Annotated in this window: 231 protein-coding genes and 5 pseudogenes (1 of these 236 cut by a window edge); 134 read left to right on the top strand and 102 right to left on the bottom strand. The window is 72.1% G+C overall.

The window, feature by feature from the left end; genetic code table 11:
* From AB0K15_RS05355 to AB0K15_RS05325, 7 genes are all read left to right on the top strand, one after another.
* A protein-coding gene (locus tag AB0K15_RS05355; RefSeq protein ID WP_364045828.1) for a MurR/RpiR family transcriptional regulator crosses the window boundary here: on the top strand, positions 1-36 show its 3' portion. 834 nt of this gene lie to the left of the window's left edge; the window shows 36 of its 870 coding nt (coding positions 835-870); the start codon falls outside the window, past its left edge; it ends in the stop codon at positions 34-36.
* 20 nt (positions 37-56) lie between these two features.
* A complete protein-coding gene (locus tag AB0K15_RS05350) occupies positions 57-1,004 on the top strand; it encodes a pyridoxal-phosphate dependent enzyme (RefSeq protein WP_364045826.1) in 948 nt (315 codons plus the stop codon).
* A 111-nt stretch (positions 1,005-1,115) separates the two neighbouring features.
* A complete protein-coding gene (locus AB0K15_RS05345) occupies positions 1,116-2,447 on the top strand; it encodes a M14 family zinc carboxypeptidase (RefSeq protein WP_364045824.1) in 1,332 nt (443 codons plus the stop codon).
* 201 nt (positions 2,448-2,648) lie between these two features.
* A complete protein-coding gene (locus tag AB0K15_RS05340; protein WP_364045822.1) occupies positions 2,649-3,764 on the top strand; it encodes an alpha/beta fold hydrolase in 1,116 nt (371 codons plus the stop codon).
* A gap of 1 nt (position 3,765) precedes the next feature.
* Positions 3,766-4,659: an alpha/beta hydrolase gene (locus AB0K15_RS05335; protein ID WP_364045820.1), complete on the top strand. Its 894-nt coding sequence runs from the start codon at positions 3,766-3,768 to the stop codon at positions 4,657-4,659.
* A 10-nt stretch (positions 4,660-4,669) separates the two neighbouring features.
* Entirely contained in the window at positions 4,670-5,458 is a 789-nt protein-coding gene (locus AB0K15_RS05330) for an enoyl-CoA hydratase/isomerase family protein (protein ID WP_364045818.1), read from the top strand.
* A gap of 142 nt (positions 5,459-5,600) precedes the next feature.
* Positions 5,601-6,185, top strand: a complete 585-nt coding sequence (locus tag AB0K15_RS05325) for a CGNR zinc finger domain-containing protein (protein WP_364045816.1) — start codon at positions 5,601-5,603, stop codon at positions 6,183-6,185.
* 42 nt (positions 6,186-6,227) lie between these two features.
* Here AB0K15_RS05325 and AB0K15_RS05320 read toward each other — a convergent pair whose 3' ends face one another.
* Positions 6,228-6,788, bottom strand: a complete 561-nt coding sequence (locus AB0K15_RS05320; RefSeq protein WP_364045814.1) for a hypothetical protein — start codon at positions 6,786-6,788, stop codon at positions 6,228-6,230.
* Positions 6,789-7,074: 286 nt separating this feature from the next.
* On the opposite strand from AB0K15_RS05320, the gene AB0K15_RS05315 reads away from it, so the two are divergent.
* Positions 7,075-9,282: a phosphocholine-specific phospholipase C gene (locus tag AB0K15_RS05315; protein ID WP_364045812.1), complete on the top strand. Its 2,208-nt coding sequence runs from the start codon at positions 7,075-7,077 to the stop codon at positions 9,280-9,282.
* A 204-nt stretch (positions 9,283-9,486) separates the two neighbouring features.
* Here the strand turns inward: AB0K15_RS05315 and AB0K15_RS05310 are convergent, their stop codons facing one another.
* Positions 9,487-10,083, bottom strand: a complete 597-nt coding sequence (locus AB0K15_RS05310) for a hypothetical protein (RefSeq protein WP_220239294.1) — start codon at positions 10,081-10,083, stop codon at positions 9,487-9,489.
* A gap of 335 nt (positions 10,084-10,418) precedes the next feature.
* Between AB0K15_RS05310 and AB0K15_RS05305 the strand changes: the two genes are divergently transcribed.
* Both AB0K15_RS05305 and AB0K15_RS05300 read left to right on the top strand, forming a co-directional pair.
* Positions 10,419-11,786 carry an MFS transporter gene (locus AB0K15_RS05305; RefSeq protein WP_364046660.1) on the top strand — a complete coding sequence of 456 codons (1,368 nt, stop codon included), beginning with the start codon at positions 10,419-10,421 and terminating at the stop codon, positions 11,784-11,786.
* A complete protein-coding gene (locus tag AB0K15_RS05300) occupies positions 11,783-12,250 on the top strand; it encodes a MarR family transcriptional regulator (protein ID WP_364045810.1) in 468 nt (155 codons plus the stop codon). Before AB0K15_RS05305 ends, AB0K15_RS05300 begins: the two co-directional genes overlap by 4 nt.
* Before the next feature lie 7 nt (positions 12,251-12,257).
* Here AB0K15_RS05300 and AB0K15_RS05295 read toward each other — a convergent pair whose 3' ends face one another.
* Positions 12,258-13,391 (bottom strand): nucleotide pyrophosphatase/phosphodiesterase family protein, encoded by a 1,134-nt coding sequence (locus AB0K15_RS05295; RefSeq protein ID WP_364045808.1) that lies wholly within the window; start codon positions 13,389-13,391, stop codon positions 12,258-12,260.
* A gap of 86 nt (positions 13,392-13,477) precedes the next feature.
* Here AB0K15_RS05295 and AB0K15_RS05290 point away from each other — a divergent pair, with 86 nt between their 5' ends.
* Genes AB0K15_RS05290 through AB0K15_RS05280 form a run of 3 tightly spaced genes read left to right on the top strand, consistent with a single transcriptional unit; the run spans position 13,478 to position 16,343 of the window.
* Complete coding sequence (locus tag AB0K15_RS05290) at positions 13,478-14,605, top strand: hypothetical protein (RefSeq protein ID WP_364045806.1); 1,128 nt, start codon at positions 13,478-13,480, stop codon at positions 14,603-14,605.
* Entirely contained in the window at positions 14,602-15,513 is a 912-nt protein-coding gene (locus AB0K15_RS05285) for an ABC transporter ATP-binding protein (RefSeq protein ID WP_364045804.1), read from the top strand. Before AB0K15_RS05290 ends, AB0K15_RS05285 begins: the two co-directional genes overlap by 4 nt.
* Positions 15,510-16,343 (top strand): ABC transporter permease, encoded by an 834-nt coding sequence (locus AB0K15_RS05280; protein WP_364045802.1) that lies wholly within the window; start codon positions 15,510-15,512, stop codon positions 16,341-16,343. The genes AB0K15_RS05285 and AB0K15_RS05280 overlap by 4 nt, the downstream gene beginning before the upstream one ends.
* On the opposite strand, the gene AB0K15_RS05275 is transcribed toward AB0K15_RS05280, so the two are convergent.
* Both AB0K15_RS05275 and AB0K15_RS05270 read right to left on the bottom strand, forming a co-directional pair.
* A complete protein-coding gene (locus AB0K15_RS05275) occupies positions 16,333-17,136 on the bottom strand; it encodes a lipase (RefSeq protein ID WP_364045800.1) in 804 nt (267 codons plus the stop codon). The two genes, AB0K15_RS05280 and AB0K15_RS05275, sit on opposite strands and share 11 nt — an antisense overlap.
* A 40-nt stretch (positions 17,137-17,176) precedes the next feature.
* A complete protein-coding gene (locus AB0K15_RS05270) occupies positions 17,177-19,012 on the bottom strand; it encodes a helix-turn-helix domain-containing protein (protein ID WP_364045798.1) in 1,836 nt (611 codons plus the stop codon).
* A 159-nt stretch (positions 19,013-19,171) separates the two neighbouring features.
* On the opposite strand from AB0K15_RS05270, the gene AB0K15_RS05265 reads away from it, so the two are divergent.
* The 9 genes from AB0K15_RS05265 to groL all read left to right on the top strand — a co-directional run bounded on the left by AB0K15_RS05265 (position 19,172) and on the right by groL (position 28,582).
* Positions 19,172-19,411: a hypothetical protein gene (locus AB0K15_RS05265; protein ID WP_364045796.1), complete on the top strand. Its 240-nt coding sequence runs from the start codon at positions 19,172-19,174 to the stop codon at positions 19,409-19,411.
* Positions 19,412-19,576: 165 nt separating this feature from the next.
* Positions 19,577-21,229 (top strand): methane monooxygenase, encoded by a 1,653-nt coding sequence (locus tag AB0K15_RS05260; protein WP_364045794.1) that lies wholly within the window; start codon positions 19,577-19,579, stop codon positions 21,227-21,229.
* Between the two features lie 115 nt (positions 21,230-21,344).
* Complete coding sequence (locus tag AB0K15_RS05255) at positions 21,345-22,394, top strand: 2Fe-2S iron-sulfur cluster binding domain-containing protein (RefSeq protein WP_364045793.1); 1,050 nt, start codon at positions 21,345-21,347, stop codon at positions 22,392-22,394.
* Between the two features lie 60 nt (positions 22,395-22,454).
* Positions 22,455-23,624 carry a toluene hydroxylase gene (locus tag AB0K15_RS05250; RefSeq protein WP_364045791.1) on the top strand — a complete coding sequence of 390 codons (1,170 nt, stop codon included), beginning with the start codon at positions 22,455-22,457 and terminating at the stop codon, positions 23,622-23,624.
* Positions 23,621-23,992, top strand: coding sequence for a propane 2-monooxygenase effector subunit MimD (gene mimD / locus AB0K15_RS05245; protein WP_220239305.1), 372 nt, complete (start codon positions 23,621-23,623; stop codon positions 23,990-23,992). Before AB0K15_RS05250 ends, mimD begins: the two co-directional genes overlap by 4 nt.
* Before the next feature lie 60 nt (positions 23,993-24,052).
* The gene (locus tag AB0K15_RS05240) at positions 24,053-25,090 is read left to right on the top strand and encodes an amidohydrolase family protein (protein WP_364045789.1); all 1,038 of its coding nucleotides are present in this window, start codon (positions 24,053-24,055) and stop codon (positions 25,088-25,090) included.
* A complete protein-coding gene (locus tag AB0K15_RS05235) occupies positions 25,087-25,836 on the top strand; it encodes an iron-sulfur cluster assembly protein (protein ID WP_364045787.1) in 750 nt (249 codons plus the stop codon). The genes AB0K15_RS05240 and AB0K15_RS05235 overlap by 4 nt, the downstream gene beginning before the upstream one ends.
* Complete coding sequence (locus AB0K15_RS05230) at positions 25,833-26,858, top strand: NAD(P)-dependent alcohol dehydrogenase (protein ID WP_364045785.1); 1,026 nt, start codon at positions 25,833-25,835, stop codon at positions 26,856-26,858. The genes AB0K15_RS05235 and AB0K15_RS05230 overlap by 4 nt, the downstream gene beginning before the upstream one ends.
* A 32-nt stretch (positions 26,859-26,890) precedes the next feature.
* Complete coding sequence (gene groL, locus AB0K15_RS05225) at positions 26,891-28,582, top strand: chaperonin GroEL (protein ID WP_364045783.1); 1,692 nt, start codon at positions 26,891-26,893, stop codon at positions 28,580-28,582.
* Positions 28,583-28,632: 50 nt separating this feature from the next.
* Here the strand turns inward: groL and AB0K15_RS05220 are convergent, their stop codons facing one another.
* Together AB0K15_RS05220 and AB0K15_RS05215 are read right to left on the bottom strand one after the other, a co-directional pair.
* Positions 28,633-29,064, bottom strand: coding sequence for a DoxX family protein (locus AB0K15_RS05220; protein ID WP_364045781.1), 432 nt, complete (start codon positions 29,062-29,064; stop codon positions 28,633-28,635).
* A gap of 156 nt (positions 29,065-29,220) precedes the next feature.
* Positions 29,221-29,805, bottom strand: a complete 585-nt coding sequence (locus AB0K15_RS05215; protein WP_364045779.1) for a TetR family transcriptional regulator — start codon at positions 29,803-29,805, stop codon at positions 29,221-29,223.
* Between the two features lie 76 nt (positions 29,806-29,881).
* Here AB0K15_RS05215 and AB0K15_RS05210 point away from each other — a divergent pair, with 76 nt between their 5' ends.
* Positions 29,882-30,781: an SDR family NAD(P)-dependent oxidoreductase gene (locus AB0K15_RS05210; protein WP_364045777.1), complete on the top strand. Its 900-nt coding sequence runs from the start codon at positions 29,882-29,884 to the stop codon at positions 30,779-30,781.
* Positions 30,782-30,861: 80 nt separating this feature from the next.
* Here AB0K15_RS05210 and AB0K15_RS05205 read toward each other — a convergent pair whose 3' ends face one another.
* A complete protein-coding gene (locus AB0K15_RS05205) occupies positions 30,862-31,887 on the bottom strand; it encodes an NADPH:quinone reductase (RefSeq protein WP_364045775.1) in 1,026 nt (341 codons plus the stop codon).
* A 199-nt stretch (positions 31,888-32,086) separates the two neighbouring features.
* Here AB0K15_RS05205 and AB0K15_RS05200 point away from each other — a divergent pair, with 199 nt between their 5' ends.
* The 3 genes from AB0K15_RS05200 (at position 32,087) to AB0K15_RS05190 (ending at position 34,268) form a co-directional block, all read left to right on the top strand.
* Complete coding sequence (locus AB0K15_RS05200; protein ID WP_364045773.1) at positions 32,087-32,623, top strand: hypothetical protein; 537 nt, start codon at positions 32,087-32,089, stop codon at positions 32,621-32,623.
* A gap of 162 nt (positions 32,624-32,785) precedes the next feature.
* Positions 32,786-33,832, top strand: a complete 1,047-nt coding sequence (locus AB0K15_RS05195; RefSeq protein ID WP_364045771.1) for a PAS domain S-box protein — start codon at positions 32,786-32,788, stop codon at positions 33,830-33,832.
* A 61-nt stretch (positions 33,833-33,893) separates the two neighbouring features.
* Entirely contained in the window at positions 33,894-34,268 is a 375-nt protein-coding gene (locus AB0K15_RS05190) for a response regulator (RefSeq protein ID WP_364045769.1), read from the top strand.
* A gap of 15 nt (positions 34,269-34,283) precedes the next feature.
* On the opposite strand, the gene AB0K15_RS05185 is transcribed toward AB0K15_RS05190, so the two are convergent.
* On the bottom strand, positions 34,284-34,613 hold the full coding sequence (locus tag AB0K15_RS05185; protein ID WP_364045767.1) for a hypothetical protein: 330 nt from the start codon (positions 34,611-34,613) through the stop codon (positions 34,284-34,286).
* Positions 34,614-34,700: 87 nt separating this feature from the next.
* Entirely contained in the window at positions 34,701-35,348 is a 648-nt protein-coding gene (locus AB0K15_RS05180; RefSeq protein WP_364046657.1) for a response regulator transcription factor, read from the bottom strand.
* 210 nt (positions 35,349-35,558) lie between these two features.
* Here AB0K15_RS05180 and AB0K15_RS05175 point away from each other — a divergent pair, with 210 nt between their 5' ends.
* The 4 genes from AB0K15_RS05175 to AB0K15_RS05160 are packed head-to-tail and all read left to right on the top strand — an operon-like array spanning position 35,559 to position 40,278.
* The gene (locus AB0K15_RS05175) at positions 35,559-36,839 is read left to right on the top strand and encodes an MFS transporter (protein ID WP_364045765.1); all 1,281 of its coding nucleotides are present in this window, start codon (positions 35,559-35,561) and stop codon (positions 36,837-36,839) included.
* A 14-nt stretch (positions 36,840-36,853) separates the two neighbouring features.
* A complete protein-coding gene (locus AB0K15_RS05170; protein WP_364045763.1) occupies positions 36,854-38,002 on the top strand; it encodes an acyl-CoA dehydrogenase family protein in 1,149 nt (382 codons plus the stop codon).
* A complete protein-coding gene (locus AB0K15_RS05165) occupies positions 38,003-39,508 on the top strand; it encodes an AMP-binding protein (RefSeq protein ID WP_364045761.1) in 1,506 nt (501 codons plus the stop codon).
* Entirely contained in the window at positions 39,505-40,278 is a 774-nt protein-coding gene (locus AB0K15_RS05160; RefSeq protein WP_364045759.1) for an enoyl-CoA hydratase/isomerase family protein, read from the top strand. Before AB0K15_RS05165 ends, AB0K15_RS05160 begins: the two co-directional genes overlap by 4 nt.
* 155 nt (positions 40,279-40,433) lie before the next feature.
* Here AB0K15_RS05160 and AB0K15_RS05155 read toward each other — a convergent pair whose 3' ends face one another.
* The 10 genes from AB0K15_RS05155 to AB0K15_RS05110 all read right to left on the bottom strand — a co-directional run bounded on the left by AB0K15_RS05155 (position 40,434) and on the right by AB0K15_RS05110 (position 49,497).
* A complete protein-coding gene (locus AB0K15_RS05155; RefSeq protein ID WP_364045757.1) occupies positions 40,434-41,654 on the bottom strand; it encodes a TetR family transcriptional regulator in 1,221 nt (406 codons plus the stop codon).
* An 88-nt stretch (positions 41,655-41,742) separates the two neighbouring features.
* A complete protein-coding gene (locus tag AB0K15_RS05150) occupies positions 41,743-42,633 on the bottom strand; it encodes a hypothetical protein (RefSeq protein ID WP_364045755.1) in 891 nt (296 codons plus the stop codon).
* Between the two features lie 5 nt (positions 42,634-42,638).
* On the bottom strand, positions 42,639-43,304 hold the full coding sequence (locus tag AB0K15_RS05145; RefSeq protein WP_364045753.1) for a hypothetical protein: 666 nt from the start codon (positions 43,302-43,304) through the stop codon (positions 42,639-42,641).
* 105 nt (positions 43,305-43,409) lie between these two features.
* Positions 43,410-44,237, bottom strand: coding sequence for an LLM class flavin-dependent oxidoreductase (locus AB0K15_RS05140; protein WP_364045751.1), 828 nt, complete (start codon positions 44,235-44,237; stop codon positions 43,410-43,412).
* 108 nt (positions 44,238-44,345) lie between these two features.
* A complete protein-coding gene (locus AB0K15_RS05135; RefSeq protein WP_364045749.1) occupies positions 44,346-45,179 on the bottom strand; it encodes a peptidoglycan-binding domain-containing protein in 834 nt (277 codons plus the stop codon).
* Positions 45,180-45,267: 88 nt separating this feature from the next.
* Complete coding sequence (locus AB0K15_RS05130) at positions 45,268-45,735, bottom strand: hypothetical protein (RefSeq protein ID WP_364045747.1); 468 nt, start codon at positions 45,733-45,735, stop codon at positions 45,268-45,270.
* 30 nt (positions 45,736-45,765) lie between these two features.
* Positions 45,766-46,953 carry a DUF6745 domain-containing protein gene (locus tag AB0K15_RS05125; protein WP_364045745.1) on the bottom strand — a complete coding sequence of 396 codons (1,188 nt, stop codon included), beginning with the start codon at positions 46,951-46,953 and terminating at the stop codon, positions 45,766-45,768.
* A gap of 123 nt (positions 46,954-47,076) precedes the next feature.
* Entirely contained in the window at positions 47,077-47,715 is a 639-nt protein-coding gene (locus tag AB0K15_RS05120; RefSeq protein ID WP_364045743.1) for an HD domain-containing protein, read from the bottom strand.
* Positions 47,716-47,821: 106 nt separating this feature from the next.
* A complete protein-coding gene (locus AB0K15_RS05115) occupies positions 47,822-48,268 on the bottom strand; it encodes a MarR family transcriptional regulator (RefSeq protein WP_364045741.1) in 447 nt (148 codons plus the stop codon).
* A 14-nt stretch (positions 48,269-48,282) separates the two neighbouring features.
* Positions 48,283-49,497 (bottom strand): carboxypeptidase-like regulatory domain-containing protein, encoded by a 1,215-nt coding sequence (locus tag AB0K15_RS05110; protein ID WP_364045739.1) that lies wholly within the window; start codon positions 49,495-49,497, stop codon positions 48,283-48,285.
* 147 nt (positions 49,498-49,644) lie between these two features.
* On the opposite strand from AB0K15_RS05110, the gene AB0K15_RS05105 reads away from it, so the two are divergent.
* Positions 49,645-50,637: a proline racemase family protein gene (locus AB0K15_RS05105; protein ID WP_364045737.1), complete on the top strand. Its 993-nt coding sequence runs from the start codon at positions 49,645-49,647 to the stop codon at positions 50,635-50,637.
* On the top strand, positions 50,634-51,443 hold the full coding sequence (gene proC, locus AB0K15_RS05100; protein WP_364045735.1) for a pyrroline-5-carboxylate reductase: 810 nt from the start codon (positions 50,634-50,636) through the stop codon (positions 51,441-51,443). The genes AB0K15_RS05105 and proC overlap by 4 nt, the downstream gene beginning before the upstream one ends.
* 7 nt (positions 51,444-51,450) lie before the next feature.
* Here the strand turns inward: proC and AB0K15_RS05095 are convergent, their stop codons facing one another.
* The 12 genes from AB0K15_RS05095 to AB0K15_RS05040 all read right to left on the bottom strand — a co-directional run bounded on the left by AB0K15_RS05095 (position 51,451) and on the right by AB0K15_RS05040 (position 62,304).
* On the bottom strand, positions 51,451-52,350 hold the full coding sequence (locus AB0K15_RS05095) for a MurR/RpiR family transcriptional regulator (protein WP_364045733.1): 900 nt from the start codon (positions 52,348-52,350) through the stop codon (positions 51,451-51,453).
* Between the two features lie 95 nt (positions 52,351-52,445).
* Positions 52,446-52,664 (bottom strand): three-helix bundle dimerization domain-containing protein, encoded by a 219-nt coding sequence (locus tag AB0K15_RS05090; protein ID WP_364045731.1) that lies wholly within the window; start codon positions 52,662-52,664, stop codon positions 52,446-52,448.
* A 109-nt stretch (positions 52,665-52,773) separates the two neighbouring features.
* Complete coding sequence (locus AB0K15_RS05085) at positions 52,774-54,165, bottom strand: aspartate ammonia-lyase (RefSeq protein WP_364045729.1); 1,392 nt, start codon at positions 54,163-54,165, stop codon at positions 52,774-52,776.
* Positions 54,162-55,484 carry a dihydroorotase gene (locus tag AB0K15_RS05080; protein ID WP_364045727.1) on the bottom strand — a complete coding sequence of 441 codons (1,323 nt, stop codon included), beginning with the start codon at positions 55,482-55,484 and terminating at the stop codon, positions 54,162-54,164. Before AB0K15_RS05080 ends, AB0K15_RS05085 begins: the two co-directional genes overlap by 4 nt.
* Complete coding sequence (locus AB0K15_RS05075) at positions 55,481-56,338, bottom strand: dihydroorotate oxidase electron transfer subunit (protein ID WP_364045725.1); 858 nt, start codon at positions 56,336-56,338, stop codon at positions 55,481-55,483. The genes AB0K15_RS05080 and AB0K15_RS05075 overlap by 4 nt, the downstream gene beginning before the upstream one ends.
* On the bottom strand, positions 56,335-57,630 hold the full coding sequence (locus tag AB0K15_RS05070; protein WP_364045723.1) for a Zn-dependent hydrolase: 1,296 nt from the start codon (positions 57,628-57,630) through the stop codon (positions 56,335-56,337). Before AB0K15_RS05070 ends, AB0K15_RS05075 begins: the two co-directional genes overlap by 4 nt.
* Positions 57,627-58,100 (bottom strand): hypothetical protein, encoded by a 474-nt coding sequence (locus AB0K15_RS05065; RefSeq protein WP_364045721.1) that lies wholly within the window; start codon positions 58,098-58,100, stop codon positions 57,627-57,629. Before AB0K15_RS05065 ends, AB0K15_RS05070 begins: the two co-directional genes overlap by 4 nt.
* Positions 58,097-58,573, bottom strand: coding sequence for a hypothetical protein (locus AB0K15_RS05060; RefSeq protein WP_364045719.1), 477 nt, complete (start codon positions 58,571-58,573; stop codon positions 58,097-58,099). Before AB0K15_RS05060 ends, AB0K15_RS05065 begins: the two co-directional genes overlap by 4 nt.
* Entirely contained in the window at positions 58,570-59,367 is a 798-nt protein-coding gene (locus AB0K15_RS05055) for an IclR family transcriptional regulator (protein WP_364045717.1), read from the bottom strand. The genes AB0K15_RS05060 and AB0K15_RS05055 overlap by 4 nt, the downstream gene beginning before the upstream one ends.
* 25 nt (positions 59,368-59,392) lie before the next feature.
* Entirely contained in the window at positions 59,393-60,658 is a 1,266-nt protein-coding gene (locus tag AB0K15_RS05050) for an MFS transporter (protein WP_364045715.1), read from the bottom strand.
* A gap of 37 nt (positions 60,659-60,695) precedes the next feature.
* Complete coding sequence (locus AB0K15_RS05045; protein WP_364045713.1) at positions 60,696-61,670, bottom strand: dihydroorotate dehydrogenase; 975 nt, start codon at positions 61,668-61,670, stop codon at positions 60,696-60,698.
* A gap of 298 nt (positions 61,671-61,968) precedes the next feature.
* Positions 61,969-62,304, bottom strand: a complete 336-nt coding sequence (locus tag AB0K15_RS05040) for a cupin domain-containing protein (RefSeq protein ID WP_364045711.1) — start codon at positions 62,302-62,304, stop codon at positions 61,969-61,971.
* A 104-nt stretch (positions 62,305-62,408) separates the two neighbouring features.
* On the opposite strand from AB0K15_RS05040, the gene AB0K15_RS05035 reads away from it, so the two are divergent.
* On the top strand, positions 62,409-62,978 hold the full coding sequence (locus AB0K15_RS05035; protein WP_364045709.1) for a TIGR03086 family metal-binding protein: 570 nt from the start codon (positions 62,409-62,411) through the stop codon (positions 62,976-62,978).
* Between the two features lie 12 nt (positions 62,979-62,990).
* Here the strand turns inward: AB0K15_RS05035 and AB0K15_RS05030 are convergent, their stop codons facing one another.
* The 3 genes from AB0K15_RS05030 to AB0K15_RS05020 all read right to left on the bottom strand — a co-directional run bounded on the left by AB0K15_RS05030 (position 62,991) and on the right by AB0K15_RS05020 (position 65,096).
* On the bottom strand, positions 62,991-63,344 hold the full coding sequence (locus AB0K15_RS05030; protein WP_364045707.1) for a DUF1622 domain-containing protein: 354 nt from the start codon (positions 63,342-63,344) through the stop codon (positions 62,991-62,993).
* A 214-nt stretch (positions 63,345-63,558) separates the two neighbouring features.
* Positions 63,559-63,945 carry an Lsr2 family protein gene (locus tag AB0K15_RS05025; protein ID WP_364045705.1) on the bottom strand — a complete coding sequence of 129 codons (387 nt, stop codon included), beginning with the start codon at positions 63,943-63,945 and terminating at the stop codon, positions 63,559-63,561.
* A gap of 158 nt (positions 63,946-64,103) precedes the next feature.
* Positions 64,104-65,096: a LacI family DNA-binding transcriptional regulator gene (locus AB0K15_RS05020; protein ID WP_364045703.1), complete on the bottom strand. Its 993-nt coding sequence runs from the start codon at positions 65,094-65,096 to the stop codon at positions 64,104-64,106.
* A 285-nt stretch (positions 65,097-65,381) separates the two neighbouring features.
* Between AB0K15_RS05020 and AB0K15_RS05015 the strand changes: the two genes are divergently transcribed.
* Positions 65,382-67,688 carry a Tat pathway signal sequence domain protein gene (locus AB0K15_RS05015; protein ID WP_364045701.1) on the top strand — a complete coding sequence of 769 codons (2,307 nt, stop codon included), beginning with the start codon at positions 65,382-65,384 and terminating at the stop codon, positions 67,686-67,688.
* Positions 67,689-67,757: 69 nt separating this feature from the next.
* Entirely contained in the window at positions 67,758-68,501 is a 744-nt protein-coding gene (locus AB0K15_RS05010) for an SDR family NAD(P)-dependent oxidoreductase (protein ID WP_364045699.1), read from the top strand.
* 1 nt (position 68,502) lies between these two features.
* Here AB0K15_RS05010 and lexA read toward each other — a convergent pair whose 3' ends face one another.
* Positions 68,503-69,156, bottom strand: a complete 654-nt coding sequence (lexA, locus tag AB0K15_RS05005; RefSeq protein ID WP_364045697.1) for a transcriptional repressor LexA — start codon at positions 69,154-69,156, stop codon at positions 68,503-68,505.
* 262 nt (positions 69,157-69,418) lie between these two features.
* Between lexA and AB0K15_RS05000 the strand changes: the two genes are divergently transcribed.
* Positions 69,419-69,784, top strand: coding sequence for a YciI family protein (locus tag AB0K15_RS05000; protein ID WP_364045695.1), 366 nt, complete (start codon positions 69,419-69,421; stop codon positions 69,782-69,784).
* Between the two features lie 40 nt (positions 69,785-69,824).
* On the opposite strand, the gene AB0K15_RS04995 is transcribed toward AB0K15_RS05000, so the two are convergent.
* The 9 genes from AB0K15_RS04995 to AB0K15_RS04955 all read right to left on the bottom strand — a co-directional run bounded on the left by AB0K15_RS04995 (position 69,825) and on the right by AB0K15_RS04955 (position 76,945).
* Positions 69,825-70,772, bottom strand: a complete 948-nt coding sequence (locus AB0K15_RS04995) for an RNA polymerase subunit sigma-70 (protein ID WP_364045693.1) — start codon at positions 70,770-70,772, stop codon at positions 69,825-69,827.
* 41 nt (positions 70,773-70,813) lie between these two features.
* Entirely contained in the window at positions 70,814-71,548 is a 735-nt protein-coding gene (locus AB0K15_RS04990) for an SDR family oxidoreductase (RefSeq protein WP_364045691.1), read from the bottom strand.
* 124 nt (positions 71,549-71,672) lie between these two features.
* On the bottom strand, positions 71,673-72,140 hold the full coding sequence (locus tag AB0K15_RS04985) for an RDD family protein (RefSeq protein WP_364045686.1): 468 nt from the start codon (positions 72,138-72,140) through the stop codon (positions 71,673-71,675).
* Entirely contained in the window at positions 72,124-72,576 is a 453-nt protein-coding gene (locus AB0K15_RS04980) for a hypothetical protein (RefSeq protein ID WP_364045684.1), read from the bottom strand. Before AB0K15_RS04980 ends, AB0K15_RS04985 begins: the two co-directional genes overlap by 17 nt.
* Positions 72,577-72,587: 11 nt before the next feature.
* Positions 72,588-73,889 carry a hypothetical protein gene (locus AB0K15_RS04975; RefSeq protein ID WP_364045682.1) on the bottom strand — a complete coding sequence of 434 codons (1,302 nt, stop codon included), beginning with the start codon at positions 73,887-73,889 and terminating at the stop codon, positions 72,588-72,590.
* Positions 73,890-73,905: 16 nt separating this feature from the next.
* On the bottom strand, positions 73,906-74,397 hold the full coding sequence (locus AB0K15_RS04970; RefSeq protein ID WP_364045680.1) for a DUF1269 domain-containing protein: 492 nt from the start codon (positions 74,395-74,397) through the stop codon (positions 73,906-73,908).
* Positions 74,394-75,110, bottom strand: coding sequence for an HD domain-containing protein (locus AB0K15_RS04965; RefSeq protein ID WP_364045678.1), 717 nt, complete (start codon positions 75,108-75,110; stop codon positions 74,394-74,396). Before AB0K15_RS04965 ends, AB0K15_RS04970 begins: the two co-directional genes overlap by 4 nt.
* On the bottom strand, positions 75,070-75,519 hold the full coding sequence (locus AB0K15_RS04960; RefSeq protein ID WP_364045676.1) for a hypothetical protein: 450 nt from the start codon (positions 75,517-75,519) through the stop codon (positions 75,070-75,072). The genes AB0K15_RS04965 and AB0K15_RS04960 overlap by 41 nt, the downstream gene beginning before the upstream one ends.
* A gap of 91 nt (positions 75,520-75,610) precedes the next feature.
* Complete coding sequence (locus AB0K15_RS04955; protein WP_364045674.1) at positions 75,611-76,945, bottom strand: diacylglycerol kinase family protein; 1,335 nt, start codon at positions 76,943-76,945, stop codon at positions 75,611-75,613.
* A gap of 112 nt (positions 76,946-77,057) precedes the next feature.
* Here AB0K15_RS04955 and AB0K15_RS04950 point away from each other — a divergent pair, with 112 nt between their 5' ends.
* Positions 77,058-78,473 carry a DUF2252 domain-containing protein gene (locus tag AB0K15_RS04950; protein ID WP_364045672.1) on the top strand — a complete coding sequence of 472 codons (1,416 nt, stop codon included), beginning with the start codon at positions 77,058-77,060 and terminating at the stop codon, positions 78,471-78,473.
* A pseudogene (locus AB0K15_RS04945) lies at positions 78,470-78,886 on the top strand (potassium channel family protein); the annotation flags it as partial. The gene AB0K15_RS04950 and the pseudogene AB0K15_RS04945, both read left to right, overlap by 4 nt.
* A gap of 75 nt (positions 78,887-78,961) precedes the next feature.
* Here the strand turns inward: AB0K15_RS04945 and AB0K15_RS04940 are convergent.
* Entirely contained in the window at positions 78,962-80,401 is a 1,440-nt protein-coding gene (locus tag AB0K15_RS04940; protein WP_364045670.1) for an MFS transporter, read from the bottom strand.
* 186 nt (positions 80,402-80,587) lie between these two features.
* Here AB0K15_RS04940 and AB0K15_RS04935 point away from each other — a divergent pair, with 186 nt between their 5' ends.
* From AB0K15_RS04935 to AB0K15_RS04925, 3 genes and pseudogenes are all read left to right on the top strand, one after another.
* Entirely contained in the window at positions 80,588-81,118 is a 531-nt protein-coding gene (locus AB0K15_RS04935) for a hypothetical protein (RefSeq protein ID WP_364045668.1), read from the top strand.
* Positions 81,115-81,384, top strand: a complete 270-nt coding sequence (locus tag AB0K15_RS04930) for a hypothetical protein (protein WP_364045666.1) — start codon at positions 81,115-81,117, stop codon at positions 81,382-81,384. The genes AB0K15_RS04935 and AB0K15_RS04930 overlap by 4 nt, the downstream gene beginning before the upstream one ends.
* Positions 81,385-81,440: 56 nt before the next feature.
* A pseudogene (locus AB0K15_RS04925) lies at positions 81,441-81,884 on the top strand (DUF6879 family protein); the annotation flags it as partial.
* A 289-nt stretch (positions 81,885-82,173) separates the two neighbouring features.
* Here the strand turns inward: AB0K15_RS04925 and AB0K15_RS04920 are convergent.
* Together AB0K15_RS04920 and AB0K15_RS04915 are read right to left on the bottom strand one after the other, a co-directional pair.
* Positions 82,174-82,779 (bottom strand): TetR/AcrR family transcriptional regulator, encoded by a 606-nt coding sequence (locus tag AB0K15_RS04920; RefSeq protein ID WP_364045664.1) that lies wholly within the window; start codon positions 82,777-82,779, stop codon positions 82,174-82,176.
* Positions 82,780-82,793: 14 nt separating this feature from the next.
* Positions 82,794-83,567, bottom strand: a complete 774-nt coding sequence (locus tag AB0K15_RS04915) for a methyltransferase domain-containing protein (RefSeq protein ID WP_364045662.1) — start codon at positions 83,565-83,567, stop codon at positions 82,794-82,796.
* A gap of 194 nt (positions 83,568-83,761) precedes the next feature.
* Between AB0K15_RS04915 and AB0K15_RS04910 the strand changes: the two genes are divergently transcribed.
* Positions 83,762-84,229, top strand: a complete 468-nt coding sequence (locus AB0K15_RS04910; protein WP_364045660.1) for a DUF417 family protein — start codon at positions 83,762-83,764, stop codon at positions 84,227-84,229.
* On the opposite strand, the gene AB0K15_RS04905 is transcribed toward AB0K15_RS04910, so the two are convergent.
* Positions 84,226-85,341, bottom strand: a complete 1,116-nt coding sequence (locus AB0K15_RS04905; RefSeq protein ID WP_364045658.1) for a glycosyltransferase — start codon at positions 85,339-85,341, stop codon at positions 84,226-84,228. The two genes, AB0K15_RS04910 and AB0K15_RS04905, sit on opposite strands and share 4 nt — an antisense overlap.
* A 290-nt stretch (positions 85,342-85,631) precedes the next feature.
* On the opposite strand from AB0K15_RS04905, the gene AB0K15_RS04900 reads away from it, so the two are divergent.
* From AB0K15_RS04900 to AB0K15_RS04870, 7 genes are all read left to right on the top strand, one after another.
* Entirely contained in the window at positions 85,632-87,509 is a 1,878-nt protein-coding gene (locus tag AB0K15_RS04900; protein WP_364045656.1) for an alpha-L-fucosidase, read from the top strand.
* 16 nt (positions 87,510-87,525) lie between these two features.
* Positions 87,526-89,424, top strand: a complete 1,899-nt coding sequence (locus AB0K15_RS04895) for a beta-N-acetylglucosaminidase domain-containing protein (RefSeq protein ID WP_364045654.1) — start codon at positions 87,526-87,528, stop codon at positions 89,422-89,424.
* A 22-nt stretch (positions 89,425-89,446) separates the two neighbouring features.
* Positions 89,447-91,282, top strand: a complete 1,836-nt coding sequence (locus AB0K15_RS04890; RefSeq protein WP_364045652.1) for a beta-galactosidase family protein — start codon at positions 89,447-89,449, stop codon at positions 91,280-91,282.
* 88 nt (positions 91,283-91,370) lie between these two features.
* Positions 91,371-91,844 (top strand): carboxymuconolactone decarboxylase family protein, encoded by a 474-nt coding sequence (locus AB0K15_RS04885; RefSeq protein ID WP_364045650.1) that lies wholly within the window; start codon positions 91,371-91,373, stop codon positions 91,842-91,844.
* Between the two features lie 648 nt (positions 91,845-92,492).
* On the top strand, positions 92,493-93,353 hold the full coding sequence (locus AB0K15_RS04880; protein ID WP_364045648.1) for an amidohydrolase family protein: 861 nt from the start codon (positions 92,493-92,495) through the stop codon (positions 93,351-93,353).
* The gene (locus AB0K15_RS04875; RefSeq protein WP_364045646.1) at positions 93,346-94,230 is read left to right on the top strand and encodes a hypothetical protein; all 885 of its coding nucleotides are present in this window, start codon (positions 93,346-93,348) and stop codon (positions 94,228-94,230) included. Before AB0K15_RS04880 ends, AB0K15_RS04875 begins: the two co-directional genes overlap by 8 nt.
* Positions 94,231-94,275: 45 nt before the next feature.
* Positions 94,276-95,574 (top strand): cation:dicarboxylase symporter family transporter, encoded by a 1,299-nt coding sequence (locus AB0K15_RS04870; RefSeq protein WP_364045644.1) that lies wholly within the window; start codon positions 94,276-94,278, stop codon positions 95,572-95,574.
* A 37-nt stretch (positions 95,575-95,611) separates the two neighbouring features.
* Here the strand turns inward: AB0K15_RS04870 and AB0K15_RS04865 are convergent, their stop codons facing one another.
* Together AB0K15_RS04865 and AB0K15_RS04860 are read right to left on the bottom strand one after the other, a co-directional pair.
* Positions 95,612-96,376, bottom strand: coding sequence for a crotonase/enoyl-CoA hydratase family protein (locus AB0K15_RS04865; RefSeq protein ID WP_364045642.1), 765 nt, complete (start codon positions 96,374-96,376; stop codon positions 95,612-95,614).
* Positions 96,373-97,890, bottom strand: coding sequence for an AMP-binding protein (locus AB0K15_RS04860; RefSeq protein WP_364045640.1), 1,518 nt, complete (start codon positions 97,888-97,890; stop codon positions 96,373-96,375). Before AB0K15_RS04860 ends, AB0K15_RS04865 begins: the two co-directional genes overlap by 4 nt.
* A gap of 56 nt (positions 97,891-97,946) precedes the next feature.
* On the opposite strand from AB0K15_RS04860, the gene AB0K15_RS04855 reads away from it, so the two are divergent.
* A complete protein-coding gene (locus AB0K15_RS04855) occupies positions 97,947-98,477 on the top strand; it encodes a TetR/AcrR family transcriptional regulator (RefSeq protein WP_364045638.1) in 531 nt (176 codons plus the stop codon).
* A gap of 3 nt (positions 98,478-98,480) precedes the next feature.
* On the opposite strand, the gene AB0K15_RS04850 is transcribed toward AB0K15_RS04855, so the two are convergent.
* Both AB0K15_RS04850 and AB0K15_RS04845 read right to left on the bottom strand, forming a co-directional pair.
* Positions 98,481-99,383 (bottom strand): serine hydrolase, encoded by a 903-nt coding sequence (locus tag AB0K15_RS04850; protein ID WP_364045636.1) that lies wholly within the window; start codon positions 99,381-99,383, stop codon positions 98,481-98,483.
* The gene (locus AB0K15_RS04845; protein WP_364045634.1) at positions 99,380-100,273 is read right to left on the bottom strand and encodes a LysR family transcriptional regulator; all 894 of its coding nucleotides are present in this window, start codon (positions 100,271-100,273) and stop codon (positions 99,380-99,382) included. Before AB0K15_RS04845 ends, AB0K15_RS04850 begins: the two co-directional genes overlap by 4 nt.
* Positions 100,274-100,402: 129 nt before the next feature.
* Between AB0K15_RS04845 and bla (AB0K15_RS04840) the strand changes: the two genes are divergently transcribed.
* The 3 genes from bla (AB0K15_RS04840) to bla (AB0K15_RS04830) are packed head-to-tail and all read left to right on the top strand — an operon-like array spanning position 100,403 to position 102,797.
* Positions 100,403-101,293 carry a class A beta-lactamase gene (bla, locus tag AB0K15_RS04840; protein ID WP_364045632.1) on the top strand — a complete coding sequence of 297 codons (891 nt, stop codon included), beginning with the start codon at positions 100,403-100,405 and terminating at the stop codon, positions 101,291-101,293.
* A 20-nt stretch (positions 101,294-101,313) separates the two neighbouring features.
* The gene (locus AB0K15_RS04835) at positions 101,314-101,877 is read left to right on the top strand and encodes a D-alanyl-D-alanine carboxypeptidase family protein (RefSeq protein WP_364045630.1); all 564 of its coding nucleotides are present in this window, start codon (positions 101,314-101,316) and stop codon (positions 101,875-101,877) included.
* Positions 101,874-102,797 (top strand): class A beta-lactamase, encoded by a 924-nt coding sequence (gene bla, locus AB0K15_RS04830; protein ID WP_364045628.1) that lies wholly within the window; start codon positions 101,874-101,876, stop codon positions 102,795-102,797. Before AB0K15_RS04835 ends, bla (AB0K15_RS04830) begins: the two co-directional genes overlap by 4 nt.
* Position 102,798: 1 nt before the next feature.
* Here the strand turns inward: bla (AB0K15_RS04830) and AB0K15_RS04825 are convergent, their stop codons facing one another.
* From AB0K15_RS04825 to AB0K15_RS04810, 4 genes are read right to left on the bottom strand one after another with little or no spacing between them, the layout of a single operon-like run.
* The gene (locus AB0K15_RS04825; protein ID WP_364045626.1) at positions 102,799-103,164 is read right to left on the bottom strand and encodes an RNA-binding S4 domain-containing protein; all 366 of its coding nucleotides are present in this window, start codon (positions 103,162-103,164) and stop codon (positions 102,799-102,801) included.
* A gap of 25 nt (positions 103,165-103,189) precedes the next feature.
* Positions 103,190-103,819 carry a TetR family transcriptional regulator gene (locus AB0K15_RS04820; protein ID WP_364045624.1) on the bottom strand — a complete coding sequence of 210 codons (630 nt, stop codon included), beginning with the start codon at positions 103,817-103,819 and terminating at the stop codon, positions 103,190-103,192.
* Positions 103,820-103,865: 46 nt separating this feature from the next.
* Positions 103,866-104,057: a ferredoxin gene (locus tag AB0K15_RS04815; protein WP_364045622.1), complete on the bottom strand. Its 192-nt coding sequence runs from the start codon at positions 104,055-104,057 to the stop codon at positions 103,866-103,868.
* Complete coding sequence (locus tag AB0K15_RS04810; protein ID WP_364045620.1) at positions 104,057-105,457, bottom strand: fatty acid desaturase; 1,401 nt, start codon at positions 105,455-105,457, stop codon at positions 104,057-104,059. Before AB0K15_RS04810 ends, AB0K15_RS04815 begins: the two co-directional genes overlap by 1 nt.
* 324 nt (positions 105,458-105,781) lie before the next feature.
* Between AB0K15_RS04810 and AB0K15_RS04805 the strand changes: the two genes are divergently transcribed.
* The 15 genes from AB0K15_RS04805 (at position 105,782) to AB0K15_RS04735 (ending at position 122,597) form a co-directional block, all read left to right on the top strand.
* The gene (locus tag AB0K15_RS04805) at positions 105,782-106,573 is read left to right on the top strand and encodes a class I SAM-dependent methyltransferase (RefSeq protein ID WP_364045618.1); all 792 of its coding nucleotides are present in this window, start codon (positions 105,782-105,784) and stop codon (positions 106,571-106,573) included.
* Positions 106,574-106,613: 40 nt separating this feature from the next.
* Complete coding sequence (locus AB0K15_RS04800; protein WP_364045616.1) at positions 106,614-107,426, top strand: TetR family transcriptional regulator; 813 nt, start codon at positions 106,614-106,616, stop codon at positions 107,424-107,426.
* Between the two features lie 185 nt (positions 107,427-107,611).
* On the top strand, positions 107,612-108,067 hold the full coding sequence (locus tag AB0K15_RS04795) for a Fur family transcriptional regulator (RefSeq protein ID WP_364045614.1): 456 nt from the start codon (positions 107,612-107,614) through the stop codon (positions 108,065-108,067).
* Positions 108,060-110,294 (top strand): catalase/peroxidase HPI, encoded by a 2,235-nt coding sequence (gene katG, locus AB0K15_RS04790; RefSeq protein ID WP_364045612.1) that lies wholly within the window; start codon positions 108,060-108,062, stop codon positions 110,292-110,294. The genes AB0K15_RS04795 and katG overlap by 8 nt, the downstream gene beginning before the upstream one ends.
* A 225-nt stretch (positions 110,295-110,519) precedes the next feature.
* Complete coding sequence (locus AB0K15_RS04785; RefSeq protein ID WP_364045610.1) at positions 110,520-111,560, top strand: LacI family DNA-binding transcriptional regulator; 1,041 nt, start codon at positions 110,520-110,522, stop codon at positions 111,558-111,560.
* Between the two features lie 127 nt (positions 111,561-111,687).
* Positions 111,688-112,659, top strand: coding sequence for a sugar ABC transporter permease (locus AB0K15_RS04780; RefSeq protein ID WP_364045608.1), 972 nt, complete (start codon positions 111,688-111,690; stop codon positions 112,657-112,659).
* 3 nt (positions 112,660-112,662) lie between these two features.
* Positions 112,663-113,490: a carbohydrate ABC transporter permease gene (locus AB0K15_RS04775; RefSeq protein WP_364045606.1), complete on the top strand. Its 828-nt coding sequence runs from the start codon at positions 112,663-112,665 to the stop codon at positions 113,488-113,490.
* Between the two features lie 74 nt (positions 113,491-113,564).
* Positions 113,565-114,842, top strand: coding sequence for a sugar ABC transporter substrate-binding protein (locus AB0K15_RS04770; RefSeq protein ID WP_364045604.1), 1,278 nt, complete (start codon positions 113,565-113,567; stop codon positions 114,840-114,842).
* Between the two features lie 55 nt (positions 114,843-114,897).
* Complete coding sequence (locus AB0K15_RS04765) at positions 114,898-116,079, top strand: ADP-ribosylglycohydrolase family protein (protein WP_364045602.1); 1,182 nt, start codon at positions 114,898-114,900, stop codon at positions 116,077-116,079.
* Positions 116,076-117,422 (top strand): ADP-ribosylglycohydrolase family protein, encoded by a 1,347-nt coding sequence (locus AB0K15_RS04760; protein WP_364045600.1) that lies wholly within the window; start codon positions 116,076-116,078, stop codon positions 117,420-117,422. The genes AB0K15_RS04765 and AB0K15_RS04760 overlap by 4 nt, the downstream gene beginning before the upstream one ends.
* The gene (locus tag AB0K15_RS04755; RefSeq protein ID WP_364045598.1) at positions 117,419-118,303 is read left to right on the top strand and encodes a ribokinase; all 885 of its coding nucleotides are present in this window, start codon (positions 117,419-117,421) and stop codon (positions 118,301-118,303) included. The genes AB0K15_RS04760 and AB0K15_RS04755 overlap by 4 nt, the downstream gene beginning before the upstream one ends.
* Positions 118,300-120,252, top strand: a complete 1,953-nt coding sequence (locus AB0K15_RS04750) for an SUMF1/EgtB/PvdO family nonheme iron enzyme (RefSeq protein WP_364045596.1) — start codon at positions 118,300-118,302, stop codon at positions 120,250-120,252. The genes AB0K15_RS04755 and AB0K15_RS04750 overlap by 4 nt, the downstream gene beginning before the upstream one ends.
* Positions 120,249-121,457 carry a CoA transferase gene (locus tag AB0K15_RS04745; RefSeq protein ID WP_364045594.1) on the top strand — a complete coding sequence of 403 codons (1,209 nt, stop codon included), beginning with the start codon at positions 120,249-120,251 and terminating at the stop codon, positions 121,455-121,457. The genes AB0K15_RS04750 and AB0K15_RS04745 overlap by 4 nt, the downstream gene beginning before the upstream one ends.
* Positions 121,454-122,293, top strand: coding sequence for a CoA ester lyase (locus tag AB0K15_RS04740; RefSeq protein WP_364045592.1), 840 nt, complete (start codon positions 121,454-121,456; stop codon positions 122,291-122,293). The genes AB0K15_RS04745 and AB0K15_RS04740 overlap by 4 nt, the downstream gene beginning before the upstream one ends.
* Before the next feature lie 73 nt (positions 122,294-122,366).
* Entirely contained in the window at positions 122,367-122,597 is a 231-nt protein-coding gene (locus tag AB0K15_RS04735) for a hypothetical protein (RefSeq protein WP_220239402.1), read from the top strand.
* Here AB0K15_RS04735 and AB0K15_RS04730 read toward each other — a convergent pair.
* From AB0K15_RS04730 to AB0K15_RS04720, 3 genes are all read right to left on the bottom strand, one after another.
* A complete protein-coding gene (locus AB0K15_RS04730) occupies positions 122,594-123,016 on the bottom strand; it encodes a DUF6010 family protein (RefSeq protein WP_364045590.1) in 423 nt (140 codons plus the stop codon). The two genes, AB0K15_RS04735 and AB0K15_RS04730, sit on opposite strands and share 4 nt — an antisense overlap.
* 103 nt (positions 123,017-123,119) lie before the next feature.
* On the bottom strand, positions 123,120-123,284 hold the full coding sequence (locus AB0K15_RS04725) for a hypothetical protein (protein ID WP_364045588.1): 165 nt from the start codon (positions 123,282-123,284) through the stop codon (positions 123,120-123,122).
* 47 nt (positions 123,285-123,331) lie between these two features.
* Positions 123,332-125,308, bottom strand: a complete 1,977-nt coding sequence (locus AB0K15_RS04720; RefSeq protein WP_364045586.1) for a Na+/H+ antiporter NhaA — start codon at positions 125,306-125,308, stop codon at positions 123,332-123,334.
* Between the two features lie 113 nt (positions 125,309-125,421).
* Between AB0K15_RS04720 and AB0K15_RS04715 the strand changes: the two genes are divergently transcribed.
* The gene (locus AB0K15_RS04715) at positions 125,422-125,946 is read left to right on the top strand and encodes a CGNR zinc finger domain-containing protein (protein WP_364045584.1); all 525 of its coding nucleotides are present in this window, start codon (positions 125,422-125,424) and stop codon (positions 125,944-125,946) included.
* Positions 125,947-125,983: 37 nt separating this feature from the next.
* Here the strand turns inward: AB0K15_RS04715 and AB0K15_RS04710 are convergent, their stop codons facing one another.
* Complete coding sequence (locus tag AB0K15_RS04710; protein WP_364045582.1) at positions 125,984-128,317, bottom strand: FtsX-like permease family protein; 2,334 nt, start codon at positions 128,315-128,317, stop codon at positions 125,984-125,986.
* Positions 128,314-129,021: an ABC transporter ATP-binding protein gene (locus tag AB0K15_RS04705; RefSeq protein WP_364045580.1), complete on the bottom strand. Its 708-nt coding sequence runs from the start codon at positions 129,019-129,021 to the stop codon at positions 128,314-128,316. Before AB0K15_RS04705 ends, AB0K15_RS04710 begins: the two co-directional genes overlap by 4 nt.
* 131 nt (positions 129,022-129,152) lie before the next feature.
* On the opposite strand from AB0K15_RS04705, the gene AB0K15_RS04700 reads away from it, so the two are divergent.
* Both AB0K15_RS04700 and AB0K15_RS04695 read left to right on the top strand, forming a co-directional pair.
* Entirely contained in the window at positions 129,153-129,950 is a 798-nt protein-coding gene (locus AB0K15_RS04700; RefSeq protein ID WP_364045578.1) for a sensor histidine kinase, read from the top strand.
* Entirely contained in the window at positions 129,947-130,630 is a 684-nt protein-coding gene (locus AB0K15_RS04695; protein ID WP_364045576.1) for a response regulator transcription factor, read from the top strand. Before AB0K15_RS04700 ends, AB0K15_RS04695 begins: the two co-directional genes overlap by 4 nt.
* On the opposite strand, the gene AB0K15_RS04690 is transcribed toward AB0K15_RS04695, so the two are convergent.
* From AB0K15_RS04690 to AB0K15_RS04680, 3 genes are all read right to left on the bottom strand, one after another.
* On the bottom strand, positions 130,588-131,523 hold the full coding sequence (locus AB0K15_RS04690) for an LLM class flavin-dependent oxidoreductase (protein WP_364045574.1): 936 nt from the start codon (positions 131,521-131,523) through the stop codon (positions 130,588-130,590). The genes AB0K15_RS04695 and AB0K15_RS04690 overlap by 43 nt on opposite strands.
* A gap of 121 nt (positions 131,524-131,644) precedes the next feature.
* The gene (locus AB0K15_RS04685) at positions 131,645-132,331 is read right to left on the bottom strand and encodes a GntR family transcriptional regulator (RefSeq protein WP_364045572.1); all 687 of its coding nucleotides are present in this window, start codon (positions 132,329-132,331) and stop codon (positions 131,645-131,647) included.
* Between the two features lie 56 nt (positions 132,332-132,387).
* On the bottom strand, positions 132,388-132,888 hold the full coding sequence (locus AB0K15_RS04680) for a VOC family protein (RefSeq protein ID WP_364045570.1): 501 nt from the start codon (positions 132,886-132,888) through the stop codon (positions 132,388-132,390).
* Between the two features lie 105 nt (positions 132,889-132,993).
* Here AB0K15_RS04680 and AB0K15_RS04675 point away from each other — a divergent pair, with 105 nt between their 5' ends.
* The 3 genes from AB0K15_RS04675 to AB0K15_RS04665 all read left to right on the top strand — a co-directional run bounded on the left by AB0K15_RS04675 (position 132,994) and on the right by AB0K15_RS04665 (position 138,088).
* Positions 132,994-135,156: a thiamine pyrophosphate-dependent enzyme gene (locus AB0K15_RS04675; RefSeq protein WP_364045568.1), complete on the top strand. Its 2,163-nt coding sequence runs from the start codon at positions 132,994-132,996 to the stop codon at positions 135,154-135,156.
* Positions 135,157-135,190: 34 nt separating this feature from the next.
* Complete coding sequence (locus AB0K15_RS04670; RefSeq protein ID WP_364045566.1) at positions 135,191-136,453, top strand: dihydrolipoamide acetyltransferase family protein; 1,263 nt, start codon at positions 135,191-135,193, stop codon at positions 136,451-136,453.
* Positions 136,454-136,600: 147 nt separating this feature from the next.
* A complete protein-coding gene (locus tag AB0K15_RS04665; protein WP_364045564.1) occupies positions 136,601-138,088 on the top strand; it encodes a metallophosphoesterase family protein in 1,488 nt (495 codons plus the stop codon).
* 81 nt (positions 138,089-138,169) lie between these two features.
* Here AB0K15_RS04665 and AB0K15_RS04660 read toward each other — a convergent pair whose 3' ends face one another.
* Positions 138,170-139,255: a winged helix DNA-binding domain-containing protein gene (locus AB0K15_RS04660; protein WP_364045562.1), complete on the bottom strand. Its 1,086-nt coding sequence runs from the start codon at positions 139,253-139,255 to the stop codon at positions 138,170-138,172.
* Entirely contained in the window at positions 139,252-139,848 is a 597-nt protein-coding gene (locus AB0K15_RS04655; RefSeq protein WP_364045560.1) for a DinB family protein, read from the bottom strand. Before AB0K15_RS04655 ends, AB0K15_RS04660 begins: the two co-directional genes overlap by 4 nt.
* Position 139,849: 1 nt before the next feature.
* On the opposite strand from AB0K15_RS04655, the gene AB0K15_RS04650 reads away from it, so the two are divergent.
* The gene (locus AB0K15_RS04650) at positions 139,850-140,818 is read left to right on the top strand and encodes a WYL domain-containing protein (protein WP_364045558.1); all 969 of its coding nucleotides are present in this window, start codon (positions 139,850-139,852) and stop codon (positions 140,816-140,818) included.
* Here the strand turns inward: AB0K15_RS04650 and AB0K15_RS04645 are convergent.
* The gene (locus AB0K15_RS04645) at positions 140,779-141,642 is read right to left on the bottom strand and encodes a GH25 family lysozyme (protein ID WP_364045557.1); all 864 of its coding nucleotides are present in this window, start codon (positions 141,640-141,642) and stop codon (positions 140,779-140,781) included. The genes AB0K15_RS04650 and AB0K15_RS04645 overlap by 40 nt on opposite strands.
* Before the next feature lie 234 nt (positions 141,643-141,876).
* Here AB0K15_RS04645 and AB0K15_RS04640 point away from each other — a divergent pair, with 234 nt between their 5' ends.
* Positions 141,877-142,764, top strand: a complete 888-nt coding sequence (locus AB0K15_RS04640; protein ID WP_364045555.1) for an RNA polymerase sigma-70 factor — start codon at positions 141,877-141,879, stop codon at positions 142,762-142,764.
* A gap of 4 nt (positions 142,765-142,768) precedes the next feature.
* Positions 142,769-143,242: a DNA topology modulation protein FlaR gene (locus AB0K15_RS04635; protein ID WP_364045553.1), complete on the top strand. Its 474-nt coding sequence runs from the start codon at positions 142,769-142,771 to the stop codon at positions 143,240-143,242.
* Here AB0K15_RS04635 and AB0K15_RS04630 read toward each other — a convergent pair.
* The 3 genes from AB0K15_RS04630 to AB0K15_RS04620 form a co-directional block, all read right to left on the bottom strand.
* On the bottom strand, positions 143,227-145,617 hold the full coding sequence (locus AB0K15_RS04630) for an excinuclease ABC subunit UvrA (RefSeq protein WP_364045551.1): 2,391 nt from the start codon (positions 145,615-145,617) through the stop codon (positions 143,227-143,229). The genes AB0K15_RS04635 and AB0K15_RS04630 overlap by 16 nt on opposite strands.
* A gap of 138 nt (positions 145,618-145,755) precedes the next feature.
* On the bottom strand, positions 145,756-146,106 hold the full coding sequence (locus AB0K15_RS04625; protein ID WP_364045549.1) for a VOC family protein: 351 nt from the start codon (positions 146,104-146,106) through the stop codon (positions 145,756-145,758).
* Between the two features lie 167 nt (positions 146,107-146,273).
* Positions 146,274-146,921 carry an FCD domain-containing protein gene (locus tag AB0K15_RS04620; protein WP_364045547.1) on the bottom strand — a complete coding sequence of 216 codons (648 nt, stop codon included), beginning with the start codon at positions 146,919-146,921 and terminating at the stop codon, positions 146,274-146,276.
* 142 nt (positions 146,922-147,063) lie between these two features.
* On the opposite strand from AB0K15_RS04620, the gene AB0K15_RS04615 reads away from it, so the two are divergent.
* Genes AB0K15_RS04615 through AB0K15_RS04605 form a run of 3 tightly spaced genes read left to right on the top strand, consistent with a single transcriptional unit; the run spans position 147,064 to position 148,784 of the window.
* Complete coding sequence (locus tag AB0K15_RS04615) at positions 147,064-147,267, top strand: hypothetical protein (RefSeq protein ID WP_364045545.1); 204 nt, start codon at positions 147,064-147,066, stop codon at positions 147,265-147,267.
* A 43-nt stretch (positions 147,268-147,310) separates the two neighbouring features.
* Entirely contained in the window at positions 147,311-147,970 is a 660-nt protein-coding gene (locus tag AB0K15_RS04610; protein WP_364045543.1) for a hypothetical protein, read from the top strand.
* A gap of 58 nt (positions 147,971-148,028) precedes the next feature.
* On the top strand, positions 148,029-148,784 hold the full coding sequence (locus AB0K15_RS04605; RefSeq protein ID WP_364045541.1) for an SDR family oxidoreductase: 756 nt from the start codon (positions 148,029-148,031) through the stop codon (positions 148,782-148,784).
* Here AB0K15_RS04605 and AB0K15_RS04600 read toward each other — a convergent pair.
* The gene (locus AB0K15_RS04600) at positions 148,759-149,298 is read right to left on the bottom strand and encodes a GNAT family N-acetyltransferase (RefSeq protein ID WP_364045539.1); all 540 of its coding nucleotides are present in this window, start codon (positions 149,296-149,298) and stop codon (positions 148,759-148,761) included. The genes AB0K15_RS04605 and AB0K15_RS04600 overlap by 26 nt on opposite strands.
* Positions 149,299-149,408: 110 nt before the next feature.
* Here AB0K15_RS04600 and AB0K15_RS04595 point away from each other — a divergent pair, with 110 nt between their 5' ends.
* The 3 genes from AB0K15_RS04595 to AB0K15_RS04585 are packed head-to-tail and all read left to right on the top strand — an operon-like array spanning position 149,409 to position 152,242.
* Complete coding sequence (locus AB0K15_RS04595; RefSeq protein WP_364045537.1) at positions 149,409-150,050, top strand: GntR family transcriptional regulator; 642 nt, start codon at positions 149,409-149,411, stop codon at positions 150,048-150,050.
* 15 nt (positions 150,051-150,065) lie between these two features.
* Complete coding sequence (locus AB0K15_RS04590; protein WP_364045535.1) at positions 150,066-150,968, top strand: isocitrate lyase/PEP mutase family protein; 903 nt, start codon at positions 150,066-150,068, stop codon at positions 150,966-150,968.
* Positions 150,965-152,242: an amidohydrolase family protein gene (locus tag AB0K15_RS04585; protein WP_364045533.1), complete on the top strand. Its 1,278-nt coding sequence runs from the start codon at positions 150,965-150,967 to the stop codon at positions 152,240-152,242. Before AB0K15_RS04590 ends, AB0K15_RS04585 begins: the two co-directional genes overlap by 4 nt.
* Positions 152,243-152,343: 101 nt before the next feature.
* On the opposite strand, the gene AB0K15_RS04580 is transcribed toward AB0K15_RS04585, so the two are convergent.
* A complete protein-coding gene (locus AB0K15_RS04580) occupies positions 152,344-153,966 on the bottom strand; it encodes an AMP-binding protein (RefSeq protein ID WP_364045531.1) in 1,623 nt (540 codons plus the stop codon).
* A 120-nt stretch (positions 153,967-154,086) separates the two neighbouring features.
* On the opposite strand from AB0K15_RS04580, the gene AB0K15_RS04575 reads away from it, so the two are divergent.
* The 10 genes and pseudogenes from AB0K15_RS04575 to AB0K15_RS04530 all read left to right on the top strand — a co-directional run bounded on the left by AB0K15_RS04575 (position 154,087) and on the right by AB0K15_RS04530 (position 162,706).
* Positions 154,087-154,815: a DsbA family protein gene (locus tag AB0K15_RS04575; RefSeq protein WP_364045529.1), complete on the top strand. Its 729-nt coding sequence runs from the start codon at positions 154,087-154,089 to the stop codon at positions 154,813-154,815.
* Between the two features lie 118 nt (positions 154,816-154,933).
* A complete protein-coding gene (locus AB0K15_RS04570; RefSeq protein WP_364045527.1) occupies positions 154,934-155,512 on the top strand; it encodes a TetR/AcrR family transcriptional regulator in 579 nt (192 codons plus the stop codon).
* Between the two features lie 143 nt (positions 155,513-155,655).
* Positions 155,656-156,834 (top strand): thiolase family protein, encoded by a 1,179-nt coding sequence (locus AB0K15_RS04565; RefSeq protein WP_364045525.1) that lies wholly within the window; start codon positions 155,656-155,658, stop codon positions 156,832-156,834.
* A gap of 45 nt (positions 156,835-156,879) precedes the next feature.
* Positions 156,880-157,614, top strand: a complete 735-nt coding sequence (locus AB0K15_RS04560) for an SDR family oxidoreductase (RefSeq protein ID WP_364045523.1) — start codon at positions 156,880-156,882, stop codon at positions 157,612-157,614.
* 16 nt (positions 157,615-157,630) lie between these two features.
* On the top strand, positions 157,631-158,788 hold the full coding sequence (locus tag AB0K15_RS04555) for an acyl-CoA dehydrogenase family protein (protein WP_364045521.1): 1,158 nt from the start codon (positions 157,631-157,633) through the stop codon (positions 158,786-158,788).
* Positions 158,789-158,844: 56 nt separating this feature from the next.
* A pseudogene (locus AB0K15_RS04550) lies at positions 158,845-159,626 on the top strand (transposase family protein).
* A 118-nt stretch (positions 159,627-159,744) separates the two neighbouring features.
* Positions 159,745-160,176 carry a nuclear transport factor 2 family protein gene (locus AB0K15_RS04545; protein WP_364045519.1) on the top strand — a complete coding sequence of 144 codons (432 nt, stop codon included), beginning with the start codon at positions 159,745-159,747 and terminating at the stop codon, positions 160,174-160,176.
* Positions 160,177-160,179: 3 nt separating this feature from the next.
* Positions 160,180-161,412 (top strand): chloride channel protein, encoded by a 1,233-nt coding sequence (locus AB0K15_RS04540; protein ID WP_364045518.1) that lies wholly within the window; start codon positions 160,180-160,182, stop codon positions 161,410-161,412.
* A 14-nt stretch (positions 161,413-161,426) separates the two neighbouring features.
* Positions 161,427-162,005 (top strand): TetR/AcrR family transcriptional regulator, encoded by a 579-nt coding sequence (locus AB0K15_RS04535; protein ID WP_364045516.1) that lies wholly within the window; start codon positions 161,427-161,429, stop codon positions 162,003-162,005.
* A gap of 89 nt (positions 162,006-162,094) precedes the next feature.
* Entirely contained in the window at positions 162,095-162,706 is a 612-nt protein-coding gene (locus AB0K15_RS04530; RefSeq protein WP_364045514.1) for a class I SAM-dependent methyltransferase, read from the top strand.
* Here the strand turns inward: AB0K15_RS04530 and AB0K15_RS04525 are convergent.
* Positions 162,672-163,955 (bottom strand): MFS transporter, encoded by a 1,284-nt coding sequence (locus tag AB0K15_RS04525; protein WP_364045512.1) that lies wholly within the window; start codon positions 163,953-163,955, stop codon positions 162,672-162,674. The genes AB0K15_RS04530 and AB0K15_RS04525 overlap by 35 nt on opposite strands.
* Before the next feature lie 226 nt (positions 163,956-164,181).
* On the opposite strand from AB0K15_RS04525, the gene AB0K15_RS04520 reads away from it, so the two are divergent.
* Both AB0K15_RS04520 and AB0K15_RS04515 read left to right on the top strand, forming a co-directional pair.
* Positions 164,182-164,457, top strand: coding sequence for a LysR family transcriptional regulator (locus AB0K15_RS04520; protein WP_364045511.1), 276 nt, complete (start codon positions 164,182-164,184; stop codon positions 164,455-164,457).
* Positions 164,458-164,467: 10 nt separating this feature from the next.
* The gene (locus tag AB0K15_RS04515) at positions 164,468-164,641 is read left to right on the top strand and encodes a hypothetical protein (protein ID WP_364045509.1); all 174 of its coding nucleotides are present in this window, start codon (positions 164,468-164,470) and stop codon (positions 164,639-164,641) included.
* Positions 164,642-164,846: 205 nt separating this feature from the next.
* On the opposite strand, the pseudogene AB0K15_RS04510 reads toward AB0K15_RS04515, so the two are convergent.
* Positions 164,847-165,043: pseudogene (locus AB0K15_RS04510) on the bottom strand (bifunctional methylenetetrahydrofolate dehydrogenase/methenyltetrahydrofolate cyclohydrolase); the annotation flags it as partial.
* Between the two features lie 265 nt (positions 165,044-165,308).
* Between AB0K15_RS04510 and AB0K15_RS04505 the strand changes: the two are divergent.
* The 3 genes from AB0K15_RS04505 to AB0K15_RS04495 all read left to right on the top strand — a co-directional run bounded on the left by AB0K15_RS04505 (position 165,309) and on the right by AB0K15_RS04495 (position 168,816).
* The gene (locus tag AB0K15_RS04505) at positions 165,309-166,640 is read left to right on the top strand and encodes an MmgE/PrpD family protein (protein WP_364045508.1); all 1,332 of its coding nucleotides are present in this window, start codon (positions 165,309-165,311) and stop codon (positions 166,638-166,640) included.
* Positions 166,637-167,233, top strand: coding sequence for an MmgE/PrpD family protein (locus tag AB0K15_RS04500; protein ID WP_364045507.1), 597 nt, complete (start codon positions 166,637-166,639; stop codon positions 167,231-167,233). The genes AB0K15_RS04505 and AB0K15_RS04500 overlap by 4 nt, the downstream gene beginning before the upstream one ends.
* A gap of 401 nt (positions 167,234-167,634) precedes the next feature.
* Entirely contained in the window at positions 167,635-168,816 is a 1,182-nt protein-coding gene (locus tag AB0K15_RS04495) for a hypothetical protein (RefSeq protein ID WP_364045505.1), read from the top strand.
* A gap of 4 nt (positions 168,817-168,820) precedes the next feature.
* Here the strand turns inward: AB0K15_RS04495 and AB0K15_RS04490 are convergent, their stop codons facing one another.
* The 4 genes from AB0K15_RS04490 to AB0K15_RS04475 all read right to left on the bottom strand — a co-directional run bounded on the left by AB0K15_RS04490 (position 168,821) and on the right by AB0K15_RS04475 (position 172,591).
* Positions 168,821-169,546, bottom strand: a complete 726-nt coding sequence (locus AB0K15_RS04490; protein ID WP_364045504.1) for an alpha/beta fold hydrolase — start codon at positions 169,544-169,546, stop codon at positions 168,821-168,823.
* Between the two features lie 99 nt (positions 169,547-169,645).
* Positions 169,646-170,542 carry a helix-turn-helix transcriptional regulator gene (locus AB0K15_RS04485; RefSeq protein WP_364045502.1) on the bottom strand — a complete coding sequence of 299 codons (897 nt, stop codon included), beginning with the start codon at positions 170,540-170,542 and terminating at the stop codon, positions 169,646-169,648.
* Positions 170,543-170,640: 98 nt separating this feature from the next.
* Entirely contained in the window at positions 170,641-171,432 is a 792-nt protein-coding gene (locus tag AB0K15_RS04480; protein WP_364045500.1) for a serine protease, read from the bottom strand.
* A 274-nt stretch (positions 171,433-171,706) separates the two neighbouring features.
* Positions 171,707-172,591: an isocitrate/isopropylmalate family dehydrogenase gene (locus AB0K15_RS04475; RefSeq protein ID WP_364045499.1), complete on the bottom strand. Its 885-nt coding sequence runs from the start codon at positions 172,589-172,591 to the stop codon at positions 171,707-171,709.
* 295 nt (positions 172,592-172,886) lie between these two features.
* Between AB0K15_RS04475 and AB0K15_RS04470 the strand changes: the two genes are divergently transcribed.
* On the top strand, positions 172,887-173,042 hold the full coding sequence (locus tag AB0K15_RS04470; RefSeq protein ID WP_364045498.1) for a hypothetical protein: 156 nt from the start codon (positions 172,887-172,889) through the stop codon (positions 173,040-173,042).
* 53 nt (positions 173,043-173,095) lie between these two features.
* Positions 173,096-173,689 (top strand): hypothetical protein, encoded by a 594-nt coding sequence (locus AB0K15_RS04465; protein WP_364045497.1) that lies wholly within the window; start codon positions 173,096-173,098, stop codon positions 173,687-173,689.
* Between the two features lie 36 nt (positions 173,690-173,725).
* On the opposite strand, the gene AB0K15_RS04460 is transcribed toward AB0K15_RS04465, so the two are convergent.
* The gene (locus AB0K15_RS04460) at positions 173,726-174,508 is read right to left on the bottom strand and encodes a methyltransferase domain-containing protein (RefSeq protein ID WP_364045495.1); all 783 of its coding nucleotides are present in this window, start codon (positions 174,506-174,508) and stop codon (positions 173,726-173,728) included.
* 9 nt (positions 174,509-174,517) lie between these two features.
* Positions 174,518-175,138 (bottom strand): hypothetical protein, encoded by a 621-nt coding sequence (locus AB0K15_RS04455; protein WP_364045493.1) that lies wholly within the window; start codon positions 175,136-175,138, stop codon positions 174,518-174,520.
* 136 nt (positions 175,139-175,274) lie between these two features.
* Here AB0K15_RS04455 and AB0K15_RS04450 point away from each other — a divergent pair, with 136 nt between their 5' ends.
* The 5 genes from AB0K15_RS04450 to AB0K15_RS04430 are packed head-to-tail and all read left to right on the top strand — an operon-like array spanning position 175,275 to position 180,009.
* Positions 175,275-175,994 carry an SDR family oxidoreductase gene (locus AB0K15_RS04450; protein WP_364045491.1) on the top strand — a complete coding sequence of 240 codons (720 nt, stop codon included), beginning with the start codon at positions 175,275-175,277 and terminating at the stop codon, positions 175,992-175,994.
* 21 nt (positions 175,995-176,015) lie between these two features.
* Positions 176,016-177,317 (top strand): MFS transporter, encoded by a 1,302-nt coding sequence (locus AB0K15_RS04445; RefSeq protein ID WP_364045490.1) that lies wholly within the window; start codon positions 176,016-176,018, stop codon positions 177,315-177,317.
* A gap of 8 nt (positions 177,318-177,325) precedes the next feature.
* A complete protein-coding gene (locus AB0K15_RS04440; RefSeq protein ID WP_364045488.1) occupies positions 177,326-178,474 on the top strand; it encodes a C45 family peptidase in 1,149 nt (382 codons plus the stop codon).
* On the top strand, positions 178,471-179,304 hold the full coding sequence (locus AB0K15_RS04435; protein WP_364045486.1) for a polysaccharide deacetylase: 834 nt from the start codon (positions 178,471-178,473) through the stop codon (positions 179,302-179,304). The genes AB0K15_RS04440 and AB0K15_RS04435 overlap by 4 nt, the downstream gene beginning before the upstream one ends.
* A gap of 3 nt (positions 179,305-179,307) precedes the next feature.
* Positions 179,308-180,009 (top strand): SDR family oxidoreductase, encoded by a 702-nt coding sequence (locus AB0K15_RS04430; protein ID WP_364045485.1) that lies wholly within the window; start codon positions 179,308-179,310, stop codon positions 180,007-180,009.
* Here AB0K15_RS04430 and AB0K15_RS04425 read toward each other — a convergent pair.
* Positions 180,002-181,654: an ABC transporter substrate-binding protein gene (locus tag AB0K15_RS04425; RefSeq protein ID WP_364045483.1), complete on the bottom strand. Its 1,653-nt coding sequence runs from the start codon at positions 181,652-181,654 to the stop codon at positions 180,002-180,004. The two genes, AB0K15_RS04430 and AB0K15_RS04425, sit on opposite strands and share 8 nt — an antisense overlap.
* Positions 181,655-181,771: 117 nt before the next feature.
* Between AB0K15_RS04425 and AB0K15_RS04420 the strand changes: the two genes are divergently transcribed.
* From AB0K15_RS04420 to AB0K15_RS04400, 5 genes are all read left to right on the top strand, one after another.
* A complete protein-coding gene (locus tag AB0K15_RS04420) occupies positions 181,772-182,203 on the top strand; it encodes a hypothetical protein (protein ID WP_364045481.1) in 432 nt (143 codons plus the stop codon).
* 50 nt (positions 182,204-182,253) lie between these two features.
* Positions 182,254-182,481 carry a hypothetical protein gene (locus tag AB0K15_RS04415; RefSeq protein WP_364045479.1) on the top strand — a complete coding sequence of 76 codons (228 nt, stop codon included), beginning with the start codon at positions 182,254-182,256 and terminating at the stop codon, positions 182,479-182,481.
* 61 nt (positions 182,482-182,542) lie between these two features.
* A complete protein-coding gene (locus AB0K15_RS04410; RefSeq protein WP_364045477.1) occupies positions 182,543-183,025 on the top strand; it encodes a sigma-70 family RNA polymerase sigma factor in 483 nt (160 codons plus the stop codon).
* Positions 183,022-183,564 carry a hypothetical protein gene (locus AB0K15_RS04405; protein ID WP_364045475.1) on the top strand — a complete coding sequence of 181 codons (543 nt, stop codon included), beginning with the start codon at positions 183,022-183,024 and terminating at the stop codon, positions 183,562-183,564. Before AB0K15_RS04410 ends, AB0K15_RS04405 begins: the two co-directional genes overlap by 4 nt.
* A gap of 138 nt (positions 183,565-183,702) precedes the next feature.
* Positions 183,703-184,179, top strand: coding sequence for a class I SAM-dependent methyltransferase (locus AB0K15_RS04400; protein ID WP_364045473.1), 477 nt, complete (start codon positions 183,703-183,705; stop codon positions 184,177-184,179).
* 52 nt (positions 184,180-184,231) lie between these two features.
* On the opposite strand, the gene AB0K15_RS04395 is transcribed toward AB0K15_RS04400, so the two are convergent.
* Positions 184,232-185,656, bottom strand: a complete 1,425-nt coding sequence (locus AB0K15_RS04395) for a lamin tail domain-containing protein (protein WP_364045471.1) — start codon at positions 185,654-185,656, stop codon at positions 184,232-184,234.
* 149 nt (positions 185,657-185,805) lie between these two features.
* Between AB0K15_RS04395 and AB0K15_RS04390 the strand changes: the two genes are divergently transcribed.
* On the top strand, positions 185,806-186,201 hold the full coding sequence (locus AB0K15_RS04390; RefSeq protein ID WP_364045469.1) for a hypothetical protein: 396 nt from the start codon (positions 185,806-185,808) through the stop codon (positions 186,199-186,201).
* Between the two features lie 81 nt (positions 186,202-186,282).
* Here AB0K15_RS04390 and AB0K15_RS04385 read toward each other — a convergent pair whose 3' ends face one another.
* Positions 186,283-187,017, bottom strand: a complete 735-nt coding sequence (locus tag AB0K15_RS04385; protein WP_364045467.1) for a hypothetical protein — start codon at positions 187,015-187,017, stop codon at positions 186,283-186,285.
* 356 nt (positions 187,018-187,373) lie between these two features.
* Here AB0K15_RS04385 and AB0K15_RS04380 point away from each other — a divergent pair, with 356 nt between their 5' ends.
* Positions 187,374-187,919 (top strand): hypothetical protein, encoded by a 546-nt coding sequence (locus AB0K15_RS04380; protein ID WP_364045465.1) that lies wholly within the window; start codon positions 187,374-187,376, stop codon positions 187,917-187,919.
* 2 nt (positions 187,920-187,921) lie between these two features.
* Here the strand turns inward: AB0K15_RS04380 and AB0K15_RS04375 are convergent, their stop codons facing one another.
* Positions 187,922-188,284 (bottom strand): helix-turn-helix domain-containing protein, encoded by a 363-nt coding sequence (locus tag AB0K15_RS04375; protein WP_364045464.1) that lies wholly within the window; start codon positions 188,282-188,284, stop codon positions 187,922-187,924.
* Positions 188,285-188,370: 86 nt separating this feature from the next.
* On the opposite strand from AB0K15_RS04375, the gene AB0K15_RS04370 reads away from it, so the two are divergent.
* From AB0K15_RS04370 to AB0K15_RS04360, 3 genes are all read left to right on the top strand, one after another.
* Positions 188,371-188,571 (top strand): hypothetical protein, encoded by a 201-nt coding sequence (locus AB0K15_RS04370; protein WP_364045462.1) that lies wholly within the window; start codon positions 188,371-188,373, stop codon positions 188,569-188,571.
* Positions 188,572-188,578: 7 nt separating this feature from the next.
* Complete coding sequence (locus AB0K15_RS04365) at positions 188,579-188,848, top strand: hypothetical protein (RefSeq protein WP_364045460.1); 270 nt, start codon at positions 188,579-188,581, stop codon at positions 188,846-188,848.
* Between the two features lie 117 nt (positions 188,849-188,965).
* Positions 188,966-190,012 carry a ferritin-like protein gene (locus tag AB0K15_RS04360; RefSeq protein ID WP_364045458.1) on the top strand — a complete coding sequence of 349 codons (1,047 nt, stop codon included), beginning with the start codon at positions 188,966-188,968 and terminating at the stop codon, positions 190,010-190,012.
* 45 nt (positions 190,013-190,057) lie between these two features.
* Here the strand turns inward: AB0K15_RS04360 and AB0K15_RS04355 are convergent, their stop codons facing one another.
* Positions 190,058-191,386 carry an aspartate aminotransferase family protein gene (locus AB0K15_RS04355; RefSeq protein ID WP_364045456.1) on the bottom strand — a complete coding sequence of 443 codons (1,329 nt, stop codon included), beginning with the start codon at positions 191,384-191,386 and terminating at the stop codon, positions 190,058-190,060.
* 83 nt (positions 191,387-191,469) lie between these two features.
* On the opposite strand from AB0K15_RS04355, the gene AB0K15_RS04350 reads away from it, so the two are divergent.
* Positions 191,470-192,381, top strand: a complete 912-nt coding sequence (locus tag AB0K15_RS04350) for a LysR substrate-binding domain-containing protein (protein ID WP_364045454.1) — start codon at positions 191,470-191,472, stop codon at positions 192,379-192,381.
* Positions 192,382-192,825: 444 nt separating this feature from the next.
* On the opposite strand, the gene AB0K15_RS04345 is transcribed toward AB0K15_RS04350, so the two are convergent.
* The 3 genes from AB0K15_RS04345 to AB0K15_RS04335 form a co-directional block, all read right to left on the bottom strand.
* Positions 192,826-192,963: a hypothetical protein gene (locus tag AB0K15_RS04345; RefSeq protein ID WP_364045452.1), complete on the bottom strand. Its 138-nt coding sequence runs from the start codon at positions 192,961-192,963 to the stop codon at positions 192,826-192,828.
* Positions 192,960-193,841 carry a fumarylacetoacetate hydrolase family protein gene (locus AB0K15_RS04340; RefSeq protein WP_364045450.1) on the bottom strand — a complete coding sequence of 294 codons (882 nt, stop codon included), beginning with the start codon at positions 193,839-193,841 and terminating at the stop codon, positions 192,960-192,962. Before AB0K15_RS04340 ends, AB0K15_RS04345 begins: the two co-directional genes overlap by 4 nt.
* Positions 193,842-194,002: 161 nt before the next feature.
* The gene (locus AB0K15_RS04335) at positions 194,003-194,164 is read right to left on the bottom strand and encodes a hypothetical protein (protein WP_364045448.1); all 162 of its coding nucleotides are present in this window, start codon (positions 194,162-194,164) and stop codon (positions 194,003-194,005) included.
* Between the two features lie 80 nt (positions 194,165-194,244).
* Between AB0K15_RS04335 and AB0K15_RS04330 the strand changes: the two are divergent.
* From AB0K15_RS04330 to AB0K15_RS04295, 8 genes and pseudogenes are all read left to right on the top strand, one after another.
* Positions 194,245-194,349, top strand: a pseudogene (locus tag AB0K15_RS04330) (hypothetical protein); the annotation flags it as partial.
* A 324-nt stretch (positions 194,350-194,673) separates the two neighbouring features.
* The gene (locus tag AB0K15_RS04325; protein WP_364045446.1) at positions 194,674-195,567 is read left to right on the top strand and encodes an FAD binding domain-containing protein; all 894 of its coding nucleotides are present in this window, start codon (positions 194,674-194,676) and stop codon (positions 195,565-195,567) included.
* Positions 195,560-196,066: a (2Fe-2S)-binding protein gene (locus AB0K15_RS04320; protein WP_364045445.1), complete on the top strand. Its 507-nt coding sequence runs from the start codon at positions 195,560-195,562 to the stop codon at positions 196,064-196,066. Before AB0K15_RS04325 ends, AB0K15_RS04320 begins: the two co-directional genes overlap by 8 nt.
* On the top strand, positions 196,063-198,498 hold the full coding sequence (locus AB0K15_RS04315; protein WP_364045443.1) for a xanthine dehydrogenase family protein molybdopterin-binding subunit: 2,436 nt from the start codon (positions 196,063-196,065) through the stop codon (positions 198,496-198,498). Before AB0K15_RS04320 ends, AB0K15_RS04315 begins: the two co-directional genes overlap by 4 nt.
* A 5-nt stretch (positions 198,499-198,503) precedes the next feature.
* Positions 198,504-199,982: a CoA-acylating methylmalonate-semialdehyde dehydrogenase gene (locus AB0K15_RS04310; protein ID WP_364046654.1), complete on the top strand. Its 1,479-nt coding sequence runs from the start codon at positions 198,504-198,506 to the stop codon at positions 199,980-199,982.
* Between the two features lie 8 nt (positions 199,983-199,990).
* Positions 199,991-200,767, top strand: coding sequence for an SRPBCC family protein (locus AB0K15_RS04305; protein WP_364045441.1), 777 nt, complete (start codon positions 199,991-199,993; stop codon positions 200,765-200,767).
* A 14-nt stretch (positions 200,768-200,781) separates the two neighbouring features.
* Positions 200,782-201,558 (top strand): IclR family transcriptional regulator, encoded by a 777-nt coding sequence (locus tag AB0K15_RS04300; protein ID WP_364045439.1) that lies wholly within the window; start codon positions 200,782-200,784, stop codon positions 201,556-201,558.
* A 66-nt stretch (positions 201,559-201,624) separates the two neighbouring features.
* Positions 201,625-202,974 carry a HEAT repeat domain-containing protein gene (locus AB0K15_RS04295; RefSeq protein ID WP_364045437.1) on the top strand — a complete coding sequence of 450 codons (1,350 nt, stop codon included), beginning with the start codon at positions 201,625-201,627 and terminating at the stop codon, positions 202,972-202,974.
* Positions 202,975-202,999: 25 nt separating this feature from the next.
* Here the strand turns inward: AB0K15_RS04295 and AB0K15_RS04290 are convergent, their stop codons facing one another.
* The 8 genes from AB0K15_RS04290 to AB0K15_RS04255 all read right to left on the bottom strand — a co-directional run bounded on the left by AB0K15_RS04290 (position 203,000) and on the right by AB0K15_RS04255 (position 212,737).
* Positions 203,000-204,430 (bottom strand): UbiD family decarboxylase, encoded by a 1,431-nt coding sequence (locus tag AB0K15_RS04290; RefSeq protein ID WP_364045436.1) that lies wholly within the window; start codon positions 204,428-204,430, stop codon positions 203,000-203,002.
* 78 nt (positions 204,431-204,508) lie between these two features.
* A complete protein-coding gene (locus AB0K15_RS04285) occupies positions 204,509-205,777 on the bottom strand; it encodes a YeeE/YedE family protein (RefSeq protein WP_364045434.1) in 1,269 nt (422 codons plus the stop codon).
* Positions 205,778-205,840: 63 nt separating this feature from the next.
* Positions 205,841-206,080, bottom strand: coding sequence for a hypothetical protein (locus AB0K15_RS04280; RefSeq protein ID WP_364045432.1), 240 nt, complete (start codon positions 206,078-206,080; stop codon positions 205,841-205,843).
* 26 nt (positions 206,081-206,106) lie between these two features.
* A complete protein-coding gene (locus tag AB0K15_RS04275; protein ID WP_364045430.1) occupies positions 206,107-206,295 on the bottom strand; it encodes a hypothetical protein in 189 nt (62 codons plus the stop codon).
* A gap of 35 nt (positions 206,296-206,330) precedes the next feature.
* On the bottom strand, positions 206,331-208,061 hold the full coding sequence (locus AB0K15_RS04270) for a hypothetical protein (RefSeq protein WP_364045428.1): 1,731 nt from the start codon (positions 208,059-208,061) through the stop codon (positions 206,331-206,333).
* 60 nt (positions 208,062-208,121) lie between these two features.
* Positions 208,122-209,912, bottom strand: a complete 1,791-nt coding sequence (locus tag AB0K15_RS04265) for a hypothetical protein (protein WP_364045426.1) — start codon at positions 209,910-209,912, stop codon at positions 208,122-208,124.
* Between the two features lie 358 nt (positions 209,913-210,270).
* Complete coding sequence (locus AB0K15_RS04260; RefSeq protein ID WP_364045424.1) at positions 210,271-212,013, bottom strand: thiamine pyrophosphate-dependent enzyme; 1,743 nt, start codon at positions 212,011-212,013, stop codon at positions 210,271-210,273.
* A 10-nt stretch (positions 212,014-212,023) separates the two neighbouring features.
* Positions 212,024-212,737, bottom strand: a complete 714-nt coding sequence (locus AB0K15_RS04255; RefSeq protein ID WP_364045423.1) for a flavodoxin family protein — start codon at positions 212,735-212,737, stop codon at positions 212,024-212,026.
* Between the two features lie 161 nt (positions 212,738-212,898).
* Between AB0K15_RS04255 and AB0K15_RS04250 the strand changes: the two genes are divergently transcribed.
* Entirely contained in the window at positions 212,899-213,225 is a 327-nt protein-coding gene (locus AB0K15_RS04250; protein ID WP_364045421.1) for a hypothetical protein, read from the top strand.
* A 17-nt stretch (positions 213,226-213,242) separates the two neighbouring features.
* On the opposite strand, the gene AB0K15_RS04245 is transcribed toward AB0K15_RS04250, so the two are convergent.
* Complete coding sequence (locus tag AB0K15_RS04245; protein WP_364045419.1) at positions 213,243-213,509, bottom strand: hypothetical protein; 267 nt, start codon at positions 213,507-213,509, stop codon at positions 213,243-213,245.
* 122 nt (positions 213,510-213,631) lie between these two features.
* The gene (locus AB0K15_RS04240; protein ID WP_364045417.1) at positions 213,632-214,849 is read right to left on the bottom strand and encodes a GAF domain-containing SpoIIE family protein phosphatase; all 1,218 of its coding nucleotides are present in this window, start codon (positions 214,847-214,849) and stop codon (positions 213,632-213,634) included.
* Positions 214,850-214,948: 99 nt separating this feature from the next.
* Here AB0K15_RS04240 and AB0K15_RS04235 point away from each other — a divergent pair, with 99 nt between their 5' ends.
* Genes AB0K15_RS04235 through AB0K15_RS04215 form a run of 5 tightly spaced genes read left to right on the top strand, consistent with a single transcriptional unit; the run spans position 214,949 to position 218,046 of the window.
* Complete coding sequence (locus tag AB0K15_RS04235; RefSeq protein WP_364045415.1) at positions 214,949-215,401, top strand: SRPBCC family protein; 453 nt, start codon at positions 214,949-214,951, stop codon at positions 215,399-215,401.
* Complete coding sequence (locus AB0K15_RS04230) at positions 215,398-215,748, top strand: metalloregulator ArsR/SmtB family transcription factor (protein ID WP_364045413.1); 351 nt, start codon at positions 215,398-215,400, stop codon at positions 215,746-215,748. Before AB0K15_RS04235 ends, AB0K15_RS04230 begins: the two co-directional genes overlap by 4 nt.
* On the top strand, positions 215,745-216,194 hold the full coding sequence (locus tag AB0K15_RS04225) for an SRPBCC domain-containing protein (protein WP_364045411.1): 450 nt from the start codon (positions 215,745-215,747) through the stop codon (positions 216,192-216,194). The genes AB0K15_RS04230 and AB0K15_RS04225 overlap by 4 nt, the downstream gene beginning before the upstream one ends.
* 9 nt (positions 216,195-216,203) lie before the next feature.
* Entirely contained in the window at positions 216,204-216,638 is a 435-nt protein-coding gene (locus AB0K15_RS04220) for a carboxylesterase family protein (protein WP_364046651.1), read from the top strand.
* 52 nt (positions 216,639-216,690) lie between these two features.
* A complete protein-coding gene (locus tag AB0K15_RS04215) occupies positions 216,691-218,046 on the top strand; it encodes an MFS transporter (RefSeq protein ID WP_364045409.1) in 1,356 nt (451 codons plus the stop codon).
* Between the two features lie 30 nt (positions 218,047-218,076).
* Here the strand turns inward: AB0K15_RS04215 and AB0K15_RS04210 are convergent, their stop codons facing one another.
* Positions 218,077-218,919 carry an SDR family oxidoreductase gene (locus AB0K15_RS04210; RefSeq protein WP_364045407.1) on the bottom strand — a complete coding sequence of 281 codons (843 nt, stop codon included), beginning with the start codon at positions 218,917-218,919 and terminating at the stop codon, positions 218,077-218,079.
* A 79-nt stretch (positions 218,920-218,998) separates the two neighbouring features.
* Here AB0K15_RS04210 and AB0K15_RS04205 point away from each other — a divergent pair, with 79 nt between their 5' ends.
* Positions 218,999-219,904, top strand: a complete 906-nt coding sequence (locus tag AB0K15_RS04205; protein WP_364045405.1) for a LysR substrate-binding domain-containing protein — start codon at positions 218,999-219,001, stop codon at positions 219,902-219,904.
* A gap of 92 nt (positions 219,905-219,996) precedes the next feature.
* The gene (gene cynS / locus AB0K15_RS04200; protein WP_364045403.1) at positions 219,997-220,443 is read left to right on the top strand and encodes a cyanase; all 447 of its coding nucleotides are present in this window, start codon (positions 219,997-219,999) and stop codon (positions 220,441-220,443) included.
* A 54-nt stretch (positions 220,444-220,497) separates the two neighbouring features.
* Here cynS and AB0K15_RS04195 read toward each other — a convergent pair whose 3' ends face one another.
* Both AB0K15_RS04195 and AB0K15_RS04190 read right to left on the bottom strand, forming a co-directional pair.
* Positions 220,498-220,860 (bottom strand): VOC family protein, encoded by a 363-nt coding sequence (locus tag AB0K15_RS04195; protein ID WP_364045401.1) that lies wholly within the window; start codon positions 220,858-220,860, stop codon positions 220,498-220,500.
* Positions 220,861-220,924: 64 nt separating this feature from the next.
* Positions 220,925-221,491 (bottom strand): dihydrofolate reductase family protein, encoded by a 567-nt coding sequence (locus AB0K15_RS04190; RefSeq protein ID WP_364045399.1) that lies wholly within the window; start codon positions 221,489-221,491, stop codon positions 220,925-220,927.
* Positions 221,492-221,619: 128 nt separating this feature from the next.
* On the opposite strand from AB0K15_RS04190, the gene AB0K15_RS04185 reads away from it, so the two are divergent.
* Both AB0K15_RS04185 and AB0K15_RS04180 read left to right on the top strand, forming a co-directional pair.
* Complete coding sequence (locus AB0K15_RS04185) at positions 221,620-222,630, top strand: sigma-70 family RNA polymerase sigma factor (protein WP_364045397.1); 1,011 nt, start codon at positions 221,620-221,622, stop codon at positions 222,628-222,630.
* Between the two features lie 141 nt (positions 222,631-222,771).
* Positions 222,772-223,285, top strand: a 514-nt coding sequence (locus AB0K15_RS04180; protein WP_364045395.1) for an alpha/beta hydrolase, incomplete at its 3' end; no start/stop codon positions are given.

The following is a 223,285-nucleotide window of genomic DNA, read 5'->3' as shown; positions in this document are numbered from 1 at the left end:
ACCCGCCTGCGCCGCGAACTCGCCCCGGAAGCCTGACCCGTCCCCGAAGGAGAGCCATGCCCCTGATCGCCGACGACATCCTCGACCAGGCAAGGGAAACGGTCGCGCGGAACCTCGCACCGACGCCGCTGCTGCCGTTCCACGCCGCCGGCCTCGACGTGCCGGTGTTCCTCAAGTACGAGGGCGCGCAGCCCACCGGCTCGTTCAAGGTCCGCGGCGGCGTCACCGCCCTCACCGCGTACGCCGCCGACGGGACGCCGGTCGTCACGGCCTCGGCAGGCAACCACGCACTCGGCATCGCCCACGCTTCGCGGCTGCTCGGCGCGAAGTCCACAGTGGTCGTTCCCGAAGACGGTTCCCCGGCCAAGATCTCGGCCCTGCGCACCTACCCGGTCGACCTCGTGCTCGCGCCGGGCGGCTACGACGGCGCGGAGGCGAAGGCGCTGGAGCTCGCGGCCGGCGGGATGAAGTTCGTGTCCGCCTACAACGACCCGTACGTGATCGCGGGTCAGAGCACGCTCGTCGGCGAGGTGGCCGGCAGCCTCGGCGAGGACTTCACGATCGTCGTGCCCACGGGCTCGGGCGGGCTGCTGGCCGGCACGGCGCTCGGCGCCGGTCGCGCGAAACCGGACGTGCGAGTGGTCGGCGTCGAATCCGCCGCCTGCCACGCCGTGTCCGCGGCGGTCGCGGCGGGACACCTCGTGACCGTGCCGGTGGGGGACACCATTGCCGACGGGCTGGTCGGCAACCTCGAACCGGGCACCATCACGCCCGACATCGTGCGCGAGGCCGGCGTCGAGCTCGTCGACGTCGACGAACCCGCGATCCGCCGGTCCGTCCGCGAGTTCGCGCTCACGACGGGGCTGGTGGCGGAAGGTTCGTCGGCCGCCGCGCTGGCCGCGCTGCGCGCGGGCCTGGTACCGCTCGACCGGCCGGTCGTGCTCGTGGTGTCCGGGCGCAACATCGCGGCCGAGCTGCTCGCCGCGATCCTCACGGAGGGCTGAGGCGGGAGTTCCGACTTTCGTGGGTGTGCCGGGTTTGTCCCGGGCCGCCACACTGTGCGTTGCGGGACGGTCACTGTCGGTCCGTCCCCCGACGCACCGTGAGGAGCCCCGATGAAGGTCAGGTCGTCGTGGAAGGCCGCGCTGGCGGCGGTCGGAGTGCTGGTGGCGGGCCTGGCGAGCGGCACCGCCGGCGCCACGGCCGCCGCGCCCGGGGACGGCGCGCCGGTGTTCTGGCGGGTGCCGGTGACCGCGGACCAGGTGGCGGGGCTCGCGCGCGCCGGGTTCGACGTCGCCGAGTCCGACCGCGAAGCCGCCTACGTCGTGGGCGACCAGGCCGTGGCCCGGAAGCTGCGGACGCTGGGGTACCGGCCGGCCTACTTCGACACCGTCTACAAGGACGTGCCCGCCGTCTCCGCGCGTGCGGCGGCCGACACCTTCTACGGCGGCTACCGCACCGTCGCCGCGCAGGAAGCGCACCTGACCCAGGTCGCCTCGGCGCACCCGGACCTCGCGACCGTGTACACGCTCGGCCCGTCGTGGAAGAAGGCCAAAGGGCAGGGCGGCCACGACCTGAAAGCCATCTGCCTCAGCAAGAAGCAGGCCGGCGACTGCACGCTGTCCACGACCTCGGCCAAGCCGAAGTTCGTGCTGATGGCCCAGATCCACGCTCGCGAGATCTCGACCGGCGAGCTCGCTTGGCGCTGGATCGACTACCTCGCCGACGGCTACGGGAGCGACACGACCGCGAAGTCCATTCTGGACACCACCGAGGTGTGGGTGATCCCGATCGCCAACCCCGACGGCGTGGACATCGTGGCCTCGGGCGGCAACTCGCCCAAGCTGCAGCGCAAGAACGCCGACAACACCCGCGGCGGCTGCTCCGGCACGAACGTCGGCATCGACGTCAACCGCAACTCCACGTTCCACTGGGGCGGGGACTCGAACTCGCCGTGCGCCGAGACCTACCAGGGCGCGAGCGCCGGCTCGGAGCCGGAAACCCAGGCGCTGGAGAAGTTCTTCCGGGCGATCTACCCCGTGCAGCGCGGCACCGGCACCAACGACCCGGCGCCGACGACCGCGCGCGGCACGATGATCACGCTGCACAGCTACGGCAACGACATCGTGATCCCGTGGGGCTTCACGCAGGCGAATTCGCCCAACGACGCGCAGTACCGCAAGCTGGGCGCGAAGTTCACCGCCTCCAACGGCTATCTCGTGGGCACCAACCGCGAGACCGTCGGCTACGACACGAGCGGCACCACCGACGACTTCACCTACGGCACCCTCGGCGTCGCCAGCTTCACCTTCGAGGTCGGCGCGTCGAGCGGCACGTGTGGCGGGTTCCTGCCGAAGTACTCGTGCGTGGACAGCACCTTCTGGCCGAAGAACAAGGGCGCGTTCATCACCGCCGCCCAGGCGGCCGCCGCGCCGTACCGGCAGTGAGTGACGGATGCGAAGTTCGTACGCTTCTGTCGTAACTCGGCACGAAGACGGTCTTGGACCGGGAACTCCCGGGCACTGACAGCGCACTGTGTGGTAGGCGTCACCTCGTGTGGCGCGTGACGTGACAGAAGCTAACGGTTTACGGTTAGGTCTCATGCCGGCAGTCACCCGACGCCGGGAGGACCTGATCGGGGAAGATCCATGGCCGAACCGACCGTCTTCGTGCACGGGTTCCTCGACGACCGCCGGGTCTGGGACGGGGTCATCGCTGCGCTGCCGTCCGGCGGCGAGTACGTGGCCGTGGACCTCGCCGGCTGCGGCGACCGTGCGGCGGAGACCGGGCCGTTCACCTACGACCGGTTCAAAGCCGACTTGCTGTCCACTGTGGACGCGATCGGTGGCCCGTTCCTGCTGGTGGGCCACAGCATGGGCTCGGCCGTGGCCGAGCTGGTCGCGGCGGCCCGCCCCGAGCTGACCAGCGGGCTCGTGCTCGTGAACCCGGTGCCGCTGGCGGGGACGCACCTGCCCGACGAGGCGATCGAGCCGTTCCGCGTACTCGGGGAAGCCGGGGCCGGGGCGCAGCGCGCGGCGCGGGCGAACCTGTCGCCGAACCTGAGCGCCGAGACCTCCGAACGCATCGGTGCGGCCGGGCTGCGCCTGCGTCCCGAGGTGGTGCGCGCGCTCGCCTCCTGCTGGAACAACGGCGCCCCGGAAGGGCACGAACCGAGCGGGTACCCGGGCCCGGTGCTCATCGTGCGCGGCGGAGACGACCCGTTCATCACGGCCGACCTCGTGGCCGACGCCGTCGCACCCCGCTTCGCCGCGCCCGTCACAGAGGTGGTCGGCGGAGCGGGCCACTGGACCCACGCCGAGGCGCCCGCTCGTCTCGCCGAGCTGATCGCCCGCTTCGCCGGAGGCCAGGCGCGCGGCTGGGCCGCGGGGTTCTCGCGCAAGACCGCCGGCGCGTTCGACGAGACGTTCGCCGAGGACGTCGTCCTCGAAGCCGCCGTCTTGCTCGCGCCCGTCGAAGGCCGGGAGAACGTGCGGCGCGTGATGGCCGCCGCCAGCGAGATTTACGAGTCGCTGCGGTTCACGCACCAGGCCGAGTCCGGCGAGCGCACCTACCTCGAGTGGGAGGCCGTGGCCTTCGGCGGCACGCGGCTGCTCGGCGTCACCGTGCTCACCAAGGACGAGTCAGGCCGGATCGTGCACGCGGCCATCCACCACCGCCCGCTCGGCGGCGCGCTGAAGTTCTCCGCGGAGCTGGGCAGGCGCCTGCCCGACCTCGCGGCCGCCCACTTCCACCAGGAGGATTGACATGACCACTCGAAGCGACGTCGAGTTCGCCGGCGAGGACGGCGTGACCCTGCGCGGCTGGCTGTTCGTGCCGGACGCGCCGGGCCCGCGGCCCGCCATCACCATGGCCCACGGCTACGCCGGGGTGAAGGAACACGGCCTCGAGCGCTTCGCCGAGGCGTTCGCCGACGTGGGGTTCGTGGTGCTGGTGCACGACCACCGCACGTTCGGCGCCAGTGACGGCACCCCGCGCCAGGACGTGGACCCCTGGCGTCAGATCGCCGACTGGCGCCGTGCGATCACCTACCTCGAGGCCCGCCCCGAGGTCGACGCGGAGCGGATCGGCCTGTGGGGCACCAGCTACGCCGGTGGCCACGCGATCGTGCTGGGCGCGACCGACCGGCGGCTGAAGGCCGTGGTCGCGCAGGTGCCGACGATCAGCGGGGTCGAACAGGGCCTGCGCCGCGTGCCGCCGGACGCGATCGCCGCGCTGGAGCACGCGTTCGCCGAGGACGACCGCGCCGTCGGCCGCGGTGAACCGCCGCGCAGCCAGGCGATCGTGAGCGCGGACCCGGCCGTGCCCGCCTCCTACCGCGCGCCCGACGCGATCGGTTTCTACCTGCAGGACATCCCCGAGGGCGTCTGGGGGAACCAGGTCACCGTGCGCTCCACGCGCGCCGCGCGCATGTACGAGCCGGGTGCGTGGATCAGCCGGGTGTCGCCGACGCCGCTGCTGCTCGTGGTCGCGCTCGACGACACGATCACCGTGACCGACCTCGCGCTCGCCGCCTACGAACGCGCTCTGCAGCCGAAGAAGCTCGAGCTGATTCCGGGCGGGCACTTCGACCCGTACGTCACCGAGTTCGCCCGCTCCAGTGCCGCCGCGCGGTCCTGGTTCGAGCAGCACCTGTCCTGAGGAGCCCGCCGTGCCACAGCTTTCCCTGACCCGAGACGGCGCCGTCGCCGTGCTCACGCTCGACAACCCGCCGCAGAACCGCATCGGCGTCCCGATGACGACGGAGCTCGTGGCCGCCGTCGACGAGATCACCTCCAGCGGCGCCCGTGCCGTCGTGCTGCGCGCCGAAGGCCCCGACTTCAGCTACGGCGGCGACATCGTGCCGTGGGAAGGGCAGGACGTGCGCGCGCTGCGCGCGTCGTTCGAGCTCTTCCTGCGCGCGTTCAACGCGTTCGAGCAGGTGTCGGTGCCGGTGATCGCCGCGGTGCACGGGTTGTGCTTCGGCGGCGGCTTCGAGCTGGCGCTGCGGGCCGACGTGCTCTTCGCGGGCGAGTCGGCCCGGTTCGGCCACCCCGAGCAGACGCTGGGGATCGTGACGCTGCTGGGCGGGATCCACCGCGTCGCCGCGCGGGCGGGCCGGGCGCGGGCGATGGAGTGGGCGCTCACCTCCGAACCGGTGCCGGCGGCGGAGATGGCCGAGGCCGGCGTCGTCAACCGGGTCGTCCCGGACGAGCAGGTGTTCGCCGAGGCGCTGGCGTTCGCGCGCCGTGTGGCGCAGGGCCCGACCCGGGCGCACGCGGTGCACAAGGCGCTGCTGCGCACGTGGGAGGTCGGCGGCACGGCGGCCGCGGACCAGGTGCTGTTCGACCTCTCGATGCCGCTGTTCGAGACCGGCGACGCACGCCGCGGCCTGGCCTCGGCGATCGCCGCGTACCAGGCGGGGCAGCCGCGGCCGGTGCTGACGTTCGACGGGCAGTGAGGAGCCCGAGGCGACGCAGCCGAACGTCGACCACCTGCGTCGGACCGGGCGGAATGCCGTTTCCGTCTTGCCCGCGGCCCGGGCGCGGTATAGTCGACTCGACAGAGTTGAGGACGTGATGGCTCTGCCGGAAGGAGTGCGGATGAACTGGCCCGCGACGGACCGCTACGAGCTCCAGGTGAGCCCGGACGGGCTGGGTTTCGTGCACGACCTGCTCAACACGCTCTCGGCCGGCAAACCCCGCGAGAAGGACCTGCTCGACGAAGCAGGCGACGCGCAGAAGTGGCTCGACAGCGCGCTGGCCCGGTGGGCCGAGGTCACCGAACGCCCGGCCGAACGCGTCGAGCTGACCGGCGACGACGTCGAGCGCCTGCGCGACCTGCGCGAGGAGCTGCGCGACTTCACCGACCACGACCCCGAAGCCGGCACGACCCTGCTGCACAGCGCGCCCGTGCTGCTGCAGCCCGGCGCCGACGGCCGGATCCGGCCCGAGCCCCGCGGCACCGGCTGGCGGCGCGTGGCGTCGATCGTGCTGATCGAGGTGCTGGAGGCGCAGCGCGCCGACCGTTGGCGGCGCCTCAAGACCTGCCGCAACAAGCGCTGCGCGGTCGCCTTCTACGACCGCTCCCGCAACAACAGCGGCGTGTGGCACAACGTGCAGGTGTGCGGCAACGCGGTCAACCTGCGCGCCTACCGCGCCCGCCGGCGCACCCAGCAGGGCAGCTGAACCGAGCGGGTGCCCGGCCCCCGAGCCCGGGCACCCGTCCCGTCAGTACGGCATCTCGTGGATGTCGGTGATCTGGTCGGCGGCGTTCACGGCGGCGTCGGCGAACAGCCCGCCGCCGGCGTAGTGGTTCAGCACGGTCTCCAGCTCGATCCCGGTCGAGCACTCGGTCGGCGGGCACGTCTCGAACGGGAACCCGGCGGGGTCGACGGACTCGATCGTCGCGTTCGGGGCCAGCGGCAGCCGGTGCGCACCCGGCACGTCGACGAGGTGCGGGCCGGCCCCGCCGTCGGGCGCCAGCGTGACGAGGGAGAACTCCGCCATTCCGCTCGCGCGGTCGTAGCGGGTGAACCGCACCTCGAGGCTCTTGCCCGGAAACTTCAGGCCGGCGGCCGCGGCCGGCTGCGCGGACCGGCCCGGCTGCTGCGCGGAAGCCGGCGGGGCCGCCGGAGCCCGCGTCGCGGACGGTGCCGCGGAGGTGGACAACGGCGCCGACGGCACCGGTGCCGTCGGCACGGCGGGCGCGCCCGTGCACGCGGTGGCGAGCACGGCCGCCGAGACGGAAGCGGCAGCGAGAGCGCCTCTGAACACGGTTGTCCGCGTCATGTGATCATGCCCCCAGAATTCGCGAAAAGCTTGCTGTCACGGGCAAAGACGGCTGTACGAGTCCGGCGTTGCGGCTGTGACCAACCCGTGACGCGGGGTGCCCTCACGGTGGCCGGGTGTCCGCTCTGTCCGGTGTGGACTGCGCCGGTCGGCCGAGCCCCGCCACGGTTCCGACGCGCGTCGGGGAGTGTTCAGCCGGAGTTCGCCCCGAACCGGTTCCGCGACCGTAGGTTTCGGCCGTCCCGCGCTCCTGGCGCGTGCCGGCCGTTACCGGAGGTTCTCACCCATGTCCGATCTTTCCCGAAGAGGTTTCCTCGGCGCAGCCGCGGCGGTCACCGGTGCTGCGGTCGTCGGCGGCGGTGGGCTGGCCGCCACCGACGCCGAGGCGTCGCCTCGGCCGCCCGTCCCGTCGAAGCGGTACGGAGACCTGCGGGACATCAAGCACGTGGTGATCCTGATGCAGGAGAACCGCAGCTTCGACCACTACTTCGGCTCGCTGAAGGGTGTTCGCGGCTTCGGCGACCGCTCCGCGATCACGCTGCCCGGCGGCAGCTCGGTGTTCCAGCAGCCGACGACGGCACCCGGCACCCCGGCCACGGGCAGCCAGTACCCGTGGAAGCTCTCCGACGCCAAGGTGTCGCAGTACCCGGCCAACCACCAGCCGCCCACCTCCGAGGTCGGCGCGCAGGGCTACGGCGGCACCTCGCACAGCTGGGACGACCAGCACGGCGCCTGGTACGGCGGCCTCATGAACGGCTGGTACTACGCCAAGGGCGGCCCGACCACGCTCGGCTACCTCGACCGCTCGGACATCCCGTTCCACTACGCGCTGGCCGACGCGTTCACCGTCGGCGACGCCTACCACTGCTCCGTGCTCAGCGCGACCGGCCCGAACCGCACCTACCTGTGGAGCGGCTCGATCAACGCCGACAAGAAGCACGGCGACTACGTGGCCTTCAACGGCGGCGACGAGCTCGGCAAGCACCTGCTGTGGGAGACCTACGCCGAGTCCCTGCAGAAGGCCGGCTACTCGTGGAAGCTCTACCAGGGCTCCGACAACTACGGCGACAACGGTCTCGAGTACTTCGACACCTTCGCCAAGCTCGACCCGTCGCAGGGCGGCACCGCGGCGCCCGGCAACGTGTTCTACGACAAGGGCGTGGCGATCGTCCCCGAGCCGCACGCCGGCCTGAGCGCCAACGCCGACAACCTCACCGACGCGCTGCGCGCCGACGTGGTGGCGGGCAAGCTGGCGAAGGTCTCGTGGATGGTCACGAACCAGGCCTTCTCCGAGCACCCGGACGGTTCGCCGAACGACGGTGCCTACTACGTCAACAACGTCCTCGAGGCCCTCAACGCCGACCCCGAGGTCTTCAACTCGACGCTCGTGATCATCGACTACGACGAGAACGACGGCCAGTTCGACCACGTGCCGCCGCCGGTGCCCGCGCCCGGTACCGACAACGAGTTCTACCTCGAGGCCTCCGGCGCGCTCGCCACCGCCGGCCTCACCCAGCCGATGCCCGTGGGCCTCGGCTTCCGCGTGCCGCTGCTGCTGATCTCGCCGTGGACCCGCGGTGGCTGGGTGACCTCGGAGGTCTCCGACCACACGTCGGTGATCCAGTTCCTCGAGAAGTGGACTGAGGCGCTCGGCAAGACCGCGCACTGCCCGAACATCAGCGCCTGGCGCCGCAGCGTCTGCGGTGACCTGACGGCCGCGTTCGACTTCCGCTCGCCGGTGTACGGCCTGCCGCGGCTGCCGAAGACCACCGTGATCGGCGACCCGGTCGGCGGTTCGTACCAGCCGCCGGTGACCACGAACAAGATGCCGAAGCAGGAGCCGGGCACCAAGAAGGCCCGCGCTCTGCCGTACCAGCCGAACGCGAACCTCGAGGGGTTCACCACCTCGCACGGCTCGGCCCAGGCGAAGCTGTCGTTCAGCAACAACGGCAAGCACGTGCGCAAGGCCAGCCACTTCGCCGTGTACGACAACACCCAGGCGACCCCGTCGCTGAAGGACTACCCGGCGAAGTTCCCGGGCCAGTACACGGTCGCGCCGTCGAGCACGATCTGGGACAAGACCGTGCCGGGTGCGGTGCAGCTCGACGGGAACCGCTACGACATCACGGTGGTGGGCCCGAACCGGTTCCTGCGCCAGTTCACCGGCGACCTCGACGCCGCCGGTCACACCGCGAAGGTCACCGCCGCCTACTTCGACGGCATCCTCGGTTTCGGCTCGCGGCCGCGGCTGCTGCTGGAGCTGGAGAACGACGGTTCGCGGCCGGTCACCTTCACCGTGAAGCACAACCAGTACTCGGACGACCGTCCGAAGACCTACCGCGTGCCCGCGCACGGCCGCGCGCTGCACTCGATCGACCCGTGCGGTTCGGACCACGGCTGGTACGACGTGACCGTGACCCTGGACGCTGACAAGTCCTGGTCGCGCCGCTACGCGGGCCACCTCGAGGACGGCTCGGACAGCATCACCGGCTGACGCCGGAGCGTGGCAAGGGCGCGGGTGCGCGAGGGAAGGCTCGCGCACCCGCGCCCACACCAGGTCATCGCCCGGGCCCGTCGCCGCGCACCCGCCGCACCGGTGGAGTGCCCGTTTCTCGTGGCGGAGTGCCCGAAGGACACGTGCGTTTACCCGCCACGTGTCACGTGGCGGGCCAACCGGCCTCGACCGGGACGAGCCGGCTCAGCTGGTGATCTCGATGTCGGGCAGCTCGTCGAGCTTGCCCTTCGGCAGCTCTTCGACGGCGGCGAACACCTTCTTCTGGTGCTCCTTGATGCGCTCGTCGAGCAGGCGGCTCAGCTCGAAGGCGAGCCGGCCGGTCTGGCGGACGGTGAGGTCGTCGACGAGCGGGTGGATCGCCGAGGTGATCACGATGCCCTCGGGGCTCCCGTCGGCCGCCTGCGAGACCCCGATCGAGTAGACCTCGCGCGGGTTGGCCTCGCCGAGCACCAGGTGCTTGCGGATCTTGCGCAGCAGCCCGTGCCATTCGAGCACCTCGCCCTGCACACCGGTGGCCTTGAGGTCGTCCTCGGTCAGGCCCATGCCGCGCTCGCCGGGGCGGAAGCATCGCGCGTAGGAGTTCAGCGCCGAAACCCACAGCGATTCGATCAGCACGGGGTCGCGTTGTGCCTCGCCGCGTTCGAGCTCGACGACCAGGCGTTCGCAACAGCGCAGCGTGAACTGCAGGTCGTCGAAGATCGCCGCGAGGTCGGCCAGCGCGAGCGCCAGCGGAGTCCTGAGCTGGCGCGCGTTCTTGACCGGTGCCGTGGGTTGGGACATCCGGGACGCTCCTGTCCTGCCGGTGCGAGTGTTGCGGCCATCACACCGCACCTCGGTGGGTTTGCGTGTCTCAATGTGCGACAGCGTTATTGGCCCCGCCTCCGGCAGGGCGTGCGAGATCGCCTTTGAGTCGGTGTTTCGTCGGGCCGGTCGGAGCGGCCTGGCGGCCGATCGGACAGTCCCGACGAAACACCGGCGCGATCTCGCTGGTGGGTTGCGTCGATCATTCGGGTACAGAGTTAGTTGTGTGGCATTGATCGCGTGGAGGTGGCGAAGTCTCCGGCAAAGTAGTTCTGTAGGAGAACGAACTGTCGGCGAAGGGGGCCGCTGTGGCGATGCTGGTGGAGCGACCACGGCCGCGGGTGGTGCGCGAGCACCGGCTCGCGGGCTGGTTCGCGGTGGGCGCGGTGTGTTTCGGCGCGTTCATGGGCCAGCTGGACGCGAGCATCGTCACGCTCACGTTCCCGGCGCTGCAGCGCGAGTTCGGCGAGCCGCTGGCGGCGGTGCAGTGGGTGTCGCTGGCCTACCTGCTGACGCTGGTGGGGCTGCTCGCCGCGGTCGGCCGGCTCGCGGACGCCCACGGCCGCAAGCTCACCTACGTCTACGGCTTCGGCGTCTTCACCGCGGCGTCGATCGCGTGCGGGCTGGCGCCGACGCTGACGTGGCTCGTCGTGTGCCGCGTGGTGCAGGCGCTCGGCGCGGCGATGCTGCAGGCCAACAGCGTCGCGCTGGTGGTGGGCAGCGTGCGCCGCGAGAAGATGCGCGCGGCGCTCGGGGTGCAAGCCGCCGCGCAGGCGCTCGGCCTCGCGCTCGGGCCCGCGGTCGGCGGGCTGCTCGTGGACACCGTCGGCTGGCGGTGGGTGTTCCTGGTCAACGCGCCGGTCGGCCTCGTCGGGCTGATCGCCGGGCGGTACCTGCTGCCGCGCACCCGCGAGCGCACGCCGCTGGGCCGCTTCGACGGCGCGGGCGTGGCCCTGCTGGCCACGGCGTCGACCGCGCTGCTGCTGGCGATCTCGGGCCTGTCGGGGCTGGCGCTGCCCGGCTGGGCCGCGCCGGCGCTGTTCGTGGCGGGTGTGGTCGCGGCCGGCGCGTTCGTGCTGCGCGAGAACTCGGCCGCGAGCCCGATCCTGCGCCTGGCGGTGCTGCGGCCGCCGGTCGTGTCGTTCGGCCTGGCCGGCGCGCTGTGCGGGTACCTCGTGCTGTTCGGGCCGCTGGCACTGTTGCCGCAGGTCCTGGGCGCGCACGGAGCGACCGGCGCGGTGCTCACGAGCCTGCCGGCCGGGTTCGCGGTCGCCGCCGTGACCGCCGACCGCGTGCTGCCCGCCGGGCTCGGGTCCCGCGTCCGCATCGGCGCCGGAGCGGCCCTGGCGGCGGTCGGCTGCGCCGTGCTGGTGGGGGTGTCCGGTCCATGGGAAACAGGCGTGTCGCTGTTCGCGGTGGGGCTCGGTCTGGGAGTGTTCATCCCGGCGAACAACTCGGCCGTCATGGGCGCCATCCCCACCCGGATGTCGGCCACCGGAGGAGGTCTGGTGAACATGGCCCGCGGACTCGGCACGGCGCTGGGCGTGGCACTGGTGACGTTGTGCCTGCACGCAGGGGGAACCGGCGGCCGCGCGCTCGCGCTCGCCGTCCTGGCCGTGGCGGCGGTGCTCGCCGCCGGCACGGGTCTCGCCGCCGGCCCCCGTACCTCCCGCACCGCATGACGCCCGAGCCGAACCTCGCCGACGTCGTCGCCCGCCTCCGGCGCGCCATGCGCCGCGCCGCGCGCACGGCCGACCCGGACAACACGCTGTCGGTCGCGCAGCTCGAACTGCTCTCGTGCCTGGCCGAGAACCCCGGCGCGCGCCCGAGCCGCGTCGCCCAGCTGCTGAAGCTGGCACCGAACTCCGTCACGACCATGGTCACCGGCCTGCGGGCGCGCGACCTCGTCACGCGCACCAGCGGCAGTGAGGACCGGCGGACGGTCGAGCTCGAACTGACCGAGAGCGGGCGCGCGGCCGTGGAGCGCTACAAGCACCACAACGCCGAGATCCTCGCCGCCGCGATCGACCGGCTGCACCCGGCGTGGCGGCACCTGATCGCGTCGGCCATTCCGGCGCTGGCCGAGCTCGTGGGCGCCATCGACCAGCTCGCCGAGACCGGCCCGCCGCACACCCAACGTCCATAACGGACGGTCAGACGCGGGCGATCGCCAGCGGTACCAGCAGTTCTTCGTCGGTCACCGAGCCGTGCTGGCCCGTCATGCGGCTCAGCCGCGGCTCGGCCTCGGTGCGGACGACGGCGGTCCTCCCGCGGGCCGCGACGACGACGTCGCCGATGCGGGGGAGCACGGCTTCGGCCACGCGCGGGCCGAACCAGCCCGCCGCGACGGCCTCCTCGCGGCCGAGCACCCACGCCCGCTCGCCGAGGGTTTCGCGCCACGCGGCTCGCACGTCGGATGCCGCGCCCTCGACGGTGTAGACGTGGCGGGCGCGGGCCTCGCCACCCACGGTGCGGACCCCGGCCTGCAGCGCGGGTTCGGCGTCGTAGTCGACGCGCTCGCCGACGGTGACCATGCCGTGGTCGGCCGTCACGATCAGGGCCGCGCCATTCGGCAGGCTGCCGGCGATCGTCTCGGCCAGGCGGTCGACGTAGGACAGCTGGTAGAGCCATGGGGTGCTGCCGGGGCCGTGGACGTGCCCGAGCAGGTCGAGGTCGGCGTGGTAGGCGTAGCAGAGGCTCCGCGGCTGTGCCAGCGCTTCGGCGACGGCTGCGGTGAGGTCGCCGAGCGCGTGGACGCCCTGGAACTCCCCGCCGCGCAGGGCCGCGCGGGTGAGCCCGCTGTCGCGCTGGTCGCGGGGCCCGACCACGCGCACGGCGACCCCGGCTCCCGCCGCGCGTTCGAACGCCGTCGGGCGCGGCTGCAGCTGCTCCGGCACGACCCGCTCGCGCAGGTCGATCGGCTTGCCGCCGGTGTGGCGGCGCCAGCCGAGGACGTTGAGCAGGTCGCGCCCGGCGTCGAACGCGTACCCGACCACACCGTGCTCGCCCGGCGTCAGGCCGGTGCCCAGCGACGCGACGCTGGTCGCCGTGGTGCTGGGGAAGCCCGCGGTGAGCGGGCGCGCGGACAGCCGCGTCAAAAAGGGCGCGGCGCCGGCGTGCTCTCGGAGCGACGTCCAGCCCAGGCCGTCGACGAGCAGCACGCACACGCGGTCGGCGGCGGGCAGGCCGAGCGGGTTGCGCTCACCGTCGACGCCGAGCCCGGCGAGCGCCGAGGGGACGACGTCGGCGAGCGTGCCCGCCGCGTACCGCTGCGCGAGATCTTCCATGCGCCTCACCCTAAGGCGACAGACCCGGCGTAAGGATTCGGAAACGGGGCCACGCGGTTTCGTGGCGTACAAAGGGACCAGAGGTGATGCCGGTGTCCGTCGTGCGACGTGAACGCGGTCGCCGCTGGGCGGTGGTCGCCGTCGTGGCGGTGGCGCTGGTGGCGCTGCCGTCACTCGTCGCCGCGCTGCGGCCCGCCGGGCCGGCCGCCGACGCCGGGCACCTGCGCGACCTGGTGCTGGGCTCGGCCGGGAAGCCGTACCAGGGGCTGGCTCAGAGCCGGGGCTCGCTGGCGATCCCCGAGCTGCCCGACCTCGCCGACGTGTCGGCCCTGTTCTCCACGACCACGACCACGCGCGCCTGGTACGCCGGGCCCGACCGCTACCGCGTGGCGGTGCTGACCACGACGGGGGAGCACGACGTCTACCACCTGCCGGAAGGCGAATACACCTGGGACTACGGGGCGAACATGCTGACCCGGCTGACGGGAGACGCCGCCGTGCGGCTGCCGCGCGCGGGTGACCTGCTGCCGCCCGAGCTGGCGCGGTGGGCGCTGCGGTCCGCGCCCGCGGACCCGGTCAGCACGCTGCCGCCGCGCACCATCGCCGGCATCCCGGCGGCTGGCTTCCGCCTGGTGCCCGCCGATCCGGAGACGACGATCGGCGGCGTCGACGTGTGGGCCGATCCGGGGACCGGGCTGCCGCTGCGCGTCGAGGTGACCGCGCGCGGACAGCGAGCGCCGATGCTCACCGCGGAGTTCGAGGACGTCGAGCAGACCGCGCCCGTCGTCACCGCGCCGGTGCCCGCACCGGGCAGCGGCTTCACGGCCACCAACGCGCCGGACCTGTCGAACGCGCTGGGTGCCTTGGGCCGCGTCCGCCTGCCGCCGAAACTCGGCGGCCGGCCCGTGCGCACCGCGAACTTCGGCGGCGTGCAGGGCGCGGCGCTCTACGGTTCGGGGCTCGCGGCCTTCGCGGTGGTCGCCGTGCCGCGCGCGGTCGCCGACGGCGCGGCGGACGCGGCCGGCAAGGCCGGCGGAACCGCGATCACCATGCCGCGGGGCACGGCCGTGCAGCTGTCGGTCACGCCGCTGTCGCTGGCGATCGTGCGCCCGCCGAGCTCGCGGCGCGGTTACCTGCTCGCCGGGCTGGTCGCGCCGCCGGTGCTGGCCGCGGCCGCGGCCGACCTGGCCACGCTGCGCCGGAGCGGCCGATGATCGTCACGCGGGGGCTGACCAAGCGGTACGGCCGGACGGTGGCCGTCGACGCCGTCGACCTGGAGGTCCGGGAAGGCGACCGGTACGGCTTCCTCGGCCCGAACGGGTCCGGCAAGACCACGCTGGTGCGGATGCTGCTCGGGCTCGTCTACGCCACGAGCGGCGAGATCGAGGTGCTCGGGCAGCCGGTGCCGAAGCGCCTCGCCGACGTGCTGCCCGACGTCGGCGCGCTCGTCGAAGGCCCGGCCGCCTACCCGCACCTGTCCGGCCGGCGCAACCTGGCCCTGCTCGACGCCGCCGGCCGCCACCGCGGCAGGCGGACGCGCCGGCGCCGCATCGAGGAGGCGCTGGAGCGCGTGGGTCTCGCCGGCGTCGACCGGCGGCCGGTCAAGGCGTACTCGCTAGGCATGCGCCAGCGCCTCGGCCTCGCCGGCGCACTGCTCGACCGCCCGCGGCTGCTGGTGCTCGACGAGCCCACCAACGGCCTCGACCCGCAGGGCATCAAAGAGATCCGCGAGCTGCTGCTGGAGCTCAACCGCGACGGCACCACCGTCTTCCTCTCCAGCCACCTGCTCGCCGAGATCGAGCAACTGTGCACCCGCGTCGGCATCGTCGACCACGGCCGCCTGGTGCTCGACGGCGAGGTCGCCGCCCTGCGCGCCGCGACCGGCCGTGTCCTGCTGCGCACCCCGGACCCCGCCGTGGCCGCCGCCGTGCTCGACGGCCACCTCGAACACCGCGACGGCGAACACCTCGTGGTCCGCTACGCCGACGCCGCGGAACTCAACACCCGCCTCGTCAGCGCGGGCGTGCGCGTGAGCGACCTGCGGGAGGAGCACCGCACGTTGGAACAGGTCGTGCTCGAAGTGACGAGCCACGGTTCGGACCGCTTCGGAGGCACGCGGTGATCGGCGTCGAACTGCGCAAGCTCGCGTTGCGGCCGCGCGTGTGGGTGAGCGTGCTGCTGCTGTGCCTGCTCCCGGCGATCGTGGCGGTGTTCCTGGCGACCGCGGACTTCGCGCCGCCGCCCGGGCAGGGCGGGGCGTTCCTGTCGGCGGTGGTGAACGACGGGTCGCTGTACCCGGCGGCCGCGCTCGCGCTGGTGCTGCCGCTGTTCCTGCCGATCGCGGTCGCGGTCGTGGCGGGGGACTCCGTGGCGGGGGAGGCCTCGGGCGGCACGCTGCGGTACCTGCTGGCGCGCCCGGCCGGGCGGACGCGGCTGCTGACGGCGAAGCTCGTGGCGCTCGCGGTGTACGTGACGGCGGCGATCGCCATCGTGGTCCTCACGTCGCTGGTGATCGGGATCCTGTTGTTCGGCACGGGCGCCGAGGCCGGGCCCGGCGGCCAGACGGCGCAGGTCGTGACGTTGTCGGGCACATCGTTGAGCTCGTCGTCGCTCGCGCTGCGGTTGCTCGGGGCCGTGGCCTACATCGTTTTGTCGATGCTCGGGTTCGCCGCGATCACGATGTTCCTGTCGACGCTCGCGGACTCGGCGCTCGGGGCCGCGCTCGGCGGGCTGGCCGTGCTCATCACGAGCTCGGTGCTGGAGACGCTCGACGCGGCCGCGCCGGTGAAGCCGTACCTGCCCACGCACTACTGGCTCTCGTGGCTGGACTTCTTCCGCGATCCCGTGCTGTGGCACAACATCGACCGCGGGGTGCTGCTGCAGGCCGGCTACATCGTGGTGTTCTTCGGCGCCGCGTGGGCGAACTTCGCCACCAAGGACGTCACGAGCTGAGCGCCGCGCACGAGGCGGGCACCGACAGCGGCGCCGTGCCGATCGCGTCGAGCACGAGACCGGTCACGGCCGGGTCCGTCGGCAGGTCGCCGTGCGCGGCGGTGTCGGCGGGGCACACCTGCTGCAGCGCCACGTTCACCGCGCCGTCGAGCCGCGCCGACTCCGGCGGCGTCACGGTCCGGTCCAGCCGCGTCCACACCGAAAGCCACGGCAGGCCCGGCGGGATCGGCGGCAGCTGCCGCAGCAGGGCACTGCCGGGCGTGAGCTGGCGGCAGGCCGTGGGACACGCGCCGGGCGCCAGCACGCCGCCGGCGGTGGCGAGCGTGGTGCCGTGCATCGGCGCGCCGAGCGTGATCACGCGCCGGGCCTGGTGCTCGCCGCCCTCGCGCGCGACCCACAGCCGCGCGACGACCCCGCCCGCCGAGTAGCCGATCACGTCCACCGACGGGGCTCCGCCGGCATACGCGCGTTCGACGGCTCGCGTCAGCACGTCCACCTGCTGCAGGAGGTCGCCGGTGCCGTCGCCGGCGAGGGTGAGCACCTCGGTGTCGCGGCCCGTGGCCCGGTGTATGCGGTCGGCCAGCTGTTCGAGCGAGCTCCGGCCACCGCCGTAGCCGGGCACCAGCAGCACCGGCCCCGGCGTGTCCTGGTCGGGGCTTCCGGCGCGAGGTACGCCGGAACTCCCGCCGACGGACACCGCCGTGACGATGCCGGCGGCCACGATCGCGAGCGCCACCGCGGCGACGAGCAGCCGTCGCCGCGGGCTCAGTCCTCGCACACCCGGCCACCGCATGGCTCCATGATGATCCCCGGCGTGCGGGACCTCCGTGAACTCAGTGGTCGGGCGTGACGATGCCGTACTCGTGGATCTTGCGGTAGATCGTCGCGCGCGAGATCCCGAGCAGCTGCGCGGCGCGCGGTTTGTTGCCGTGGGCCTCCTCGAGGCTGCGCACGATCGCGTCGCGCTCGATCGACTCGAGCCCCTTCAGCGGCCGTTTCGCGATGGCCTGGTACTCGGCAGGCAGGTCGCTCGGCTGGATCGCGCCGAGCCGCCGGTGCTGCGCGACCTTTTTGAGCACCTGGTAGAGCTGCGCGGTGTTGCTCGGCCAGTCGGCGCGCATCAGCAGGTGCAGCGCCGTCGGCGAGCACGAGAGCCGGCTGCCGCGCGAGAGCTTCGCGAGGAAGAACGGCACCAGCTCGGTCAGGTCGTCGATGTGGCGGCGCAGCGGCGGCACGGTCACCGTGCGCGGGAAGAACGCCAGCGACTCGGCCAGGTCCGGCGTCGTCTCGGCTTCGGGGGCGAGGGTGACCGCGAGCCACGGCGCATTGGCGCCGTACGCGGTACGCACCTCTTCGAGCACCCCGGAGAACGCCTTCAGCTTTTCACCGCGCAGCGACTCCAGGTGCTGCACCACGAGTGTGTCGACCGGGTCGTCGATCAGGTCGCGTCGGAGGTCGCAGAGCCAGTCGTCCTCCGCCGCTTCGCGCGCGTCGAGCGTGTGCAGCCGGCCGGTCGGGTTGCGCCGCTGGTGCACGCCCTTCGCGAGGCTCAGCTTCCCGGTGCCCGGCTCGCCCGCGAGCACGAGCCACTCGCCGCGGCTGTAGCCGGCGTCGACGTCGTGCGTGCAGCGCAGCCAGGACGGCGCCGAACCGACCAGGCCGGGCAGGAACATCGGCAGCATCGGCACGGGCACACCGCTCGACTCGGCCTCCGAGACGATCAGCTTCACCGAGAGCACACCGCCCACGACGTCGTCCTCGTGCTGGCCCGGCACACGCCGGCAGTGCATCTTGACCTTGCCCCCGCCCGAGAGCGTCACGGTCGCGGTGTTGCGCCGGTACTCCGACAGCGCCTGCGCGGCGTGCCCGAGCAGGATCGACTGGTCGGCGGAGTTGAGCAGCTGGCGCGCGCTGTCGTTCATCATCACGATGTCGTCGTTGAACGCCATGACGATGCCGGTCGTGCGGCGGCACGCCTGCAGGTAGGACTGGAAGAGGATCAGCTCGCGCAGGTTGCTGTGCGTCAGCAGCGCCTGCTGGATCTGCTCGGCCGTGCTGCGCGCGAGCGCGATCAGCAGCCCGCCCGCGTCCTTGCGCCAGCACGTGAGGTCGACGGCGCCGATCATCTTCCCGGAGATCGGGTGGTGGATCGGCACGCCGGCGCAGGCGAGGTTCTCCAGGTGCTCGGCGTAGTGCTCGTGGCCGAACACGTGCGTCGGCTGCTCGTCCTCCAGCGCGGTGCCGATGCCGTTGGTGCCCACGAACTTCTCGCCGTAGCTGAAGCCGGGGACCAGCTCCACCCGTTCGAGGTGGCGGTGCAGGTCGGTGTCTCCGGTGCGCTGGCTCAGCACCGTGCCGGTCGGGTCGGCGAGGATCATGCTGATCGGCTGCCCGTCCAGCTGGTCGCCGAGCCGTTGCATGACGAGTTTCGCGCTGTGGATCAAGGGAGTGTCGAGATTGACCTCGCCGAGGTAGGGCAGGTCGATGCGATCGGCGGGCACGCGGAAATGCCGCGACCGCCACCACGAAGCGAGGATCGCCTCGCGGACTTGGTCCGGCTCAATGGTTTCCGACGTCAGAAAGCGAATCCGGGTCCTCGCCAGACCGTCTTCGTCGGGCAGGATCGCGGCCGGGTTCGGTGCGACCTGGCGGGCGGGTGGACTCTTCACCACGGCTCGACCTCCTGTCGCTGCCCACGTCGTTGTGTCGCAGTACCGGGTCGTACCCACCTTAGGACACTTGTCCAGCGCGGGTCTCACCTTGAGACGCGCTCCTCGCGCGCGGGGGGTTCTCATGGGAGTCCGGAAGAGCGGCGTAGGAGGACTCGAATGGATGAACAACCCGAGGAAACGTACAACCCGTGGACAGTTGTAGACCTGGTGTTCCGCCACCTCGTGGACATCGGACTGCACCCGACGCTCGGCTCCGGTGGCCATCCCGGCGAGCCGGCCGCGGAACTGCTGCGGGCACTGGGGATCACGCCCACGGCCGAGGGTGACGTGCGGCTGCAACAAGAGAAGGAGTCTCAGCTGGCCGCGCTGCGGGCCGCGATGATGGAGGACGGCTGAAAAAATCTCCGCGGCTTGTCTCGTATTGAGACTCGCGGTTCGGCGGGCCGCCCCCTTAATCGTGTTCGCAGGACTTCACGCCCCGGTCCGACCGGGTGAACCGGGTACCGCGGTTCGGGCAGGGCGCGCCAGCAGCCGTCGTGGCGCGACGGGTAAGGAGAGACCATGAGCCGCCAGAGCGTGGCGAAAGCCCACCAGAAGATCCAGGAGCTGTCGTGGGAACCGGTGTACCACCAGCCGGTGTCGCACTACGGAACCGATTACACGTTCCACAAGGCCAAGAAGAAGGACCCGCTCAAGCAGGTGCTCCGTTCCTACTTCCCGATGCAGGAGGAAAAGGATCACCGCGTTTACGGGGCCGAGGACGGCGCCATCCGAGGCAACATGTTCCGGCAGGTCCAGGAACGGTGGCTGGAGTGGCAGAAGCTGTTCCTGTCCATCATCCCGTTGCCGGAGATCTCCGCGGCGCGGGCCATGCCGCTGCTGTTCCGCACGGTGCCGAACCCGGAACTGCACAACGGCCAGGCGATCCAGATGATCGACGAGGTTCGCCACTCGACGATCCAGCAGAACCTGAAGCGCCTGTACATGAACAACTACATCGACCCGGCAGGGTTCAACTCGAGCCTGCGCAACTTCCAGAACGACTACTGCGGCACGATCGGCCGGCAGTTCGCCGAGGGATTCATCACCGGTGACGCCATCACCGCGGCGAGCATCTACCTCACGATCGTGGCCGAGACGGCGTTCACCAACACGCTGTTCGTCGCCATGCCCGCCGAGGCCGCGGCCAATGGCGACTACCTGCTGCCGACGGTCTTCCACTCGGTGCAGTCCGACGAGTCGCGCCACATCAGCAACGGTTACGCCACGCTGTTGATGGCACTTTCCGACGAAAGCAACCACCAACTGCTCGAACGCGATCTGCGTTACGCGTGGTGGAACAACCACCGGGTGGTCGACGCGGCCATCGGCACCTTCATCGAGTACGGCACGAAGGACCGCCGCAAGGATCGGGAAAGCTACGCGGAGATGTGGCGCCGGTGGATCTACGACGACTACTACCGCAGCTATCTCGTCCCGCTCGAGAAGTACGGTCTGGTCATTCCGCACGACTTGATCGAAGAAGCGTGGAAGCAGATCTGGGACAAGGGCTACGTGCACGAAGTCGCGCAGTTCTTCGCCACCGGGTGGCTCGCCAACTACTGGCGCATCGACCCGATGACGGACGAGGACTTCGAGTGGTTCGAGTACAAGTACCCGGGCTGGTACGACAAGTACGGCAAGTGGTGGGAGAACTACAGCCGCCTGTCCGTGCCGAACGGGCACAACCCGATCGCGCTGGAAGACGTCGACTACGTCTACCCGCACCGCTGCTGGACCTGCATGGTCCCGTGCCTCGTGCGTGAGGACATGGTCATGGCGGAGGTCGACGGGCAGTGGCGGACGTACTGCCACGAAGCCTGCCGGTGGACCGACGTCGAGGCGTTCCGGCCCACGTACCAGGGTCGCGAGACCCCGAACATGGGCCAGCTCATCGGGTCCCGCGAGTGGGAGACGCTCTACCACGGCTGGAACTGGGCCGATGTGGTGTCCGACATGGGCTTCGTCCGCGACGACGGCAAGACCCTGGTCGCCCAGCCGCACCTCGACCTGGACCCGAAGAAGATGTGGACACTGGACCACCTGCGCCGGTGCCCGCCGCTGCAGAGCCCGAACGTGCTGCTCAACGAGATGAACGCCGAGCAGCGGGCCGCGTTCCAGGACGACTACAACCGCCAGGGTCCGGCGGGACGGCCCGCACGGGCAGCGTCCTGATCGGACAGACGACCGGTCTCCGCCGGCGATCGGGTGCCGCCTTCACGGCGGTACCCGATCGCCGACGGTGGCGACCCGGGATGTGTGCGAACTCCGGCGTTCAGGCAGGGAAGCGATGGGAAACAAGCACCACGTCCGCTTCGAACCGGTCGGCATCGAGATCGAGGTCGACGAGGACCAGAACATCCTGCGAGCGGCTGCCGAGCAGGGCGTCATGCTCATGCACGGATGCAAGGAGGGGCAGTGCGCCTCCTGCAAGTCGTTCATCCTCGACGGCGACGACGTCGACCACGACCGGTACTCCACGTTCGCGTTGCCCGACTTCGAAAAGGAGGAGGGCTTCACGCTGCTGTGCCGGGCGCACGCGTACGAGGACCTGACGATCGAACTGCTCAACTACGACGAGGAGATGATCCACTCCGGACTGCCGATCCAGGAGGCGGTCGCGGAGGTGGTTTCCCTCGAGGAGGTCACGCACGACCTGCGCCGGCTCGTGGTCCGGCTCATCGACGCCGAGTCGTTCAAGTTCTTCCCCGGCCAGTACGTCGACTTCGTGGTCCCAGGACACGAGGCCACCCGGTCGTTCTCGATGGCGAACACCCCCGGCCGGGACTCCGGCCTGCTGGAGTTCGTGATCAGGATCTACCCGGACGGGTTGTTCTCGCACTTCCTGGACACCGCGGTGTCGGTCGGGGACCGGCTCGACGTGTCGGGCCCGTTCGGGGTCTTCACCCTGCGGGACGCGCCCGAGCGGGATCTGGTGTTCCTCGGTGGCGGCGCCGGCATGGCGCCCATCCTCTCGCTGCTGCGGTCCATGGCCGAGCGCGGCATCGAGCGGAAGGCGACCTACTACTACGGCGCCCGCCGCAAGAGAGACCTGTGCTTCGAGAGCGAGCTGACGGCCCTCGAGGACAAGATCCCGGGTTTCCGGTTCGTCCCGGCCCTGTCCGAACCCGAACAAGGTGAGGACTGGGACGGCGAGACCGGCCTGATCACCGACGTGGTGCGGCGGCTCGAGAACGACCTGGGCCGCACCGACGTCTACGTGTGCGGGCCGCCGCCCATGGTGGAGGCGGCCCTGGAACTGCTGCCGGCGCTCGGCGTGCCGGAGAAGCGGATCTTCTACGACAAGTTCACCACGACCGGCGATGCGGACGAGACGTGAGTCCGGCTGGGAAACCGACGCAACGACGAGGCCAGTGCCCGACGCGAAGGATGAAAACCGATGACATCAACGGCAGAACGCAGCGTGCCCAAGCCCGTCTTCACCGATGCCGAGGCAGGCGCCCGGGTCTTCCCGGACTCGACGGAACGGCACTTCAACTACTTCACCCCGAAGAAGCGCAAGCAGAGCCACTACGAGGACGTCACCGTCGAGGTGCAGCCCGACCCGCGGCACTACCTGAGCCAGGGCTGGCTGTACGGCTTCGCCGACGGCAACGGCGGCTACCCGCTCGAGTGGACCGCGCTCAAGGCGTGGGGTTCGGATCGGCCCGAGCCCGTGCGCAGCCCCGGTTCGGGTGGCCAGGGCTACCCGTGGCCCGCGCTCGGCTGGCACGAGTTCCGCGACCCCAATGAGGAGTGGGAGCTCACGCTCTATCGCTACAACGCGAACGTGGTCCGGCAGCTGAACCAGAACATCGACGCGGCCCGTCAGTCGAAGGCGTTCGAGCAGTGGAACCCCAACTGGGTCACCTTCGTCTCGCACCACATCGGTGCGTGGATGCACGTGGACCAAGGCTTGGGGCTGTACCTTTACGCCAACGCCAACCGGCGGGCGCCGACCAACATGCACAACAACGCCATCTCCGTGAACAGCATGCACCGCATCCGCGCGGCGCAGGACCTCGCGCTGTACAACCTCACGCTGTCCGAAGAGATCGACGCGTTCGACGGCACCGCGCACCTGGCGACGTGGAACGAGGACCCGGCGTGGCAGGGCGTACGGGAGACGGCCGAGGCGCTCACCGAGATCTGGGACTGGTGCGAGGCGATCTTCGCCGCGAACATCGTGTTCGAGCCTCTGGTCGGTGAGCTCTTCCGCAGCCGGCTGGTGCAGCAGGCGGCACCCGCCAACGGCGACTTCGTGACGCCGACCCTGATCGGTGCCGAGGAGTTCGACTACTCCGAGCGCGACCTGCGCTACACGAAGGCGATGTTCGACCTGTTGGTCAACGACAAGGAATTCGCCGACCACAACCGGCAGCTCCTGCAGCAGTGGCTGTCGGCATGGGTGCCGAAGTGCATCTTGGCCGCGCGGACGCTGCAGCCGCTGTGGTCGCAGCCCGACGCGAAGCCCATGCGGTTCGAAGACAGCCTCGACCGCGCCAAGAGCCGCTTCGGCGGCATCCTGTCCGACCTGGGTCTGCAGACACCGAAGGAGCTGAGCCAGTGACTCTCTTCAAGACGGCGGAAAGCCCGTACAAGTCCAACAACACCGCCTCGAACCGGTGCGGGTTCACCCTGATGAACAACCAGGTCGGCGTGATCGTGGCCGAGGTCATGGGTGGCAAGAAAAACGTGACCATCACGCCGCTGCCCTCGATGATCCGCGTAGACGCCGACGGCCGCATGGACGTCGTCTACTCCGAGATCGACGAGGCGGCGGGAGAGGAGGAGGGCTGGTTCAACTCGGCGGAGTTCGAGGAGAACATGTCCACCCACTACGGGCGCATGGTCCACCTCGACGATCGCACCATCATGTTCGCCAATCCCGAGGACGCGGCCGAGTACCTCGACTTCGACCTCGTGGCGCGCTCGTAACAGCACCGGTCGCAGCAGGACCGGTCGGAAAAGCACTCGATTCAGTCCGGGAGGAGCACCGTGTACGAAAAGGACGGTCAGAAATATTTCGTCGTCGACAGCCACACCCACTTCTGGGATGCCAGCCCGGCCAACTGGAAACCCGGTCAGGAGGAGTTCGCCAAGGGCTGGATCGAGTGTTTCCACGCTTACCAGAGCCTCGGCCCGGCCGAGACCCACTGGCCGATCGAAAAGTTCCAGAAGTACGACGAAGAAACGATGATGCACGACCTGTTCGACGCGGGTCACGTGGACATCGCCATCTTCCAGCCCACCAGCCTCCGGCAGTGGTACAAGGAGGGTTTCAACACGACGGAGGCCAACGCCGCGCTGGCCGAGAAGTACCCGGGCCGGTTCATCGTGAACACGAACTGGGACCCGCGGGACGGCGATCCGGGGCTGAGGGCGTTCGAAGAGCGCGTGAAGCGCTACGGCTGTAAGGGCGTGAAGCTCTACACCGCCGAGTGGCACGGTGACTCGCGCGGCTGGAGCCTGCGGGACCCGGAGGCCGCGTACTACCTGGAGAAGTGCCAGGAACTGGGCGTGAAGAACATCCACGTCCACAAGGGACCGACGATCTGGCCGCTCGACAAGGACGCCTTCGACGTCAAGGACGTGGACTACGCGGCCACGAACTTCCCGGAGCTCAACTTCATCGTCGAGCACGTGGGGCTGCCGCGGATCGAGGACTTCTGCTTCATGGCCACGCAGGAGCCCAACGTCTACGCCGGCCTGTCGGTGGTCATCGGCGGGCTCATGCACGCGCGGCCGCGGTTCTTCGCGAAGGTGATGGGAGAGCTGCTGTTCTGGGTCGGTGAGGACAAGATGCTCTTCGGCGCCGACTACGCCATCTGGGAGCCGAAGTGGCAGGTGGAGGGCTTCGTCGACTGGCAGATGCCCGACGGCGAGGAGTTCTCCGACTACGGGAAGCTCACGGTCGAGACCAAGAAGAAGATCCTCGGTCTCAACGCGGCCCGCCTGTACGGGCTCGACGTGCCCGAAGGTCTCGGGCTCAAGGATCCCGAGACCGTCGAGGCGGTAGGGGTTCCGTCGCCGTGACGGCAGCCGGAACCGCCGGCGCGCGCACCGACCAGACCGCCGCGATCACCGCGGCGGTCTGGTCGGCGCTGGGGACCGTGCGCGATCCCGAGCTCGACCGGCCGTTGACCGACCTGGGTTTCGTGGCCAGCTCCACAGTGGACCCGGGTGGGGAGGCGGTCGTCGAGCTGTGCCTGCCGACGTATTTCTGCGCGCCGAACTTCGCGTTCCTGATGGTGGCCGACTCCTACGACGCCGTGTCGGCGGTGCCGGGGGTCAGCCGGGCCGTGGTGCGCCTGAAGGACCACTTCGCCGCCGACGTGATCAACAAGGGGGTGGCGGCGCGGGCCGGTTTTGTCGGTTCCTTCGGCGACGAGGCGGTCGACGAGCTCGACAGCCTGCGCGCCGACTTCCTGCGCAAGGCCGTGCTCGCCGGCACCGACCGCGTGTGCCGGTCGATGGTGTCCGGCGGCGTGGCCCGGGAACGCCTGGCGGACCTGACGCTCGCCGACGCACCGCCGACGCCGGACCGCGAACGGCTGCGGGATCGCCGCCGTGAGCTGGGCCTGCCCGGCGGTGACGCGGACCCGCTCGTGCTCGACCCGGGCACCGGCGAGGCCGTCACGGCGGACGAGCTGCACCGGCACCTCGGCCTCGCGCGGCTCACGCGCGTGAGCCAGGACGCCAACTCGGGGGTGTGCCGCGGGATGCTGCGCGCCCGTTACCCGGAGGCCACCGACAACCCCGATACGGAGGAGACGCCATGAAGGCGGTCCGGTTGCACGCTTACCACCAGCAGCCCGTCCTCGAAGAAGTGCCGGAGCCGAAGGTCACCGGGCCGCTCGACGTGGTGGTGAAGGTCGGCGGGGCCGGAGTGTGCCGCACCGACCTGCACATCGTCGAGGGGCAGTGGGCCGAGAAGTCCGGCGTCGCGCTGCCTTACACGATCGGGCACGAGAACGCGGGCTGGGTGCACGAGGTCGGCTCCGCGGTGACCAACGTGGCCGTCGGCGACACCGTGATCCTGCACCCGACGCCGACGTGCGGGCTGTGCCACGCCTGCCGCGCCGGCAACGACATGCACTGCGAGAACAACGCGTTCCCCGGCATCGACACCGACGGCGGGATGGCCGAGTACCTGCTCACCTCCGCCCGGGCGTGCATCAAGCTCGACGCGGAGACCCGCCCCGAGGACGTCGCGGCGCTGGCCGATGCCGGCATCACCGCCTACCACGCCGTGCGCAAGGCGGTGCCGCTGCTGCCCCCGGGCACGGTGTGCGTTGTCAACGGCGCCGGCGGGCTCGGGCACATCGGCATCCAGTCGCTGCGGGCGCTGACGGCGACGACCGTGGTGGTCGTGGACCGCAACGTCGACGCGCTGAAGCTGGCCGCCGACCTCGGGGCCGACCACACCGTGGTCGCCGACGGCACCCACGTCGACGCGGTCCTGGACCTCACGGGCGGCCACGGCGCCGAGGTCGTGCTCGACTTCGTCGCCGAGCAGGGCGCCCAGCAGGACGCGTTCGCGATGACGCGCAGGGCCGGCTCGCACTTCGTGATCGGCTACGGCAGCAACATCGACATCCCGACCATCGACATCATCTCCACGGAACGCAACATCGTGGGCAACCTGGTGGGCACCTACAACGACCTCGTGGAGCTGATGGTGCTCGCGCAGGCGGGCAAGGTCACCTTGCACACCAGGCAGTACCCGCTCGACGCGGCACTCGACGCGCTGGCCGATCTCGACGCCGGCCGCGTCCGGGGCCGCGCCATCCTCGTCCCCTAGCCGATCCAGTCCCATCACACAGGAGGAGCAGCATGGCCAAGGAACTTCGCTTCGGCTCGGAAGCCCGCGACCTGCTGGTGGCGGGGGTGGACAAACTCGCGGAGGCCGTGAAGTCGACGCTGGGCCCGAAGGGGCGCAACGTGATCATCGAGAAGATCACCGGCTCGCCCGTGGTCACCAACGACGGCGTGACCATCGCGCGTGAAGTCCACTTGCGCAACCAGTTCGAGAACATGGGCGCGCAACTGGTGAAGGAAGCGGCGATCAAGACCAACGACGTGGTGGGCGACGGCACCACGACCGCGACCGTGATCGCGCAGGCGATCGTGAGCGAGGGCATGCGGGCGATCGCCCACGGCGGCAACCCCGTGCTCGTCAAGCGCGGCATCGACGCGGCGGTGGGCCGGCTCGTCGAGCACCTGGAGACGATGGCGCATCCGGTGAAGTCCGAAGAGGACTTCGCGCGGGTCGCGGCGATCTCCGCCAACGACGACGGGGCCGTCGGCTCGGTGATCGCCAAGGCGCTGCACACGGTGGGGGAGAGCGGCGTCGTCACGATCGAGGAGTCGCCGCGCATCGGCATGTCGGTGGAGTTCGTGGAGGGCTTCGAGTTCGACAACGGCTACCTCTCGCCCTACCTCGTCACGGATCCCGGGCGCCTGGAAGCGGTGCTCGACGACCCGTACATCCTCATGTGCAGCGAGAAGATCAGCAACGTGCAGCAGCTGATGCCGGTGCTGGACAAGGTGATGCGCAACCCGCGCCCGCTCGTGCTGATCGCGGAGAACGTGGAGGGCACGGCGCTGTCGATGCTCGTGCACAACCACGTGAACCGCACGTTCCAGGCCGTCGCGATCCGCGCGCCCGGCTTCGGCGACCGCCGGCTGCACAAGTTGGAGGACCTGGCGGCCGTGGTCGGCGGGGCCGTGCTGTCGAAGCACTCGGGGTTTTCGCTGGAGACGATGAAACTGGAGCACCTCGGCCGCGCGAAGCAGGTGCGGGTGACGGAGAACGCGACCCAGATCGTCGGGGGCGCGGGGTCCGCCGAGGCCGTCGAGTTCCGCGTGAACCAGCTGCGGGCCGAGCGTGAGCGCGCGCAGTTCGGCATCGACGACGACGTGCTGACCGAGCGGATCGGCGCGCTGACCGGCAAGGTCGCGGTGATCCGCGTCGGCGCCGCGACGCCGGCCGAGCTCAAGGAGCTGCAGCACCGCGTGGAGGACGCGCTGTCGGCCACCCGGGCCGCGATCGCGGAGGGCGTGGTCGCCGGCGGCGGCGCGACCCTGCTGCACGCGGAGAAGGTGCTGACCGGTCTCGACCTCGAAGGCGATTACGCCATCGGCGCCGACATCGTGCGGCGCGCGCTGAGCGCACCGGCGATGCTGATCGCCAGCAACGCCGGCTACGCGGCCGAGGAGATCGTGGCGCAGACCCGCAAGCTCGGCGACGACGAAGGGTTCGACGCGTTAATCGGGCGCTTCGGCGACCTCGTCGAGCTCGGCATCATCGACCCGTTGCGGGTGTGCCGTTCGGCGCTGCAGAACGGCGCTTCGGTCGCCGGCCTGCTGCTGACGACGAACTCGCTGATCGCCGAGGAGCAGACGCCGTGGGGTGGCAGCGCGGCGCTGATGACCGAGTTCGGGCCGCTCGACGAGGGCCTGCACCAGCCTTCACCCGACGCCAGTACGCCGCAGTCGCTCGGGATGGGCCCGTCGGTCGGCTGATCCGCGGGTGACCCGGGCGGCCGATCCGGGCGACTCGACCCCCGCGCACCTCACCCCCGTACGGGTGCGCGGGGGTCTTCCCGTTGACCGGCACGGAAAGCCGCGAGTGCCCCGGTGAGCGCGAACCGGCCGGGACCGGTGAACGCGAGCACCAGCAACGTCCAGCAGAAGAGCGCGGCCTGCTCACCGCCGTTCTGGATCGGCAGCAGATCGTTCGGCGCGTGGACGGTGAAGTAGGCAAAAGCCATCGATCCCGAGCCGATCAACGCGGCCGCGCGGGTGCCGATGCCGAGGCACACCAGCGTGCCCGCCACGAGCTGGATGAGCGCCGCCCACCAGCCGGGCCACGTGCCGACCTGCGCCGGGGCGTGGGCGCCGAGGAGACCGAAGAGGGTTTTCACGCCGTGGCAGGCGAAGAGGAACCCCACGACGATGCGGAAGAGTCCGATCGCGTGGTCGCGGATCGCGTTCAGCCGGTGCATGGTACCTCCACAAAGGACGGTGCCGGGGCGCGGCCGGGCCGACGCCCCGGTCGACTGCCGTAATGGTCCAGACCTATCGGTGCGTGGGATCAGGTATACCGGCTGTGACGACCGTGGCGGTACCTGCGAAAGTCGGCCTCGCGCGTTCGGGGGTGCTCAGGCGTGCCGCGGTGGCCAGCCGGACTCGAGGAGGTCGAACACGGCGTTCATCGCGGCGAGGGGGTCGGGCTCGGTGCCGGTGAGGTCGGGGATCTCCAGCACGTAGCGGGCCAGTGCCCTGGCCGCCATGTCGGTGGTGGGGAGCTCGTCCGCCTCGGCGATCGCTTCGGTCAGCGCGTCTTCGCTCGCGATCCAGAGCTTGCGCGCGTACCCGCGCAGGGCCGGCGTGGCGACGATCAGGGCGCGCTTGCGTTCGTACTCGGGCGGCAGCTCGGCGGCGAACGGCCCGCGGCTCGCGAAGAACCGGCGCAGGCCGGCGAGGACGGATTCGCCGGGTTCACGCTGGCGCACGGCGGCGACGAGGCCTTCGCGGCGTTCGGTGCCGTCGTCGAAGATCAGGGCCTCCTTGCCGTCGGGCACGTGGGCGAACAGCGTGGCGACGGAGACGTCGGCTTCCTCGGCGATCCGCGCCACGGTGACGTGGTCGTAGCCGTGCTCCAGGAACAGGCGCAGGGCGGCGTCGTCGAGCGACTGGCGGGTCCGGGCCTTCTTGCGCTCGCGTCGGCCGGGGGTGGCGGGCATGAGACCACGATACCTGAAGTAACTCTGGATTTGTGGTTACTCTTAAATCAGAGTGACTACGGAAATGGGGCCCGGCATGGCGAACCAGACCACGATCGCGTTGGTGACCGGTGGCAATGCCGGCATCGGCTACTTCGTCTCCGAACGGCTCGCTGCGGCCGGAGCCGCCGTGGTGCTCGGCTGCCGTGACCCGGCGAAGGCCGCCTCCGCGATCGGCGCGATCCAGGCTCGGGTGCCCGGGGCCCGGGTCACGTCCGTGCGCCTCGACCTCGCCGACCTGGCCTCCCTGAAGGCCTCGGCCGACGCGCTGGACGTGCCGCGCCTCGACGTCGCCGTGCTCAACGCGGGTGTTCTCCTCGAAGGTCCGGCCCGGCGCGAGACCCCGGCCGGCCACGAGCTGACCTTCGGCACCAACCACCTCGGCCACTTCGCCCTCACGGCCCTGCTGTGGCCCCGGCTGCGGGCCGGCCGCGTGGTGACCACGGGCAGCTTCACGGCCCGCTCCGCGCACCTCGACCTCGACGACCTGCAGAGCACCCGCGCCTTCGCGCCGAAGCGGGCCTATGAGCGAGCCAAACTCGCTCAGATGCTGTTCGGCTTCGAGCTCGCCCGCCGTCTCGGGGAGGCGGGCAGTGGCGCCCTCAGCGTCGTGGTCCACCCCGGCGGCGCCCTGGACGCACTGACGCCTTCGCGCCCGCCGGTTCATGCGCGCACGGCTGGGCAACTGCTCCGCGCGGTGCCCGCCGGCGTGCTGCTGCAAGGCAAACACGCGGGCGCCCGGCCGTCCGTGCACGCGGCGCTCGACCCGTCCGTCCGCAATGGACAGCTGTGGGGCCCGCGGTTCTTCGGCCTGCGGGGGAAACCGCGCCTCGAAACGCCGAAGGGTCCGCTCGCCGACGTCGCGACCGGGCGTCGGCTGTGGGACCTGAGCGCGGAGCTCGCGGGCGTGGATCCGGACTTCGTGACAGCGCCCTGACGGGTGGTCGACGGGGGAAATCCAGTAGGCGGTCGCCGGCCACCGGGGCGGCCCGGTGACCGGCGTTTCGTTGCCGGGCTTCAGGAAGCCGATGTCACGTCGATGAGGATCTTGCCCGTCACGCCGTTCTCCGAGGCTTCGTGGGCCTGCACCGTCTGTTCCAGGGGGAAGCGGTGCACCGGCAGGCCGCGCTCCTCGCCCAGGCGCAGCGCGCCGCCGGCGAGGGCCGCGGTGACGTCCTCCGCGCCGGCGCGGAGCTTGTCCAGGCCGACGGTGTAGAGGACCAGGAACTGGTAGCGCGAGTTCAGCCACAGGTTGCGGCCGAACTCGAGGGTGATCGTGCCGGTGCCGCGGTCGTCGCCGTAGGCCGCGACGGTGCCGCGGGTGCGCAGGACGTCGGCATGCAGCCCGGTGTTCGTGCCGGTGGCGACCTCGACCACGAGGTCCACGCCGTCGGGGGCGATCGCCCGGATCTCGGCCGCCAGGTCGCCGGAGGTGTAGAGCAGTGCGTGGTCCGCGCCGGCGGCCCGGGCCAGCGCGGCCTTGGCCTCGGTGCTCACGGTGGTGAGCACCGTCGCGCCGGCCCAGCGGGCGAGCTGGATGGTGGCGTTGCCGACGGCGCCGGCCCCGCCCGTGACCAGAACGGTGCGGCCCGCCAGCGCGCCCGGGGCGAGCCGCGCCGGCCCGTCCTCGGCAACGGTCAGGGCGCGGTGCGCGGTGAGGGCCGGGATGGCGAACCCGGCGCCCTCGTCGAAGCCGACCGCGTCGGGCAGGCGCACGAGCCGTTCGGCGGGCAGCACGGTGTACTCCTGCGCCGTCCCGGACGCGGGCGCGTGGGCCGCGGCCAGCAGCACCCACACCCGGTCGCCGGCCGCGAACTCCGTGACGCCCGGCCCGACGGCGTCGACCACGCCGGCGCCGTCCTGGTTGGGCACGGCCGGCCCGGCGAGCTCACCGGGGCCACGGCGCGACTTCCAGTCCGTGGGGTTCACCGCCGACACGACGATCCGCACGCGGACCTCGCCGGCGCCCGGCTCCGGCATCTCGCGCTCCGACAGCGACAACACTTCCGGCCCGCCGTGGCGGGTGTACGTGACAGCCTTCATGTCTCGTGCAATTCCGCCCTGCCGCGGGTCTATTCCGCGCCCGCCGGAAATTCCTCCCGCCGGGATCCCACCGACGTGGGGTTTACCCCACACCGGCCCTTGAGCGGCCGTGGTGGCTGCTCGATGGCCGCGCGGCACCCCGCACGCCACGCTGGACGGACGAGCCCGCCCCCCCGGACCGCCGACGAAGGAGCGAACGATGGCCACGCACGAGACGCCGGACTCGCACCTCGAACCGGCTGCTCGGGAGGCCGCCGCCAGGGAGATCCCGTCGTTGCTCGACAGCCCGAAGCCAGGCGATGTGGCGAAGCCGCTGCCGACGAGGAGCGGCCCGCCGCAGCCGGCGCTCAGTGCGAAGGCGAACCGGTTCTGGGGCGCCGGCCTCCCCGGATCCGCCGGGCGCGGGCAGATCACCGCCTCACCGCCGCGTGCGAGCCTCGAGTTGCCGGCCCTGCTGGCTGAGGAGTACGGCGTGCTGCGCGATGTCGGTGACGTGACGAAGCCGAGGGTTGCGCGCGTGGCCGTGACGGCCCCGCTGGCTCGCGAGTACGGCGTGCTCCGCGATGTCGGCACGGCCGATCTGGCGAAGCCGCGCGGCGTGGCCGTGGCCGTGAGGATGGTGCACCACCACGGCCTCCTCCACGGCGTCACGATGCTCGACCCGGTCCGGGACACGCCCGCGGCGGAAGCCGTGGCTGCGCAAGCGATCGCGGTCCTGCGGGAGGCCGCGCACTGACAGGGCGTGCCGCCGCCCCTCCCGCGCAGTGGCGGCACCCGCGGGCCGGCCATCCCCCCGTCATGGCCGGCCCGCGGCTTGCGGCGCGCGGCTCGGCGAGGGTGACCGCGCCGCCGCGGGCGTGGGTACGGTGAATGCCTCCGACCCCGTCGGGAGGGCGCCGTGGAATCTCCCCGTGAAGTGCTCGAGCTGATCCTGCACACGGTTCCGCAGCCGGTCTGGGTGATCGACCACGGCGGGGCGATCGTCTACGCGAATCCCGCGGCCGTGGCCGCGCTCGGCTATGCCGACCTGGCCGAGCTGCGCGGGCGCCAGAGCCACGAGACGGTGCACCACCACTATCCGGACGGTTCGCCGTTCCCCGCGTCGGAGTGCCCGATGCTGCGGTCGCGCCAGGCCGGGGAGACCGTGCACAGCGACGAAGACTGGTTCTTCCGCCGGGACGGCTCGATGTTCCCGATCGAGTGGTGGTCGGCCCCGCTGGACCTGCCCGGCGGCCGCGGCGCGGTGCTCGCCTTCGAGGAGACCACGCGGCGCCGTGCGGCCGAGCAAGCCGTGCGCGAGCGTGACGCTGCGAGGATCCGCGCGGCCGAGTCGCGCGCCACCGGCAGGCGCATCGTCGAGAGCGCCACGGCGGCCCGGCGGCAGCTGGCCCGCGATCTGCACGACGGTGCCCAGCAACGGCTCGTCGCGCTGCTCATCGACCTGCAGCTCGCCCGGGAGGAGCTCGTCGCCGCACCGGAGCGGGTTCCCGGGCTCCTGGACGAAGCCGTCGAGCACACGCGCGCGGCCATCACCGAGCTGCGGGAGCTCGCCGCCGGGATCCACCCGGCCGTCCTGTCCGCGCGCGGGCTCCGCTTCGCCGTCGAGGCCCTCGCCGCGCGCGCGGCCCTGCCGGTGGTCGTGACCGGGTCGGTCGAGGTCGAGCTCGCCGAAGGGGTCGAGGCGTGCGCCTACTTCGTCGCCGCCGAAGCCCTCACGAACGCGGTCAAGCACTCGCGCGCGTCGCAGGTCACGGTGACCGTCACGGCGACCGGGCCCCTGCTCACGGTCGAGGTGTGGGACGACGGCGTCGGCGGCGCCGTCGCGGGCGGATCCGGTTCCGGCCTCGCCGGCCTGGCCGACCGCGTCGACGCGCTCGACGGCCGGCTCACCCTGTCCTCCCCTACCGGCGGCGGAACCGTGCTGCGCGCGGAGTTTCCCCTCTGAACGCGCGAACTGTGGGGACACCCCCATGGCGGGCGCGGCCGCGGCAAGAGACCCTTGAGCGATGCCGCCCACCGCCCTGATCGTCGACGACGACACCGGCTTCCGGCGCGCGGCGCGGCGCCTGCTCGCCGCCCGGGGCTTCGAAGTCGTCGCCGAGGCGGCCGACGCGGGGCAAGCCCTGGCAGCCGTGCGAGCCCACCACCCCGACTGCGTGCTCCTCGACCTCCACCTCCCCGACACCGACGGCCTCACGGCCGCCCTCGCCCTCGCTCTCGCCGCGAGCCCCGCCCCGGCGCCCCGGATCCTCGTCATCTCGACCGAGCCGCCCGACTTCGCTCCCAGCGACCTGGCCGCCCTCGGCATCGTCGCCCTCGTCGCCAAGGACCACCTGGCGACGGCCGACCTGCCGGCGCTGTTCGGCTTCTCGGCGGCCTGACCCCTCGGCGTGCGGTCAGCCTCGTTCTTCGAACGGTTCGTCGCTCCAGCGAAACCACGCGTTGCCGTCCTCGACGTGGAGGAGGAACTCGGCCACCGGGCCGTGCGGCGAGAGCAGGCGCAGTGTTCCCGCGATGCGATCGTAGATCTGTTCCCAGGCCTCCAGGTGATCTTCCAGACCGGACTCGATCAGCTCCAGTTCTTGGTCGAACAGCGGCTTGACCTCGGCGAAGGTCGGCTGCGGTACGAACCGCCTGCGAAGCCACGGGAGATCGGCCTCCTCGACCACGATCTCCCCGACGAGTTCCTCGCCCCGGACCAACCGCCACACCTCGCCGGAAGCCACGCCCGCGCCCGCCTCACCTTCACGATCGACTGTCCCGGCGCAGGATCGCCTGCGCCACCGACATTTCCGGCGGCCAGCCCGGGGACGTCAGCTCCGCAGATACCGCAGCACCGCCAGCACCCGCCGATGCCGGCTGCTCGCCGACTGGTGCAGGCCGAGTTTGGTGAAGATCCCCGTCACGTGGCGTTCCACGGCGGGCACGGTGACCACGAGCTTCTCCGCGATGCCGACGTTGGAGTGGCCCTCGGCCATCAGGGCGAGGACCTCGCGCTCGCGGGGGGTCAGGTCATCGAGTGGGCTGCCGAGGCGTTTGCGCCCGACGAGGCGGGCGATCACGTCCGGGTCGAGGGCCGTGTCGCCCGCGGCCACGCGCCGCACGGCGTCGATGAGGACGGCCGGGTCGGCGACCTTCTCCTTGAGCAGGTATCCGACGCCTTCGGCGCGGTCGCCGACGAGCTCGAAGGCGTAGCGGTCCTCCAGGAACTGCGACAGCACGATCACCCCGACGGCCGGGTCGGAGGAGCGGATCTCCAGCGCCGCGCGCAAGCCGTCGTCGGTCAGGTCCGGGGGCATGCGGATGTCGGTGATCAGCACGTCGGGCCGGTGCGCGCGGACCTGGCGCAGCACTTCGGGCGCGTCCGCGGCCACGCCGGCGACGGCGAAGCCGGCGCGTTCGAGGACGCGCACGATCCCCTCCCGTACCAGGGCCTGGTCCTCGCCGACGACCACGCGGATCCGTTCCGCCACCGGGCTCACGCTACCGGGACCGACCGGCTCGGGCCCGCCCGGAAAAGCCGCCTGGCGTGCGCGGATGCGGTGCGTGCCGGGGCGGTGACCGGTTGCTGCGCCGCCGGACCGTGACCGGGAACCCCCTTGAACTCTGGCTAACGAAGAGTTACCGTCCGCCTAACCAGTATTCACCTCCCGCAAAGAAGCAGGTGGCCCATGTCCGAAGTGGCGACCAACGCCCCGGCCGGCGTGGCCGGGTCCGCCTACACCCGAAGAGAGCGCGGTCTGATCATCGCGGCCGCGGTCAGCGGCTGGGGGATGGAGTACTTCGATCTCGTGATCCTGTCGCTGGTGGCCGGCGACGTCGGGAAGACGTTCGGCGTCTCCACGGCCGCGGTGGGTGCGGTCTTCACCGCGCAGCTCGCGGCCACGGCGATCGGTGGCATCCTGTTCGGCCCGCTGGCCGACCGGTTCGGCCGCCGCCGCGTGCTCACGTGGACGATCTGGATCTTCGCGATCGGCACGGGGCTCGGCGCGCTCGCGCCGAACTTCGGACTGTTCGTGGTGTGCCGGATGATCGCCGGGGTCGGGATCGGCGGCGAGTGGGCCATCGGGTTCGCGCTGCTGAACGAGGCCTGGTCGCCCAAGCGCCGCGGCCTCGCCGGCGGCATGGTGCAGGCCGCGATCTGGCCCGCCTACGCGATCGGCATCTTCGTCGCCGGCGCCGTGCCGAACTGGCGCTGGGCGTTCGCCATCGGTGCGCTGCCCGCGCTGGCCGCGGTGGCGATCCGGCTCGCCTGCCCGGAGTCCAAGCAATGGCTGGAGCTGCAGCGGGCCAAGGCGGAGGGCCGCAAGGCCGCCACCGCGGTCCGCGAGCCGGCCACCGCAGGGCTCGCGTTGCTGTTCAAGAAGAACGCGCTGAAGATGGTCGTGCTCGGCACCGTCGTGGTGTTCGGAGCGCAGTACTCCTACTACGTCTACTCGTCCTGGATGCCGACCTTCCTCAAGACCGGTCTGCACCTGGGCGCCGGACCCACGCAGACGGTGCTCTACGTCAGCGCCGCCATCTCGCTCGTCTCCTACGTCGCGGCCGGCGCGCTCGGCGACCGGTGGGGCCGGCGCAAGGCACTGCTCGCCTTCGCCTCGGTGCAGCTCGTCGCGTTCATCGCCTTCGCGGTGCTGATCGCCACCGGCGCCGCGACCGGGTCGGTGATCGCGATGTACTTCGTGATCTCGTTCGGGCTCGGCTACTTCGCCGTGTTCGGCACGTGGTTCGGCGAGCTGTTCGCCACGCCGATCCGGGCCACGGGCTCGAGCTTCTGCTACTCGGTGGGCCGCGGCATCGCGAGCTTCGGGCCCGGGATCGTCGGCCTGCTCGCCGCCCGCTACGGCCTCGGCGGCGGCATCTCGACCGGCCTGTTCGCCGTGGCACTGATGATGATCACCGCGCTGTTCCTGGCCGACCGCTCGGGCCGGGCCATCACGGCCGCGGAATGAGGAAGGGGAACGACTTGCAGCACCTCTGGAGGGACCACGTCGACGAGCGCCTCGCGCTCGAGGCCCGCGAGTTCACGCGCGAGAACGTGGCCCCGGTCGCGGACGCGCTGGACCGCGAAGACCGCTACCCGCTCGACCTCGTGCGGCTCACCGCCGAACGCGGCTGGAACTCGATGACGCTCGACCCGCGCTACGGCGGTGAGGGCCGCCCGATGACCGAACTGCTCGCCGTGCTGGAGGAGCTCTCGGTCGCCAGCGCCATCCTGGGCATCTCGCTCATCACGATCTTCCAGAGCCAGCGCTGCATCGAGCTCTACGGCGAGGAGTCGCTCAAGGAGCGCTACCTGCCGCGCTACGCCGGCGGCCTGCCCGCGTCGTTCGCGCTGACCGAGGACGGGCACGGCAGCGACATCCGCACGCTCGACACCAAGGCGCAGCGCACCGACAAGGGCTGGGTGCTCAACGGCGAGAAGGCGTTCATCACCTCCGGTGCCGCCGCTGAGCTGTTCGTGGTGCTCGCCGAGACCGACGTCGGCGTCTCGACGTTCGCGGTCACCAAGGACACCCCCGGCGTGTCCAGCTACCAGGGCCACGAGGCCGAGACGTTCGGGCTGCGCAACGGCCCACACGTCAACCTGGTGCTGGAAGACGTCGAGGTGCCCGCCGACCACCTGATCGGCACCGAGGGCCGCGGCCTCAAGCAGGTGATGGTGACCCTCGCCAACTCGCGCACGCTCGCCGCCGGCATCAGCCTCGGCATCGCGCGCGCGGCGTTCGAGGGCGCACTGAAGTACGTGGACACGCGCTCCGCGTTCGGCACGAAGGTCCTGGATTTCCAGGGGATCCAGTGGTACTTCGCGGAGCTGGCCGCGCAGATCGACGCGACGCGGCTGCTCACCTACGAAGCCGCGCGCGACCTCGACGCGGGCCGCGACATCGCGCGCTCGTCCTCGTCGGCGAAGCTGCTGGCGGCCTCGCTCGCCACGAAGGTCGCCTCGACGGCGGTGCAGGTGTGCGGCGCCCACGGCACGCGTGAGACCCAGCCGTTCGGCCGGTACCTGCGCGACGCCAAGGCGTACGAGGTGGCCGGGGGATCGGCCGAGGTGCTCAAGAACACCGTCGCGAAGAGCCTGGTCAAGGCCGTCAGGGTGGAGGATCGGTAGATGTTCGCGGCAACACTGAAGCAGCGGTGCGAGGCGAGTGGCGAAGCGCCGTTCCTGCTGCAGGACGACAAGGTGATCAGCTGGGCCGGGCTGCTCGACGTGGTCACCCGCACCGCGACGCTGCTGCAGAGCAACGGCGTCGGGGCCGGTGACCGCGTGCTGCTCGCCTGCGGCAACACGCCGACGTTCCCCTACCTGTGGTTCGCGCTGCGCTGGCTCGGCGCCACCTGCGTGCCGCTGCACAACCAGGCGACTGGCGCGCACATCCGCCAGGTCGTGGCCGACGCGGGCATCGAGTTCGCCGTCGGCGACACCGCGAGCATCGCGCGCCTGGTCGCCGACGCGGGCTTCGACCCCGGGCAGACGCTGGGCTTCGCCACGGCCGACGAGCTGGAGCACGCCGTGGCTGGCCTCGCGCCGCACCCGATGCACGAGGCGGAGCTCGACGCCGAGAGCAGCCTGCTCTACACCTCGGGCACCACCGGCCCGCCCAAGGGCGCGGTGCTGTCGGACGGCGCGTTCCTCGCCGGCGGCCGGGAACTGGCCGACGCGATCGGGATCCGCGCCGACGACCGGATCATGATCGCGCTGCCGCTGTTCCACACCAACCCGCAGGTGTACGCGGTGATGACCGCCATCGCCACGGGCTGTTCCCTGGCGCTGCTGGAGAAGTTCGAGCCGGCGAAGTTCCTGGACCAGGCGATCAAGTACGAGGCCACGGGATTCACCTACGTCGGCACGATGCTGGCGATGCTCGTGCGCAAGCTGCCCGAGCACATCCCGCCGCACAAGCTGCGCTTCTGCACCGGCGGCGGCGCGCCCGTCGGGCTGTGGACCACGATCGAGGACCACGTGGGCGTCGAGGTCCACGAGCTCTACGGCATGACCGAGACCGGCGGCTGGGTCACGGCCAACCGGTCCGGGCAGCGTCGCCGCGGGACCTGCGGTACCGTCCGGCCCGACATGGACCTGGCGATCCTCGACGCGAACGACGTGCCCGTGGCACCCGGCGAGCCCGGGCAGATCTGCGTGCGTCCGCGTGCGGCCTGCGTGCTCTTCGACGGCTACCACGGCAAGGCCGAGCTGACGCTGCAGAAGTTCCGCAACCTGTGGTTCCACACCGGGGACATGGGCGCGGTCGACGACGAGGGCTACCTGGTCTTCCACGGCCGGGCCGACGACATGATCCGCCGCGCCGGCGAGAACGTGCGCCCGGCCGACGTGGAGGCGGCGATCGCCGAGCACCCGGCGGTGGACGAGGTGGCCGTGGTCGGCGTGCCCGACGAGGTCGTGGGCCAGGAGGTCCGCGCCGTCGTGGTGCCGCGCGGCGAGTTCGACCCGCTCGGGCTGCCCGCGTTCCTCGACGGCAAGCTGCCGAAGTTCGCCTGGCCGCGCTACATCTCGGTGCGGCCCGCACTGCCCAAGACGGCGACGCAGAAGGTCCGCTCGGCCCTGCTACGCACGCACGAATCCGATGACGTCGACCTCCGCGGAGCCCGCTCATGACCGAACCCGTGCTGTTCGAGGTGACCGACGGCGTCGCCGTGCTCACCCTCAACGCGCCGCGCAAGCGCAACGCCATCGACGGCGAGCTGGCCGGCGCGCTGATCGACGCGTGCGAGCGCATCGACGCCGACCTCACGATCGGCTCGGCCGTGATCCAGGGCGCCGGCGGGTACTTCTGCTCGGGCGGCGACCGCGACGAGCTGGCGGCGATCTCGGCCGCACCCGCGTCCGACGAGGGAATCCGCGCCACGCAACGGATCTACGACGCGTTCCTGCGCTTCGGTGCGCTGAAGGTGCCGACGGTCGCCGCCGTGCGCGGCGGGGCCGTGGGCGCCGGGATGAACCTCGCGCTGGCCGCCGACGTGCGTGTCGTCGCCGAGGACGCCGTGCTCGCGTCCGGCTTCACGCGCCTGGGCGTGCACCCCGGCGGCGGGCACTACACGTTGCTGACGCGGGTCGTCACGCCGGAGGCCGCGACGGTGCTCGGTGTGCTGGGCGAGTCGGTGAACGGCCGCCGAGCCGTGGAGCTGGGGCTCGCCTACGAGGCCCGGCCCGACGAGGAGGTCGAGCCCCGCGCCCTCGCGCTCGCGGCTCGTGGCGGCGGCGACCCGGCCCTCACGCGGGCGGCGATCCGCAGCCTGCGGGCGGAGGTCGGCCCGCCGGCGTTGAGCTGGCAGGCGGCTGTGCCGCTGGAGCAGAGTGCGCAGCTGTGGTCGTTCGCCCGCAAGGGCTCCGACCGCTGGAAGGGCACCGAGCGCGCGAGCGACTGAGTCGCGCACGCACGACCGGTGGCCGCGGAACCGGACGGGCGCGGCCACCGGGGAAAGCCGAAGGGCGACCGGCTGAGAGAACACCGAGGGCGGGGGAGGACCTGCAGGAGGGGAAGGTCCGCCCCCGCCCTCGGTGTCCGTCCACAACGGACGCGTCAGACCGCCACGCTGGTCAGCGCCGCCAGCGCGAGCCCGACCGTCCACTCGGGACGCTCCGGCACCGCCGCGAACCGCCTCGACCGCGCCACGGCGTCGATCAGCTCCATCACCGCGAGGCTCGCGGTCTCCGCCACGGCTTCCTCCGCTCCGGGGTTCACCGCGAGCACCGCGCCCACCCAGTAATCCAGGTAGCGTTTGCGGTCGCGGCGCACGGCCTCGCCGAGGTCTTCGGGCACGTGGTGCTCCTCGGTCATCCACACCGCGATCAGGTCGCTCTTCGCGATCGCCGTGCGGACGTGCGTGGTCACCAGCCGTTCGAGCACCTCGTGCGGGGTCCCGTCCGAAGCCATCGCCAGCGCCCCGCCCCAGCACAGCTCGTCGGCGATCTCCTCGACCACGGCGGTGAGCACGGCCGCCTTGCTGGGGAAGTGGCTGTAGATCGACGGGCCCGCGATGCCCACGCCCGCGGCGATGTCGTCGATGCCCACGGCGTGGTAGCCGCGTTCGCGGAACAGCTTCGCCGCCTCGTCGAGGATCGCGCGGCTGCGTGTGTTCTCCGCCGCGGCCGGTGATTCCCGGTCCACCACGCGGATCTCCGGCAGGGTCTTCGGCGGTTCCGGCGCGAGCAACGTGGCCAGCAGCACGGTCTCCAGCGTCGCCGCGTGGGCCGACAGCCGGCGCCGCGGCAGCGCGGGCACGCTGTTGAGCAGGCCCAGCGCGGCACGGATCCGGAACTCCGCTTGGCTCGTGGTGAGTTCCGGCCGCGCGTCCACCAGCACGCGCAGCCACAGGCCGACGCCCTCGACGCGCACGGCCACCAGCTCTTCGCGGACCTCGCTGCTGAGGTAGTGGGCCTCCTGGTGCCACAGGCGCACCACGTCCGGGCGCTCCAGCACGACGCCGACCACCGACGTCGCCAGCCGCCGCAGCACCTCGTCGGTGTCGCCGCCCTGCGCCAGCGCGAGCACCTCGCGGTTGCGCCAGGTGAGCACCATCTCGCGGATGGGCTCGGCGAGCAGCGCGCGCTTGTCGGGGAAGTGTTTGTACACCGCGCCGGCGGTGATGCCGACCTGCTCGGCGATGTCCGCCACCGAGACCCCGCCATAGCCGCGTTCGCGGAACAGCCGGGCCGCGGCCGCGAGCAGCTCGGCGCGGCGGTTGGGGCGCGCGGACGGCGAAGACTGGCGCTTCGTCCCGCGAACTTCCGCCCGGCTCACTCGTTCTCCTCATCGCGACAGCACCGTTCCCCCCAGGTTAGCGGGCGCGAGCCGGGAAGGCTTCCACAACCGGGATTCGGGAGTGCTGCTAGGGCTGCTGGTTCTGGAACTGGAACTGCACGCGCACCTGCGCGTCGAGCGGCACGACGAACGTGGTGTCGCTCGCCGACCACGTGCGGGGCACCAGGAACATGCGGTCGTTGCCGTGCACGAGCAGCCGCAGGTTGCGGTAGCGGTAGCGGAAGGTCTGTCCCGGCGCCGCCGGCAGCGCGGTCTCCTCGATCCCCGGGCTGCGCAGGAACAGCCGCTCCTTCGTGTCCACGATCACGCTCGGCAGCCGGTCCAGCGACCGCGCCTGCGCCATCGCGAGCCCGCGGCCCGACCACTGCGCGACCGTGGCCGTGGTCCAGAACAAGCTCACCGCCACGACGACCAGCACCAGGGCCAGGGACACGCGCCGCACGGCGGAGGCCGGCGGCGGGGCGCTGCCGGCCAGGCGGCGCAGGACACGGAAGCCGTACACCACCAGTACGCCGCCCGCGGCGATGAGCAGGGGAGTGACCAGGGCGTAGAGGGTCCAGTCGCGCACGAGCGCGTACAGCAGGAGCAACACCACCCCCGCGACCAGGACGGTCAGGCCCGCCGCGGTCAGCACCCGCACCCCGGAGCGGAGCGTGCTCGGGTCCTCGGCCGCCGCGATCCGCTTCTGCACGGCCGAATGCAGGGCCAGCGCGCCGACGCTGGCGAAGGTGAGCACGAGCAGCGGCGTCAGCAGGGGTTGGGGGCTGCGCATCACGTAGTCCTGGGTGGCCAGGCCGATCGTGTCCACGTCGATGCCGAAGTACTCGTACTGCGAACGCGTCGAGACGTAGCCGAAGTAGAACAGCAGCGTGGTGAGCAGGGTCGCCGGGGCGACGACGTTCCCGACCGTCCGCACCCAGTGCTCGAACCGGCCGGTGACGTCCCCCTCCTCGGGCACCTCGCTCAGCCCGACGTGGCCGACGCCGTCGTGGACCCGGTCGCGGTTTCGGCGGATTCCTCCGTCGACGTCGGCGTTTCCGTGGCTTCGAGCGGGTTCGTCAGGTCGATCGTGTTCGTCCGGAGCTTCTGGCCGAACTCCGCATACGCGCTGGGTTCGCCGCCGCAGGCGTAGCTGCCCTTCATGGCCAGCGTGGCGCCGTCACCGGGCCGGTGCCAGGACAGCGCGACCGAGCAGGAGTTGTCCTGCGCCGTGAAGGTGTAGGACGAGCACGCGGGAGCGCCGCCGCAGGCCCCGCCGCCGGTGACGAGGTCTCCGGGACCGGCGGCGACCTCACCCACCGCGATCCGGGCGCCTTCGGGGACGTTGCTGTCGAGCAGGCTCACGCGGATGCAGTCCTGCGCGCCGCTCGCGTCGTTGCCACCCCCGACCGGCAGGCCGGCCAGCGCCACCGAGCCCTCGTGTTCGGACGAGCGCGGCGTCTCCGGGCCGGTGCCCTCCATCGAGGGGCTCGAGCCGGTGGTCTCGACCGACGACGCCGTCGACGCCACACCGGTCGAGACCTCCGTTGCCGGACCGGAGCCCGAGTCCGACCCTGAACAAGCCGCGACGCCCGCGAGCAGCAGCGAACCCGCACCCACCCAGCCGAAGAACCGGTGACGTATCGACATGGCACCCACCTCCCACTCAAGTCAGAGCGGGAAGAGCGGGAGGAACACACCACCACGGCACGACCCGGTCACGAGGTTTTCACCGGCGGGATGTCCGAAGTGGACTCACTTCCCGGTGAGACGTGCCACGAGCGGGGCGAACTCCTCGACGAACGCGCTGTTGACGGTGAAGTACGACACCCCGAGCTCGGCTCGGCGGCGTTCGAGCTCGGCGGCCATCGCGCCGACGTCACCGGTGAGCACGGTGAGCGAATCGCGCTCGATGAGGGTTTTCGCGTCGAGACCGCCGAGGAACCGGCTCATCCACGGCGGTGCTTCGGCGCCCACCACGAAGATGTTGTGCGACAGCTCGATCTCGTCGGCGCGCGCCCCCGCGGCCGCGCGGATCTCCTCGACGTGGCCGGCCATCTCGGCGCGCGTGGTCAGTGCGCCGCCGGCGAGCGTCACGATGTCGGCCTTCGCCGCGGCCAGCCGGCGGGCCTTGGGGCCGCCGGCCGCGATCATCACCGGGGTGTGCGTGTCGCCGTCGAGGCGCCGGACGTGGTCGACGGTCTCCGACACCTGGTCGAGCCGGTCCTGGCCGGAGCCGTAGGGCAGGCCCAGCTCGTCGGCCGCCTGGCGCATCGTGGGCAGGCCGGTGCCGAGGCCGAGCTCGAAGCGGCCGTCGGTGAGCTGCGTGAGGCTGTGGGCCTCCCACGCGGCCGCGCGCGGCGTGCGCAGCGGGCCGGCCAGCACGAACGAGCCGACGCGCAACGTCGTGGTGACGGCCGCGGCGATCGCCAGCGCCGCCGTGGGCGTCGGCAGGTTGAGGTTGTCCGGTGAGAGCAGTGTCGAGTAGCCCAGCTCCTCCGCGCGCCGCGCCGTGGCCTGCCACTTCGCGCCGGTGCCGTCGGCCGCCGCGACCACTCCGAACCGGAACGCCTTGTTCGCCATGGAACCACCCCCGTAGTCGAGGATCCCGATACAACCACCGCCGGGGGTGCCGGTGCCACCACGCCGGCGTCCTCGCCGGTTCGTGCCGAACCGGCGAGGACGCCGCCGTCAGCCGCGCTGGTACTCCTCCCAGGTCTTCTTCGGGTTCACCGCCGGGCCGTCGTCCGCGCCGCGCCCGGCCAGGCCGTTGAGGCCCAGGTAGTAGTCGCCCGTCTGGTGCTGGGCACCCGAGGACAGGTCCGGGTCGGAGATCGCGACGGCGTGGATGTGGTACCCCCAGTCGGCCTGCTCCGGAGTGCGCAGCCACGCCGCGAACCCGACCTGGCGCAGGGTCTTGACCACGCTCGTGCGGGTCGCCGTGGACAGACCGGCCACCGAGACGTCGAACGTGCCGCCACCGTCGTGGGTGCCGGCCGACGCGTCGACGCCGCCCGGGTTGTACGAACCCTGGGTGAGGCTCAGCTGCCGCCCGAGCAGGCCTTCGGCGGCCACCAGCATGGCCTTGGTGCGGGTGTTGAGCGTGACGCCGTGGTAGGTCACGTGGTTGCCCGCCGCGATCACGGCGGTGACGGTGTACCGGCTCGCGCCCAGCTTCTCCAGCGACGTCCGCCCGGGCAGGCCCGAGGCGTCGATTCCGGTGTAGCCCAGCGACTTCTGGTACTGCGCGTACGCCGCGATGGTCGTGGTGCCGAAGTACCCGTCCACGTACTTCGCGTCGAGCAGCCCCTTGGCCTGCAGCGCCTGTTCCACCAGCAGCACGCTGTCGTGCGCGCCGGGCGTCTGCGTGCTGTCGGCGCGGCGCGGGTCGATCTGCGCGGCCTTGAGCACGGCCTCCATGCTGGCCGCGGGCAGCGCCTGCGTGGCCGCACCGGCCGGAACCGGTGCGGCCACGCCGAGCGCCGCCGCCGCGAGCGCGGTCAGTGTGACGACCTTCCTGAGCATCCCTGGTCCTCTCGTCCGCGGATGAATCCGGGCAAAGAATCACGGAACGGGATACAAGGGACGTACAACTCGAAGGTCCAGGCCGGGTTCAGTCGGCGATGAGCAGCCTGGTCAAGGCCACCCCGCGCTCCTGCTGGCGCCGCACGAGCCACCGGCCCGGAGCGACCCCGCTGCCCCCGTGCTCGGGGTGGATCAGATAGGCGGGCGCGGAGTTCTCGAACACCGCGATGCCCAGGTTCAGCGGGTCGCGGACCGACGAGGTCCACCGGCAGGTGTCCGGATCGGCCACCAGGGTGTGCGGGTTGCGCCCGTCCACGCCGCGCACCAGTTCGACACCGCCGCGCGGCACGTCCTGCCACCACGCGTTGCTGTGCAGCACGACGGTACGGGCGACGAGGGCGTGCGGGATGACGATGAGGTCGCCTTGGGCCTGCAGCCCGTCGAGCACGGGAACGGCGACTTGGCGTTCGAGGTGCTCCAGCACGTCGAGGCCGGAGCGGTCGAGGAGGTCGGCGAGGCTGACGGTCCGGGTGTCCGTTGTGGATGTTTCGGTCATGGTGATCACCTTGGGGTCTCGAAGGAAGGGTCAGGTGCGGCGCAGCAGGCCGCGGTACCGGGCTCCGGTGAGCCCGTAGGACCAGCCGGCGGCGTCGACGGGGTCGTCGAACCACGGCGGCACGGACAGGCCGTAGCGGCGGCGGGTGCCGTCGCGTTCCACGGATCCGTTGACGGCGAGCAGCAGCCGGCGCGCGATCGTGCCGGGCGCACGGGGCACGTCGTAGAGCACCAGTTCGGAGTCCCGGTTGCCCGGATCCGGTGCCCGGGCGACGAACGTGAGCCCGGCCCGCTCGATGTAGCGGTCCCAGCCCAGGCGTTCGACGGCGCACCGGCGGATCTCGACGTTGCGCTCGGTGTTGATGGCATCGGCCGTCACGTCTTCGATCACCCACGCCGGCACCGGGGTGCCGTGCCACGCATAGGCGCGCCAGCCGTCGGGATAGGCGATGGCCGGTCCGTCGGCGGCATGCGTCCGCACCTCGCCGTACGCGGATCCGGGCACGGGTTCGGTGCGGACGACGACCGGGCGCTCGGTGAGCACGCACACGTCGTCGCGGGGCCACCACCAGCCGCACGAGCGCACGGTTTCCGCCCACAGGTCCAGCTGCCGTTCGGGTTCGGGTCCGAAGTGGACACCGAGCCGGCGGTGGGCGTCGTAGTGCGCCACCCAGTGGGCCTCGTGCTGGCCGTACCAGCCGATCCCGGTCGGTGCGCGCAGTTCGGCCTTGATCGTGCCGGCGACGGAATCGAGGATGCTGCGCCGCACCGACCCGCGGATTCCTGAGGCCAGCAACGAGTCGAAGAGGCCGCGATCGAGCGCTTCCGAGGGATCTTCGGGCAGGACGGACGGCCGCCACAAGTTGTCGGAGAAGCCGATCCTGCGGTTCAACCGGGCGCGCAGGCCCGACAACGCGTTGGCGAGGCGGCTTTCCAGCCAGGTCGGCGACACCGCTGACAGTGGCCGGTTCGGTGGTAGGAGCTTCATCGCCGCAGCAGGGGAATCGACCCACACGAACGTCGGGGGAGGCTGATCGACGAGCTCGTAGAGCGCGCCGATCGCCGCTTCCGCGGCCGGCCGGTCGGCGGGCTCGCACGACAGGGCGTGGCCGAGCCATTCCGCACGGGCGGCCTCGGCGAGCTGCCACCGAACCCGTTGCGGGTCAAGGATTTCAGGGTGTTCCGGAACGCGGGCTCCCGGCCCGCGGGGCGCGGTCACCGCGCGAGGGCGAGCACGCCCTTTCCTTCAGACATACCGCGATCATGACAGCAGTCGGGGTTATCGCGCAAGCGTTTTGGCCGCCACCGTGTCCTCTCCGGCGCACGGCAGCGGCCGGCGGCGTCACTCTTTCCAGTCGGAGTTCTCGATGACGTCGACGAAGTCGGTGTGCTTGAAGCCGGGCAGGAAGTGCTCCAGCACGTCGGCGTTGACGGTGCCGAACGTCGAGTCGGGACGGTGGGCGAACCCGTCCTTGAACGCCTGCAGGATCCGGCGCTTGAAGTCCGGGCGCGGGTGCGCGGCGGTCACGGCGGCGATGTTCTCGCCGGACACGCGGTCCAGGTGCAGGCCCAGCACGTCGGTCTCGACGCCGGCGGTGGTGGCGGCGATCTCGGGCGCCATGCGGTAGGGCACCTCGGGCGTGGTGTGCAGTGCGATGGCCGTCCAGACCAGGTCGGCGTCGGCGGCTGGACGGCCGTGGGCGAGCAGGAACTCCCGGGCCTGGTCGGCGCCGTCGATCTCGAAGCGCTGCTGCTCGCTGCGCCACGGCGGCACGAGGCCGGTGTCGTGGAACAGCGCGGCGACGTACAGCAGCTCCGGGTCGGGGTCGATGCCGAGGGCGCGCGCCTGCAGGCTGCCGAAGAGGAACACGCGGCGCGAGTGGTTGAACAGCAGTTCGGTGGACTTCTCGCGGATCAGCGACGTCACCTCGGTGACGAGGTCGGTGTCCGGCACGGTGATCCCGGCGATCGTCTCGGTCATCACGACTCCCTGGGTGAGAAACGGTGTGGTGACCGCAGCTTGCCGCGCGCGAGCCCTCCTTCGCCGTGCCCGGACGGGCCACGAACCCCACCGATAGGGACATCGCTCAGGCGTGCGCGATCCTCCGCAGCACGTCGGTGAACGCCGTGCGCTGCTCCGCGCTCAGCTCACCCAGCAACGTGTCCTCGGTCTCGGCGACGAGCGGCGCGACCCGGCGCAGCACCCCGGCCCCGTCCTCGGTGATCCGCAGCAGCTTGCGGCGGCGGTTGCCCGGGTCGACGCGCCGCACGACGTAGCCGCGCTCCTCGAGCCGCGCGAGCAACGGGGTGAGCGTGGCCGTGTCGATGCGCGTCGCCTCGGCCAGCGCCGCCTGGTCGAGATCGGGCGAGGCCCGCAGCACCCGCAGCGCGACGTACTGCGGCGGCGTCAGCTCGCGCACGGTGTCCTGCCAGCGCGCGGTGTAGGTGCGCAGCGCCTGGCGCAGCAGGTACAGCGGAGCGTCGCCGAGCGGGCGCTCGCCGCGCTCGACGTCGTGGTCCGGTCCGGTGTCCATGGCTCAAGGCTGCCTCATGCGGCGCGGGCGTATGCGGGCGCCAGGGTGAGGTCCACGGTCGTGGCGCCACTCGGCGGCACCGTCAGCGCCCGCGTCCGCGGCAGGAACCCCTCGGCGACGGCGGTCAGCGTCACGGCGCCGGGCGCCAGGCCGGTCAGGTGGAACCGGCCGCGGCCGTCGGTGTCCGACCGAGCCGTGACGGCGCCCTGCGGATCCGTCACGACGAGGACCGCCGGGGCGCTGACGTAACCCGAGATCTCCCCGGTCGGCGCCGGCTCGGCGAAGGTGGTACGGCCGCGTTCCCGCACGTGGATCAGGAAAGCGGCACCCGCGGACCACGCCAGCAGGGTGAGGACCGGCACCAGCAGGTGGGCGCCGTGGAAGTAGTCGAGGTCCGACAGCGCGCGCACCGCCGCGCCCGGCGGCAGGGCGGCCGACACCCACCGCGCCGGTTCCGGCAGCAGATTCACGCCGAGCACGCCGCCGCTCGTCGAGTTGCCCACGGTCAGCAGCAGCAACGTCGAAATCGGGATGCCGATCGCGCCGAACCACGTGCCGAGCGCCTTGGTCGCCAGTGCCGTCGCGGCCGAGAGAAGGCCGAGCGTCAGCGCGAGCGGCACGAACGGTGCGGGCAGCGCGCCGAGCACCGGCCCGGCCAGCGTGGCCGCGACGATCCCGGACAGCACCGCGAACCCCACGAGCGCCGCCATGCGGTGGCGCAGCCGGACGCGCCGCGCGGCCGCGAGCAGGTTCTGCGCGAGAGCGAACGACGACAGCGTGACGCCGAAGGCCACGTAGAAGCCCGACATCCCCTTGCTGTCGAACGGCGAGAGCGGCAGCACGTCGGTGACCACCAGCGGCTGCCCCCGGTGCTGCGCGAACGCGGTCACCAGCTTCTCGGCCGCCGACACGGTCGTGGCGCCGCTCGCGCCGGCGACGTCCAGCCGCAGGCGCCCGGCCTGGTCGGTCAGTGTCGCGACGGCGTCGCCGTGGCGCAGCAGCGCGTCGCCCGCGGCCTGGTCCGCGACGGGCACGACGGCCACGGCCTGCCCGGTCGCCCCGGCGAACTGCGCTTGCAGCGAGGTCCCGGCCACCGCGACGGGCACCTGGTAGGGCCGCGGGCTGCGCTGGAACCCCACGTAGAGGCCGATGAACACGAGCACCAGCAGCAGGGAGATCCCCAGAGGCTGCCACCACCAGCGGTGCCGGGCGAGCACGGAAGTCTTCATGGCCGGTTCAACTATTCGTGCACGAATAGTATTCCGGGCGGGTGGCGACGGTGACCGCGCGCACAGGTCTTCCCGTAGTGAAAACTACCATGTACTGTCTGCTGTCATGAATACTACAACGAGGCTGGATGGTCCACAGTGGACGCGGTGACCGTCACCGACTACCACACTGCCGGGGAGCCCTTCCGCATCGTCACCGGTGGGGCGCCGGAGATTCCCGGCACGACGGTGCTCGAACGGCGCGAGGCCGCGCGGTCGACGCCGGGCATCGACGCGGTGCGCGAGCTGCTCGTGCGCGAGCCGCGCGGGCATTCCGCGATGTACGGCTGCTTCCTGGTGCCGCCGCAGACCGAGGGGTCGTTGTTCGGCGTGCTGTTCTGGCACCGTGAGGGCTACTCGACCGCCTGCGGGCACGGCACGATCGCGCTCGGCGCGTGGGCCGTGCGCACCGGCCGCGTCGAAGCGGCGGCCGACGGCGTGACCGAGGTGCCGATGGACGTCCCGTCCGGCCGCGTCACCGCCGCCGTGACGTGCGAGGGCGGCGGGGTGCGGACGGTGGCCTTCCGCAACGTCGACACGACCGTGCTCGGCCGCGGCGTCGAGGTCAGCACGAAAAGCGGCCCGGTCACGGTCGATCTCGCCTACAGCGGCGCGATCTACGCGTGCGTGCCGGCTTCCGCGTTCGGCCTCGCGGTGGTCCCCGAGCACCAAGCTGACCTCGTGGCCGCCGGCCGCGAGGTCAAGGCCGCGCTCAGCGGTACCGAGTGGGCGCGATACTCCGCGGACCGCCGGCTCGGCGGCGTCTACGGCGTGATCCTCTACGACGACCTCGGCGACACCGCGACCGGACCGCACCAGCGCAACGTGACCGTGTTCGCCGACGGTCAGGTCGACCGTTCCCCTTGTGGCTCCGGCACTTCCGCGCGTCTTGCGCTGCTCGCGGCCGAGGGCCGGCTGCGCGAGGGCGACGTGCTCACCCACGGCTCGATCATCGGCACCACCTTCACCGGCCGGATCCTGTCGACCGGCGCCGACGGCAGCGTCGCGACAGAGATCGAAGGCACCGCACACCTGACCGGCGAGAGCGTGTTCACGCTCGACCCAGCCGACGAACTGGGAACGGGGTTCACCCTGCGATGACGAAACTGGCCATCATCGGCGGCGGCAACATGGGCGAGGCGCTGCTCGCCGGACTGCTCGCCGGCACCGAACCGAGGTTCACGGCGGGCGAGGTCGTCGTGGTCGAGCTCGCCGACGAGCGCGCGGCGTACCTGCGCGAGCGTTACGGCGTGGCCACCACGGCGGACGCCGGCCCCGCGATCCGCACGGCGGAAACCGTGCTGCTCACGGTGAAGCCGTACCACGTCGACGACCTGTTCGCCGCGGTCGCGGACGACGTGAACGACAACCAGCTCTTCGTCTCGGCCGTCGGCGGGGTGCGCACCTCGCGCCTCGAAGCGCTGCTGCCGGGCAAGCCGCCGGTCGTGCGCTGCATGCCCAACACGCCCGTCTCCGTCGGTCGCGGGGTGGTGGCGATCAGCGCGGGCACGTACGCCGGTGAGGCCGAGCTCGACTACGCGCAGTCGCTGTTCGAGCCGGTGGGCAAGGTCGTGCGCGTCGAGGAGACGCGCATGGACGCCATCACCGCGCTGTCGGGCAGCGGGCCGGCGTACTACTTCTTCCTCACCGAAGCGCTGATCGAAGCCGGGATCCTGCTCGGCCTGCCGCGCCCGCTGGCCGAGGAGCTCGTGAAGGCCAACGCCGCCGGCGCCGCCGAGATGCTCCAGGTCCCGGACGCCGACGCGGTGCGCATGCGCGCGGCCGTGACGAGTCCGGGCGGGGCGACGATCGCCGCGATCCGGCAGTTCGAGGAACGCGGGGTGCGCGCCGCGGTGATGGCGGCGATCGAGGCGGCCCGCGACCGGGCGGCCGAGATGGGCCGCTGAGCCCGGGTCATTCCCGGCCGGGCCACCGCGCCCGCATGTCGCGGGGCACGAGGGCGGTGCGCAAGGCGGTGAGCAGGTCGTTGTTGTCCGAAACGGCCGCCGGGTCCTTGCGCGCCAGCCCGGCCATCAGGCAGTCGACGACCAGCGTCGCACCGAGTCCCTCGTGCGTCAGGCCGCTCACGGAGTGCACGGCGGTGAGGACGACCTCGACCTGGTCGCCGAGCGTGGGCCGTAAGGAGTTGGTCACGAGCAGCACGCGCGCGCCGACCGCGCGCGCGTGCTCGACGAGCGTCTTGACGTCGTGCAGCAGCCGGTCGGGCACGCACAGCACCACGACGTCGTTCTCCTTGAGGCGCACCAGGTCGTCGGCGAGCCGGAACCCCGTGGCCGAGGTGCTCCAGGCCCGGCGGCCGAGCCGGTGCAGGCGGGTCACCAGGTACTGCATCGGCAGCTCGGACGGGCCGAGGCCGTACCCGAGCACCTCGGCCGCGGAGTCCAGCAGGTCGACGGCCGCGGTGAACTCGGGGTCGGCCAGCAGCCGGCGCGTCTCCGTGAGCCGCTCGACCGACTCGGTGAGCACCTGGTCGAGCAGGGCGTCGGTGTCGCCGCCGGTCCGCTCGATGCGCTCGCGCAGCCGCGTGGCCGGGTTCGTGTCGCCGACGACGTAGCGGCCCACCACGCGCTTGAGCTCCGGCAGGCCGGAATAGCCGAGGGCCTTCACGGCGCGGACGACCGTCGCGTCGCTGGTGCCGCTCAGCACCCCGAGGTCACCGGCCGTGGACAGCAGGATCGCCTGCTGGTGGCTGCGCAGGTACTCCGCCACGCGCTGCTCGGCCGGGGAAAGCCCGGCGAGCCGCTCCTCGACGCGAGCGCTGAGCGAGTCGGTCCGTTCGTCGTGGGCGGTCACGACCCAGCAGCCTACAGAGCAACGGCTCCGGGTCGCCGCACCGGACGGTCAGTGCACAGTGGACGGTGGCGGGTGCTGAATTTTCACAGCCGCGTTCAGGCGAGCTGCCCGCTGCCCAGCGCGGCCCGGACGGCGCGCTCGACCAGGATCGGCACGAACGCCTGGATCGGCGCGTCGGTGAAGCGGGCCCGTTCGCGCTCGACGAGGTCGTGCACGGACTCGGCGCCGACGGTGGCGAAGTCTCGGCTGAGGCGGTCTTCCAGCTGCCCGAAGTGGGTGTCCGGCGGCAAGGCTCCGAGGGTTTGCGTGCTCATGAAGCCTCCTGCTGTCACCCGATGGAGGTTTCATTGCAGTACGCCCAGGTAAACGAAGGGTAAACGACGGCCGTCGCCACGGTGTCGGGCCGCGGTGCCGTCCGGGGTGTCACCCGGCGGCGGTGGCCGGCAGGCCCAGCAGCGTGTCGAGCTGCTCGGCGGTGAGCAGTCCGGCGTCGACCACGAGCTCGTGGATCGAGCGGCCGGTGGCCGAAGCCTGCTTCGCCAGCGCACTCGCCGCCTCGTAGCCGATCACCGGGTTCAGGGCCGTGACGAGGCCGATCGACTCGCGGACCTGGCGGCGCAGGTGCTCGGTGTTGGCCGTGATGCCGGTGACGCAGCGGCGCGCCAGCGTCTGCGCGCCGGTGCGCAGGTGGTGCAGCGACTTCAGCAGCGAGTGGGCGATGATCGGCTCGAAGGCGTTGAGCTGCAGCTGCCCGGCCTCGGCGGCGAGCGTGACAGTGGTGTCGTTGCCGATCACCTCGAACGCGATCTGGTTGACCACCTCGGGGATCACGGGGTTGACCTTGCCCGGCATGATGCTCGACCCGGCCTGCACCTTCGGCAGCCGCAGCTCGTTGAGCCCGGCCTGCGGACCCGAGGACAGCAGGCGAAGATCGTTGCAGGTCTTGGAAAGTTTCACCGCCACGCGCTTGAGCACGCCGGACAGCTGCACGAACACCCCGACGTCGGCCGTCGCCTCCACGAGGTCGGTGGCGGTGACGAGCGGGGTCCCGGTGAGCCGCGCGAGGTGCTCGCACGCCAGGCGCGCGTAGCCGGGGTGCGCGTTGAGCCCCGTGCCGATCGCGGTGCCGCCCAGGTTGATCTCGGTCAGCAGCGTGAGCGCTTCGGCCAGCCGCTGCTCGTCCTCGCCGAGCGTCACGGCGAACGCGGTGAACTCGCGGCCCAGCGTCATCGGCACGGCGTCCTGCAGCTGGGTGCGCCCGATCTTCACGACGTCGGCGAATTCGTCGCCCTTGGCGGACAGCGCGCCGCGCAGCTCGGCCATGGCGCCGAGCAGGTCGGTCGCGGCGGCGTGCACCGCGAGCTTCACGGCGGTGGGGTAGACGTCGTTGGTGGACTGGCCGAGGTTCACGTCGTCGATCGGGTGCAGCCGCGCGTAGTCCCCGCGCGGGTGCCCGAGGATCTCCAGCGCCCGGTTCGTCACGACCTCGTTCACGTTCATGTTCGACGACGTGCCCGCGCCGCCCTGGATCACGTCCACGGTGAACTGCTCGTGCAGCCGGCCGGCCTCGATCTCCTCGCACGCGGCGACGATCGCGGCGGTCTTGTCGGCGGACAGGAGGCCGACGTCGTGGTTGGCCAGGGCGGCGGCGTGCTTCACACGGGCCAGCGCGACCACGAGCTCGGGGTGGGTCGAGAGCGGCAGCCCGCTGATCGGGAAGTTGGCCATGGCGCGGCGGGTGTGCACGCCGTAGTACGCGTCGGCGGGCACGGCCAGCTCGCCGAGCAGGTCCGCTTCGGTGCGGGTGGTGGTCATCGGGCACTCCTGGTGAACAACCCGCCGCGGTCGGCGGTCACCGCCCCGGCGACGACCGTCGCCACGGGCCGGTGGGTGAAGGACAGGCCCCCGAACGGGGTGTTGTGCGAACGGCCGGCGGTGTCGGCGGGGTCGACCGTCCAGCCGGCCCGCGAGTCGACGAGGGTGAACGTGGCCGGCTCGCCGACGGCGATCGGGCGGCCGGCGGACGCGGCGATGCCGCCGATGCGGGCCGGGGCGTGGGACATGCGGTCGGCCACCAGTGCCCAGTCGACGCCGCGGCTGGTGTGCAGCACCTCCGAGACCACGGCCAGCGCGGTCTCCAGCCCGGTCATCCCGAACGGCGCCCCGCACCAGTCGGCGGCCTTCGCCTCGGCGAGGTGCGGGGCGTGGTCGGTGGCGACGGCGTCGATCGTTCCGTCGAGCAGGGCGGCCCGCAGCGCCCGGACGTCGCTGGGAGACCGCAGCGGCGGGTTGACCTTGAACTTCGTGTCCGCGCTCGCGGCCTCGCCGTCGGTGAGCAGCAGGTGGTGCGGCGTGACCTCCGCGCTCACGGCCCAGCCCTGCTCCTTGGCCCACCGCACGAGCGCGACCGAGCGCGCCGTCGACACGTGGCAGACGTGCAGCGGCGCCTCGGCGTCGGCGGCGAGCACGATGTCGCGCGCCACCACGGTTTCCTCGCCCGTCGCCGGCCACGGTGGCAGCCCGGTGCGCTCGGCCGCGCGGCCCGCGTTGATCTGGCCGGCGCCGGCGAGCGGGCCCGACTGGGCGTGCTGGGCGAGCACCGTGCCGGTCCGCTTGGTCAGCTCGAGGGCGTCGCGCACCAGCACCGGATCGTCGACGCAGCGGCCGTCGTCGGAAAACACGCGCGCGCCGGCCGCGGCCATGGCTTCCAGGGGTGCGAGGCGTTGTCCCGCAAGGCCTTCGGTGATGGCGCCGACGGCGTGCACGCGGCACGACGCGGTGCGCTCGGCCAGGTCGAGCACGTGACGGATGCGCTCGGGCGAGTCGGTGACCGGGCTGCAGTTGGCCATGGCGAACACGTCGGAGTACCCGCCGGCCGCCGCCGCGGCGGTGCCGCTGGCGATGGTTTCGGCGTCCTCGCCGCCGGGCTCGCGCAGGTGCGTGTGCAGGTCGACGAACGCGGGCAGCAGCACGAGACCGTCGGCGTCGAACCGGTTCGGCTCGTCGGCGCTGCCACGCGGCCGCAGCTCGGCGATGCGGCCGTCGCGCACCACGAGGTCGATCGGGGTGCCGCCGAACGGGGCCACGCCGGTGAGCACCGCGTGGCCGAGCGGGGCCTGCGTGAGCGGGCTCATGCGGGCACCTGCAGCCGGAACACGGGGCCGTCCTTGCAGATCAACGGCGATTCCTCGGGCCCGCCGCGGGTTCCGGTGGCGCAGCCGTGGCAGTAGCCGAGGCCGCACGCCATGTGCGCTTCCAGCGACACCTGCACCTCGGCGCCCCAGCGGTCGGCCAGCTCCCGGCACAGCCACGCCAGGCGGTCGGAGCCGCACGTGAGGATCCGCTGCGGCGGCGCACTGTCCAAAGCAGACGTCAGCTGCGCGCGCAGGCGCGTGATTTCGCTGGTGCCCTGGGCGTCGGTCACGGTGAGCACGCGCTCGGCGCCGCACTCGTGGTAGAAGTCCGCGCCGATGACGGCGTGCGGCGTCCGTCCACTCGCGACGGCGACCAGCCCGGTGCCGCTGCCCGCGAGGTCCTGTGCGACGGTGGTGAGCGAGCAGGTGCCGATGCCGCGCCCGACCAGCAGCACGCGCGTAGTGTCCGCGGGCACGTGGAACCCGCGGCCGAGCGGGCCGACCACGAGCATCGTCTCGCCCGCGGCGAACGTCGTGAGCTTGCGCGTGCCGTCGCCGACCACGCCGTAGACGACTTCGACCGTGCCTGCTTCGGCGTCGCGGCGGTAGATCGCCATCGGCCGGGGCAGCACGGGGCCGCGTTCGCCTTGACGCGCGGCCGTGAGCATCACGAACTGCCCGGCCGCCGCGGTGCGCGCGATGCTCGGCGCGTGCAGGCGCAGGTACTGGTAGCGGTCGGCTTCCGGCCGGTGCTCCAGCACTTCCGCGTGGTGCCACGTCGGGGCCGGGACGGGGCCGGTGTAGGGCAGGGGCGTCACGTGGTCGCGGACGGCCCGGGTTTCGGTGGTGGTCATGACTGCTCCGATCCCGCGGCGGGAAACGCGGTGTCGAGCCGGACGAGGCTGTGGGCGAGCACTTCGGTGCCGACGACGAGGTCGGCGACGTCGGTCCACTCGTCGGGGCTGTGGCTCACGCCGTCGCGGCTGGGCACGAAGAGCATGCCGGTCGGCGTGACGTGGTTGACCATCTGCGCGTCGTGGCTGGCGCCGCTGGGCAGCACGCGGTGCGCGAAGCCGAGTTCGGCGCACGTGGCCGCGACGACGTCGGTGACGCGGCGGGGCAGCAATACGGGGGAGGCGTCGGCGAGCGTGTGGGCGCTGAAGCCGATTCCGCGGCGCGCGGCGAGGGCGTGGGCGCGCTCGACGATCTCCGCGGCGGTCTGGCGCTGGCGGTCGCTGTCGACGTCACGCACGTCGACGTGCAGCTGCGCCTGACCCGCGATCGTCGTGATGGAGCCGGGCGCGGAGTCGAGCCGCCCGACGGTCGCGCGGGTGCCGTGGTGGCGGCTGTCGGTGGCGATGGCCTCGATCAGCAAGACGATTTCGGCCGCGGCGGCCAGCGCGTCGGCGCGCTGGTGCATGGGCGTGCCGCCGGTGTGCGACGCGCGGCCGGTGAGGTCGAGGCGCAGCCGGGTGCTGCCGGAGATGAGGTCGACGACGCCGAGCGGCAGGCCCGTCGACTCGAGCACGCTGCCCTGTTCGATGTGCAGCTCCAGGAACGCGGCCCAGTCCTCGGGCCGCCAGCGCGCGCCGGCCGCCCCCTCGGGGTCGAGGCCGACCGAGCGCATCGCGTCGGCCAGGCTCACACCGTCGGCATCGACCTTTGTCTCCAGGTCTTCGGCTCCCGTGAGCCCGGCGACGACGCGGCTGCCGGTGCACGCCTGGCCGAAGCGCGCGCCCTCCTCGGCGGCGAACACGACGAACCGCACGGGGTGGGCCAGGCGCACGTCGTGCTCGGTGTAGAGCCGCGCGGTCTCCATGGCCGCGACCACGCCGGCGATGCCGTCGAACGCGCCGGCGTTGGGCACGCTGTCGAGGTGCGAGCCGGTGCCCAGCGCGGGCGCGCTCGCCACGGTACCGGGGAGCTCGGCGATCGTGTTGCCCGCGGCGTCGGTGCGCACGGCGAGGCCGAGCCCGCTGACGTACTCGCCGAACAGCGCGTGCGCACGGCGTTCGAGCGGGGTGTGCGCGAGCCGGGTCACGCCCGGGCCGGAGTCCGGTTCGGACAGCGCGGCGAACGTGTCGAGCCAGTGCGCGATCCGGTCCGCGTCGGCGCGCAGCCGGATGTCCACAGCGGACGCGGTCATCGCGGGCCGCCGGGCAGCTCGGTGAGCAGCGCTGCCGTCGGCGTGCCCGTGACCTCGGCGAGCGCGGGCGTGGCGAGAACCGCCGCCACCGCGACGACTTCGGCGCGCGCGGTCGCCGCGAGGTTCAGCAGTGTCCGCAGCCGCGCGGGTTCCCACGCGGTGCCGACCAGCGCGATCCGCGCCCCGGCCGCGACCGGGGGGTGGAAGCCGACGACGCCTTCGAGCTCGGACGCGCGGGTCACCGTGGCGCCCAGCCGCCGGGCGACGACGTGGGCGAGCACGGCGTCGTCGGCGCCGTGCCACACCGCGACCTGGTCGAGCGGCCGCGTGGTGAGCAGCTCCGCCAGCGCGGCGCCGACCACCTCGGTCGCGGCGGGATCGGTGGGCGTGTCGAGTGAGGGGCCGTAGGTGTCGGGGCTGACGCCGAGCTTGCGCACGGCGGCGCCGGCGTCCTGGACGGGAGTGGTCATGACGGGTTCTCCGAAGGGGTTCGAGTGCCCGCGAGGGCAGGGGTGCCGTCGGGCGCGAGCACGCTGAGCACGACGACGGGCTCGGCGCCCGCCGCGCGGACGCGGCCGGCCAGCGCCGCGGCACTGGCGTCGGCCGGGGTGGCGGCCGGGTCGTCGGCGATCGGCGTGACGACGGCGACGCGGTCGCCCCGGTGCACCTCGCCGGCGTCCACCGCGAACGGCAGGCCGGTGTGCAACGCCAGCGCCGTGGTGACCGCGACGGCGTCGGCGGTGCCGGTGGTGACCAGGCGATCGGTCGCCGTGGGCAGTTCCTCGGCGAGCAACGCCGCCGCTCGGCGCAGGATCGACGGCCGCGTGGTGAACGCGCCGCCGATCGCCGCGAGATCCGCGCGCAGCTCGCCGCGCCGCCGTTCGGCGTCGAGGAAGACGGTGGTGGTGTCGGTGGCCGTGGCCAGGTCGCCCTCGAGGCTCATCGGGCGCTCCTCGCCGGTCCGCCGACCGCCGTGGTGGGTTCGGCGCCGGCGAAACCGAGCTCGGCGGACAGCTCGCGCGCGGCGGTGAGGACGGCGTCCGTCGCCACCGTGCGCGCGCCGCCTTCGCGCATGCGGTTGCCGGCCGCGGCCAGCGTGACGCTCGCGGCCACCGCGCCCGTGGAGGTGAAGATCGGGGCGGCCACGGCCCACACGCCGCGGTCGAGCTCGTCGTCGCAGATGTCGTACCCGCGGGCCCGCACGAGGGCGAGGTGCTCGACGAGTTCGTCCACTGTGGTCGGCGTGTCCGGGGTGAACGCGTCGAGCGACTGGGTTTCGAGCACCCGCCGGGCCGCGGGCTCCGGCAGGTAGGCCAGCAGCGAACGGCTCGACGCGGCCGCGTGCAGCGGCATCTCCTGCCCGATGCGCACGAACAGCCGCAGCGGGTGGCGGCCCTCCACCAGCGCGACGCACACCGCGCGGGCGCCGATGAGCTCGGTGAGGAACACCGTCTCGCCGCTCGCTTCGGCGGCGTCGACCACCGCCTGGTGCGGGTTGGCCAGCAGCGCCGTCCGGTGCGGCGCCGGCTCGCCGAGCTGGCGCGCGGCCGGACCGAGGAAGTAGCGCTTGTTGGTGGGGGAGCGGGTCACGAAGTTCTCCTCCACCAGCGTGGTGAGCACGCGGTGCGCGCTGCCCACGGGGATGTCGAGCTCCTCGTGCAGCTCCTGGAGCGTGGCGCCCTTGCCCTTCGTCGCGAGGGCCCGCAGCACGGACAAGGCGCGGATGACGACCTGCATGGTTCTCCTTGCTCGGGTACCGGGCTCAGGCGAGCTGCTCGGCGCGACGATCGGGGATGAAGATCATCGCGACCATGTCGAGCAGGTAGATCACGGACAGCACGCCGATGGCGAAGCCGAACCCGTAGCTCGCGGCGACGAGCGCGACCACGATCGGCGCGAACCCGCCGACCGCGCGGCCGAGGTTGAACAGCACGTTCTGCGCGGTGGACCGGATCGCCGTGGGGTAGAGCTCGGCCATCAGCGCGCCGTAGCCGCCGATCATGCCGTTGGCGAACGCGCCCATGACCGCGCCGCCCACCATCAGCGCCCACGGCGACGAGAGCTGGCTGTACCCGAGCACCGAGAGGGCGGCACCGGCCTGGAAGAGCCAGAAGGCCTTGCGGCGCCCCAGTTTGTCGGCGATCTCGCCGAACGCCAGGATCCCGGCACCCATGCCGACCACGGTGACGGCGGTCCAGATGCCCGATTTCGTGAGGCTGTAGCCGAACTGCGTGGACAGGTAGGTGGGCAGCCAGATCATGATGCCGAAGTACCCGAAGTTCTGCACCGACGTGAGCACGAGGACACCGATCGTCGCGCGGGTCGTGGGCCCGTCGGCCACCAGCAGCTTCAGCGGCACCTTCGGCTTGCCCTCCTGGCGCTCGCGGTGGCGGGTGAACTGCTCGGGCTCGTGCAGGCGCGAGCGGAACACGATGGCGACGACCGCGGGGAACGCGCCGAGCAGGAACAGCCCGCGCCAGCCCCACGCGTTGAGCACCGGGGCGGAGACCAGCGCCGCGAGCAGCACGCCGGCCTGCCAGCCGAGGCCGACCAGCGACGTCGCCCGGGCGCGCTTCTTCGCCGGCCACGCTTCGGCCGCGAGCGTCATGCCGATGCCGAACTCGCCGCCGATGCCGACGCCGGCGAGGAACCGGAAGACCGCGATCTCCCAGTAGCTCGTGGAAATCGCGGTGAGCCCGGTGAACACGGCGAAGAAGATCACCGAGTACGTCAGCACCTTCACCCGGCCGATGCGGTCGGACAGGATCCCGAACGCGATCCCGCCGACCACGGCGCCGATGAGCGTGATGGTGGCGAGCGAGCCGGCCTCGGCGCCGCCGAGCCCGAGGTCACCGGAGATGGCGGAGAGGGCGAACCCGAGGATCAGCAGGTCGAAGCCGTCCATCGCGTAGCCGAGCGACGACGCGAACACGGCCTTGCGGGCGTAGCGCGTGGACGCTTTGGTCGCGGGGGCGTCTTCGGACGTGGCGGGGGGTGCGGCGCTGCCGGCCAGCGTTTCGTCGGACATGGGTGGAGCACTCCTCACGGCGTGGGGGAAGGGGGTCTCAGGCGCGCAGGGTTCCGATGAGCTCGTGGGCGGCGCCCGCCCCGAGCTCGGCGCAGTGGCGGGCGAGGTCGCGCACGATCTCGGCCATCGCGTAGGGGCGGGTGAACGTCGCGGTGCCGACCTGCACGGCGGTGGCGCCGGCGATGAGGAACTCGACGACGTCGCGGGCACTGCTGATGCCGCCGCAGCCGACGACGGGGATGTCGACGGCACTCGCCGCCTGCCACACCAGCCGCAGCGCGAGCGGTTTGACGGCCGGGCCGGACAGGCCGCCCACGCCGTTGCCCAGCACCGCGCGCCGCGAGCGCACGTCGACGGCCAGGGCGGGGAAGGTGTTGCTCACGGTCACGGCGGTCGCGCCCGCCCGCTCGGCGGCGCGGGCGATCTCGGCGATGTCGGTGACGCCGGGCGTGAGCTTCACGAGCACCGGCAGCTCCGTGCGCGCCACCACGCCGGCGACGACGGCCTCGACCGCCGCGGGGTCGGCGCCGATGGCGAGCCCGCCGTGTTCGAGGTTGGGGCACGACACGTTGACCTCGAACGCCGCGCACTCCGCGCCGGCCAGCTCGTCGGCGACCTGCCAGTACTCGTCCACGGTCAGCCCGCCGACGCTGGCGATCACGGGGACGCCGAACTCGCGGTAGCGCGGCAGCACGTCGTGCACGAACCGGCTCGTGCCCGGGCTGGGGATGCCGACGCTGTTGAGCATGCCGAGCGCGCTTTCCGTCAGCCGGTGCGACGGGTTGCCGGAGCGGCGCTGCGCGAACACGGTTTTCGTCACGACGGCGCCGAGCTCCCGCACCGGCAGCAGAGGACCGAGCTCGGGCCCGAAGCAGCCGGACGCGGGCATCACGGGGTTGGCGAGCGTGAGCGGGCCCAGGGGCACCGCCAGGTCGACGGCCGCTCCGGGCGCGGTGGCGAACAGCCGGTCGCGGTCGTCGCGGCCGGTCGCCCGGTCCAGCACCTCCGTCATGCGGAATCACACCCTCCATCGAACGGAAACGAGAGAAGTGAGGATGAGTCCGGCCCGGCGTGGTGTCAAGGCGGCGGCGACCCGGCCCGTCGCCGGTGCTCAGAGCCGGTTTTCACGACACGGCGGCGCAACGGCGAAGTGTTTCCGCGAGGTGGAAACGCGCCCTCCGGGCTGCCGGAGGATTCCGCAGGTCAGGGGGGATTCGGTGGTTCCGGCGGCCGGGGTGTGACCCGCGCCCACAAATGTGCTGATGCGAACGCGGGCGCCGCCGTCCGGCACCGTCGTGAGGGCACGGCGTTTACTCGAGCCACTCAGTGACGAACCGGTCGTTCTCGTGGATGTGCACGGCTTCGTAGCGCTCGGGCCCGAGAACCACGAACTTGTGCGCGACCCCGGCGGGGACCGCGAGCACGTCGCCCGCGCGGCCTTCCCGTTCCGTGTCGCCGATGGTGAACAGGGCGCGGCCGCGCTGGATCACGAACGTCTCGCGGTAGGGGTGGCGGTGCAGTCGCGGGCCGGACCCGGCGACGTCGGTGCTTTCGCGGATGATGGACACGCTCGCACCGACCTCGTATCCCTCGACGTTGCGCGTCAGCGCCGCGATCCGGTCTTCGGCAGTGGTCGAATCGGTCATTCCCACCACGGTAGCCCCGCGCCGGTGAAGCCGGGACCGGATCCGGTCTGTTTCGCCGCCCGCCGGTGGTCGTAGGACCAGGACATCGGTGAAGGGAGCAAGCAGTGGATCTTCTGGAGCAGTACTTCGTGGCTCAGGACGGCTTCGACGAGGTGGTGGCCGAGGTGCCGGCGCGGTCGTGGGACGCGCCGTCGCCGTGCGCGGCGTGGACGGTGCGGGACATCGTGGGCCACGTCCTGTGGGGCCGCCACCGCCTGTCGGCCTGGGTGACCGGCGCCGACTACCCGGAGACCGCGGGGGAACCCGGCGCGCCGAAACCGGGTGTGCTCTGCGCCGGGGATCCGGCGCAAAAATGGCGCGTGGCGGTCGAGGCGACGGCCCCCGCCTTGACCCGTGACGGGCTCGCGCGGGTCACGTCGATCGACGAGGCCGGGGGCGTGCCGCTCACGGCGCTGCTGCCGGCGTTCGTCTCCGACGCGCTCGTCCACACCTGGGACATCGCCCGGGCCGCCGGTCTGACCGTCACGCTCGACCCGGCGGTGGTGAAGGCGACCGGCGAGTGGGTCCGGTCGATCCCCTTGCGGCGGCCGGAGTTCTTCGGGCCCGAGCTCACGCCGCCGGCGGACGCCGACGAGACCACGCGGCTGCTGGCGTTCCTGGGGCGCGCGGCCTGAGCGCCGGCGAGGTCAGGCGGGCGGCTGCGGCCCCCGCTTGGCCTGCCACGGCCACGCGCCGGAGATCTCGACCTCGAGCGCGAAGCTCAGCACGGTCCGGATCAGCACGATCAGGCCGAGGACCAGCACGTTCTCCAGCGAAGCGTCGACGATCACGGTCCGGATGATGTCGCCGGCGATCAGGATCTCGAGCCCGAGCAGGATGACGCGGCCGAGGTGCACCCGCAGCTGGTCGTAGCTGCCGCGGCGCCGGGTCGCGTCGGCGGCGAAGCGCACCAGCACCACCACGAGGCCGAGGGCCATGATGCCGACGCCGAGCCCTTCGATCACGGAGGCGACGGTCTCGAACGACTCGGTGAAACTCATCCGCGATCCCCTCTCCGAAGCGGACGTCGGGGAAGGTCCGCGGCTCCCGGTCGGAACGTACGAACCGCCGCGACGGACTGTCAAGGCCCTCGCGGCGGAGTTGGTTCACCCGGAGCTGCCGGTGATCTGCGGTTTTCGGATTCGGTGAGGACGTTTCCGGCGGGACGTGCGGCGGATCGGTGAAAATGGCCGCCCCGCTCCGTCCGCAGCAGTTTTACGCCTTCGTCTTTGTGCGACCACCGCGGGCGCGCGACTTCGAGGCCGAGGCGCGGCTGTTTTCGTAGGCGGTGACCACGTCGGTGGGAATGCGGCCGCGTTCGGAAATGCTCCAGCCGTTGTCCGCGGCCCACGCGCGGATGCTGCGCGAGCGTTCGCGGTCCTCGGGTGTCGGCGTGGTCGAACCGGTGCCACGGCGCACCTTGCGGCCGCCGGTGCGCCGCGAGGCGGCGATGTAGCGGGCGAACTCTTCACGCAGAGTTCCCGCGTTCTTGTCGGAGAGATCGATTTCGTACTGGACGCCGTCGAGGCCGAAGGGCACGGTCTGGTGCGCGACCCCGCCGTCGATGTCGTCCACCATCTGGACCAGGACCTTGTGCGCCATGGCGGGAAAATCCTCCTCGAACGTTTCCGGTAGCCGCGTTTTCCGTGGCCTGTGAAGAACTGTAACATCGATCCACAGTGGAACGCAGTATCGGGAGTGACCGGATTACGTGTCGGCCCCGCTCATTTTCCGACATTTCCCCTCGGGTGCGGGAATGGTCAGCGGTGGGACCCGGGCGCGCCGGCGGTGGTGGCGCGCACGACGAGCCGCGTCGGCAGTTCCGTGACCGCCCGGCCGGCCGGGTCGGCGGCGGAATGGGCCAGCAGCAGATCCACCGCGTGGCGCCCGGCCTCGGCGAGCGGCATGGCGACGGTGGTGAGCGGGGGAGCGGACACCGCCGCGTAGACGAGGTCGTCGAAGCCGGTCACGCTCAGCTCGCCCGGCACGTCGACCCCGCGGTCGCGCAGGCGCGCCAGCACCCCGAGCGCCATCACGTCGTTGTAGGCGAGCACCGCGGTGACCCCGGCGGCCAGCGCCTGGTCCGCGGCGGGCGCGCCGTCCTCGTACCGCGGGGCGAACGGCCCGAGCTCCAGGATCTCGATGCCGTGCTCGGCGGCGGCGGGACGCAGCCCGCGCAGCCGTTCGTGGTTGGACCACGAGCTGTCCGGGCCGTTGAGGTAGGCGCAGCGCCGGTGCCCGAGCCCGGCCAGGTGCGCCACGACCTCGCGCATCCCGCCGGCGCTGTCCATCACCGTGGCGCCGATCCCGGCCACGCGGCGGTTGAGCAGCGCCAGCGACGTGAGGCCGTCGAGCTCGGTGATGGTCGCGTCGTCGATCCCCGGTGAGCACAGCAGCACGCCGTCGGCCTGCTTCGCGAGCGTGCGCACGAGCTCCTGCTCGGTGGCCGGGTCCTCGTCGCTGTCTCCGACGAGCACGGCGTGGCCGGTTTCGCGCGCCCGCGCCTGGACGCTCTTGAGCAGGCCGGTGAAGAACGGGTTCCCCAGATCCGGCACCACGATGGCGATCGCGCCGGTCTTGCCGGTGATGAGGCTGCGCGCCGCCGGGCTCGGCCGGTAGCCCAGCTCCCGCACGACCGCGAGCACCCGGTCGCGCGTGGCTTCGCTGACGCGGTCGGGCGAGCCGAGCGCCCGCGACACCGTGGCCACCGACACCTCTGCCCGCCGTGCGACATCCCGGATCGTGATCCGCACGGTTCTCCTCCGCCCACCCGCCGCGGCGCGGCTGGCCCCGATTGTAGGGCCGGGCCCGGCGCGCCCGGCTGTGACCTGCGCCCCTGCGTCGGCTGGTCGTTCCACCCGGCGCAAGGCACCACATTCATCCGATGAATCGATGAAGAGTCTCGTGGTTCTTCAGGTGGGTCACGGTGGTCCAGTCGGGTTGCCTTGTGACCAACTCGGGCAGAGGTCTCGACAACGGATATCAGACATCCTATGTTTTGGGTCGACCGCCGCCGCCACTCTCTGGAGGTCGCAGACATGGACGTCTCCCGCAGAACAGTCCTCGGCGGCGCGCTCGCCGGGATCGCGGCGAGCGCGGCGGGGCTGGGCCCGGCCGCAGCCTCGGCCGCGAGCCCTCCGCCGCCCGGCGGCGACGACTTCGACTGGGCCGCCTTCCTCGCCACCGCGGACCTGCGCTGGAAGCGGATGCCGTCCGGGTGGACGGAAGGCCCGTTCCTCGGCAACGGTTTCCTCGGCTCCGGCATCTACGCTGAGCCGGGCAAGAACGCGGTGCGCTTCAACGTGCAGCACAGCGAGGTGCAGGACCACCGGCCGCAGTACGGTTCGCTGTTCGGCCTCGCCCGGCTGCCGATCGGGTACTTCACACTCGAACCCGTCGGCGCGATCACCGGCGTCGACTGGCGCCTGGACCTGTGGAACGCCGAGCTCACCGGCACGATCACCACGGCCGCGGGCAGCCTCGCGCTGCGCGCGATCGTCCACACCGGACAGCCGGTGCTCGCGGTCGAGGTGCGCCCGACGGAGGGCGAACGCGGGTTCCGCTGGGTCTTCCACCCGGTCGAGGCCGTGAGCCCGCGCGCCGACCCCGTGTGGAAGAAGGCGCCGCCCGAGGGCTACGTCGCGAACCCGCCGGCGACGGTCCGCGCCGTGGGTGACAGCCACGTCGCCGAGCAGCCGCTGCTCGCGGGCGGCGAGCACGTCACCGCCTGGCGGGAGGTCACCCGCGGCGGCGCTCGGACGCTCTACTCGTCGGTCGCCTGGTCGCACCCCGACCGCACCTCGACCGCGCGGGCGCTGTGGTCCGTGCGCACGGCGGCCGAGTTCGGCGCGCTCACGCGCGAGCACCGCCGCTGGTGGCACGACCACTACCGGCGCAGCTTCGTGTCCATTCCGGACACCCGGCTGCAGGGCTTCTACTGGATCCAGCTGTACAAGCTCGCCTCGGCCGCGCGGCGCGAGGCGCCGGTGATGGCGACCTCGGGCCCGTGGCTGGAGAACACGCCGTGGCCGGCCACGTGGTGGAACCTCAACGTGCAGCTCGAGTACTGGCTCATCCACGGCTCCAACCACCTCGAGCTCGACGCCGTGAGCCGGGCGCTGGACCAGTACCGCGGGCACCTGTCGAGCCAGGTCGGCGCGCCGTACCGGAGCGACTCCGCCGGAATCCCGCGCACCACCGACATGACCCTGTTCAACGGCGTCTCCGACGCGAACAGCGGCTTCCCCGTGGGGGTGCCGGGCCAGGACAGCCCGATCCCGGAGGTCGGCGACCTCACGTGGGCGCTGCACAACGTGTGGCTGTCCTACCGGCACACGCTGGACCGCCGCCTGCTGCGCGACACGCTGTTCCCGCTGCTGCGCAAGGCGATCAACTACTACCTGCACTTCCTCGCCCAGGGTCCGGACGGGAAGCTGCACCTGCCGCCCACCTTCTCGCCCGAGTACGGCGTGAACGCCCCTGACTGCACCTACGACCTCGCGCTCGTGCGCTGGGGCTGCCGCACCCTGCTCGACGCGGCACGCGAGCTGCGCATCGCCGACCCGCTCGTGCCGCGCTGGCAGCAGGTGCCGGCGACGCTCGCGCCCTACGCCGTGGACGAGAACGGGTACATGATCGGCGCCGGCGTGCCGTTCGCGAAGTCGCACCGGCACTACTCGCACCTGCTGCAGATCTACCCCTTGTACGAGGTCACCTGGGAGCAGCCGGAGAACCGCGCGCTGATCGAGAAGTCTCTGGCGCACTGGGTCGGCTTCGAGGGCGCGCTGCAGGGCTACACCTTCACCGGCGCTGCGTCGATCTCGGCCGCGATGCGGCGCGGCGACCAGGCGGCGACCTACCTCGACCAGCTGCAGAGCCGGTTCATCCAGCCCAACACGATGTACGAGGAGTCCGGCCCCGTGATCGAGACGCCGCTCTCGGCGGTGAAGTCGATGCAGGACATGCTGGTGCAGAGCTGGGGCGGCGTCCTGCGGCTGTTCCCCGCCGTCCCCGCGACCTGGGGCGACATCTCCGTGCGCGACTTCCGCACCGAGGGCGCGTTCCTGCTCAGCGCCGCCCGCGAAGGCGGCCGAACGCGCTGGCTGAAGGTCCACAGCGAAGCCGGTGCCCCCTGCGTCCTGCGCCCGGGGATCGACGGGGCCCTCGAGGTCACCGACGCGCGGGGCCGCGCGAAGCGCTGGCGCACCCTGCCCAACGGCGACGTGCGGGTCGAGCTGGCGCGCGGCGAAGAGGCCTTCGTGTACCGCGCGGGTGACCGGCCGGACTTCGCGGTGCGGCCCGTCGCCTCGAACGGGCCGAGCACTCCGTGGGGGCTGCCGGCCTGACCCGGCGCGGTGGCAGGTCTCGGGCAGGATGGTGTCCGAGTCCGACGACACCGACCGCGAGAGGACACAGTGGACACTCGCAGGACCGCCGTGGTGACCGGGGCCGGGCGCGGGATCGGGGCCGCGATCGCGCAGCGGCTGCACGCTCTCGGCCACCGCGTCGCCCTGCTCGACGTGGACGCGGACAGCGCGGCCGCGACGGCACGGGAGCTCGACACCGCCGGCGCCACGGCAGCGGCCTTCGCCGTCGACGTGCGCGACCCCGCCGCCGTGCAGTCCGTCGCCGGCGAGGTGCGGCGGGAGTTCGGCGTGCCGGAGATCCTGGTCAACAACGCGGCCCGCACGCAGAGCCGGTCGGTGTGGGACATCGAGCCGGCCGAGTGGGACGACGTGCTGGCGACCAACCTGCGCAGCGTCTTCCTGCTCACGCGCGAGCTCGCGCCCGCGATGCGCGAGCGCGGGTGGGGCCGCGTGGTCAACCTCGCGTCGCTGGCCGGGCAGCAGGGCGGGCTGGTGGCGGGCGCGCACTACGCGTCGTCGAAGGCGGGGGTCCTGGTGCTCACGAAGGTGTTCGCGAAGGAGCTCGCCGCCTCGGGCGTCACGGTGAACGCCGTTGCCCCCGCGGCCACGCGGACGCCGGTGATGGACGAGATGGACGCCGGGCAGCTCGAAACCGCCGAGGCCGCGATCCCCGTGGGGCGGTTCGGGCGCGCCGTGGAGGTCGCGGACCTCGTCGCCTACCTGTGCGGCGAGAACACCGGGTACATCACCGGGGCCACCTTCGACATCAACGGCGGCCTGTTCATGCGGTGAGTCACATGCTGCGCAGCACCGACACGACGGTGCCCAGCACCACGGCCCGGTCGCCGTCGATCACGTCGTAGGCCGGGTTGCGGGGTTCGAGGTACACGTGGCCGTTGCGGCGCCGGTAGACCTTCACGGTCGCCTCCTCGTCGATCATCGCGGCGACGATCTGGCCCGAGTGCGCCTCGGACTGCTGGCGCACCACCACGATGTCGCCGTCGCAGATTGCGGCGTCGATCATCGAGTCGCCGCGCACGCGCAGGCCGAAGACGTTGCCGCGGCCGGTGAGCCCGCGCGGCAGCTGCAGCATCTCGTCGAGGTGCTCCTCGGCCGAGATCGGCGTGCCGGCGGCGATGTGGCCGACGACCGGCACCGCCACGGAGTCCTCACCCTGCTGCGGCTCGGCCGTGCCGAGGAACGCGCGCACGTCGATCGGCCGCGACATCGAGCTGCTGCGCCGCAGGTAACCCTTGTCCTCCAGGCTCGCCAGGTGCTTCGACACCGACGAGGACGACCGCAGCCCCACGGCCTCGCCGATCTCGCGGCTGCTCGGCGCGTACCCGTGGCGGACCACCCAGTCGCGGATCGTGACCAGGATCTGCTGCTGGCGAAGCGGCAGGGACGAGGCGTCGAGATGGTCGAAGGTGTCGTCGTAGGTGGTCACCCGCCGAATCGTAGAGGTAGGCGCCTCGCCCGCCGGGGACCGGCCCGGTGCGTCGGCGAAGTTCGCCCGGCCGGGGAAACACCCGGCCGGGCGGCCCCGGGCGGGACGGGACCGGGCCCGGCTGGTCCCCGGCCGGGACTTCGTCGAAAATCTTCCCGATCGGTTTGTCGAATCGTGCGCCGGGCCGTTCGACGCGTCGGTGTGGGCCGGTCAGCGCTTCCGGGAAGAATCCGGATCCCGGCCCGAGGACAAAGGAGCGGACATGCGGTTTCTCATGATGCACCGGCTGTCGGAGACGCACTCGTCGTGGAACCCCAGCCAGGAGTTCATCGCGAAGATGGGCGAGTTCATCCAGGACTCGGCGGACAAGGGCATCCTGATCACGGCGGAGGGCGTCCACCCGTCGGAGAAGGGCGCGCTCGTGCGCAAGACGCGCGGCGGCGCCATCAAGGCCACCGACGGCCCGTTCACCGAGGCCAAGGAGGTCATCGGGGGCTTCGCGCTGCTGAACTTCGCGAACCGTGAGGAGGCCGTGGAGTACGCGAAGACCTACGCGGCGCTCTTCGACGACGAGATCGAGGTCGAGGTGCGCCAGGTCGTCGAGTTCGACGAGCTGCCCACCGAGTGACGCCCCGGCCGGTCCGCCCGCCGTGGGCGGACCGGCCGGGTCACCGGTGCGGGGGAGCGAACACCGGCACCAGCGCCGGGTCGTTGAACGAGGTGATGCGCGCGATGCGCCCGCCGCGCACGGTCAGGACCTGCACGCCGTAGGGCTCGTCGCGCCCGTCGCCGGTGCGGTGGTGCACGACGAGGGCCGGCTGGCCGTTGGCGCGCGTGGGCGTCATCCGCCAGCGGCCCGGGCGCAGCACGCGCGCCGCGAGGAACCCCGTGACGGCGTCCCGGCCGGTGAACCACGTCGGGATCGGCGGCATCTCCAGCTCGACGTCGGCGCGCAGCAGGCGGACCAGCGCTTCGGCGTCCGCGCGGGTGAACGCGTTCACGTAGTTCTCGAGCAGTGCCCGGTCGGTGTCGCCGGTCGGTTCGGTCATCTCGTCCTCGATCGGTCCGGCCTCGGCGAGGTGGGTCCGCGCGCGGCGCAGGGCACTGTCGACGGCCGCCGGTGTCGTGTCGAGCAGCTCCGCGACCTCGGCCGCGGGGAACGCCAGCACGTCGCGCAACGTCAGCACGGCCCGCTGCCGCGCGGGCAGCAGCTGCAGCGCGGCGATGAACGCGAGCCGCACCCCGGCCCGCGCGGCGGCGGCGACCGCCGGGTCGCCGGCTCCGAACTCGGGAGCCGGCTGCAACCACGTGACCGAGGGCTCACGCGAGGCCACCGGCACCCGGTGGTCGTCGGCCGGCGCGCCCAGGCCCGACGGCAGCGGCCGCCGGGCCCGGGTCGCCAGCGCCGTCATGCAGGCGGTGGTGGCGATCTTGTACAGCCAGCGCCGCACCGACGACCGGCCTTCGAACCCGCCGAACCCGCGCCAGGCCCGCAGATACGTCTCCTGCACGAGGTCCTCGGCGTCGTGGATCGAGCCCAGCAGCCGGTAGCAGTGCGCGAGCAGCTCCGGCCGGAACGGCTCGGTCAGCGCGCTGAACTCGGCATTCGACGGCATGGCCTCTCCCGTGGTGCGCGGGGGTCCACTGTAGAGGCCGCTCACGGCAGCGGGCGCACGCCGGCGCCGCCGACGACGTGCTCCGGCGCGGCGGTCTCGTCGGCCGCCAGCTCCAGCACGGCCTTCGCCACCTGCTCCGGCGTGAGCACCGGCTGCAGACCCTCGATGAACGCCTCGCGGGCCACGCCCTGCTGAGCCGCGTACGCGGTGACGCCGGCCGAGCCCACGCCGGCCGTCGGCGTGAGCTGGGGGAGCAGCGTGAGGAAACGCAGTCCCAGCCCGGCGCGTTCGGCTTCACCGGCGGCGTAACCGCGCAGGTAACGGACCGCGGCCTTGGCGCTCGCGTAACCACCGCTGAGGGGCGACCCGGCCAGCGCCGCACCGCTCGACATCGACACGACCACCCCGCCCGGCGCGAGGGGCTCGCGCAACGCCGCGCGCGTCCACTCGAACACGTGCCGCGTGTCGGTGTGCCAGTTGCGGCTGAAGGTTTCCCAGGTCTGCTCCTGCACCGGCGCCATGTGCGGCGTCGCGCCGGCGTTGAGCACGAGCAGATCGGGCCGGTGGTCGCGGAGCACGGCGGCGGCGAGCGTTCCGTCGGTCGCGTCGGCGGCCAGGGGCGTGAAGAGCTCGCCGGCCTCGTCGCGGACGGCGAGCAGATCTTCTTCACTGCGCGCGATCCCGACGACGCGCGTGCCGGCGGCCACGAGCGCGCCGGCGATCGCGCGCCCGAACCCTCGGCCGGCTCCGGTGACGACGGCGGTCTGGAAAGACATCGGACACTCCCGGGGGGTGAGGAAATCGGTCCGCATCAAGACCGGCCGGCGCCGCGAAAACCGTCGGCGCGCGAGAGTGCTCTGCGTCACATCGGGCTCGGTGGCCACCATTCCGTATAACGACCTATAAGGCGTCCTGTGTGGACACTTGTGCTCCGCCGTCCGTCCGCCAGTCGTAGACGACCTTCGTCCGGAGGACGACGTCCTGCACGGACCGCCGGTGGGGGCTCACGATCACCCACAGCAGCCCGATCGGGAAGACGACGCAGAACAGCGCCCGGGCCGCGGCGCGGACCCAGCCCAGGCGCCGGCCGCGGCCCAGCACGCGCAGGCCGAGCAGCGCGGCGCCGTAGGTGCGGCCGATGGTGGCCCAGCAGACGGTGAAGTACACGATCGCGACGGCCGCGGAGATCCCGCCGGCCAGTGCCGGCGGGGCCGCGGGCCACCGGAACGACAGTGGCGAGGCCGCGAACAGCGCCGCCGCCACCGCGAGGTAGCCGCCGACCGTGAGCAGCCCGATCACGGCGGCGTCGACCAGCGCGGCGACCAGGCGCGTGACGATGCCCGCCGGCCCCTCAGGCGGGCCGGTCACCACGGCGCCGCAGCACGCGGCCGACCACGCGGGCCACGGCGTCGTCGGCGTTCACCCCGGCGCCCCGCACGCCCCGGATCGCCTCTCCCGCAACGGTTCCGCTCGACTGCCGCACGACCTCGGGCAGGTCCATCGCGGCGACGAGGTCACCGAAGTCCAGTGTGGACACCATGCCTGCCACGTCGACCTCGGCGAGCACGGCGTCGAGGTCCACGTGCTCGCTGAGGAGCTTCGGCAGGTCGACCGCGTCGAGCACGGCTGCGGCGGCCGCGGTCACCACGTCCCGCACCGCGCGGCGCGCCACGTCTTCGGGCACGGCGGCCGTCAGCACGGCCCAGCCCGCCCGCCGCAGCGGGGTGGACGCCCACCAGCCGGCCTTGAGCGCCACCGCGCCCAGCCCCAGCACCGCACCGACGGGATCGGGCTCGTCGTTCACGACGTCCCCTTTCACCCGGTCGCCGCCGGCCGGTCGCCGGGGGCGTCGAGGAACTGGATCACGGCGAGGACCACCAGCAGCACGAGGGCGATCAGCAGCACCGCGAGCCCGCTCGGCCGGTCGAGGAACAGGAACACGAGCACGGCGATCGCGACGGCACCGGCGCGCAGGGCCACGCGGTAGGAGTGCACCCACTTGCCGAGACCGGTGGCGCGCAGGCCGCTGCGCGACCGCAGCCACGTCAATCCCTTGACCACGGCCTGGCGGATGTGCACGGCGGTCGACGACGGACCCGCGAGGAAGGCCCCGAGCGCCACCACGATCCCGACCGCGAACAAGGTTCTCAGACCGTCGCGCAGGAACCGCAGGATGATGTCGAACGCCGCGGAGACCGGTGCCGCCGAGCGGCTCGGGACCGCGTCGACGACGATGGTGCGCCCGATCGCGAGGCCGATCGCGAGGACCAGCATGCTGAACGCGAACCCGAGCGCGGCGCCGATGAGCGCTCGTCGTTTGTGCCGGGCGACGTAGACGCCCGCGGCGAGCAGCACGATCGCGATCCACGGCAGCCACGTCGCGAGCCGGTCCGAGGCGGTGTACCACGAGCGCGCCTTCACCAGGCCGGCCGCGTCGGCGACCGCGATCGTCGGGTGGACCTCGGGGATGCGGTTCACGATGGTGAGCCCGTCGGCGGCGAGCTGCTGCTTCGCGTCGTCGATGAACGGCGCGAGGTCGAGCACGACCTTGTCGCCCTGGATCGCGATGGCCGACGCCGAACCGTCGAGCACGGCCACCGCCTGCTGGTGGGCTGTGCGGATCACGCGGTCCCAGGTCTGCGCGATCCGGTCACTCGCCACGAGGGTCGCGACGCGGCCGTGCACGAAGCTCTGCACGCCCGAGGCGAGCGGACCGGTCAGGGCCTCCAGCCGGTCGGTGACGGCCGGCGGGACGCCCTGGGCCGCGAGCGCGCCGACGGCGTCGGTCGCGATGGCCTGCACGTTGACGTTCGTGAAGATCGTCTCGGTGACCCGGTCGGTCACGGCGGCCTGCACCGCCGGGTCGCGGATCAGCGGGCTCATCGTGGCGGTGAACCGGTCGGTGTCGGAGATCTGGTTGTGCACCCACACCGACGCGAGCGCGAGGGGGGCGAGGATGCAGCCGAGCACGATGAGGATCGTGGACACGATCGGCCGCCAGCTGACATGACGGCGTTCGCGGGTGGCCCGCAGCCGGGCCACCTCGAGCCGCAGCTGTTCCAGCTCGGCCCGCTCGTCGGCGGTCGGCTCGATGAGGTGTTCCGTACTGTCCGACATGACCGGTCCGGTCCGCTCAGCTCGACATCATTTCCCGCAGCGCGGCTTCCTGCTCCGCGGACAGGTTGGACTGCAGCAGCTCCGGCTTGTGGCCGCCGGCCTCGATCGCGGCCTTGACCTTGTCGACCACCGCGTCGCTGGACATCAGGAACAGAGCCGAGGTGCCGGGCGTGATCTTGTCGCGCACGGACTTGATGAAGTCGTCGTCGATCCCGACGTCGGTCAGCGAGCCGGCCAGCGCGCCGGTGGCCGCGCCGATCGCGGCACCGAGCAGCGGCACCAGGAAGATCAGGCCGAACAGCATGCCCCAGAACATCCCGCTCATCGCGCCGCCGGCGGTCAGGTTGCGTAGCTGGCGGGTCTTCGGCTTCTTGGCGTCGGGTTTCCAGGACACGGTGGCCGCGTCGTGGATGGAGATCAGTTCCTGCTTGGCCAGGCTCCGGAGGGTGTCGGCCGCGTTGTCCGCTCCGTCGGGGCTGTCGAACTTCCACACCGTCAGCGTCGTCATCGTGCTCTCCTGTCGGTTTCGCGGGCTGCACCGAGGCCACCGTCGCCCGGCGCGGCCCCGTCCGCCTCGCCCCTGCGGGGTGAGACCACCCGCCGCCGCACCGCCGCGGCACCCAGGCGCAGCTCGGTGCGCCGCACCGCGTCGTGCCGAGCGGCCTGCGCGCCGGCGTCGAGCGCGCGCACGAGGGGTGAGCCGGGGCCGTGGCGGGCGCGGATGCTCGCGATGCGTTCGGCGAAGTCGGTCGGGCGGCCGTCCGGGGCCGTCCGCATGTCGCAGAACCACAGGGCGTCGCGCAGCACGGTGCGCTCGTCCGGGTAGCGGGCGAGGTCGGCCGCGAGCCCGCGCTCCTCCGCGATGAACGCGGCGGCCGAGTGCTGGGCCACGAGGTTCACCAGCCGGGGCGGCGCCGACGCCGCGACGAGGAACCGGGCGCCGTCGAGCGGGTGGTAACCGGACAACACGAGCCCGGGCGCGTAGCCGATGTCGTGCAACAGCGCGGCCGCCACGAGCAGCTCCACGTCGTCGGCGCGCAGCAGGATCGGCCCGACCTGCCGTCCGCACTTCGCGACTCCCTGCACGTGCTGCCATCGCAGGGGCAGCTCGTGCGAGAGGTGGCGCTGCGCGAGGCCCCAGGCCCACGCGATCAGCGCCCCGCGAGGGCGGGTCGCCGGCTCAGCGGCTGCGGTGACGGGTTCGGAGTGCGTCGGGGGCATGTGCGACCAGCGCCCAGATGACCAGTATGTCGAGGGTGAGCACGATGAGCGCCCAGAAGGGTGCGGAGGGCAGGAAAGTCAGGTGCGCCAAGGCGCTGAGCCCGGCGATCGCGACGCCGGGGTAGCGCGCCCAGCCCGCCCGCGCGAACAGCCCGAGCCCCGTGACCACCGCGGCCGCGCCGAGCACGAGGTGCACCCAGCCCCAGCCGGTGAGGCTGAACAGCAGGGTCCCGTGCGAGGTCACCGCGTAGTACTGCGGGTCCAGCAGCGCCGTGAGCCCTTCGACCAAGGTGAAACTGCCGAGCAGGAACATCATCGTGGCACCGAAGAAGATCCAGCGGGCCCAGCCGGACTCCTCGGCAGGGGACTCCTGCGCGGGTGCGGCCGGGCGCACAGCGTGATCGCTCATGGTCGGGTCCCTTCTCCTGGCCGCCGACATCTTCGACGGCCGGGCTCGCGGCCGCTTCGCCCGGTGCGGATGAAAGCGTCCATTCCGGACGTCAGCGGGCCGGCCGTCCGGCGAGCACGCGGAACAGCACGCGCAGCGCCTCGCCCATGCCCTGGGGCGCGACCGCGGCAGGGGCCGCGCCGGGCGCGTCCAGCGGCACGCGGACGCGCAGCGCGCCGGGCAGCGTGCGGAACCGCAGCGGCGGTTCCAGCTGCAGCGCCTCGCCGTCGACGCCGATGTCCACAAGGGACTTTCCCGAGCTCACCACGAACTCCTCGGCCTGCCACGCCTGGTAGCCGGGGTAACGGGCGAGCTGGCCCGTGAGCTCCGCGGTGATCAGCGCCGGCAGGTCGCGCGCCCGGTCGACGCTCACGGTGACGATGCCGAGCGAGCCGCTGTCGAGCCGTTCGCGCGAGCCGAAGCCGCTGAGGCGGTCGAGGCGGTAGGCGCCGTTGGACACGAGCACGATGTCGGCCGGCGGGCGGTCGTCGTCGCCGGGCACTCGGTACTGGAGGTCGAAGTGCTCGGAGTCGGGGCCCAGCAATTGCGGCAGCTGCCCGGCCACCGTCGACGCCTTGGCGTCGCGGTACCCCGGCGACTGGACCACTGTGGCGTACACGCCGAGCGAAGCGTTGTTCACGAAGACCCGGTCGCCGATCTGAGCGAGATCGATGCGGTGCTCGGCCGCTTCGCCGTACGCGTCCAGGGCGGCGGTCACGTTCTCGCGGTCGAGCCCGAGGTCGAGGGCGAAGTGGTTGCGCGTGCCGGCGGGCACGCAGACGTAGGGCAGGTCGTGGCGGCGCGCGACGTCGGCGACCAGCGCCTGGGAGCCGTCGCCGCCGGCCATTCCGAGCACGTCCGCGTGCTTGGCGGCTTCTTCGGCGAGCTCCCGCAGGTCGTCGCCGCGGCGCAGGACGACGGGGGTGACCCCGCGTTCGCGCGCCTCGCGTTCGAGGTCGAACTGCGCCACCTTCCCGCCGCCGGAGCGGGGGTTCATCAGCAGCACGCCGTGGCGCGCTGGACCGACGCGGTCGGCCCGCACCCGCCGGGCGAGGTCGTGGCCGATCGCCACCCGGGCCGCCAGCGCCGCGAGCACCGCCAGCCCGAGGACCAGCGGCAGCACCACGAACGTGCGCAGGTCCGGCAGCAGGGCGATGGCGGCGAGCGCGAGGACCGCGACGATGGTGAGCACGATTCGCGTGAGCCCGTGGCGGACCAGCGCCGCCCAGGCCGCGATCGTGGCGATCACCAGAAGCACCACGGCGAGCACCAGCTGCCCCGGGCTGCGGACCGCGGCGAGAACCGCCACGACGATCGCGGCGGCCAGCGCGAGGAGGGCACCCAGCGCGCACGCGCGCCGGGCGAGTGACGGAGCAGGGCTGGTCATGCGCCGACCGTGCGTGGGCGGGCGGTCCCGTGTCGTCACCCCGTCCGGATGATGCCTCGTCTCACCCCGTGTGGGGGAGGAAAGGCGCTCGCAGGGGGGTGAAGCTACCCCGATGGTGCTCACCTCACGACGGCCGACAGCCGAATCCCGGGAAGACCGGATCGCGCGGGGGAAAGCGGCCCGTGCGGCCGCTCCGCGTTCGAGCCACGCCGGGTTCACGCGCGAACGCGGCCGCCCGGATCCGCTGGAACTGCTCGCGCGCCAGGACGAGACCCGGGTCCAGGAACTGCTGCCGATCCGCTACGGGCGCATGGCGGTGTCGCCGTTCACCTACTTCCGCGGTGCCGCGCTGCCGATGGCGAGCGACCTGTCCGGCACACCGGTCAGCGGGCTGCGGGTGCAGGCGTGCGGCGACGCGCACCTGATGAACTTCGGCGTGTTCGCCTCGCCGGAACGCAAGCTCGTGTTCGACATCAACGACTTCGACGAGACGCTGCCCGGCCCGTGGGAGTGGGACGTGAAGCGCCTCGCGGCGAGCCTGGAGATCGCGAGCCGGGACAACGGGTTCTCCGCCCGCCAGTGCCGCGGCGTGGTGGTCGCGACGGTCGCGCAGTACCGCGAGGCAATGCGGGAGTTCGGCGAGCGCACCGCGCTCGACGTCTGGTACGCCCACGCCGACGTCGATCAGGTGAAAGCTCTGTACGCCGACCGGTTGGGCGGGCGCCGGCGCCGGATGATCGAGAAGGGTGTGGCCTCGGCTCAGGCGCACGACAACCTCGGCGCCCTGCGCCGCTTCACGTCGGTCACCGGCGGCGAGGTGCGCATCAAGCCCGACCCGCCGATCGTGCTGCCCCTGGAGGAATTGGCGCCCACCAAGAAGGCCGCGGACGACGTGCGCGAGCAGCTGGGCTCGATCCTGCAGGCCTACCGCACCACGCTGGAACCCGAGCGGCGCGTGCTGCTGGACCGCTACCGGATCGTGGACATGGCGCACAAGGTGGTGGGCGTCGGCAGCGTCGGCACACGGTGCTGGATGGTCCTGCTGCTCGGCAACGACGACCGTGACCCGTTGTTCTTGCAGGCGAAGGAAGCCGGCCCGTCGGTGCTCGAGGAGTTCGCCGGGCCCAGCGACTACGACAACTCGGGGCGCCGGGTGGTCGTGGGCCAGCGGCTGATGCAGACGGTGAGCGACATCTTCCTCGGCTGGGTCCACGTCACCGGCGCCGACGGCCGCCCGCGCGACTTCTACCTGCGCCAGTTGCGCGACTGGAAGGGCGCGGCCAGGGTCGAGTCGATGGACCCGCACGACCTGCGTACCTACGGCATGCTGTGCGCGTGGACGCTCGCGCGCGCCCACGCCCGCACCGGCGACAGCGTCGCGATCGGCGCCTACGTCGGCTCCGGTGACTCGTTCGACCAGGCGATCGCCGAGTTCACGCGCGACTACGCCGACCAGAATGAGAAGGACCACGTGGCGTTGACCAAGGCCATCAAGACGGGTGCGGTCAAGGCCGAGTCAGGGCGGTGAAGGCGCGGCAGCTGATCGTTCCGGGTGTGCTGCGCCCCGCGCTGACGGTGGCGACGCTCATCGCGGTGTACTACCTGCTCCCGGTGGACCGGCCGCTCGACGCGTGGACGGTCGTGGGGTTGGTCGTCGGGGTCGCGCTGGTCGTGGTCCTCGTGGTGGTCGAGGCGCGCGCGATCCTGCGGTCCTCGCACCCGGCGTTGCAGGGGGCCCAGGCGCTGGCGCTGGTGGTGCCGCTGTTCCTGCTGGTGTTCGCCAACGTGTACTACGTGCTGCAGTACAACGTGCCCCAGAGCTTCAACGTGCCGCTGAGCCGCACCGATTCGCTGTACTTCGTGGTCACGGTGTTCGCGACGGTCGGGTTCGGTGACATCACGCCCGTGACGCAGGCCGCGCGCCTGCTGGTCACGGGGCAGATGATCGCGAATCTGCTGGTGGTGGGCGTCGCGTTGCGGGTGATCCTGATGGCCGTGCAGCGCAGCCGTTCGCGGTTACCGCTTGGCGTGCTTCGGGATCAGCAGCGCCGTGACCACCCCGGCGAGCCCGAGGCACACGAGCATGATCAGGGCGATGCCGAACGGCCCGTTGCCCGGGACGGCCGCGCCGGCGAGCACGGAGCCGACCAGCGCGGTGCCCAGTGACGAGCCGAGGTTCGACACGCTGCGCGAGACGCCCGAGATGTCGCCCTGCGCCTCTTCCGGCGAGCTCGACTGAACGAGGTTGACCGACGCCGTCAGCATCACGCCGACCCCGATCCCCATCAGCAAAAGCCCGGGCGTGAACGTCCAGACGCTCGAGTCTTCCCGGACCAGCACCAGCATGAGAACGAGGCCCAGCGTGGTGGAGCTGAAGCCGGCCCGGATCAGCCTGCGCAACGAGTGGCGCCGAGACATCCGCCCCGCCAGCGCCGACGCGGCGAGGATGCCGATGGTGGCGGGGACGAGCACCAGCCCCGTCTCGATCGCGCTGAAGCCGCGGATCTGCTGCAGGAACACCGACGTCACGAAGAACGCGCCCTGCATGACCAGCCACTGCAGCACCTGGGTGACGAGCCCGAGGTTCGACGCCTTGCTGCGGAAGATCTTCAGCGAGAACAGCGGAGCGCGCCCCGCGTGTTCCACGCGCCGCAGGTGCAGGAAGAAGATCGTCAGCAGCACGGCCCCGATCGCGACGTAGATCCACACCGGCGACACGCCGCCCTCGGGGATCACCACCGTGCCACCGATCGTGAAGTCCTCCCGCGCTTTGAGCCACCCGTAGGTGGAGCTCTGCAGCACGCCGAAGACGACGAAGAACAGCCCGGCCGCGGACAGCACCGCGCCCCACACGTCGAAGTGCGGCGGCCGCTGGGCCAGGGGCGGGTCGACGATGCGCAAGGCGAGGACGATGATCAGCACGATCACCGCCACCTGGAACAGGAACGACGCCCGCCAGCCGAGGTAGCTCGTGATCAGCCCGCCCAGCAGCGGCCCCGCTGCCGCTCCGAGCCCCGCCGCCCCGCTCACGATTCCGAAGTTTCGGGCGCGGGCGCTCACGTCTTCGAACACCACCGTGACGAGGATGTAGATCGGCGGGATCAGCAGCGCCGACCCGATGCCCTCCAGCAGCGAGTACCCCACGATCAGCAGCCCGATGCCCTGCGCGAACGACGAGAGCAGCGCGCCCGAGCCGTAGATCACGAGGCCCGCGATGAAGCAGACCTTGCGGCCGAGGAAGTCCGTGAGCTTGCTGCCGGGGATCATCAGCGCGGCCATCGTGAGCGTGAACAGCGTGATGGCGGTCTGGATGCTGATGACCGACGCGCCGATGTCGTCGGCGATCGTGCTGATCGCCACGTTCATGTTCGTCGCCGCGTAGCTCGCGATGAACTGCCCGAGCGCGAGCGGCAGTACGACGGCGGAAGCGGAGACGCTCTTCGATCCCGTGGCCATCGGGGGCCCCTCTCCTCGATGCCCCACTTTGCGAAGCCGCGCCTTCGGCGGCATCACCTGCTTCGGATGACCCGCCCGAGCTCCGACCAGCGACAACGCTTCTGGGAGCACTCGGGAGCGGATTAGGGTTTCTCGAACTGTTGTTGCTGGTCAGACCGCGTTTGTTTCTTCCTTGTCAGGAGCGTCTTGGGGCGGCTGGTCGTCGCGGTCGGTCCCACGGTCCGTCCCACGTGGTCCCACTGCGCGCAGCTGTGGCTTGGTGGCCTTCTGGATGCCACAGGTGTGGGCGCTGCCGTTGGTGTGCCGCTGAACGTGGTCTCCGCGGCGGGGATAGCCGCGGGCGTATCCATGACCGGTGTTGGTGCCATGAACATGGCAGTCCACGCCGCAGGCGACGACCGGGTATCGCCGGCGAACACCAACCACGGCAGCAGCACCGCGCCTGTCGAAACCGAACCACCCTTCCCCGCACCCAAGGAGATCACAGGCAAGACTGCGCACGGTGAGGAGCAAATGACCACCCGCGACGGATACGGCGTGAACGACGCCGCGGCCCACGACGCTGTCAACAACCCGATCAAGCCCCAGAAATACCGGTCCGACGCCTACGGTGGCGCTTACCGCTTCACTGGAAAGGACGCGGTGGTGAACCTAAACAAAGATGGAAAGGTCGTCACTGCGTGGGCCCGCACCCAAGCTGGCTGGAGGAATCCGTGAACAGCGTCATCGATACTCTCCCGGAAGAATTCCGGAGCATCATCATCAGCTTGCTCGCAGAGCGGGACCCCGAGCTGCTGGCTGCCCTTCGGGCACAGGAAAAGCCGACCATGGACCAGCAGGAATCAGTGATTGACGTCTTAGCCGACGCCTTCTCCGAGCACTTGGGGCCCGGCCAGGAACCCACGTCCCAGGGGGTCCTCATCGACAACGCGCTCGGCGCTTTCCTCACGAAATGGCCCGCTGAGGTCATTCTCGAGGAGTAACTGAGGCACGCGACGGACACGCCACACTGACCCCAGTTATTGCCCCAGCTCACGGCATGCGCAACGCTCTACCCGGGCGTGAGCCATGCCCACCTCCACAGACCTACCGAACGACCCCGCCTCGGCCGAGAATCTGCAGCAGCTCGCGGAGGCAGTACGCCGATGACCTGGCTAAACTCCGGTCCCGAGTTCGCAGACCTGCTCCGCTTCGAACGCTCCGCGTGGCGGTGGGAGTGCCGGGCACCTACCGCGAGCCTGAGGAGCAGGAGCCACTGCAGGCCTGGCGTGACGGGCACCTTGACTACGGGTTCACGCAACCGTGGCTGGAGCAGATCCGCGCGCAACGTGCCGCCGGGAAGACGTGGGAGCGGGCACGGATGTTGACCGAGCCGCCAACCGAGTATCTGCGGTGGATGTTCCAGCTCACCCCCTTCAACATCGAGGCCGGCGAAGACATCCGCTGGATCAGCGAGGAGCACGCTCGCAAGCTCAGCGCTCCCCGCGAGGACTTCTACCTGTTAGATGATCGGCTCGTCGCCACCGTGCATTTCGACGACGGGTCACCTGCTGCGGATGACCCGCCGGAGCCCGCTCGTGGCGGCCGCCAGGCCTGCACCGGCGGGCGCCTGATGGGCGGGGCCGCCCTCGAACGCGGCATTCGGCTGTCCCCGACCGGGCCGGTTGGGGTTGGTCCACAGTGGAGGGATCAGGGGGTGAAGACGAGCCGCTCGCCGGGGCCGGACGGCTGGGCCCGATTGCCGGCGGCGTTGTCGGGCCGGCTGCTGATCCTCAGGCGCCGATGCCTTCGAGCACCGTCGTCACCACGTCGTCGACCGAGGGTGCCGGGGGCGGGCCCGCGTGGGGGACCAGGGCGGAGAACACCGTTTCGTGGCACGCGCCGACGAGCAGGGCCGCGGCGGCGTCGAGGTGGGCGGCGGGGGAGAGCCGGCCGAGGTCGCGTTCGGCGTGGAGGTAGGTCAGCAGGCGGTCGCGCCATTCGGTGCCCGTGGCGGTGAGGGACGCGAAGCGCGTGAGGACCGCCGGGTGGGCGAGCAGTCCGGCGAACGTGGGCAGGATGGCGCGGTGCAGGGCGAGCCCGTAGGCGAGGTGTGCGCGCAGGTTGGCTTCGACCGTGGCGGAGCCGGGCGCCGGCAGGTCGCCCAGCTCGCGTTCGGCGTCGCGGACGTGGGCGCGCAGCGCGTGCGCCAGGAGCTCTTCCTTGTCGGCGAAGTGGTTGTACAGCACGCCGTCCGCGACGCCGGCGCGGCGGGCGATCGCGCGGACCGTCAGCTTCGCGGCGCCTTCCTCGGCCATGAGCGCGCCGGCCGTCGCGATGAGGTGCTCGCGGAGGCTGCGGTCCCCGTCGCGCAGGGCGGCGGCTGTTCTCGGTGACATCCCCGCCATCGTATTCACCGGGTGGCGGTGACGAGCCACGCCGCGCCCCGCAGCCGCACGGCGCCGGGTTCGGCGAACGGGCGCAAAGCCTCCACCAGGGCGGCTTCGGCGCCCCGTGCGTGCTGCCGGACCGGCCCCCAGCCGGCGATGAACTCCGCCGCGTCGGCCACGTCGCGGCCCCAGACCTGGTCGGCCTCGACCCGCGTGCAGGTGACGTCGGGGAACCCGGCGTCGGTCAGCACCGAACGCGTGTGCGCGGGATCGGACAGCGACGTCGGCCCGCTGCCCGAAGGCAGGGGCGCCAGCGCGCCGAACACGGTCCCGAGGTCGGTCCCCGCCAGCTCGGTCAGGCACACGAACGCGAGCCGCCCACCCGGCCGCAGCGCCTGGCGCACCCGCGCGAACGCCGCCACCGGATCCGCGTAGAACATCACGCCGAACCGGCTCACCGCGACGTCGAACGAGCGCTCGGCGAACGGGAAAACCTGCACGTCACCCTGCTCGAACACCACGTTCCCCGTGCTCCGGGCCCGTGCCGCCGCCAGCATCGGCGCGGACAGGTCGACGCCCAGCACCCGGCCGGACCCGGACCGCGCCGCCGCGAGCCGGGTCAGCTGCCCGGTGCCGCACCCGAGATCGACCACGTCGTCGCCCGGACCCACCGCGGCCAGCAGAAACGGGTTGAACCCGCTGTTCACCGCGTCGTAGCGATCGGCGTGCTCCGCCCAGTGCCCGCCCTCGTAGCCGTTCCACGCCTGCGCCTGCGCCGTGTTGACGATCCCGGTCATGAGCCCTCCCCGTCGTTATGAACACACGTTCATGAACATTTGTTCATCATGGCCGCGGTCCGGGAAACTGTCAACCAGCCGTACCCGGGCGGTCGCCGGTCACGTCAGCGATCCGTAAGGCTCCGCCACCTCGGCCGCCGAGCTGATCTTGGTTACCGTCGGCCGGACATCCGATCACGAAGAAAGGGGAGCCCGTGGTTTCTCGGGTCACGCTGGGACGCCGCGCCGAGGCCGTGGGCGGGCTCGTCGTGCGCTACGGGCTCGTGCTGGTCGTCGCGTGGATCGCGGTCCTCAAGTTCACCGCGTCGGAAGCCATGCGCATCCAGCAGTACGTGTCGCACAGTCCGTTCGTGGGCTGGCTGAACGGCGTCCTGGACCCGCGACCCCTCGCGATCGTCCTCGGCGCGGTCGAGTTCGCCGCCGCGGTCCTCATCGCCGCCGGCCCGTGGGCGCCCCGGCTGTCCGCCGTGGGCAGCGCGCTCGGTGTCCTGATCTTCCTGACCACGCTCAGCTTTTTCCTCACCACGCCGGGCGTCGGCGACGCGGCCGCGGGCGGTTTTCCCGCGCTCTCACCGGTCGGCCAGTTCCTGCTCAAGGACGTCGTCCTGCTCGGCGCGTCGATCTGGACCCTGGGCCGCTCACTCGCCCGCACGACGTCCTAAGTGGACGAGTAGGTCCGCCCCTTCCACCCGGCGCCACGCCCGGCCCAGTGCCGGCGCGCCGAGTCGAGCGTCATCAGGGTGTACAGCAGCGCGGTCACCGGCAGCAGCACGCCCAGCACCGGCCACTGCCGGTAGTAGCGCGCGATCGGCGCGAACGTCGCCGCCATCAGCACCCACGCGGCCGACGCGGGCCAGGACGGGCCGGTGAACGTCAGCACCGGGGGAGCGAGGAACACCAGCGCCAGGCCGGCGACGGTGCCGGCCAGCACGAGCGGTGAATGGCGCAACTGCGTGTATGCCGTGCGCGCGACCATCTGCCACAGATCGGAAAGCCGCGGGTACGGCCGGACACTGTGGACGTTCGCCGCGAACCCCAGCCACGTCCGCCCGCCGGCCGCGGACACCGCGCGGGCCAGGGCGACGTCGTCGATCACGGCGCCGCGCACGGCCGCGAGACCACCCGCGCGTTCGAGGATGCGGCGGCGCACGAGCACGCACCCGCCGGCGGCCGCGGCCACCCGTGAGCGCGGGTTGTTCACGCGCCGGAACGGGTAGAGCATCGCGAAGAAGTAGACGAACGCCGGCACGATCAGCCGTTCCCACGGCGTTTCGGTCCGCAGCACGGCCATCTGCGAGAGGAGGTCGTGCTCACCGCACGCCGCCACGAGGGTTTCGAGCGAACCCGGTCCGTGCGCGATGTCCGCGTCGGTCAGCAGCACGAAATCCACCGCACCCGCCTCGGCGACGCCACGTGCGGCCGCCCACAGCTTGCCCGTCCAGCCCGCAGGCAACGGGTCCGGCGTGACCACGGTCAGCAGCAACGAGCCGGGTGCACCGCCGAGCCGCCGGGCGAGGTCACCGGTGCCGTCGCCGCTGTCGTCGTCGACGAGGATCACGCGCGCCTGGCCCGGATACCATTGCGCGAGCAAGGTGGGCAACGTCACCGGGAGCACGGCCGCCTCGTCGCGCGCCGGCACCACGACCGCCACCGACGGCCACTCGGCCGGGCGCGCCGGCGGCGGCAACCGCTGGCCCGTTCGCCAGAACCAGCCGTGGCCGAAGGCGAGTCCCAGCCACACCACGAGCGTGAGCCACCCGAGCACCGTCAGCACTTCGCGGATCCTAGCGCCGCTCTCACGTCTTGGCGCGACGACAGCATCGGTCAAGAACCATCAGACGACTGACCTTGTCCCACAGGGAAACCCGGCCACGAGTGAACGGCGTCAACCAGGCATGAAAGCAGATTCCCGAGGGAAGACAGGGAATGGACAGCCGAGCTCACCTCCCCCAAGTAGGTCTAGACATCCGATGGATCACGCACCTAGTGTGCTGGGCGATCCACCAGCTCGTCGCCGGCCGCCACCCGGGGCACGCGGTCGCGTGGACTCGTCAGGAGGAGCACGTGCCGATCTCGACGCGCCGGAACGCCGTTCTGGCCGCACTGTTTTCCCTCGCCGTGGCCGGATCCACGGCCACGCCCGGGGCCGCCGCGCAGCCGGAGGGCGGCTGCACCGGACCGATCAAGACCGCGGCGATCATGACCGTCCAGCCGTGCGACGGCATGGACCGCGTCCTGGCCAAGGCCGCCGCCGTCGTGCCGCGGCCCGGCCAGCTCGCCTGGCAGCAGCGGCCCGTCACCGCGTTCACGCACTTCGGCATGAACACCTTCACCGACCGCGAATGGGGTTCGGGTGCCGAGAAGGAGTCGACGTTCGCGCCGCCGGCCGTGGACACCGACCAGTGGATGCGCTCGCTCAAGGCCGCCGGCGTCACGCAGGTGATGCTCACCGCCAAGCACCACGACGGTTTCGTGCTCTACCCGACCCGCTACACCGACCACTCCGTCGTGGCGAGCCCGTGGTGGCTCAGCGCGGGCTGCACCGACCCGAAGGCCGACGCCGCCCGCCAGGCCGCGCAGGCCACGCGCTCGCAGGACCCGTCCGCGTTCTGGCAGGCGCGCGACGCCGGCTGCACCAACCCGCGCGGTGACATCCTGCGCGACTACGTGGATTCCGCCCGCAGGGCCGGCCTCAAGGTCGGCGTCTACCTCTCGCCCGCCGACGGCGCCGAGCTGCCCGCGACCTTCTTCGCCGACGAGGTGAAGCGGATCGAAGCGAAGGTCGCCGCCGGGCAGTCGCTGTCCATCGAGGAACAGGCCACCTACGACGACCGCGCGAGCGCCCCGCAGGGCCAGGGCCGCTACGGCACCGGCAGCGCCGTGACCGAACGGACGATCCCCACGCTGGTGGCGCACGACGACCGCGCCGCCGCGCTGGCCGCCGGGAAGCTGCCGCGCTTCACCGTGAACGAGGACGACTACGACTCCTACTACCTCAACCAGCTCTACGAACTGTTCACCCAGTACGGCCCGATCGACGAGCTGTGGCTCGACGGCGCCAACCCGTGGCGCGACCGCGGCATCAGCGAGAACTACGACTTCACCACCTGGTTCTCGATGATCCACGCGCTCTCGCCGAACACCGTCACGTTCGCCGGCCCGGCCGGCGTGCGCTGGGTCGGCAACGAGGCCGGCCAGGCGCGGACGACGGAGTGGAGCCCGCTGCCGACGACCGGTGACCCGAACACCGCGCACAACGAAGAGCTGTTCCTCGGCGGCGCGACCGCCACCGACCTCGGCTCGCGCCAGGTGCTCGCCGACCCGTCCGTGCGCTTCTTGCAGTGGGCGCCCGCCGAATCCGACGTTTCGATCCGCCCCGGCTGGTTCTTCCACCCCGGCGAACAGCCGAAAACCGCCGCGCAGCTCGTCGACATCTACCGGCGCACGGTGGGCCGCAACTCCTCACTGCTGCTGAACGTGCCACCCGGCCCGGACGGCGAGTTCGCGCCCGCCGACGTCGCCTCGCTGGCCGCCTTCGGCCGGTCCGTCGCGGCCACGCAGGTGAACCAGGCCCACGCGCGGCCCGGCGACAAGGCCGTCGCCGCCGTCACCGACGGTTCGCTGACCACGTCGTGGACCCCACCGCACGGCGCGCCGGCGGGCACCCTCGACGTGCCGCTCGCCCGGCCCGCGACGTTCGACCAGATCCGCTTGGGCGAGGACATCAGCCACGGCCAGCACATCGAGGGTGCGACCGTGCAGGCCGAGGTCGGCGGGGTGTGGCAGACGCTCACCACCGTCACCACCGTCGGCTACACCCGCCTGGTCACGCTCTCCGCACCCGTGACGACCAGCCACCTGCGCGTGGTGATCACCCAGGCGCGCGCCACGCCGTACCTCTCGACCTTCGCCCTTTACCGCACCGTGCCGCCGGCCGCCTGACCCGAGGGGATCCGTCATGACTTCACGAAAGCGCCACCTGGCCGCCGTGCTCGCGGCCGGGGTTTCGCTCGCCGCACTCGTCACGCAGCCGGCCACGGCCGCGCCCGAGCACCACCAGCCGCTGCCCGTCGTCACACCCACGCCGCAGTCGCTCGCCCGCGACTCTGCCGACCTCGCCGTGCCCGACGAGGTCGTGCTCGTCACCGACAGCACCACCGACCCCGCCGCCGAAGACCTCGTCACCACGCTGTTCCGCCAGCACGGCGCGCGCAAGGTCACCACGGCCACGCAGGAACCTCGTCACGGCCACGCGCTGGTGGTCCGGCTCGGCGCCGGCACCTCGGCCCCGGCCGAGGCCGAGGGCTACTCGCTGACCACGGCGCGCGGCGAGATCGCGATCTCCGGGCACGACGGCTCCGGCCAGTACTACGGCGCACAGACGTTGCGGCAGCTGTTCGTCCGCGTCGGCCACGGCTGGGCGATCAGCGGCGTGGCCGTGCATGACTGGCCGAACATGGCGTTGCGCGGCTCGATCGAAGGGTTCTACGGCCCGCCGTGGAGCACCGCCGATCGGCTGCGGCAGATCGCGTTCCTCGGTGAGGTCAAGGCCAACACCTACGTCTACAGCGCCAAGGACGACGCCTACCTGCGCGCGCAGTGGCGCGATCCCTACCCCGCCGACGAGCTGGCCACGCTCGGGCAGCTGGTGCGGTCGGCGACCGCGCACCACGTCGACTTCACCTACGCGCTCTCGCCCGGCGTGTCGATCTGCTTCTCCTCGCCGGACGATCTCGCCGCGGTGAAGGCGAAGTTGCAGTCGGTGTACGACCTGGGCGTGCGGTCGTTCTCGATCCCGTTCGACGACATCTCCTACACCAAGTGGAACTGCGCGGCCGACCAGACGGCGTTCGGCGCGCCCGGCCAGGCCGCGGCGGGCAAGGCCCAGGTGTCGCTGCTCAACGCGATCACGAGCGGCTTCGTCAAGACCCACGACGGCGCCCGTCCACTGCAGACGGTGCCCACCGAGTACAGCGACCTCAAGGACTCGCCGTACAAGACCGAGCTGCGCGAGAACCTCGACCCGTCGGTGGTCGTGCAGTGGACCGGCACGGACGTGGTGCCGCCGAGCGTCACCACCGACGAGGCGCAGCAGGTGTCCACTGTGTACGGCCGCAAGGTGTTCCTCTGGGACAACTACCCCGTGAACGACTACGAGCAGTCCGCCGGCCGGCTGCTGCTCGCGCCCTACGCCCAGCGGGAGGCGGGGCTTTCGCAGTACCTCAACGGGATCGTCGCCAACCCGATGAACCAGGAGGCGGCCAGCGAGGTCGCCGAGTTCGGCGCGACCGACTTCGCGTGGAACGACGCGGGGTACTCACCGGAGCGCTCCTGGCCGCAAGCGCTTGCGCGGCTGGCGGGCGGCGACGCGCGGGCCACGGCCGCGTTGCGGGTGTTCGCCGACCTCGAGCACCTGGCCCCGACGTTCGGCCCGACGCCGTGGCAGCCGCAGGCCCCGGTGCTCGCGGCGAAGACGAAGGCGTTCTGGCAGCGCTGGAACGCGGGTGACCACCGGGTGGCCGACCTGCGGGCGTACGCCGTGCAGATCCGCGATGCCGCGAAGGTGATCCGCGGCGGCCGGGTGGAGAGCGCGTTCGTCGACGAGGCTTCGCCGTGGCTCGACGCCGCCACCCTCTGGGGCGGCGCGATGGTCGACCAGCTCGACGCCCTCGCGGCCGCCGGGCGGGGCGACACCAGGACGGCGCAGCGGCTCACCGCGTCCGCCGATGGTCTCGTCGCCCAGGCCCAGGCCGTGAAGACCGGCGACACCAACCGGTGGGGGGTGCGGCAGGCACTCGTCGGAGACGGGGTCCTCGACGCGTTCATCACCCAGGCCCGGGCCGCAACGCTCGGCTGACCCCCGAAGGACGGAGAGCTTCGTGAGTGCAGTGAGCAGGAGGAGCTTCCTCGGCGGCGTCGCCGGGCTGGCCGCGGCGAGCACGGTGTTCGCCGGGCCGGCCGACGCGGCGGGCCGCGGGGGACTGACCGTGTCCGGCGAGCGGTTCCTGTTGGACGGCAAGCCGTTCCAGATCATCTCGGGTGCCGTCCACTACTTCCGCATCCACCCCGACCAGTGGCGCGACCGGCTGGAGCGGCTGCGGGCGCTCGGGCTGAACACGGTCGAGACGTACGTGGCCTGGAACTTCCACCAGCCGAAGCCGGGCCCGCCGGACTTCAGCGGGTGGCGCGACCTGCCGAAGTTCATCCGCACCGCCGGTGAGGTGGGGCTGCGGGTGATCGTGCGGCCGAGCCCGTACATCTGCGCGGAGTGGGAGTTCGGCGGCCTGCCCGCGTGGCTGCTGGCCGACCGCGATCTCGAACTGCGCTGCGCGGACCCGAAGTACCTCGAGGCCGTGGATGCCTGGTACGACCACCTCGTGCCGCGCCTGGCCGCGCTGGAGGCGCACCGCGGCGGGCCGGTGATCGCCGTGCAGATCGAGAACGAGTACGGCAGCTACGGCAACGACACCTCGTACCTGGCGCACCTGCGCGACAGCCTGCGTTCGCGCGGGTGCACGAGCCTCCTCTTCGCGGCCGACGGCGCGTCGGACTTCTTCATGCGCTTCGGCTCGCTGCCGGGCACGCTCGAAGTCGGCACGGGCGACGGAAATCCCGTGCCGAGTCTCGAAGCGCTCAAGAAGTTCCAGCCCGGCAAGCCCGTGATGATGGCGGAGTTCTGGGACGGCTGGTTCGACCACTGGGGCGAGCAGCACAACACGCGTGACCCCCAGCAGATGGCGGGTTACATCGACACGGTGCTCGCCTCCGGCGCGTCGGTGAACCTGTACATGGCGTGCGGTGGCACGAACTTCGGCTTCACGAGCGGAGCCAACACCTCCGGCACGACCTACCAGCCCACCGTCACGAGCTACGACTACGACTCGCCGGTGGGGGAGGCCGGCGACCTCGGCGCCAAGTTCACCGCGCTGCGGGGCGTGATCGGCAAGTACACGAAGCTGCCCGACGGGCCGCTCCCCGGCCGTTCACCGCGGCTGGCGCCGCGGACGGTCACGCCGGACGCGTCGGCTTCGCTACTGGAGTCGCTGCCCGCGTTGTCGAAGGTGGTGCGCTCGCCGCAGCCGTTGCCGATGGAGAAGCTCGGCCAGGCCACGGGACTCGTCCACTACCGGACGAAGGTGCAGGGCCCGCACAGCGGCACCCTGAGCATCCACGGCCTCGCCGACCGCGCGCTGGTCTTCGCCGGTGGCAAGGAAGTCGGCGTCCTCGACCGCAACACCCCCGACGCCACGGTGGACCTGGTGTTCGAGGAGGCGGAGAACCAGCTCGACATCCTCGTGGACACGATGGGCCGGATCAACTACGGACCGTACCTCGCCGACCGCAAGGGCATCGACGGCTGGGTCGCGATGAACACCCAGCAGAAGCTGTTCGGCTGGGAGATCCGGCCGTTGCCGCTCGACGATCTGTCCGGGGTGCGGTTCACCCCGGGTGCTCCGGGCGCCGGCCCGGCCTTCCACCGGGCCGCGGTGACGATCGAGGCGCCCGCTGACGGGTTCGTCGCGCTGCCGGGCTGGGAGAAGGGCGTCGTCTGGCTGAACGGTTTCAACCTGGGCCGCTACTGGAGCCGTGGTCCACAACGGACTCTCTACGCCCCTGCGCCGCTGTGGCGGAGGGGACGCAACGAGCTCGTGGTGCTGGAGCTGCACCAGCCGGGGGAGACGCTCGAGATCCGCGCGGAGGCCGACCTGGGGTGAGACGCAGGTCACTTTCGCCGGTGTCACAACTTCGCGCGCCCACCCGTCAAGAGTGCGTAACCAGTGGAAAGGGCGAAGGAGCAGACCAGTGGAAGCACGACTCAACCTCTTCGGGAACGCGGTCGCCGGCAAGTTCATCAAGTACCTGAACGCGGCGAACAAGCCGATCGCGGACTCGGGTCTTCCCGCCGCGACGCAGGAGCTCGTGAAGCTGCGCGCCAGCCAGATCAACGGCTGCGGCTTCTGCACCGACATGCACTACAAGGAAGCCGTGGCCGCGGGCGAAGAGCCGACGCGCCTCAACCTCGTCGCGGCCTGGCGCGAAGCCACCGTCTTCACCGACGCCGAGCGCGCGGCCCTCGAGCTGGCCGAACAGGGCACCCGCATCGCCGACGCGGCGGGCGGCGTGAGCGACGAGGTCTGGCAGCAGGCCGCGAAGCACTACGACGAGGACCAGCTCACCGGCCTCACCCTGCTCATCGCGCTCATCAACACCTACAACCGCATGAACGTCATCACCCAGCAGCCGGCGGGCCACTACGAGGTGGGCATGTTCGGCTGACCCCCGGCCCGCCACCGCTCCCACCGGCACGACGCCCCAGGCCTCCGGACTCCGGAACCCGGGGCGTCGTGCTGTCCGCACCCGGTTCGCTCGCGAGCCGGTGCTCACACGTCGCCGGTTCAGGCGCGTGAGGCGCTCACATTCGGCGCGCTCTCCCGAGCGGCAGTCCGTTCGCGGCTCTCGCCGCGCGGCGATCGGCCGCTGACGGCCGCGGATGCCCGAGGTGTCGCCGCGGCGCCGGGAAGCCGGAACCCGGCCCGGCTGCGCGCCCCGAGCTCGGGCCGCGGGCTCCCCGGGCGAGCGCCGCTCCGCGCCCGGCCTGGACCGTGCCGTCCCGCAGCCTCCCGATGCCCCGGTTCAGGCGAACCCTCCCGCCGCGCCCCCGCTCCGCCGCGCGGGGCACTGAGTCTCCGGCCACCCTCACTTGTCAGGACGGTCTCCTGTCCCGCACCCTCCCACCTGCACGGATTCCGAGGGAAGCGGCTCGCCGAGTGGTGCGCACCGTGATCCCCAACGAAATCGTCCCCACAATCTTGTACGAGATTGTTAACAATCGTGTATGGTCCCCGTCTGCCGGAGCGCGCGGGCTCCGAGCCGGGTCGCCGAGGATCCGGTGCTGCGCCGAACCCCCGGTTCACAGGAGGTCACATGGACATCATCGACTCGCACACCCACGTCATCTCCCCGGACGCGGGCCAGTACCCGGTCGACCCCATCGGCGGCAAGCAGAGCGAGTGGTCGAAGGCGCACCCGGTGGACATCGACGGCCTCGTGCAGGCCCTCGACGCGGCGGGCATCGCGCAGGCCGTGGTGGTGCAGGCGTCCACGGTGTACGGCCACGACAACCGCTACGTCGCCGAAGCCTTGCGCCGTCACCCCGACCGCTTCGCGGGCGTCTACTCGATCGACGCGATGGCCCCCGACGCCGTCGGGAAGATCGACCACTGGCAGGGCCTCGGCCTCTCGGGCTTCCGCCTGTTCACCACCGGCACGACCATGCCCGGCCAGGCCGACTGGCTCGGCCACGAGGACTCGTTCCCCGCCTGGGCCCACGCCGAGAAGCACGACATCCCCGTGTGCCTGCAGATGACGATCCAGGGTCTGCCGAAGCTGCGCGAGATCCTCGACCGCTTCCCGCGCGTGCGGGTGCTGCTCGACCACTGCGCCCGCCCGGACCTGTCCGACGGGCGCCCGTACCGCCTGGCCAAGGACCTGTTCGACCTCGCCGCCTACCCCGGCGTGCACCTCAAGCTCACCCACCGCGCGCTCGCCGCGTCGGCGAAGGGCGCGTCCACGACCGAGGACTTCCTCACCGACCTGGTCGCGGCCTACGGCGCCGCCCGCATCGCGTGGGGCTCCAACTTCCCGGCCGCCGACGGCGTGCTGCCCGACCTGCTGGCCGAGGCGCGCGAGACGGTCTCCGTGCTGCCGCAAGCCGACCTCGACCAGATCTTCGGCGGGACCGCCGCCGCCTTCTACCCGTCGCTGAAGGGTGCGAGCCGTGCCTGAACCCACGACCTTGCGGACCGTCCTCGCCGACTACCCGCACACGAAGCCGCTCAAGAACGGCGAAGTCACCAGCCCGTCGGTCGAGCTCGACTTCACCGCCGTGTCCCCCGTGCACAAGGCGTTCGCGCCGATGGTGCGCGACGAGGCCTACGACCTGAGCGAGCTGGCCGTCGTCACGGCCCTGCAGGCGATCGCCTACGGCCGGCCCGTGGTGCTGCTGCCGGCCGTGGTCGCGTCGCGGTTCCAGCGCGGCTGCCTCATCGCCCACGCGTCGCGCCCGGTGGACCCGGCCGACCTCAAGGGCAAGCGCATCGGCGTGCGCGCGTTCACCCAGACCACCGGCATGTGGGTCCGTGCGCACCTCACCGACGACTTCGGCCTCGCCTCGCGCGACATCCACTGGCTCACCCGCGACGGCGCCCACGTCGCCGAGTACGAAGATCCGGACTTCGTCGAGCACGGCGTCGGCGACGCGAGCCTGCCCGACCTGCTGCGCGAAGGCCGCATCGACGCCACCATCCTCGGCAACGACCTGCCCGAAGGCGACGAGTTCGTGCGGGTGATCCCCGACGCCGCCGCGCGCGACGAGCGGTGGTGGCGCGAGCACGGCTTCATGCCGATCAACCACATGGTCGTCGCGGGGGAGTCCGTGAGCCGCCGCGACCCCGCCGCGGTCCGCGAAGCCTACGAGCTGCTGCTCCGCGCCGACGCGACCGTCGAGCGGCCCGACGGCACGCCGAGCCCCACGATGTTCGGGTTCGAGCGCCTGAGCGGGCCGATCGAGCTGATCGTCGACGCCTGCCTCGAACAGGGCCTGCTCCCGCGTCGCCTCGACGCCGACGAGGTGTTCGCCCCGGCGCGCCGGATCCTCGGCTAGCCCCAGCTTTCCCCACCGGAGATTCAACGGAGAAACCGGAACACGATGAGCGAAACCACGTCCGCGGGCGCCCCCGAGCAGGCCCGTAAGCGCAAGCCGTTCTACCAGGACCTGACCTTCCAGGTTCTCGCCGGCGTCGTCGTCGGTGTGCTCGTGGGCGCGCTCGCGCCCTCGGTCGGGCACCACGTCGACTTCCTCGGCGACATCTTCATCCACCTCATCCAGATGGTCGTCGGCCTGATCATCTTCTGCACGGTGACCCACGGCATCGCCAGCGTGCGCGACCTCGGCAAGGTCGGGCGCATCGCGGTGAAGTCCATTGTGTACTTCGAGGTGATCACCACGATCGCGCTGGTGATCGGCCTCGTGGTGGTCAACGTGCTCAAGCCCGGCATCGGCATGAACATCGACCCGTCGTCGCTGCACGCCCCGGCCTCGGCGGCGCCGGCCAAGTCGGAGGGCTTCGACGACTTCCTCGTGAGCCTCGTGCCCACGTCGGCCGTCGACGCGTTCGCCAAGGGCGAGATCCTGCAGGTCCTGGTGTTCTCGGTCCTGTTCGCCTGCGGCCTCGCCGCGCTGGGCGAGAAGGCGCAGCCGGTGCTGAACATCGTCGGCACCGTGCAGCAGTCGCTGTTCTGGATCATCAAGAAGGTCATGCGGCTCGCGCCGTTCGCCGCGTTCGGGGCCATCGCGTTCACGGTGTCGAAGTACGGGCTGAGCACGCTGCTGCCACTGGGCAAGCTGGTCGGGGTGTTCTACCTGATCGTGGTGCTGTTCTTCGTCCTCGTGCTCTGGCCGGTCTCGCACTACGCCGGGGTCAGCCTGTGGAAGGTACTGCGCTACTTCCGTGCGGAGCTGGTCCTGGTGCTCGGCACGAGCTCATCCGAAAGCGTGTTCCCGCAGCTCACGGCGAAGCTGGAAAAGCTGGGCGTGGACGAGCCGGTGGTGGGGCTCGTGCTGCCCACCGCGTACAGCTTCAACCACGACGGCACCTGCCTGTACTTCGCCGCGGTGAGCGTCTTCCTGGCGCAGGCCACCGGCACGGACCTGAGCTGGCAGGCGCAGCTGGGCCTGCTGTTCGTGCTGCTGCTGACCTCCAAGGGCGGCGCGGGCGTGTCGGGCTCGGCGATCGCGGTGCTGGCGCTGACCCTGGCGGCCACGCACACGATCCCGGTCAGCAGCATCGCGCTGGTGCTGGGTGTCCACAGTGTCCTGTCGGCCGCGTTCGTGTTCACCAACATCGCGGGCAACTGCGTGGCCACGCTGGTCGTGGGCAAATGGGAGAAGGCGATCGACCGCGTCACCCTGCATCGGGAGCTCGACGCGGGTTACGTCGCGGCGTGACCGATCCGGGGCGGGGTTTCCGTGCCCCGTCCCGGATTCACGCGTCGAACGAACCGTGGCGGCCGGCGCCGCGGGCGAAGCGGGTGGCGCCGGCGACGGTGTCGCTCGACAGGGACACCAGGCCGTGGCCGAACTCGTTGGCCATGGCGGACTCTTCGGTGGCGCCGTGTTGTTCGAACACCGACGCGCGGTCCTCGCGCAGGCAGGTCTGCGGGAAGGCCGCCAGGCTCCGGGCGAGCTCGACCGCCGCGTCGAGTGCCTGCCCGGCGGGGACGACGCGGTTGGCCAGGCCGATCCGCAGCGCTTCTTCGGCCGCGACCGGGCGCCCGGTGAGGATGAGGTCCAGCGCGTGGCTCTGGCCGATCAGGCGGGGCAGCCGCACGGTGCCACCGTCGATGAGCGGCACGCCCCAGCGCCGGCAGAACACGCCGAACACGGCGGTTTCGTCGGCCACGCGCAGGTCGCACCAGATCGCCAGCTCCAGCCCGCCCGCCACGGCGTGGCCGCTCACCGCGGCGATGACCGGTTTGGTCAGGCGCAGCCGCGTCGGTCCCATCGGCCCGTCGCCCGAGGGTTCGGTGCGGTTGCCCCGGCCTTCGCTCACGGCTTTGAGGTCGGCGCCCGCGCAGAACGTGCCCCCGGAGCCCTGCAACACGGCGACGGAGGCGTCCTCGTCGGCGTCGAACGCGCGGAACGCGTCGGCGAGCGCTTCGGCCGTCGCGCGGTCGACGGCGTTGCGCCGTTCGGGCCGGTCGATCGTGACGATCGTGACGGGGCCGCGCTTCTCGACCAGGATGTTCATCGGTCCTCCCACAGGGGATCACGCAGGGCGCGGCGCAGGATCTTGCCCACCGCCGACTTCGGGATCGCGTCGACCACGTGCACGCTCTTGGGCACCTTGTACCCGGCGAGCAGGCCGCGCACGTGCGTGCGCAAGTCCTCTTCGGACACCGCCGCGCCGGGGCGCAGGGCGACGAATGCCGTCACCGCCTCGACCCACGTCGGGTCGGGCGCGCCGACCACGGCGGACTCGGCCACGGCCGGATGCGCCGCCAGCGCGTCCTCGACCTCGCGCGGGTAGACGTTGTAGCCGCCGGTCACGATCATGTCGCTCGCGCGGTCGACCAGGTAGAGGTATCCGCGCTCGTCGGCGCGAGCCAGGTCGCGGGTGCGGACCCAGCCGTCCACGAGGGTTTCGGCGGTGAGCTCGGGTGCGTCGAGGTACCCGCTCATCGTGAACGGCGCGCGCACACGGATCTCCCCGATCTCCCCACGTGGCACCGGATTCCCGTCCGGGTCGGTGAGCAGGAGCTCCGCGTCGACGGCCGGATGGCCGCACGAGCCGAGGAGGTCGCTTCGCAGGTGGTCGGCCTTGCCGAGCACCGTCTGGCACAGCGGAGCCTCGGTTTGACCGTAGTACTGGACGAACTTCGGCCCGAAGCGGTCGATCGCTTCCTGGATCAGCGGCTTCGGCATGGGGCTGGCCCCGTAGACGATGGTGTCGAGCGTGGCCGCAGCGTCCACAGTGGACCCGGTGAGCAGCAGGCCGAGCATCGTCGGCACGAGGTTGACCTCGGTGACGCGGTGCCGGGTGATCGAGTCCAGGTAGGACCCGGGGTCGAAGCCGGGCAGCACGACCGCGCGGCCGCCGCGGATCCAGTACGGCAGCACGAAAGTCCCGCTGGCGTGGATGAGCGAGGCGGCGTGCAGCATCGCCGAGCCGCGGCCGGGGGAGAGGAGGTTGGCGAGGATGTTGGTGGTGATCGCGGCGTAGCTTGCCTGCGTGTGCTGCGCCGCCTTCAGCGTGCCGGTGGTGCCGGAGGTGTAGAGGGCGAGCACGACGTCGTCCGGGGCGACCCGGACGTGCGGGTCGGCCGCCGGAACACGGTCCAGTTCGGCGACGAGGTCGAGGTCCTGGGCGCGTTGGCGGTCGCCGAGCCCGGCCAGGCGCAGGCCGTCGAGGGCGTCGGCGAGTGTCACGGCCCGTTCGGCCAGGGGCTTGCTGTACACGAGCAGGGTCACGCCGGTCTCGGCGAGCATCCGGGTCTGCTCGGCCACGGCGAGGCGGGCGTTGAGCGGCACCCTGGTCACGCCGGCCTTGAGACACGCGAAGTCGAGCGGGACGGACCACTCGCCGTTGTCGACCAGCAGTCCCACTCGCGTGCCGCGGCCGGCGCCGGCGGCGAGCAGGGAGTTCGCGAGGCGGCTGGCGCGCTCGTCGACCTCGGCGAAGGAGAACTCCCGGTCGCCGACGACCACGGCCGGGCGATCCGCGAAGCGCTGGGCACCCCGGCGCACCAACTCCACAGCGAGCATGCCCGGAGGTTTTCACAGTCCGTCTGGACTGTCAACGAGGGCGGTAGGCTACTCGGGTGACCCGCAGCGAACAACGAGCGCGCACGCACCAGACCCTGCTGGACGCCACCGTCGGGTGCCTGGTGGAGTTCGGCTACGCCGGCACGACAACGCAGCGCGTGCAGGAGCGGGCGGGGGTGTCGCGGGGTGCGCTGCTGCACCACTTCGGGTCGAAGGCGGACCTGTTCGTCGCGGCGATCCACTACATCGCGGAGCAGCAGCTGGCGCGGGTGCGCCTCGCCGGCGCGGATTCGAGGCGGCAGCTGGTGACGGCGTTGCGGGAGGCGATGTCGGGTCCGTTGTTCCTGGCGGGGCTGGAACTCTGGCTCGGCGCGCGGACCGACCCGGCGTTGCGGGCGGCGCTGCTGCCCGCGGAACGCGAGCTGGGCCGGGAGCTGCGGACGGCGTTCGAGTCCGCAGGAGACGACCGCGTCGGCTACGAGTCGCTGCTGATGCTGTTGCGGGGGCTGGCCCTCACCAGCATCCTGCGCGACGGCACCACGATCGCCGACGCGGTCGTGGACCGGTGGTTCGACCGCCTCGGCTGAGGTTCACCGCGACCGCAGGTGATCCCGCATCGTGCGGGCGACCCGGGCCATCAGGATCTCCGCCTCGGGCTGGATCGCCGCCGGCACGCGCGACTCGGTGAGCGCGGCCACCGCGAACACCTGCCCGTCGGCGTGCTCGGCGACCCCGACCTCGTGCCGCAGGTTCAGCAGCGTGCCGGTCTTGGACGACCACTTCGTCGCGTCGGACCCGAAATCAGGTGTGAGACGCTGCCGCAACAGGTTGTGGGCCATGAGATCCCGAGTGCGCGCCGCCACCCCGGGGTCTATTCCGGACGGCCGCCACAACGCCTCCAGCAACGCGGCATACGCCCGCGCCGACCCGGCACTGGCCCGGCTGACGTCCAGCTGCGACACCGGGTGCCCCCGCCCGGCCGTGCCCGCGCGAATCGCGAGCGCGTGGGCGAGGTGCACCTCGCCCGGCTCGAACCGTTCCGCGGGGGTGTCGGCCAGCTCCGCCGTGTCGTGCCGCACGGAGACGCCGTCGATGCCCCACTCGCGCAGCATCCGCGTGACCTCGGCCGGCGGCGTGAGCGCGAACAGCGCGTCGGCCGCGGTGCCGTCGCTGACCGCCACGCTCAGGTAGAGCAGATCGTCGATCGCCACCCGCGCCGGGTGGCGGAACCGCGCCAGCCCGGCGGGCCCGGGGGTGGTGACCCGCCCTGGCTCGACTTCCAGCTGTGTCGCGCCGTCGAGCTCACCCCGCCGGATGCGCTCGATCGTCGCCGCGGCGAGCGGCACCTTGACCAGCGACGCGCTGGGGAACTCCAGGTCCGCGTCGAGCCCGATCTCCTGGCCGGTGTGCAGGTCGCGGACGAGGAACGAGCCGCGCAGGCCGCCGTCGTCGAGTTCCTCGCGGAGGTCGCGGAGCAGGGATTCGGTGTTCACACGGTCTCCTCGTCGGGGGCGCCGAGGCAGCGGGCGATGCCGGGGCGCAGGCGGGTGCGCAGGTGGTGGGCGTCTTCGCCGAGGGCGGCGGCGAGGTCGAAACCGCGGGCGAGGGTGGCGTCGCCGAGCGGGCGCCAGCCCAGGCCCAGCTCGGTGGCCTGCGCGGGGGAGCACAGGAGCAGGTCGGCGGAACCGTAGACGGCGGCCGCTGCGGCCGTCAGGGAATCGGCGACCGACACCTGCGCGGGTTGCAGGCCCACGGCGTCGCGCACGCGGAACACGCGGTCGCGGATGTGGGGCACGTCGTCCTCGGGCTGGATCCACACGCGGCGGCGCTCGGCCTTAGTGGCGCGCCCGGCGCGCAGCGTCTCGAGGTGGACCACGGGTGGGAGCTGCTGGCGTTCCGTGGCGGCGACGCCGAGCGGCACCGTCCACACGGCATCGGTCTCGGGCACGGCGACGAGCGCGGCGCGGACTTCCTGCGTGCGCACGAGTTCGGCGCGTTCACCGGGCGGCGCGGGGCGGAACTCGAGGAAGATGCCGAGCGCACGGGCTTCGGCGTCGAGCTCGGCGAGGTCGCGGGTCGGGCAGGTGCCGGGCACGGCGAGGCGCAGCGGGCGCAGCTTCGCGCGCTTGGCGTCGTGCTCCATGGCGTCGGCCAGGTGGACGAGCCGCCGCGCGGACGGCAGCATGTCGCGGCCGAAGGGCGTGAGCCGGGCTCGCCGCGTGGCGCGGTCGAAGAGGCGCTCGCCGAGGTGGCGTTCGAGTGCGGCGATCCGGCGGCTCGCCACGGGCTGGGGGATGCCGGCCACCGCCGCCCCCGCCGTGAAGCTCCCGGTCTCGCTCACGCCGACGAACGCGCGGCAGCTTCCGATCAGGTCCACGACCACACTGTATGCCCATTCCGCATGGAAGGGGCCACTTCTGTCTTGGACAGCATGAACGGCCTTGGTGAGACTGCGGATGTCGATCACTTCCGAAGGGGGAACCCAGTGCTCAGCAAGTCTGTGGTGACAGTGGTGACAGCAGTGGCGGCGGTGGCCGTGGCGGCGCTGGCGGGATGCGGCGCGCCGCCGGCCCCGCAGGCAGTTCCGCCCGCCGTGCCGCCTGCCACCTCCGCTTCGTCGACGGTCGCGAACCACGACTTCGAAGACCTCGAGCGGTCTTTCGGCGCCCGGCTCGGCGTGTACGTCGTGGACACCGGCTCGGGCCGCGAAGTCGCCTACCGCGCCGACGAGCGCTTCGCCTACGCGTCGACGCACAAGGTGTTCAGCGCCGCGGCCGTGCTGCAGAAGGTGGGGATGGCCGGGCTCGACCGCGTGATCAAGTACGGCCCGGGCGACGTCGTCGCGGACTCGCCGATCACCCAGAAACACGCGGGCGCCGGCATGAAGCTGAGCGCGATCATGGACGCCGCCCTGCGCTACAGCGACAACACCGGCGGGAACATGCTCTTCCGCGAGCTCGGCGGGCCGGCCGCGTTGAGCGCGTGGCTGCGCTCGATCGGCGACACCACCACCCACGTCGACCGCATCGAGCCCACCCTCAACGAAACCGCCCCCGGCGACCTCCGCGACACGACCACGCCGCGCGCCTGGGCCCGGTCGCTGCGCACGGTGGCCCTCGGCGACACCCTGCCCGCGCCTCTGCGCAGTGTCCTGACGAACACCATGCGAGCCAGCACCACCGGCACCCACCTCGTCCGCGCGGGCGTCCCCACGGGCTGGCAGGTCGCCGACAAGTCCGGCACCGCCGAGCACGGCACCCGCAACGACATCGCCATCGCCTGGCCCCCGGGCCGCGCGCCGATCGTGTTCGTGGTGTTCTCCGATCGCCCCGCAGCCGACGCGCCCACCGACGACGCGCTCGTCGCCCGTGCCGCGGCGGCCGCGGTGAAGGCGCTGGGATGAGACGTTCTCCTGGGGGAGTCATGAGACTGTGTCCATCCACTTCGGATCCCGCGGGCCGGCGGCGCGACGTCGGCTACCGCGTGGTCACCCGGCTGCTCGCCTTCGTGTTGTGGCCCGTGGCCGCCGTGGCCGCTCCGGGACGAGCACGATCCGTCGCCTGCTCCTGGGCGCTCGGAATCCGCTTCCCGGCCGAGGACCTCACCGGCCTGTCACCCGGCACTCACGCGGCTTTCGTCTCGGCGCGCACCACCGCCCTCTGGCGCGACGGCACCCTCCTCGGCCTCACGTCCGGTCATCGCGACGCCGGCGTCCAAGACCGCCTCTTCACCGCCGAGGTCCGCCGCACCGGCTCGGTGGCCCTGGCCCGCCGCCACACGCTGCCGCCCACGCAGTCCCGCCACGTCACCGGCACCGCCCTCGACCTCCGCCCCCGTGACGGCGCCCGCTGGCTCGAACTCCACGGCGCGGCCCACCACTTGTACCGCGTCTACGACAACGAATGGTGGCACTTCGAATACCACCCCGAAGGCCGCCCACGACGCGTCCCGCACCCCGGCTTCTCCTTGGCGGACGCGGACACATGAGAGGAACCCCCTTGGCCGGCCGCCGCTTCGCCCGCCGCACGCTGCTTGCCGCGGCCTTCGCCGCCCCGCTCGGCGGCTGCGTGGCACCGGCCGTGAACCCCGCACCGGCGCGGCCGGCGGTCAACCCCGCACCGGAGCCGCCGTCGACCGCGCCGCTGGCGGAGCTGGAGCACCGATACGGCGCCCGCCTCGGGGTGCACGCGCTCGCGACCGGCAGCGGCGCCACCCTCGATCACCGGGCGGACGAGCGCTTCGCCTTCTGCTCGACCTTCAAGACGTTCGCGGTCGCGGCGCTGCTCCAGCGCCATCCCCTGTCCTATCTGGACACCACGGTGCGCTACACCAAGGCCGAGGTGAACTCCTTCTCACCCATCACCGAGCACCACGCCGGCGCCGGGATGACGGTCCGGCAGCTGTGCGACGCCGCCATCCGCTACAGCGACGGGACGGCAGGCAACCTGCTCATGCGCGACGCCGGCGGCCCGGCCGGGCTCACCGCGTACCTGCGCGGCTTGGGCGACGCCACCAGCCGCATGGACCAGTACGAGCCGGAGGTCAACCGCGATTCCCCCGAAGACCCGCGCGACACCACCACGCCGCGGGCGCTCGCCGCCGGCCACCAGGCCGTGGTGCTCGGCAACGCGCTGCCCGCCGACAAGCGCGCGCTCGTCGAAGACTGGCTCGCCCGCAGCACCACGGGCGCGAAGACCATCCGCGCGGGCGTGCCCGCCGAATGGCGCGTGATCGGCAAAACCGGCCACGGCGACTACGGCCGGGTCAACGACGTCGCCGTTCTCAAGCCACCGGGCACACCCCCGCTGGTCTTCGCCATCATGTCCGACCGCACGGCCTACGACGACGAACCCCGGTACGCACTGCTCGCCGAAGCCGCGAAGTACGTCGCCCGAGTGCTGGGTTGACTCAGCTCCAGCGCGAGCGGAACTCGTCGAGCACCCGGCGTTCCCGCTTCGTCGGGCGGCCCGCACCGCGCTCGCGGCGGGCCACCGGGATCGCGGCCTCCGGCGGCGGCTTCGGGGTGCGGTCGATGATGCACTTCGCGGCTTCGGGCGCGCCGACGCGTTTCTGGATCACCTGGACGACCTCGACCACGCGGGTGGTCTGGCCGATGCGGGCGCGGACCTCGTCGCCGGGGACCACGGTGGTGGCGGGTTTGGCCGGGCGGTCGTTCACGCGCACGTGCCCGCCCCGGCACGCGGCGGCCGCGTCCGAGCGCGTTTTCGCCAGCCGTACGGCCCACAGCCAGCGGTCCACCCTGGTCGACTCCACGGGTCCATCATGCCCCAGCCACGGGTCAGCCGCGGCGCATAGGCCGGGCCGCCGACGTGCCGAGCACGCGCCCGACCACCCAGGCCAGCGCGTCGGCCGTGCGGGCGGGCGTGTCGGACGGCTGCATCACGTGGCTGAGCACCGTGCGCACGACGAGGTCGATCACCACGGCGATCTGCTCGTCGTCCAGCGGCGGCCCGTAGGTGCGCACGCGCTCGATCAGCATCGTCTTCGCCTCGGTGAGCAGCGAGCCCGCGCGCGTGGTGAGCAGCGGCAGCAGTTCCGTGTCCGTGCCGTGCGTGGCCGACGCGATGGCGCGCAGCAGCGTGTTGTCGTCGGCGAGGTCGAGCACGGCGCGGATGGCTTCGTAGATCGCTTCGACCAGGTCTTCGGGGTGCCGGTCGAACGCGCTGCGCACCACGGCGAGGAAGCGGGCCAGCTCGTGGGAGATCATCACCTCGGCCAGCGCGGCCTTGGAGCCGATCTCGTTGTACACGGTCTGACGGCTCACCCCCGCGGCCTCGGCCAGCCGCGCCATGGTGACCGCCGACCAGCCCTCGCTCGCGGTCAGCCCGATGGCCGCGGCGACGATCGGCTGCCGGTGCTGGCCGCCCTCGGGCGGTGCGGCCCGGAGTGCCTCGCTCACGATCGTCATCCTAGGCCGCCTCCCGTGTGGTCCAGGCGAGCTGGGGAGCGCATCCTCAGTCCCGCACCTTCAGCGCCAGCACCGGGCACGCGTCGGCCGCGGCCGTGACGTCCAGGCGGTGCTGCTCGGCGGGGCTCTCCTGCAGGAGCACCACCGTGCCGTCGTCACCGACCTCGAAGAAGTCCGGCGCCATCGCCTCGCACATGCCGAGCCCCGCGCACAGTTCGCGGTTCGCCTCGATCCGCATCACGCACCCACCCTTCCAGGAGCCACGAAGTCGACCTTCTCGCGCACGCCGCAGTCCGGGCAGCACCACGAGTCCGGGATCGCCGACCACGGCGTGCCGGCCGGGAAACCCTCGCGCGGATCGCCGCGCTGCTCGTCGTAGACGTAGCCGCAGCCGGGGCACATCCCGCCCTCGGTGGCGTCGCCGCGGGTGTCGGCGGTGCTCGGCGCTTCGGCCGTCACGCGCGTGCCGTACCGCGCGAGGACCTTGCCCCGCTTGCGCGGCTGGATGTTGGCGTGGCCGATGTCGCCGTCGAAGTGGGCGAGCACGCGCGGGTCCATCACCCGCCGCCACAGCGGCGGCACGAGCGCCAGCACGATCATCCCCGCGTACCCGGTGGGCAGCACCGGCGACTCGGCGAAGTCCCGCAGCGTCTGGTAGCGGCGCGTGGGGTTGGCGTGGTGGTCGCTGTGGCGCTGCAGGTGGTAGAGCAGCACGTTGGTGGCGATGTTGTTGGAGTTCCAGCTGTGGCTCGGGTCCACGCGCTCGTAGCGGCGCCGGCCGGGCGCGCCCACCCGCCGGCGCAGCATCCCGTAGTGCTCCATGTAGTTGACGACTTCCAGCAGTGAGAAACCCACCACGGCCTGGATCAGCAGGTAGGGCAGGATCCCCACCCCGAGCCACACCAGCATCGCCGCCCACAGCACGGCCGACATCAGCCACGCGTTGAGCACGTCGTTGCCGATGCGGAACGGGTGCTTCTCCCGCCGGGCGTAGCGCTTGCGCTCCAGCCGCCACGCCGACTTCAGCGAGCCGCCGACCGTGCGCGGCCAGAAGCGGTAGAAGCTCTCGCCGACGCGGCTGGAAGCCGGGTCCTCGGGCGTGGCCACGCGGACGTGGTGGCCCCGGTTGTGCTCGATGTAGAAGTGGCCGTAGAAGCTCTGGGCCAGCGCGATCTTCGACAACCAGCGCTCGTGGCTCTCCTTCTTGTGCCCCAGTTCGTGCGCGGTGTTGATGCCGATCCCGCCGATGCACCCGATGGACGCGGCCAGCCCGATCTTGTCCACCACGCTGAGGTCGCCGCGCCCGATCAGCCAGAACGCCGCCACGAACCCGACGTACTGGATCGGCAGGAAGAGGTAGGTGATCCAGCGGTAGTAACGGTCGTTCTCCAGCTGCTCGAGCACGTCGTCGGGCGGGTTGCTGCGGTCGAGCCCCGCGACCAGGTCGATCACCGGCACGATCACGAGGATCACGATCGGCCCGATCCAGAACCACACGCCCCAGCCGGTGGCCGCGTGCAGCCCGATCGCCAGGAAGGCGAGCGAGGGCACCACGAGCCCGATCAGCCACAGGTACCGCTTGCGGTCCGTCCACGACTCGGTCGACCCGGCGGGCACCGTTCCCGCGGCTTCGCTCATCTCGTCCTCCTCCGTCAACGACACTGTCCGACGTGGTTGACAAGACGGTAAGCGATGTACACCTAACTTGACAAGTAGTCGAAGAATGTAAAGCAACGCTCGCGTGGCCGGTGCCGGATTGAGATCGCCCTGCCCGCCTCGGGGTCGACCGCGTCTACTGTGGACCGTCAGCCGGCCGAGGTGAAAATTTCCGCGGCCCGGTCCGGTGCACCGGGGCTGAGTGCGCATTCGCGAGTGCTACGAGGCGCGCAGGCCGGTCAGGGCGGGCCGTGGCACGCGGTTCGCCCGGGCGCGCGTGGTTGCCCGCGGGCGTAGGTTCGGACGATGAGCGACTGGTCGTCGGGTGAGGCCTACGAGCGCTACGTCGGCCGGTGGAGCCGCCGCGTCGCCGCGGCCTTCCTCGACGGCGCGGTGGTGCCGCCCGGGGCGCGCTGGCTCGACGTCGGCTGCGGCACCGGTGCGCTGACGGCGGCGGTGCTGGCCACGGCCGATCCCGCCGCCGTCCTCGGCGTCGACCAGGCCGCGCCGTTCGTCGCCCACGCCCGCCGGCTGACCACCGATCCGCGGGCGACCTTCGTGGTCGGCGACGCGCAGGCCCTGCCCGTGGCCGGCGACGAGTTCGACGCCGCCGTGAGCGGGCTGGCGCTCAACTTCGTGCCCGACCCGCACCGCGCGGTCGCCGAGTGGGTCCGGGCCGTGAAGCCCGGGGGAGTGGTGACCGCGTACGTGTGGGACTACGCCGAGGGCATGGAGCTGATGCGCTGGTTCTGGGACGCCGCGGCCGAGCTCGACCCGGTGGTCGCGAACCTCGACGAAGGCCGCCGCTTTCCCTTGTGCCGCCCGGATCCGCTGAGTCGGCTGTGGACGGACGCGGGCCTGGCCGGCGTGGTGGTGCGCGCGATCGGGGTGCGCACCGCGTTCGCCGGCTTCGACGACTACTGGCTGCCCTTTCTCGGCGGGCAGGGACCGGCGCCCGCCTACGCCGTGCGGCTGCCCGAAGACCACCGCCGGGCCCTGCGCGACCTGCTGCGGGCCCGCCTGCCGATCGCCGCCGACGGCACGATCACCCTCACCGCGCGGGCGTGGGCCGTGCGGGGCAGCGTGCCGCACCGCTGACTCGCCGGAAATCCCGTGTTCTCAAGCTATTCTCGGGTTCGTGGGCGGACGGCGGGTCGACTGGGCGGCGTTGCGGACCCCGCGGGACGAGGCGCCCGCGGAGGGCCTGCGCGAGCGCAAGAAGCGCGCGACGCGGCGCCTGCTCGTCAACACCGCCACGGAGCTCTTCCTGGCACGCGGGTTCGACGCCGTTCGCGTCGCCGACGTCGCGGACGCCGCCGGCGTGTCGGAGAAGACGGTCTTCAACTACTTCCCCGCGAAGGAATCCCTCATCCTCGACCGGCCCGACGCGACCCTGGCCGCGCTGCGCGTCGAGCTCGGCGACCCGGCCCGCACACCCGTCGAGGCCGTGCTGCGCGTTCTCGCCGGTGAACTGGCCGGGGTCACCGGCTGGCTGGAGGACCAGCGCGACCGCCGTGCCGCGGGGGCGGGGTTCCGCCGCTACGGCGAGCTGATCCACGCCACGCCGGCGCTGGCCGCCTACCAGCGCGATCTGCTCGACGAGCTCGCCGCCGGCGCCGCGCAGCTGCTGGCCGTGCGCGCAGGCCTGGCCACCGCCGATCCGGAGCCGCAGCTCGCCGCGACTGCGCTCGTCGGGCTGTGGCGCGTGCAGTTCGGCAGCCTCGCCAAGCACGTCGACGCGGGCCACACGCCCGCGCGGATCCGCGGCGCCGTGACCACCGACGTGCTCCGCGCCGCCCGGCTGCTGGAGTCGGGCCTCGGCAGCTTCGCGCGCACCCGGCGTCCGGCGGCGAAGGACACCTCGAAAACCACAGGGGTGAACCCGGCCGCGAAAACCCCGGCGAGTACGAAACCGGCACGGACTTCGCGGCAGGCGCGTACCGGCACCTGAACGTCCAGAGTGGCCGCCGGGGGGGGGCGGGAAGCCCCGCGCTCACCCGGGGTTCGCACGAAGTTTCTGTGACTGTAAGTTTACGGCGACCCCGCAGCGTGTGACGGTGGGAGCAGGTCATCCGGCAGGTTCACGACGGCGAGTCATTCTTGATTGATTCCAGAAGCTGCGGCACACTGCCAGGCGTGCCAACGACTTCGGATTTCGAGCGCATGCTACGCGGAGCGGCTCTGCGGGTGACGCGTCCTCGGATTGCGGTGCTGTCCGCGGTGCACGATCATCCCCACGCCGACACCGCGTCGCTCATCGGTGCCGTGCGCGCGGATCTCGGCGAGGTGTCCCACCAGGCCGTCTACGACGTCCTGGGCGCCCTGACCTCCGCAGGTCTCGTGCGGCGGATCGAGCCCGAGGGCTCGGTCGCGCGGTACGAGGCACGGGTGGGGGACAACCACCACCACGTCGTGTGCCGGTCGTGCGGTGCGATCGCCGATGTCGACTGCGCGGTCGGCGCCGCGCCCTGCCTGACCGCGTCCGACGACCACGGTTTCGTCATCGACGAGGCCGAGGTCATCTACTGGGGCCTGTGCCCCGACTGCAACACCGTTACCCACACTGATTCCCGGAAGGATTCCCGTGTCTGACACCCCCAACGCCGAAGTCGGCGAGATGAACGTGGAGAGCGCGGGCGGGTGCCCCGTCCACACGGGGCGCTTCGCGCACCCCACCGAGGGCGGCAGCAACCGTGACTGGTGGCCGAACCAGCTCAACCTCTCGATCCTCCGGAAGCACTCGGCCGTGGCGAACCCCATGGACGAGGACTTCGACTACGGCAAGGAGTTCCAGACCGTCGACCTCGACGAGCTGGCGCGCGACGTCGACGCGGTCCTGACCACCTCGCAGGACTGGTGGCCCGCCGACTTCGGCCACTACGGCGGCTTCATGATCCGCATGGCGTGGCACAGCGCCGGCACCTACCGGATCGACGACGGCCGCGGGGGAGCGGGCGCCGGCATGCAGCGCTTCGCGCCGCTGAACAGCTGGCCGGACAACGGCAACCTGGACAAGGCCCGCCGTCTCCTGTGGCCGGTGAAGAAGAAGTACGGCAAGAAGATCTCGTGGGCCGACCTGATGATCTTCACGGGCAACCGCGCCCTGGAGACCATGGGCTTCAAGACCTTCGGCTTCGCCGGTGGCCGCGAGGACGTGTACGAGCCCGACCAGGACGTGTACTGGGGCCCGGAGCGCACCTGGCTGGGCGACGAGCGCTACACGGGCGACCGTGAGCTCGAGGCGCCGCTGGCCGCCGTGCAGATGGGCCTGATCTACGTCAACCCCGAGGGCCCGAACGGGAACCCGGACCCGCTGGCCGCGGGTCGCGACATCCGCGAGACGTTCCGCCGCATGGCGATGAACGACGAGGAGACCGTCGCCCTGATCGCCGGTGGCCACACCTTCGGCAAGACCCACGGTGCCGCCGACGCCGACGAGTTCGTCAGCGCCGAGCCCGAGGGCGCGCCGCTCGAGGAGCAGGGCCTGGGCTGGCGCAACAGCTTCGGCTCGGGCAAGGGCCGCGACGCGATCACCAGCGGCATCGAGGTCACCTGGACCCCGACCCCGACCAAGTGGAGCAACTGGTTCTTCCACAACCTGTTCACCTACGAGTGGGAGCTCGAGACCGGCCCCGGTGGTGCGAACCAATGGAAGCCGAAGAACAACGCGGCCGCGAACACCGTGCCGGACCCCGAGTCGGGTGAGCTCAACCGCGCCCCGGGCATGCTGACCACGGACCTCGCGCTGCGCTTCGACCCGATCTACGAGCCGATCTCGCGCCGCTTCTACGAGAACCCGCAGGAGTTCGCCGACGCGTTCGCCCGCGCCTGGTACAAGCTGACCCACCGCGACATGGGCCCGCGCCAGCGCTACCTCGGCCCGCTGGTGCCCGAGGAGACGCTGATCTGGCAGGACCCGGTGCCGGCCGTGGACCACGAGCTGGTCGACGCCGCCGACGTCGCGGACCTCAAGGCCAAGCTGCTCGACTCGGGCCTCACCGTGGCGCAGCTCGTGTCCACCGCGTGGGCGTCGGCCTCGACGTTCCGCAGCGGTGACAAGCGCGGTGGCGCCAACGGTGCCCGTCTGCGCCTCGAGCCGCAGCGCGGCTGGGAGGTCAACAACCCGGACGAGCTGGCGCAGGTGCTGACCACGCTCGAGGGCGTGCAGGAAGCCTTCAACGCGGCCCAGTCGGGCGGCAAGAAGATCTCCCTGGCCGACCTGATCGTGCTGGGTGGCGCCGCGGGTGTCGAGAAGGCCGCGAAGGACGCGGGCGTCAGCATCACGGTGCCGTTCACCCCGGGCCGCACCGACGCGACGGCGGAGCAGACCGACGCCGAGTCGTTCGTGCCGCTCGAGCCGAAGGCCGACGGCTTCCGCAACTACCGCGGCAAGGGCAACCGCCTGCCGAGCGAGTACCTGCTCATCGACCGCGCGAACCTGCTGAACCTGAGCGCGCCCGAGATGACCGTGCTCGTGGGTGGCCTGCGTGTGCTGGGCGCCAACCACCAGGCGTCGAAGCAGGGCGTGCTCACCACCACGCCGGGCGCGCTGACCAACGACTTCTTCGCCAACCTGCTCGACATGGGTGTGGAGTGGAAGCCGACGTCGGAGGACGGCGAGGCCTTCGAGGCCCGCGACCGCGCCACCGGCGAGGTCAAGTGGACCGGCAGCCGTGTCGACCTGCTCTTCGGGTCGAACTCGGAGCTGCGCGCCGTCGCCGAGGTCTACGCCGCGGACGACGCGAAGGAGAAGTTCGTGAAGGACTTCGTGGCCGCGTGGGACAAGGTCATGATGCTGGACCGCTACGACCTGGTCTGAGCGTGACGTGAGTCCCGGGCCGGGCCCGGGCTGGGAGGGGCGGGGACCTGTGGGTCTCCGCCCCTTTCGCATGCCCGGGTCACGATGTGGTGTACCGCTGGTTGACACGGCGCCCGCGCGGGGTGCACTATCGTGATTAATCCCGTTGGAAACGTTTCCAACGGCCCGATCGCGATCTGGAAACGTTTCCAAGTTCGCGAGACCACAACCGAGGTACGAACGACGATGACGTCAACACGGGCCACGCTGATCCAGGTGGCCGAGCGCGCCGGGGTGTCCCTGGCTTCGACCTCCCGTGCGCTGCACGGGGTGGGCGCGAGCAAGGCGATGGTCGAGCGCGTCCGGGCCGCCGCCGAGGAGCTCGGGTACAGCGCCGACGCGATCGGCCGCTCGCTGCGGATGAAGAAGACGTTCCAGGTCGCGTTCGCCGTGGCGGACATCGGCAACCCGGTCTACGTCGAGATGATGCGGGCGATCCACGAGGTGCTGGCGCCGCACGGCTACCGCGTGGTCGTCATGTCGACCGGGGACACCTCCGACTCGACGATCGAGCTGGTGCGCAGCCTGGGCAGCGGCTTCGTGGACGGCATGATCGTGAGCCCGCTGCGCACCGACGACGGCCTGATCACCGAGATCCAGCAGGCCCCCGTGCCCGTGGTGGTGATCGGGCGCGCGATGGACGACCGCGGCATCAGCTCCGTGTCCACCGACTCCGCGGGCGGGATCGGCGAGGCGGTGCGCCACCTGCACACGATCGGGCGCCGCCGCATCGGCTTCCTCAACGGCCCCGTCGACACGACTCCGGGTGCCTCGCGCCAGCGCGGTTTCGACGCCGCGGTCAACGCCGGCGACCTCGCCGCCGAGCGCATCGAGCGCGAGACCGCCGAGGACTTCACGGTCGGCGCCGGCCTCGAGGCCGCCCGCCGGATCCTGGCGCGCGTGCCCGAGGGCGCACCCCAGCTCGACGCGCTGGTCGCGGCCAACGACCTGCTCGCCATCGGCGCCATCCGCGCCGTGCGCGAGCTGGGCCTGTCGGTGCCGGAGGACGTCGCCGTGACCGGCATGGACGACACCGAGATCGGCCGTGTTTTCCAGCCCAGCCTCACCAGCGTGTCCCTCGGCGCGAGCGAACGCGGGCGCGCCGCGGCCCGGCTGATGCTGCAGCTCGCCGACGACCCCGACCAGCCGGCGCAGCAGGTGTCGGTGGGCGCGGAGCTCGTGGTGCGCGAATCCACCACAACGGCCACCGAACGGGGCGAGCGATGACAGTGCGGCTTGTACTCATGGAGAAAGGCCCGGCTGCGGACCGCTCGTCCGCCGACGAACGGCCGGTGCCCGGGACCACCGACCCGGCGGTGGCCGCCGGCGCCCCCGGGACCGAGCGAGGTGACCGATGACGACACCGTCCCTGGCCGAGCCGAAGCGCGGCACCGCGCAGCCCCCGGCCCCACGGGCCAAGAAGCGCGTGAAGCCGATGGCGCGCACGCGCCGGCGTGAGGCGATCGCGCTGGTGCTGCCGTCGTTGATCCCGATCCTGGTGCTGAGCGTGGCCCCGCTCGTGGTCGGCGTGTTCCTCGCGTTCACCAACGCGCGGCTCGTGCGCCATCCCGACTACAGCTTCGCCGGCCTCGACAACTTCGCGCGCCTCGGCGGCAACGCGTTGTTCTGGGACTCGCTGCGGATCGGCATGATCTGGACCGTCGGCGTGACGCTGCTGCAGCTCGCGGCGGCGATGGGCCTGGCGCTGCTGCTCAACTCCGGCCTGAAGCTGCAGGGGCTGACGCGGGTGCTCGCGCTCGTGCCGTGGGCGATGCCGCCGGTCGTCGTGGCGATCATGTGGCAGATGATCTACTCCGCCAACGGCGGGCCGCTCAACGCGTTCCTCGGCGCGGTGGGCCTGCCGAGCGACATCAACTGGCTCGGCGACTTCTCCACGGCGCTGCCGGCGGTGATCGTCGTCGGCGTGTGGGTCGGGATGCCGCAGACCACGGTGACGCTCCTGGCCGGGCTGCAGCAGATCCCCGGCGAGCTGCTGGAGGCCGCGGCGGTCGACGGCGCGGGCGCGTGGCGGAAGTTCACGGCCGTGACGTGGCCGGCGATGCGCCCGATCGTCACGTCGATCACCTCGCTCAACTTCATCTGGAACTTCAACTCGTTCTCGCTGGTCTACGTGCTCACCGCCGGTGGGCCGGGCGGCAAGACGATGGTCCCGGTGCTGTTCATCTACCTGGAAGCCTTCAAGAACCGCGAGATCGGCTACGCCGCGGCGATGGGACTCGTCGTCGTGATCGTGGTGGTGCTGATCCTCGCCGTGTACCTGCGGTCGCAGTTCCGCACCGAAGACCGCACGGAAAAGGGGCGCTGAGCCATGCGCTTGCTCGTTCGCCCGGCCCAGTACGTGGCCCTGGCGCTGTACATCCTGTTCCTCGGGTTCCCCCTGCTGTGGCTGATCTCGGCCTCGGTGAAGTCCTCGGGTGAGCTCAACTCGCTCACCGTCAGCCTGCTGCCGCAGGAGTGGCATTGGGAGAACTACACCGAAGCCCTGACGCGCCAAGGACTTCTGCACTCCGCGTGGAACAGCCTGCTCGTGGCGCTGGCCTCGACGGTGCTGTCGATCATCATCTCCGTGCCGGCGTCCTACGTGCTGGCCCGGCTCAAGGGCAAGGTCCGCATCGCCGGCGTCGGCTGGATCCTGGTGAGCCAGGTCTTCCCGGTGGTGCTGATCATCCTGCCGCTGTTCCTGATCCTGCGGACGCTCGGACTGGCCGACAACCTCGTCGGGCTCACGCTCGTGCACACCACGTACATGCTGCCGTTCGCGTTGTGGATGCTGCAGGGGTACGTGGCCGCGATCCCCACGGAGCTCGAAGAAGCGGGCGCGATGGACGGCGCGAGCCGGTTCACCGTGCTGCGCACGATCGTCTTCCCGCTGCTGGCGCCCGGCGTGGTCGCGACGGCGATGTTCAGCTTCGTGTCCTCGTGGAACGAGTTCTTCTTCGCCTTGGTGCTGTTGCAGTCGCCCGAGAACTACACGCTGCCCATCACCTTGAACATGTTCGTGGGCGGTGAGGGCAAGACCGCCCTCGGACCGCTCGCCGCCGGGGCCGTGCTCGCCGCGATCCCCAGCATCGTCTTCTTCAGCATCCTGCGGAGGAAGCTCACCGGCGGGCTCATGGCCGGGGCGGTGAAGGGATGACCCCGCACCCGCCCGGACCCCGCGAAACCGCCAACCCCGAAACCCCCCAACAGAAATCCCCGAAAGGTCGGTCGATGAAGACACGACGCCTGCTGGCCGCCGCCAGCCTGATGGTCACCGCCCTGCTCGTCGCCGCCTGCGGCAGCGGCAGCGGTGACGCGAGTGGCCCCGTCACCCTCACGTTCCAGTCCCTGTCCGACCAGCCGGCCGCGATCGCCGAGACGCAGAAGATCGTCGGCGCCTGGAACACCGCGCACCCCGACGTGCAGGTGAAGATCGTGCAGGCCGGCTGGGACAGCGTCTACGACAAGCTCATCACCCAGTTCAACGCCGGCACCGCGCCGGACATCGTGCACTACGAGGCCGCGGGCATCGAGCCGTTCGCCGAGGACGACTACCTCGCCGACCTGACGCCGTACCTGTCGCAGGCCAAGCGCGCCGACTTCCAGAAGGGCGTGCTGGACTCGGTGACGTTCGGCGGCAAGGTCGTCGCGTTCCCGACCGAGGTGCAGTCCTATGTGGTCTTCGCGAACAAGAAGCTGCTGCAGCAGGCCGGGGTCGCCGTGCCGACCGGCAAGACCATGACGTGGGACCAGCTGCGCCAGATCTCCAAGGCCACCACCAAGGGCTCCACGTACGGCCTCGGCTGGGGCCTGTCGAGCCCGACCGCGGCGTTCGTCGCGCTGGCCCCGGGCTTCGGCGGCAAGTACTTCCAGGGCACCGGTGACCAGGCGAACTTGACGGTGGGCGAGGGCGAGACGGCGCTGCCGAAGCTCGTCGACCAGATGGCGTACCAGGACCACTCGATCCTCCCGGTCACGCTGACGCAGTCGGGTTCGAAGGCGCTCGCGCCGTTCTACGCGGGCCAGACCGCGATGACCGTGCAGGGTTCCTACCAGGCGGCCAACATCGCGAAGGACGCGCCGAAGGGCTTCGACTGGGTCGTGCTGCCGCCGCTGGCCGGTCCCGCCGGTCCCGCGCAGGCCGCCAGCCCGCAGACCCTGTCGGTGAACAAGGACTCCGCGCACGTCAAGGAAGCCGCCGAGTTCATCGACTACTTCACCAACACCGACAACCTGGCCGCCATGAACGAGGCCGACGCGCTGATCCCGCCCACGAACTCCGCGCGCCAGGCGCTGGCCACGAAGCTCGCCGGCAAGACCGGCTGGGACCAGATCCTCGCCTCGGGGCAGTACATCACGTCGGCGCCGTACCTGTTCGCCAGCAAGTACCCGCAGTGGAAGGACACCATCGCCACCCCGGCGTACCAGCAGTTCCTGGCCCAGAAGATCGACGCGAACGGCCTCACGACCCAGCTGCAGAACGGCTGGAAGAGCGTCACCACCAATTGACCTGTGTCACCGGAGCAACGGTGACCGAAAAGAAACGGGACTGGAGCGGATTCTCTTGACCTGGCTGGAAGACCGGGCCGTCGCGGTGATCACCGGCGCGGCCGTGGGCGACGCCCTCGGCGGGGCCGTCGAAGGGTGGACCCCCGAGCAGATCGAGGAACGCCACGGCGGCCGCGTGACCGGCATCGTGGGCCCGTGGTACCCGAACTGGCGCGACGCGCGTCCCATCGCGCCGTACCACAAGGGCGACGGGCACATCACCGACGACACCCTCATGACGCGGGCGCTCGTGGAGGTCTACGCGAAGCGCCGCGAGCACCTCGACGCGTTCGCGGTGGCCGAAGACCTCGTGCCGCTGATGATCGGCGAACCGCAGTGGGTGCCGGAGCTGGAGTCCACGGCGCTGCTGCTGCAGCGGGTGTTCCTCGCGGAGAAGTGGATCGTCGCGCGGCTCCACTACGGGCACGTCGACCCGCGCGAGGCGGGCGTGGGCAACGTCGTCAACTGCGGTGCGGCGATGTACGTCGCGCCGGTCGGCGTGGTCAACGCGGGTGATCCCCGCGGTGCCTACGCCGAGGCGATCGACCTCACGGGCGCGCACCAGTCGAGCTACGGCCGGGAGGCGGCCGGCGTCCTCGCGGCGCTGGTCGCGGCCGCGGCCGCCCCCGGCGCGACGCTCGACGACGTGACCGCGGCGGCGCTGGAGCTCGCGCACGACGGCACCGCGGTGGCTCTGCGCGCGGTGATCGACGCCTTCGGCGGGACCGCCGCGGCGCCGGTCACCGACGAGGAGGAACGCGCGCTGGCCCGCAAGGTGCGGGAAGTCGTGGCGCCGTTCGACTCCGTGGGGCCGGAGTACCGGCAGATGTCGCTGGACGCGCGGCGCCCGTCGCGGACCAAGTCCATCGAGGAGCTGCCGGCCGCACTCGCCTTCGTGCTCGCGCACCGCGGCGACTTCCGCGGCGCCGTGCTCGCGGCCGTGAACTACGGCCGCGACGCGGACTCGATCGCCGCCATGGCCGGGGCGATCTGCGCGGCTCTCGGTGGCGCGCAGGTGGTGCCGGCGGAGTGGCTCGACCCGATCAGCGAGGCCAGCCGCATGGACATCGTCGAGACCGGCCGTGTGCTGGCCTCGGCGGCGGCCGACATCATGCGGGCCGACCGCGAGCGGGCGCAGGCTCGCGTCAAGGCGCTGGACGGCCTGGACGGGGCCATCGCGGTGGAGGCGCGGGCGTGAGGCTGACCTGGGCCCAGCCCGAGGACCTGCTGGCGCACGAGCTCGTCCAGTCCTCTGTGGAGGGTCGCGACACCGCGGACGTGCGGATGCGCTGGGTGGCGGCGGGCGGCGACCCCGTCCCCGCCGTGAGCGGCGCCGGGCCCGACCCGGCGCCGCCCGCCCTGCGGGCCCTGGCGCGCACGCTGCTCGGCGAGCTCGCCGCGGTCCCGGCCGCGCCGGCGCCGGGCGAGCCGGACGAGTGGGACGCGATCGTCGCCACGCTGCCGGCCGCGCCGGACCTGCCGCGGGGCCTGCGGCACGGGCGGGTGCTCGGCGCGTGGACCGGGCGGGCGGCCGGGTGCTTGCTGGGCAAGCCGGTGGAGAAGATCCCGCGCGAGGGCATCGAGGAGATCCTGCGCGCCACGGGCCGGTGGCCGCTCGAGAAGTGGTTCACCGCCGTCGGGCTGCCCGCCGACGTCGCCGCGCGGTGGCCGTGGAACAAGCGCTCGGCACCGACGTCGCTCGAGGAGAACATCCACGGCATGCCCGAGGACGACGACCTCAACTACCCGATGCTCGCGCTCACGCTGCTGGAGACGCGCGGGCGCGGGTTCACCACCGAGGACGTCGCGCAGCTGTGGCTCGACAACCTCCCGGCCGGGCGCGTGTTCACGGCCGAGCGGGCGGCCTACCGCAACATCCTCGACGCCCGCCCGGTGCCCGAGACCGCGACGTACTTCAACCCGTTCCGCGAGTGGATCGGCGCGCTGATCCGCACCGACGTGTTCGGCTGGGTCTCGCCGGGCGACCTGCGCGAGGCGGCGCGTCTCGCGTGGACCGACGCCCGCCTGAGCCACACCCGCAACGGCGTCTACGGCGCCATGTGGGCCGCGGCCCTGGCCTCGGCGGCGATGGTGTGCGACACGGTGGACGAGGTGCTCGACGCCGCGTCCACGGTGATCCCGCCGGGCAGCCGGTTGGCGGAGGCGGTGCGGCTCGGCCGCGCGGCCGCGGTGGACGGTGACATCCGCACCGGCCTCGACCGCCTCCACGCCGCTTACGGCGACCTGCACTGGGTCCACGTGCTCGGCAACGCGGCCGTGATCGCCTACGCCCTCGCCAAGGGGGCCGGCGAGTTCGGCCCGAGTGTCTCCATCGCCGTCACGGCGGGCTGGGACACCGACTCGGCCGCCGCCACGGTCGGCGGCGTGGTCGGGGCTTTGCGCGGCGTCGCCGGCATCGGTGACCAGTGGGTCGAGCCGCTCGACGGCCGCATCGCGACGTCCCTGCCGGGCGGCGAGCAGAAGATCGCCGATCTGGCGGCCCGGACGGTCGCGCTGGCGACCGCGGAGCGTGGGGCGTGACCGGGACGGTGGTCGTGGTCGGCTCGGCGAACGTCGACCTGGTCGTCGACGCGCCGCGCCCGCCGCGGGCCGGGGAGACGATCCTCGGCGGGCGGCTGCGGCGCAGCCCCGGTGGCAAGGGCGCGAACCAGGCCGTGGGTGCCGCCCTGGCCGGGGGAGCGCACACGACGTTCGTGGGCGCCCTCGGCGAGGACGAGGCCGGCGACCTGATCCTGCTGTCGCTGGGTGGTGCCGGCGTGCGGACCGACCTCGTCGCGCGGACGAAAGCGGCCACGGGCACGGCGTTCATCACCGTGTCGCCGGACGGCGAGAACGCGATCGTCGTCGCGCCGGGGGCCAACGAGCGCGTGCGGATCGGCGAGGTGGAAGCCGCGCGGATCGCGGCGGCCGACGTGGTGCTGGCGCAGCTGGAGATCCCGCTCTCGGTGGTGCGCGCCGCCGCGGCCGCGCGCAAGCCGGGCGCGCTGTTCGTGCTCAACGCCGCGCCGTCGCGCGAATTGCCGGCCGACGTCTGGGCCGCGCTCGACGTGCTCGTGGTCAACGAGCACGAAGCCGCCGACCTCGGCGGCCTGGAAACCCTGCTCGACCGCGTGCCCGCCGTCGTGGTCACGCTCGGCGGCGACGGCTGCCTCGTCGCCGAACGCGGCCGGGAACCCGTGCGGGTGCCCGGAATCCGGGTGACCGCGGTGGACACCACCGGCGCCGGCGACACGTTCTGCGGGGTGTTCGCCGCGGGGCTGGCGCAAGGCCGTTCGCCGGCCGAAGCCGCCCGGCTCGCGGGTGCGGCCGGTGCGCTGGCCGTCACGCGGCCCGGTGCGCAGGCCGCCGTTCCCACTGCCGAAGAGGTCGCGGCGTTCGCGACCGGAGAAAAGGTGCGATGACCGCCCCGTTCGACCCCCTCGTGCCGCGTCCGATCGACCGGCCGGCGGAGGTCCCGCTCACCCCGCTCACCGGCGAACAGCTCGTCGCGCTCGACGAGGCCAAGATCTTCGCCGCGCCCGCGGACCCGGCCGACCGGCCGGCGTGGCGGGAGAACCTGCGCCGCTGGCGCGAGGATTCCCGCCGCCGCCACGACTACACCGGCGAGGCCTACGAGCGCCCCGGCGCCGCGTGGGCCGCCCGGTGCCACACCGTCGCGCAGGTCTGGCTGTGGGACGAGCTGCTGTACTCCTTCGCCGAGCACAAGTTCACGCCCGAGGTGTTCCTCGCCGACGCCCGCGAGCGCTTCGGCGGCCTTGACGCCGTCGTGCTCTGGCACGCCTACCCCGTGATCGGCCTCGACGACCGCAACCAGTGGGACTACTACCGCGACGTCCCCCGCCTGGCCGAGCTCGTGAAGGCCCTGCACGACGCGGGCCTGCACGTGTTCGTGGACTACAACCCGTGGGACGTCGGCACCCGCCGCGGCGCGGACGACCTCACCGAGCTGGCGGCCCTCGTCGCGGACTTCGAGGCCGACGGCGTTTTCCTCGACACGCTCAAGAAAGCCGAGCCGGGCTTCGTCGAACGGCTCGAAGCCGCGCGGCCCGGGGTCGTGCTGGAGGGCGAGTCGAAGCTGCCGGTCGAGCGCATCGCCGACCACACGGCGTCGTGGGCCCAGTTCTTCGCCGACTCGCCCGTGCCCGGCGTGCTGCGCGCGCACTGGTACGAGCGGCGCCACATGCAGCACCACGTGCGCCGCTGGCACCGCGACCACTCCGAGGAACTGCAGTCGGCGTGGCTCAACGGCGTCGGCGTGATGGTGTGGGAAGTCGTGTTCGGCGTGTGGGTCGGCTGGTCGGCCCGCGACGCCGCGACCGTGCGGCGCATGGTGACCGTGCAGCGCGCGGCCGGCGACCTGCTGCTGGGCGGCGAGTGGACCCCGCTCGCCGAGCTGACCCCCGAGGCCGACAGCGCCGGCGTCTACGCGTCGGGCTGGGAGCTCGACGGCGTGACACTGTGGACACTCGTCAACCGTGGCGAGACGGACTACACGGGTGAGGTGCTGCCCGCCGGGCCCGGCAAGATTCTCGACCTGCTCGGCGGTGTGCCCGCCCGGGGCATCGGTGCGGTGCTGCACCTCGCCGACGGCACCCCCGAACCGGCGTGGCTGCCGGGGCTGGTCGATGCGTTGAAGGCCGCGCCGCACGACGCCCACGCCCGTTTCCCGCACCGGATCGCGGAGCGGGTGAGTCCACCGAGGACCACCGGCCGGCCTGAAGCGGATGCCGTCACGGTGCCGGCCGGCCCGTACGTGCTGACCGTGCGCTACCAGGCCCGCGAAACCGGGATGTACCAGGGCGCGCCCTACGTCGACGAGTGGAAGCCCCTCCCGCCTCGGTTGCACGACGCCCGCACCCTCCAGCGTGACGGCTCGCTCGCGACCGCGGTCGCGGTGGCGGCCACCGAGGTCACCAACGCGCAGTTCGCCGAGTTCCTCACCGCCACCGGCTACCGGCCCGCGTACGGGCACCGGTTCCTCGCGCACTGGACCGATGGCGTGCCCGGCGACCCCGACGAGCCCGTGACCTTTGTGGACCTCGACGACGCCCGCGCGTACTGCGCGTGGCGTGGCGGCCGGCTGCCCACCGAGGACGAGTGGCAGCTGGCGGGGGAGACCGGTCCGTGGAATTCGAGTGTGTGGAACTGGACCGAGAGCGAGCACTCCGACGGGCGGACCCGCTTCGTGATGCTCAAGGGCGGCAGCGACTACCGGGCCGAGGGCTCCGAGTGGTACGTCGAGGGCGGCCGCCACGCCCCGGACGTCAGCGTGAAGCTGTTGCTGCCCGGCTTGGGTCTCGCGCGCGCCGCGACGGTCGGGTTCCGCTGTGCCTGGGAGGTGACGGCATGACGACGTCGCGGGATTCCGCCGGTGGCGCGCTGGCCGGGCTGCGGGTGGTGGACGCGTCCACGCTCTTCGCGGGCCCGATGGCCGCGATGCACCTGGGCGACATGGGCGCCGAGGTGATCAAGGTCGAGCACCCGCGCCGGCCCGATCCGTCGCGCACGCACGGCGTGGCCAAGGACGGCGTGAACCTGTGGTGGAAAACGCTCGGGCGCAACAAGCGCACCGTCACCGCCGACCTCAGCAGCGAAGGCGGGCGTGAGGTGTTCCTGGCGCTCGCCGCCGAGGCCGACGTGGTGATCGAGAACTTCCGCCCGGGCACCCTGGAACGCTGGCACCTCGGCTACGACGAGCTTTCGGCCCGCAACCCGCGGCTGGTGCTCGCGCGCGTGACCGGGTTCGGGCAGTTCGGCCCGTACCGCTCGCGCCCCGGCTTCGGCACGCTCGCCGAGGCGATGAGCGGGTTCGCCGCCACCACGGGCGAGCCCGACGGCCCGCCGACGCTCCCGCCGTTCGGCCTCGCCGACGGCGTCGCGTCCCTGGCGACGGCCTACGCGATCATGGTCGCGCTCTCGGCCCGGGCCACCAGCGGGCGCGGGCAGGTCGTGGACACCGCGATCATCGAGCCGATCCTCGCGATGCTCGGCCCGCAGATCACGCGGTGGGACCAGCTGCGGACCGTGCAGCCGCGCACGGGCAACCGGTCGATCAACAACGCGCCGCGCAACACCTACCGCACCGCCGACGGGCAATGGGTCGCCGTGTCCACCTCGGCGCAGTCGGTGGCCGAACGCGTGGTGCGGCTCGTCGGCCGGCCCGACCTGGCCGAGCAGCCGTGGTTCGCCCGCGGCGCCGACCGGGCCCAGCACGCCGACGAGCTCGACGACGCCGTGGGCGGCTGGATCGCCCAGCGCAGCCGCGCGGAGGTCGTCGCCGCGTTCGAGGACGCGCAGGCCGCGGTCGCCGCCATCTACGACGCCGCGGACATCGTCGCCGACCCGCAGTTCCGCGCCCTCGGCACCATCCACGAGATCGACGACCCCGAGCTCGGCCCGATCCTCATGCAGGGCCCGCTCTTCCGCCTGTCCGGCAACGACGGCGTCATCGGCTTCACCGGCCGCCCCCACGGTGCCGACACCGACTCCGTGCTGAAGGAACTGGGCTTCTCGGCCGAGCGCATCGCCGAACTTCGCGAAGGGGGAGCGGTATGAGCGCGACCCCGCCGTTGACCTTCCTCTACGCCCCGGCAGACCGGCCCGATCGCGTGGAGAAGGCGCTCGCGGCGGCGGCCGACGTGGTGCTCGTGGACCTCGAAGACGCTGTCGCGCCCGCGCACAAAGACGTGGCGCGCGAGAACGCCGTGCGGCTGCTGGCCGGCCTGCCCGAGGGGCGGCGGGTGCAGGTGCGGGTGAACCATCCCAGCACGCCGTGGCACGCGGCGGACGTCGAGGCGCTCGCGGGGCTGCCGGTGGCGGTCGGGGTGCGGATGCCGAAGGTGGAGGCGGCCGAGGAGGTGCTGGCGCTCGCGGCGGCGCTGCCGGGGCGGGAGCTGCACCCGTTGATCGAGTCGGCGCTGGGGGTGGAGCGGGCGCTGCAGATCGCGACCGCGTCGCCGCAGGTGGCGTCGATCGGGCTCGGGGAGGCAGATCTGCGCTCGGACCTGGGCGTGGACGACGAAGCCGGGCTCACGTGGGCGCGCAGCCGCGTGATCGTGGCGGCTCGGGCTGCGCGGCTGGCACCGCCGGCGATGTCGGCGTACCCGAACGTCCGGGATCTCGACGGGCTCGCGGCTTCGTGCCGGGCCGGGCGCGCACTCGGGTTCCGGGGCCGCACGGCGATCCACCCGGCCCAGCTCGCGACGATCCGCGCCGCGTTCCTGCCGAGCGCGGAGGAGGTGGCGCGGGCCAGCGAGGTCGTGGCGCGCGTCGCCGACGCCACGGCGGCCGGGGTCGGGGCGATCGCGCTGGCCGACGGGACGTTCCTCGACGTCGCGATGGTCGAGCGTGCGCGCACCGTGCTGGCGCTGGCCCAGCCGGATCCCGCTTGAGCGATCTCGGACACAGGAAAGCCCGCTCCGTCTTCGACTACTCTGGGCAGTGCCGAGTCCGGAGGGAGGGGCCATGACCGACGAGGAGCTCGTGGTCGAGTTCGCGCTGCGGCGCCTGGACAACCCCGACCTCGAGCTGGAGGAGATCGCGGCGCTGGTCGTCCGGCGGCTGGGGCCCGAGCGCATGCTGGAGTTCGCGTCGCAGAACCTCGCCACCCGCGGTGAGCTGCGCGCGGCGATCTTCCCCTCGGCCGTCGAGCACGTGCTTCGCGTCGTGCTGACCCTGCGTGGCCGCAGCGACTAGTCGCTCACCGCGGGCGTGGCAGCGGCCGGAGCCTTCCGGCGCAGCCACGCCCAGGGACTGCGGCCACCCGTGAACGCCCACAGCGCGATCACCGGGTCCGTCAGCGCGCACCCGAACGACGAGTCCGCCGCGAACGGCAGGATCGGCGCGCCCTTGAGGTGGTGGACGACGTCCCACGCCGTGTGCAGCAGCCACCCGATCCCGATGAACGTCCACGAGTCCAGCCCGCGGAAGGCGACCAGCGTCATCACCGCGCAGAACACCAGCTCCCACACCCCCAGCTCGCCCCCGGACAGGTAGGCCGCTCCCGCGCCGGCGACCATGAGGGCGTTGACCTTCCGCCGGTGCGGCTCGGGGATCAGGGACGAGAGCAGCACGTACACCAGGCCGATCACGATCGGCAGCAGCACTTCGGTCATGGTCGTCACGCTAGGAAGCCCGGGGCGGACTCACCATCGGCCTCCGTGCCAGACAGCAGCGGATTCCCGCCAACCGACGGGAATCCGCTGCTGTGCAGCCGGCTCAGCGCGGCTTCGGTGTGGGTCGCCGGCGGCGGGACCAGAAGGGCAGCCGCGCGCCCTGTCTCGTGACGTAGATGCCCGGGACGAGGCCGAGGGCCGGGGTCAGCGCGCCGGTGGTGTCGATCTCGGCCGGGGTGGTGGTCTGGGTGGTGGTGCGAGCGGACATGACTTCCTCCGGGTGTCCCGAGTGGACAGGTCGCTTGTGGACGGTGCTCAGGCCGCGGCCGCCGCGGCGTCGGCCTCGATCGGTGCCGCGGTGGCGAAGGCGGCCACGCGGCTGCGGGCGCCGGTGATCACGGTCGTCAGCGTCGTGAGGTCCTGCGGGCCGTCGTGGCGCTGCTCGTTGACGAAGAACGTCGGGGTTCCGGCCACGCCGCTGAGGTCGGCCGACTCCACGTCACGCTCGACGTGGCCGGCGAACCGGCGGCGCAGCAGGTCGTCGCGGAACCGGTCGACGTCGAGGCCGAGCTGCTCGGCGTACCCGACGAGAGCGTCGAAGTGCAGGTCGGCCTGGTTGCTCAGCAGCAGGTCGTGCATCGGCCAGAACGCGCCCTGCGCGCCCGCCGCCTCGGCGGCCTCGGCCGCGAGCTGCGCGTGGGGGTGGATGTCGTGCAGGGGCAGGTGGCGCCACACGTAGCGGATGTCGCTGTTCTCGGCCAGCAGCTCGCGCGCGGTCGGCGCCGCCATGCCGGTCCACGGGCATTCGAAGTCGCCGTACTCGACCACGGTCACCGCGGCGTCCTCCGGCCCGCGCACGTGGTCGCGGCTCAGGTCGACCGGAGCGACGAGGTCGGTCAGCAGGGGAGCGTCGCCGAGCAGGGCGCGGGTCCGCACCGCTTCCGGCAGCGCGGCCGTGATCTTCTGCACGAGGAAGGTCAGCAGCGCCGCACCCGCCGCCGCGGCGAGGACACCGAGCTTCGCCTCCTCCAGCTCCCGCCCGGTGAAGGCGAGGTCGGCGATCAGCAGCGACACGGTGAACCCGACGCCCGCCATCGCGCCGCCGCTCAGCACGCCGGCCCAGCCGACCTGGGGCTGCAGCGCGCCGCCGGTCAGGCGGGTCAGCAGCCACGACGTACCGAACACCGCGACCGGCTTGCCCAGCACGTAGGCGAGGAAGATCCCGACGGTGATCGGTGCCGTGACCGCGCCGGCCAGCACCTCGGTGTTCACGGTGATGCCGGCGTTGGCCAGCGCGAACAGCGGGACGACGACGTAGCTCGTCACGCGGTGGAAGGCGTGGCGCAGCCGGGCGTTGGCCGACAGCGTCGCGCTCAGCCGCTTGCTGGCCGAGCTGGCCGCCTCGGCGGTGGGCTGCTCGCGGAACAGGCGCACCAGCGTCGTCGCCTCCTCCAGCGAATCGCGCTTCGGCACGTACGCCGACGTCGCGAGCCCCACCGCCAGACCGGCCACCACCGGGTCGATTCCGCTGGTCAGCAGCGCGCCCCACACCGTCAGCGCCAGCGCGGTGAACACCGGCTTGCGGTAGCGGTAGTCGAGCCGGCGGCTCGCCAGCACCCCGGCGTACGCGGCGGCGGCGATCCCGACGGCCATCAGGTCCACGTGCGCGCTGTACGCCAGCGCGATCACCACCAGGGCCACGATGTCGTCGACCACGAACACGGTGAGCACGAACGTGCGGATCCGCTCGGGCGCACCCCGCCCGACCACGGTGAACACGCCCAGCGCCAGCGCGGTGTCGGTCGACATCGCGGCGCCCCAGCCGTGCGCGCCGGGCCCGCCGCCATTGAGCGCGAGGTAGATCAGCACGGGCACCGCCATGCCGGCCAGCCCGGCGACGGCCGGCAGGATCAGGCGGCGGCGTTCGCGCAGGTCACCGAGGTCGAACTCGCGCCGCGCCTCCAGCCCGACCACCAGGAAGAACAGCGTCATCAGACCGCTGTTGACCCAGTCGCGCACCGGCAGCGCGGCGCTCAGCGGGCCGACCCGCACGCTCAGCACCCAGTTCCACACGGCGTCGTATACGCCCGGCGCCAGGTTCGCCCAGGCCAGGGCCACCACGATCGCCGCGACGAGGATCCCGGCGCTGCCGGACTCGGTCCGCAGGAACGTCCGCAGCGGGCTGGACGACGGCCCGGACATCGACATGCGGCCCATCGGCATCGCGGACTGGCTCATCCCCGGCATCGGCATGGTTTCGCTGGTCCGCGGGTCCATCGGCGTCACGTTCATGTCTAACCCTTAAAGTCGCTGGAGGTAGTTAGAACTGAAACATGGTAGAACTAACCTGTCAAGAGGGAATTTGAGGGTTAGGTCGAGCGGAGGGCGGAGCAGTGGAGACAGCGGTGGGGAATGCAGCGGGGAGATCACCGGAGCACGACGAGACGCTGGTCCTCGACCTGCTGAACACCACGGCCCTCGTCGACGGCGCGCCGCACGACGACCTGGCGGACGCGGCCGACGCCCTGCGCTGGCTGTCCGCCCACGACCAGCCGGCGACGGAAGGGGAGTGGCGCACCCTGCTCGACCTGCGTGCGACGCTGCAGCAGGTGGTGCGCGGCGCCGCGGAACCCACGTCGGTCGGGCGCTTCGTCGAGGGCGTCGGCTACCGGGCGTCCCTCGGCGCGGAGGGCATCGGCTGGACCCTCGACGCTCCCGCGGGCCACGCCGCCGCGGCGCGCGCGGTCCTCACCTGGGACGGGTTGCGCGAGTCCGGCCGCCTGCGCCCGTGCGCCAACCCGGAGTGCCGCCTGTTCCTCATCGACCACAGCAAGGCCAACACCGCCCGCTGGTGCTCGATGGCCACGTGCGGCAACCGCCTCAAGGCGCGCCGGCACTACCGCCGCGCCCAGCGGTCCGAAGTGGACTGAAGCGGGCCCTCCCCGGCGGCAGGGCCCGTTCCAGGGCTCATTCGTTGTGCAGCACCGTCGCGATCGGCAGCCGGGCCGCGCGTCCGGCGGGGACGAGCGCGCCCAGCACGGCGATGACGACGCCGGCCAGCCCCAGCGCGACGAGCATCGGCGCGCGGTAGACGTCGATCACGAACCCGAACACGTCCGACTGCGCGGCGCGCAGCATGGCCGGCCCGACCAGCCGGTGCACGAAGAAGCCGAGCGGCAGCCCGAGCAGCCCGCCGGCCACGCCCAGGACCCCCATCGACGTGACCATCATGACCGTCACCTGGCGCGGCGTCATCCCGATCGCCTTGAGCATCCCCAGGTCGCGGCGGCGTTCGTGCGCGTTGAGCACCACGGTGTTGAACACCCCGAGTGCCGCGACGATCGCGAGCACCAGCGTCAGGACCGACGCGCTGCTGACGAGGAGCACGGCCTGCGAAGACGTGCCGTCGCGCGGGGGAGCGGCCTCCAGCCCGGGGTCGCGGGCGTGCACCGCGTTCACGAGCGTCGTGCGGTCGGCGCCGGGAGCCAGCTGCACGTCGTAGGTCTCCGCGCGGGTGCCCGGCGCGAGCCCGTCGAGGGTCGACCAGTCGGCGTAGATCGCCTGGTCGTTGTTGGTCAGGGTGACGCCGACGAGCGTGAGCTGCGTGCGATTCCCGCCCAGCTCCACCATGATCGTGTCGCCGAGGGCGAGCCCACGCTGGTTGAGGAACCGCGACGGCGCGGCGGCTTCCCCGGCGCGCGCCGCCCACCGGCCCGCCACGATCTGCGGTCCCAGCGCCGCCCAATCCCCGCGCGAGAAGGTGACCGAGGGGTTCTCCTGGCTGCCGAGCAGGTGCACGGTGCGCGTCGCCGAAGCGGCGACCCGGACGGAACCGGGCAGTGCACGCAGCATCGCCTCGTCGCCCGCGTCGCCGAGCGCCGGGGCGGGACGTGGACCGGGCAGCCCGGCCGGAAGGGTGAGCCTGTCGGGCAGGCCCGCGAGGAACTCGACGCGGTCTTGGTGCGCGGGCCGCATCGCGTTGTTGTAGGCGCTCACCGACAGCGTGACGCCGATCGACAACGTCACCGTCATGACCCCGAGCACGATCGCCGCCAGCGTCAGCGCACTGCGTGCTGGGCGGGCGAACGGGACCCCGAGGCCGAGGCTGACCGAGCGCGGCAGCCGGGTGCCCGCGAGCCGGCGCTGGACGGCGAGCGCGCGCCCGAACCGCGGTCCGCTGCCGGCGCTGATCGCCGCGGTCGCCGGCAGCCGGCGTGCCCGCAGCGCGGAAACCAGCGCCGCCAGCACGACGACGAGCGGCAAGCCCACCAGCGCGACGACGTCGACCCACGCGTCGATCCCGGCCTCGCCCGCGCCGAACGCGCTGAACGCGTCCGCGAGCACCGGCTTGGCGACGAGGTTGCCGCCGATCGTCCCGACGACGCAGCCGAGGCCGGCGGGGACGAGCACCATCAGCAGGTACACGGCCATCACCTGGTTCGGTGTGAACCCGAGTGACTTGAGCACCCCGATGTCGCGGAAACCGGACACCACCGCGCCGCTCACCACGTTGGCGACGATCAGCACCGCCACCGCGAGCCCGAGGATGCCGAACGGGACCAGGAAAGGCACGTACGGGCCGACGTCGGAATTGAGCCGTTCCTCGACGGTCAGGTAGGACTGCTCGCCGAGCACAGACCTCGCCGGCAACCCTGCCGTCACCGCGGTCAGGCCCGCGTCGACCTCCGCCGCCGTGCTGGCGTGGGTGAAGCGGTAGAGCACCTGCGCCGTGGTGGGCCGCAGCGCCGTCAGCTGCGCCGGCGTCACCCACGCGTCGGCGGACGCGCTCACCGAATACGCGAACCCGACGACGGTGAGCACGGGTTTGCCCGGGATCTCGATCCGCGAGCCGAGCGGCACCAGGTCGCCGGCGCCGCGCGGGAGGTTCAGCACGATCTCCCCCGGCGCGGTGGCCCATCGGCCCGCCCACACGTCCAGCCGGTCGACGGCGCCTCCGGGATCTGCGCGCCCGACCGTGGTCAGGCTGCCCGCCCGCGCCGCGACGCTCTTCGCGGTGTCCAGCGTGACCTGCCCGAACGGCCCGGCCGACGCCTCGACTCCCGGGCTCGTGGAGGTGGCGGCGAGCTGCTCGCCCGGCACCCGCGTGGTGTCGTAGGCGACGACGAGGTGCGCGCCGTTCTGCTGCGCGTGCGCCCGCTGGAACGGCCCCGACGCCGACACCAGCAGCCCGAGCGCGAGCACGATCGTGCCCGTGGAGACCGCGACCACGACGCCGATCACGGCCGTCTGCACCCGCCGGCGCCGGACCGCGGCGCGCGCGACCCGCCCCACCGCGCTCACGACGAGCGCTCCAGACCCGCGGTCGCGGCGATCCGGCCGTCGACGACCTGGATCACCCGCGTGGCGCACTGCTTCGCGAGCCGCTCGTCGTGCGTGACGAGCAGCAGGGTCTGGCCGATCTGGTTGAGGTCGAGCAGCAGATCCATCACCTGCTCGCCGGAGCGGCTGTCCAGCGCGCCGGTGGGCTCGTCGGCCAGCAGCAGGGCGGGCCGGTTCATCAGCGCCCGGGCCACGGCCACGCGCTGGCGTTCCCCACCGCTGAGCTGGGCGGGGTAGACGTTGCGCCGCCCGGCGATGCCGAGCTCGTCGAGCAGCTCCAGCGCGCGGGCACGGGCCTGCGCGGCCGAGGTGCCGGTCAGCTGCGCGGCGAGGGCGACGTTGTCGAGTGCCGGGAGGTCGTCGAGCAGGTTGAAGAACTGGAAGATCATGCCGATGCGCCGGCGGCGGAACAGCGCGAGCCCCGTCTCGCTGAGCTTGCCGAGGTCTTCGCCGTTGACGACGACGGACCCGGACGTCGGCCGGTCCAAACCGGCCACCATGTTCAGCAGCGTCGACTTCCCGCTGCCCGACGGCCCCATCACCGCGACCGCCTCGCCGGCGCGGATCCCCAGCGAGACCCCGTCGAGGGCCACCGAGTCGCTGTACTCCTTGCGGACGGCGGTCAGCTGCACCACCGGGTTCGCTCTGCTCTCGTCACTGGTCACAGCGCGCAATCCTGAAGCAGCTTCGTCACCGGGGCATCAGCCCGGCGAGGTAACCGCGCGCTGCGGTCATCCTGGGGATGTAGGCGCCGGGTTGATGCGGTGCGGGCGGCGGCCTGGGAGAGTCTCGGGGTGTGTGGGAACTCGGGGTGGCGGCGGTGGCGTGCCTGGTCGCGGTGGTGCTGGCCGTGCGGCTGGTTCACGCGCGGCGCGCGGCCGCCCGTGCGCTGGAGCAGCGCGGGTGGCTGCTGGAGCGGGAGCGGGAAAGCGCCGCGCAGCAGGCGGTCGACGCCGAACGCGCGCGGATCGCCCGCGAGCTGCACGACATCGTGAGCCACAACGTGAGCGTGATGCTGGTGCAGGCCGGCGCCGCGCGGCTGGTGGTCGAGACCGAGCCCGCGCAGGCGGCCGAAGCGTTGCGGGAGGTCGAGACCGCCGGGCGAGACACGATGACGGAGCTGCGGAACCTGCTCGGCCTGCTCGCGCCCCCGGCCGACGGCGAGGAGCCCCACGACCTCGCGCCGCAGCCCGGCCTCGCGCGCTTGAGCCCGCTCGTCGACCGGATCGCCTTCGCCGGGCTGCCGGTGGAGGTGCGCGTGTCGGGCGGGCCGCGGTCGCTGCCGTCCGGAGTGGACTTGACGGCGTACCGGATCATCCAGGAGGCGCTGACCAACGCGCTCAAGCACGGCGACGGGGGGAAGGCCGAGGTGACGGTGCGCTACACCGACCACTACCTGCGGGTCGAGGTGGTCAACAGCGGGCCGAGCGTGCTCACGGGCGGCTCGGCCGCCGCGTCCGCTCCCCGGGGCGAGGGCCGCGGCCTGCTCGGGTTGCGGGAACGCGTCGCGGCCTTCGGCGGGGACCTCGACGCGCGGCGCCGCCTCGGGGGCGGGTTCCGCGTGCGCGCCCGGATCCCGCTGGAGCGACCGTGACCGCCCCGCGCGTCGTCATCGCCGACGACCAGGGCCTGGTCCGCACGGGATTCCGCATGATCCTCACGGCCGGTGGCATCGACGTGGTCGGGGAAGCGGCCGACGGGGTGGCCGCCGTGGAGCTGGTGCGGGAGCTGCACCCGGACGTCGTGCTCATGGACATCCGGATGCCCGCCATGGACGGCCTCGAAGCCGCGCGCCGCGTCCTGGCCGACGACCCGCGCTGCAAAGTGCTGATGCTGACGACGTTCGACCTCGACAGCTACGTCTACCAAGCCCTCGCCGCCGGCGCGAGCGGCTTCCTGCTGAAGGACGTGACGCCGGAACACCTCGTGGCCGCCGTCCGGCTCGTCGACACGGGCGACGCGCTGCTGGCGCCCTCGATCACGCGGCGGCTGGTGGAGCGGTTCGCCGCGGCCGGCGCTCCGGCTCCGGCCGTGGCGGCCCCGTCGACCCACCGCGACCTGTCCGCGTTGACCCCGCGTGAACTCGAAGTCCTGACGCTGCTGGGCCGGGGCCGGTCCAACACCGAGCTCGCCGCCGACCTCACCCTGAGTGAGGCGACGATCAAAACCCATGTGGCGCGCATCTTCGCGAAGCTGTCGCTGCGCGACCGCGCCCAAGCTGTCGTGCTGGCCTACGAAACCGGCCTGGTCTCGCCCGGGGACCCGCCCGCCTGACCTTCGACCGCCTGCCGGACCGCCGGGACGACGTCGCGCGCGAAGCGCAGCACCTGGTCGATCGTCTGGTTCTCCGGCCAGAACACGAACGTCGTGAAGGGCAGGTCGGTGGCCGAGCGCGTCAGGAACCCGGCCCACTGGGCCGCGTCGCCGCGCAGGGGCTCGGCGCCGGTGGTGACCTGCAGGGTGCCGGGCGCGTCGGTGATCGTGCCGACGACCTGGCAGATCCGGCGCACGTCCGAGGGCAGCCGGCCGGTGGCAGCCGCGGCCTCGTCCAGGATCGTGTTGGCCGGACCCCACTGCTCGTAGGGCAGGTAGGACGGGATCGGCGCGGCCCAGCCGTCGGCGATGCGGCCGGTCAGGGCCAGTGCCTTCGGTCCCTGTGCACCGGTCCAGAGCTCGATCGGGTGCGCGGGCCGGGGCCCGGGCACGAGACCGTCCACTGTGTAGTGAGTGCCGCGGTGGTGGAGGGGCCGGTGGTCGGCGCGCCAGATCGCCCGCATGAGCTCGAATGCCTCTTCGAGCGCGGCGTTGGCCTCGGCCCGCGAGCGCCGTCGGACGCCGAGGCGCTCGATCGCGTCCCAGTAGCCGCCCGCGCCGACGGCGAGCTCGAAGCGCCCTCCGGACACGAGGTCGAGCGAGGCGGCGGCCTTGGCGAGCATCGCAGGCGGGCGCAGCGGCAGGTTCGTCACGTCGGGGAACACGTGGATGCGGCCGGTGGCGGCCAGCAGGGCGCCCGCGAGCACGAAGGTGTCGAGGTACTCCGGCACGTACGGGTGGTCCTGGATGCCCAGGAACTCCAGCCCGTGCTCCTCCGCGGCCACCGCCAGCTCGCGGTGCGCGCCGACGTCGAGCGTCGGCACGAGCGAGAACCCGAAAGCCAGGCGAGTCATGGCGGTACCCTTCCCGTCGAGGTGGTCACATGCGCTGACTATCAGCTTTAATGACCACTGCTGTGGGGAGCATACCGCGAGGAGGAGCGTCACTCGGCGACCCGGACACCGGGCCAGGTCTTCAGTGACCGTCGAACTCGCCTCGGGACGGGACGGGAACCGCGAACACCTCCGGGTGCTTCACCAGCTCCACCCGGGTCCGGCGGATGTGCAGCTCCAGGATGCGCTCGGCCGACGCGTGGTCGCGCTGGCGCAGCGCCTCGATGAGCAGCCGGTGCTCGGCGCGGATGATCCAGCTGCGGCGTTCGCCGGCCAGCCGCGTGAACGCCCGGCGGTAGTGCTGCGTGGTGTCCCACAGGCGGTTGAGGATCGCGGCGAGGTCGTGGGCGTCGTGGTGGCGGTAGACCGTCCAGTGCAGCTGCCGGTCGAGCACGAGGAACTCCTCGACGTCGTCGGTCCGCTCGATGCGGTCCTCGAGCGCCTCCAGCTCGTCGATGTCCGCATCGGACAGCCGGGGCGCGGATTCGGCCAGCAGCAACGGTTCCAGCCGCTCGCGCATCTTGTACGACAGCTCGCACTCGCGCACGTCCATGGACGTGACCCACGCGCCGGAGTTGGCGCGCAGGGTCACCAGTCCCCGGGACTCCAGGATGCGCAGGGCTTCGCGGACCGGCAGGCGGCTCGTGCGCAGCTCCTCGGCCAGCTCGTCCTGGATGATGCGCGTGCCCGGGGCGAGGCGGCCGTCGAGGATTCGCGCTCGCAGCTCGTCGGCGACGCGCTGGCTCGCCACGCTCGCGGGTACGGCCACGCCGGTTCCTCTCGATCGGACGCCTCGCGGCGATCCCAGACTCAGCCGGACGGGGCTCAGTCGAACGCCTCCGGGTTGTGGTCGAAGGCTTTTCCGTTCGGATAGGACACTAGCTCACACTGCAGGCCCCACGGTGACAGGAAGTACACCCACCGCTGCCCTTCGCTCGCGCCGCTGCTGGTGGTCGGCTCGCCGAGCACGCGCAGGCCGCGGCGGTGCAGGTCGGCGACGGCGGCGTCGAGGTCCTCCACGTAGAGCGCGATGTGGTGCCCGCCGACGTCGGAGTTGCGCGGCGGCGCCGGGTTCTGCTCCGGCGCCTCGTACTGGAACACCTCGAAGATCGCCCTGCCGCCGAGCCGGTAGAAGTGCAAGCGCCGCATCACGGCCTTGTCGTCGACGCCCAGGTGCTCGCTCATCCAGCTGTCGTCGTGCTCGTACGGCCCGAGCCGGTACAGGTATTCGCAGCCCAGCACCTCGGTGAAGAACTCGTGGGCCTGGTCGAGGTCCGGCACCGTGAGGCCGAAGTGGTCGACGCCCGTCACCCCGGGGATCGGCATGAGTACACCTCCAATGGATCCATTCGCTTGCTTTTCATGGCTACTTGACGGCATAGTCTCCGTCAAGCCTTTCGCAATGGATCCATTCGAAGATGAGGAGCCCTGATGGCCACTCACGAGTCACTGGTCGCCGGCGCGCCCTGGATCCGCCTGCGCGCCACGCCGGAGGACTGGGACGAAGCCGCGCCGGACCTGCTGCTGAGCCTGTTCGGGCGGGCGCAGTGGATCCGGTCGTTCGAGGAGTACGTGCTGGAGCTCGCGGGCCAGGGCCTCGTGCACGGTCCGGCGCACTCGAGCATCGGCCAGGAGGGCGGCGCCGTCGGCTCGATCTCCCCGCTGCGCAGCGACGACTTCGTGAACGGCTCGCACCGCGGCCACCACCAGTTCCTCGCCAAGGCCTTCGGCCACGTCACCCCGAAGCCCACCGGGCTGCCGGTGATCGACGACGAGGTGCGCACCGTGCTGCGCCGCACGCTCGCCGAGATCTGCGGCCTGGCCGAGGGCTACGGCAACGGCCGCGGCGGGTCGATGCACCTGCAGTGGCGCGAGGCCGGCGCGATGGGCACCAACGCGATCGTCGGCGGGGGAGTACCGCAGGCCGCGGGCTTCGCGTGGAACCAGCGCCACACCGGAACCGACGCCGTCACCGTCACCTACTTCGGCGACGGCGCCGTGAACATCGGCTCGGTGCTGGAGACGTTCAACCTCGCCGCCGCGTGGAAGCTGCCCGTCTGCTTCTTCATCGAGAACAACCAGTACGCGGTGTCCACGCCCGTCGACACGGCCACGGCCGAAACCCGGCTCTCCGCACGCGGCCTCGGGTTCCACATCCCGAGCTGGCAGGTGGACGGAATGGATCCACTCGCCGTGCACCTGGCGATGAGCGAGGCCCTGGCCCACATGCGCGCGGGCAACGGCCCGACCATCGTCGAGGCCGAGGTCTACCGCTACTTCCACCAGAACGGCCCGTACGCGGGCAGCGCCTTCGGCTACCGCACGAAGGAAGAGGAGAAGTCCTGGCGCGACCGCGACCCGATCGACCTGCTGCGCGGCCACCTCGTGCGGCGCGGGCTCGCCGACGACGACCAGCTGAAGGCCTTCGACGAGGAGATCACCCGGGCGCTGCACGAGATCGGCGACAGCTTCCTCGAAGACGGCCCGGACGGCAAGCGCCGCATCAAGGACTCCGCGTGGCCGGACCCGGCGTTCGTCGACGTCGGCGTGCGCGGAGATCTGTCCGAACTGGACGGAAGCCGGTACGAGGAACCCGAGTCCTTCAGCGGTGCGCTGAAGGAGCGCCGGTTCATCGACGTCGTCAGCGATGTCCTCGCAAGGCGGCTGGAGACCGACGGACGCGTGGTCGTGCTCGGCGAGGACGTCGATCGGCTCAAGGGCGGCACCAACGGCGCCACCAAGCGGGCCATCGAAACGGCACCCGAACGCGTGCTGGGCACCCCGATCAGCGAGAACGCGTTCACCGGCCTCGCCGGCGGCATGGCCATCGACGGGCGCTCGCGCCCGATCGTCGAGTTCATGTACGCCGACTTCATGTGGGTCGCCGCCGACCAGCTGTTCAACCAGGTCGCCAAGGCGCGCCACATGTTCGGCGGAACCGGCAGCGTGCCGTTCGTGCTGCGCAGCAAGCTCGCCGCGGGCACCGGCTACGGCTCGCAGCACTCGATGGACCCGGCCGGGATCCTCACCACCGCGCCCGGGCTGCGGGTCGCGGCGCCGTCGAACCCGTTCGACTACGTCGGACTGATGAACACCGCGGTGGCCTGCGACGACCCGGTCGTGGTGCTGGAACACGTGGACCTCTACGCCACCACGGGCACCGCGCCGGTCGACGACTTCGACTACCGCATCCCCGTCGGCAAGGCCGCGCTGCGGCGCACCGGTGACGACCTCACGGTGATCAGCTACCTGTCCATGGTCGGGCACTGCCTCGAGGCCCTGGACGAGACCGGTGTGCGCGCCGACCTGATCGACCTGCGCTGGCTCGACCGCGCGAGCCTCGACTGGGACACGATCGAACGCAGCGTCCGCAAGACCAACCGGGTGCTGATCGTGGAGCAGGGCGCCATCGGCACCTCCTACGGCGGCCGGCTCGCCGACGAGATCCAGCGCCGCCTGTTCGACTGGCTCGACGCGCCGATCGAGCGCGTCACCGGCGGCGAGGCGTCGCCCAGCATCAGCAAGGTCCTCGAACGCGCGGCGATCGCGCGGACCGGGGAAGTGACCGCGGCGCTGCGGCGCCTGTCCGACTGACCGCAACTGCGACTGGCAGCGAGGAGTTCCAACGATGGCAACGCTGTTGCGGGTGCCCGAAGTCGCCACGGGGTCGACCGAGGCCGTGCTGAGCGAGTGGCTGGTGCCCGAGAACGAGGCGTTCGACGCCGGCACGGCGCTGGCCGTGCTGGAGACGGACAAGGCGGCCGTGGAGGTCGAGGCCGAAGCCGGCGCGACCGTGCTGCGGCAGCTGGTGGACCGCGGGACGACGGTGGAGGTCGGTACGCCGATCGCCGTGCTGGGTGCCGTGGGGGAGGACGTGAGCGGGCTGCTGGCGGAGCTGGGTGGATCGGCTTCGCGGAACGGGCCGGGTCAGTCAGGGCCGGCGCCGGCCGCGTCGAACGGTTCGCGCGAGCGGATCTTCGCGAGTCCCCTGGCGCGCAAGCTGCTGAAGGAAGCCGGGATCGGGCTCGAGGAGGTGGCCGGGACCGGACCGAACGGGCGGATCGTGCGCAAGGACGTCGAGGCCGCGATCGCGCGAGCGGACCGGCCGGCACCGGCACCGCCGCAGCCGGACCCGACGCCGCAACCGGCACCCGAAAAGCCCGCGGCCACGCCGCAACCGGCTCCCGTCCGTCGGGAGCCCGCGGCGGGCGCGGCGTTCACCGAGATCCCGCACACCCGGATCCGCCGCGCCATCGCGAGCCGGCTGACGATGAGCAAGCAGACCGTGCCGCATTTCTCCGTGCGGCGTACCGCGCGGATCGACGCGCTGCTGGCCCTGCGCGAGCAGCTCAACGAGGTGTCACCGGCGCGGATCTCGGTCAACGACCTGATCATCCGGGCCGTGGCCGTCGCGCACACCGAGGTGCCCGACGCCAACGTCATCTGGACCGAAGACGCCCTGCGCACATACGACTCGGTCGACGTCGGTGTCGCCATCGCGTCCGAGCGGGGCCTGGTCACGCCGGTCGTGCGCGGGGTCGAGAAGCTGGCGCCGAGCGCGATCTCGGGCCAGGTCAAGGGGTTCGCGGCCCAGGCCGACGAGGGCAGGCTCAAGCAGCAGGACCTCGAAGGCGGCTCGATCGCGGTGAGCAACCTCGGCATGTACGGCGTCGACGAGTTCACCGCCATCATCAACCCGCCGCAGTCGTCGATCCTCGCGGTCGGCGCCGGGAAGCCCGGCGCGGTCGTGGTGGACGGCGAGCTGACCGTAGCGACGCGGCTGGCGCTCACGCTGGCGGTCGACCACCGTGCGATCGACGGCGCGCTGGCGGCTTCGTGGCTGGGCGTGCTGGTCGACGCGCTCGAACAGCCGCTGCGGCTCGTCGCCTGATCCGGCCCGGTTCCGCCCGCCCGGTGTTCCGGCGTGCGGAACCGGCTCCGGTCGAGCACTGCGGAGGCGGCCGACTTCCGAGTGTCGACACTCGCTCTTCGCCCGGGGGCGGTGTTCCGTTCAACGGGCGGCTTTAGCTTGCAGCGCATGCCTGCTTGCGATTTCACCCGCCGAGACCTGTTGCGCTGGACCGCGTACGCCGCCGCTGCGGCGGGTTCGACGACGTTGCTCGACCCCGCCCGCGCGCTGGCCGCGACCGACGCCCGCGGCTCGGGCCCGGTGACGCCCGTCAACCTCGAACTCGTGACGCTCGCGGAAGACCGCGCCGTGATCACGTGGTACACCGGCCGCGCCGGCACCGACGACGGGCTCGGCCGCATGGTCCCGGCCGACGCCGACGGCGAGGTCCGCTACGGCACCAACCCCAACCGCCTCAACCGGGTCGCGCACGACATCACCGGCCACACCCCGTACCACTACGTCGAGCTGCGCGACCTCGAGCCGGGCCAGACGTACTACTACCAGGCCCGTTCCAACGGCACGCTCGCCGCGCCCACCGCGTTCACGCTGATCGCTGGCAACGCCGTGGGCACCACGGACCGCGGCCTCGGCACGACGGGACCGTTCGAGTTCACCACGCCGCAGCCGCCCGAGGGCAGCCACGTGTTCTCGGTCGTTCTGTGCAACGACCTGCACATGGGCGAGACGCAGGCGGGGCTCGTCGGAGGGCAGCCGCAGTACATCGGGATCTCGCAGGAGCCCGGGCTGCCGCCGTACCCCGAGGTGATGCTGGAATCGCTGGTCCAGGACGTGAAGCGCTTCGACCCGCGCTACCTGCTCGCCGCCGGCGACATCTCCGCCGAGGCCGTGCCGACCGACCTCAGCCGCGCCGGGCACCTGCTGTCGCGTTTCGGCCGCTACCAGGAGGACTACTTCGTCACGCGCGGCAACCACGACCGCGCGCACGTCGGCGACGCGTACTCGACCTGCCGCGTCGGGCAGTGGCAGGGCAACGACTGCTTCCACGACGCGTACTTCCCGCGCACCGAGCGCACCTACTTCTCGCGCGACCTGTCGGGCCTGCACGTGATCGGCCTCGACACCTACGACAAGCCCGGCAACGGCGGCGACGCCGGCGGCCTGTCGCCCGAGCAGCTCGACTGGTTCCGCGCCGACCTCAAGAAGCACCGCGACCAGCCGACGCTCGTGTTCGGCCACCACCCGCTCGTGATGCAGGACTCGGCGTTCCCGATCACCGCGGGCAGCTCCCTCGACGCGACCCAGGCCTCGCAGATCCTGGACTGGTACACGCAGACGCCGGGCGTGTTCCTGCACCACGCGGGCCACACCCACCGTAACCACCGCACGATCAGTCCGGCCGCGCCGCGCGTGACGCTCCAGGAAGTGGCCGCCGCCAAGGAATACCCGGGCGGCTTCTCCATCCTGCGCCTGCATACCCACGGCTACGCGCTGAACTTCTACAAGTCCCGCGGCGCGCTCGCCCGCCAGTGGAGCGAGCGCAGCCGCCAGGAGATCATGGGCTACTGGCCGCAGTTCGCCTTCGGCAACACCGTGGGCGACCGCAACACCGTGGTCAAGCGCGACCTGACCGGGCTGAAGCGGCCGCACCGCTGACGAGGTCGGTGCCATTGCCGGAGTTCCGGCAATGGCACCGACCTTTGCGGATGTATTTCGGTGCCGGCCGCGCCCGCGCGGTCACCGGCGTTCGACCCGGACGCCGCGGTGCTCACCGTCGGACAGGAACGACGCCACCTCCTCGCCTTCGTCACCGACGGCCGCGCGCTCGGCACGAGTCAGCCGGCGCAACGGCGACACGACGACTGTGCCCTCCTCGACGGTCCACGTCGCCGTGACGCGGCCATCGGCGAGGAGGACGCGGGAGCCCGCGACGGAGAGGTTGCGGTGGGCGTCGTCGACGATGCGGGTGCGGTCGGAGTAGCCGAGGAGCGCGTTGTCGAACGCGGGGAGGAAGCGGATCGGTGCCGGGGTGTCCGGGTCGGGGCGGGGCGCGTCGGGGAGGTCCAGCAGCTCGCGGCCGCGGTCGTCGCGGAAGGACACCAGTTCGTCGCGCACCGAGGCGACGGCGGCGGGCAGCCCGGCGAGGCCGGACCACGCGCGCAGGTCGGCGGTGGCGGCGGGGCCGTAGGCGGCGAGGTAGCGGCGGACCAGCTCGGCGCCCACGACGTCGTCCGGGGGAGCCGGGACGTCGCGGCCCAGCCAGGCGGACAGCGGCAGGTACCGCACGCCCGCCTTCTCCCGCCACACCCCGCGCGGCGGCAGCTGCACCACGGGCACGAGCGCGGCGACCAGCATCTCGCCCAGTGCGCGCGGCCCCGGCGAAGGCCAGCGGTCGGCCACCGCCCGGGCGAGCTCGGGCATGGACCGCGGTTCGCCGTCGGCCAGGACGGCGCGGCCCGCCGCGGCGAGCTCGGTGAGGTCGACGCCGTCGAGCTCGCGCCGGTAGACGCCGAGCACGCGCCGGCGCAGCATCGCGTCGTGGCGGGTGCGCCAGGCCAGCGCGTCGTCGGCGGTGACGAGGTGGACGGTGCGGCGCATCAGATGGGTCCGGACCACCTGCCGCCCGATCAGGAGATCCGAGAGCTCCGCCGGGTCGAACGCCCGCAACCGCGACCACAGGCCCGTGAACGGTTCCTGCGGCTCCTGCGCCTGCAGCCCGCACAGGTGCGCGACGGCGTCGAGCGCGGGCAGGTCGGCGCGCTCCAGCAGCAGCTGGCGGGCGAGCGTCGCGCGGTTGAGCGCGCGGCTGGCCAGCACCGTCACGACGCCTCGAGCGTCTCGCGCAGCAGATCGGCGTGACCCGCGTGCTGCGCGGTCTCCACGATCACGTGCAGCAGGACCCCGCGCACGCTGCGCTCGGCTCCGGCCTCGTGCCACGGCGCCTCCGGCAGCGGGTGCGACGCCGCCAGATCGGGCACGGCGGCGACGATCTCGGCGGTTCGCGCCGCGACCTCGTCGTAGCGCGCCAAGATCGCCGCGAGCGTGTCACCGGGTTGCATGCTGAACTCAGCCTGGTGCTCGATCGCCCACTTCGGGTACTCGCGAGCGGTGCCGGCCGCGAAATCGGCCCACGTCACGCCCTCGGGCAGCTCGTAGCTCATCGTCGACGCGCCGTCGACGGCGAAGCGCAGCCACTGCTCCTCCATCGACGCGACGTGCTTGACCAGCCCGCCGAGGCACAGCTCGCTGACGGTGGGGCGCTCGCCGAGCTGCTCGTCGGTGAGGTCGCGGACACTCGCCTTCAGCGTCTCCCGGGCGCGGGCCAGCTGGGCGAGGAGTTCGGTCTTTTCGGTCATGACGTCATCGTCGCAGGGGTAGCGGACAGGATGTGGCCGCTTCTTCCGCCAAGCTGACACCGTGCCGAAGACTTCCGCCCGCCTCCTGGCGTTGCTCTCGCTGCTGCAGGCGCGCCGCGACTGGCCGGGCGCGGCGCTGGCCGAGCGGCTCGCCGTCAGCCCGCGCACCGTCCGCCGCGACGTCGATCGCCTGCGGGAGCTGGGCTATCCGATCGTCGCAGCCAAAGGCCCCGACGGCGGCTACCGGCTCGACGCCGGCGCGCAGCTGCCGCCGCTGCTGTTCGACGACGAGCAGGCCGTCGCGCTCGCCGTCGCCCTGCAGCTCGCGACCACCGCCGGCGCGGGCATCGAGGAAGCGGCCGCGCGAGCGCTGACGACCGTGCGCCAGGTCATGCCCGCCCGGCTGCGGCACCGGATCGACAGCGTCCACGTGACCGCGCTGGCCCGGCCGGGTCCGCAGGTCGGCGGCGACGTGCTCGCCGCACTGGGCGCCGCCGTCCACGCGAGCGAGGTACTGCGCTTCGACTACCCGCCCGGCCCCGCGCCGCGGCGCGTCGAACCGCACCACCTCGTCGCCCGCGGCGGCCTCTGGTACCTCGTCGCCTGGGATCTCGACCGCGGCGACTGGCGCGTCTTCCGCGCGGACCGCCTCACGCCCCGCACGCCGACCGGTCCGCGGTTCACCCCGCGCGACCTGCCCGGCGGCAGCGTCGCCGCCTTCGTGACCAGCCGGTTCCAGGGCTCCGGCAGTGGCTGGCCCTGCCGCGGCTCGGTGCTGCTCGACCTGCCCGCCGCCGCGGTGTCGCGCTACGCCGGGGACGCCGTCGTCGAGGAGGCCGGCCCGGACCGGTGCCGCCTGGAACTGGGCTCGTGGTCGTGGGTTTCGCTGGCCGCCGCGTTCGGGCGGTTCGACGCGGACCTGGAGGTCGTCGGCCCGCCCGAGCTGGCGGAGGCGTTCGAGGTGCTCGCGCGCCGCTTTGACCGCCGGGGTCACGCCGCCGCGGCGGACGGCCCGCTCGCCAGCGCCTGAACCCGGTTGAACGGCCCGTTGTAGTAGTTCTGGTCGCCCGGCAGGCCGCCCGTGCGGGAGAACTGCCAGATGCTCTGCTTGTCCCAGCCCGCCGGCAGCTCGCCGATCTGCGGGGCGTAGCGCGCGAGCCACAGCGGATCCGTGTCGCCGAAGCGGTTCGTGTTGCCGGTGCAGCGTTTCCACCACGTGGTGGAGGTGTAGATCAGCGCGCTGCGACCTTCTTTCGCCAGGTAGGTGCGGGTGAAATCGGCGATCCAGTTGGTCATGTCGGCCGGGCTTTTGCCGTAGCAGGCGTCGCCGTACGGGTTGTACTCGATGTCGAGCGCACCCGGCAGGGTTGTGCCGTCCCCGCGCCAGGCGCCGCCGTGCGCGATGAAGTACTCCGCCTGCTCCGCACCGCCGGAGACGTCGGGCCGCGCGAAGTGGTAGGCGCCGCGGATGATCCCCGCGGCGTGCGCGCCGTCATACTGCGCGCCGAACTGCGGGTTGACGAACGCCGTGCCCTCCGTCGCCTTGACGTAAGTGAACCGCGCGCCCGACCCGCTGGCCGCCTTCCAGTCCACGGCGCCGGTGTGCCCGCTCACGTCGTGCCCGAGCGTCTGGTCGACGTCGGCCCGGGCCAGGTCAGGACCTCCGTGCACCCCTTCGTGCGCCGCGATCTGCGCCCCCGCGTAGGTGTCCCCGGCGAGTGAGTAGTCGGCACCCGGGGCCGCGGAGGCCGGCGCCGCCGTGAGCAGCCCTCCCGCCGCCACCAGCACTCCGGCGGCGAGGGGCAGTCCCCTCCGCCACCGGCCGCCACGGTCGTTTCCCGGCAGTGTTCGCATTCCGGCTCCGATCCTGTCACTGGCAGGTCCGGTGATCATCGTGCCTCCGGTGTGGACACCTCGCGAGCCTTCTGTCACTCGATCGTGGACTTCTCCACTGTGGACAGACAATCGGCGCGGCAAAGCAGCACCACGTCACGGCCACCGTCGCGGTGCACGAGCACCGGCGGATTCCGGGGCGGGCGTAAGCTGGCCGCGTCAGTCGCAGACGTCGTCGGAAGGGCCGCCGGGGGTATGGAAGACAGCGGAAGCGCCACTCTCGACGACGCGGCCGAGGTCTTCGCGCAGGTGCGCCCGAGGCTGTTCGGCATCGCGTACCGCATGCTCGGCAGCGCGGCCGACGCGGAGGACGTGCTGCAGGAGGTCTGGCTGCGCTGGCAGAAGGCCGACCGTTCGGTGGTCGAGAACCCGGCCGCCTACCTCGCGACCACGGCGACGCGCCTGGCCATCAACGCCACGCGCACCGCGTACGCGCGGCGCGAGACCTACATCGGGCCCTGGCTGCCCGAGCCCGTCGACACGACGGCCGATCCGCAGCTCGGCGCCGAGCGCGCCGCCGCGCTGGAGGTCGCCGTGCTGATGCTGCTGGAGAAGCTCACGCCGACCGAACGCGCCGCATACGTGCTGCGCGAGGCGTTCGACTACCCGTACTCGCAGATCGCCGAGATCATCCAGACCACCGAGGTCACGGCGCGCCAGTACGTGAGCCGCGCCCGCAAGCACCTCGCGGCGCAGAAGCGCAAGCCGGTGAGCGAGGAGGAGCGCAAGAAGCTGCTGACCGCGCTCCTCGCCGCCGCGCAGGCGGGGGACCTGCCGGCGCTGGAGCAGCTCTTCGCCGACGACGTGGTGAGCTACTCCGACGGCGGCGGCGTCGCCCGGGCCGCCCGCTCGGCGATCTTCGGCGCGGGCACGCTCGCGAAGGTCATCCGCGCCTACCAGCCGTTCTTCTGGACGGACGCCGAAATCGTCTTCACCCAGGTCAACGGCGAGCTCGCCGCGGTCCTCAGCCGCGACGGCGCCGTGTACGGCGTCATCAGCTTCACCTCGACCGAAGACGGCATCGACAAGATCCTCTGGATGCTCAACCCCGGCAAGCTCACCGCTGCCCTGCCCGCGGACTGACGGGTTGCGGCGCGTCGTCCTCCTCGGCCGCGGTGGCGCGGGCAAGTCGACGTTCGCCGTGCGGCTCGGTGACGCCCTCGGCCTGCCCGTGGTGGAGCTCGACGCGTTGTTCTGGCCGCCGGACCTCACCCCGATGGAGCCCGAGCGGTGGGCCGAGGTTCAGGCAGAGCGCGCGAGCGAACCGCGCTGGATCCTCGACGGTGACCTCGGCCCGTACGACGTGCTGAGACCCCGCCTCGAAAAGGCCGACACCGTCGTGGTGCTCGACTTCCCGCTCTGGCGCTGCGCGTGGCGAGCGCTGCGCCGCGGGAGGGAGAACCGGGCCTTCTGGCACTGGCTCGTCACCTACCGCCGCCGCGCTCTGCCCGTCGTCGACGCCGCGCTCGCCGAGCACGCGCGCCACGCCGCCGTGTACCGGCTCAGGAACCCCCGCGCTGTCAAAAGGTTCCTGAGCCGCGTGGGTCAGGCACCGACGTAGTCCGCCAGGTGCTCGCCGGTGAGGGTCGCGCGCGTCGCGACGAGGTCGGCCGGCGTGCCCTCGAACACCACGCGCCCGCCGTCGTGGCCGGCGCCGGGGCCGAGGTCGATGATCCAGTCGGCGTGGGCCATCACGGCCTGGTGGTGCTCGATGACGATCACCGACTTGCCGGTCTCGACCAGCCGGTCGAGCAGCCCCAGCAGTTGTTCGACGTCGGCCAGGTGCAGGCCGGCGGTCGGCTCGTCGAGCACGTAGACGCCGCCGTCGGTGCCCATGTTCGTGGCCAGCTTGATCCGCTGGCGCTCGCCGCCCGACAGCGTGGTGAGCGGCTGGCCGAGCGTGAGGTAGCCGAGCCCGACATCGGCCAGGCGCTGGAGGATCTTGTGTGCCGCCGGGAGCTTCGCCTCGCCGTCGCCGAAGAACTCCTCGGCCTCGGCCACCGACATCGTGAGCACCTCGCTGATGTCGCGCCCGCCCAGGTGGTACTCCAGCACCTCGGCCTGGAACCGCTTGCCCTCGCACACCTCGCACGGTGTGGCCACACCGGCCATCATCGCGAGGTCGGTGTAGACGACGCCCGCGCCGTTGCAGTTCGGGCAGGCGCCCTCGGAGTTGGCGCTGAACAGGGCCGGCTTCACGCCGTTGGCCTTCGCGAAAGCCTTGCGGATCGGCTCCAGCAGGCCGGTGTAGGTGGCCGGGTTGCTCCGCCGCGACCCGCGGATCGCGCCCTGGTCCACGGTCACCACGTCGTCGCCGCCGGAGACCGAGCCGTGGATGAGCGAGCTCTTGCCCGAACCAGCCACACCGGTGACGACCACGAGCACGCCGAGGGGGATGTCGACGTCCACGTCCTGAAGGTTGTGCGTGCTCGCGCCGCGCACCTCGAGCACGCCCGCCGGCGTCCGCACCGACGGCTTGAGCTTGGCCCGGTCGTCGAGGTGCCGCCCGGTGCGGGTGCCGGACTTGCGCAGGCCTTCGACGCTGCCCTCGTACACGACCTCGCCGCCGCCGCTGCCCGCGTCGGGGCCGAGGTCGACGACGTGGTCGCCGATCGCGATCGTCTCCGGCTTGTGCTCCACGACGAGCACCGTGTTGCCCTTGTCCCGCAGCTGCCGCAGCAAGCCGTTCATGCGCTGGATGTCGTGCGGGTGCAGGCCGATGCTCGGCTCGTCGAACACGTAGGTCACGTCGGTCAGCGACGACCCGAGGTGGCGGATCATCTTGGTGCGCTGCGCCTCGCCACCCGAGAGCGTGCCCGACGGCCGGTCGAGCGAGAGGTAGCCGAGCCCGATCTCGACGAACGAGTCGAGCGTGTGCCGCAGCGACGTCAGCAGGGGAGCGACCGAGGGTTCCTTCAGCCCGCTCACCCACTCCGCGAGATCGCTGATCTGCATCGCGCACGCGTCGGCGATCGACAGCTTGCCGATCTTCGACGAACGCGCCTCCGCCGACAGGCGCGTGCCTTCGCACTCCGGGCACGTGGTGAAGGTGACCGCCCGCTCCACGAACGCGCGGATGTGCGGCTGCATCGCGTCGACGTCCTTGGACAGGAACGACTTCTGGATCGCGGGCACGAGGCCCGAGTAGGTGAGGTTGATGCCCTCGACCTTGATCTTCGTCGGTTCCTTGTACACCAGGTCGTTCAGCTGTTTTTTCGTGAACTTCTTGATCGGCTTGTCCGGGTCGAAGAAGCCGCTGCCGCGGAAGATGCGGCCGTACCAGCCCTCCATGCTGTAGCCGGGGATGGTGATGGCGCCTTCGTTGAGCGACTTGTCCTCGTCGTAGAGCGCGGTGAGGTCGATGTCGTTGACCTTGCCGCGGCCCTCGCAACGCGGGCACATGCCGCCGGTGATGCTGAAGCTGCGGCGCTCCTTCACCGTCCGCCCGGCGCGTTCGAAAGTCACCGCGCCGCCGCCGCTGATCGACGCGACGTTGAAGGAGAACGCTTGCGGGGAACCGATGTGCGGCGCGCCGAGACGGCTGAAGAGGATCCGCAGCATCGCGTTGGCGTCGGTCGCGGTGCCCACAGTGGACCGCGGGTCGGCGCCCATCCGCTCCTGGTCCACGATGATCGCCGTGGTGAGGCCTTCGAGCACGTCGACGTCGGGCCGGGCGAGCGTGGGCATGAAGCCCTGCACGAACGCGCTGTAGGTTTCGTTGATCAGCCGCTGCGACTCCGCCGCGATCGTGCCGAAGACCAGCGAGCTCTTGCCCGAGCCGGACACGCCGGTGAACACCGTCAGGCGGCGTTTCGGGAGCTCGACGCTGACGTCCTTGAGGTTGTTCACCCGCGCGCCGTGCACGCGGATCACGTCGTGGCTGTCGGCGCCCTGCGGCGCGGACGAGGGCCGGGCCTTCGCCGTGGCCTTGGTCATCGGGTCTCCCTCTGCTGGGACGGGGGCCGCGCGTGCGGCGTCGACGGGGTCGGTGGAGCGGCTGGCGTCGATTCAACCAGTTCGGCGGGCGTGCTCGTGGCCGATCGGGCCACCGCGCACCCGGAGCGGGCGGTGGCCTCAGCGGTCCTGGAGCAGGCCCAGTACGGTGCCGTCCGGGTCGGTGACGGTGGCGACGAGCCGCCCGCCGCCGACGTTCTTCGGCTCCTCCCGCACCACGGCGCCCGCCGCGGTCACCTCGGCCAGCTTCGCCTCGATGTCGTCGACGTGCCAGTAGGCCACCGGCGACGGCGAGGCCTGCGGGCCGCCGTTCGGCACGAGTCCGATGTGCTGGCCGGCGGTGTCGAAGCCGACGTAGTACTCGCTGTCGGCCTGCGGCGCGATCCCGAGCAGCGCGGTGTAGACCTCCTTGGCCTTGCTCAGGTCGGAGACGGAGTGCAGCACGGTCTTGACGCCTTGCGTGGGGGACATGGTGGCTCCTGGGTTCGTGGGCTCGAGCGGTTCGAGTGCGTGTCTCCGACGCTATCCGCGGCGGTCGCGGCGGCGCTTCTCGATTCCTGCTCGGTTCGCCCGCGACGGAGGGTCCTCGGGTGCGGACGGTGTGTGGACCGGCCTGGACCGGCCACAGTGGACGCTCGTCAGAGGCCCTTCACGAGCACTTCGTGCGTCGCCTCGAGGTGGGCGGCGAGACGGTCGGCCGCGAGGTCGGCGTCGCGGGCGAGCACGGCGTCGAGCAGGCCGTGGTGCTCGGCGTCGACGTCGCGCTCGCCGTCCGGCTCCGCGACGGACCAGCGGCGGTAGAGCTCGCCCTTGTCGCGCAGCCGGTACGCCATCGCGAGGATGCGCTGGTTGCGGCAGCCTTCGAGCAGCGCGGTGTGGAACGCGCCGTGGGCCTTGCCCGCGGCCACCGAGGTCCGCGCGTCGCCCGCGCGCGGGGTGACGAGCAGCAGGTGGTGGGCGCCGACCACGCGCGCCTCCCACGCCGTGTCGCCGTCGCGCACCGAATGTTTCAGCGCGAGCGTCTCGATCTCCAGCCGGGCGTCGGTGAGGTCCCGCAGGTCCGCCTCCGACAGCGCCGCGACGCGGAAGCCCTGCATCGGCCGCTCCTGCACCAGGTCGCGCTCGGCGAGGCGCAACAGGCTCTCGCGTGCGACGCCGACGCTGCACTCGAAGCGTGTGCACAGCTCCGCCGTGCGCAGCGGCGAGCCCGGTTCGCGCGCGCCGGAGAGGATCTCCTCGCGCAAGCCGAGGTACACGCGCTCGTTGCGGGTCTCCTTGTCGGGCACGTGCTCATCCTACGAATGTTCGAGCCTGATGCCGGGGTCGCCGCGGTCGTCCGTTCAGGTCATTATTCGAGTATTAACAAGATATTCGAATATCTGGCGTAGGCTTGATCTTGACGGATCACGAGGAAGGAACGGATCACCCATGACCGCCCAGGCCGGCTCCCGGACCTACGACTTCGACGCGAACGTGGCGGGCCCGGTGCTCGGCATCCCGCCGCTGAGCGTGCCGACGTTCGACGCGCCGGAGCTCACCCCGCTGCGCAAGCCACTGGCCGGCGCGACCGTCGGGCTGCTCGTCACGTGGCGCCTACTACCCGGACCAGAAGCGGCTGGAGCAGCGCAGTGACCTGTCCTACCGCCTGCTGCCGCGCGAGCGGGACCTGTCCGAGGTGCTGTTCGCGCACAGGACGCCGATCCGCGCGTTCGCGCCGGCCGACGCCAACGTCGCCTACCCGCGCGACACGATGCTCGACCTCGAGCGCGCCGGGGTGATCGGCCGCTACGCCGACCACGCCGTGTCCCTCGTCGGCTCGATCTCGCAGTACGACGAGCTCGCCACGGAGACCGCGCCGCGGATCGTCGACGAGTTCACCGCGATGGGGGCGGACCTCGTGCTGGTCGTGCCGTTCTGCCCGCAGTGCCACGTCGCCGGCGGGGTCCTGGCGCGTGCGCTCGAACGTCGTGGCCTGCCGACCACCAGCCTCACGACGCTGCACCGCGCGGCTTCGGCCGTCAAAGCCCCGCGCGCGACGTTCCTCGACTTCCCGCTCGGCTGCCCGTGCGGGCGGCCCCGGGAGGCCGGGCGGCAACGCGCCATCGTCCGCGCCGCGCTGGAGACGGGCGCCGCCGTCGACCCGGCCGACGAAGGGTCGCTGCGCCGCCTGCCGTTCGAGTGGGCGGCCGACGGCAGCCGGGACTGGGAAGCGCTGGTGACCGATCTGTACCGCGTCGACAACGAGATCCGGGGCAGCGTGCGGGCGAACCTCGACGCGCACGTCATGACGCTCGGAGGGCAGGAGAAGGAGTTCACGATCCGCTGCGCCTGCTGAGACCTGCGCCCGCGGCCGGCTTGACCTGGAGCGCGCACCAGCTCCTAGCGTCGGGGCGATGGAGACGAAGGTGCTCGTGACGGGTGCGACCGGCGGCCTCGGCCTGGCCATGGCGACCGCGCTCGCCGCGGCCGGGGCGCGCGTCGCGGTGAGTGGACGGTCGGGGGAGCGGGCGCGCGAGGTCGCCGCCGGGCTGCCCGGGGCGTTCGGGGTCGAGCTGGACGTGCGCGACGAGACGTCGGTGGCGCGTGCGGTCGAGGAGGCGTGGGCCCGGCTCGGCGGGATCGACCTGCTGGTGAACAACGCCGGGCTCGGCATGTGCACGGTCAACCCGCGGTTCATGACCGAGCCGCGTGGGTTCTGGGAAGTCCCGGTCGAGGGGTTCCGCCAGGTGGTGGAGACGAATCTGACGGGCTACTTCCTCGTGGCGCGCGAGGTCACGCCGCGGATGCTGGCCGCGGGTGGCGGCCGGATCGTGAACATCGCGGTGAGCGAGGCGACCATGCGGCGGGCCGGGTTCGTGCCCTACGGCCCGTCGCGCGCGGGCAGCGAGTCGCTGTCGCGGGTGATGGCGGCGGACCTGCGTGGCACCGGCGTCACGGTGAACCTGCTGCTGCCCGGCGGCGCGACCGTCACCGGGATGCTGCCGGACGCGCCCACCGGCCACCGCTTCCTGGAGCCGGAGGTGATGGGGCCGCCCATCGTGTGGCTGGCCTCGCCCGAGGCGGCCGGGGTGCACGACGAGCGCATTGTCGCCGCCGAGTTCGAGCAGTGGCTGCGCGAGCGCGTCAGGCGCGGAACTGCGCCGGAGTGAACGAGAAGACCGCGTACTCGCGGCCCGCGTGCGTGAAGTCGCCGATGTGGTTCATGCCGAGGTGCGTGTGGACGGCCAGCGACTTCTCGTTGGCGCGCTCGACGAACAGCACGCCCGCGGTGCGGTCGGCGAGGTGCTCGGCCACGGCGGCGAGCAGCAGCCGCACCACGCCCTGGCCGCGGTGGGCCGGCGCGACCGTGACGGGGCCGTAGAGGAACACCCCCTCGGCCAGGCCCGCGGCGCGTGCGACCTCGACGGTGCGCCCGGGCGGGCCGTCGACGGCCGACTCCGCCGGTGACGTCAGCGCGACCCCGGCCGGTTCGCCGTCGTCGACGGCGAGGTAGACGCCGGTGGTGGTCTCGAACCGGGCGAGCTTGCCGGCGTCGAAGCTGCCCTGCACGAAGCCCTGCGCCGCGCGTTCCGCCGGGGGCAGGTCGAGCCCGCGGGCGCCGTCGAGCAGCGCGAGGATCGCCGGGCGATCGGCGGGTCCGGACTTGCGCACCAAGATCGTCACGACCTCACCCTAACGAGCGTGACCAGAGACACGCGACAATTGTGTCGCTCGCATTGTTGACAATCCAGGCGACACGTTCGTACCCTGGGTGGCAGCACGAAGGGACGGCCATGAAGAGCGAAGAGGTCGAGCTGCACCTGCGGGAGCGGCTGTTGCGCGGGGACTTCACGCCGGGCAGCCGGCTGCCGGAGGTTAAGCTGGCCGCCGAGCTCGGCACCACCCGCAACGCCGTCCGGTCGGCCTTGCTGGCACTCGAGTCGCGCAAGCTGGTGGAGCGGATCCCCAACGTCGGCACGGTCGTGGCGAAGGTCGACTTCGACCGGCTGGAAGAGATCTACGACGTCCTGGAAGTGCTCGAAGGTCTCGCCGCGCGGCTCGCGGCACAGCACGGCGAGCCGCGGGACTGGACGGCGCTACAAGAGCTCTTCGCGCCGGGCCGGCTCGACGACGCCGCCGCGAGCGGTGATCTCGAGACGTTCCTCGCGGCCATCGACACCTACCGCGACACCGTGATCCGCTTGGCGGACCAGGATTTCCTCGCCGAGACCCTCGCCGGCATCCAGGACCAGGCGCACCTGCTGCGGCGCCGGATCCTGATGACCCCGGGCCGGATGGAGGAGAGCCTCGCCGAGCACCGCGACATCATCGAAGCCCTCGTGCGCGGTGACGCCGGCCGGGCCGAGGAGCTCAAGCGCCACAACATGAAAACCGCCCGCAAGCGGTTGCGCCGCTACCGCGATTTCCTCGTCTGAGGAGAAGGAAGCCCGATGCCGAACACACCGCACGAGCGCAGGAAAGCGTTCAAAGCCCTCCTCGCCGGAACCGGGCCGCTGGTGCTGCCCGGAGCGTACGACGCGTTCAGTGCCCGCCTGGTCGAAAAGGCCGGGTACCCCGCGACCTACCTGGGCAGTTTCGCCGCCGCCGCGTCGGGCTTCGGGCTGCCGGACGTCGGTCTCCTGACGCTGAACGAGATCGCCGAGCAGGCGCGCCGCGTCGTCGACGCCGTGGGCATCCCCGTGCTCGCCGACGCGGAGAACGGCTTCTACGACGCCCCGAACGTCTGGCGCGCCGTGAAGGTCTTCGAAGACGCGGGGGTTGCCGGCGTGCACATCGAGGACAACCTGGGTGGCAAGCACACGTCGATGCCCGCCGGGCTGCTTTCGGTGGAGCAGATGGCGAACAAGGTGCGCGCGGCGGTCGACGCCCGCACCGACCCCGACTTCCTCGTGATCGCCCGCTCCGACGCGGCGTGGGTCGAGCACGACCTCGAAGATTGCGTCCGCCGGCTCGAGGCCTACGCCGCGGCCGGTGCGGACCTGGTGTTCGCGCCCGCCGTCCCGGCGACCGACCTCGCGCGCGTGCGAGACCGGATCCCGGTGCCGGTCATGGTGCCCGGGGACCTGCTCGACGTGCCGGGCTCGGACGAGCCGTCGAGCACGATCGCGCAGTACGGCGAGGCCGGTGCCGACGTGGTTCTGCTGTGGTACACGGTGATCGGGGCCGCGTCGAAGAACGTCACGGCGGTGCTCGACGCGCTGCGGGAAGGCGAAGACGTGGCCGCGGTGAAGCACCTCGTCACCGAGCAGCACGCGTTCGAGGCCGCCATGGGTTACGACGAGTACGAAAAGCGCAGTGCGCGGTACGCGAGCGGACAGGCGGCGCCGGCGTGAGCGACGAGACCGTCTACACGGGAGCGCGCCTGATCACCGGCGAGCAGGTGCTCGACGACGCGGCGCTGGTCGTTCGCGACGGCGTGATCCGGCAGGTCGCCGCGGCGGCGGACCTCGTGGCGGAAGGCACCGTGGTTTCCCTGCGGGGCAAGACGGTGATCCCCGCGATCGTCAACCCCCACGGCCACATCGGGTACATGCGCGGCACCACGTCGGACGCGAGCTTCTACTCGCGCGCCAACGTCGTCGACCACCTGCACCGGCTGGCGTACTACGGCGTCAGCACGTTCCAGTCGCTCGGCACCGACCGCGACGACACCGAGCTCGCCGTCCGCGACGACCAACGGGCCGGCACGCTCGGCGAGCGTGACGTCGCGCAGCTGTTCACGGCCGGTGCCGGGATCGTCGCGCCGACGCCGGGTGACACCAACGGCGGGCCGTTCTTCGCCGCCGACGCCGTGTACGAGGCGACCGGTCCCGACGAGGTACGCGCGTTCGTGCGCGGGCTGGCCGCGAAGCGGGTCGACGCCGTGAAGTTCTGGCTCGACAGCCGCCACGGCACCAAGGAGAAGCTCGGCCCGGACATCTACGAGGCCGTGATCGACGAGGCGCACGCCCACGGCCTCACGGTCGCCGCGCACATCTACACGCTCGACGAGGCGAAGGCCGTCGTCCGCGCGGGCGCGGACATCATCGCGCACCTGCCGCGCACCGGAACCGACGACGAGCTCATCACGCTGCTGAAGGACCACAACGTCGCGGTGTTCACCTCGATGGCCATCCAGCGCCCGCCGGGCGAGGACTGGCTGGCCGAGCCCGCGTTCGCGGACATCCTCCCGCGCGACGCGGTGGCGAGCCTGCGCGCGACGATCCGCGAGAAGGCGCCGGAACCGCTGTTCGACACCGGCGAGGCCTACCGCGGCATGGAGAAAACGCTCGTGGCGCTGGCGGACGCGGGAGTGCGGCTGGTGTTCTCCGCCGACACGGGCCTGCTCGCGCAGATCATCGGCTTCGCCGAGCACCGTGAGCTGGAGGCCCTCGTGGCGGCCGGGTTGTCGCCGCTGGCGGCGCTGCGGCTGGCCACGGAGGTGTCGGCCGAGCTGCTGGGGCTGGCCGACCGCGGTGCGCTCACGGTGGGCAAGCGGGCGGACTTCGTCGTCCTGGACGAGGACCCGCTGCGGGACATCACGGCGACCCGCCGCATCGCCGACGTGTACCTCGAAGGCGTTCGCGTCGACCGGGAAGGGCTGCGCAAGGGCTGGCAGACCGCCTGAGCCGAGCCGTACGCGGTAGGCCGGTGCCCCGACGGGCACCGGCCTACCGCCGTGGATTGTCTTGTGTGGACGGCGTGGCCCCGGCCCGCCGTCCACTGTGGTCAGCCGCCGACCTTGCGGTCGCTGCCCGCCCAGTACCGGTCTCGCAGGCGGCGCCGCATGATCTTGCCCGAACCGGTCTTGGGCAGCTCGTCGACGAACTCGACCGAGCGCGGCTTCTTGTAACCGGCCAGGTGTTCCGCGCACACGGCGATCACCTCGTCGGCCGTCACGGTGAACCCGCCGCGCACCACCACGATCGCCTTCAGCGCCTCGCCCCACGTCTCGTCGGGCACGCCGACCACGGCGACCTCCGCGACCCCCGCGACCGTCGACACGACGTTCTCGATCTCCGTCGGGTAGACGTTGAACCCGCCGGTGACGACCATGTCCTTCTTGCGGTCGACCAGGTACAGGTATCCCTCGTCGTCGAACCGGCCGAGGTCGCCGGTGCCGGCCCAGCCGTCCGGTCCGAGGATCGCGGCCGTCGCGTCGGGCAGGTGCCAATAGCCCATCATCGTCTGATCGCCGCGCACGGTGATCTCGCCGATCTCACCGGGCCCGACCTCGGCGCCGGTGTCGTCGACGAGCTTGACCTCCACGAACGGGCTGACCCGGCCCGCCGACGCCAGCCGCGCCGGGATGCCGGCCCCCGGGTCGAACGCGTGGTCGCGCGCCGAAAGGCACGCGATCGGGATCGGCAGCTCGCTCAGCCCGTAGAACTGCACGAACACGTCGCCGAACACCGCGCGGGCGCGGGCGAGCCGGTCGGGGGCGATCGGCGAACCGGCGTACACCACGGTGTGCAGCGACGAGCGGTCGCCGGACCGCTGCTCCGCGGCGAGGACGAGCAGGTTCAGCATCGTCGGCACCATCGGGAGGATCGTCACGCGGTGGGATTCGATCAGGTCCAGCACCACCGCGGGGTCGAACTTGGCGCACGTGAGGTGGGTGGCGCCGCGCACGAAGTACGCCGGCGCCACGTATCCGCTCAGGTGGCTCAGCGGCGCGACGTGCAGCACGAGGTCGTCGTCGGCTGCCGGGGGCAGTTCGAGGAGTTCGTTGCGCACCATGGCCGCCCAGGCGGCGTGGCTGAGCGTGGCGCCCTTGGGCAGGCCGGTCGTGCCGCTCGTGTAGAGGATCGCGGCGGGGTCGCCGGCGTCGGGCTGCACCGGTCGCGCGGGTTCGGCCGCGCGCAGCTCGTCCAGCGTCGTGTCGCCCGGGCCGCCGGCGACCGTGACGACGAATCGGAGGTGGGGGAGCTCCGCGCGGATCCCGGCCAGCTGCTCGGCCCACGCGGCGTCGGCGAACACCACCGCCGCGGCACAGTCGTTGAGGATGTGGACGACTTCGCGCACGTGCAGGCGAGTGCTCAGCGCGGTGCGCACGAGCCCGCTCGCGAACAGCGCGTGTTCGGATTCGAAGAACTCGAGCCCGTTCGCCACCAGCAGCACGCCACGGTCACCCCGGCGCAAACCCAGCGCGGTGAGCCCGCCGACGACGCGGTGTACCCGGTCGCCGAGCTCGCGGTAGGTGAGCGCGGTGTCGCCGTCGCGTACGGCGATGCGCGAACCGAACTGGCGGTAGGCCCGCTCGTGGAGCTCCGCGATCGTGACCCGCGCGCAGACCGGCCGGCGCACCAGGCCGTCTTCGCCGGGGGCTGCCGTGGCTGTCCCGTCGAGCATCGTCGCCCAACCTCCTTCGCCGAACCGGCCGTTGGACCGATCGGTCTGAGCACTTCTCCTGGTTGGCGATTATGCTTGTACCGATCGGTATAAACAAGGGTCGTTGGGTACGCTCACCTCATGAGCGAGCCTGATCTGCACTTCTACTTCGACCCCGTCTGCCCCTTCGCCTGGATGACGAGCAAGTGGGTGCGCACCGTCGCGCGGCTCAAGCAGTACGACGTCGAGTGGCGGTTCATCTCGTTGCGCCTGCTGAATTCGCACATCGACTACTCGGCGCACTTCCCGCCGGAGTACGAGGAGTCGCACACGTCGGGCCTGAAGCTGCTGCGCGTGGCCGCTCGGATCCGCCGGGACCACGGACCCGAGCCGATCGGCGCGTTCTACGAGAAGCTGGGGCAGGAGACGTTCGAGCAGGACGCCGTCCCCGGTGGCACGGCCGCGGCGGTGTACCGCGGCGTGCGTGACCTCGCGACCACGGCGCTCGACGCCTGCGGCCTCCCGCACGAGTACGCCGACGCGCTCGAGGACGACACCTGGGACGCCGTGATCCAGGCGGAGACCGACGTGGCCCTGACCTTGACGGGCAAGGACGTCGGCACGCCGATCCTGCACTTCGAGCCGCCGCGCGGAACCGCGTTGTTCGGCCCGGTGATCAGCCGGCTGCCCGGCGACGAGGAAGCGGTCGAGCTGTGGGACCACGTCGTGGCGCTGTCGCGCTTCCCGGGTTTCGCCGAGCTCAAGCGCAGCCTGCGCGAGCGGCCGCAGCTGCCGGCGTTCGGCGTCAGCGCGGGCGAAGCCGGCAAGCAGGAAGACTGGCACGGCGGGAGCCGTCGGCAGAAGAAGTGAGGCTCCGGCCGCCCGGCCGTTCGACGTGCGGGGACCTCGCCCTCGAGCCGGGGCGGGGTCCCCGGCGGATATCCTTGGAACGTTCGGTCCACGAGCGGTGAAGGCGGGCGTCGGCGAGATGACGGTGACGGGATTCGAGGCGAACCGGGCGCGCGTGATCGGCATCGCGGCCGAGCTGTTCGCGCGCAACGGCTACCACGGCACCGGGATCGCCGAGCTCGGCACGGCCGCCGGCCTCGGGCGGGGTGCGCTGTACCACTACATCGGCAGCAAGGAGGCCGTGCTCTACGCGATCAGCAAAGAGCAGGTCGACTCCATGAACGCCTACGCCGAGCAGCTGCTCGACGAGGACCTGGACGCCGAGGAGCTGGTGCGGCGCATGGCTCGCGGGCTGCTGCGCAACATCGCCGAGCACCGCGCGGAGTGGGCCGTGTTCTTCCGCGAGTACACGGCGCTGACCGGTGAGTGGCGCGACCACGTGATCACCGCGCGCGAGCGCTACGAGGGCTACTGGCGCCAGGCGCTGGACAACGGCGTACGCGCCAAGGTGCTGCGCCAGACCCCGCGCCTGCTCGTGAAGGGCATCCTCGGCATGCTCAACTACACCTACCTCTGGTACGAGCCCGGCGGCGAGCTGACGCCCGACGAGGTCGCCGACCTGTTCCTCGATGCGCTGATCGAGGGCATTCGCGCCTGATCCCTGGCGTGCCCGGGCTGCCGTCGGCTCGCGTTTCCCGCTCGAATTCCGGTCGCGGGCCGTCGTGTGCCAAAATCCTTGTACCGACCGGTCCATACAGGTATCGTCCTCGGTAATTCCAGCGCCGGAGACCGGGAGGACCCATGACTTCATCACGCGACGCGGTGGTCGTCGACGTGCTGCGCACCCCCGTCGGCAAGGGGAAGCCGGGTGGCGCGCTCTCGCACGTCCACCCCGTGCACCTGCTGGCCGACGTCCTCGCCGGCCTCGTCGCGCGCAACGACCTGGACCCCGCGCTCGTCGACGACGTGATCGGCGGCTGCGTGACCAAGACGGGGGAGCAGGCCGTGAACCCGGCCCGCAGCGCCGTGCTCGCCGCCGGGTTCCCTCAGTCGGTGCCCGCGACGACGGTCGACCGGCAGTGCGGCTCGAGCCAGCAGGCCGTGCACTTCGCCGCGCACGCGATCCAGGCCGGCGCGGCCGACGTCGTGATCGCCTGCGGGGTGGAGTCGATGTCACGCGTGCCCATGCACTCCGACACCCAGGGCGCCGACCACCTCGGCGCGCGCGTGGCCGAGCGGTTCCCCGGCGGGCTTGTCGGCCAGGGGATCTCCGCCGAGCTGATCTGCGCGCGGTGGGGGCTGAGCCGCGCCGAGCTCGACGCCTTCTCCGCGGAATCCCACCGGCGGGCGGCCGAGTCACAGCCGCGCTTCGCGGCCGACCTGGTCACGGTCGCCGAGGCCCCGGAGCTCACGGTCGACGAGACCGTCCGCCCGTCGACCACAGTGGACGGTCTCGCCGGTCTCCGGCCGTCTTTCGTGGCCGAAGCCGCCGCGAGCCGCTTTCCCGAGCTCGGCTGGAAGATCACGCCGGGCAACTCGTCGCCGCTGTCCGACGGTGCGGCCGGCGTCCTGCTGATGAGTGCGGCGAAGGCCGCGGCGCTGGGGCTGTCGCCGCGGGCCCGGATCCACACGACGGCCGTGGTCGGCGACGACCCGATCCTCATGCTCATGGGTGTCGTGCCCGCCACGCACGCCGTGCTCGCGCGGGCCGGGCTGACCGCCGACGACATCGACCTGTTCGAGGTCAACGAGGCGTTCGCACCGGTGCCGCTGGCCTGGCAGCGCGAGATCAAGGTGGAGCCCGAGCGGCTCAACGTCCACGGGGGAGCGATCGCGCTCGGCCACCCGCTCGGCGCGAGCGGCGCCCGGATCCTGGCCACGCTCGTCGGCGCGCTCGAACACCGCGGCGCCCGGTTCGGGCTGCAGACGATGTGCGAATGGGGCGGTATGGCCAACGCCACGATCGTCGAGCGGCTCTGACCTTCGTCACAATTATCCGTACAGACCGATCGGTACAATCATTTCATGAACGCAGAAGACGTCAGGGTCGCGCTGGTCACCGGCGCTTCGCGAGGGATCGGCGAGGGCATCGCTCGGCACCTGCTCGACCGGGGGCTGCGGGTCGCCGGCACGTACCGCTCCGGCGGGGACCGCGTCGGGAAGCTGGCCGCGGACGCGCCCGGGCGGGTGCTGCCGGTGGCGTTCGACCTCGCCGCGCCCGACACGGCCGAAGCTCTCGTCGCGCAGGTCGCCCGGCATTGGGGCCGGCTCGACTCGCTCGTGCTCAACGCCGCGGTGTGGCAGGGCGGCAAGCTCGCCCGCGTCGACCCCGGCGACTGGTGGCGCGTGATCGAGGCGAACCTGCGCAGCACGGCCGCGCTGGTGCGCGCGGCGATCCCGTGGCTGGCCGAGGGTGTGAAGCCCAGCGTCGTGCTCGTCGGGTCCGCCGTCGGAACGGTCGGCTTCCCCGGCGACACCGCGTACGCGAGCGTGAAGGCCGCGGCGGTGGGCTTCGCCCGGTCGCTCGCGAAAGAGCTCGCGCCGCAAGGGGTGCGGGTGAACGTGCTGGCGCCCGGGTTCGTCGAGACCGACATGACCGCCGCGATCCCCGCCGGGGCGCGGCAGAAGATCGCCGACGCCACCGTGCTCGGGCGGTTCGGCACCGTCGAGGAGATCGCCCGCGCCGCGGTGTTCCTCGCCGAGGACGCCACGTTCTGCACGGGCGCGGTACTCGCCGCCGACGGCGGCTGGACGCTGTGAAACCAAGGAGGAACCGATGAGCACTGGCCTGCCCGCCGACGACTACCGCAAGCTGCGCGACGCCGTCTTCGCCACGATCTGGGACGAGCTCGACCCGCTGGAGCACCGGATCGAGGACACCGAGAAGATCCCCTACGACGTGGTGCTGCCGGCGCTGCGCGCGTGCGGCGCGTTCGGGCTGATCGTGCCGCGCGAGTACGGCGGCTCCGGCCTGTCGATCGCGCAGTACCTGCCGATCCTCGCCGAGTTCGCCAAGATCCAGGGCGGGATCCGGGCGATCGTGCACGTCCACAACTCGTTCGCCCATGCTCTGTCGGAGATCGGGAACGCCGCGCAGAAGAACGAGATCCTGCCCGGCGCGGCGATGGGGGAGAAGTCCCTGGCGTTCGCGCTCACCGAACCCGGCAACGGTACCGGCGCCGATCTGTCCACTGTGGCGCGTCGCGAAGGTGACGAATACGTGCTGAACGGGCGCAAGTGGCTCATCACCAACTCGGACCTCGCGTCGCACTTCCTGGTCTTCGCGAAGACGTCCGAAGTGGACGTTTCCGCGCTGATCGTGCCGCGGGACGCGCCGGGGTTCACCATCGCGCCGCTGCCGGAGACGATGGGCTGCAAGGGGGCCGAGCACGGCGAGCTGACGTTCACCGACGTGCGGGTGCCCGCGTCGGCGCTCGTGGGTGCCGAGGGTGAGGGTGGCCGGCACCTCGAGCGGGCCCTGGAGGTCAGCCGGGTGTTCATCGCGGCGTCTTCGCTCGGCACGGCGACACGTGCGCTCGAGCTTTCGGTGAAGTACTCGCAGGAACGGGTGACGTTCGGCAAGCCGATCGCGTCGCGGCAGGCGATCCAGCGCTACCTCGCGGAGATGGCGGCCGACGTGTACGCGCTGCGCGGCATGCTGGCCGACGCCGCGGCCAAGTGGGACGCCGGCCGGCGGATCCCGGCCGAGTCGTCGCTGCTGAAGCAGTTCGGGCTGGAGGCCGTCGGGCGCGTCACCGACCGGGCCCTGCTGGTGCACGGCGGCATCGGTTACACGCGCAAGTACCCGATCGAACGGTTGTACCGCGACGCGCGCCTCAACTGGCTGGAGGAGGGCACGCCCACGATCCAGTACCTGGTGGCCGCGCGCGAGCTGCTGGACGGCTACCGGTTCGACGACGCGTTCGCCGGCTAAGGGATGTCTCGTAACCCGGTGGGGTGTTGGTCTGCGGGGTAGTTGATCATGGTGTGGTGCAGGTGATCTCGGCGTCGCGGTCGGAGTGGATTGCCCCGTTCACGGGGTTGGAACCGGGTCAGGTCCGCAAGCTGGTGAGCGTCGTGGCGAAGTGTGGTGGTGATGAGATCGCCGATGGCCGGCCGGGGCGTCAGTGGCGGCTTGACCTGGCTGATCGTGTGCTGCTGGTGGCGACGTCTTGGCGGACGAACCTGACGATGCGCCAGATCGGGCCGCTGTTCGGAGTGTCGCATTCCGCGGCGCACCGGGGGAAGCGACACGATCGGACCGTTGCTGGCGCTGGCCCCGGTCCGCAGGCGGCGGATCGACTCGGTCGCGATCGTGGACGGCACCCTGGTGCCCACGCGGGATCACCGGCTGGCGGCACCGTCGAAGAACTACCGGTACTCGGGCGTTCGTGCAGGTCGCGATCGACGCCGACACCCGGCTGGTGATCGCCACTGGCGACGCGCATCCCGGCAACGCAGGCGACTGCACCGTCTACCGCGCCTGCGGAATCGAGCAGGAGCTGGCGGGGCGCCCGGTGATGGCCGACGGCGGCTACCAAGGCAACCCGGCCGTGATCATGCCCTACCGCAAACCCCGTGACGGCAGCGATCTGCCGGACTGGCAGGAAAACCTCAACGCCGGCCACCGCAAGATCCGTGCCCGCGTCGAACACGCGCTGGCGCGGATGAAGTGCTGGAAGATCTTGCGCGACTATCGCCGCGCCGCCAGCACACTCAACGACACCGTGTCCGGCATCGCGCACCTGCACAACATCTTCCTCACAGACTGACCGCAACAACAGTCCCACCAACCACAAGATCAGTTACGAGACATCCCTTAGCCACGGTGGTGTGGTGCTGCTCGCAAACAGGACCGGTGCGACCGTCCCACAGCTATCTTTGACAGCAATGTCAAACATGACTCGGGAGGTCACCGTGCCGAACTCGGCAGAGCTGGTCGAATCGTTCTGGAACGAGGTCTGGAACGCGCACAACCCGGCCGCGGCCGACGATTTCGTGGTCGAGGACTTCGTGATCACGAACGCGGGCGTGCGCATCGAGGGCCGCGAGAACTTCAAGGCGTGGATCGGCGCGTTCCTCGAGCAGGTGCACGACCTGGAGCTGGAGATCGTCGAAACGTTCCAGAACCACGACGGCAGCCGCGTCGCCTCGCGGTGGAACGTGCACGGGCGCAACAACGGCGTGCTCGGGTCCGAACCGGACGGCCGCCCGATCTCCTTCAGCGGCACCGCCGTGTGGGAGGTCCAGGACGGCAAGCTGGTGCACAACCACGTCGAGCGGGCTTCGTACGAGCTGCACCAGCGCCTGAACGCGGCCTGACGCGTGCGCTCGGGCCCGCTGCTCCTCGCGGCCGCGCTGGCGGGCGTGGTCGCCGGCGTCGCGGCTGTCGCGTTCGGACAGACGGTGGGCGCGCTCCGGTCGCTGGTGGCCGGTGCGCCGCCCGCCGTCGTCGTGCTCGCGCTGGTCGCGGGGGCGCTGCTGTGCGTGGCGGTGGTGCGCTTCGTGCCGGACGCCGGTGGCGGCGGGATTCCGCAGGTGCGCCAGGCGTTCGCGGGCTCGCCCCCACGCGGCCGGGTCGCGGGCGCCAAGGCGCTGGCGTCCGGCGTGATGCTCGGTTCCGGCGGTTCGGGTGGCGCGGAAGGCCCGGTCGTCCACATCTCGGCGGCGCTGGGCTCCGCGCTGGCCCGTACCGTGCGCCTGCCTCCCGCTTCGGTACGCCCGGTCGCGGCGGCCGCCGTCGCGGGCGGGGTGGCCGCTTCGTTCGGGGCGCCGCTGGCGGGCGTGGTGCTCGTGGCGGAGGTGCTCGTCGAGGGTCTCGGCGGGGTGGAGCTCGTCGCGGTGGCGATCGGCTCGGCCGCGGGCGCGCTGACGGGCTGGGCCCTGCCGGGCGAGCCGCTGCGGCTGCCGGATGTCGTGGCCGGCGGGTCTCCGTTCGGCGGTGTGGTGGCGGGGTTGTTCGGTGTGGTGCTGGCGTGGGCGTTGTACGCCGGCGGGGCCTGGTCCGGGTGGGTTCGCGGTGTGGCCGGCGCGCGGCGGGCCGAGAGCCGGGTGGTGGCCGGTTCGACGCGGATGGTCTCCGGCCGGGTTCGGGAGGTCGTGGACTGGGCCTGTTCGGGCTGGGTCCGCGCTGTTGCCGGCGGAGTGGCCGTCGGGTTGCTCGTGCTCGCGGTGCCCGGTGCCGCCGGCGTCGGGCAGCCCGGGGCCGCGGTGGGCGGACTCGGTGTTCTGCTGGTGCTGGCGGTGGTCAAGATCGTCGCGACGGGGGTGACCGTCGGGGCGGGCGGGGTGGTCGGGACGATCGGGCCGGCGTTGTTCGTCGGTGCGACGGTGGGCTCGGCGCTGCCCATCGCGGGCGGCGCGGCGGCGGGAATGGCCGCGTGCCTGGCCGCGGCGTCGAGGGCTCCGGCGACGGCCGTCGTGCTCGCGGTCGAGCTGAGCGGGCTCGACCTGCTGCCGCCGATCCTGCTGGCCGCTGCGCTGGGGTGGCTGGCCGGGCTGCTCACGCGGCACGGCGTTTTCGACGTTCCGGAGCCGACTAGGCTGGCCGGCGGGTAGGGGAAAGGGGTTCCATGGCGGGCGTACGCCAGTTCGACGAGCGCGAGGCTCTCTCCCGCGCCCTCGACGTCTTCACCGACCGCGGCTTCCGCGCCACGTCGATGCTCGACCTGGCCACCGGCACCGGCGTCCAGCGTGGCTCCCTGTACAACGCCTACGGCGGCAAGGAGGAGATCTTCCTGCGCGCCTTCGGCGAATACACGGCCGGCTTCCTCGCCGGCGCCTCCGCGGCACTGGACCGGCCGACGAAACGCGCGGCCCTCCTGTCGTTCTTCGACTACTGCGTCCGGACCTTCACCGCCGGCACCCCGGCCCACGGCTGCCTCTCCACCCGCACCGCCATCGAAGCGGCCACGGAGTCGCCCCGCGCGGAGTCCGCCGTGCGCGCCCTGCTGGACGAGCTGGAAACCCTGGTGTACACCAAACTGTCCACTCTGGACGACGGCGTCGAGCCCCCCGTGGACCTCCACGCCGCCGCCCGGCTCGTCGTCAGCACCACCCGCGGTCTCGCGGTGATGGAACGGGTGCGCTACGAGCCGGACGAACTGCGGGAGATCGCGGAAACCCTGGTGACGTCACTGTTCGGTCGCTGAGCCGGGCTTGCCACATCGGCAACAACCCTTGCCGGCTAAGCCGCCCCCGAGGCACGGTGGGGTCCGGCGGACCGGCGAAGGCGAGGCACATGGACACGCAGTCCTGGGACGAGATGTACCGCGCTCGCGAGCAGGTGTTCAGCGGGGAGCCCAACGGGGTGCTCGTGGCGGAGGCCGCGGGACTGCCGCCGGGGGAGGCGCTGGACGTCGGGTGCGGGGAGGGGGCCGACGCGGTGTGGCTGGCGCGCCGGGGGTGGCGGGTGACGGCGATGGACGTCGCGGAGACGGCGTTGCGGCGGGGCGCGGCGGCCGCACAGGCGGCGGACGTGGCCGGGCGGGTGGCGTGGACGCGCGCCGATCTGAGCACTGCCGGGTGGCCGGCCGGGGTGTTCGATCTGGTGTCGGCGCAGTACTTCCCGTTGCCGCGCCGGCCGGGGTACGAGGTGCTGCACCGGTTGCTCGCGTCGGTCGCGCCCGGGGGCACGCTGCTCGTCGCCGGGCACGATCCCGGCGACGAGGGCGTGGACTACGCCGGCTATTACCGGCCCGACGAGATCGCGGAGGTTCTCGGTGACGAGTGGACGATCCTGGCCCACGAGTCCCGGCCCCGGACCAGGCCGGGGCCGGAGGGCACTCACCACACCCGCGACGTCGTCCTGCGCGCGGTCAGCTCCGGCGGGGAGCCAGCAGCAGCGCGGTGAACGTGATCGCGCACGCCACCATGATGTACAGCGCGATCACCCACGACCCGCCGAACCCCGCGAACAACGCGGCCGCGATGAACGGTGCCGGGCCGCTCGTGATCAGGCCGCCGACCTGGTACGCGACCGAAACGCCCGTGTAGCGGTGTGCCGCGCCGAAAAGCTCGGCGAGGAAGCCCGCCATGGCGCTGTAGGTGGTGGCGTGGCCGAGGGTCGCGAGCAGGAACATCGCGAGCAGCACCGCGGCCGGTGCGCCCGTGTCGAGGAGCCGGAAGAAGGGGAACGCCACGGCCGCCGAGTACACCGCGCCGCCGAGGAGGACCTTCCGGCGGCCGATGCGGTCGGCGAGGATGGCGACCAGGGGCACGGCCGCGATGTCCACCAGCGAAGCCACGATGAGGCACGTCAGCACCGTCCCGCGCGACACCCCGGCTTCGTTCGGGCCGTACGACAGCACGAAAACGCTCGCGATGTAGAACGGGATGTTCGTGCCCGCCTGTGCGAAAACGCCGACGAGCACGGCGCGCAGTGACCGTCGCAGCGTGTCCTTCAACGGGAACGTGGGCACGTCCGCGCGCACGAACTCCGGGGACTCCTCGAGCCGCGAACGCACGTACAGCCCGACGAGGATGAGTACCGCGCTGGCCAGGAACGGCAGGCGCCAGCCCCAGCTCAGCAGCTGGTCCTTCGGCAGCTGCTGCACCGCCAGGAACGCCGACGCCGAAAGCACGAGACCCGCGGGAACCCCGGCCTGCGGCCAGCTGCCGTAGAACGCGCGCCGGTGCGGCGGGGCGTGCTCGACGGCCATCAGCACCGCGCCGCCCCACTCGCCGCCGACGGCGAAGCCCTGCAGCAGCCGCACGAGCACCAGCAGGACCGGCGCCGCGACACCGATCTGGCCGTACGTCGGCAGCAGCCCGATCGCGACCGTGCCGCCGCCCATCAGCAACAGGGACAGGAACAGCATCCGCTTGCGGCCGATCCGGTCGCCGAAGTGGCCGAACACGATGCCGCCGAGCGGGCGCGCCACGAAGGCGACCCCGAACGTCGCGAAGGCCGCCAGGGTGCCGGCGAGCGGGTTGAGGGTGGGGAAGAACTGGGCGTTGAAGACGAGCGTCGCCGCCGAGCCGAAGAGGAAGAAGTCGTACCACTCGATGGCGGTGCCGACGAAACTCGCGAACGCCACGCGCGCGGGTCTGACCCGCGCCGCCTGCTGCTGCTCGACAACCACAACTACCTCCAACGTCATCGGGGGAGACGGCACGCGAACGGCGCGCCGGTGGTGCCGCCACCGGTCCGGGGGACCAGCGGCGGACGGACCCGGGCCGGCGATCCTCAGGCCCGTGACCTGGGATGTTCCGCGGAACTATAACCGTACCGACCGATCGGTACAAGCCCCGCGAGCGGTGAGGCAACGCTCGTGGCCGCCCGGCGCGGCCGGCTAGCCGCGCCGCCGGGCGACGAGGAGAACGACGGTGGTGAACGGCGAAGTGTCCTTTCGCGACTTCGAGGTTTTCCCGGCGTTCGCCCGGAACGAGCACTTCGTGCGCGGGGCGGAGGAGCTCGGCGGCAACGCGACGACAATGCAGCGCAGCGTGCGCGCGCTGGAGCGCAAGCACGGGGTCGATCCCGTCGAGTGGCGCGGGCGCCGCGTCCGGGTGCGGGCCGCGGGGCGGGTGCTCGCCCGCGAGGCGAGTTCGGCGCCGCACACGGGCCGGCGCGATCGGCACCACGCGCGCCGCGTCGGGTGATCCGCGCCAAGTGGTGCGGATCGCGCAGACGTTCTCCCTCAGGCTCGGCTTCGTGCCGGAGGTGCCGGCCGGTCTCCTCGACCGCCACTCCGGCCTGCGGTTTCGCTGCCGCCAGAGCTCCGCGGCGGGCGCGATCACCCACCTGCTGCGCGGTGACGCCGACGTGGTGCGTCGCCCCGGCTGACCCGACGCGGTGGTGCCGCCGCTGTTCACGGAACCCTTGCTGCTCGCCGTTCCGGCTGGAGATCCGCGGACCAGGCACGAAACGGTGCACCGGCGCGGAGCGAAGGGCCGCTCGTTCGTCGCCATGGCGCCCGGCGCGAGCAGCCGCACTTGACCGGCGCGTGCGCCCGTGCCGGGTTCGTGCCGCGCGTGACGGTGGAGGGCGCGTTCGACAGGAGCATCGCGCGGGTCATGGGGCCGACGCCGCCGGGGCTCGGCGGGAGCCAGCCCGCGATCTCCGCGACGCCCGGGTCCACGTCGCCCGTGAGCTTGCCGTCGACGTGGGACGCGCCGACGGCACGCACGGCCGCGCCGGGGCCACCATGTCCGGCTTGATGATGCCGGGGACACCGGCGGCGGCGATGGTCGGCGCCGGGCCCGGCGTTTCCGTGGTGCCGGGCCGGATGGCCGATCACCACCCGATTGTCGTGGGGATCCCGATCGCCGATGAGGGGTGCCGCCGCACGATTTTCCTGGCGCACCGTAAAAAATCGGCCGTGTCGCCGAGGGTGCGGGCGCTCACGAGCCACGCGGTCGCGCGGGGGGAGCGGCTGACCGTTGCGATTTTCGCAACGGACCGGCGTGCGGTTGTCGTTGTTCGTGCCGGGCGGCGTTGAAATGATCTTCGGATGGCTTCCGACTCGACCCGGCTCTTCTGCGCACACGTGCGGAAGGCGGCCGAAACGCCGCTGCCCGACGCGGTGGCCCGGGCCGCGCGGCGCAGTCTGCTCAACGTCCTCGGCGCGGCGATCGGCGCGGCCCGCACGCCGGCGGTCGAGGCGGTGCTCGCCACCGCGGCCGACCTCGGGGCCGACGGCGCCGTCCCGGTCCCCGGCCGCCGTGAGCGGCTCGATCCCGAGTGGGCCGCGATCGTCACCGGCACGGCCGGGCACCTCGACGACTTCGACGACACCCACCTGCACACCGTGATCCACCCCGGCGCCACCGCGCTCGCCGCCGTGCTGGCGCTCGCCCCCGAAACCGCGCCCGACGGCGCCACGGCGCTCACCGCGTTCGCCCTCGGGTGCGAGGCGCAGCTGCGGATCGGGGTCGCCGTTTCGCCCAGCCACTACGACCGCGGCTGGCACATCACCGGCACGTGCGGCGTGTTCGGCGCGGCCGTCGCCGCCGGCCACCTGCTCGGCCTCGACGCCCCGCGGCTCGGCGACGCGCTCGGCATCGCCGCGACCGGCACGCTGGGCCAGCGTGAGGCGTTCGGCTCCATGACCAAACCGCTGCACGCGGGGAAAGCCGCGGCCACGGGGGTGTTCGCGGCGCGGCTGGCTGCGGCCGGCCTGCCCGCGCCCGACGATCCGCTCGGCCCCGGCGGTGTGCTGCCGGTCTTCGCCGAGCCCCGCTACGAAGAGCTGCGGCGCGCGTGGACCGGCACGTGGGAGCTGGAGCGCAACACGTTCAAGCCCTACCCGTGCGGCATCGTGGCGCACCCCGTGATCGACGCCGCCGTCGCCGCGTCCGAGCTGATCGGGCAGCCGCGCTCGATCACGGCCGTCGAGATCCGGTGCCACCCGCTGGTTCCGGAGCTGATGGGCCGCGCCCAGCCCGTCGACGGCCTGCAGGCGCGCTTCAGCGCCCGGCACGCGGCGGCTGTCGGCCTGCTCGACGGCGAGGCCGGGCTGCGCCAGTTCTCCGACGAGCGCGCGGCGGCCGCCGACGTGGCCCGGCTGCGCGAGCGGGCGAACCTCGTGCCGGACGCCGAGTGCCCGCGGGACGCGGCGACGCTGCGCGTCGAACGGGAAGGGGAGGATCCGGTGGAGGTCCACGTCGAGCACGCGCGCGGCAGTGCGGCCCGGCCGCTCACCGACGAGGAACTGTTCCGGAAGGTCGACCGCCTGGTCGAACCAGTCCTGGGCGCCGGCGCGGCCCGCAAGCTGGCGGCGGCCGTCGACGGGCTCGCCACCGCACCCGGGCTCGGCCCGCTGCTGGACGCGGTGGTCGCGTGACCGAGGAGATCCTGGCCCTCGTCCACGTCCCGGTGGCCGACTCCCCGGAGGCCGCCATCGCGCTCGCTCTCGTCCGGGCGGCCGCCCCGGCCGACGTGGTGCGCGCGGCGCTGGGCCCCGCGGCCGGACGATCGACCGGGCGCGCCCGCCTTTTCGGGACGGCCGCGGCGAAACTGCACCTCGAGTGGGCCGCGGTGGTCGCCGCGGTCGCCGCACTGGACGGCGCGGCCGACGCCGTCGTCGCCGGCTACGCGGTCGCCCGCGCGGTCGCCGAGGGCCTCGGCCCCGACCACACCCGCGCGGGCTGGTGCCTCGAAACCACGGCGGGCACCGTCGCCGCGGCCGCCGCCGCGGCCCGCGTCCTCGACCTGCGCGGCCCGGCCCTGCGCCACACCATCGGAATTGCCGCGACGCAAGCCTCCGGCCTGGCCGCGGTGAAGGACACCCCGCTCGCCGCGGCACAGCTCGGGCACGCCGCCGCCACCGGCGTGGAGGCGGCTTTGCTGGCCCGCAACGGGGTCACCGCGGCGGAGGACCCGTTGTGCGGCCGCCGGGGGTTGTTCGCGTTGATGCGGCCGACGGGTGGGCTGTGAGCCGCGGGGCGCGGATTGGTGTGGGGTGGGCTGGGGTTGGCTGCCGGTGTGTGTGGGGCGTGGCGGGTTCGTCGCGGTGGAGGATCTGGTGTGGGCCGGCGGAGTTTGTCTGCGTGATGCGGCGGATGGGTGAGTTCTGAGCCGCGTGCCGTGATTTGGTGCAGGGTAATTCGGGTCGGCCGCCGCAGCGAGTATGGCAGCCGCGCGGTGTCCGCCTGCCGAGGCAGCCGGCAGATGAGTACCGAGTGGACAGTGGGCGACCGGCGGGTGTACCCCTTACTCGCCGTGACAGGGGTCGGCATCAGGGGTATTGCGGAACCCCGGCGCCCACCCCTAGCGTGGCCGCGAGCGTAGCTTCGACTTCTGGGGGTCTCATGTCGGTGCGTCGTCGTGTTCTGGTTGTGTCGCGGGCGGTTGTGGCCGCGGCGGTGCTCGTCGGGGGAGCGGTGGTGGCGTCGCCGCCGGCGTTGGCCGCGACGGCGCCCACCGACTTGCCCACTAGTCAATACACCCTGAGCGCGGACTACCACCAGTTCGACGCCGTGAACGCCGCACTGGTCTCGACCTTGGGCACCGCGGCCGTGCACACGGTGATGGACAACGCGAACCACGACCGCACGGCGCTGCCGTCGTCAGTGTCGGTCGCCGGGCTGGCCGACGGGTTCCGCTTCGACAGCGCGGACAACTCCGACTGCGCCAACTACCCGCAGGGCATCACCACCAGCCGCGACGCCGTGGGCACCGCCGACAGCGGCAACTACGACGGCCACCAGCTCGTGCTCGTGAGCTGGTACACCAAGAACGGCTGCGACGGCGATCAGGCGCGCAGCCGCATCACGCTCGTCGACTGGGACGCGACGTACCCGAACAAGTACCGCAAGATCCTCCTCGTCGAGCCGACCGGCACCGCCTCGGCGCCGGACTTCAAGGACATCCCGATCCACGCCGGCGGCGTTTCCTGGTACGGCGACTACCTCTACGTCGCCGACACCGGCCACGGCATGCGCGTGTTCGACATGCGCAAGATCCTCAAGACCGACACCGGCGGCACGGCCGGGCAGATCGGCCACCAGACCGGCAGCGTGTACTACGCCCACAACTACGCCTATGTGCTGCCGCAGGTCGGCACGATCACGTCGAAGACCACGTCGGGCACCAACCTCGCGTGGTCGTCGATCTCGCTCGACCGCGTGAGCAAGTCGATCGTGATGGCGGAGTACACCTGCCAGTCCGGTTGCACCGCGTACCCGAACCGCGCGCCGCGCGCGATCCGGTTCCCGTTCGCCGCGGGCGCGACGACGTTCGCCGCCACGACCACGGCCAGCGAGGCCCTGCAGCTGCCCTGGTACAACCTCAACGGCGTCGCCTCGCACAACAACCGCTGGTGGTTCAACTCCTCGGGTCAGAAGAAGCTCTACTACTGGACCCCGGCGACCGGCCCGGCGACGCACACATGGATCTCCAGCGGTGAAAGCCTGTCGTACTGGGAAGACGCGACGAACGCGGATCTACTGTGGACACTCCAGGAAGGAGCGGGCAACCGCAACGTGTTCGCGGTGACGCAGGCGACCTACGGCGCCTGACCCGTCAGTCGCGGGCGGCTTCCTCGATCGCGGTGGCGAGCCGGTCCGGTGCGGTGAACATGACCTCGTGGCTGCCGCGCAGCTGCACGAGGCGGTACAGCCCGAGCCGGCCCGACATCCGCGGGTGCCAGCCCCATTCGCCCGGCGGCAGGGCGGTGTCCTCGGTGGCGTTGATGTAGCTCTTGGGGATGTCGCTCGCGTAGAAGCGCGTGAGGTCGAGCTTGTCCAGGAACGGCTGGTACGGCTCGGTGGACAGCTCCCGGTGCGTCGACGCGGCGAGCTCGGCGTCGGCGTCCTGGATGAACGCCTCGCGCCACAGCGGGAAGGGCATCGCGACCGAGTTGTCGTCGCTGGCGGCGGCGGTCTGCGCGAACATCTCGCGGTAGTGCGGCGGGAGTTCGTCGTCGAGGCTGTTGCCCGGTGCGGGGACGAAGGCGTTCCAGAAGATCAGCCGCTTGAGCCGCTCGGGGATCTCCTCGGCGACGCGGGCGATCACCGTGCCGCCGAAGCTGTGGCCGAGCAGGACGACTTCGTGCAGGTCGGCGGCGGTGATGGCGTCGACGATCGACTGCGTGCAGTCGTCGTGGTCGACGTTCTTGGGCACGCCGTTGCCGTGGCCCGCGACGGTCGGGGTGTGCACTTCGTGGCCGCGGTCGCGCAGGTGCTTTGCGACCGGCTCCCAGAGCGGGCCGTCGTGCCAGGAACCGTGGACGAGAACGAGAGTGGCCATGGTGTCTTCCCTTCGCCGGCGGGTGCGGTGGCGGGGAAGGTAGCCCGCGCGCCGGGCCGGGGCTGTCCGGAATCCGCGGCCTGGCCGGAACGCGCGGGCTCAGGCCCGGTGCAGGTCCTCGGACGGAGCGGTGCCGAACGTCCGGCGGTAGTCGGCGGCGAAGCGCCCGAGGTGGCCGAAGCCCCAGCGCGTCGCGACTTCGGCGACGGACTTTCCGGCGCCGGCCAGCAGTTCCGCGTGCACGCGTTCGAGGCGGACCTGCCGCAGCCGGGCCGTCGGGGATGTGCCGAGCTGCTCGCGGAAGTGGTCCTGCAGGGTGCGCGGGGCGACGTCGGACGCGGCGGCGATGTCGAGCAGGCCGACGTCGGCGCCGGCGTGGGCGTCGATGTACTCGCAGGCCCGGCGCACGACGTCGGTGGCATTGCTCTGCCGGCGGGTGGGCGCGGGGCCGCCGAACGAATCGAGCGCCGCGATGGCCACGAGCTGCGCCACCGACGTGCCGAACGGCGCTTTCAGCAGGCCGTGGGGAAGGACCTCGCGGACGACGAACCGGGTGACCGCGTCCCACGGCCCGGGGTCGACCGCCGGGCCGGTGCGGATGCCGGCGGCCCGGCCCGACGCGGCCGCCGCGCGGGCGAGCAGCTTGCCGGGGAGCTTCACGGTGAGGAGCCGGCAGCCGGGGCCGAAGGTGAGGGCGTGGGCGGACCGCGCGTTGAGCGCGACGGTCTGTCCGGTGGTGACGCGGGTGTCGTTGCCGACGATGAGCTCGCCGGCGAGCGGACGGGAGAACTGCACGAAGTCACCGAACGGCACGGGATCGACCTGCACGGGACCGCCGCCGTAGGAGAGGGAGAAGACGCCGAGCTCGTCGCCGCACGCCTCGGCGTGGCGGGCGTGGAACGCCGGGCCGCGCGGGCTGAGGTCGTGGGGGCAGTAGGAACCGGCCACCTGGGCGCGGGCCAGGTCGGCGTCGCGGGTGTCCAGCCGGACGGTCATGCCCTCCATCGCGCCCCCTCCACCCGGCCGCCGCGTCGGATGGTGGGACACGCTACCGCGCCGGCGGGCTGGTGCGCAGCCCGCCGGCGGGGCGGTGGTCAGCCGAGGTGGGAGCTGATGACCTGGTAGTCGTTGCCCACGTTGGTGTACACGCCGGGGAACCCTTCGCGCGCGCAGCCCTGGCCCCAGGACACGATGCCGGCCAGCTTGCCGTCGACGTAGGCCGGGCCGCCGGAGTCGCCCTGGCACGAGTCCTTGCCGCCTTCCGGCACGCCCGCGCAGAACATCGACGCCTTGTCGAAGTTGTCCCCGATCTTCTCGTACGCCTCGGCGCAGGTGTTGTTGTCCGCCACCGGCACGGTGACCTTCAGCAGCCCGTCCGACACGTCGCCGTTCTCCGACGTGGTGCCCCAGCCGACCACGGTGACGTCGGCGCCCGTCCGGTAGGCCGGGTCGTCGGCCGACTGCACCAGCGTGGCGGGCTTGAAGGAGAGGTCCCTGTCCAGCGTCAGCACGGAGTTGTCGTGCTGCATGCCGGACATGGTGAAGTCGGGGTTCTGCCAGACGTCCGTGACGCCCGCCTTCTCACCCGTGGTGTCGGAGAAGTTGGTCTGCCCGCCGATGATCTCCATCTGGGCGGGTTTCACGCCGTCGGTGCAATGCGCCGCCGTGAGCACCTTGTTCGGTGCCACCAGGCTGCCCGCGCAGTGCTGCGCGCCGTCCACGTTGAAGATCACCGTGGCGGGGAACTCGTCGATCGTGGTGGGCGTCCCGCCCACGATCAGCGGCTCCTGCCCGGCGGACGCCGCGGGCGCCCCCGCCGCGGCCACCACGCCCGCCGCCACCACCCCGGCCAGCGCGGCCACCACGCGCCTCACGTCTGCCCTCATTCGCCATCTCCCTTCGGGGACCTGCAGGATCTCGTCCCCGAGCAGACCAGACCGCGCCGGGCGCGGGTTAGCTACGAAAGTCGTGAACTGAAAATTGGCTAAGATGGTTGGTTTTTGTCTGACTCGGCAGGGGTAGGCGCGCGTCGGCCGGGTCAACAAGGTCGTGCCGAACGAGGGCTTCGTCGACGCGGCGCTCGAATGGTGTCGCAAACCGGCAACAGTCCTGAGAGGCTCGCCCGCATCGACCAGATCCTCGCGGGCAACCGGATTAGCCTCAGGCGAGCGCGCTGATCAACGATCGCGCCGGGTCGCCGATCGCGGCCGGGTCCGCCGTGGCGACGCGGTCGGCGATCCGGTGGCCGAGTTCGTCCGTCGTGGCACCCATGTCGGGGCCCGCCAGGGCGGGGAGTTCGGCGAGCACGGACGCCGCCGCGGCTTCGAGTGCGAGTGCGGCGTCGCGCTCGCCGAGGGTGGCCAGGCAGAGCGCGGCCGACAGCACGGCGGCGGCCGGGTTCGCCCAGCCGCGGCCGGCGGTGTCGGGCGCCGAGCCGTGCACGGGCTCGAACATGCTCGGCGCGCTGCCGGGCGGGTTGTGGTTGGCGCTCGCGGCCACGCCGAGTCCACCTTGGACGGTGGCGCCGAGGTCGCTGAGGATGTCGCCGAAGAGGTTGTCGGTCACCACCACGTCGAAGCGGCCCGGGTTCGTCGGCAGGTGCAGGCACATCGCGTCGGCGTGCACGTAGTCGTGCTCGACGCCGGGGTGGCGCGTGGCGACCTCGTCGACGACGTCCTGCCACAGCTGCCCGGCGTGCACGAGGCTGTTCGTCTTGTGGCACAACGTCACGCGCCGGCGCCGCTCGGCCAGGCGGAACGCGAACTCGACGATCTCCGTCGTGGCCGCCACGGTGGTCACCGAGTTCTGCAACGCCACGGCGTGCGGGGTGCCGGCGTGGGTGGTCGAACCACCACCGGCGTAGAGGCCTTCGGTGTTCTCGCGCAGCACCACGAGGTCGCAGTTCTCCGCCGTCACGCGCGGGTCGCCGACCGCGCCGAGCAGGATCGCCTCGTGTTCGCGCAGCTTCTCCACGCCCGCCTCGTCGAGGACCACTCCGGTGCGCAGGTAGTGCCCGGCGCCGAGGTCGAACTCCGTGGTCTCCACGGCGAACCCGAACTTCCCGGCCGCCGCGTGCAGGCGGTGAGGGCGGCGGCGGTCACGTCCGGGCCGATGCCGTCGCCGCCGATCACGGCCAGGTGGTGCTTGCGCATGCGGGTCTCCTCTCCGGCTGAGGCGTCGACTGGGGCTTGTGCGGGGGTGGCCCACTCCGAGCGGACCGACGCGTCGAGCAGTTCCAGCCGGCGCCGGTCCTCGGCCGAGAGGCTCTGCCCGTACACGGCCGCGAGACTGTGGCGCGAGAGCGACGCCGCGCTCGATCGCGTCGTAGAACGCTTGGTGCGTGCGCACGAACTCCGCGCGCACGTCGTTCCTCGGCGCGAACTACGTGCCTTACGGCCAGCAGCAGATCTCGTCGCTGATCCAGCTCGACAGCGAAGCGATCTCCGAGAACCTCTCCGCCTGGATCACGCGGTGGCAGCGGGAGGTCGCGAGCTGAGCCGCGCCCGAAACCGGCTGGCCGGGCCCCGCGCGGGGCGGCAATTTGGGAAAATGGGGCGGATTCCGGCGGTGGCACAGGCCGCGACCGTCGGAGCGCCCGGCAGCGTCTCCTGGTGGCTGCTGGCCGCGGGCAGCGCCGCCACCGCGCTCGGGTTCGTGGTGAGCACGGTCTGCTACGTGGCGGCCTGCCGGTGGGGTTCCCGGGGGCTGGAGACGAGCAGCCTGTTCGTGGGCTTCGTGGGGCTGGCGGGCATGGTCGCGGCCCTGTGGGGCTCGATCGAGATCGTCTCCGACCCGTCGGACGGCCCGCCCGCCGGGACGGGGGCGTTCCTCCTGCTGCTCGCCGCGGCGCTGGTGGCCGGTGCGGTGCTGGCGGGGATGATCGCGCTGGAGCGCACCGCGCGGGTTCCGGCGGAGCTGGTCTCGATCGTGCCGCTGGACCCGGTGCCGGTGGTGCCCATCGCGCTCACCGTCGTCGCCGCGTTGGGCACGGCGGTGCTGGCGGTGCTGGGCGCGACCGGGGCGCTGCACCTGAGCGTCGTCGTGGTCGTGGCATGGGTGTTCGTCGGCGTCGGGCTTCTCGTGGTCGCCGGACTCGTCGTCATCGCTCTGGTGTGGACGGTGGCCCTGGTCTTCGGCGCGTGACCACCCGGCTCGCGGCCACCGCCGGAAACGCGCCGGTCACTCCGCTTCGGCGGTGAAGAGGTACCGGTTGAGGCAGTAGAAGTACTCGCCTTCCTCGGCGCGCTCTCGCAGGTCGGCGAGCCACGCCTCGGCGTCGGCTTCGGTGACGCCGCCATGGCCGGGCACGAACTCGGCGATGATGTGCATCTGCGTCGCGCTGAACGAATCGGGCGTCAGCCGCGGGTTCAGGATCGGGTGCACGTGGTGCCCGGTCACGCGGAAGCCCGCGCGCCGCAGCAGCGCCGGCAGGATGCGGGGCAGCCGGGGGTGCGCGAGGTGCTCGTCCCAGGCGTCGAGGATCCGGCGGTGCCGGGCGCGGTCGGCGGTGTGCCAGACGAGCGAATCGGCGTCGGTGTCGAGGATCAGCACGCGCCCGCCGGGACGAAGCACTCGGCGCAGCTCCGCCAACGCGCCGGGCACGTCGGGCACGTATTCGTAGACCTGGGTGGACACAGCCGCGTCGAAGGAACCTTCGGCGTAAGGCAGGGTGCCTGCGTCGCCCTCGTCGACGCTCACCCAGGTTAGCTCGCGTGTGCGCGCGACGGCGAGCTCGTTCATCGCGCCACTGGGGTCCAGCCCGTGCGCGGCGCCCGACGCGCCGACGGCCCGGGCGAGGGACTCCAGCAGGTACCCCGGTCCCGACCCGACGTCCAGCACCCGCTCACCCGGCCGCGGCGCCAGCCGCGCCAGCACCGCGTCCCGCTGCGCCACGACGTCGGGGCTCGCGTACAGCCGCTCGGTGCGCTTCGCGCCTTTGTCGTCGAACCGCAGCATCGCCATGGCCCGACCCTACGACGAGAGCAGGTCCATCGAGAACCCGAAGACGAAGATGACCAGGCCGATCCATTTCAGCCGCGATTCGAGACCCTCACGGGTCTTGAGCTGCCCGAGCGTGGTCACCACGAAACCCTCGACCAGCAGCAGGCCCACCAGGTACCCGCCGCCACCCAGCACGAGGCCGCCGATGGTGGGGGCCGCGAGGGCGATGAACATCAGCGCCACGGGCCACGGCATGGGGTCACTCGGTGGTGCGTACACGTAGTGCACGGCGGCGTAGAGCAGAAACGCCATCGCGGCGGTGCCGGCGGACCACGCGACCCGCAGCCCCTTCTCGTGTGCTTCCGGGCGGGCCGGTTCCGGGGCCGCGCCGGCCGGGACCGGGCGGCGCAGAAGGGCCCGCACCCAGGAGGGCACCCACCGCGCCAGCCGCCGGCGCCGGTGGCGCAACGAAGCGTGGAAGGTCTCCATCCGCTGCCGGCCCAGCAGGTCGATGACCACCGTCAACCCGCCGGCGAACTCCAGCGTCTTTCCGATCCGCCCCCACCAGAGCACGGTGATGCCGAAGACGCGCAGCTGCGCCGTGTCGTGGCCGGCGAACCATTCGCGCCACGCGTGCAGCAGATCCCACATCCCGGCCCCCAGCGGTCGCTGCGATTTTCGCAGCCGGGTCAACCCCTGTGGCTCGGCATCGGTCGAACGACCGATGCCGAGCCGGGCCCGCCCGCCTACCTTCCCCGGCACCGTCGTCGATCGGGAGGAGAAGTTCATGGACACGGTGGCGGTGGTGACCGGTGCGGCCGGAGGGCTCGGGGCCGGCTTCGCGGACCGCCTGGCCCGCGCGGGGGCGACCGTCGTCCGTGCTGACGTGCGGTTCGACGGCGCCGACAAGGACCGGGTGCACCTCGACGTGACCGACCCGGCGTCGTGGGAGCGGCTGCGCGACCACGTGCACGAACACTTCGGGACGGTCGGGCTGCTGGTGAACAACGCGGGCGTCAGCGCGCGCGAGGACCTGCTCTCCACCTCCGACGACGACTTCGCCCGCGTGCTGGCCGTGAACGCGTTCGGCCCGTGGCGCGGCATCAAGACCTTCGCCGACGACCTCGCCGCCACCCGGGGCGCGGTCGTGAACGTGGGCTCCGTCTACGGCGTCACCACGCCGCCCGGGGGCGAGGGGACCATCCCGTCGTCCGTGGCCTACCAGATGAGCAAGGCGGCGGTGCACCAGCTGACCAAGGTCGCCGCCGTGGAGCTCGCGCCGCGGGGGATCCGCGTGAACGCGGTGCTGCCCGGGGTGTTCCGCACGGCACTGCTCGAACACCTGCCGCCCGACGCGTTGCGCGCCCGCGTCGACGGTGCCCCGATGGCGCGTGCGGGTGAGATCGGCGAGCTCGCCGACGTGCTCGCCTTCCTCGCCGGCCCGGAGTCCTCGTTCGTCACGGGCGCGCTGGTGCCCGTCGACGGCGGGTACCTGGCGGCGTCCTGACACCCTTCCCGAGGAGGAACCATGACCGTGCACCCCGCGCACGCCGCCACCGGGGCGGACGCCCCGAGACTCCAGCTGAGAGCCGTCGTCTCCAGCAGCATCGGCAATCTCCTGGAGCAGTACGACAACCTCGTCTACGCGTACTCGGCCGTCTACCTGTCCGCGCAGTTCTTCACCGGCGACTCGTTCTCGGCGCTGCTCTCGACGTTCGCCGTGTTCGCGGTCGGCTTCCTGGCCCGCCCGGTGGGCACGGTGGTGTTCGGCCACATCGGCGACAAGGTCGGCCGGCGCCCCGCGCTGATCCTGAGCGTGGTCCTCATGGGCGCCGCGACGGTGCTGGTCGGCCTCCTGCCCGGGTACTCGACGATCGGCCTCGCCGCCCCGATCCTGCTCGTGGTCCTGCGGCTGTTCCAGGGCTTCGCGGTGGCGGGAGAGTGGGCGGGATCGGCGACGATGCTCGTCGAGTACGCCCCGCCGAAGGCCCGCGGCCGCTACGGCAGCCTCAACCAGGTCAGCACCGCCGCCGGCTTCCTCGTGGCCGCCGGGGTCGTCGCGCTCAACTCGCTGTTCTGGACCGAGCAGAGCATGAAGGACTTCGGGTGGCGCATCCCGTTCCTCGTCGGCGCGCTGACGGCCGTCGTGGCGCTCGTGCTGCGCTTCGGGCTCGAAGACACACCGCTCTACCGCGCGGAAAAGGCCGCGGGGGAGGTCAGCGCGAGCCCGCTGCGCCTGGCCCTGCGCACGCAGAAATCCGCCATGGCGCTGGGGTTCTTCTTCACCGTGAGCTGGACCGTCGCGTACTTCTTCTTCCTCACCTACCTGCCGACGCACCTGAAAACGCAGGTGAAGCTCGACTCCGGCACCGTCGAAGCGTCGAACCTCGTCGCGCTCGTGGTGCTGACCGTCGCGATCTACTTCTCCGGTGTGCTGTCCGACCGGATCGGGCGCAAACCGTTGCTGCTCATCGGGTCCGGCGGCTTCATCGTGCTGACGTTCCCGGTGATGTGGTTGTTCCAGACCGGCAGCACGGCCGGCGCCTACCTCGGCCAGATCCTCATCGCGCTCGTCCTCGCCGCGTTCTCCGGCCCCGGGCCCGCGGCGCTGGCGGAGCTGTTCCCCACCAACGTCCGCTACTCCGCATTGGGCATCGGCTACAACTTCTCCGTCATGGCCTTCGGCGGCACCGCCGGCTTCATCGCGACCGCGCTGATCGACGCCACCGGCAACGCCCTGGTGGTGGCCGCCCTGCCCACCGCGGCGGCGATCATCACCTTCGTGGCGGTCTGCCGGATGCCCGAGACCTACCGGACCGAGCTGAAATGAGCACCGCCATGACCACTCCGCGCCTGATCGTCGTGCAGGGCAGCTACCGCCAGATGGGTGAGCAGCTCGGCGCGCAGACCGCCGAGCTCATCGACCGCAGCCTCGCCACCTACGTCGGCCGCTTCCACGACGACGCCGGCCTCTCGGACGCCGACATCGACCGCTGGGGCCGGATCTATCTCGACGTCGCCGAGTCCTACGTCCCCGAGATCGCCACGATGCTCCACGGCATGGCCGACGGCTCCGGCCACCCCGCGCACCGCCTGGCCGCCCTCAACGCGCGCACCGAAATGCTCTACGGCACCGGCTACCGCGACGAAGGCTGCACGTCGGTGTCCGTGCTTCCGCGTTACACCGCCGACGGCCACACGCTGCTCGCGCAGAACTGGGACTGGCACCCGGAGCAGGCCGAGGTGACGTTCCTGCTGGCCACCCGCGACGAGTCCGGGTTCTCCGTGCTGTCGCTGACCGAGGCGGGCATGTTCGCCAAGAGCGGCCTCAACTCGGCGGGCCTGGGCGTGTGCGCGAACCTGCTGATCTCCGACCTCGACCACGGCGGGCGCGGCGTGCCGTACCACTACCTGTTGCGCGGCGTGCTGCAGTCGCCGACGATGTCCGTGGCGCACAAGCGGTTGCTGCCCGTCGAGCGCATCTCCTCGGGCAACGTGCTGCTCGCCGACGCGGGCGGTGAGTCCATCGACTTCGAGCTCGCGCCCGGCGTGTTCGGCACGCTGCTGCCGGAGCAGGGCCTGATCACGCACTCCAACCACTTCCAGGCGGACCTTCCGTTGCGGGACAAGAAAGCCGCCACGAGCGCGCTCACGCAGCTGCGGCCGGCCCGGGCCCGGCACCTGCTGGAACCCGCGCTGGACGAGCGGCGCGTGCGGGTGGGCGACGTCGTGGCGACGCTGCGCGACGAGTGGTCGTTCCCGGACGGCATCTGCCGCCACCCCGACCCGGACGTCCCCGCGGCGGAGAAGTTCTGCACGGTGTACTCGCTGGTCATGGACCTGACGGATCGGGTGCTGTGGATCGCGCCGGGCCCGCCGAGCCGGCACGCCTACACCCGCTGGGACCTCGACCGGCTCTTCGACGGCGATCCCGCCGACCTGCCTGTCCGCACCGAGTTCGAGCCCGAGGAGGCCGCCGTCGCATGAGCCCGACTGTCTGCTTGACGTTCGACTTCGACGCCATCTCCCTGTGGATCGCGCGCGGTCAGGTGACGCCCGGGCCCGTGTCGCGCGGGGAGTTCGGGGCGTACGCGATCGGCCGTATCCTCGACCTGCTGGAGCGCCATGCGGTGCCGTCGACGTTCTTCATTCCCGGGCACACTTTGGAGACGTACCCGGCACAGTGCGAGGCGATCGCCGCGGCCGGGCACGAGATCGCGTTGCACGGCTACGCCCACGAACCTGTGTCCACTTTGGATCGCGAGGCCGAGCTGGCGGTGAACCGGCGTTCGGCGGCGTTGATCGAGAAGCTCACGGGCGCGCCGCCCGCCGGGCACCGGACACCGAGCTGGGACTTCACCGACAACACGATCGAGATCCTCGGCGAGCTCGGCGTGGAGTACGACTCTTCCTTGATGGGCACGGATTTCGAACCGTACTTCGCGCGTTCGGGGGACGTCTGCGATCCCGACGGGCCCTATCGGTTCGGCGCCGGGTCTTCGATCGTCGAGCTCCCGGTGTCGTGGACGCTCGACGACTACCCGCACCTGGAGTACCTGCGCCTGCCCCAGGGCGTGATGCCGGGGCTGCAGGACGCCGGCGCGATGTTCGAGCGGTTCCTGCGCGACGTGCGCTACATGGCCGAGACCGTGCCCGGCGGCGTGACGACGGTGACGCTGCACCCGCAGGTCGTCGGTCGCGGTGCGCGGATGGCGGCGCTGGAGCGGTTCGTCGCCGGCTGCCGGGAGCTGGGCGTGGGGTTCGAGCGCTGCGTGGACGTCGCGCGGCGGTTCCGGCCGGTCCTCGAAGGACGGTGACGCGTGCCGAAATCGGTGCTGCTGCTGGGTTCTCGCGGCGGTCTCGGGCGGGCGGTCGGCGCGCGGCTGACCGCGGACGGGTGGACGGTCGTCGGTGCGGACCTGCCGGAGCTGGATCTCGCGCGACCGGAGGTGGCTCCGGCGGTGGCGCGGCTGCAGGAGTCGCACGGGGGCTTCGACGCGCTCGTGCACGCGGCGGGGCTCTACCCGGCGGCGAAGGTGTCGGACGGCGACGAGGAGCTGTTCGACCGGGTCCTGACCGTGAACGCGCGCTCGGCGTTCGCGGCGGGCGCGCAGTTCGTCCGGGGGTGCGTGGCCGGGGGCCGGCCCGGGGCGATGGTGTTCGTCAGTAGCGGCGCGGCGACGCGGGCACGGCCGGGCACCGCGGTGTACGCCGCGTCGAAGGCCGCTTTGGACGCGCTGGTGCGGGCGTTCGCGCTGGAACACGGGCGTGACGGCATCCGCTGCAACGCCGTCGCGCCGGGGTTCATCGACGTCGGTTCGCAGGTGAACCCCGTGCCGCGCTCGTACGTGGAGGGCGTCGAGGCGGCCAGCGTGAGCGGGCGGCTGGGTCGTCCCGACGAGATCGCCGCCGTCGTCGCGTGGCTGCTGAGCGAGGACGCGTCGTGGGTCAACGGGCGGTCGGTGCCGGTGGACGGCGGGGACGGCATCGGGTCGGTGACCGCGCCGTCGTGGCTCAGCTGAGCGGCGCCGGGGCCAGGCGGCGGTGGGTGCCGCCCTCGATGCGGTAGACGAGGTGCGGGTGGCCGCGGGTCGGGTCGCCGGTGTCGTCGGGGTAGCTGAGGCCGCGCTGGCCGCGGCCGAGGAACTGGTGCGCGCCGGTGACGCCGAACGACGCGACCGAGCGCAGCTGCCGCCGTACCGCGGCGAAGTCCCACGGCCTGCTGACCTGGCTCCACACCTGGGCGAGCACGTTGACCATGTCGAAGTGCACCGCGGCGGCACCCAGGCCGGGCTCGCCGCCGTAGGCCGCGCGGTAGCGCTGTTCGAACGCGTGGCAGGCCGGGCTGTCGACGTTGCCGATGACCGTCGACCACAGCAGCCCGTCGGACAGCGAGCGGAACCGGTCCGTGAAGCCGGGTGCGGCGGGCGACCAGGCGACGTGCACGAGCGTGCGGTCCCGCAGCGGTTCGGCGGCGGTGAGGAACGCGCGCAGCGTCGGCTCAGGGAAGCTCGACAGCGAGACGGCATCGGCTTTCGCGCGTTCCAGTTGCCGCACGACGTTCGTGAAGTCCCGGGTGTGGTCGGGCACCGGCTCGGCGAACACCAGCTCCCAGCCCGCCGCGGCGGCGTGGCGCTCGATCTGCTCCGGGATCGACGCGTCGAACGTGCTTTCGCGCGGCAGCACGGCCAGCCGGCGGCGGCGCCCGTGGTCGAGGTGGGGGAGCGTGCGCAGGAGCCCTGGCACGTAAGCGGATTCGGTGGAGCAGACCTGGAACACGGCGCCGAGGCCGCGCGGGTCGGCGTGCACGTCGTCGGACAGCGCGGGCCCGGTCATGCTGTGCAGCACGGGCGCCCCGGCCGCGGCGGCGGTCGCGATGGCCTTGCGCGCGTGGCTCAGCGGAAAGTTGCCGAACACGACGGCGTCCACGCCGCGCGCCGTCAGCTCCTCGACGGCGTCCATCAGGCCTTCCGGCGTCGCCCCGAGCGCGACGTGCTCCACCTGCCGCCCCGCGACACCGCCCCGCGCGTTGAGCTCGGTGACGGCCAGCTTGTCACCGCGGCGCATCGCCACGACCTCGGCTCCGGCGGCCGCCGCGTAGACCGCGCCGATGAGCGCGGGGCGGGGTTTGGTGGTGCGGGGTTTGGCTGTGGGCTTCGCCTGCAGGAGGGTGAGCAACGTCGCCGGCAGCACCAGTTCGACGGCGGGCAAGGGCGCCGCGTACGCGTCGTGCTCGGCCAGCAGCGTCGCGACGGTGACGCGGGAGTTCGTGCCGGCCTTGGTGAAGATGTGCTCGAGGTGCGTCGCCACCGTCCGCCGGGAGCACTGGAGCGCCTTGGCGATGTCCTGATTGCCCAGCCCACCCGCGACGCCCGTGGCCACCTGCAGTTCGCGCACGGTCAGCCCGAACGGCGCGGTGGTGTCGACCACGTCCAGTCGCGCCAGCCGCTCGTCGCCGTCGGTGACGTCCACGGTCACCCGGCGCACCACGTTGTCCGCGACGTCGAGGAACTGCACCCCCTGCCCCCGCAACGTGCGCACGGCCCGCTCCGCGACGGCCACGAGGTCGCGCCGCCTCCGGAAGAACGCCTGGTCACTGCCCGTCCCGGTCCCGGCTTCCGGCTGCAGCCACCGCCGCGCCGTGATGTCGTGCTCCCGCGTCACCACCAGCCGTCTCCCTTCGTGGGGCAGAGGGGAGTATCCCAAACGCGGGCCACTTCGGCGCTGTCGTCCGCCGCGGCCGGGTAGCCTGCTTCGGGACGAATCAGACATAGAGGGAGTGGGATGGGATCTGCGGCGTTTCCGGGTGCCGGGCTCGCGGATTCGGACTACGGCGGCGCGCTGACCGCGTTCTTCGACCACGGCATCCTCGTCGTGGAAGACGTCGAGACGCCAGGCCCCCACGAATCCTGGGACCCCGACACCGAGCGGTTGCATCTGGACGCCGACTCCCTCTACGTCTTGGTGCGCGCTTCGGTCGACGGCCCTGTTCGCGTCGACGTCTTCCACGACGAGGCTCCGCCGGAGTTCACCGAGGGGCTGGCGCTGAAGCTCGAAGGCGTTCTCGAGACACCTTCGGCCGCGGTGACGGTGCACGACTTCGACGACAGCGCCGATCTGCGCGTCGAGGTGTTCTCCCGGGCGCAGGATCTGAAGGTGTTCGTCGGCGAAGGCAAGTGGCCCGACCGGGTCGTGATCGTCCTGACAGCCCGATGAACCATCGTCGCTGCTGGTGTCGGGTGCCCGAATCGGGCAGAGTCGGCGGTATGCGCAGATTGCTGACCGCCGGTGTGCTGGCCAGCTCGTTCGCCCTGGTGACCCTCGCCGCGCCGGCCACCGCGTCGGCGGTTGTGCTGCCGGGCTGGTGCCTGGGGCCGGGCCCGTGCACGGTGACCGCCGACGGCTGGTGCCTCGGCGACACCCCCTGCGACCGCGCCCCCACCCCCGACGGCTGGTGCCTCACCCCGTCCGAGGACATCTGCCGGCGTTACTGACCCCGACCGTGCAACCTCCGGGGTCACCGGGCTCGTATGGGACGGCGACGAGAGGGGTGGCGTGGCGGATCGGGCGAGTTTCACCGACGTGGCGCGGGACCGGGCGCCGCGGTGGCGCCGGGTGTCGTTCCTGCTGTGCGGGGACTGGGCGTTGGCCGAGGACATCGTGCAAGTGACGTTGCTGCGGCTGTACAAACGCTGGCACCGCCTCGACCCGGCGGGCATCGACGCCTACGCCCGCCGCGTCATGGCGCGCCTGGCGATCGACGCCGCGCGCCGGCCGCACCGGCGCGCGGAGGTGCTGACGGCGCCGCCCGAGCGGCCGCGCCCGGACGTGGTGCCCGAGGACAGCGCCGACGTCCGCGCGGCGCTGGACACGCTCGGGCCCCGGCAGCGGGCGGTGCTGGTGCTGCGGTTCTACTGCGACCTGTCGGTGGCCGACACCGCGAAGACGTTGCGCGTCACCGAGGGCACCGTCAAATCCCAGTCGGCCCGCGCCCTCGCCACGCTGCGGACGCTGCTGACGGAAGGAGCCAGCTCATGACCCGGGACCTGCTCGACCGCGCCTTCGGCTCCGACGAACCCCCGCTGGGGCTGGACTTCGAGGCGATCGCGGCCCAGGGCGCGCGCTCGGTGCGGCGCCGGGCCCGGCTGGCGCTGGCCGGCACGGCCGCGGTCGTCGCCGGGGCCGCGTTGGGTGCGGTCGCGGTGCTGCAGCACCCGCAGGTGTCCCCGGCCTCGTCCGGGCAGATCACCTACGCCAAGCCCAACGACCGCGAGATCGCCTACTGCTACCACACCGCGGACATCACCAGCACCGCGCCGAGCCAGCACGTCGCGGCCGGGATCAACGGCAACAGTCCCAACGGCCGTGGCGACATCGCTGTCAGGATCAAGGACTACTGCGCCACGGCCTGGAGAGACGACTACTACGAATGGCACAGCCCCACCGTGCCGCCCTTGGTCGCGTGTGTCCTCACCTCCCAGGCGATCGAAGTCCAAGCCGGAGCCGTCGGAGTGTTCCCCGGAGACGAGCGGACCTGCGCCGCCATGGGCCTGCCCGTCGCGGACCTGAGCCGATGACCGATCCCGCCTGGCTCCGGGCCCAATTGGGACAAATACGCCCCGCGGTACGACCGCAGCATCGGCTTCCTCGAGCGCGTCCAGTTCGGCGGCGGCCGTGAATGGGTGTGCGCGCAGGCCCACGGCGAGGTGCTGGAAGTGGCCGTCGGCACGGGGCTCAACCTGGGCCGCTACCCGCCCGACGCCCGCGTGACCGGTCTGGACCTCAGCCCCGCCATGCTGAAGCTTGCGAAACGCCGCGCCGCCGACCTCGGTCGAACCGTGACGCTGCGCGAGGGAGACGCCGAAGCACTTCCGTTCCCCGACGCGAGCTTCGACACCGTCGTCTGCACCCTCGGCCTGTGCGGCTTCCCCGACGACCGCGCGGCCATCGCCGAGATGCACCGCGTCCTGCGCCCCGGTGGCGCGCTGCTGCTGCTCGACCACATCGGCAGCCACCACCGCCCGCTGCGCTGGGCCCAGCGTCTCCTGGAGCGTTTCACCCTCCGCCAGATCGGCGACCACCAGACCCGCCGTCCCCTGTCGCTGGTCACCGCCGCGGGCTTCGAGATCACGCGGGCGGAACGGCTCAAACTCGGGACGGTGGAACGGCTCGCGGCCCGGAAGCCGGCTTGAATCGACTGTGGTCCCGGTCCACCCACGGCCGGGACCACGGACAACGATCAGCTCAGCAGCTGATGCTGCCCTTGCGCAACGCGTGGCCGCCGTCGTTGCTGTCGTCGGACCAGTAGACCGGCTTCGAGCCGCCCGAGCACTCGCTCGCGGGGGCGACGGAGAAGCCCTCGTTGTTGTAGTTCGACATCCCGCTCGGCCGCTGGTACGCGGCGGCCGTCGTGAAGGAGCCCGACGACACCTGGAAGGTGCGGTGCTGCCCGTCGCACGTGTCGTCGCAGACGGCCCACAGGCGGGAGGCCTCCGGCTCCCACTGGAGCTCCATCACGCCGTCCATGCCGCTGCTGAAGGAGGCCACGCGGGTGAACGCGCCGGAGTCCTGCAGGACGTAGCCGTAGATCATGCCGGTGCCCTCGACGCCGACGAAGAACACGCCGCCCGTGTGGGAGCCGTAGCGGCCGGGGGAGTAGGCCGCGCCCGTGGAGGAGTCCTTGAAGCCCGCCGCGGTGAGCGACGCGTCCGGCACCCAGGTGACGCCCTCGAAGCCCGAGTTGGAGTCGACGGACGGCAGGTCCGACGTCAGGTTCCACTCCTTCGCCGCGTTCAGCGTGGTCGCCGAGCCGCTGACGTCGTAGCGCAGCACGGAAAGGCGGCTGGTGCCGGACTTGTCGTCGTCGCGCTCGGTGGCCACGAAGACGCCGGCCGAGGTGCCGGAGCCGGTGACCGTGACGCCCTCGTCGTCGGGTGTCCCGGAACCGTTGGGGAAGTGCAGCTTCTTGCCCGAGGACCAGCCGGACGCGGTGTCCGGCTTCCACCCGCCGGAGCCGTTGGCCACCAGGCGCCACAGCTTCCCGGAGTTCTGGGCCGCCCAGAGCACGCTGCCCTCTTGGTACAGACCGGAAAGATCCTCGCCGAAGACGTTCGACGCGTCGGCCGTGGACACCGAACCGCTGCCCGGCCACGCGACCGGCGACGTGCCCTGGCCCGAGCCGCCGCACGCGTTCGGCCCGCCCAGCGTCAGCGCGGACGCCTGGCGGAACGAGCCCGTGCCGTCGGGGCAGCGCGACCACGACGGGTCGGAGTGGTCGTCCCAGCCGAAGCTGTCGACGAGCGTGCTGCCGTTGGCGAGGTACAGGCGCGCCTCGTCCTCGGAGCCGAGGCCGAACTCGTCGTGCACGTCGAACGCGCGGAAGGCGCCCGGCGCCAGCGTGGTGCCCGAGGCGATCTTGTACTTCGAGCCGTTGTCGTCGTCCTTGAGGATCCAGCCCGAGATGTCGACGGTCGCGGTGCCCTTGTTGTAGAGCTCGATCGAGTCGTTGACGTCGCCGGTCGTCACCACCTCGTTGATCCGGACATCGTCGGCGGGCGCCGCACTGGCCGCGGGCGCGGTGAGCACGCCGAGGACCAGCACCGGTCCGGCGACGGCGACGAGGGGACGACGGAGGCTGCGGTGCCACCGGCGAACGCGTGAATCGGTCACGGAATCCGTCCTGGGGTCGGGGAACAGGGCCACCCGACAGTTCCGACTCGGGCCGAACAGGCGCCCTCCCGCGGATGATCGCGATGTGAACGCTGGACGAACGCGCGAACTCGGCGGCTCGGCGTGCCACTGGGTGGTTACCTCGGCGGGTGAACGTGCTCCGTCTGGTCCCCTCGGTACGCCCGGGTGAGGCATTCCCCGGCGCAGGCATCCGGACGCGCCGTGAGTACCTCGACTTCGAGATCGACGGCACCGGGCTCGGCGAGTCGCTGCGTTCGCTCGGCGTCGACGTCATCGCCGTCGCGCCCGCCGAGCTCGGCGTCGACGCGCTGCCCGACGGCCGCGTGCCGCTGTTCGTCTGCCCCGAAGGCGGTGCTCTCGGCTGCGGCGCCGTGACGGTGGTCCTCGAGCGGACCGCCGGCGAGGTCGTGTGGCGCGACTTCGGCCGGCAGACCGACTACGACCCCGCGGTGTCCCGCGAGCGGTACGCCGGGCTGGGGCCGTTCCGCTTCTCGCGCGCGCAGTACGACGCGGCGCTTTCCTGACGTTTCCCGGAAAAGCCGAAGGGACCCCGGGGGTTCCGGGATCCCTTCGGCGTTTTCGTTCGTGCTGGGGTGCCGGCCGCGTCAGCCGGCGAGGCGGATCGAGGCGACCTGGCGGTCGAAGCCGATCTTCTCCAGGTCGGGCGCGTCGCCCGTGATCAGCATCGACTTGCCGGTGCAGTTCGCGCCGGTCCAGATCTTGTACGTGCCGTCGGCGTCGATGGAGCGGACGAGGGCGGGGTTGCGGACCTCGTTGCAGCCCTTGTCGCTGGCGACCTGGGAGCCGTCGGGCTCGGAGAAGTTCTTGCCGCTGTCGAGGAGGGCGAAGGTGGAGGTGAGGTTGGCGTTGTCGCCGCCGTTGTTCCCGCCGTTGCTGTTGTCCCCGTTGTTGTTTCCGCCGTTGTCGTCGCCGGCCAGTTTCACCGACACGGTCTTGTTGTCGAAGCCGAGCTTCGCGAGGTTGCTCACGTTGCCGGTGACCGCGACCGACTTGCCGGTGCAGTTCGCGCCGCTCCACAGCTTCAGCGTGCCGGTCGTGGTCAGCGACGAGGTGACCTTGGGCCGGGCCAGCGTCTGGCAGCCCTTGCCGGAGATGCCCTGGGAGGCGCCGTTGTCGGAGAACGCGGCGTCGTCGAACAGGATCGCGCTGGTCGCGGTCAGCTCGGCAGCCGGCGCCGCCGCGGCGGCCCGCAGGTTGTCGGCCCCCGCCGGCGCCGTCGCCGTCGCCGTCGCGCCGTCACTGCCCGCCCCACACGCGGACAGCACCGCGGCCCCCGCCGCGACGAAAGCGGCCAGGAACATCGCCTGCTTGCGGAACATGAGAACACTCCCCGTTGTCCTTGCCACCCGGTTCGTCCGGGCGACTCGACGAGGACACGGCTGCCGGATCCCGTGCGGTTCACCGGTTCCGGAAGTTTCTTCAGACCGAAGTGGACGCCCCACCGGTCAACGCGGCGGCTGGTCCGCGTGCTCGGGCTCGTGGTACTCGTGCCCGAAGTCCGGCCGGCCGGACCGAATGGTCCCGCCGGTTGTGCGCGGCTGGAACAGCTACTCGCTCCATCAGCCCGATCGCCGGCCACCACGCCCGCTTGCGCCGCGAGACGGTACTTCGCCGACCTTGCCCACGGCCCGATCTTCCGCGCCTCGACCCGCTGCCGAGCCGTAAGCTGCGGGGCATGACGATGGAAGCGGCCGACGCCGGTTACCTGGGTGACCGGGTCGAGGGCTGGCTGGCGTCGGTTCTCGAGAGTTCCCCGCCGGCGGTTCAGCGCGCGGCCGCGTCCTTCTCGCGCTGGGCCGTGCTGCAGCCGCCGGGTGTGCTGGTGACCGACCTCGGCGCGGGACACGGGCGTACCGCGGACTTTCCCGCGGCCGCCGAGTTCTTGCGGGCCGCGGAGGATTTCGCCGCGGTGATGGTGGAAGACCGGCTGAGCCGTGGCGGGGATCCGTACGTGTACTCGGTGGAGGCGGTTCCCGAGGTGCCCGACGAGCCGGTGAGCGTCGATCTGGAGCGCGCCGTGTTCACCGTGGCGTCCGCGGGCCCCGCGCTGGCCAGGATCGTGCAGGGTATGAGTCACTGGCAGTTCCCGGCCTTGCTCATGCTGCGCACGGCACCCGACACGGCAACCCTGAAGCGCGCCGTGGTCCGCGGCCGGATCAGCGGCGTGGCCGGCGTGGTGATCTCCTGCTGCGACGGCGAGACCGTCCTCGTCTCGCACTGAACTCAGGCCTCCAGCAGCCGCCACGCCGTGAGGGCCAATTGGGCGCGCGCGGGTCCTGTGGGGGAGACCAGGCTGTAGCAGAGCGTCTTGCCGAGCTGGTCCAAGCGGCGGGCGACGCTGCTGTGGTGCAGGTGCAGCAGGTCTGCGGCGCGGCGGACGGAACCCGTGGCGCAGTAGGCGTCGGGCGTGTCCAGGTCGTCGGCGGCCAGGGAGGTCAGGGCGGCCACGTCGGTGTTGTCGCGGGCGGCGTCGCCGGGTGCGTGGGCGAGCAGGGCCACGGCGCCCAGCGAGCAGTAGTCCACGACCGGCGGGCGCGACGTCGTGAAGCGCAGCGCCGTGCGCGCCGACAGCCACGAGCGCGGCAACGGCCCCGATCGGTGGGAGTCGAGACGTTCTCGTGCGGGCGGGAACCGCGCCCTCGCACGATGCCGGAACGAGGAAAAGGGGAGACATGACGTATCCGCAGTATCCCGGGCAGCAGTTTCCGGCCGGGCCGGTCCAGCGCAGCGCCCCGCGGAGCCCGGCAGGAGGCGTCGCGGAGGCGACCGCTGTGCTGGCGATCGTCTGCAGTGTCGCGGCCTTCATCGGGGCGATCTGCGGGATCATCGCCGTCGCGGACGGCCGTCTCGGACGGGACGACCGTCGTGCTTGATCTGGGCGTGACGGGGCTCCTGCCGGCCGGCGCGATCGGGGCGGTGCGCAGCCGGCCTGCCGCGAGGACGTGGTTGATCGTCGGCAGTGCGCTGGCCGTCGTGGAGCTGTTCGCCGTGACGGTGCTGCCCGAGGTCGGCGTCTCCTTGCTGTACGCAGTCGGTCCGCACACCCTGCGGGCGTTCTCGCTGCGAGGACTGCCGTGGCTGGCCGTGGCGGTCGGAGTCCTCGTGCTGGCGCTGGCGACACCGGCGGCCCCGCAAACCCGGCGGTGGTGACCGGACTCTCCCGGACCACTCGGCACCGGAGCCGATGGGAAAGCTGTCACAGATCCGCTCGCTGTCTTGTCCTGCCTCGCGAACCGAACCCGCGACCGGCCGAGACGAGAGGCAATGATGGACACCAGTGGCGCCCGCGACATCGACAGCGTGGAGGAGCTCCGCCGCCACCTGCAGTGGGCGATCGAGCTCGAACACGCGACGATCCCGCCGTACCTGTGCGCGCTGTATTCGCTGGACCCCGGCCGCAACGCCGAGGCCGCGCAGGTCGTCGGCAGCGTGCTGGCCGAAGAGATGCTGCACCTGGCGCTCGCGGCGAACCTGCTCAACGCCGTGGGCGGCGAGCCCAAGCTCGACACACCGGAGCTGCTGCCCGCGTACCCGCACCCGCTGCCCCACGGCGACCCGTCGGTGCAGGTCGACCTCGTGCCGTTCGGTGCGGAGGCGCTGGAGCTGTTCCTGCGGATCGAGCAGCCCGAGTCGGCCGACGCACCGCCGCAGGCCGACGGGTACCGGACGATCGGGCAGTTCTACGCCGCCGTCCGGACCGGCCTGGGGACGCTGTGCGAAGAGCTGGGGGAGGAAGCTGTCTTCTCCGGTGACCCGAAGCGGCAGATCGGCGGGATGCACCTCCGTAGCGGTGGCGGCCGCGTGATTCCCGTCCACGACCTGGATTCCGCGCTGGCCGCGCTCGCGGAGATCGTGGAGCAGGGCGAAGGCGCCGCGCGCACCGAGGTGTGGGACGGCGACCGCGACGTCTTCCACCCCGACCGCGACGAGGTCGCCCACTTCTACCGCTTCCAGGAGCTCAAGAACGGCCGCCGCTACGCCGAGGGCGACACCCCGCAGAGCGGCCCGACGGGGGAGGAGATCACGGTCGACTTCGACGGCGTGCTGCCGATGCGCCGCAACCCCAGCACGGCCGACCACCCCGGGGACAGCCCGATCCGCCGGGCGCAGCGGGAGTTCGACAACACCTACTGTCTGCTGCTCTATCTGCTGGAAGACGCGTTCACGGGCAACCCGGGCGGGCTGGGCTCGACCGTCGGCGTGATGTTCCAGCTGAAGGCGCAGGCCCAGGCGCTCATGAAGATGCCCACCGGCGACGGGAAAACCACGGCGGGGCCGACGTTCGAGTACGTGCCGCCGGAGCAGCGGTCTTAGGACGGACGGCGTGAGTGCCGGCCGCGCGCCGGCACTCACGCGGCCCTAGCGCGCCGCTCGCGCGTCGCCGATCGCGTCGTCCAGAATGGACAGTCCGAGCGAGAGCTCCTCCTCGGTCGCCGTCAGCGGCGGCGCGATCCGGAAGACGCCGCCCATGCCCGGCAGCTGCACGATGTTCATGTGCAGCCCCAGTTCCAGGCAGCGCCGCGTGACGAGCGCGCCCAGCGTGTCCGAGCTTTCCTTCGTCGATCGGTCGACCACGAGCTCCAGCCCGGCCAGCAGGCCGCGGCCGCGGATGTCGCCGACGACCTCGTGGCGCCCGGCGATCTCCTCCAGCCCGCTGCGGAGGAACGCGCCGAGCGTGCGGGCGCGTTCGTCGAGCCGGTCGCGGGTCAGCACGTCGAGCACGGTGTTGCCGACGGCCGCGACCAGCGGATCCGAGACGTGCGTGGTGAAGAACAGGAACCCGCGCGCGTGGGCCTCCTGCTCGATCTCCGCGCTGGTCAGCACGGCCGCGAGCGGCAGGCCCGCGCCGAGCGTCTTGGACACCGTCAGGATGTCCGGCACGACGCCGTCACGCTCGAACGCGTACCACGTGCCGGTGCGGCACAGGCCGGTCTGGGCTTCGTCGAGGATCAGCAGCATCCCGCGTTCGCGGCACTTGTCCCGCAGCGCCGCGAAATACCCCGGTGGCGGCTCGATGATCCCGCCGGAGCTGAGGATCGGTTCCACGAGGCAGGCGGCGAGGCTGCCGACGGATTGCGCGTCGATCAGGTCGAACGCGAAGTCGAGCTGACGGCGCCAGTCCAGCGTGCCGTCAGCGTGCGTGAAGTCGGGGCGGTAGGTGTTGGGCGCGGGGATGGCGAAGTTTCCGGGTGTCGCCGGGCCGTAGCCCTTGCGGCCGGCGCTGTAGGTCGCGGACGCGGCGGCCTGCGTCATGCCGTGCCACGAACGCGCGAACGACACGATCTCGTGCCGGCCCGTCACGAGCTTCGCCATGCGGATCGCGGCCTCGTTCGACTCGGCGCCGGTGGTCAGCAGCAGCGCCTTCTCCAGCGGCGCCGGCAGTGTCTCGGCCAGCCGCCGCGCGAGGTCCACGACCGGGCGGCTCAGCATGCCGCTGAACAGGTGGTCGAGCGTCCCGATCTGGCGGCGCACGGTCTCGACGATCTCGGGGTGCGAGTGGCCGAGGATCGCGCTCATCTGGCCGGAGGTGAAGTCGAGGATCTTCCGGCCGTCGGCGGTGTAGAGGAAGCTGCCGGCGGCGCGTTCGATGATCTCGCGGGTGAACGCGCCGCCGTAGCGCACGAGGTGGGCTTCGGCGTCGGTCCAGAACGTGTCGGCGGACAGCGGGACAGTGGTCGGAGCAGCCATGCCCCGACGGTAGGTCCGTGCCGAGCGACACGTCCAGCTCACCATTCCGGACGTTCTGTTCGGCTGAGCCGCACAATGAAGAGGTGCTGAACCCGTGGCGCCTGCGTCTGCTGAGCCGGCTCGACACCCTGGGCACGATCCGCGCGGTGGCGAGCGCGTCGAACCTGAGCGCTTCGAGCGTGTCGCAGCAACTCGCCGTGCTGGAGACCGAAACGCGCACCAAGCTGCTCGAACGCACCGGCCGCCACGTCCGCCTGACCCCGGCCGGGCTGATCCTCGCGCGCCGGGCCCGGGCGATCCTCGACCACATGGACACGGTCGAGGCCGAGCTGCGCGGGCTCGGCGACGAACCCGCCGGCCTGGTGCGGCTGGGCGCGTTCCAGAGCGCCGTCCACACGCTCGCGGTCCCCGCGGTGACCCGGCTGGCCGCGGCGCACCCGGACCTGCAGGTCGAGGTGCTGCAGCTGGAACCGCACGAGAGCATGCCCGCGCTGCGCGTGGGCGACGCGGATCTCATCATCACGACCACGGACTTCGTCGAGCAGCCGCTGGACCCCGACGTGGACCTCGTGCCGCTCGCGACCGACCCGATCGTGCTGGTCATGCCGCCCGAGCACCCCGCGACCCGCCGCGGCGCCGTCGACCTGGCGGCGTTCGCGGACGAGGCGTGGTCGCTGGACCTGCCGCAGTCCTACATGGCCAACCTGACACTGCGGCTGTGCCGGCAGTCGGGTTTCGAGCCACGCGCGGTGTGCCGTTTCAGCAACTACATGCTGGCCCTGCAGCACGTCGAGGCCGGCTTGTCGATCACGCTGCTGCCCGGCCTGGCCGTCGACCCCCGGTACCGCGTGACCACACGCGAGCTCGCTTCGCCGGTGACGCGGACGATCACCGCCGCCGTCCGCCGGGGCTCACCGCAGCGCGCGGCGGTGCAGGTCGTGCTGGACGCGTTGCGGCGGAATCCGCCGGTTTCGGCCGGTGTTCCGGATGCGTGACAACGGGCCGGCAGGCGCTCGTCCGCCGACGGATCAGGACCCCGCCCCGGTTTCGAAGGACCCGCGCGCCCGTCCCCTCCCCGGTCGGGCGCGCGGGAGTCGTTCTTCCGAAGGGCTCAGCGGCTCGCGTTGAACTCGAGCACCTCGTCGAGGCGGGTCGACCACACCGAGGACGTACGGCGGAGCCCGACGACGAACGGAGCCGGTCGCCGGGTCCGTCGTGTCACCGAAGCACCCGAAGCACCCGAAGCACCCGGATCGGCTGGTTTGGCGCGCCACCACCGGTTCACCGCGCCTCGGTGGTCGCTCATGCCCTTCAGCCCCTCTCGTCCGGTCATGATCCACTCTGGCAGCGCGGGCGCGATCCCGCACCCGTCCGCGCGGCGGGCCGGGCGGTCCGGGAATCAGGTGTGCACGACGGTCACAATCTCGTCGACAATCTTGTCAACAGTGGTGCCGCCCGCCGTCGGTGTTGATCACCACGCCGGTCTCGGTGTCGGGCTGTCGCCCCGGCGGCGTCGGCAACTTCGAGCCGCACGCGCCGGGCAACTCCGTGTCCCAGGTGGTGATCGGCGACGTCACCGGGCTTCGAGCAGCTTCGCCACCTCGTCCTTTCCGGACACCACGGAGCTCGTCAGGGTGCCGACCTCGCCGACGGTGATCGCGACCCGGTCACCGGCGGTGAGGGTGAAGGGCAGGTCCGGCACGAGCGCGGTGCCGGTGGCGAGCACCACGCCGTCGGGGAACACATCGGCGCGGAAGAGGTACTCCACCAGCTCGTCGAACGTGCGGCGCAGCAACGAGGTGCTGGTGGCGCCGGACCACACGAGGGCGCCGGCGCGGTGGATCTCCAGCTCGATCGGGAGGTTCGTCGCGTCGGCCACCTCCCAGGCCGGCCGGATGCCGGGGCCGACGGCGCAGCCGCCCAGGTAGATCTTGGCCTGGGGGAGGTAGAGCGGGTTGACGCCTTCGATGCTGCGCGAGCTCATGTCGTTGACGACCGTGTAGCCGACGACCTCGGCGCGGGAGTTGACGACGAGCCCGAGCTCCGGCTCCGGCACGTCGATATCGGAGTCGGAGCGGATCGCCACGGACTCGCCGTCGCCGGTCACGCGCCAGGCGGCGGACTTGAAGAACAGCTCGGGCCGCGGGGCTTCGTACACGAGGTCGTAGACGTCGGCGGCGCGCTCGCTTTCGGTGATCCGCGCCTCGCGTGAGCGCTGGTAGGTCACGCCCGCCGCCCAGATCTCGGTGCGCCGGTCGACGGGCGGCAGGAACCGGACGCCGGCCGCGTCGTGCGCCGGGCCGTTCGCGCCGGCGCACCGGTCCCGCAGCTCGGGCAGCGGCAGGGCGAGCAGCTCGCCGATGGACGCCACCGGCAGCTCGAGGACGGTGTCCGCGGTGCGGACGCCGACGGCCGGGTGGGTTCCGCCCGGGGAAAGGAAACGAACGATGAGCACGGCTGACCTCGATCCTCGCGGGGATGCTGCGGCCCGTACCGGGGCCGAGGGAGAACCTAGACACGGCAACGGGCCCGGCGCAAGTGTGTCCGAAGTGGACTGTGTGGTCACGGGCCGGGCCGCGGTGCTGACGCCGAACCGGCCGCCGAAGTGCAACGCGATCATGCCGGAGGCGGCGGCTCCTGCGCGCCCACGCCGCGGCGCTGGACCCGGGCGTGCGGGCGATCGTGCTGACCGGAGCTGACAGGCGCGGGCGGCAAGACGACGTCGGTGAACCGGCCGCCGAAGCGCAACGCGATCACGCCGGAGACGGCGGCGCCCACGCTCCGGTGCTCGACGCGGACGCGCGGGCGTCCTCACCGGCGCTGGCGGCAAGGCGTTCCGTGCAGGCGGCGACGTCGGTGAACTGGACCGCTGCGCCACGCCGTGGGCCTTCCGCAACCGTGAGGACTACAGCGACACGATCCGAGCCGTGCGCACGCCGGTGATCGCGGCCGTCGACGGGTTCGCGTTCGGCGGTGGGCTGGAGCCGGCCATGGCGGGTGACGTGCGGCTCGCCGTCTCGGAACAACGCGGGGCGGGTTCGGGCAGCGGTGCCACCTCGGCGCGCACGCGACCCCGCCGCCGGCTCGCGGCCCGGTGGCGAGGTGGCCGCGACGGCGAGCCGCGAGCCGGGCCGTTCCCTGATTCCGGTCGGCGGCACGGGTCGCGGGACTCGGCGCCGGCCGCGTCCGATTTGACATCCGTCCCGGGTCTTCGGAGACTCGTTCTGGAAATCGAACAGCGTTCAGCATTTCGAACACTGGCCGGAACGAGCAAGAGGGGCGAATCGGTGAAACTGCCTGCTTTCGGCTACCACCGGGCCGAATCGCTGGGCGACGCGGTGGCGGTGCTGGCCGAGCACGGGCCCGACGCGCGGGTGCTCGGCGGTGGGCAGAGCCTCCTCCCGGTCATGGCGCTGCGCATGGCGAACCCGAGCGTGCTCGTGGACATCACCGCGGCGAAAGACCTGCAGGGCCACGCGTTCCGCGATGCCGACGGCCTCGTCGTGTCGGCCGCGGTCACCACGCGCGCGCTCGAGACCGACCCCGAGACGCGCCGCCGCCACCCGCTGGTGGCCGAAAGCCTGGCGCAGGTCGGGCACCCCGAGATCCGCAACCGCGGCACCGTGTGCGGTTCGCTCGCGCACGCCGACCCCGCGGCCGAGCTGCCCGCGTTGCTGCTCGCGCTCGGCGGGTCCGTACGCGTCGCCGGCGCCGAGCGGCGGCGGCGGATCGCCGCGCGCGACTTCTTCCTGGGGCCCTACCTGACCGCACTCGACGACGGTGAGGTCGTCGCAGGTGCCGAGCTACCGCTGTTGCCCGCGACGGCCGGCTGGTCGGTCCGCGAGATCACGCGCCGCAGCGGCGACTTCGCCCTCGTCGGCGTGATCTGCGTGCTGGACACCGACTCCGCCGGGCGCTGCACCGACGCGCGGATCGCGCTGTTCGGCATCGCCGGCACCCCGCGCCGCGCCACCGCCGCCGAGGCGATCCTCACCGGCGAGGTCCTCGACGACGCCGTGCTCGCCGAAGCCGCGGCGCACGCGTTCGACGACATCGACGTCGTCGGCGACATCCACGGCTCCGTGACCTACCGCCGCCGCGCGGGCACCCGGCTGGTCGCCCGCTCGCTCGCCGAAGCCGCCGCCCGCAGCCAGTCCGAAGTGGAGAGTGCCCGTGCTTGACGCCCACGAGCCGACGCAGGTGTCCCTCACGGTGAACGGGAAACCCGAGTCGGCGCGCACCACGCCGCGGACCACGCTCGCCGATTTCCTGCGCCACGACCTGGGCCTGACCGGCACGCACCTCGGCTGCGAGCACGGCGTCTGCGGCGCCTGCACCGTCCGGCTCGACGGCAGGGCGGTGCGCAGCTGCCTCACTCTCGCCGTGCAGGCGCAGGGATCCACAGTGGACACCGTCGAAGGGCTGGGCGAGACCGCCGGCACCGAGGACGTACTGCACCCGCTGCAGCAGAAGTTCTGGGAGCACCAGGCGCTGCAGTGCGGGTTTTGCACGCCGGGCTTCCTGATGGCTGCCGTCACCGCCGTCGAGGAGAACCCGGACCTGTCCCGCGACGAGATCCGCGAGCGGCTGTCCGGGAACCTGTGCCGCTGCACCGGGTACGCGCCGATCGTGGCCGCGATCGCCGAATACGCCGAGCAGGTGCGGGAGGCGCGCGCGTGAGCATCACCGAAGGCTGGGTCGGCCGCCGCGTCAAGCGCGTCGAGGACCCGAAGATCCTGCTCGGGCGCGGCCGCTACGCCGACGACGTCACCCCGGCCCGCTGCCTGCACGCCGCGTTCGTCCGCGCCCCCGTCGCGCACGCGCTGATCACCGCGATCGACGTCGAGGCCGCGAAGCAGGCGCCGGGCGTGGTCGCCGTGTTCACCGCCGACGACTTCAACCCGATGTGCCGTTCGTGGAAGGGCCTGCTCGACTGGCCGGGCCTGGTCGGCGGCGACCAGCGGCCCCTGGCCACCGGCAAGATGCACTACGTCGGCGAGCCCGTGGTGATGGTCGTGGCCGAAAGCCGCGCCGTCGCGGAGGACGCGCTGGAGCTGGTCACCCTCGACTACGAGGAGCTCGCCCCGGTCGTCGACGCCATCGCCGCCCTCGACCCGTCGGCGGCGAAGGTGCACGACGAGCTGCCGTCCAACCTCGCGTTCGAAGGCACTTTCGGCACCGGCGACGTCGAAGCGGCCTTCGCCGAGGCCGCCGTGGTCGTGGAGACCGGCATCAGCACCGCGCGCCACACGGCCGTCGCGCTGGAGCCCCGCGGCGTCGTCGCCGAGTTCGACCCGTCGGCGAAGTCGCTCACCGTGCGGCTGTCCACGCAGGCGCCGCACATGCTGCAGTCGGTGTTCGCCGAGCTGCTCGGCCTGCGCGAGAGCAACATCCGCGTGCTCACCGACGAGGTCGGCGGCGCGTTCGGCATGAAGGCGCACGTGTACTCCGACGAGGTCGCCACGTGCGCGGCCAGCATCCTGCTGCGCCGCCCGGTGAAGTGGATCCAGGACCGCGTCGAATCGCTGCAGTCGGACACGCAGGCGCGCGACGAGCGGGTGTCCGCCGCGCTGGCCGTCGCGGCCGACGGGCGCATCCTCGGCCTGCGTTCGGAGGTCGTGAGCGACGGCGGCGCCTACTCGGTGTACCCGCGCAGCATGGTCACCGAAGGAATCCAGGTCGCCACGATCATGCCCGGCCCGTACCGGATCCCCGTCTACTCGGGGCACCTGCGCGTCGCCATCACCAACAAGGCGCCGCTGGCGGTGTACCGCGGGGTCGGGCACCCCGTCGCCATCCTCGCGATGGAGACGCTGCTCGACGAGACCGCGCGCCGGCTCGGGCTCGACCCGGCGGAACTGCGGCGCCGCAACCTGATCGCGCCCGAAGAGCTGCCCTACACCTCCGTGACCGGTCAGGTCTACGACAGCGGCTCGCACCAGGAGTCGCTGGAGAAACTGGTCGCCATGCTCCCCGCCGGGCCGGACCTCGACAAGCGCAAGGCCGAGGCGCGCGAACGCGGGCGCCTGCTGGGCGTCGGGCTCGCGTGTTTCGTCGAGGTCACCGCGCCTGGCGTGATGTTCTACGGCAAGCGCGGCGCCCCGATCACCGCCCACGACCAGGTCGAGGTGCGCGTGGAGGCCGACGGGTCGGTCACCGTGCTGCTCGGCACGCCCGGCCAGGGCCAGGGCCTGCAGACGACCGCCGCGCAGGTCGTGGCCGACCACCTCGGGGTGTCGTTCGACCGGATCAGCGTGGTCAGCGGCGACACGGCGGTGGTGCCGCACGGCACGGGCGTGTGGGCCAGCCGTTCGGCCGTGGTCAGCAGCGGTGCCGCCGCGTCGGCCGCCCGTGAGGTGAAGGAACGGCTGCTCGCGATCGCCGGGCACCTGCTGGAGGTCGACCCGGCCGACCTCGAGATCGGCGACGGCGTGGTCCGGGTCGCGGGCGCACCGAACGTCCACCTGGGAGTGGACGAGCTCGCCGAGGTCGCGCACTTCCGCACCCACCGCCTGCCGCCGGAGCTGCGGATCGGGCTGTCGGTCGTGGGGGAGTACAGCGGCCCCAACGTCACCTTCAACAACGGCGCCCACGCCGCGGTCGTCGAGGTCGAAGAGGACAGCGGGCTCGTGCACCTCGTCGACTACGCGTGCGTCGAGGACTGCGGGGTGCTCATCAACCCGGAGATCGTGGACGGGCAGATCCGCGGCGGCGTCGCCCAGGGCATCGGCGGGGCGTTGTTCGAGCGGCTGTACTACGACGAGAGCGGCCAGCTGCTCACCTCGACCCTGCTCGACTACCTGATGCCGACCGGCCCGGAGCTGCCGGACGTGCGCATCACCCACCTCGAAACCCCGAGCCCGATCACCATGCTGGGCGTGAAAGGCGCCGGCGAGGCCGGGGCCGCCGGCGCACCGGCGGCCGTGCACAACGCCGTGAACGACGCGCTCGCCGCGCTGCGCGCGCGGGTGTGGCACGAGCCGATCACCCCCGAACGCGTCGTCCGGGCCCTCGACGAAGCGGCCGGCCACAGCTGGCCCGAACCCCCCGACACCCCACCCGTACCGGCTCTCCCGCACCTCGGCTCGACTGTCGAGAAAGGACACTCGTGAACACCATCCAGCATTTCGTCGGCGGCGCTTTCGTCCAGGACGAACCGCCCGCGTGGGCCGACGTGCACGACCCCGCCCGGGGCAGCGTCGCCGGCCGGGTCGCGCTCGGCGACGCCGGCGCAGTGGACCAGGCCGTGAAGGTCGCGCTCGACGCGCAGGCCACCTGGGCCGACGAGTCGCTCGGCGTGCGCCAGCAGGTTCTGCTGGAGTTCATCCGGCTGGTCGAGCGGTCGCGTGACGAGCTGGCCGAGCTCGTGACCGGCGAACACGGCAAGACACTCGCCGACGCCCGCGCGGAGGTCAACGCGGGCCTGGACGTCGCGAAGTTCGCGGCCGGGATCCCGCACCTGCTCAAGGGCGACTTCAGCGAGAACGTCTCCCGCGGCGTCGACACGTACTCGATCCGCCAGCCGCTCGGGGTCGTCGCGGGCATCACGCCGTTCAACTTCCCCGTGATGGTTCCCATGTGGATGTTCCCGATCGCCGTCGCGTGCGGCAATGCCTTCGTGCTCAAGCCGAGCGAGAAGGACCCGTCGGCCTCCAACCGCCTGGCCGAGCTGGCGCTCGAGGCCGGGCTGCCCGCCGGCGTGCTCAACGTCGTGCACGGCAGTGCCCCGGCCGTCGACGCGCTGCTGGCCCACCCGGACGTCGCCGCCCTGAGCTTCGTCGGGTCGACGCCGGTGGCCCGGCACGTCTACGAGACCGCGGCCAAGCACGGCAAGCGGGTGCAGGCCCTCGGCGGCGCGAAGAACCACCTCGTGGTGCTGCCCGACGCCGACCTCGACGCGGCCGCCGACGCCCTCGTCTCCGCCGCCTACGGCTCGGCGGGGGAGCGCTGCATGGCGATCTCGGTCGCGGTGGCCGTCGGCGGGGTCGGCGACGCGCTGCGCGAGCGCCTGGTCGAGCGCATCGGCCGGCTGTCCACCGCGGACGGTCGCGACGAGGGCACCGACATGGGCCCGCTCGTCACCGCCGACCACCTGCGCCGCGTGAGCGGCTACGTGCAGGCCGGGGCCGACGCCGGCGCGGACCTCGTGGTCGACGGCCGCGACGTGCGCGTTCCGGGGCGGGAGAACGGGTTCTTCCTCGCGCCGACGCTGCTCGACCACGTGCGCCCGGACATGACCGTGTACACCGACGAGATCTTCGGCCCGGTGCTGTCGATGCTGCGCGTCGACTCCCTGGACGAGGCCGTCGCGCTGATCAACGGCGGCGAGTACGGCAACGGCGTCTCGCTGTTCACCGGCGACGGCGTCGCGGCGCGGAAGTTCCAGCACACCGTGCAGGCCGGCATGGTCGGGCTCAACGTGCCCATCCCGGTGCCGATCCCGTACTTCCCGTTCGGTGGCTGGAAGCACTCGCTCTTCGGCGACTCGGGCCAGTACGGCGAGGACGGCATCCGGTTCTTCACGCGCCGCAAGGTCGTCACGAGCCGGTGGGCGCCCTCGGCCGGCTCCCGCGTCGACATGCGGTTCCCGGCCTAGGGGCGCTCGTGCGACTGGAGAACAGCTTCACCGTCGGCCTGCCGCCCGCGCAGGCGTGGGCCGTGCTCACCGATCCGGAGCGGGTCGCGCCGTGCATGCCCGGCGTGCACCTGGACGAGGTCGACGGCGACGACGTCCGCGGCGGCCTGCGCGTCAAGGTCGGGCCGATCGCCGCCGAGTACTCCGGCCTGGCGCGGTTCCGCGAACGGGACGAGGCGGCTGGCGTCGTGGTCGTGGCGGCGTCGGGACGTGAGGTGCGGGGGCGAGGTTCGGCTTCGGCGACGGTCACGCTGCGGCTCGCGCCGGCCCCGGAAGGCACCCGCGTCGACCTGGCCACGGACCTCGCGCTGACGGGACGGCTGGCGCAGTTCGGGCGCGGCGTGCTGGGCGAGGTCACGGGGCGGCTGGTCGACGAATTCGCGCGGGCGCTGGCGGACGAGGTGTCCGGGTCGCGGGCTCGGGCGGAGGCGGCGCCGAACGCCGCGGTGCCCGGCAGGGAAGCGGTGGCCGAGACCGAGCCCGTGGTGGCGGAGGTCGTCGATCTGGCGACGGGGGACTGGCCGGACGACGAACCCGTGCGCACCACCTCCGCGGCCGAGGCCGTCGCCACGGCTCCGGTCGTGAATGGTGCCGGTGTGCGGCCGAGCCCGGAGGGCACGTCGCGCCCTCGCGACGCGGACACCGTGGTCCTGCGGGCCGTCGCCATCCCGGTCGCGAAACGCGTCGTTCCGGCCGTGGCCGCCGTCGTCGCCGCGATCGTCCTCGCCCGCCGGGTGCGCCGATGACAGAATCTCCCGTGATGACCAGTTCGCCTTCCTCGGCGGGCCTGCCGGTTCCCTCGGTCGCCCGCGCCGCGTATGTGCTCGACGCGCTCGCCGCCGCCCCCGACGGGCTGCCGCTCAGCGAGCTCGCGCGGGCCATCGGCGCGCCCAAGAGCAGCTGCCTCGCCGTGTGCACGACGCTGGTCGCCACCGGCCTGCTCACGCGCACCCCGGCCGGGCAGTACCGGCTCGGCTGGAAGGTCGTGCCGCTCGGGCGCGCGTACCTCGCGAAGTCGGGGTTCGTGCTGGAGTTCCGGCGTGTCGACCAGGAGCTGGGGCTGCTGCCGGAGGACACGATCGTGCTGTCGCTGTTGGACGGACGGCACGTCGTCTACGTCGAGACCCGGCCGGGCCTGCGGACGCTCGCGATGTCCTACGAGATCGGCCTGCGCCTGCCCGCCCACTGCACGGCGAGCGGCAAGTCGCTGCTCGCGTCGCTGACCGACGACGAGATCGCCGCCCGCTACGCCGACGGCCGTTTCGAAACCCTGACCCCGCAGAGCATTTCGCGGATGCCGCGGCTCATGGCGGAGATCGAGAACACCCGGGCCCACGGTTACGCCGTCGACGACGAGGAGACCGCGCCGGGCATGATGTGCGTCGGCGCCGCCGTCGCCGGACGCGGCGGGCAGCCGGTGGGTGCGCTGTCGGTGAGCATGGTTAAGTCCACTGTGGACTCCGAACGCTTGAAGCACTCGACGTCCGCGATTCTTCGCCTGAGCACCGCCATCACCGAACGTCTCGGCGGGCTGTAACCCCTCTCCAAATCCGGTGGCGCCGTCCTGTCGTGGGCGCCACGATGGCGCCGGAGAGGGGGAACGATGGCGACGGAAGAAGAACTGGACGCACTCGCCGCCGGCGACTCGCGCGGGTGGCTGGTGCTGGACGAGGCCGAGCGGCGCTGGTCCTGGTATTACGGGCAGGGCCGCCGGCGAGCCTTGCCGTGGGGTCGGCTGAGCCGCGTGCAGCTCGTCGAGGCGGTCTGCGACGCCGACGGGTATGTCCGGGAGCCGGCTGTGCGGCAGCTGCGGAGCAGCCGCGACCCGGAAGCGTTGCCCCTGCTGGTGGTGCGCTGCGTCGACTGGGTGCGCCAGGTGCGGGAGGTCGCCCGTGCTGCGGTGCTCGACCGGTTCTCGCAGGCGGACCTGGCACCCCTGCTGCCTTTGGTCGTCGTGCTGAGCCGCCGGGCCGTGGACGACTGGGTGGACGAGCACCTGCTCCAGCCGATGCTGCGCTCGCCCGAGCTCCTCGACCTGGCGCTGGCGACGGCCGATCTGCGCACGCGCCGCATGGTTCACGAAACGGCCGTGCGCGCCGGGCTGCTGTCCGACGAGCGGCTGGTCTCGATCGCGGTGCACGACCACGACGACGTGATCCGCACCCGCACCGGCCACCTCCTGCTCGACCGCGGCGACTCCCCGTACGTGCAGCTGCTGCTCGACGGCGGGGCCCCCAAGGTGCGGGCGCGGGCGCTGCAGTTGCTGGGCGCCGAGACCGCCCGCGAACGGCTGGCGGAGAGCTCCTCGCTGGTGCGGTCCATGGCGCAGGCCCTGGTACTGCACGCCGGCGGCGACCCGGCGGCGTACTACCGGGACGCGCTGCGGTCGGGTGCCGTGACGCGGGCGACCGTCGCCGGACTCGGGGAGACGGGGACGCTCGACGACGTCGACCTGCTGCGGGCCCACTTCGTCGACGAACGGCCGCGCGTCCGCGTCGCGGCTGTCCGCGGTCTGCGCCGATTGCTGGCGAACCCGTCGGACCCGCGGGCCGTGCGCTACGGCCGCGAGCTGCTCGCCGACCCCTCACCGGGAGTGGTCCGCGAGGCGGCCGCCCTGCTCGACGGCCGCCTCGGCCCGGCGGACCGCCCGTTCCTGCTCGGCCTGGCGGCACCGGCCCGGCCGGTCCACGTCCGCCGCGGAGCGCTCACTGTGCTGCGTGGGTCGAGCCGCTGGTCCCGCCTCGCCACCGACCTGTGGCTGCTCAGCGTGCCGGGCGAACCCTTGGCCGACGAAGCCCGCCGCGACCTGGACGACTGGCGCCAGGACGGCTCCAGCGCGTTCACCCGGCCGTCGCCGGACCTGGCCGCCCGGATCGCCGAGCTGCTGGCCGAGCTGGAGCCCCGGCTCGGCCCCGCGGTGACCGCCGAACTCCGCCGCCTGGTCCAGGTGTGACGGTCTGTCCTCAACGGACAGACGATCACGCCCAGCCGGGCAGGTCGCCCACGGACGTGATCGTCTCGATGGCGTCCACGTCCACCGCCTCCATGGCCGCCTCCGGGACGCGCGCGCGGGCCGGGAAGACGACCGGCGGGGCGGGTTTGGTGGCGTCGACGATCACGGCGGAGGAGCGCTGCGGGGTGCGGCCGCCGGCCTCGTCGTAGGACCAGTTGGTGGGGAGCAGGCCGCCCGGGCCGTTCCAGCGCGGGATGATCTGCAGGTCCTGCGACGCGTCGAAGCGGGTGCCGATGGCCCAGGCGACTTCGCGTTCGTCGTAGACGTCGATGTCGTCGTCGACGATGACGATGGCGCGCAGGTTCTCCGGCTCGGTGTTGAGGGCGGCGAAGGCGGCCCGCGTGGGGTCGGTGTCGGAGTTCTTGCGGATCGACAGGTAGCAGTGCATGCGCGCGTGCAGCGGGATGTTGACCGCGCGCAGGCCCGGCACCTTCTGCTGCACGGCCTCGTGGATGCTCGCGATCCGCGGCAGCGCGCCCATCAGCCGGTGTTCACGGCCGGAGGCCTGGATGTCCTGGAAGATCGCGTCGCGGCGCATGGTGATGGCGTCGACCTCGATGACGGGCTTGCGACCGCCGCCGACGTAGTGGCCGGGCCATTCGGCGAACGGGCCTTCCTCCTCGAGCTCGTCGGGCAGGATGTGGCCCTCGATGACGATCTCGGCGTGCGCGGGCACCGGGATGCCGGAGGTCACCGTCGGCACCGTTTCGACCGATTCGCCCAGGTAGGCGCCGGCGGCGTCGTACTCGCCGCCGATGCCGGGCACCCGCGACACCGCGCCCATGAGGAACGCCGGGTGGTGCCCGATCACCAGCGCGATCGGCGTCGGCTCGCCGCGCTCGGCGTAGCGACGGTGGATGGTGCCGCCGTCGTGGGAGCCGAAGAACCACACACCGAGACGCCGCGGACCGTAGATGTGGTGGCGGTAGATCCCGGCGTTGATCGCGCCCGACTCCGGGTCGCGCGTCACGCCGACGGCGGCGGTGAGGAACGGGCCGCCGTCGAGCTCGTTGTGCGTGGGGATCGGCAGGCGGGTGAGGTCGGCGTCCTCACCGCGCCACACCACCTCCTGCACCGGTGCCGCGCCCTCGAACTCCACCGGCGGGTGCGCGGCCCGGCCCTGGCCCGCGACCGACGAGCGTACGAGCGTCTCGGCCTCGACCCCGAGGGCCAGCGCCATCCGCTCGTGCGTCGCGACGAGGTTGGTCAGGCACCGCAGTTCGCTGCCGGCGACGTCGCTGAACAGCAACGCGGGGTAGTCGCCGCGCTTGTCGTACCACGCTCCGTAAGCGGTGACACCGAACCGCGGGTCCACCTGCTTCGACACGTGCTTGACCTCGCCCGCACCGGTCGAGACCACCTCCGCGAGAAACGACCGCAGATCTTTCGTCACCATGAGCCTCCCAAAGACGTCAGACGTCTGACGCACTATAGGAAGGTCACTCCGGCCTCGACAAGGTGTCCCACCACCTGGTCAGCAGATGCTGTCGCTCGGCCGAGGGTTGGCCAGCCCGAACAACGGCCGCAGCCGCAGCCCGACCCAGGTGCCGCCGAGGGCGAACAGGCCCCACAGCCAGCCGTGCAGGCTGCCGGTGGAGATGCCGGCGAGGTACGCGCCGATGTTGCACCCGCCGGCGAGCCGCGCGCCGATGCCCATCAGGACGCCGCCGAGCACGGCCGCCGCCGCGGTGCGCCACGGGATCTCCGCCCGGATCTTCCACGTCCCGGCCGCCGAGGCCGCGACGGCGGCACCCAGGATGATGCCGAGGTCGGTGAGGCTGGTCTTGTCCGTCCAGATCGGGCCGGCCAGCGCCTTGGCGTTGGTGCTCGTCTGCCAGAACTCCCACGTCTCCGGGTGCAGGCCGACGAGCTGCAGCAGCTTCGCGCCCCACAGCGTGAACGCGAACGTGACGCCCCACGTCGAGCCCGACACGAGGACGACCGCCGCCGCGAGGACACCGAGCACGAAGGCCCCGACGAGCAGCGGCCACGAACCCCGCAGCACGCGCGCGAAGCCGTGCGCGGTCGGGACGGGCTCGACCGGCGGAGGCGTGCGGCGGGCCTGCACGAGCCGCGTCACCACCACGACCAGGGCGAGCGCGGCCAGCGTGATCGCCCACGAACCGGCCCAGCCGACGTGGTCGGCGAGCAGGAACCCGGAGACCTGCGGCCAGCCGGTGAACACCGGGTAGGCCCAGCTGTAGAGCACCGAGCCCGCGACGAACCCGCCGAGGGTGAGCACGATCGTCGACTGGCCCGCGCCGACGGCGAACAGCGTGCCGGACGCGCACGCGCCGCCCAGCTGCATGCCGATCGCGAACACCGCCGCACCGACGAACAGCGGCAGGCCGATCGGCCCCGCGGTGAGCTTCGGCGTGGCGCCGAACAACCCGGCGCCGGTGCCCGCGATGAGGGCGATGAGCGTGGTGGCGGTGCCGAGCAGCAGCGCGTGGGCCCGCAGGCCGGAACCGTTGCCGACGGCGATGAGCTGCCGCCAGGCCGAGGTGAACCCGAAGCGGGAGTGGAACAACGCGACGCCGAGCGCGAGGCCCAGCACGAGCAGGATGCCGTACTTGCCGCCGTAGGTCGCCCAGACGTAGCAGCTCAGCGCGACACCGAGCACGGCGGCGACGGCCAGCGGCACCACGCGCATCGGCTCCTCGGGCGCGGGCCGGGGTGCCTCGCACGACGTCGGCGACGACAGCAGGAACTGGCCCGCCGGCAGGGGCTTCTTCACGGACATGAGAACTCCAGGGGGTCGAGGGGGACCGGCCACGGCGGCGGCGGGCCGCCGTGGCCGCGGGGATCAGCCCCAGGAGGGCAGCAGCTTGCCCGGCACGCCGCCGAGCGACTGCACGAGGCCGAGCGGCGGGACGCCGAGCGGGGCGAACGTCCAGATGTTGTTCAGGCCGCTCGTGTCGGGCTCGTCGACGACGACCACACCGGGAGTGTCGCCGGTGGCCGCCAGGGCCGGCCCGGACGCGACGAGCGTGGCGGCGCCGGTGAACGCGGCGATCGCGGTGGCGCGGACGAGGGTCTTCTTCATCGGGATTCCTTTCGGCAGGAGGTTTTTCAGGACACGGTGGTGATCAGGCCGAACACGGGGGCGAGCAGGTCGACCGGCTGCCCGAGCGGGCCGAGCACACCGCCGAGGTCGACGCCGGGCACCGCCCAGACGGCGGGTTCCGCGTCGGCGACACCGGCGCCGAGGCCGGTGAACAGCGCGGCCGCGGCGAGGGTGAGCAGGATCCGGCGTTTCATGCGGTTTCTCCTTGCAGTGGGGGATTTCTGCGGGTTCAGCGAAGGACCGCGGAGATCGGCACGACGGTCCCGTCGGGGACCCACTGGCCGGCGTAGTCGCGGTCCATCACCATGCCGGGGGCGTGGGGCTCCCCGGGGTCCATCGGCATCACGTTGACCTGCGCCGAGGCGTACATCTGCACCTCGCCCGTCACCGCCGCGGGGCCGAGCCACCGCGCGAACCCGCCGACGGTCGGGCTCTCGCCGCCGAACTCGTCGCCGACCGCGACGGCGTAGGCCAGTGCCGTCGGGTCGCGCGGGTCGAAACGCAGGGGCAGCGAAGAACTGGCGACCGCGTTCACGAGCGGGGCGTTGAGCAGCCACGGCGCCAGGTACAGGCCGTACTGGTAGGTCGGGCGGCTCTGCTGGGCTTGTTTGGCCTGCCTCAGCGCGGAGTAGCCACCGGCCCAGCCGGCCACGACGACCAGCGCGGTGTCCGGTCCGGGTTCGGCCCGCACGGCCAAGTCGTGGCGGGCGGCGGTGTCCCGCACGAGCCGGGCCGCTGCCCGCCCGCGCGGTGACGCGTCGTCGACGAGCGTGAGCGCGGCGGGTTTGCGGGTGGCGAGGAAGTCCACCAGCTTCACCAGCGCGCCACTGTCCTCAGGGGACAGTGCGTCGGCCGGGCACGAGGTCAGCACGTCACGGCGGCCCGCGACGAGCCCGCCGAGCGCGGCGGACGCGCACTCCGGCGAGTCGGCCGTGAGGCCCGGGCCTGGCTCGGTGCCGGCGTCCACTTCGACGGCCGTGGTGGCGTCACCCCGGCGGATCCGCAGGTCGCTGCGCCCGGCCGGCAGGACGACGTCGGCCCACGTGCCCTCCGCGCCGGGCCGCGCGACGGACTGGACGACGGAGCCGTCCGCGGCCGTCACCGAGACATCGGTCCCGGCGCTGGCAGGGAAGTGGACGAGGTTGTGGCCCGGGCGCTGTGGGCTGACCAGGACCGGGTACCCGCCGGCGTCGTCGAGCAGCGGCACCCCGGGCACGGGCAGCGGGGGCGGGGCCGGGATCGCGGCGAGCGCGGCCCACGCCAGGAACGCGAGCGCCACGCCGACCGCGCCGAACCGGTACGTGCGGCCGGTGTCGCGCCGCAGCACCACGGCCAGCACCGTCACCGCGAGCGGCAGCAGCACGGCGAGCAGGACCGTGAGGCCGAACAGCGTCGTGTAGAGCCGCCGGTCGAACCCGGGGCCGGACAGCGTGAGCTCGACGCCGCCGGCCAGCACCAGGAGTCCGCCGAGTGTCAGAGACAGCGGCCCGGGCCGGATGGCCGTGGCCCGCCACTGATCGTCGGGCGAAGCGCTGAGCAGGGCGAAGCCGAACCAGACGGTGGCGCCCGCCACGTACCCGAGGTCCGCGGCGAACCCGAGACCCGAGCGGCCGGCCGACGTCTCGAGCACCACCAGCGCGACGAGCGCGACCGACGCCCACCGCCCGAACCGCGGCGGGCTCGCCAGCAGCGGCACGGCGAGCGCGAGCACGACGTGCACGGCCAAGGCGATCGGGTTGATCGGCACGGCGAAGAACGAGCCGAGGGCCAGCGCCGCCGACGCGCCGCCGAGTCCGAAAAGGACCGTACGGGTGCGTCGGCCGGGCGAGCCGGCCAGCGGGGCCAGCAGGCCCGCACCGGCGAGGAAAGCGGTGGTGAGCAGCAACGCGAGCCGCAGCACGAGCGCCAGCGCGTCCACTCCGGACGAACCGGTGGCGGCCGTGAGGTCGTGGTGATCCATCGTGGACCTTCCGGGGGAGGTCCGGTGCCGGGCCACCGAAGCGGCCCGGCACCGGAGGGGTCACTTGACGTCGGCGTCCGCGGCCACGAACAGCTCCGAGTGCGGCTTGGCGTTGCCGAAGTCGCCGTGCGGCCAGGACTTGCGGTTGAAGTTGAGCCCGACCTGGCCGGTGAACTCGTCGCGGAAGTTCTGGTCCACGGAGATCTTCCCGTCCGGGCCCAGGTTCAGCAGGTTGACCTTGTGGTCACCGTCCAAACCGGACCGGGCGACGAAGTAGTTCGACACCGCGAGGTGCTGCGGCCGCGTCGTCTCGTGGTAGAACCCGTCGCTGCCGAGCGCGAGGTTGTCGTAGGCGCCCCAGTGCGGGCCGGCGCCCGGCGTGCCGGGGTTGATCGGCGCCGCGCCGACGACGGTCGGCAGGTCACCGCCGCCGCCCTGCTGTGCCTTGGCCTTCGTGTCCACGCGGCCCTGGATGTCCTCGATCCGGTCGCCGGCGTTGACCAGCTTCTGGATGTCGAGCACGTAGACGCCTCCGGTGGTGCCGGGGTCGTCCGCGCCGAGCGTGCCCTTCTGCCGCCCGACGATCGCGCGGTAGAGGTACTTGTCGTCGGGGCTGGTCTGGATCCAGCCGCCGTTGGAGCTGGCGCCGTTGGCGTCGTTGCCGGGGTAGATGGCCTTGTTGGCGGCCCCGTCGTCGAAGACCTCGATCCAATGCGGATCCTTCGCCGTGATGTCCGGGGTGTAGAACACCGCGCCGCCCTGCATGGTCTGTGCGAACGCGCCCTTGTGGCCCGGCAGGTTCGTCACCGTGGTCTCCATGACCGCCCGGCTTTCCCAGTGCAGCGGGTCGGCCGGGTCGGCGCGCGGGCCGTCCGGCAGGTAGGAGACCGCCTTGAGCTTCGGGTGGTTGCGGTCGGAGATGTCCCACGTGCGCACGGTCGGGCGCCGCAGGTACGGCGACGGCTGCTTCACCGGGTCGAGGATGATGTTGCGCGGTTCGGCGTAGTCACTGGTGACCAGCGTGTCGAGGTCCTCGCGGGCCTGCACGCCGTGCGGGTTGGCGCACGTCGGTTTCCCGAGCTGCGGGAGGTTGTCGCACAGCTTGGGGTTGTCGCCCTGCGGTGTCGCGGCCGGGTTCTGCGACAGGACCTGCGCGTTCTGGTCGAAGTGCACGACCTCGCCGGGGCTGCCGGCGAACCCGTTGCCGATCTGCGTGCTGCCGTCCTGGTAGGTGTACGGCCCGGGCACGACCGGCCCGCCCATGTAGGTGCCGTACGCCGTGCCGTCCTTGAGCACCCAGTACGCGTCGGGCACCGAACCGCCGAGCGTCTGCGTCGGCAGGCTCACGCCCTTGAGTTTCAGCTGAGGCAAGGAACTCACGTCGAACGCATACGTCGCCGCGGCGAACAGCGCGCCCGCGTAGATCGTGTCGCCCTTGTGCCACACGTACTGCATGTGGTGCGGCTCGTTCTCCACGAGCGGGCCCACCGTCGCGGTGTTCACCACCTTGCCGTACGACGGCGAGCCTTGCGTCGCGTCGATCACGGCCAGGAAATCGGGGCCGGGCAAGGCGTTCTTCACCTTGTTGAGCCCGCCGCCGAGCGTGCCCGGCAGGTTCTTGACGTCCTTCACGGCGGTGTCGGCGATGTTCTCGTCACCGGCCCACACGAGCAGCCACTTCTTCGGCGTGCCCGACTTCGCGGTGAGCTCCTTCGACACCAGGTGGTTCTGCACCCAGTACTGCTTGCCGTCGGCCGCGGTCAAGCTGGCGGTGAACACCTGGACATCCGCGTACGCACTCGTGCTCGCCCCGGTGTAGGTCACCGCCGCGATCGCCAACGCGGTGGCCATCGACCCCGTCACCACCTTCCGCCAACGCGGACTGGATCGCATGCACGTTCTCCTTGTTCGTCGTTCCCGCGCCCGTTTTCCGGGCAGGACAAAGACACCCTCGGTGCGGTGCTGGTTCTTCGGACCCGGGCGGCTTACTCGTTCCGAAGCGCCCCGGGTCCGGACATGCGCGAAATAGTTGCGCCATTCAGACCAACCGTCAATCCGGTGATCAATCCCTGAGACGCCGCCGTATCGGGTGATTCGCCGACCGCGGTGTCTGCCCAGCTGGGACGGTCTCTGTCACCCGACCGTGTGACTGGCACAAAAGAAAGAGGCCCGACCGTCGCCGGTCGGGCCTCTGGGGCGGTGGAGCTGGTTACGCCTTTTCGCCGGGGTCGTGCGCCGAGATCAGGGTCTCCTCGATCTTGGCGATGGCGAAGCCCCACGCCTGGGAGACGGTGGGCTTCGGCGGGATCACGATCTCCTCGGCGTTGGTGACGACGTCGAGCAGCACCGGGCCGGGGTGGGCCAGCGCGTCGCGGACGGCCGCGTCGACCTGGTCGGGGTGCTCGACGCGGACGGCGTGGATGCCGCAGGCCCGGGCGACGCCGGCGAGGTCCGGGTTCTTGAGGACCGTGCCGAACTCGGGGATGCCGCCCTGTTCCTGCTCCAGCTTGACCATGCCGAGGCGGGAGTTGTCGAACACGAAGATCTTCACCGGCAGGTCGTAGGCCGCGACCGTGAGCAGTTCGCCCATGAGCATGGTGAGCCCGCCGTCGCCGCAGAAGGCGATCGTCTGGCGCGCGGGGTCGAGCTGGGCGGCGCCGAGGGCGTGGGGGAGGGCGTTGGCCATGGAGCCCAGGTTGTACGACCCGAGCAGCTGCCGGTTTCCGCGCAGGGTCACGAAGCGGGCCAGCCACACCGTGGACATGCCGGTGTCGGAGGTGAACACCGCGTCGGCGTCGGCGTGCCGGTCGATCGCCGCCGCGAGCACCTCGGGGCGGATGGCGCGCTCGCGGTTGTCGAACTGCTTGCGGACGCGGCCGACGACGGTGGAGTCGTAGCCGGGGTCCGCGAGGTGGCGCTGACGGTCGTGCCAGTTCGTGTAGCGCTCGCGGGACGCGGTGAGGTGCTCGCGCGAGGGCTTCGCCTCGAGCAGCGGCAGCAGCGCGGCCAGCGTGGTGCGGGCGTCGCCGACGAGGGCGTGGTCCACGTGCGTGCGACGGCCGATGCGCATCCCCTCGTGGTCGATCTGCACCACGGTCTTGCCCTTCGGGTACCAGTCGCGGTACGGGAAGTCGGTGCCCACCATGAGCAGCACGTCGCCGTGGGTCAGCGCGTGCTGCGCCGCGGGGTTGCCGATCAGGCCGGTCTGCCCGACCTGGTAGTCGTTGTCCCGTTCGAGGGTTTCCTTGCCTTTGAGCGTGAGGACCATCGGCGCGGCAAGGGTTTCCGCCGTCGCCAGCACCTCGTCGCGGGCCGGCCGGGCGCCGGAGCCGACGAGCATGGTCACGGTGTCCGCGCGGTTGAGCACGGCGGCCACCTCGCCGAGCGCCCCGGCGTCCGGGGTCACCGGCGGGTGCTGGCTCACGAACCGCGGCTCCTGTGTGCCGTGCGGCAGCTCGCGGGCCGCGACGTCGCCCGGCAGGGTCAGCACGGCCACCCCGCTGCGGGCGTACGCCGCGTTCACCGCCAGCTCCAGCAGGTACGGGAACTGCGCCGGGTCGGTGATCGTGCGGGAGAACACCGACACGTCGCGGAACACGGCGTCGTTGTCCACTTCCTGGTGGTAGTCGCTGCCCATCTCGCCGCTGGGCACCTGCCCGCAGATCGCGAGCACGGGGGTGAGGGACTTCTTCGCGTCGTAGAGGCCGTTGAGCAGGTGCAGCGAGCCCGGCCCGACGGTGCCCATGCACACGCCGATCCGGCCGGTGAGCTGCGACTGCGCGCCCGCGGCGAACGCGCCCGCCTCCTCGTGCCGGACCCCGATCCACCGGATGCGAGGCTCCTGGCGCAGCGCGTCGGTGACCGGGTTCAGCGCGTCGCCGACCACGCCCCACATCGCGGACACGCCGTGGTCGGCCAGGCTTTGCACGAGCATCTTCCCGACAGTGGTCATCGGTGTCCTCTCAGCGGTATTCGGGGTTGGGATGGGTGAAATCGAACCGCTCGCCCTCGTCCCAGGCCGCCCGCTGGTTGCCGTACGCGGGGATTCCACCCGCTTCCTTCAGCATTTTCGCCAGGTGCATGAGGTTCCACGTCATGAACGTGGTGTTGCGGTTCGTGAAGTCGTTCTCCGGCCCGCCCGACCCCGGGTCCAGGTAGGACGGACCCGGGCCGATCGGCCCGATCCAGCCGGCGTCGGCCTGCGGCGGGATCGTGTAACCGAGGTGCTGGAGGCTGTAGAGCACGTTCATCGCGCAGTGCTTCACCCCGTCCTCGTTGCCGGTGATCAGGCAGCCACCGACGCGTCCGTAGTAAGCGTACTGGCCGGCGTCGTTGAGCAGGTGCGAACACGCATAGAGCCGTTCGATGACTTTCTTCATTTCGGACGAGTTGTCGCCGAGCCAGATCGGTCCACACAGGACGAGGATGTCGGCGGCCAGCACCTTCTCGTACAGTGCGGGCCATTCGTCGCTCGCCCAGCCGTGCTCGGTCATGTCGGGGTACACGCCGACGGCGATGTCGTGGTCGATCGTGCGGATCACCTCGACCTCGACACCCTCGCGCCGCATGAGCTCGGCGCTCACCCGGAGGAGACCTTCGGTGTTGCTGGGCTCCGGCGAGCGCTTCAGCGTGCTGTTGAAGAACACGGCGCGCAGGCCGTCGAATCGGGGACTCACGGACACTCCAGGGTCGGTGGGAGGTGGCCCTCACACCCTAGGGAGCAGCACGCGCAGTCACCATTATCGGGACGTTACGGTGGTTCTTACGGAAGTGTTGTGCCCGGTTGCGACAGCCGTGCGGCTTGCTACTTTCGCCGCACCTCACGGGAAGGAACCCCATGGCTGCAGGACTCGACGACCTCGGGGCGCGCGACGGCGAGCCCGTCCCCGCCGTGCACATGGCCACCGCCTTGACGGCCGGGCGACTGCGTTTCGACGACGGCTCGACGCAGACCTTCTCCTCCGACGGCACCACCAGCTACGTCGCCGCCGGCGCCACCACTCGCGGCGAGTGGACCGTCGAAGGGGACGGGCGGTTCGGCTCGTTCTGGCCGCCGAGCTACCGCGCTTCGTACGATTTGCGGTGGATCGTGGAGGACGGGCGGGTCGTCGGCCTGCGCTTCACCGAACACGGTCGCGGGTCCCGGTTCGACGGCCGCTACTGAGACCCACGGGCGGCGAGTCAAGGGCGGCGCGGCTCGATCGTGAATCCGAGCTTCCCCAGTACCGCCACCGCGCCCGCTTTGCCGCCTTCGAAGTCGCCGGGCGCCAGGCGCTCGCCGGTGGCGAACTCGTACGCCGTACCGAGAACGGCCTTGTGCGGGTACCGCTTGCCCTCCCACACCAGCTCGTAGGTGCGCGAGGGCCCGAACCCGTGCTCCGCGAAGAACGCCTCCGCCCCGAGCCGGTCGTACTCCTGCGCGGCGCGCACCACGTCCGCCTCGCTCACGCGGCTCCACGACACCATCTCTGCTGGACCTCCCGGGCTGGGCGACATCTCGTGGCCCAGCGTGGGTCCGGCGCGGGGTCCTTCGCATCGGGGAACTCCCCGGTGGGCGCCCACCGGGGCGGCTACGAACGCACCGGCCGTTTCGTCGCCACCAGCAGCGCGACGTCGTCCTGCGCCGCGTTCGTGCCGACGAGCGCGGCCATCACGCGGGCGCACACGGCTTCCGGGTCGCCCGTGGTCATGGCGGTGGTCAGCTTGCGGAAGCCTTCGTCGAGGTCGGCGTCGCGGCGTTCGACGAGGCCGTCGGTGTAGAAGCCGAGCGTGCACTCCGGTGGCAGGGGCACCACGGTGTCGCGCCGGTCCGCGGGCGGCAGGCCCAGGCCCACGGGCAGGTCCGGCGGGACGTCCAGCAGGCGCGCGGGGGAGCCGGGCGTGGCCAAGACGGGCGGCGGGTGCCCGGCAAGGGACAGCACGAGGGTTTCGCGGTCCGGCGGCACGATCGCGTACGCGACGGTCGCCATGATGCCCTTCTCGAAGTGGTTCATCTTGCGGCTCAGCTTGCCCAGCGCCTCGGCCGGGCTCGCGGCGTCGAGCGCGTAGGCGCGCAGGGCGCTGCGCAGCCGGCCCATCACCACGGCGGCGCCCAGACCGTGGCCCGCGACGTCGCCCATCACGATGCCGAGGCGGTCGCCGGGGAGCGGGAACACGTCGTACCAGTCGCCGCCGACGGCGAAGTCCGCGCCCGGCACGTAGCGGGAGGCGAAGTCCAGGCCCGGCACCGAGGCGATGCGCGCCGGCAGGAGGCTTCGCTGGAGTGCGGTCGCGGCCGCGCGGTCTTCGCCGGCGGCCTCGGCCGCCATCGTCAACGCGAGGCGGGCGGCGGCGATCCGCAGGAGCTCGATGTCGTCGGCGTCGAACACGCGCTCCACTGTGGACCCGATGTGCAGCACGCCGACGAGCTCGTCGCGGGCCAGCATCGGCACGCCCAGCAGCACCTTGAGACCGCGTTCCCACAGCAGTGCGTTGATCACGGTCGACTCGTCGACGTGGTCGATCAGCACCGGCGCGCGCTGTGCCGCGACGCGGCCGGCGAACCCGGCGCCGACCGGCACCCGCACGCCCTGGAAGACCTCTTCCTCGATGCCCGCCGACGCGATCGCGGTCAGCTGCCCGGCGGCCTCGTCGAAACGCAGCACCGTCGCGGTGTCGACGTCGAACAGCTCGCGGACGCGCTCCAGCAGCGTCCGCAGCAGCGGCTCCAGCTCGAGCCGGCCGAGGGCGGCGTCGGTGATCGACTCCAGCCGGTGCAGCCGGTCGCGGGAGCCGGGTTTGACGGGCATCAGGCCAGGCTACTGGGCCCCGAACCCGCAACAGATAGTTGCGCACCGAGGCGTCGCCGCCTAACCTGCAACCATTGGTTGCCACTAGGGAGGACGGCCATGGAGTACGGCACCATCGAGCGCGAGATCCGGGTGGCGGCACCGCCCGAAGTCGTCTACGAGGTGATCACGCGGCCCGAGCACATCGCGCAGTGGTGGGGGTTCGACGCGGTGTTCGAGGGGAGCGCGGGCACCATGAGCCGGCCGCGCCGGGACGGGAGCGGGACGGCCGTCGTGCCGGTGTCCGTGGTCGAGGCGGAGCCGCCGCGGCGGTTCGTCTTCCGCTGGGTGCAGCCGACGGGACAGGTAGCGACGCCGGAGAACTCGTTCCTCGTCACGTTCGAGCTGGTCCTGGAGGACGGCGGCACGCTGCTGAAGCTCACCGAGGCCGGCTTCCGCGAGATCGGGTGGGAGGCGGCTCGGCTCGAGGCGTACTACCGCGACCACAGCGCGGGCTGGGACGAGCACCTGCCCAACCTCGCGGCGTACGCGGCCGGGCTGGTGCGCACGTGATCGACGACGAGCTGTGGGCCGCCCTCGGCGACCCCACCCGGCGGCACCTGCTGGACCTGCTGCTGGCCGACGGGTTCGGCACGGCGACGGGACTGAGCCGGCACCTGCCGGTGACGCGTCAGGCGGTCACCAAGCACCTCGCCGTGCTGGAGCGCGCGGAGCTGGTCGTGGCCCGCAAGGACGGGCGTGAAGTCCGGTACGTCGTCAACGAAGCGCAGTTCGCCCGCGCCGTCGCGCAGCTGACCTCCGTCGGCGCGGCGTGGGACGCCCGGCTGCGGCGGATCAAGACGATCGCCGAGTCGATCCAGGCTCTGCGATCGGCCGAAGGAAAGGAAACCCCGGTATGACCCCGGACTACCAGAGGACCCTCTCGGTCGACGCGGCTCCCGGCACCGTGTTCGACGCGCTCACCACCGTCGCCGGCCTCGGCGCGTGGTGGACCCGCGTCACGGGATCCGGCGACGCCGGGGGCGAGCTCCGGTTCTTCTTCTCCCACCCGGACCCGTGCGTGATGCGCGTCGACGAAGCCACGCGGCCCAGCGTGGTCCGCTGGACCGTCACCTCGTGCGACTTCCTCCCGGACTGGGTCGGCACGCGGCCGGCCTTCACCCTCGTCCCGGTCGACGGCACCACGGAACTGCGCTTCCGCCACCACGGCCTGACCGCGCAGCTCGACTGCATCGACATGTGTACCTCCGGCTGGAACCACTTCACCGAAAGCTTGCGCGCGTACGCGGAATCCGGCGTCGGCATGCCGAGCGGCAGCCCCGCGGACCTGGCCCGGCGCGGGTGAGCGACGGAAATCGAAAGGTCCCGCACGCGCGGCCCCCGCGCGCTCGGCTGCCTCGGCGACCTCGCGCGGCGCGCCGGACCGGCCGCGGGGAGGCAAGCCGCGATCAACGCCCCGGAGATCCGCACCGAAGCCGGACGAGTGCGGGGCCGCACGGAGGACGGCCTGGCCGTGTTCCGCGGCATCCCGTTCGCGCGGCCGCCGGTGGGGGAGCTGCGGTTCGCCGCGCCGACGGGGGACGGCGTGTGCGAGGCGCACGAGTTCGGCCCGCCGCCCCCTCAGCCGCCCGGCCCGCCGTCGAACGCGGTGACCGGTGAGGACTGGCTGACGCTCAACGTCTGGTCGCCGCGGCCCGAGGCGGCGTCGCGCGTGCTGTGGGCCGAGCACGACTTCGCGCCGCGCCGCTGCCGGCGGACTGACGGGCCGCCGCCGGGACTTGACCGCTGATCCCCTCGCCTGCGACTCTCGCGCTCCCAGGGCGGACACGGGGAACGGTGGCATGACCGGCAGATGGGGCGGCCTCACGGCGTTGCTCGCGGGGTTCTTCGTGATTCTTCTCGACACGACCATCGTGGCGGTGGCGAGTCCGGCGATCCAGGCCGAGCCGAAGCCCGACGTGGCTGGGCTGTTCTGGGTGACGGCCGGCTACCTGCTCGCGTTTTCGGTACCGCTGCTCGTGTTCGGGCGGCTCGGGGACCGCTTCGGCCCGAAGCGCGTGTACCTCGCCGGGATGGCGGGCTTCGGGGCCGCGTCGGCCTTGTGCTCGGTGGCGCCGTCGATCGGCTGGCTGATCGCGTTCCGGGTCCTGCAAGGACTGGCCGCGGCGGCGATGGCGCCGCAGCCGCTCACGTTGATCCGGCGGCTCTTCGCCGAGCACGAACGCGGGCGCGCCCTCGGGGTGTGGGGTTCGGTCGCGGCGGCGGGCACCCTGCTCGGGCCCGTCGCGGGCGGGCTGCTGACCGCGGCGCTCGACTGGCGCTGGATCTTCTGGGTCAACGTGCCGCTCTGCGGGATCGCGCTTCTGCTCGGCCTGCGCCTGATTCCGGGCAGTCCCGGGCGTGTCACGCGGTTCGACGTCCCGGGCGCGGTGGCGAGCACGGCGGGACTGAGCCTTCTCGTGTGGGCGCTGCTGTCATGGAGCCTTCTGTCTCTGCCCGCGCTGGGCTTGTCCGCCGCGCTGCTGGTCTTCTTCGTCCGCAGGGAACGCGGCCAAGGCGCGGAAGCCCTTGCGCCGCTGGAGCTCTACCGCTCGGCCGAGTATTCCTCGGCCAGCCTGGCGATGGCGGCGCTCGGCGCGACGGTGCTCGCGATGGCCCTGCCGACCATGCTCTACGTGCAGGACGTGCGCGGGTTCGGCCCGGTCGAGGGCGCGGCGGTCCTGGCGCCGGACGCCGTCGTGGCAATGGTCCTGTCCCCGTGGACCGGCCGCTGGGTCGATCGCATCGGTCCGCGCCGGCCCGCGGTGGCCGGGATGGTCTTGCTGACGGCGAGCCTGCTGATCGTGGGCCTGGTGGTCGTCCTGCACCTGAACCCGTGGTGGGTCGCGGCGGGAGCCGCGGTGCTGGGCGCGGCCAACGCCCTGGCCTGGGCGCCGCTGTCGGTCACCGCGATGGCCTCGGTCGCCCCGTCGGCGGCGGGCGCGGCTTCGGGGCTGTTCAACACGGTGCGGCAGGTGGGCGCGGTCGCGGGAGTCGCGGCGACGGGCGCGATCCTCGCCGGCCTGCACGCCCGGCCGACGCTGGCGTTCGGTGTCGTGTTCGGCCTGATCACGCTCACGGCCGCCGCGGGCACGGTGACGGCCCTGCGGCTGCCGGAGACCTTGACCGAGGTGGCCACCGGCGAGCGGCTTCCGTGAGCGTGATCGGCATCCGGTGGCCGGCCCGGCTCAGCGGTGCGTGGGCACCACGTCAGCCGTCGCGGCGTTGGCGTGCTGGGATTCGACGTCGGCCAGCCGCTGCCGCAGCGCCGTGGTCATCAGCTGCCAGGCGTCGGAACCCAGCACGAGGCGGCGCGGCGGGTTCGCCGAAACCGCCGCGCGCACGACGGCGGCGGTCGTGTTCTCCTGGCTGTCCGTCATCTCCGAAACGGGGATCGGCTCCTGGTCGGCGGGCCCGCCGCGGTACGGGGCGCTGACGGGCACGCGGTCGGCGGCGTCGAAGAAGCCCGTGCGGACCATGCCCGGCTCGACCAGCGTTGTGTCGATGCCGAACGGCGCGACCTCCTCGGCCAGCGCCTCGAAGAAGCCTTCGATACCCCACTTCGTGGTGTGGTAGAGCGAAAACGCGGGGAACGCGAGGTGCCCGCCCATGCTCGACAGCTGCAGCAGGCGCCCGCCGCCCTGGGCGCGCAGGGGCGGCACGACCGCGCGGGCGAGCTGGATCGAGCCGGTGAGGTTGGTCGCGATCATGCGGTCGATCTGCGCGTCGGTCAGGTCCTCGGCAGCGGCGAACACGCCGTAGCCCGCGTTGGACACGACCACGTCGATGCGCCCGAACGCGGCGAACGCTTCGTCGACGACGGCGCGCAGCCGCGCGGTGTCCGTGACGTCCAGCGCGCGCACCCACAGGCGATCGCCGTGGCGGGCGGCGAGATCGGCGAGCCGCTCCGGGCGGCGCAGCGTGGCCGCGACGCGGTCGCCGCGCGCCAGCACCTGCTCCACGAGCTCGCGGCCCATCCCGCGCGACGCTCCGGTCACGAACCAGGTCTTGCTGTTCGGTGTGGTGTCCATACTGGAGAAAACCCGTTGTGAGGGTAGAAAAATCCATCCGGGAGATGAGAGTTCCGGATCGCGGCGATACGGTTCGCGCATGAGTGAGCTGACCGTGGCGGGATTGCGGGTCGTCCGGGAGATCGCGTTGAGCGGATCGTTCACCGCCGCCGCGCGGCTGCTGGGGTACTCGCAGCCGGCGATCTCGCGCCAGGTGGCCGCGATGGAGGCGGCGGCCGGGCAGGCGCTGTTCGTCCGTGAGGGCCGCGGCGTGCGGGTCAGCGCGGCGGGTGCCGTCGTGGTCGAGCACGCGGGCCGGATCCTGGCGGGGATGCGGGCGCTCGAACAGGACCTCGCGAGCCTGGACGACCGGCTCGCCGGCCGCGTCCGGCTGGGCGCCTACCCGTCGGCGACGGCCGTGCTGGTGCCCCGCGCCGTCGCGCGGCTGCGCACCGAGCACCCGGGCCTGGAGGTGGCGCTGACCGAAGCCGCGACGCCCACCCTGCTGCGGCACCTGCGTGCCCGGCGGCTGGACGTGGCCGTGATCGGCGTCGGCGCCGGGCTGCCGGACTACGACCTGGCCGGGCTCGACCAGGAGGTCGTGTCGGCCGGCGGCCTGTGTGTCGCGGTCCCGTCCGGTCATCGGCTGGCCGGCGTCGACGTGGTCCCCGTGGCCGAGCTGGCGGGCGAGACCTGGATCGCCGGGCCGCCCGGCCACCGCGACGACCCGCAGTTCCGCGCCTGGCCGACGCTCACCGAGCCCGTGATCGGCCACGCCGTGCGCGGGTGGCCGGCCCGGCTCGGCCTGGTCGCCGCGGGGCTGGGCGTGTGCCTGATGCCCGAGGTCGCCGCCCGGTCCATCCCGGCCGGCGTGGTCACCGTCGGCGTCTACGACCCGGGCTGGCCGGGACGCAGGACGGTCGCCGTGTCGCCGCCGGCGCGCAGCGCGGAGGCCCAGGGTGTACTCGCCGCCTTGCACCGGGCCGGCGCCGACCTCCGGGCTTGATACACCGTTCCTCTGAGTTCAGAGGAAAAGACAGTGAACACGAAGGAGGAATAGATGGCTCCCCCGTGGCCGGGCCCCTTACGCTCGATCGCATGACTACCAAGAAGCAGGCGGCCGACGCGGTGCTCGAGGCCAAGGTCCGGTTGGGGCTCACCTGGGCCGAAATCGCCGAATCCCTCGACGCCCCCGTGGCGTGGACGACGTCGGCCCTGCTCGGCCAGCACCCGGTCCCCGCGGACAAAGCCGCGAAGGCCGTCGCGATCCTGGAGCTGGACGAGGACGTCGCGCGAGCGCTGCAGCTCCAGCCGACGCGCGGCGCGCTCGAGGAGGCCGTGCCGACCGACCCGACCATCTACCGCTTCTACGAGGTCTTGCAGGTGTACGGCCCCACCATCAAGGAACTGATCCACGAGCAGTTCGGCGACGGGATCATGAGCGCCATCAACTTCAAGATCGACGTCGGCCGTCGCGAGGACCCGGGTGGTGAGCGCGTGGTCGTGACGCTCGACGGGAAGTTCCTCAAGTACCAGTGGGGCTGAGCGCGACCGGGTCGCCTCGCCCCGGCGTGGGCGAGGCGACCCGGCGCGGTGAAGCTACGAGGCCGACCACACGGCGAGCACATTGCCTTCCGGATCCCGGAAGTGGAACCGCCGCCCGCCGGGGAACTCGTAGGCCGGTTCGAAGACGGTGCCTCCCGCCGCGACGACGGATGTTTCGCTCGCACCGAGGTCGTCCGAGTACAGGATGCAGAGCGGCCCGCCCGGGGTGACCTCGTCGTCGACGCGAAATCCGCCGACCTCCGGGTACGTCTCGGCCGGATCGGCCCGGATGCCGGCGTACGCGGGCCCGTACGCGTTGAAACCCCAGCCGAACGCGGCGCGGTAGAACGCCGTCGCACGGTCGAGGTCGGTCACGGCGAACTCCGTGTAGTCCAGGCGGTGGTGCGACGAAGCCATGACGATCCTCCCGGTCGGCTCAGGTGGCTCCGCCCATTCTGTTCGCCGCCACCGACAAAAAGCGTCAGGCCGGCCGGTAGGTGAGGAGAACGAGGCTTTCACCGACGGTCCGCGTGGCCACGAGCCGCATCGGTTTCACCTCGCTCGTTTCGGCGAAGAGCCGTTCGCCCGCGCCGACCACGACCGGGTAGGTCATCAGGCGCAGCTCGTCGACGAGGTCGTGCCCGGCCAGCGTGTGCACCAGCAGGCCGCTGCCGTAGACGACGAGGTCGCCGTCCACCTCCTGCTTCAGCTCCGGGACTTCCACGGCCTTCACGACCGTCGAGTTGGTCCACTCGGGACCGTCCAGGGCGGTGGAGGAGACGACGTACTTCGGCAGGGCTCGCAACCGGTCGGCCCAGGCGCCGTCGCGGGACCCCCAGCCCCGCGCGACGAACCACGCGTGGGTGCGCCGCCCCATCAGCAGGGCCGTGGCACTCACCGCCTCTTCGAACTCGACCTTCGCCCACGCCTCCCGGTCGCCGTCCCCGACGCACGTGAACCAGCTGCCCCGCCCGAGGCCGTCCTCACCGGTCGGGTCCTGGACGACTCCGTCGAGCGAGACGTTCTCGCTGATGACGATCTTTCCCATGGCCGTTCTCCCTTTGCCGTCGGCTTTCGGGGGTACCGACGCCGCGGGATCCCGAAAGGGGGCGCGCCCCCTTCCGGCCCCGGCCGGCGTCAAGACAGGATGGGAACGCCGAGCGGAGAGGCGGGGCGATGGAACGGGCGGGAACCGACCTGATCAGCCGGGCGCGGGGCGGCGACGGCGAGGCCTTCCGGGCGCTGACCGAGCCGCACCGGCGCGAGCTGCAGGTGCACTGCTACCGGATGCTCGGCTCGGTGCAGGACGCCGAGGACGCCCTGCAGGACACACTGCTGTCCGCGTGGCGAGGCCTGGCCGGGTTCGACGGCCGCGCCTCGATCCGCACCTGGCTCTACCGGATCGCCACCAACCGGTGTCTCAGCGTCCTGCGCGCGGCCAAGCGCCGCCCGGCCAAGGAGTGGGACATCCCCGGCGTCGAACCGCCGGAGCCCACGCGGCTCGGCGAGGTCCCTTGGCTCGAGCCGTACCCCGACACCCTCCTCGAAGGCGCGATGACCGTGCCGCTCGGTCCGGAAGCCCGCTACGAGCAGACCGAGTCGATCTCCCTGGCGTTCGTGACCGCCCTGCAGACCTTGCCGCCGCGCCGGCTGGCCGTCCTGATCCTGCGCGACGTCCTCGGGTTCCCCGCCGCCGAGGTGGCCGGCATGCTGGACACCACCGTCGACTCGGTCAAGAGCGCCCTCAAACGGGCACGCACCGGCCTGCCGCCCCGGCGGCCGGCTGCCACCGAACCCGCTCCGGCCGCCGGCTCGCCCGAGGAGGACGCGCTCGTGGCGCGGTTCGTCAGCGCGTATGAGGCCGCCGACATCGAAGCGCTGGTGACGCTGCTGACCGACGACGCGTTCATGTCGATGCCGCCGCTGCCCTTCGAGTACGAAGGCCGCGACGTCGTGGGCCACTTCTGCGCGAGCCTGTTCGGCGCGGGGCGGCGCTTCGACCTCGTGGCGACGCGCGCCAACGGCCAGCCCGCGTTCGGCGCGTACCTGCGCACCCCGGGCGGCGTCCGCCACGGCACCGGCCTGTACGTCCTCACCCTGACGGGTGGCCGGATCTGTGCGATGAGCCGCTTCGAGAACAGCGTCTTCCCGGCGTTCGGGCTCCCGCGCTCGCTGCCGGGCCGGTAGCCGGGGCGGCTCTGAGCGGACGGACACCGTCACCGGCACAGTCATCTGTCTGGCGCTGTGCGGGATCCGGCCCGGCGACGATGGTCCCCGTCAACGAGGGCGGGTCCGGAAAGCCGGGCCGCCGAACGAACGGAGACCATCATGCCGACGATCACCACCGACGACGGTGTCGAGATCTACTTCAAGGACTGGGGTACCGGCCAGCCGATCGTCTTCAGCCATGGCTGGCCGCTGTCGGCGGACGACTGGGACACCCAGATGTTGTTCTTCCTGCAGCACGGCTATCGCGTCATCGCCCACGACCGGCGCGGGCACGGCCGCTCCGCACAGGTCGCCGACGGGCACGACCTCGACCACTACGCCGACGACCTGGCCGCCGTCACCGCCCACCTCGACCTGCACGACGCGATCCACGTGGGGCACTCCACCGGCGGCGGTGAGGTCGTGCGCTACCTCGCCCGCCACGGCGAGGCCCGCGTCGCCAAGGCCGCGATCCTGTCCGCCATCCCGCCGCTGATGCTGCAGACCGACTCGAACCCGGGTGGCCTGCCCAAGAGCGCCTTCGACGACCTGCAGGCGCAGCTGTTCGCGAACCGTTCCGTGTTCTACCGAGCGGTGGCCTCGGGCCCGTTCTACGGCTTCAACCGGCCCGGCG

This window comes from Amycolatopsis sp. NPDC049253 (genome assembly GCF_040678995.1).
Taxonomy (GTDB): Bacteria; Actinomycetota; Actinomycetes; order Mycobacteriales; family Pseudonocardiaceae; genus Amycolatopsis.
This window is presented reverse-complemented; position numbering and strand designations above follow the sequence as displayed.

Bases quoted from the DNA above. Each gene is read 5' to 3' on its own strand.
- AB0K15_RS04590 (WP_364045535.1), top strand. From the start codon at position 150,066: ATGCCGAACACACCGCACGAGCGCAGGAAAGCGTTCAAAGCCCTCCTC.
- AB0K15_RS05215 (WP_364045779.1), bottom strand. From the start codon at position 29,805: ATGCCCGCCACCCCCGGCCGACGCGAGCGCAAGAAGGCCCGGACCCGC.
- AB0K15_RS04860 (WP_364045640.1), bottom strand. From the start codon at position 97,890: ATGCTCGCTGTGGAGTTGGTGCGCCGGGGTGCCCAGCGCTTCGCGGAT.
- AB0K15_RS05275 (WP_364045800.1), bottom strand. From the start codon at position 17,136: ATGCGGTGGCCGGGTGTGCGAGGACTGAGCCCGCGGCGACGGCTGCTC.
- AB0K15_RS04280 (WP_364045432.1), bottom strand. From the start codon at position 206,080: ATGAAGAAGACCCTCGTCCGCGCCACCGCGATCGCCGCGTTCACCGGC.
- AB0K15_RS04285 (WP_364045434.1), bottom strand. From the start codon at position 205,777: ATGTCCGTGAAGAAGCCCCTGCCGGCGGGCCAGTTCCTGCTGTCGTCG.
- AB0K15_RS05210 (WP_364045777.1), top strand. From the start codon at position 29,882: ATGGCGAACCAGACCACGATCGCGTTGGTGACCGGTGGCAATGCCGGC.
- AB0K15_RS04300 (WP_364045439.1), top strand. From the start codon at position 200,782: ATGACCAGTTCGCCTTCCTCGGCGGGCCTGCCGGTTCCCTCGGTCGCC.
- AB0K15_RS05090 (WP_364045731.1), bottom strand. From the start codon at position 52,664: ATGAGCACGCAAACCCTCGGAGCCTTGCCGCCGGACACCCACTTCGGG.
- AB0K15_RS05045 (WP_364045713.1), bottom strand. From the start codon at position 61,670: ATGACGGAGGTGCTGGACCGGGCGACCGGCCGCGACGACCGCGACCGG.
- AB0K15_RS04895 (WP_364045654.1), top strand. From the start codon at position 87,526: ATGACTTCACGAAAGCGCCACCTGGCCGCCGTGCTCGCGGCCGGGGTT.
- groL (WP_364045783.1), top strand. From the start codon at position 26,891: ATGGCCAAGGAACTTCGCTTCGGCTCGGAAGCCCGCGACCTGCTGGTG.
- AB0K15_RS04940 (WP_364045670.1), bottom strand. From the start codon at position 80,401: ATGGCCACGGGATCGAAGAGCGTCTCCGCTTCCGCCGTCGTACTGCCG.
- AB0K15_RS04530 (WP_364045514.1), top strand. From the start codon at position 162,095: ATGGACACGCAGTCCTGGGACGAGATGTACCGCGCTCGCGAGCAGGTG.
- AB0K15_RS05145 (WP_364045753.1), bottom strand. From the start codon at position 43,304: ATGTCGATACGTCACCGGTTCTTCGGCTGGGTGGGTGCGGGTTCGCTG.
- AB0K15_RS04990 (WP_364045691.1), bottom strand. From the start codon at position 71,548: ATGTCTTTCCAGACCGCCGTCGTCACCGGAGCCGGCCGAGGGTTCGGG.
- AB0K15_RS04740 (WP_364045592.1), top strand. From the start codon at position 121,454: ATGAGCGCGACCCCGCCGTTGACCTTCCTCTACGCCCCGGCAGACCGG.
- AB0K15_RS04485 (WP_364045502.1), bottom strand. From the start codon at position 170,542: ATGACCGTCCGGCTGGACACCCGCGACGCCGACCTGGCCCGCGCCCAG.
- AB0K15_RS04785 (WP_364045610.1), top strand. From the start codon at position 110,520: ATGACGTCAACACGGGCCACGCTGATCCAGGTGGCCGAGCGCGCCGGG.
- AB0K15_RS04675 (WP_364045568.1), top strand. From the start codon at position 132,994: ATGGCCACTCACGAGTCACTGGTCGCCGGCGCGCCCTGGATCCGCCTG.
- AB0K15_RS05335 (WP_364045820.1), top strand. From the start codon at position 3,766: ATGACCACTCGAAGCGACGTCGAGTTCGCCGGCGAGGACGGCGTGACC.
- AB0K15_RS04615 (WP_364045545.1), top strand. From the start codon at position 147,064: ATGACCGCCCAGGCCGGCTCCCGGACCTACGACTTCGACGCGAACGTG.
- AB0K15_RS04595 (WP_364045537.1), top strand. From the start codon at position 149,409: ATGAAGAGCGAAGAGGTCGAGCTGCACCTGCGGGAGCGGCTGTTGCGC.
- AB0K15_RS05305 (WP_364046660.1), top strand. From the start codon at position 10,419: ATGCTGGTGGAGCGACCACGGCCGCGGGTGGTGCGCGAGCACCGGCTC.
- AB0K15_RS05060 (WP_364045719.1), bottom strand. From the start codon at position 58,573: ATGAGCCTCGAGGGCGACCTGGCCACGGCCACCGACACCACCACCGTC.
- AB0K15_RS04730 (WP_364045590.1), bottom strand. From the start codon at position 123,016: ATGACCGAAGTGCTGCTGCCGATCGTGATCGGCCTGGTGTACGTGCTG.
- AB0K15_RS04205 (WP_364045405.1), top strand. From the start codon at position 218,999: ATGAGTGAGCTGACCGTGGCGGGATTGCGGGTCGTCCGGGAGATCGCG.
- AB0K15_RS05350 (WP_364045826.1), top strand. From the start codon at position 57: ATGCCCCTGATCGCCGACGACATCCTCGACCAGGCAAGGGAAACGGTC.
- AB0K15_RS05265 (WP_364045796.1), top strand. From the start codon at position 19,172: ATGGATGAACAACCCGAGGAAACGTACAACCCGTGGACAGTTGTAGAC.
- AB0K15_RS04445 (WP_364045490.1), top strand. From the start codon at position 176,016: ATGACCGTGCACCCCGCGCACGCCGCCACCGGGGCGGACGCCCCGAGA.
- AB0K15_RS05315 (WP_364045812.1), top strand. From the start codon at position 7,075: ATGTCCGATCTTTCCCGAAGAGGTTTCCTCGGCGCAGCCGCGGCGGTC.
- AB0K15_RS04370 (WP_364045462.1), top strand. From the start codon at position 188,371: ATGACGTATCCGCAGTATCCCGGGCAGCAGTTTCCGGCCGGGCCGGTC.
- AB0K15_RS05065 (WP_364045721.1), bottom strand. From the start codon at position 58,100: ATGACCACTCCCGTCCAGGACGCCGGCGCCGCCGTGCGCAAGCTCGGC.
- AB0K15_RS04235 (WP_364045415.1), top strand. From the start codon at position 214,949: ATGGAGTACGGCACCATCGAGCGCGAGATCCGGGTGGCGGCACCGCCC.
- proC (WP_364045735.1), top strand. From the start codon at position 50,634: ATGACGAAACTGGCCATCATCGGCGGCGGCAACATGGGCGAGGCGCTG.
- AB0K15_RS04490 (WP_364045504.1), bottom strand. From the start codon at position 169,546: ATGGCCACTCTCGTTCTCGTCCACGGTTCCTGGCACGACGGCCCGCTC.
- AB0K15_RS04560 (WP_364045523.1), top strand. From the start codon at position 156,880: ATGAACGCAGAAGACGTCAGGGTCGCGCTGGTCACCGGCGCTTCGCGA.
- AB0K15_RS05120 (WP_364045743.1), bottom strand. From the start codon at position 47,715: ATGACCGAGACGATCGCCGGGATCACCGTGCCGGACACCGACCTCGTC.
- AB0K15_RS05220 (WP_364045781.1), bottom strand. From the start codon at position 29,064: ATGCACCGGCTGAACGCGATCCGCGACCACGCGATCGGACTCTTCCGC.
- AB0K15_RS04270 (WP_364045428.1), bottom strand. From the start codon at position 208,061: ATGGATCACCACGACCTCACGGCCGCCACCGGTTCGTCCGGAGTGGAC.
- AB0K15_RS05160 (WP_364045759.1), top strand. From the start codon at position 39,505: ATGACCGAACCCGTGCTGTTCGAGGTGACCGACGGCGTCGCCGTGCTC.
- AB0K15_RS05290 (WP_364045806.1), top strand. From the start codon at position 13,478: ATGCCGGTGTCCGTCGTGCGACGTGAACGCGGTCGCCGCTGGGCGGTG.
- AB0K15_RS05260 (WP_364045794.1), top strand. From the start codon at position 19,577: ATGAGCCGCCAGAGCGTGGCGAAAGCCCACCAGAAGATCCAGGAGCTG.
- AB0K15_RS04975 (WP_364045682.1), bottom strand. From the start codon at position 73,889: ATGTCGGACAGTACGGAACACCTCATCGAGCCGACCGCCGACGAGCGG.
- AB0K15_RS05050 (WP_364045715.1), bottom strand. From the start codon at position 60,658: ATGTCCGACGAAACGCTGGCCGGCAGCGCCGCACCCCCCGCCACGTCC.
- AB0K15_RS04265 (WP_364045426.1), bottom strand. From the start codon at position 209,912: ATGGCCACCGCGTTGGCGATCGCGGCGGTGACCTACACCGGGGCGAGC.
- AB0K15_RS04240 (WP_364045417.1), bottom strand. From the start codon at position 214,849: ATGCCCGTCAAACCCGGCTCCCGCGACCGGCTGCACCGGCTGGAGTCG.
- AB0K15_RS04455 (WP_364045493.1), bottom strand. From the start codon at position 175,138: ATGTGGGATCTGCTGCACGCGTGGCGCGAATGGTTCGCCGGCCACGAC.
- AB0K15_RS04820 (WP_364045624.1), bottom strand. From the start codon at position 103,819: ATGACGATCGTGAGCGAGGCACTCCGGGCCGCACCGCCCGAGGGCGGC.
- AB0K15_RS05340 (WP_364045822.1), top strand. From the start codon at position 2,649: ATGGCCGAACCGACCGTCTTCGTGCACGGGTTCCTCGACGACCGCCGG.
- AB0K15_RS04665 (WP_364045564.1), top strand. From the start codon at position 136,601: ATGCCTGCTTGCGATTTCACCCGCCGAGACCTGTTGCGCTGGACCGCG.
- AB0K15_RS04295 (WP_364045437.1), top strand. From the start codon at position 201,625: ATGGCGACGGAAGAAGAACTGGACGCACTCGCCGCCGGCGACTCGCGC.
- AB0K15_RS04670 (WP_364045566.1), top strand. From the start codon at position 135,191: ATGGCAACGCTGTTGCGGGTGCCCGAAGTCGCCACGGGGTCGACCGAG.
- AB0K15_RS04570 (WP_364045527.1), top strand. From the start codon at position 154,934: ATGACGGTGACGGGATTCGAGGCGAACCGGGCGCGCGTGATCGGCATC.
- AB0K15_RS04835 (WP_364045630.1), top strand. From the start codon at position 101,314: ATGAGACTGTGTCCATCCACTTCGGATCCCGCGGGCCGGCGGCGCGAC.
- AB0K15_RS04960 (WP_364045676.1), bottom strand. From the start codon at position 75,519: ATGAGCGATCACGCTGTGCGCCCGGCCGCACCCGCGCAGGAGTCCCCT.
- AB0K15_RS04480 (WP_364045500.1), bottom strand. From the start codon at position 171,432: ATGAGGGCAGACGTGAGGCGCGTGGTGGCCGCGCTGGCCGGGGTGGTG.
- AB0K15_RS04805 (WP_364045618.1), top strand. From the start codon at position 105,782: ATGAGCGACTGGTCGTCGGGTGAGGCCTACGAGCGCTACGTCGGCCGG.
- AB0K15_RS04195 (WP_364045401.1), bottom strand. From the start codon at position 220,860: ATGGCTTCGTCGCACCACCGCCTGGACTACACGGAGTTCGCCGTGACC.
- AB0K15_RS04405 (WP_364045475.1), top strand. From the start codon at position 183,022: ATGACCCGGGACCTGCTCGACCGCGCCTTCGGCTCCGACGAACCCCCG.
- AB0K15_RS04575 (WP_364045529.1), top strand. From the start codon at position 154,087: ATGAGCGAGCCTGATCTGCACTTCTACTTCGACCCCGTCTGCCCCTTC.
- AB0K15_RS04865 (WP_364045642.1), bottom strand. From the start codon at position 96,376: ATGAACATCCTGGTCGAGAAGCGCGGCCCCGTCACGATCGTCACGATC.
- AB0K15_RS04290 (WP_364045436.1), bottom strand. From the start codon at position 204,430: ATGGTGACGAAAGATCTGCGGTCGTTTCTCGCGGAGGTGGTCTCGACC.
- AB0K15_RS05115 (WP_364045741.1), bottom strand. From the start codon at position 48,268: ATGGACACCGGACCGGACCACGACGTCGAGCGCGGCGAGCGCCCGCTC.
- AB0K15_RS04435 (WP_364045486.1), top strand. From the start codon at position 178,471: ATGAGCCCGACTGTCTGCTTGACGTTCGACTTCGACGCCATCTCCCTG.
- AB0K15_RS04745 (WP_364045594.1), top strand. From the start codon at position 120,249: ATGACGACGTCGCGGGATTCCGCCGGTGGCGCGCTGGCCGGGCTGCGG.
- AB0K15_RS05000 (WP_364045695.1), top strand. From the start codon at position 69,419: ATGCGGTTTCTCATGATGCACCGGCTGTCGGAGACGCACTCGTCGTGG.
- AB0K15_RS05075 (WP_364045725.1), bottom strand. From the start codon at position 56,338: ATGACCACCACCGAAACCCGGGCCGTCCGCGACCACGTGACGCCCCTG.
- AB0K15_RS04535 (WP_364045516.1), top strand. From the start codon at position 161,427: ATGGCGGGCGTACGCCAGTTCGACGAGCGCGAGGCTCTCTCCCGCGCC.
- AB0K15_RS04770 (WP_364045604.1), top strand. From the start codon at position 113,565: ATGAAGACACGACGCCTGCTGGCCGCCGCCAGCCTGATGGTCACCGCC.
- AB0K15_RS04360 (WP_364045458.1), top strand. From the start codon at position 188,966: ATGGACACCAGTGGCGCCCGCGACATCGACAGCGTGGAGGAGCTCCGC.
- AB0K15_RS04355 (WP_364045456.1), bottom strand. From the start codon at position 191,386: ATGGCTGCTCCGACCACTGTCCCGCTGTCCGCCGACACGTTCTGGACC.
- AB0K15_RS04385 (WP_364045467.1), bottom strand. From the start codon at position 187,017: ATGTTCCGCAAGCAGGCGATGTTCCTGGCCGCTTTCGTCGCGGCGGGG.
- AB0K15_RS05300 (WP_364045810.1), top strand. From the start codon at position 11,783: ATGACGCCCGAGCCGAACCTCGCCGACGTCGTCGCCCGCCTCCGGCGC.
- AB0K15_RS04415 (WP_364045479.1), top strand. From the start codon at position 182,254: ATGCGCAGATTGCTGACCGCCGGTGTGCTGGCCAGCTCGTTCGCCCTG.
- AB0K15_RS04605 (WP_364045541.1), top strand. From the start codon at position 148,029: ATGGAGACGAAGGTGCTCGTGACGGGTGCGACCGGCGGCCTCGGCCTG.
- AB0K15_RS05255 (WP_364045793.1), top strand. From the start codon at position 21,345: ATGGGAAACAAGCACCACGTCCGCTTCGAACCGGTCGGCATCGAGATC.
- AB0K15_RS04645 (WP_364045557.1), bottom strand. From the start codon at position 141,642: ATGCGAACACTGCCGGGAAACGACCGTGGCGGCCGGTGGCGGAGGGGA.
- AB0K15_RS04815 (WP_364045622.1), bottom strand. From the start codon at position 104,057: ATGCGGATCGAGGCGAACCGCGAACTGTGCGCGGGGCTCGGCATGTGC.
- AB0K15_RS05080 (WP_364045727.1), bottom strand. From the start codon at position 55,484: ATGAGCCCGCTCACGCAGGCCCCGCTCGGCCACGCGGTGCTCACCGGC.
- AB0K15_RS04580 (WP_364045531.1), bottom strand. From the start codon at position 153,966: ATGCTCGACGGGACAGCCACGGCAGCCCCCGGCGAAGACGGCCTGGTG.
- AB0K15_RS05190 (WP_364045769.1), top strand. From the start codon at position 33,894: ATGCCGCCCACCGCCCTGATCGTCGACGACGACACCGGCTTCCGGCGC.
- AB0K15_RS04870 (WP_364045644.1), top strand. From the start codon at position 94,276: ATGAGCGAAACCACGTCCGCGGGCGCCCCCGAGCAGGCCCGTAAGCGC.
- AB0K15_RS04225 (WP_364045411.1), top strand. From the start codon at position 215,745: ATGACCCCGGACTACCAGAGGACCCTCTCGGTCGACGCGGCTCCCGGC.
- AB0K15_RS04735 (WP_220239402.1), top strand. From the start codon at position 122,367: ATGACCGACGAGGAGCTCGTGGTCGAGTTCGCGCTGCGGCGCCTGGAC.
- AB0K15_RS05325 (WP_364045816.1), top strand. From the start codon at position 5,601: ATGAACTGGCCCGCGACGGACCGCTACGAGCTCCAGGTGAGCCCGGAC.
- AB0K15_RS05230 (WP_364045785.1), top strand. From the start codon at position 25,833: ATGAAGGCGGTCCGGTTGCACGCTTACCACCAGCAGCCCGTCCTCGAA.
- AB0K15_RS05320 (WP_364045814.1), bottom strand. From the start codon at position 6,788: ATGACGCGGACAACCGTGTTCAGAGGCGCTCTCGCTGCCGCTTCCGTC.
- AB0K15_RS05040 (WP_364045711.1), bottom strand. From the start codon at position 62,304: ATGACCGATTCGACCACTGCCGAAGACCGGATCGCGGCGCTGACGCGC.
- AB0K15_RS05200 (WP_364045773.1), top strand. From the start codon at position 32,087: ATGGCCACGCACGAGACGCCGGACTCGCACCTCGAACCGGCTGCTCGG.
- AB0K15_RS04545 (WP_364045519.1), top strand. From the start codon at position 159,745: ATGTCAAACATGACTCGGGAGGTCACCGTGCCGAACTCGGCAGAGCTG.
- AB0K15_RS04275 (WP_364045430.1), bottom strand. From the start codon at position 206,295: ATGAAACGCCGGATCCTGCTCACCCTCGCCGCGGCCGCGCTGTTCACC.
- AB0K15_RS04965 (WP_364045678.1), bottom strand. From the start codon at position 75,110: ATGCCCCCGACGCACTCCGAACCCGTCACCGCAGCCGCTGAGCCGGCG.
- AB0K15_RS04720 (WP_364045586.1), bottom strand. From the start codon at position 125,308: ATGAACGTGACGCCGATGGACCCGCGGACCAGCGAAACCATGCCGATG.
- AB0K15_RS04250 (WP_364045421.1), top strand. From the start codon at position 212,899: ATGGCTGCAGGACTCGACGACCTCGGGGCGCGCGACGGCGAGCCCGTC.
- AB0K15_RS04190 (WP_364045399.1), bottom strand. From the start codon at position 221,491: ATGGGAAAGATCGTCATCAGCGAGAACGTCTCGCTCGACGGAGTCGTC.
- AB0K15_RS04380 (WP_364045465.1), top strand. From the start codon at position 187,374: ATGACGATGGAAGCGGCCGACGCCGGTTACCTGGGTGACCGGGTCGAG.
- AB0K15_RS04460 (WP_364045495.1), bottom strand. From the start codon at position 174,508: ATGGCGATGCTGCGGTTCGACGACAAAGGCGCGAAGCGCACCGAGCGG.
- AB0K15_RS04555 (WP_364045521.1), top strand. From the start codon at position 157,631: ATGAGCACTGGCCTGCCCGCCGACGACTACCGCAAGCTGCGCGACGCC.
- AB0K15_RS04955 (WP_364045674.1), bottom strand. From the start codon at position 76,945: ATGACCAGCCCTGCTCCGTCACTCGCCCGGCGCGCGTGCGCGCTGGGT.
- AB0K15_RS04680 (WP_364045570.1), bottom strand. From the start codon at position 132,888: ATGCCGATCCCCGGGGTGACGGGCGTCGACCACTTCGGCCTCACGGTG.
- AB0K15_RS04185 (WP_364045397.1), top strand. From the start codon at position 221,620: ATGGAACGGGCGGGAACCGACCTGATCAGCCGGGCGCGGGGCGGCGAC.
- AB0K15_RS04465 (WP_364045497.1), top strand. From the start codon at position 173,096: ATGGGGCGGATTCCGGCGGTGGCACAGGCCGCGACCGTCGGAGCGCCC.
- AB0K15_RS05285 (WP_364045804.1), top strand. From the start codon at position 14,602: ATGATCGTCACGCGGGGGCTGACCAAGCGGTACGGCCGGACGGTGGCC.
- AB0K15_RS05055 (WP_364045717.1), bottom strand. From the start codon at position 59,367: ATGCAGGTCGTCATCCGCGCCTTGTCCGTGCTGCGGGCCCTCGCGACG.
- AB0K15_RS05030 (WP_364045707.1), bottom strand. From the start codon at position 63,344: ATGAGTTTCACCGAGTCGTTCGAGACCGTCGCCTCCGTGATCGAAGGG.
- AB0K15_RS04880 (WP_364045648.1), top strand. From the start codon at position 92,493: ATGGACATCATCGACTCGCACACCCACGTCATCTCCCCGGACGCGGGC.
- AB0K15_RS05310 (WP_220239294.1), bottom strand. From the start codon at position 10,083: ATGTCCCAACCCACGGCACCGGTCAAGAACGCGCGCCAGCTCAGGACT.
- AB0K15_RS04640 (WP_364045555.1), top strand. From the start codon at position 141,877: ATGGAAGACAGCGGAAGCGCCACTCTCGACGACGCGGCCGAGGTCTTC.
- AB0K15_RS04215 (WP_364045409.1), top strand. From the start codon at position 216,691: ATGACCGGCAGATGGGGCGGCCTCACGGCGTTGCTCGCGGGGTTCTTC.
- AB0K15_RS05205 (WP_364045775.1), bottom strand. From the start codon at position 31,887: ATGAAGGCTGTCACGTACACCCGCCACGGCGGGCCGGAAGTGTTGTCG.
- AB0K15_RS05130 (WP_364045747.1), bottom strand. From the start codon at position 45,735: ATGACCGAAACATCCACAACGGACACCCGGACCGTCAGCCTCGCCGAC.
- AB0K15_RS05140 (WP_364045751.1), bottom strand. From the start codon at position 44,237: ATGGCGAACAAGGCGTTCCGGTTCGGAGTGGTCGCGGCGGCCGACGGC.
- AB0K15_RS05070 (WP_364045723.1), bottom strand. From the start codon at position 57,630: ATGACCGCGTCCGCTGTGGACATCCGGCTGCGCGCCGACGCGGACCGG.
- AB0K15_RS04625 (WP_364045549.1), bottom strand. From the start codon at position 146,106: ATGTCCCCCACGCAAGGCGTCAAGACCGTGCTGCACTCCGTCTCCGAC.
- AB0K15_RS04505 (WP_364045508.1), top strand. From the start codon at position 165,309: ATGGCTTCCGACTCGACCCGGCTCTTCTGCGCACACGTGCGGAAGGCG.
- AB0K15_RS05135 (WP_364045749.1), bottom strand. From the start codon at position 45,179: ATGCTCAGGAAGGTCGTCACACTGACCGCGCTCGCGGCGGCGGCGCTC.
- AB0K15_RS05015 (WP_364045701.1), top strand. From the start codon at position 65,382: ATGGACGTCTCCCGCAGAACAGTCCTCGGCGGCGCGCTCGCCGGGATC.
- AB0K15_RS05250 (WP_364045791.1), top strand. From the start codon at position 22,455: ATGACATCAACGGCAGAACGCAGCGTGCCCAAGCCCGTCTTCACCGAT.
- AB0K15_RS04920 (WP_364045664.1), bottom strand. From the start codon at position 82,779: ATGTCACCGAGAACAGCCGCCGCCCTGCGCGACGGGGACCGCAGCCTC.
- AB0K15_RS05345 (WP_364045824.1), top strand. From the start codon at position 1,116: ATGAAGGTCAGGTCGTCGTGGAAGGCCGCGCTGGCGGCGGTCGGAGTG.
- AB0K15_RS05025 (WP_364045705.1), bottom strand. From the start codon at position 63,945: ATGGCGCACAAGGTCCTGGTCCAGATGGTGGACGACATCGACGGCGGG.
- AB0K15_RS04915 (WP_364045662.1), bottom strand. From the start codon at position 83,567: ATGACCGGGATCGTCAACACGGCGCAGGCGCAGGCGTGGAACGGCTAC.
- AB0K15_RS04565 (WP_364045525.1), top strand. From the start codon at position 155,656: ATGACTTCATCACGCGACGCGGTGGTCGTCGACGTGCTGCGCACCCCC.
- AB0K15_RS05085 (WP_364045729.1), bottom strand. From the start codon at position 54,165: ATGACCACCACCCGCACCGAAGCGGACCTGCTCGGCGAGCTGGCCGTG.
- AB0K15_RS04260 (WP_364045424.1), bottom strand. From the start codon at position 212,013: ATGACCACTGTCGGGAAGATGCTCGTGCAAAGCCTGGCCGACCACGGC.
- AB0K15_RS05175 (WP_364045765.1), top strand. From the start codon at position 35,559: ATGTCCGAAGTGGCGACCAACGCCCCGGCCGGCGTGGCCGGGTCCGCC.
- AB0K15_RS04810 (WP_364045620.1), bottom strand. From the start codon at position 105,457: ATGAGCGAAGCCGCGGGAACGGTGCCCGCCGGGTCGACCGAGTCGTGG.
- AB0K15_RS04725 (WP_364045588.1), bottom strand. From the start codon at position 123,284: ATGTCCGCTCGCACCACCACCCAGACCACCACCCCGGCCGAGATCGAC.
- AB0K15_RS04450 (WP_364045491.1), top strand. From the start codon at position 175,275: ATGGACACGGTGGCGGTGGTGACCGGTGCGGCCGGAGGGCTCGGGGCC.
- AB0K15_RS05165 (WP_364045761.1), top strand. From the start codon at position 38,003: ATGTTCGCGGCAACACTGAAGCAGCGGTGCGAGGCGAGTGGCGAAGCG.
- AB0K15_RS04210 (WP_364045407.1), bottom strand. From the start codon at position 218,919: ATGGACACCACACCGAACAGCAAGACCTGGTTCGTGACCGGAGCGTCG.
- bla (WP_364045628.1), top strand. From the start codon at position 101,874: ATGAGAGGAACCCCCTTGGCCGGCCGCCGCTTCGCCCGCCGCACGCTG.
- AB0K15_RS04970 (WP_364045680.1), bottom strand. From the start codon at position 74,397: ATGACGACGCTGACGGTGTGGAAGTTCGACAGCCCCGACGGAGCGGAC.
- AB0K15_RS05295 (WP_364045808.1), bottom strand. From the start codon at position 13,391: ATGGAAGATCTCGCGCAGCGGTACGCGGCGGGCACGCTCGCCGACGTC.
- AB0K15_RS04995 (WP_364045693.1), bottom strand. From the start codon at position 70,772: ATGCCGTCGAATGCCGAGTTCAGCGCGCTGACCGAGCCGTTCCGGCCG.
- AB0K15_RS04440 (WP_364045488.1), top strand. From the start codon at position 177,326: ATGACCACTCCGCGCCTGATCGTCGTGCAGGGCAGCTACCGCCAGATG.
- AB0K15_RS04630 (WP_364045551.1), bottom strand. From the start codon at position 145,617: ATGACCAAGGCCACGGCGAAGGCCCGGCCCTCGTCCGCGCCGCAGGGC.
- AB0K15_RS04780 (WP_364045608.1), top strand. From the start codon at position 111,688: ATGACGACACCGTCCCTGGCCGAGCCGAAGCGCGGCACCGCGCAGCCC.
- AB0K15_RS04525 (WP_364045512.1), bottom strand. From the start codon at position 163,955: ATGACGTTGGAGGTAGTTGTGGTTGTCGAGCAGCAGCAGGCGGCGCGG.
- AB0K15_RS04750 (WP_364045596.1), top strand. From the start codon at position 118,300: ATGACCGCCCCGTTCGACCCCCTCGTGCCGCGTCCGATCGACCGGCCG.
- AB0K15_RS04420 (WP_364045481.1), top strand. From the start codon at position 181,772: ATGGGATCTGCGGCGTTTCCGGGTGCCGGGCTCGCGGATTCGGACTAC.
- AB0K15_RS05110 (WP_364045739.1), bottom strand. From the start codon at position 49,497: ATGAAGACTTCCGTGCTCGCCCGGCACCGCTGGTGGTGGCAGCCTCTG.
- AB0K15_RS04775 (WP_364045606.1), top strand. From the start codon at position 112,663: ATGCGCTTGCTCGTTCGCCCGGCCCAGTACGTGGCCCTGGCGCTGTAC.
- AB0K15_RS04950 (WP_364045672.1), top strand. From the start codon at position 77,058: ATGGTGCTCACCTCACGACGGCCGACAGCCGAATCCCGGGAAGACCGG.
- AB0K15_RS04690 (WP_364045574.1), bottom strand. From the start codon at position 131,523: ATGACTCGCCTGGCTTTCGGGTTCTCGCTCGTGCCGACGCTCGACGTC.
- cynS (WP_364045403.1), top strand. From the start codon at position 219,997: ATGACTACCAAGAAGCAGGCGGCCGACGCGGTGCTCGAGGCCAAGGTC.